221 protein-coding genes, 2 tRNA genes, 4 pseudogenes and 1 riboswitch (1 of these 228 cut by a window edge) are annotated in these 217,821 nt (G+C 60.6%); of the genes and pseudogenes, 104 read left to right on the top strand and 123 right to left on the bottom strand.

Going from position 1 to position 217,821, the window contains the following annotated elements; genetic code table 11:
* The 3 genes from K1W69_RS15740 to K1W69_RS15730 all read left to right on the top strand — a co-directional run.
* Positions 1 to 542 (top strand): TRAP transporter small permease (locus tag K1W69_RS15740; RefSeq protein WP_220229251.1); only part of this gene is annotated, 542 nt, incomplete at its 5' end.
* A 7-nt stretch (positions 543 to 549) separates the two neighbouring features.
* Entirely contained in the window at positions 550 to 1,827 is a 1,278-nt protein-coding gene (locus K1W69_RS15735; RefSeq protein WP_220229250.1) for a TRAP transporter large permease, read from the top strand.
* A 57-nt stretch (positions 1,828 to 1,884) separates the two neighbouring features.
* Positions 1,885 to 2,133: a hypothetical protein gene (locus K1W69_RS15730; RefSeq protein ID WP_220229249.1), complete on the top strand. Its 249-nt coding sequence runs from the start codon at positions 1,885 to 1,887 to the stop codon at positions 2,131 to 2,133.
* A gap of 2 nt (positions 2,134 to 2,135) precedes the next feature.
* Here the strand turns inward: K1W69_RS15730 and K1W69_RS15725 are convergent, their stop codons facing one another.
* The gene (locus tag K1W69_RS15725; protein WP_220229248.1) at positions 2,136 to 2,531 is read right to left on the bottom strand and encodes a lysozyme inhibitor LprI family protein; all 396 of its coding nucleotides are present in this window, start codon (positions 2,529 to 2,531) and stop codon (positions 2,136 to 2,138) included.
* 132 nt (positions 2,532 to 2,663) lie between these two features.
* On the opposite strand from K1W69_RS15725, the gene K1W69_RS15720 reads away from it, so the two are divergent.
* The gene (locus K1W69_RS15720) at positions 2,664 to 4,367 is read left to right on the top strand and encodes an adenylate/guanylate cyclase domain-containing protein (RefSeq protein WP_220229247.1); all 1,704 of its coding nucleotides are present in this window, start codon (positions 2,664 to 2,666) and stop codon (positions 4,365 to 4,367) included.
* 3 nt (positions 4,368 to 4,370) lie between these two features.
* Here K1W69_RS15720 and K1W69_RS15715 read toward each other — a convergent pair whose 3' ends face one another.
* Entirely contained in the window at positions 4,371 to 5,225 is an 855-nt protein-coding gene (locus K1W69_RS15715) for an alpha/beta fold hydrolase (RefSeq protein WP_220229246.1), read from the bottom strand.
* A 76-nt stretch (positions 5,226 to 5,301) separates the two neighbouring features.
* Between K1W69_RS15715 and K1W69_RS15710 the strand changes: the two genes are divergently transcribed.
* Both K1W69_RS15710 and K1W69_RS15705 read left to right on the top strand, forming a co-directional pair.
* Complete coding sequence (locus K1W69_RS15710; protein WP_220229245.1) at positions 5,302 to 6,318, top strand: AraC family transcriptional regulator; 1,017 nt, start codon at positions 5,302 to 5,304, stop codon at positions 6,316 to 6,318.
* A gap of 161 nt (positions 6,319 to 6,479) precedes the next feature.
* Positions 6,480 to 6,728: a hypothetical protein gene (locus K1W69_RS15705; RefSeq protein WP_220229244.1), complete on the top strand. Its 249-nt coding sequence runs from the start codon at positions 6,480 to 6,482 to the stop codon at positions 6,726 to 6,728.
* 20 nt (positions 6,729 to 6,748) lie between these two features.
* Here K1W69_RS15705 and K1W69_RS15700 read toward each other — a convergent pair whose 3' ends face one another.
* Positions 6,749 to 7,939 carry a phosphotransferase gene (locus K1W69_RS15700; RefSeq protein WP_220229243.1) on the bottom strand — a complete coding sequence of 397 codons (1,191 nt, stop codon included), beginning with the start codon at positions 7,937 to 7,939 and terminating at the stop codon, positions 6,749 to 6,751.
* Between the two features lie 13 nt (positions 7,940 to 7,952).
* Positions 7,953 to 8,582 carry a DUF922 domain-containing protein gene (locus K1W69_RS15695; RefSeq protein ID WP_220229242.1) on the bottom strand — a complete coding sequence of 210 codons (630 nt, stop codon included), beginning with the start codon at positions 8,580 to 8,582 and terminating at the stop codon, positions 7,953 to 7,955.
* 332 nt (positions 8,583 to 8,914) lie between these two features.
* On the opposite strand from K1W69_RS15695, the gene K1W69_RS15690 reads away from it, so the two are divergent.
* Positions 8,915 to 9,202 carry a hypothetical protein gene (locus tag K1W69_RS15690; RefSeq protein WP_220229241.1) on the top strand — a complete coding sequence of 96 codons (288 nt, stop codon included), beginning with the start codon at positions 8,915 to 8,917 and terminating at the stop codon, positions 9,200 to 9,202.
* 46 nt (positions 9,203 to 9,248) lie between these two features.
* On the opposite strand, the gene K1W69_RS15685 is transcribed toward K1W69_RS15690, so the two are convergent.
* The gene (locus K1W69_RS15685) at positions 9,249 to 9,392 is read right to left on the bottom strand and encodes a hypothetical protein (protein WP_220229240.1); all 144 of its coding nucleotides are present in this window, start codon (positions 9,390 to 9,392) and stop codon (positions 9,249 to 9,251) included.
* A 499-nt stretch (positions 9,393 to 9,891) separates the two neighbouring features.
* Between K1W69_RS15685 and K1W69_RS15680 the strand changes: the two genes are divergently transcribed.
* A complete protein-coding gene (locus K1W69_RS15680; RefSeq protein WP_220229239.1) occupies positions 9,892 to 10,617 on the top strand; it encodes an ATP-grasp fold amidoligase family protein in 726 nt (241 codons plus the stop codon).
* 20 nt (positions 10,618 to 10,637) lie between these two features.
* Here K1W69_RS15680 and K1W69_RS15675 read toward each other — a convergent pair whose 3' ends face one another.
* From K1W69_RS15675 to K1W69_RS15655, 5 genes are read right to left on the bottom strand one after another with little or no spacing between them, the layout of a single operon-like run.
* Entirely contained in the window at positions 10,638 to 11,633 is a 996-nt protein-coding gene (locus K1W69_RS15675; protein ID WP_220229238.1) for a DUF6925 family protein, read from the bottom strand.
* 39 nt (positions 11,634 to 11,672) lie between these two features.
* Entirely contained in the window at positions 11,673 to 12,434 is a 762-nt protein-coding gene (locus K1W69_RS15670) for an ABC transporter ATP-binding protein (RefSeq protein WP_220229237.1), read from the bottom strand.
* Positions 12,435 to 12,439: 5 nt separating this feature from the next.
* Positions 12,440 to 13,426, bottom strand: a complete 987-nt coding sequence (locus K1W69_RS15665) for a FecCD family ABC transporter permease (protein ID WP_220229386.1) — start codon at positions 13,424 to 13,426, stop codon at positions 12,440 to 12,442.
* Positions 13,426 to 14,262: an ABC transporter substrate-binding protein gene (locus K1W69_RS15660; RefSeq protein WP_220229236.1), complete on the bottom strand. Its 837-nt coding sequence runs from the start codon at positions 14,260 to 14,262 to the stop codon at positions 13,426 to 13,428. The genes K1W69_RS15665 and K1W69_RS15660 overlap by 1 nt, the downstream gene beginning before the upstream one ends.
* A gap of 6 nt (positions 14,263 to 14,268) precedes the next feature.
* Positions 14,269 to 16,212, bottom strand: coding sequence for a TonB-dependent receptor plug domain-containing protein (locus K1W69_RS15655; protein WP_220229235.1), 1,944 nt, complete (start codon positions 16,210 to 16,212; stop codon positions 14,269 to 14,271).
* Positions 16,213 to 16,357: 145 nt separating this feature from the next.
* A riboswitch (cobalamin riboswitch) is annotated at positions 16,358 to 16,569 on the bottom strand.
* Positions 16,570 to 16,868: 299 nt separating this feature from the next.
* Here K1W69_RS15655 and K1W69_RS15650 point away from each other — a divergent pair.
* The gene (locus K1W69_RS15650; RefSeq protein WP_220229234.1) at positions 16,869 to 17,405 is read left to right on the top strand and encodes a hypothetical protein; all 537 of its coding nucleotides are present in this window, start codon (positions 16,869 to 16,871) and stop codon (positions 17,403 to 17,405) included.
* A 322-nt stretch (positions 17,406 to 17,727) separates the two neighbouring features.
* Positions 17,728 to 19,371 carry a diguanylate cyclase gene (locus K1W69_RS15645; RefSeq protein ID WP_220229233.1) on the top strand — a complete coding sequence of 548 codons (1,644 nt, stop codon included), beginning with the start codon at positions 17,728 to 17,730 and terminating at the stop codon, positions 19,369 to 19,371.
* Between the two features lie 8 nt (positions 19,372 to 19,379).
* Here K1W69_RS15645 and K1W69_RS15640 read toward each other — a convergent pair.
* A pseudogene (locus tag K1W69_RS15640) lies at positions 19,380 to 19,829 on the bottom strand (amino acid ABC transporter ATP-binding protein); the annotation flags it as partial.
* Here K1W69_RS15640 and K1W69_RS15635 point away from each other — a divergent pair.
* Positions 19,828 to 20,430, top strand: a complete 603-nt coding sequence (locus tag K1W69_RS15635; protein WP_306308796.1) for a nucleoside hydrolase — start codon at positions 19,828 to 19,830, stop codon at positions 20,428 to 20,430. The pseudogene K1W69_RS15640 and the gene K1W69_RS15635 overlap by 2 nt on opposite strands.
* Before the next feature lie 70 nt (positions 20,431 to 20,500).
* The gene (locus tag K1W69_RS15630; protein ID WP_220229231.1) at positions 20,501 to 21,097 is read left to right on the top strand and encodes a TetR/AcrR family transcriptional regulator; all 597 of its coding nucleotides are present in this window, start codon (positions 20,501 to 20,503) and stop codon (positions 21,095 to 21,097) included.
* A gap of 415 nt (positions 21,098 to 21,512) precedes the next feature.
* Here the strand turns inward: K1W69_RS15630 and K1W69_RS15625 are convergent, their stop codons facing one another.
* The 6 genes from K1W69_RS15625 to K1W69_RS15600 form a co-directional block, all read right to left on the bottom strand.
* Positions 21,513 to 22,643 carry an ATP-binding protein gene (locus K1W69_RS15625; RefSeq protein ID WP_220229230.1) on the bottom strand — a complete coding sequence of 377 codons (1,131 nt, stop codon included), beginning with the start codon at positions 22,641 to 22,643 and terminating at the stop codon, positions 21,513 to 21,515.
* Complete coding sequence (locus tag K1W69_RS15620; protein ID WP_220229229.1) at positions 22,643 to 23,638, bottom strand: ATP-binding protein; 996 nt, start codon at positions 23,636 to 23,638, stop codon at positions 22,643 to 22,645. The genes K1W69_RS15625 and K1W69_RS15620 overlap by 1 nt, the downstream gene beginning before the upstream one ends.
* Positions 23,635 to 24,036 (bottom strand): ATP-binding protein, encoded by a 402-nt coding sequence (locus tag K1W69_RS15615; RefSeq protein ID WP_220229228.1) that lies wholly within the window; start codon positions 24,034 to 24,036, stop codon positions 23,635 to 23,637. The genes K1W69_RS15620 and K1W69_RS15615 overlap by 4 nt, the downstream gene beginning before the upstream one ends.
* Positions 24,033 to 24,410 carry an STAS domain-containing protein gene (locus tag K1W69_RS15610; protein ID WP_370688250.1) on the bottom strand — a complete coding sequence of 126 codons (378 nt, stop codon included), beginning with the start codon at positions 24,408 to 24,410 and terminating at the stop codon, positions 24,033 to 24,035. Before K1W69_RS15610 ends, K1W69_RS15615 begins: the two co-directional genes overlap by 4 nt.
* 3 nt (positions 24,411 to 24,413) lie before the next feature.
* Complete coding sequence (locus tag K1W69_RS15605; protein WP_220229227.1) at positions 24,414 to 25,274, bottom strand: STAS domain-containing protein; 861 nt, start codon at positions 25,272 to 25,274, stop codon at positions 24,414 to 24,416.
* 213 nt (positions 25,275 to 25,487) lie between these two features.
* Positions 25,488 to 25,577 (bottom strand) — tRNA-Ser (locus tag K1W69_RS15600).
* Positions 25,578 to 25,892: 315 nt separating this feature from the next.
* Between K1W69_RS15600 and K1W69_RS15595 the strand changes: the two genes are divergently transcribed.
* From K1W69_RS15595 to K1W69_RS15535, 13 genes are all read left to right on the top strand, one after another.
* Positions 25,893 to 26,540 carry a 50S ribosomal protein L21 gene (locus K1W69_RS15595; RefSeq protein ID WP_220229226.1) on the top strand — a complete coding sequence of 216 codons (648 nt, stop codon included), beginning with the start codon at positions 25,893 to 25,895 and terminating at the stop codon, positions 26,538 to 26,540.
* Positions 26,541 to 26,564: 24 nt separating this feature from the next.
* Entirely contained in the window at positions 26,565 to 26,834 is a 270-nt protein-coding gene (rpmA, locus tag K1W69_RS15590; RefSeq protein WP_220229225.1) for a 50S ribosomal protein L27, read from the top strand.
* Positions 26,835 to 26,948: 114 nt separating this feature from the next.
* Complete coding sequence (locus K1W69_RS15585; RefSeq protein WP_258571054.1) at positions 26,949 to 27,548, top strand: GNAT family N-acetyltransferase; 600 nt, start codon at positions 26,949 to 26,951, stop codon at positions 27,546 to 27,548.
* A 117-nt stretch (positions 27,549 to 27,665) separates the two neighbouring features.
* A complete protein-coding gene (gene obgE / locus K1W69_RS15580; RefSeq protein ID WP_220229223.1) occupies positions 27,666 to 28,670 on the top strand; it encodes a GTPase ObgE in 1,005 nt (334 codons plus the stop codon).
* Positions 28,671 to 28,700: 30 nt separating this feature from the next.
* Complete coding sequence (proB, locus tag K1W69_RS15575) at positions 28,701 to 29,867, top strand: glutamate 5-kinase (RefSeq protein ID WP_220229222.1); 1,167 nt, start codon at positions 28,701 to 28,703, stop codon at positions 29,865 to 29,867.
* A 19-nt stretch (positions 29,868 to 29,886) separates the two neighbouring features.
* Positions 29,887 to 31,170 carry a glutamate-5-semialdehyde dehydrogenase gene (locus K1W69_RS15570; protein ID WP_220229221.1) on the top strand — a complete coding sequence of 428 codons (1,284 nt, stop codon included), beginning with the start codon at positions 29,887 to 29,889 and terminating at the stop codon, positions 31,168 to 31,170.
* Positions 31,171 to 31,204: 34 nt separating this feature from the next.
* Positions 31,205 to 31,810, top strand: a complete 606-nt coding sequence (locus K1W69_RS15565) for a nicotinate-nucleotide adenylyltransferase (protein ID WP_220229220.1) — start codon at positions 31,205 to 31,207, stop codon at positions 31,808 to 31,810.
* A 224-nt stretch (positions 31,811 to 32,034) separates the two neighbouring features.
* Positions 32,035 to 32,466 carry a ribosome silencing factor gene (gene rsfS, locus K1W69_RS15560; RefSeq protein WP_370688265.1) on the top strand — a complete coding sequence of 144 codons (432 nt, stop codon included), beginning with the start codon at positions 32,035 to 32,037 and terminating at the stop codon, positions 32,464 to 32,466.
* Positions 32,467 to 32,517: 51 nt separating this feature from the next.
* Positions 32,518 to 33,000 carry a 23S rRNA (pseudouridine(1915)-N(3))-methyltransferase RlmH gene (gene rlmH, locus K1W69_RS15555; RefSeq protein ID WP_220229218.1) on the top strand — a complete coding sequence of 161 codons (483 nt, stop codon included), beginning with the start codon at positions 32,518 to 32,520 and terminating at the stop codon, positions 32,998 to 33,000.
* 160 nt (positions 33,001 to 33,160) lie between these two features.
* Entirely contained in the window at positions 33,161 to 34,573 is a 1,413-nt protein-coding gene (locus K1W69_RS15550; RefSeq protein WP_220229217.1) for a murein hydrolase activator EnvC family protein, read from the top strand.
* Positions 34,563 to 35,924 (top strand): S41 family peptidase, encoded by a 1,362-nt coding sequence (locus tag K1W69_RS15545; protein WP_220229216.1) that lies wholly within the window; start codon positions 34,563 to 34,565, stop codon positions 35,922 to 35,924. Before K1W69_RS15550 ends, K1W69_RS15545 begins: the two co-directional genes overlap by 11 nt.
* 213 nt (positions 35,925 to 36,137) lie before the next feature.
* Entirely contained in the window at positions 36,138 to 37,235 is a 1,098-nt protein-coding gene (locus K1W69_RS15540) for a divergent polysaccharide deacetylase family protein (protein WP_306308795.1), read from the top strand.
* Between the two features lie 14 nt (positions 37,236 to 37,249).
* Positions 37,250 to 37,774 carry an RNA pyrophosphohydrolase gene (locus K1W69_RS15535; protein WP_370688249.1) on the top strand — a complete coding sequence of 175 codons (525 nt, stop codon included), beginning with the start codon at positions 37,250 to 37,252 and terminating at the stop codon, positions 37,772 to 37,774.
* A gap of 237 nt (positions 37,775 to 38,011) precedes the next feature.
* Here K1W69_RS15535 and K1W69_RS15530 read toward each other — a convergent pair whose 3' ends face one another.
* The 7 genes from K1W69_RS15530 to K1W69_RS15500 all read right to left on the bottom strand — a co-directional run bounded on the left by K1W69_RS15530 (position 38,012) and on the right by K1W69_RS15500 (position 46,320).
* Positions 38,012 to 38,410, bottom strand: coding sequence for a F0F1 ATP synthase subunit epsilon (locus tag K1W69_RS15530; protein WP_220229215.1), 399 nt, complete (start codon positions 38,408 to 38,410; stop codon positions 38,012 to 38,014).
* Between the two features lie 64 nt (positions 38,411 to 38,474).
* Positions 38,475 to 39,929 carry a F0F1 ATP synthase subunit beta gene (atpD, locus tag K1W69_RS15525; protein ID WP_220229214.1) on the bottom strand — a complete coding sequence of 485 codons (1,455 nt, stop codon included), beginning with the start codon at positions 39,927 to 39,929 and terminating at the stop codon, positions 38,475 to 38,477.
* A gap of 25 nt (positions 39,930 to 39,954) precedes the next feature.
* Entirely contained in the window at positions 39,955 to 40,839 is an 885-nt protein-coding gene (locus K1W69_RS15520; protein WP_220229213.1) for a F0F1 ATP synthase subunit gamma, read from the bottom strand.
* 42 nt (positions 40,840 to 40,881) lie between these two features.
* Positions 40,882 to 42,411 carry a F0F1 ATP synthase subunit alpha gene (gene atpA / locus K1W69_RS15515; protein WP_220229212.1) on the bottom strand — a complete coding sequence of 510 codons (1,530 nt, stop codon included), beginning with the start codon at positions 42,409 to 42,411 and terminating at the stop codon, positions 40,882 to 40,884.
* A complete protein-coding gene (locus tag K1W69_RS15510; RefSeq protein WP_220229211.1) occupies positions 42,411 to 42,971 on the bottom strand; it encodes a F0F1 ATP synthase subunit delta in 561 nt (186 codons plus the stop codon). The genes atpA and K1W69_RS15510 overlap by 1 nt, the downstream gene beginning before the upstream one ends.
* Positions 42,972 to 43,703: 732 nt before the next feature.
* Positions 43,704 to 44,084 carry an AGROH133_08824 family phage infection protein gene (locus K1W69_RS15505; protein WP_220229210.1) on the bottom strand — a complete coding sequence of 127 codons (381 nt, stop codon included), beginning with the start codon at positions 44,082 to 44,084 and terminating at the stop codon, positions 43,704 to 43,706.
* Between the two features lie 34 nt (positions 44,085 to 44,118).
* Positions 44,119 to 46,320, bottom strand: a complete 2,202-nt coding sequence (locus K1W69_RS15500; RefSeq protein ID WP_220229209.1) for a primosomal protein N' — start codon at positions 46,318 to 46,320, stop codon at positions 44,119 to 44,121.
* Positions 46,321 to 46,400: 80 nt separating this feature from the next.
* Here K1W69_RS15500 and fsa point away from each other — a divergent pair, with 80 nt between their 5' ends.
* A complete protein-coding gene (gene fsa, locus K1W69_RS15495; protein ID WP_220229208.1) occupies positions 46,401 to 47,054 on the top strand; it encodes a fructose-6-phosphate aldolase in 654 nt (217 codons plus the stop codon).
* A gap of 446 nt (positions 47,055 to 47,500) precedes the next feature.
* On the opposite strand, the gene K1W69_RS15490 is transcribed toward fsa, so the two are convergent.
* Positions 47,501 to 48,637 carry an AAA family ATPase gene (locus tag K1W69_RS15490; protein ID WP_220229207.1) on the bottom strand — a complete coding sequence of 379 codons (1,137 nt, stop codon included), beginning with the start codon at positions 48,635 to 48,637 and terminating at the stop codon, positions 47,501 to 47,503.
* An 18-nt stretch (positions 48,638 to 48,655) separates the two neighbouring features.
* Positions 48,656 to 49,564 carry a GNAT family N-acetyltransferase gene (locus K1W69_RS15485; protein WP_220229206.1) on the bottom strand — a complete coding sequence of 303 codons (909 nt, stop codon included), beginning with the start codon at positions 49,562 to 49,564 and terminating at the stop codon, positions 48,656 to 48,658.
* Between the two features lie 333 nt (positions 49,565 to 49,897).
* Between K1W69_RS15485 and K1W69_RS15480 the strand changes: the two genes are divergently transcribed.
* Positions 49,898 to 50,839 carry a tyrosine recombinase XerC gene (locus K1W69_RS15480; protein ID WP_220229205.1) on the top strand — a complete coding sequence of 314 codons (942 nt, stop codon included), beginning with the start codon at positions 49,898 to 49,900 and terminating at the stop codon, positions 50,837 to 50,839.
* Positions 50,840 to 50,945: 106 nt separating this feature from the next.
* Entirely contained in the window at positions 50,946 to 52,028 is a 1,083-nt protein-coding gene (locus K1W69_RS15475; protein ID WP_220229204.1) for a TraB/GumN family protein, read from the top strand.
* Positions 52,029 to 52,052: 24 nt separating this feature from the next.
* Here K1W69_RS15475 and lpdA read toward each other — a convergent pair whose 3' ends face one another.
* The 11 genes from lpdA to K1W69_RS15420 all read right to left on the bottom strand — a co-directional run bounded on the left by lpdA (position 52,053) and on the right by K1W69_RS15420 (position 64,233).
* Positions 52,053 to 53,459 carry a dihydrolipoyl dehydrogenase gene (gene lpdA / locus K1W69_RS15470; protein ID WP_220229203.1) on the bottom strand — a complete coding sequence of 469 codons (1,407 nt, stop codon included), beginning with the start codon at positions 53,457 to 53,459 and terminating at the stop codon, positions 52,053 to 52,055.
* A gap of 22 nt (positions 53,460 to 53,481) precedes the next feature.
* Entirely contained in the window at positions 53,482 to 53,994 is a 513-nt protein-coding gene (locus K1W69_RS15465) for a hypothetical protein (protein ID WP_220229202.1), read from the bottom strand.
* 36 nt (positions 53,995 to 54,030) lie between these two features.
* Complete coding sequence (odhB, locus tag K1W69_RS15460; protein ID WP_220229201.1) at positions 54,031 to 55,266, bottom strand: 2-oxoglutarate dehydrogenase complex dihydrolipoyllysine-residue succinyltransferase; 1,236 nt, start codon at positions 55,264 to 55,266, stop codon at positions 54,031 to 54,033.
* A gap of 39 nt (positions 55,267 to 55,305) precedes the next feature.
* Positions 55,306 to 58,290, bottom strand: coding sequence for a 2-oxoglutarate dehydrogenase E1 component (locus K1W69_RS15455; RefSeq protein WP_220229200.1), 2,985 nt, complete (start codon positions 58,288 to 58,290; stop codon positions 55,306 to 55,308).
* A 262-nt stretch (positions 58,291 to 58,552) separates the two neighbouring features.
* On the bottom strand, positions 58,553 to 59,464 hold the full coding sequence (sucD, locus tag K1W69_RS15450; RefSeq protein WP_220229199.1) for a succinate--CoA ligase subunit alpha: 912 nt from the start codon (positions 59,462 to 59,464) through the stop codon (positions 58,553 to 58,555).
* A gap of 8 nt (positions 59,465 to 59,472) precedes the next feature.
* Positions 59,473 to 59,841 carry a cupin domain-containing protein gene (locus tag K1W69_RS15445; protein WP_220229198.1) on the bottom strand — a complete coding sequence of 123 codons (369 nt, stop codon included), beginning with the start codon at positions 59,839 to 59,841 and terminating at the stop codon, positions 59,473 to 59,475.
* A 5-nt stretch (positions 59,842 to 59,846) separates the two neighbouring features.
* Positions 59,847 to 61,043, bottom strand: a complete 1,197-nt coding sequence (gene sucC / locus K1W69_RS15440; protein ID WP_220229197.1) for an ADP-forming succinate--CoA ligase subunit beta — start codon at positions 61,041 to 61,043, stop codon at positions 59,847 to 59,849.
* A gap of 30 nt (positions 61,044 to 61,073) precedes the next feature.
* Entirely contained in the window at positions 61,074 to 62,036 is a 963-nt protein-coding gene (mdh, locus tag K1W69_RS15435; RefSeq protein ID WP_220229196.1) for a malate dehydrogenase, read from the bottom strand.
* Positions 62,037 to 62,206: 170 nt separating this feature from the next.
* Positions 62,207 to 63,364, bottom strand: coding sequence for a cell division protein ZapE (gene zapE, locus K1W69_RS15430; RefSeq protein WP_220229195.1), 1,158 nt, complete (start codon positions 63,362 to 63,364; stop codon positions 62,207 to 62,209).
* A 35-nt stretch (positions 63,365 to 63,399) separates the two neighbouring features.
* A complete protein-coding gene (locus tag K1W69_RS15425; protein WP_220229194.1) occupies positions 63,400 to 63,909 on the bottom strand; it encodes a protease inhibitor Inh/omp19 family protein in 510 nt (169 codons plus the stop codon).
* Positions 63,910 to 63,978: 69 nt separating this feature from the next.
* Positions 63,979 to 64,233, bottom strand: coding sequence for a hypothetical protein (locus K1W69_RS15420; protein WP_220229193.1), 255 nt, complete (start codon positions 64,231 to 64,233; stop codon positions 63,979 to 63,981).
* Here K1W69_RS15420 and K1W69_RS15415 point away from each other — a divergent pair.
* Positions 64,228 to 65,208: a YHYH protein gene (locus K1W69_RS15415; RefSeq protein WP_220229192.1), complete on the top strand. Its 981-nt coding sequence runs from the start codon at positions 64,228 to 64,230 to the stop codon at positions 65,206 to 65,208. The two genes, K1W69_RS15420 and K1W69_RS15415, sit on opposite strands and share 6 nt — an antisense overlap.
* A gap of 11 nt (positions 65,209 to 65,219) precedes the next feature.
* Here K1W69_RS15415 and msrA read toward each other — a convergent pair whose 3' ends face one another.
* From msrA to K1W69_RS15385, 6 genes are all read right to left on the bottom strand, one after another.
* Positions 65,220 to 65,873 carry a peptide-methionine (S)-S-oxide reductase MsrA gene (gene msrA / locus K1W69_RS15410; protein WP_258571053.1) on the bottom strand — a complete coding sequence of 218 codons (654 nt, stop codon included), beginning with the start codon at positions 65,871 to 65,873 and terminating at the stop codon, positions 65,220 to 65,222.
* Between the two features lie 148 nt (positions 65,874 to 66,021).
* Complete coding sequence (locus K1W69_RS15405; protein ID WP_220229191.1) at positions 66,022 to 66,801, bottom strand: succinate dehydrogenase iron-sulfur subunit; 780 nt, start codon at positions 66,799 to 66,801, stop codon at positions 66,022 to 66,024.
* 11 nt (positions 66,802 to 66,812) lie between these two features.
* Positions 66,813 to 68,636 (bottom strand): succinate dehydrogenase flavoprotein subunit, encoded by a 1,824-nt coding sequence (gene sdhA / locus K1W69_RS15400; protein WP_220229190.1) that lies wholly within the window; start codon positions 68,634 to 68,636, stop codon positions 66,813 to 66,815.
* Positions 68,637 to 68,642: 6 nt separating this feature from the next.
* Positions 68,643 to 69,023 (bottom strand): succinate dehydrogenase, hydrophobic membrane anchor protein, encoded by a 381-nt coding sequence (gene sdhD, locus K1W69_RS15395; RefSeq protein WP_220229189.1) that lies wholly within the window; start codon positions 69,021 to 69,023, stop codon positions 68,643 to 68,645.
* Between the two features lie 15 nt (positions 69,024 to 69,038).
* Positions 69,039 to 69,431 carry a succinate dehydrogenase, cytochrome b556 subunit gene (gene sdhC, locus K1W69_RS15390; RefSeq protein WP_220229188.1) on the bottom strand — a complete coding sequence of 131 codons (393 nt, stop codon included), beginning with the start codon at positions 69,429 to 69,431 and terminating at the stop codon, positions 69,039 to 69,041.
* A 251-nt stretch (positions 69,432 to 69,682) separates the two neighbouring features.
* Positions 69,683 to 70,141, bottom strand: coding sequence for a GNAT family N-acetyltransferase (locus K1W69_RS15385; protein WP_220229187.1), 459 nt, complete (start codon positions 70,139 to 70,141; stop codon positions 69,683 to 69,685).
* A 182-nt stretch (positions 70,142 to 70,323) separates the two neighbouring features.
* On the opposite strand from K1W69_RS15385, the gene K1W69_RS15380 reads away from it, so the two are divergent.
* Positions 70,324 to 70,737: a hypothetical protein gene (locus K1W69_RS15380; RefSeq protein WP_220229186.1), complete on the top strand. Its 414-nt coding sequence runs from the start codon at positions 70,324 to 70,326 to the stop codon at positions 70,735 to 70,737.
* A 45-nt stretch (positions 70,738 to 70,782) separates the two neighbouring features.
* Here K1W69_RS15380 and leuC read toward each other — a convergent pair whose 3' ends face one another.
* The 9 genes from leuC to ffh form a co-directional block, all read right to left on the bottom strand.
* Positions 70,783 to 72,192, bottom strand: a complete 1,410-nt coding sequence (gene leuC, locus K1W69_RS15375) for a 3-isopropylmalate dehydratase large subunit (protein WP_220229185.1) — start codon at positions 72,190 to 72,192, stop codon at positions 70,783 to 70,785.
* Positions 72,193 to 72,604: 412 nt separating this feature from the next.
* Entirely contained in the window at positions 72,605 to 73,429 is an 825-nt protein-coding gene (locus K1W69_RS15370) for an amino acid ABC transporter permease (protein ID WP_220229184.1), read from the bottom strand.
* 28 nt (positions 73,430 to 73,457) lie between these two features.
* Positions 73,458 to 74,255 (bottom strand): transporter substrate-binding domain-containing protein, encoded by a 798-nt coding sequence (locus K1W69_RS15365; RefSeq protein WP_220229183.1) that lies wholly within the window; start codon positions 74,253 to 74,255, stop codon positions 73,458 to 73,460.
* 187 nt (positions 74,256 to 74,442) lie between these two features.
* On the bottom strand, positions 74,443 to 75,003 hold the full coding sequence (rplS, locus tag K1W69_RS15360) for a 50S ribosomal protein L19 (RefSeq protein ID WP_220229182.1): 561 nt from the start codon (positions 75,001 to 75,003) through the stop codon (positions 74,443 to 74,445).
* 168 nt (positions 75,004 to 75,171) lie between these two features.
* Positions 75,172 to 75,876: a tRNA (guanosine(37)-N1)-methyltransferase TrmD gene (gene trmD, locus K1W69_RS15355; protein ID WP_220229181.1), complete on the bottom strand. Its 705-nt coding sequence runs from the start codon at positions 75,874 to 75,876 to the stop codon at positions 75,172 to 75,174.
* Complete coding sequence (rimM, locus tag K1W69_RS15350; RefSeq protein ID WP_220229180.1) at positions 75,873 to 76,460, bottom strand: ribosome maturation factor RimM; 588 nt, start codon at positions 76,458 to 76,460, stop codon at positions 75,873 to 75,875. The genes trmD and rimM overlap by 4 nt, the downstream gene beginning before the upstream one ends.
* 57 nt (positions 76,461 to 76,517) lie before the next feature.
* Positions 76,518 to 76,913 carry a 30S ribosomal protein S16 gene (gene rpsP / locus K1W69_RS15345; protein ID WP_220229179.1) on the bottom strand — a complete coding sequence of 132 codons (396 nt, stop codon included), beginning with the start codon at positions 76,911 to 76,913 and terminating at the stop codon, positions 76,518 to 76,520.
* Positions 76,914 to 76,991: 78 nt separating this feature from the next.
* Positions 76,992 to 77,294, bottom strand: coding sequence for a chorismate mutase (locus K1W69_RS15340; RefSeq protein WP_220229178.1), 303 nt, complete (start codon positions 77,292 to 77,294; stop codon positions 76,992 to 76,994).
* A gap of 7 nt (positions 77,295 to 77,301) precedes the next feature.
* Positions 77,302 to 78,867 carry a signal recognition particle protein gene (gene ffh, locus K1W69_RS15335; protein ID WP_220229177.1) on the bottom strand — a complete coding sequence of 522 codons (1,566 nt, stop codon included), beginning with the start codon at positions 78,865 to 78,867 and terminating at the stop codon, positions 77,302 to 77,304.
* Positions 78,868 to 79,276: 409 nt separating this feature from the next.
* Here ffh and K1W69_RS15330 point away from each other — a divergent pair, with 409 nt between their 5' ends.
* Positions 79,277 to 80,191, top strand: coding sequence for a DMT family transporter (locus K1W69_RS15330; RefSeq protein WP_220229176.1), 915 nt, complete (start codon positions 79,277 to 79,279; stop codon positions 80,189 to 80,191).
* A 176-nt stretch (positions 80,192 to 80,367) separates the two neighbouring features.
* Positions 80,368 to 81,921 carry an adenylate/guanylate cyclase domain-containing protein gene (locus K1W69_RS15325; RefSeq protein ID WP_220229381.1) on the top strand — a complete coding sequence of 518 codons (1,554 nt, stop codon included), beginning with the start codon at positions 80,368 to 80,370 and terminating at the stop codon, positions 81,919 to 81,921.
* A 10-nt stretch (positions 81,922 to 81,931) separates the two neighbouring features.
* Here the strand turns inward: K1W69_RS15325 and K1W69_RS15320 are convergent, their stop codons facing one another.
* Complete coding sequence (locus K1W69_RS15320) at positions 81,932 to 82,591, bottom strand: DUF924 family protein (RefSeq protein WP_220229175.1); 660 nt, start codon at positions 82,589 to 82,591, stop codon at positions 81,932 to 81,934.
* 134 nt (positions 82,592 to 82,725) lie between these two features.
* On the opposite strand from K1W69_RS15320, the gene K1W69_RS15315 reads away from it, so the two are divergent.
* Positions 82,726 to 83,919 (top strand): Aq_097 family APC-type transporter, encoded by a 1,194-nt coding sequence (locus K1W69_RS15315; RefSeq protein WP_220229380.1) that lies wholly within the window; start codon positions 82,726 to 82,728, stop codon positions 83,917 to 83,919.
* On the opposite strand, the gene K1W69_RS15310 is transcribed toward K1W69_RS15315, so the two are convergent.
* From K1W69_RS15310 to K1W69_RS15300, 3 genes are all read right to left on the bottom strand, one after another.
* The gene (locus tag K1W69_RS15310) at positions 83,885 to 84,784 is read right to left on the bottom strand and encodes a DMT family transporter (RefSeq protein WP_220229174.1); all 900 of its coding nucleotides are present in this window, start codon (positions 84,782 to 84,784) and stop codon (positions 83,885 to 83,887) included. The two genes, K1W69_RS15315 and K1W69_RS15310, sit on opposite strands and share 35 nt — an antisense overlap.
* Positions 84,781 to 85,119, bottom strand: coding sequence for an NIPSNAP family protein (locus K1W69_RS15305; protein WP_220229379.1), 339 nt, complete (start codon positions 85,117 to 85,119; stop codon positions 84,781 to 84,783). Before K1W69_RS15305 ends, K1W69_RS15310 begins: the two co-directional genes overlap by 4 nt.
* A 73-nt stretch (positions 85,120 to 85,192) precedes the next feature.
* The gene (locus K1W69_RS15300) at positions 85,193 to 85,792 is read right to left on the bottom strand and encodes an NADPH-dependent FMN reductase (RefSeq protein WP_220229173.1); all 600 of its coding nucleotides are present in this window, start codon (positions 85,790 to 85,792) and stop codon (positions 85,193 to 85,195) included.
* A gap of 81 nt (positions 85,793 to 85,873) precedes the next feature.
* On the opposite strand from K1W69_RS15300, the gene K1W69_RS15295 reads away from it, so the two are divergent.
* A complete protein-coding gene (locus K1W69_RS15295; protein ID WP_258571052.1) occupies positions 85,874 to 86,269 on the top strand; it encodes a winged helix-turn-helix transcriptional regulator in 396 nt (131 codons plus the stop codon).
* Here K1W69_RS15295 and K1W69_RS15290 read toward each other — a convergent pair.
* From K1W69_RS15290 to K1W69_RS15280, 3 genes are all read right to left on the bottom strand, one after another.
* The gene (locus tag K1W69_RS15290) at positions 86,254 to 87,258 is read right to left on the bottom strand and encodes a TIGR00341 family protein (protein ID WP_220229172.1); all 1,005 of its coding nucleotides are present in this window, start codon (positions 87,256 to 87,258) and stop codon (positions 86,254 to 86,256) included. The genes K1W69_RS15295 and K1W69_RS15290 overlap by 16 nt on opposite strands.
* Before the next feature lie 49 nt (positions 87,259 to 87,307).
* The gene (locus tag K1W69_RS15285; RefSeq protein WP_220229171.1) at positions 87,308 to 87,775 is read right to left on the bottom strand and encodes a DUF1203 domain-containing protein; all 468 of its coding nucleotides are present in this window, start codon (positions 87,773 to 87,775) and stop codon (positions 87,308 to 87,310) included.
* A 92-nt stretch (positions 87,776 to 87,867) separates the two neighbouring features.
* Positions 87,868 to 88,134, bottom strand: coding sequence for a hypothetical protein (locus K1W69_RS15280; protein WP_220229170.1), 267 nt, complete (start codon positions 88,132 to 88,134; stop codon positions 87,868 to 87,870).
* Positions 88,135 to 88,286: 152 nt separating this feature from the next.
* Between K1W69_RS15280 and K1W69_RS15275 the strand changes: the two genes are divergently transcribed.
* Positions 88,287 to 88,679, top strand: a complete 393-nt coding sequence (locus tag K1W69_RS15275) for a VOC family protein (protein ID WP_220229169.1) — start codon at positions 88,287 to 88,289, stop codon at positions 88,677 to 88,679.
* Between the two features lie 52 nt (positions 88,680 to 88,731).
* Here the strand turns inward: K1W69_RS15275 and K1W69_RS15270 are convergent, their stop codons facing one another.
* Together K1W69_RS15270 and K1W69_RS15265 are read right to left on the bottom strand one after the other, a co-directional pair.
* Positions 88,732 to 88,893 (bottom strand): hypothetical protein, encoded by a 162-nt coding sequence (locus K1W69_RS15270; RefSeq protein WP_220229168.1) that lies wholly within the window; start codon positions 88,891 to 88,893, stop codon positions 88,732 to 88,734.
* Positions 88,894 to 89,166: 273 nt separating this feature from the next.
* Positions 89,167 to 89,631 (bottom strand): AMP-binding protein, encoded by a 465-nt coding sequence (locus K1W69_RS15265; protein ID WP_258571126.1) that lies wholly within the window; start codon positions 89,629 to 89,631, stop codon positions 89,167 to 89,169.
* A 236-nt stretch (positions 89,632 to 89,867) separates the two neighbouring features.
* On the opposite strand from K1W69_RS15265, the gene K1W69_RS15260 reads away from it, so the two are divergent.
* Entirely contained in the window at positions 89,868 to 90,794 is a 927-nt protein-coding gene (locus K1W69_RS15260; RefSeq protein ID WP_220229167.1) for a LysR substrate-binding domain-containing protein, read from the top strand.
* Here the strand turns inward: K1W69_RS15260 and K1W69_RS15255 are convergent.
* On the bottom strand, positions 90,775 to 91,434 hold the full coding sequence (locus K1W69_RS15255; RefSeq protein ID WP_220229166.1) for a TetR/AcrR family transcriptional regulator: 660 nt from the start codon (positions 91,432 to 91,434) through the stop codon (positions 90,775 to 90,777). The two genes, K1W69_RS15260 and K1W69_RS15255, sit on opposite strands and share 20 nt — an antisense overlap.
* A gap of 70 nt (positions 91,435 to 91,504) precedes the next feature.
* Here K1W69_RS15255 and K1W69_RS15250 point away from each other — a divergent pair, with 70 nt between their 5' ends.
* The 4 genes from K1W69_RS15250 to K1W69_RS15235 are packed head-to-tail and all read left to right on the top strand — an operon-like array spanning position 91,505 to position 95,446.
* Positions 91,505 to 92,845, top strand: a complete 1,341-nt coding sequence (locus K1W69_RS15250; RefSeq protein ID WP_220229165.1) for a flavin-containing monooxygenase — start codon at positions 91,505 to 91,507, stop codon at positions 92,843 to 92,845.
* The gene (locus K1W69_RS15245) at positions 92,842 to 93,744 is read left to right on the top strand and encodes a bile acid:sodium symporter family protein (protein WP_220229164.1); all 903 of its coding nucleotides are present in this window, start codon (positions 92,842 to 92,844) and stop codon (positions 93,742 to 93,744) included. The genes K1W69_RS15250 and K1W69_RS15245 overlap by 4 nt, the downstream gene beginning before the upstream one ends.
* A complete protein-coding gene (locus K1W69_RS15240) occupies positions 93,741 to 94,679 on the top strand; it encodes an SDR family oxidoreductase (protein WP_220229163.1) in 939 nt (312 codons plus the stop codon). The genes K1W69_RS15245 and K1W69_RS15240 overlap by 4 nt, the downstream gene beginning before the upstream one ends.
* A complete protein-coding gene (locus K1W69_RS15235) occupies positions 94,679 to 95,446 on the top strand; it encodes an SDR family NAD(P)-dependent oxidoreductase (RefSeq protein ID WP_220229162.1) in 768 nt (255 codons plus the stop codon). Before K1W69_RS15240 ends, K1W69_RS15235 begins: the two co-directional genes overlap by 1 nt.
* Positions 95,447 to 95,688: 242 nt before the next feature.
* On the opposite strand, the gene K1W69_RS15230 is transcribed toward K1W69_RS15235, so the two are convergent.
* Positions 95,689 to 98,145: an AfsR/SARP family transcriptional regulator gene (locus K1W69_RS15230; protein WP_220229161.1), complete on the bottom strand. Its 2,457-nt coding sequence runs from the start codon at positions 98,143 to 98,145 to the stop codon at positions 95,689 to 95,691.
* A 222-nt stretch (positions 98,146 to 98,367) separates the two neighbouring features.
* Here K1W69_RS15230 and K1W69_RS15225 point away from each other — a divergent pair, with 222 nt between their 5' ends.
* The gene (locus tag K1W69_RS15225; protein ID WP_220229160.1) at positions 98,368 to 98,907 is read left to right on the top strand and encodes a DUF6647 family protein; all 540 of its coding nucleotides are present in this window, start codon (positions 98,368 to 98,370) and stop codon (positions 98,905 to 98,907) included.
* Positions 98,908 to 98,914: 7 nt separating this feature from the next.
* Here the strand turns inward: K1W69_RS15225 and K1W69_RS15220 are convergent, their stop codons facing one another.
* Positions 98,915 to 100,012: an extracellular solute-binding protein gene (locus K1W69_RS15220; RefSeq protein WP_220229159.1), complete on the bottom strand. Its 1,098-nt coding sequence runs from the start codon at positions 100,010 to 100,012 to the stop codon at positions 98,915 to 98,917.
* A gap of 207 nt (positions 100,013 to 100,219) precedes the next feature.
* Here K1W69_RS15220 and K1W69_RS15215 point away from each other — a divergent pair, with 207 nt between their 5' ends.
* The 7 genes from K1W69_RS15215 to K1W69_RS15185 all read left to right on the top strand — a co-directional run bounded on the left by K1W69_RS15215 (position 100,220) and on the right by K1W69_RS15185 (position 108,931).
* On the top strand, positions 100,220 to 101,773 hold the full coding sequence (locus K1W69_RS15215; protein WP_220229158.1) for an MFS transporter: 1,554 nt from the start codon (positions 100,220 to 100,222) through the stop codon (positions 101,771 to 101,773).
* Positions 101,763 to 103,139 carry an MFS transporter gene (locus tag K1W69_RS15210; protein WP_220229157.1) on the top strand — a complete coding sequence of 459 codons (1,377 nt, stop codon included), beginning with the start codon at positions 101,763 to 101,765 and terminating at the stop codon, positions 103,137 to 103,139. Before K1W69_RS15215 ends, K1W69_RS15210 begins: the two co-directional genes overlap by 11 nt.
* A gap of 33 nt (positions 103,140 to 103,172) precedes the next feature.
* Positions 103,173 to 104,180, top strand: a complete 1,008-nt coding sequence (locus K1W69_RS15205; protein ID WP_220229156.1) for an MBL fold metallo-hydrolase — start codon at positions 103,173 to 103,175, stop codon at positions 104,178 to 104,180.
* A gap of 88 nt (positions 104,181 to 104,268) precedes the next feature.
* Positions 104,269 to 105,153 (top strand): diaminopimelate epimerase, encoded by an 885-nt coding sequence (gene dapF, locus K1W69_RS15200; RefSeq protein ID WP_220229155.1) that lies wholly within the window; start codon positions 104,269 to 104,271, stop codon positions 105,151 to 105,153.
* Complete coding sequence (gene mtaB / locus K1W69_RS15195; protein WP_220229154.1) at positions 105,150 to 106,436, top strand: tRNA (N(6)-L-threonylcarbamoyladenosine(37)-C(2))-methylthiotransferase MtaB; 1,287 nt, start codon at positions 105,150 to 105,152, stop codon at positions 106,434 to 106,436. The genes dapF and mtaB overlap by 4 nt, the downstream gene beginning before the upstream one ends.
* Positions 106,437 to 108,269, top strand: a complete 1,833-nt coding sequence (gene ftsY, locus K1W69_RS15190; RefSeq protein WP_220229153.1) for a signal recognition particle-docking protein FtsY — start codon at positions 106,437 to 106,439, stop codon at positions 108,267 to 108,269.
* Between the two features lie 5 nt (positions 108,270 to 108,274).
* Positions 108,275 to 108,931: a septation protein A gene (locus tag K1W69_RS15185; protein ID WP_220229152.1), complete on the top strand. Its 657-nt coding sequence runs from the start codon at positions 108,275 to 108,277 to the stop codon at positions 108,929 to 108,931.
* 40 nt (positions 108,932 to 108,971) lie between these two features.
* On the opposite strand, the gene K1W69_RS15180 is transcribed toward K1W69_RS15185, so the two are convergent.
* From K1W69_RS15180 to ccmA, 6 genes are all read right to left on the bottom strand, one after another.
* A complete protein-coding gene (locus K1W69_RS15180) occupies positions 108,972 to 109,574 on the bottom strand; it encodes a DsbE family thiol:disulfide interchange protein (protein ID WP_220229151.1) in 603 nt (200 codons plus the stop codon).
* Positions 109,564 to 109,746, bottom strand: coding sequence for a heme exporter protein CcmD (gene ccmD / locus K1W69_RS15175; RefSeq protein ID WP_220229150.1), 183 nt, complete (start codon positions 109,744 to 109,746; stop codon positions 109,564 to 109,566). Before ccmD ends, K1W69_RS15180 begins: the two co-directional genes overlap by 11 nt.
* 10 nt (positions 109,747 to 109,756) lie before the next feature.
* Complete coding sequence (locus tag K1W69_RS15170; RefSeq protein ID WP_220229149.1) at positions 109,757 to 110,509, bottom strand: heme ABC transporter permease; 753 nt, start codon at positions 110,507 to 110,509, stop codon at positions 109,757 to 109,759.
* A 79-nt stretch (positions 110,510 to 110,588) separates the two neighbouring features.
* The gene (locus K1W69_RS15165) at positions 110,589 to 111,230 is read right to left on the bottom strand and encodes a hypothetical protein (protein ID WP_220229148.1); all 642 of its coding nucleotides are present in this window, start codon (positions 111,228 to 111,230) and stop codon (positions 110,589 to 110,591) included.
* A 43-nt stretch (positions 111,231 to 111,273) separates the two neighbouring features.
* Complete coding sequence (gene ccmB, locus K1W69_RS15160; RefSeq protein ID WP_220229147.1) at positions 111,274 to 111,933, bottom strand: heme exporter protein CcmB; 660 nt, start codon at positions 111,931 to 111,933, stop codon at positions 111,274 to 111,276.
* Complete coding sequence (ccmA, locus tag K1W69_RS15155) at positions 111,933 to 112,595, bottom strand: heme ABC exporter ATP-binding protein CcmA (protein ID WP_220229146.1); 663 nt, start codon at positions 112,593 to 112,595, stop codon at positions 111,933 to 111,935. Before ccmA ends, ccmB begins: the two co-directional genes overlap by 1 nt.
* Before the next feature lie 285 nt (positions 112,596 to 112,880).
* Between ccmA and acnA the strand changes: the two genes are divergently transcribed.
* A complete protein-coding gene (gene acnA / locus K1W69_RS15150) occupies positions 112,881 to 115,571 on the top strand; it encodes an aconitate hydratase AcnA (protein WP_220229376.1) in 2,691 nt (896 codons plus the stop codon).
* A gap of 81 nt (positions 115,572 to 115,652) precedes the next feature.
* Here acnA and K1W69_RS15145 read toward each other — a convergent pair whose 3' ends face one another.
* Complete coding sequence (locus K1W69_RS15145) at positions 115,653 to 116,189, bottom strand: peroxiredoxin-like family protein (RefSeq protein WP_220229145.1); 537 nt, start codon at positions 116,187 to 116,189, stop codon at positions 115,653 to 115,655.
* 84 nt (positions 116,190 to 116,273) lie between these two features.
* On the opposite strand from K1W69_RS15145, the gene K1W69_RS15140 reads away from it, so the two are divergent.
* The gene (locus K1W69_RS15140) at positions 116,274 to 117,110 is read left to right on the top strand and encodes a helix-turn-helix transcriptional regulator (RefSeq protein WP_220229144.1); all 837 of its coding nucleotides are present in this window, start codon (positions 116,274 to 116,276) and stop codon (positions 117,108 to 117,110) included.
* Here the strand turns inward: K1W69_RS15140 and K1W69_RS15135 are convergent.
* From K1W69_RS15135 to K1W69_RS15125, 3 genes are all read right to left on the bottom strand, one after another.
* Positions 117,022 to 120,087, bottom strand: coding sequence for an efflux RND transporter permease subunit (locus tag K1W69_RS15135; RefSeq protein ID WP_220229143.1), 3,066 nt, complete (start codon positions 120,085 to 120,087; stop codon positions 117,022 to 117,024). The two genes, K1W69_RS15140 and K1W69_RS15135, sit on opposite strands and share 89 nt — an antisense overlap.
* Positions 120,088 to 120,099: 12 nt before the next feature.
* The gene (locus K1W69_RS15130) at positions 120,100 to 121,215 is read right to left on the bottom strand and encodes an efflux RND transporter periplasmic adaptor subunit (RefSeq protein WP_220229142.1); all 1,116 of its coding nucleotides are present in this window, start codon (positions 121,213 to 121,215) and stop codon (positions 120,100 to 120,102) included.
* A gap of 74 nt (positions 121,216 to 121,289) precedes the next feature.
* Positions 121,290 to 122,507, bottom strand: coding sequence for an aminopeptidase P family protein (locus tag K1W69_RS15125; protein WP_220229141.1), 1,218 nt, complete (start codon positions 122,505 to 122,507; stop codon positions 121,290 to 121,292).
* A gap of 272 nt (positions 122,508 to 122,779) precedes the next feature.
* On the opposite strand from K1W69_RS15125, the gene K1W69_RS15120 reads away from it, so the two are divergent.
* Both K1W69_RS15120 and K1W69_RS15115 read left to right on the top strand, forming a co-directional pair.
* The gene (locus K1W69_RS15120) at positions 122,780 to 123,514 is read left to right on the top strand and encodes a DUF1223 domain-containing protein (RefSeq protein ID WP_220229140.1); all 735 of its coding nucleotides are present in this window, start codon (positions 122,780 to 122,782) and stop codon (positions 123,512 to 123,514) included.
* 121 nt (positions 123,515 to 123,635) lie between these two features.
* Entirely contained in the window at positions 123,636 to 124,013 is a 378-nt protein-coding gene (locus K1W69_RS15115; protein WP_220229375.1) for a DUF2794 domain-containing protein, read from the top strand.
* Between the two features lie 23 nt (positions 124,014 to 124,036).
* On the opposite strand, the gene K1W69_RS15110 is transcribed toward K1W69_RS15115, so the two are convergent.
* The 4 genes from K1W69_RS15110 to K1W69_RS15095 form a co-directional block, all read right to left on the bottom strand.
* Positions 124,037 to 124,597 carry a GNAT family N-acetyltransferase gene (locus K1W69_RS15110; RefSeq protein WP_220229139.1) on the bottom strand — a complete coding sequence of 187 codons (561 nt, stop codon included), beginning with the start codon at positions 124,595 to 124,597 and terminating at the stop codon, positions 124,037 to 124,039.
* A 79-nt stretch (positions 124,598 to 124,676) separates the two neighbouring features.
* Positions 124,677 to 125,420, bottom strand: a complete 744-nt coding sequence (locus K1W69_RS15105; RefSeq protein WP_220229138.1) for a Bax inhibitor-1/YccA family protein — start codon at positions 125,418 to 125,420, stop codon at positions 124,677 to 124,679.
* Between the two features lie 183 nt (positions 125,421 to 125,603).
* The gene (locus tag K1W69_RS15100) at positions 125,604 to 128,102 is read right to left on the bottom strand and encodes an ABC transporter permease (protein ID WP_220229374.1); all 2,499 of its coding nucleotides are present in this window, start codon (positions 128,100 to 128,102) and stop codon (positions 125,604 to 125,606) included.
* Positions 128,103 to 128,167: 65 nt separating this feature from the next.
* Entirely contained in the window at positions 128,168 to 128,875 is a 708-nt protein-coding gene (locus K1W69_RS15095) for an ABC transporter ATP-binding protein (RefSeq protein ID WP_220229137.1), read from the bottom strand.
* 72 nt (positions 128,876 to 128,947) lie between these two features.
* Here K1W69_RS15095 and K1W69_RS15090 point away from each other — a divergent pair, with 72 nt between their 5' ends.
* The 7 genes from K1W69_RS15090 to K1W69_RS15060 all read left to right on the top strand — a co-directional run bounded on the left by K1W69_RS15090 (position 128,948) and on the right by K1W69_RS15060 (position 133,668).
* The gene (locus K1W69_RS15090; protein ID WP_220229136.1) at positions 128,948 to 129,604 is read left to right on the top strand and encodes an arylesterase; all 657 of its coding nucleotides are present in this window, start codon (positions 128,948 to 128,950) and stop codon (positions 129,602 to 129,604) included.
* A 136-nt stretch (positions 129,605 to 129,740) separates the two neighbouring features.
* Positions 129,741 to 130,328 (top strand): RNA 2',3'-cyclic phosphodiesterase, encoded by a 588-nt coding sequence (gene thpR, locus K1W69_RS15085; RefSeq protein WP_220229135.1) that lies wholly within the window; start codon positions 129,741 to 129,743, stop codon positions 130,326 to 130,328.
* A gap of 24 nt (positions 130,329 to 130,352) precedes the next feature.
* On the top strand, positions 130,353 to 130,652 hold the full coding sequence (locus K1W69_RS15080) for a 4a-hydroxytetrahydrobiopterin dehydratase (RefSeq protein WP_220229134.1): 300 nt from the start codon (positions 130,353 to 130,355) through the stop codon (positions 130,650 to 130,652).
* Positions 130,653 to 130,723: 71 nt separating this feature from the next.
* Positions 130,724 to 131,107, top strand: coding sequence for a YkvA family protein (locus tag K1W69_RS15075; protein WP_220229133.1), 384 nt, complete (start codon positions 130,724 to 130,726; stop codon positions 131,105 to 131,107).
* A gap of 223 nt (positions 131,108 to 131,330) precedes the next feature.
* Entirely contained in the window at positions 131,331 to 131,834 is a 504-nt protein-coding gene (locus K1W69_RS15070) for an invasion associated locus B family protein (protein WP_220229132.1), read from the top strand.
* A 132-nt stretch (positions 131,835 to 131,966) separates the two neighbouring features.
* The gene (gene rlmN / locus K1W69_RS15065; protein WP_220229131.1) at positions 131,967 to 133,211 is read left to right on the top strand and encodes a dual-specificity RNA methyltransferase RlmN; all 1,245 of its coding nucleotides are present in this window, start codon (positions 131,967 to 131,969) and stop codon (positions 133,209 to 133,211) included.
* A 1-nt stretch (position 133,212) separates the two neighbouring features.
* Positions 133,213 to 133,668: a hypothetical protein gene (locus tag K1W69_RS15060; RefSeq protein WP_220229130.1), complete on the top strand. Its 456-nt coding sequence runs from the start codon at positions 133,213 to 133,215 to the stop codon at positions 133,666 to 133,668.
* A gap of 1 nt (position 133,669) precedes the next feature.
* Here K1W69_RS15060 and K1W69_RS15055 read toward each other — a convergent pair whose 3' ends face one another.
* On the bottom strand, positions 133,670 to 134,311 hold the full coding sequence (locus K1W69_RS15055) for a LysE family translocator (protein WP_220229129.1): 642 nt from the start codon (positions 134,309 to 134,311) through the stop codon (positions 133,670 to 133,672).
* Between the two features lie 150 nt (positions 134,312 to 134,461).
* On the opposite strand from K1W69_RS15055, the gene K1W69_RS15050 reads away from it, so the two are divergent.
* The 5 genes from K1W69_RS15050 (at position 134,462) to ppa (ending at position 141,064) form a co-directional block, all read left to right on the top strand.
* Positions 134,462 to 135,679 carry an argininosuccinate synthase gene (locus K1W69_RS15050; protein ID WP_220229128.1) on the top strand — a complete coding sequence of 406 codons (1,218 nt, stop codon included), beginning with the start codon at positions 134,462 to 134,464 and terminating at the stop codon, positions 135,677 to 135,679.
* A gap of 109 nt (positions 135,680 to 135,788) precedes the next feature.
* Entirely contained in the window at positions 135,789 to 137,822 is a 2,034-nt protein-coding gene (locus K1W69_RS15045) for a M3 family metallopeptidase (protein ID WP_220229127.1), read from the top strand.
* Between the two features lie 120 nt (positions 137,823 to 137,942).
* Positions 137,943 to 139,763, top strand: coding sequence for a translational GTPase TypA (typA, locus tag K1W69_RS15040; RefSeq protein ID WP_220229126.1), 1,821 nt, complete (start codon positions 137,943 to 137,945; stop codon positions 139,761 to 139,763).
* A gap of 177 nt (positions 139,764 to 139,940) precedes the next feature.
* A complete protein-coding gene (locus tag K1W69_RS15035) occupies positions 139,941 to 140,447 on the top strand; it encodes a GNAT family N-acetyltransferase (protein WP_220229125.1) in 507 nt (168 codons plus the stop codon).
* 89 nt (positions 140,448 to 140,536) lie between these two features.
* The gene (ppa, locus tag K1W69_RS15030; protein ID WP_220229124.1) at positions 140,537 to 141,064 is read left to right on the top strand and encodes an inorganic diphosphatase; all 528 of its coding nucleotides are present in this window, start codon (positions 140,537 to 140,539) and stop codon (positions 141,062 to 141,064) included.
* Between the two features lie 15 nt (positions 141,065 to 141,079).
* Here ppa and K1W69_RS15025 read toward each other — a convergent pair whose 3' ends face one another.
* Entirely contained in the window at positions 141,080 to 141,394 is a 315-nt protein-coding gene (locus K1W69_RS15025; RefSeq protein WP_220229123.1) for a DUF167 family protein, read from the bottom strand.
* A gap of 4 nt (positions 141,395 to 141,398) precedes the next feature.
* The gene (locus K1W69_RS15020; protein WP_220229122.1) at positions 141,399 to 141,692 is read right to left on the bottom strand and encodes a YggT family protein; all 294 of its coding nucleotides are present in this window, start codon (positions 141,690 to 141,692) and stop codon (positions 141,399 to 141,401) included.
* 140 nt (positions 141,693 to 141,832) lie between these two features.
* Here K1W69_RS15020 and K1W69_RS15015 point away from each other — a divergent pair, with 140 nt between their 5' ends.
* Entirely contained in the window at positions 141,833 to 143,074 is a 1,242-nt protein-coding gene (locus K1W69_RS15015) for an MFS transporter (protein WP_220229121.1), read from the top strand.
* A gap of 340 nt (positions 143,075 to 143,414) precedes the next feature.
* Here K1W69_RS15015 and K1W69_RS15010 read toward each other — a convergent pair whose 3' ends face one another.
* From K1W69_RS15010 to hemC, 6 genes and pseudogenes are all read right to left on the bottom strand, one after another.
* The gene (locus K1W69_RS15010) at positions 143,415 to 144,143 is read right to left on the bottom strand and encodes a glutamine amidotransferase (protein ID WP_220229120.1); all 729 of its coding nucleotides are present in this window, start codon (positions 144,141 to 144,143) and stop codon (positions 143,415 to 143,417) included.
* Positions 144,133 to 144,603 (bottom strand): tellurite resistance TerB family protein, encoded by a 471-nt coding sequence (locus K1W69_RS15005; RefSeq protein WP_220229119.1) that lies wholly within the window; start codon positions 144,601 to 144,603, stop codon positions 144,133 to 144,135. Before K1W69_RS15005 ends, K1W69_RS15010 begins: the two co-directional genes overlap by 11 nt.
* Before the next feature lie 694 nt (positions 144,604 to 145,297).
* Positions 145,298 to 146,680 (bottom strand): annotated as a pseudogene (locus K1W69_RS15000) (heme biosynthesis protein HemY); the annotation flags it as partial.
* Between the two features lies 1 nt (position 146,681).
* Positions 146,682 to 148,337 carry a COG4223 family protein gene (locus K1W69_RS14995; RefSeq protein WP_220229117.1) on the bottom strand — a complete coding sequence of 552 codons (1,656 nt, stop codon included), beginning with the start codon at positions 148,335 to 148,337 and terminating at the stop codon, positions 146,682 to 146,684.
* A gap of 120 nt (positions 148,338 to 148,457) precedes the next feature.
* Positions 148,458 to 149,324, bottom strand: coding sequence for a uroporphyrinogen-III synthase (locus tag K1W69_RS14990; protein WP_258571051.1), 867 nt, complete (start codon positions 149,322 to 149,324; stop codon positions 148,458 to 148,460).
* Positions 149,218 to 150,147 (bottom strand): hydroxymethylbilane synthase, encoded by a 930-nt coding sequence (gene hemC, locus K1W69_RS14985; RefSeq protein ID WP_220229115.1) that lies wholly within the window; start codon positions 150,145 to 150,147, stop codon positions 149,218 to 149,220. The genes K1W69_RS14990 and hemC overlap by 107 nt, the downstream gene beginning before the upstream one ends.
* Before the next feature lie 68 nt (positions 150,148 to 150,215).
* Here hemC and tsaD point away from each other — a divergent pair, with 68 nt between their 5' ends.
* The 6 genes from tsaD to K1W69_RS14960 all read left to right on the top strand — a co-directional run bounded on the left by tsaD (position 150,216) and on the right by K1W69_RS14960 (position 154,186).
* Entirely contained in the window at positions 150,216 to 151,310 is a 1,095-nt protein-coding gene (tsaD, locus tag K1W69_RS14980; RefSeq protein WP_220229114.1) for a tRNA (adenosine(37)-N6)-threonylcarbamoyltransferase complex transferase subunit TsaD, read from the top strand.
* The gene (locus K1W69_RS14975; protein WP_220229113.1) at positions 151,307 to 152,302 is read left to right on the top strand and encodes an NAD(P)H-dependent glycerol-3-phosphate dehydrogenase; all 996 of its coding nucleotides are present in this window, start codon (positions 151,307 to 151,309) and stop codon (positions 152,300 to 152,302) included. Before tsaD ends, K1W69_RS14975 begins: the two co-directional genes overlap by 4 nt.
* A 14-nt stretch (positions 152,303 to 152,316) precedes the next feature.
* The gene (locus K1W69_RS14970) at positions 152,317 to 152,610 is read left to right on the top strand and encodes a YciI-like protein (RefSeq protein WP_220229112.1); all 294 of its coding nucleotides are present in this window, start codon (positions 152,317 to 152,319) and stop codon (positions 152,608 to 152,610) included.
* An 8-nt stretch (positions 152,611 to 152,618) separates the two neighbouring features.
* Positions 152,619 to 153,047, top strand: a complete 429-nt coding sequence (locus tag K1W69_RS27075; protein ID WP_258571050.1) for an EVE domain-containing protein — start codon at positions 152,619 to 152,621, stop codon at positions 153,045 to 153,047.
* Complete coding sequence (locus K1W69_RS14965; RefSeq protein WP_370688264.1) at positions 153,044 to 153,709, top strand: class I SAM-dependent methyltransferase; 666 nt, start codon at positions 153,044 to 153,046, stop codon at positions 153,707 to 153,709. The genes K1W69_RS27075 and K1W69_RS14965 overlap by 4 nt, the downstream gene beginning before the upstream one ends.
* A 69-nt stretch (positions 153,710 to 153,778) precedes the next feature.
* Positions 153,779 to 154,186, top strand: a complete 408-nt coding sequence (locus K1W69_RS14960; protein WP_220229110.1) for a DUF1761 domain-containing protein — start codon at positions 153,779 to 153,781, stop codon at positions 154,184 to 154,186.
* A gap of 6 nt (positions 154,187 to 154,192) precedes the next feature.
* On the opposite strand, the gene K1W69_RS14955 is transcribed toward K1W69_RS14960, so the two are convergent.
* On the bottom strand, positions 154,193 to 154,753 hold the full coding sequence (locus K1W69_RS14955; RefSeq protein ID WP_258571049.1) for a L,D-transpeptidase family protein: 561 nt from the start codon (positions 154,751 to 154,753) through the stop codon (positions 154,193 to 154,195).
* Between the two features lie 168 nt (positions 154,754 to 154,921).
* Between K1W69_RS14955 and K1W69_RS14950 the strand changes: the two genes are divergently transcribed.
* Both K1W69_RS14950 and K1W69_RS14945 read left to right on the top strand, forming a co-directional pair.
* Complete coding sequence (locus K1W69_RS14950; protein ID WP_220229109.1) at positions 154,922 to 155,605, top strand: response regulator transcription factor; 684 nt, start codon at positions 154,922 to 154,924, stop codon at positions 155,603 to 155,605.
* 76 nt (positions 155,606 to 155,681) lie between these two features.
* Positions 155,682 to 156,155, top strand: coding sequence for a cyclic nucleotide-binding domain-containing protein (locus tag K1W69_RS14945; RefSeq protein WP_220229108.1), 474 nt, complete (start codon positions 155,682 to 155,684; stop codon positions 156,153 to 156,155).
* Between the two features lie 13 nt (positions 156,156 to 156,168).
* Here the strand turns inward: K1W69_RS14945 and K1W69_RS14940 are convergent, their stop codons facing one another.
* The 6 genes from K1W69_RS14940 to tesB all read right to left on the bottom strand — a co-directional run bounded on the left by K1W69_RS14940 (position 156,169) and on the right by tesB (position 163,656).
* Positions 156,169 to 156,987, bottom strand: a complete 819-nt coding sequence (locus tag K1W69_RS14940) for an exodeoxyribonuclease III (protein ID WP_220229107.1) — start codon at positions 156,985 to 156,987, stop codon at positions 156,169 to 156,171.
* Between the two features lie 155 nt (positions 156,988 to 157,142).
* The gene (locus K1W69_RS14935) at positions 157,143 to 157,814 is read right to left on the bottom strand and encodes an outer membrane lipoprotein carrier protein LolA (protein WP_370688248.1); all 672 of its coding nucleotides are present in this window, start codon (positions 157,812 to 157,814) and stop codon (positions 157,143 to 157,145) included.
* 92 nt (positions 157,815 to 157,906) lie between these two features.
* On the bottom strand, positions 157,907 to 160,543 hold the full coding sequence (locus K1W69_RS14930; protein ID WP_220229105.1) for an FtsK/SpoIIIE family DNA translocase: 2,637 nt from the start codon (positions 160,541 to 160,543) through the stop codon (positions 157,907 to 157,909).
* Positions 160,544 to 160,753: 210 nt separating this feature from the next.
* On the bottom strand, positions 160,754 to 162,115 hold the full coding sequence (locus tag K1W69_RS14925; protein WP_220229104.1) for an ammonium transporter AmtB: 1,362 nt from the start codon (positions 162,113 to 162,115) through the stop codon (positions 160,754 to 160,756).
* 19 nt (positions 162,116 to 162,134) lie between these two features.
* The gene (locus K1W69_RS14920) at positions 162,135 to 162,473 is read right to left on the bottom strand and encodes a P-II family nitrogen regulator (RefSeq protein WP_220229102.1); all 339 of its coding nucleotides are present in this window, start codon (positions 162,471 to 162,473) and stop codon (positions 162,135 to 162,137) included.
* Between the two features lie 310 nt (positions 162,474 to 162,783).
* Positions 162,784 to 163,656 carry an acyl-CoA thioesterase II gene (gene tesB, locus K1W69_RS14915; RefSeq protein ID WP_220229101.1) on the bottom strand — a complete coding sequence of 291 codons (873 nt, stop codon included), beginning with the start codon at positions 163,654 to 163,656 and terminating at the stop codon, positions 162,784 to 162,786.
* A 163-nt stretch (positions 163,657 to 163,819) separates the two neighbouring features.
* Between tesB and K1W69_RS14910 the strand changes: the two genes are divergently transcribed.
* The 5 genes from K1W69_RS14910 (at position 163,820) to K1W69_RS14890 (ending at position 168,818) form a co-directional block, all read left to right on the top strand.
* A complete protein-coding gene (locus K1W69_RS14910; RefSeq protein ID WP_220229372.1) occupies positions 163,820 to 165,046 on the top strand; it encodes a ubiquinone biosynthesis hydroxylase in 1,227 nt (408 codons plus the stop codon).
* Between the two features lie 106 nt (positions 165,047 to 165,152).
* Entirely contained in the window at positions 165,153 to 165,794 is a 642-nt protein-coding gene (locus K1W69_RS14905) for a TetR/AcrR family transcriptional regulator (protein ID WP_220229100.1), read from the top strand.
* Between the two features lies 1 nt (position 165,795).
* Entirely contained in the window at positions 165,796 to 166,752 is a 957-nt protein-coding gene (locus tag K1W69_RS14900) for an HlyD family secretion protein (RefSeq protein WP_220229099.1), read from the top strand.
* On the top strand, positions 166,742 to 167,683 hold the full coding sequence (locus K1W69_RS14895; RefSeq protein WP_220229098.1) for an ABC transporter ATP-binding protein: 942 nt from the start codon (positions 166,742 to 166,744) through the stop codon (positions 167,681 to 167,683). Before K1W69_RS14900 ends, K1W69_RS14895 begins: the two co-directional genes overlap by 11 nt.
* Positions 167,684 to 167,687: 4 nt before the next feature.
* Positions 167,688 to 168,818, top strand: coding sequence for an ABC transporter permease (locus K1W69_RS14890; protein WP_220229097.1), 1,131 nt, complete (start codon positions 167,688 to 167,690; stop codon positions 168,816 to 168,818).
* A 13-nt stretch (positions 168,819 to 168,831) separates the two neighbouring features.
* Here the strand turns inward: K1W69_RS14890 and K1W69_RS14885 are convergent, their stop codons facing one another.
* The 5 genes from K1W69_RS14885 to K1W69_RS14865 form a co-directional block, all read right to left on the bottom strand.
* Positions 168,832 to 169,410 (bottom strand): TetR/AcrR family transcriptional regulator, encoded by a 579-nt coding sequence (locus K1W69_RS14885; protein WP_220229096.1) that lies wholly within the window; start codon positions 169,408 to 169,410, stop codon positions 168,832 to 168,834.
* Entirely contained in the window at positions 169,407 to 169,607 is a 201-nt protein-coding gene (locus K1W69_RS14880) for a Trm112 family protein (RefSeq protein WP_220229095.1), read from the bottom strand. The genes K1W69_RS14885 and K1W69_RS14880 overlap by 4 nt, the downstream gene beginning before the upstream one ends.
* 13 nt (positions 169,608 to 169,620) lie before the next feature.
* Positions 169,621 to 170,295 carry an LON peptidase substrate-binding domain-containing protein gene (locus tag K1W69_RS14875; protein WP_220229094.1) on the bottom strand — a complete coding sequence of 225 codons (675 nt, stop codon included), beginning with the start codon at positions 170,293 to 170,295 and terminating at the stop codon, positions 169,621 to 169,623.
* 112 nt (positions 170,296 to 170,407) lie between these two features.
* The gene (gene trxA, locus K1W69_RS14870; RefSeq protein ID WP_220229093.1) at positions 170,408 to 171,391 is read right to left on the bottom strand and encodes a thioredoxin; all 984 of its coding nucleotides are present in this window, start codon (positions 171,389 to 171,391) and stop codon (positions 170,408 to 170,410) included.
* Between the two features lie 152 nt (positions 171,392 to 171,543).
* Complete coding sequence (locus K1W69_RS14865; protein WP_220229092.1) at positions 171,544 to 172,053, bottom strand: prolyl-tRNA synthetase associated domain-containing protein; 510 nt, start codon at positions 172,051 to 172,053, stop codon at positions 171,544 to 171,546.
* A 193-nt stretch (positions 172,054 to 172,246) separates the two neighbouring features.
* Here K1W69_RS14865 and K1W69_RS14860 point away from each other — a divergent pair.
* A tRNA-Gly gene (locus K1W69_RS14860) sits at positions 172,247 to 172,321 on the top strand.
* Positions 172,322 to 172,804: 483 nt separating this feature from the next.
* Here the strand turns inward: K1W69_RS14860 and K1W69_RS14855 are convergent.
* The 3 genes from K1W69_RS14855 to K1W69_RS14845 form a co-directional block, all read right to left on the bottom strand.
* The gene (locus K1W69_RS14855; protein ID WP_258571047.1) at positions 172,805 to 173,212 is read right to left on the bottom strand and encodes a DUF421 domain-containing protein; all 408 of its coding nucleotides are present in this window, start codon (positions 173,210 to 173,212) and stop codon (positions 172,805 to 172,807) included.
* Between the two features lie 406 nt (positions 173,213 to 173,618).
* The gene (locus K1W69_RS14850; protein WP_220229090.1) at positions 173,619 to 174,719 is read right to left on the bottom strand and encodes an AI-2E family transporter; all 1,101 of its coding nucleotides are present in this window, start codon (positions 174,717 to 174,719) and stop codon (positions 173,619 to 173,621) included.
* Positions 174,720 to 174,978: 259 nt separating this feature from the next.
* Positions 174,979 to 175,200, bottom strand: coding sequence for a hypothetical protein (locus K1W69_RS14845; RefSeq protein ID WP_220229089.1), 222 nt, complete (start codon positions 175,198 to 175,200; stop codon positions 174,979 to 174,981).
* 378 nt (positions 175,201 to 175,578) lie between these two features.
* On the opposite strand from K1W69_RS14845, the gene K1W69_RS14840 reads away from it, so the two are divergent.
* Both K1W69_RS14840 and K1W69_RS14835 read left to right on the top strand, forming a co-directional pair.
* The gene (locus K1W69_RS14840) at positions 175,579 to 176,463 is read left to right on the top strand and encodes a D-alanyl-D-alanine carboxypeptidase family protein (protein ID WP_220229088.1); all 885 of its coding nucleotides are present in this window, start codon (positions 175,579 to 175,581) and stop codon (positions 176,461 to 176,463) included.
* A 53-nt stretch (positions 176,464 to 176,516) separates the two neighbouring features.
* Positions 176,517 to 176,921: a thiamine pyrophosphate-dependent enzyme gene (locus tag K1W69_RS14835; protein WP_220229371.1), complete on the top strand. Its 405-nt coding sequence runs from the start codon at positions 176,517 to 176,519 to the stop codon at positions 176,919 to 176,921.
* A gap of 70 nt (positions 176,922 to 176,991) precedes the next feature.
* Here K1W69_RS14835 and K1W69_RS14830 read toward each other — a convergent pair whose 3' ends face one another.
* Positions 176,992 to 178,017 (bottom strand): NAD(P)H-dependent flavin oxidoreductase, encoded by a 1,026-nt coding sequence (locus tag K1W69_RS14830; protein WP_258571046.1) that lies wholly within the window; start codon positions 178,015 to 178,017, stop codon positions 176,992 to 176,994.
* Between the two features lie 174 nt (positions 178,018 to 178,191).
* Here K1W69_RS14830 and K1W69_RS14825 point away from each other — a divergent pair, with 174 nt between their 5' ends.
* On the top strand, positions 178,192 to 179,163 hold the full coding sequence (locus tag K1W69_RS14825) for an AraC-like ligand-binding domain-containing protein (protein ID WP_220229087.1): 972 nt from the start codon (positions 178,192 to 178,194) through the stop codon (positions 179,161 to 179,163).
* Between the two features lie 41 nt (positions 179,164 to 179,204).
* Here K1W69_RS14825 and K1W69_RS14820 read toward each other — a convergent pair whose 3' ends face one another.
* From K1W69_RS14820 to K1W69_RS14805, 4 genes and pseudogenes are all read right to left on the bottom strand, one after another.
* A complete protein-coding gene (locus tag K1W69_RS14820) occupies positions 179,205 to 179,696 on the bottom strand; it encodes an IS6 family transposase (RefSeq protein ID WP_220229369.1) in 492 nt (163 codons plus the stop codon).
* 29 nt (positions 179,697 to 179,725) lie between these two features.
* A pseudogene (locus K1W69_RS27490) lies at positions 179,726 to 179,944 on the bottom strand (transposase); the annotation flags it as partial.
* Between the two features lie 195 nt (positions 179,945 to 180,139).
* Positions 180,140 to 181,255, bottom strand: a complete 1,116-nt coding sequence (locus K1W69_RS14810) for a serine hydrolase domain-containing protein (RefSeq protein WP_220229085.1) — start codon at positions 181,253 to 181,255, stop codon at positions 180,140 to 180,142.
* A complete protein-coding gene (locus tag K1W69_RS14805) occupies positions 181,252 to 182,178 on the bottom strand; it encodes an alpha/beta hydrolase (RefSeq protein ID WP_220229084.1) in 927 nt (308 codons plus the stop codon). The genes K1W69_RS14810 and K1W69_RS14805 overlap by 4 nt, the downstream gene beginning before the upstream one ends.
* A gap of 148 nt (positions 182,179 to 182,326) precedes the next feature.
* Between K1W69_RS14805 and K1W69_RS14800 the strand changes: the two genes are divergently transcribed.
* The 7 genes from K1W69_RS14800 to K1W69_RS14770 all read left to right on the top strand — a co-directional run bounded on the left by K1W69_RS14800 (position 182,327) and on the right by K1W69_RS14770 (position 190,405).
* On the top strand, positions 182,327 to 183,859 hold the full coding sequence (locus tag K1W69_RS14800) for an FAD-dependent monooxygenase (RefSeq protein WP_220229083.1): 1,533 nt from the start codon (positions 182,327 to 182,329) through the stop codon (positions 183,857 to 183,859).
* A 2-nt stretch (positions 183,860 to 183,861) separates the two neighbouring features.
* Positions 183,862 to 184,851, top strand: a complete 990-nt coding sequence (locus K1W69_RS14795; protein ID WP_220229082.1) for a VOC family protein — start codon at positions 183,862 to 183,864, stop codon at positions 184,849 to 184,851.
* A gap of 18 nt (positions 184,852 to 184,869) precedes the next feature.
* Entirely contained in the window at positions 184,870 to 185,856 is a 987-nt protein-coding gene (locus K1W69_RS14790; protein WP_220229081.1) for a fumarylacetoacetate hydrolase family protein, read from the top strand.
* A 4-nt stretch (positions 185,857 to 185,860) separates the two neighbouring features.
* Positions 185,861 to 187,009 (top strand): ABC transporter ATP-binding protein, encoded by a 1,149-nt coding sequence (locus tag K1W69_RS14785; protein ID WP_220229080.1) that lies wholly within the window; start codon positions 185,861 to 185,863, stop codon positions 187,007 to 187,009.
* A gap of 71 nt (positions 187,010 to 187,080) precedes the next feature.
* Positions 187,081 to 188,094, top strand: a complete 1,014-nt coding sequence (locus K1W69_RS14780; protein ID WP_220229079.1) for an ABC transporter substrate-binding protein — start codon at positions 187,081 to 187,083, stop codon at positions 188,092 to 188,094.
* Positions 188,095 to 188,126: 32 nt separating this feature from the next.
* Positions 188,127 to 189,815 carry an ABC transporter permease gene (locus K1W69_RS14775; protein ID WP_220229078.1) on the top strand — a complete coding sequence of 563 codons (1,689 nt, stop codon included), beginning with the start codon at positions 188,127 to 188,129 and terminating at the stop codon, positions 189,813 to 189,815.
* A gap of 74 nt (positions 189,816 to 189,889) precedes the next feature.
* Entirely contained in the window at positions 189,890 to 190,405 is a 516-nt protein-coding gene (locus K1W69_RS14770) for a MarR family winged helix-turn-helix transcriptional regulator (protein ID WP_220229077.1), read from the top strand.
* Between the two features lie 261 nt (positions 190,406 to 190,666).
* Here K1W69_RS14770 and K1W69_RS14765 read toward each other — a convergent pair.
* From K1W69_RS14765 to K1W69_RS14745, 5 genes and pseudogenes are all read right to left on the bottom strand, one after another.
* Positions 190,667 to 190,840: pseudogene (locus tag K1W69_RS14765) on the bottom strand (IS6 family transposase); the annotation flags it as partial.
* Between the two features lie 156 nt (positions 190,841 to 190,996).
* A complete protein-coding gene (locus K1W69_RS14760; protein WP_220229076.1) occupies positions 190,997 to 191,884 on the bottom strand; it encodes a VOC family protein in 888 nt (295 codons plus the stop codon).
* 18 nt (positions 191,885 to 191,902) lie between these two features.
* The gene (locus tag K1W69_RS14755) at positions 191,903 to 192,766 is read right to left on the bottom strand and encodes an NAD(P)-dependent oxidoreductase (protein ID WP_220229075.1); all 864 of its coding nucleotides are present in this window, start codon (positions 192,764 to 192,766) and stop codon (positions 191,903 to 191,905) included.
* Between the two features lie 26 nt (positions 192,767 to 192,792).
* Positions 192,793 to 193,158, bottom strand: coding sequence for a YciI family protein (locus K1W69_RS14750; RefSeq protein ID WP_220229074.1), 366 nt, complete (start codon positions 193,156 to 193,158; stop codon positions 192,793 to 192,795).
* A 31-nt stretch (positions 193,159 to 193,189) separates the two neighbouring features.
* Positions 193,190 to 194,119 carry a fumarylacetoacetate hydrolase family protein gene (locus K1W69_RS14745; RefSeq protein ID WP_220229073.1) on the bottom strand — a complete coding sequence of 310 codons (930 nt, stop codon included), beginning with the start codon at positions 194,117 to 194,119 and terminating at the stop codon, positions 193,190 to 193,192.
* 154 nt (positions 194,120 to 194,273) lie between these two features.
* Here K1W69_RS14745 and K1W69_RS14740 point away from each other — a divergent pair, with 154 nt between their 5' ends.
* Positions 194,274 to 194,966: a TetR/AcrR family transcriptional regulator gene (locus K1W69_RS14740; RefSeq protein WP_220229072.1), complete on the top strand. Its 693-nt coding sequence runs from the start codon at positions 194,274 to 194,276 to the stop codon at positions 194,964 to 194,966.
* Between the two features lie 117 nt (positions 194,967 to 195,083).
* Positions 195,084 to 195,656 carry a flavin reductase family protein gene (locus K1W69_RS14735; RefSeq protein ID WP_220229368.1) on the top strand — a complete coding sequence of 191 codons (573 nt, stop codon included), beginning with the start codon at positions 195,084 to 195,086 and terminating at the stop codon, positions 195,654 to 195,656.
* 104 nt (positions 195,657 to 195,760) lie between these two features.
* Here the strand turns inward: K1W69_RS14735 and K1W69_RS14730 are convergent, their stop codons facing one another.
* Positions 195,761 to 196,984: an acyl-CoA dehydrogenase family protein gene (locus K1W69_RS14730; protein ID WP_220229071.1), complete on the bottom strand. Its 1,224-nt coding sequence runs from the start codon at positions 196,982 to 196,984 to the stop codon at positions 195,761 to 195,763.
* Between the two features lie 153 nt (positions 196,985 to 197,137).
* Positions 197,138 to 197,791 carry a TetR/AcrR family transcriptional regulator gene (locus K1W69_RS14725; RefSeq protein ID WP_220229070.1) on the bottom strand — a complete coding sequence of 218 codons (654 nt, stop codon included), beginning with the start codon at positions 197,789 to 197,791 and terminating at the stop codon, positions 197,138 to 197,140.
* A 374-nt stretch (positions 197,792 to 198,165) separates the two neighbouring features.
* Between K1W69_RS14725 and K1W69_RS14720 the strand changes: the two genes are divergently transcribed.
* Positions 198,166 to 198,999, top strand: a complete 834-nt coding sequence (locus K1W69_RS14720; RefSeq protein ID WP_220229069.1) for an AtaL-like protein — start codon at positions 198,166 to 198,168, stop codon at positions 198,997 to 198,999.
* Between the two features lie 156 nt (positions 199,000 to 199,155).
* On the opposite strand, the gene K1W69_RS14715 is transcribed toward K1W69_RS14720, so the two are convergent.
* The 5 genes from K1W69_RS14715 to K1W69_RS14695 are packed head-to-tail and all read right to left on the bottom strand — an operon-like array spanning position 199,156 to position 204,023.
* Positions 199,156 to 199,848: a class II aldolase/adducin family protein gene (locus tag K1W69_RS14715; protein ID WP_258571044.1), complete on the bottom strand. Its 693-nt coding sequence runs from the start codon at positions 199,846 to 199,848 to the stop codon at positions 199,156 to 199,158.
* A 2-nt stretch (positions 199,849 to 199,850) separates the two neighbouring features.
* Positions 199,851 to 200,726 (bottom strand): EthD domain-containing protein, encoded by an 876-nt coding sequence (locus K1W69_RS14710; RefSeq protein ID WP_220229068.1) that lies wholly within the window; start codon positions 200,724 to 200,726, stop codon positions 199,851 to 199,853.
* A gap of 57 nt (positions 200,727 to 200,783) precedes the next feature.
* Entirely contained in the window at positions 200,784 to 201,641 is an 858-nt protein-coding gene (locus K1W69_RS14705; RefSeq protein WP_220229067.1) for a VOC family protein, read from the bottom strand.
* A 30-nt stretch (positions 201,642 to 201,671) separates the two neighbouring features.
* Entirely contained in the window at positions 201,672 to 202,523 is an 852-nt protein-coding gene (locus tag K1W69_RS14700) for a VOC family protein (protein WP_220229066.1), read from the bottom strand.
* 27 nt (positions 202,524 to 202,550) lie between these two features.
* Positions 202,551 to 204,023, bottom strand: coding sequence for a 2-hydroxymuconic semialdehyde dehydrogenase (locus tag K1W69_RS14695; RefSeq protein WP_220229065.1), 1,473 nt, complete (start codon positions 204,021 to 204,023; stop codon positions 202,551 to 202,553).
* Positions 204,024 to 204,190: 167 nt separating this feature from the next.
* On the opposite strand from K1W69_RS14695, the gene K1W69_RS14690 reads away from it, so the two are divergent.
* The 11 genes from K1W69_RS14690 to K1W69_RS27485 all read left to right on the top strand — a co-directional run bounded on the left by K1W69_RS14690 (position 204,191) and on the right by K1W69_RS27485 (position 215,444).
* Positions 204,191 to 204,877 (top strand): GntR family transcriptional regulator, encoded by a 687-nt coding sequence (locus tag K1W69_RS14690; RefSeq protein WP_220229064.1) that lies wholly within the window; start codon positions 204,191 to 204,193, stop codon positions 204,875 to 204,877.
* Positions 204,878 to 204,995: 118 nt separating this feature from the next.
* Positions 204,996 to 205,778 carry an FAA hydrolase family protein gene (locus tag K1W69_RS14685; RefSeq protein ID WP_220229063.1) on the top strand — a complete coding sequence of 261 codons (783 nt, stop codon included), beginning with the start codon at positions 204,996 to 204,998 and terminating at the stop codon, positions 205,776 to 205,778.
* A gap of 11 nt (positions 205,779 to 205,789) precedes the next feature.
* Positions 205,790 to 206,545, top strand: coding sequence for an HpcH/HpaI aldolase family protein (locus K1W69_RS14680; RefSeq protein WP_220229062.1), 756 nt, complete (start codon positions 205,790 to 205,792; stop codon positions 206,543 to 206,545).
* Positions 206,546 to 206,790: 245 nt separating this feature from the next.
* Entirely contained in the window at positions 206,791 to 207,843 is a 1,053-nt protein-coding gene (locus K1W69_RS14675; RefSeq protein ID WP_220229061.1) for a TRAP transporter substrate-binding protein, read from the top strand.
* Between the two features lies 1 nt (position 207,844).
* Entirely contained in the window at positions 207,845 to 208,390 is a 546-nt protein-coding gene (locus tag K1W69_RS14670) for a TRAP transporter small permease (protein ID WP_220229060.1), read from the top strand.
* Positions 208,387 to 209,679 carry a TRAP transporter large permease gene (locus tag K1W69_RS14665; RefSeq protein ID WP_220229059.1) on the top strand — a complete coding sequence of 431 codons (1,293 nt, stop codon included), beginning with the start codon at positions 208,387 to 208,389 and terminating at the stop codon, positions 209,677 to 209,679. Before K1W69_RS14670 ends, K1W69_RS14665 begins: the two co-directional genes overlap by 4 nt.
* A gap of 617 nt (positions 209,680 to 210,296) precedes the next feature.
* Positions 210,297 to 211,337 (top strand): ABC transporter permease, encoded by a 1,041-nt coding sequence (locus tag K1W69_RS14660; protein ID WP_258571043.1) that lies wholly within the window; start codon positions 210,297 to 210,299, stop codon positions 211,335 to 211,337.
* A gap of 58 nt (positions 211,338 to 211,395) precedes the next feature.
* The gene (locus tag K1W69_RS14655; RefSeq protein ID WP_220229058.1) at positions 211,396 to 212,487 is read left to right on the top strand and encodes a sugar ABC transporter substrate-binding protein; all 1,092 of its coding nucleotides are present in this window, start codon (positions 211,396 to 211,398) and stop codon (positions 212,485 to 212,487) included.
* Between the two features lie 61 nt (positions 212,488 to 212,548).
* On the top strand, positions 212,549 to 214,060 hold the full coding sequence (locus K1W69_RS14650; RefSeq protein ID WP_220229057.1) for a sugar ABC transporter ATP-binding protein: 1,512 nt from the start codon (positions 212,549 to 212,551) through the stop codon (positions 214,058 to 214,060).
* A 44-nt stretch (positions 214,061 to 214,104) separates the two neighbouring features.
* The gene (locus K1W69_RS14645) at positions 214,105 to 214,884 is read left to right on the top strand and encodes an SDR family NAD(P)-dependent oxidoreductase (RefSeq protein WP_220229056.1); all 780 of its coding nucleotides are present in this window, start codon (positions 214,105 to 214,107) and stop codon (positions 214,882 to 214,884) included.
* A gap of 230 nt (positions 214,885 to 215,114) precedes the next feature.
* Positions 215,115 to 215,444 carry a LysR family transcriptional regulator gene (locus tag K1W69_RS27485; RefSeq protein ID WP_220229365.1) on the top strand — a complete coding sequence of 110 codons (330 nt, stop codon included), beginning with the start codon at positions 215,115 to 215,117 and terminating at the stop codon, positions 215,442 to 215,444.
* On the opposite strand, the gene K1W69_RS14635 is transcribed toward K1W69_RS27485, so the two are convergent.
* The 4 genes from K1W69_RS14635 to K1W69_RS14620 all read right to left on the bottom strand — a co-directional run bounded on the left by K1W69_RS14635 (position 215,335) and on the right by K1W69_RS14620 (position 217,520).
* Positions 215,335 to 215,826: an IS6 family transposase gene (locus K1W69_RS14635; RefSeq protein ID WP_220229055.1), complete on the bottom strand. Its 492-nt coding sequence runs from the start codon at positions 215,824 to 215,826 to the stop codon at positions 215,335 to 215,337. The two genes, K1W69_RS27485 and K1W69_RS14635, sit on opposite strands and share 110 nt — an antisense overlap.
* A 168-nt stretch (positions 215,827 to 215,994) precedes the next feature.
* Positions 215,995 to 216,396 (bottom strand): curlin, encoded by a 402-nt coding sequence (locus K1W69_RS14630; protein ID WP_220229054.1) that lies wholly within the window; start codon positions 216,394 to 216,396, stop codon positions 215,995 to 215,997.
* 210 nt (positions 216,397 to 216,606) lie between these two features.
* Positions 216,607 to 216,996: a curli-like amyloid fiber formation chaperone CsgH gene (gene csgH / locus K1W69_RS14625; protein WP_220229053.1), complete on the bottom strand. Its 390-nt coding sequence runs from the start codon at positions 216,994 to 216,996 to the stop codon at positions 216,607 to 216,609.
* Between the two features lie 89 nt (positions 216,997 to 217,085).
* Positions 217,086 to 217,520, bottom strand: a complete 435-nt coding sequence (locus K1W69_RS14620) for a curlin (protein WP_220229052.1) — start codon at positions 217,518 to 217,520, stop codon at positions 217,086 to 217,088.
* A gap of 172 nt (positions 217,521 to 217,692) precedes the next feature.
* Between K1W69_RS14620 and K1W69_RS14615 the strand changes: the two genes are divergently transcribed.
* Positions 217,693 to 217,821 carry the beginning of a formyltransferase family protein gene (locus K1W69_RS14615; protein ID WP_220229051.1) on the top strand. The gene runs 915 nt beyond the window's last position, so 129 of the gene's 1,044 nt are visible here — the first part of the coding sequence; its start codon is at positions 217,693 to 217,695; its stop codon lies off the right edge, out of view.

The following is a 217,821-nucleotide window of genomic DNA, read 5'->3' as shown; positions in this document are numbered from 1 at the left end:
GCGCTGAAAGCGCGCCCGCCGATCTGGTGATCGAGGAAGAGAAAACCTCCATTTCCGACATCCAGTGGATCGACATTCCGGCGATCCTCGTCTTCTGGGTCCTGGCGGTCGTCGTCTTTCTGCAGTTCTTCACCCGCTACGTGCTCAACGATTCACTCGCCTGGACCGAAGAGGTGGCCCGCTACCTGCTGATCCTGGTCTGCTTCCTGGGGTCGATCAGCGCAGTGCGGCGCGGCGGACACATCGCGCTGGAGTTTTTTATTCGCATGGTTCCGGCCGCCTATGGCAAGGCGATGGCCGTCGTCGCCGAACTCATCACATTTGCTCTCTATGGCGCTTTGACGATCATCGGCTTCACGCTGATCAACAAGACGCGCCAGAAGATGGTGACGCTACCGGTGCCGAAAGCCTGGATCTACGCCATTTGCGTGGCCGCGCTCGCGGCCATGACGGTCTATTCGGCAATCCTGCTGTGGCGCAAGGTCCGCCAGAAGCCGGAAGACCTCATCGCCGATTTCGACAAGCACCTCACAACGGATTAGAGACCCCATGTCGATTCTGCTCATGATCGGCCTGCTTTTCGCACTGATGATCATCGGCGTGCCGGTCGCGGCGGCGCTGGCCCTTGCCTCGCTCGCCTTTGTCGCCACCAACGGAATGCCGCCGATGATCGTGCTCGCCAACATGGTCAACGGCATCAATTCATTTCCGTTGATCGCCGTGCCGTTCTTCATCCTGGCCGGAAACCTTATGAATACCGCCGGCATCACCACCCGGATCTTCAATTTCGCGCGCGCGACGGTTGGCTGGATGCATGGCGGACTGGGACACGTCAATGTCGGCGCCAGCGTCATCTTCGCCGGCATGTCGGGCGCCGCCGTCGCCGACGCAGGCGGCCTTGGCAATATCGAGATCAAGGCGATGCGCGACGCCGGATACGACACGGACTTTGCTGTCGGCATCACCGCCGCCTCTTCCACCATCGGCCCGATTATCCCGCCTTCGCTTCCGCTGGTGATCTACGGCGTGCTCGCCGACACCTCGATCGGACAATTGTTCACCGCCGGTCTGCTGCCTGGGCTGATGATGGCCCTGTCCCTGATGATCATGGTCGCCTGGTATTCCCGCAGAAGGAACTACCCGCGCGACATCGGCTTTCGTTTCGGGCGTTTCGCCCGCAGCTTCGTCGACGCCTTCCTGCCCCTGATGACGCCGGCGATCATCATTGGCGGCATCATGGGCGGTCTTTTCACGCCGACCGAGGCGGCGATCGCCGCCGTGGCCTATTCCATGTTCCTGGGCGTCGCCGTCTATCGCACGCTCGACTGGCGCAAGATCCTGCGCGTTTCGATGGACACCGTTCAGACAACGGCCGCAATCATGTTGATCGTCGCCGCCTCGACAATCTTCGCCTGGATATTGACGGCCAACCAGGTCGCGCTGCACTTTTCGCAGGGCCTGCTTGCGGTGACGGAAAACAAGGTCGCGCTGCTTCTGCTCATCACGCTGATCATATTGATCATCGGCTGCTTCATGGAAACCATAGCCGCGATTACGATCCTGACGCCGGTGCTGTTGCCCGTGGCCGTATCGCTCGGCATCGATCCGGTGCATTTCGGCATCATCATGATCCTCAATCTGATGATCGGTCTTTTGACCCCGCCGGTGGGCATGGTTCTCTATGTGCTGTCGAAGGTCGCGGCCGTGCCGTTCGAGCGGTGCGTCACGGCGACCGCGCCGTTCCTCGTACCGCTGGTGATCGTGCTGTTGCTCCTGACCTTCATTCCGTCGATATCGATGTGGCTGCCGACCATGCTCTACCGATAGATCGGGGGGAACCCCAACCGTCATTCGATCGTTGATGCTTCAAAAGGGAGTTCAACGATGGAAAATCACGGCAAGACGAAGAAACCCGAAAATCTGACCGAGAGCGATTTCGCGCAGGACAAGATGGGCGACAACAGCTTGCAGGGCAACGATCAGGAACAGGTGCGCAATCAGCGCCACGCCGTTCCCGACGTAAAGCTGGAGACGGACGGCGTCATCGAGAGTTTCGAGAAACTCGACAAGGACAAGCGCGCCAGGGAAGACCTTGGCAAGGGCAACCGGAGTTCGGGCGCCTCAGACGACTGACGCTATTTTGCGAAGCGGAGCAGCAGGTCCGCCCGTTCGCGGCCGAGTTCGATACGACAGGACCGGATGGCGACGCCCGTGCCGGACCCGCCGCCGAAAGTCGAACCCACATAATCGCAGTGGGCGTCGCGGAAACTCGACCAGGCGCCTTGCGCCTTTTCCAACGCCGGGACGGCCGTCGCGCGGCCGGTCGTTTCATCGAGTTCCTTCGCGGCGTTCATGGCGAATTGCAGGGACAACCTGACTGTCTCGTCGACCGTAGCCTCCGCCTTCGCGACACATTCGGCGGTCTCCACCTGACTGCCGCTTCCCAGTGAACATTCAAACGACGGATCGGCAATCGCCGATGCGGGAAGCAGTGCCGTCAGAGAGGCTGTTAAAAAACAACGCAATCTCATTTCCATCCTCCTCAACTTCCAAAACGGCGGCAGTTTAATTCAGACGCGTTCACATTCACAGTTGTGAACGTGCTCTGGCGAAGGCGTCGCCATTGTTGCATATAGAGACAGGATTCACGTCGAGGACGCAGCTTGTCTGAACCAGTCACGCCTTCGAATACGTCCGGCTTTGTCCGGGATCGGCTGTCAGCGCTATTCAACAAGCCCGCGAGAGCGAAGCTCAGGCTTTGGACAGGCTTGGTTCTTCTCTTCTTTGCAACCACCCACCTTCTCAGCCATGCCGCCGGCAACATTTCCTATGCATCGCTTGAACGAACAGGCGAGTATCATGATTTTGTCTGGCGTTCGCTCGCCGGCACAATCATTCTTTATGGCGCGCTCGTTATCCACGCCGGCCTCGCGATCGCCAAAACGCTTGGCCGGCGAACTTTTCGCATTCCGGTGAGCGAATTGCTGCAACTGGTGCTTGGCCTGTCGATCCCCGTCTTTGCAGCGGAGCATTTGTATTATACCCGCCTGAGCGCCGAGCTGGTCGACGCGAAACTCAACTATCAAACCTATCTGAGCATCGCGTGGCCGGGGGCGTTCTGGAAACAGACCGCGCTCGTCGTCGTGGTGTGGATCCACGGCATGATCGGCGTTCACCTGTGGCTGCGCCACAAGCGCTGGTATGCGCCGTGGCGCCCTTGGCTGTTTTCGGCGGCAGTCGCCATTCCGTTGCTTTCCGCGACCGGATGGACGACCGCAGGCAAGGAGCTGATCCTGTCCGGCAGGACCGAAATTGCGCTGACCAACGACCAAATCAACCAGCTCGCCGCCCGGGCGCTGCTTACGCAACAGCTCGCTTTCGCAGGCTTCATGCTGTGCTTCCTCTTTCCTGTCGGCGTGATGACCGCACAGCGCCTGAAATCCTCCATGACGGTTTCTTATGTGGGCGACAAGCAGATCCGCACAGCGCCGGGACCGACATTGCTCGAAATCAGCCGGGCGAACAACATTGCCCACACCTCGATTTGCGGAGGCAGGGCGCGCTGCTCGACCTGTCGGGTGCGGGTAGTGGCGGGAATAGAACAATTGCCGCCGCCAGACGCCAGGGAGGCGGCGGTGCTGAAGCAGATCCAGGCGACGGCGGATGTGCGTCTTGCCTGTCAGATCCAGCCGACGCGCGACATATCCGTGATCCGGCTCGTGCAACCCCGCGTTCAGAACATGTCCGGCAGTCGGTCGGACATGTATCGCTGGGGCGTCGAGCAGCCGGTGATCGTCATGTTCACCGACCTGCGCGGCTTCACGCGCTTTTCCGAAAAAAGACTGCCCTACGACGTGCTCTTCGTGCTGAACGCCTATCTCGAATCGGCGGCTGAACGGATCGTGCGCAACAATGGTCTGGTCGACAAGTTCATGGGCGATGGCATCATGGCGCTGTTCGGGGTCGATCGCAGTTTCGAACAGGCGTCCAGAGATGCGCTGCGCGCCGCCGTCGCCTTGCTACAGGGCATGGATACGCTGAACGCGGAACTGAAGCTGCATCTTGACGAACCGCTTAAACTGGTCGTCGCGATCCACGGCGGTCCCGCAATCATCGGCCAGATCGGCCGGGTGGATAATGAAGCGCCGCTGACCGCGCTCGGCGACACCGTCAACACCGCCTCGCGGCTGGAGGGCGTCGTCAAACAGAAGAACGCCCGCATTGTGCTCTCTCGGCAGATCGTCGAGGCCGCGGGCCTTTCGATCGACGACATAGGCGAGCGCGACGAAGCCCCGATCCGCGGCCGCGAAGGGGTGGAGGAAATCTGCCTGATCTATGATATCGAAGCGTTGGCGGGCCTTGTCTGACGATCAGCGCGACACGACGGCGATCTTCCGAAGAATGGCGACGAGTTCCTCCGGTTGCGAATGAAACGGCGAATGGCTGGCGTGAAGTTCATGAACGGTCGTTTTGCCGCCAAGAGCCGCATCGGTCAGCGCGATCATCTTCTCCTGTCCGGCGGGCGTAATCGCGCGATCTTGTCGACACCGCACGTAGTGACGCGCCACTGATCCGAAACGCGCGGCTGTCACCGCCGAGGGATTGACGGCGACCTGCGCCGGCTCGTCGCTGTGCAGCTGCGCCACGGCTTCTGAAAACGCCTCTTCATCGAGATCGGCGTAGAATGCTTCCCGCAACCGTGCGCGATAGTCCGGATCGTCGGACAGCCTGTCGATGCGCAGGGCGCCCACGACTTGCGGATCGGCGACGAACAGCGACGGCACGACGGCGTCCGCCATGGCGGGATCCTGGATCATCGCGATCGCCGGCATGCCCAGCGGCAGCATGAAGGCCGTGAGGAAGACGACCGCTTCGAGCGTATCCGGAATGGCCTCCGCAACCGGCGATATGGTGACGCCGCCCATGGAATGGCCAACGAGCACCACTTTTCCGTTCGACCGCTGGGCTGTCTCCTGGACACACGCGATCACGGCGTTGGTGCGTTCTTCCTGCCCGACGCCAGCGTTCGGCGACGGTTCAGTGGAGAGCGCGGCCATGTCGCGGACCTGCAGCGATGCGGGTTCGGCGGCGTTGGCGCCGGCGCCTGGAAGATCGATCGCGGCGCAGGGAAAACCGTCGGCTTCGAGCAGACCGATCACCTTGTCCCAGCAGGCGCCATTGTGCCAGGCGCCGTGCACGAACACGAATCCGGGTTTATTGTGCATGGATCTTACCTCCTCCGTTGTGCATCTGATATTATGCGCAGCTGAGCCTGTGGTCTTTGTCAGGAGGCGCAAAGTTTTGTCGGGAAACGAAGAACTACACGAACTCTTCTGGACACGACAGTCGAACGACGCGGTTTCGGATCGCGGCAAGTTCGACTATTTCGTGGAATCCATCTGCGGAACCTTCACCGGGATCCGCCCGGAGAGAACGTCGAACCGGACATTCCGCGCCGAATTCACTGCGCTCGCCATGCCGGGCATGGAGCTTGCCCATATCACCGCGCCCGGCCACCGCGCCAGGCGCGATCGGCGTCTGATATCGACGCGACCCGACGACAGCATCTTCATCAATTTCGAGCCGGGCCGGGCCTACGGCGTTCGCTTTCCCGACGACGGGTTTATTGCGCCACGCGCAACGCCGCTCATTCTCGACAATGCCGCCGCCTTTGAACTGGATTTCGACAGGACGGCCGCAATGGATCTGTTTTCGCTCCGCCTCGACCGCGCGGCCCTGCCTTGCGGACTGACGGCGTCGCAGCTGTCTGAAATCAACCGCTTCACCCGCGCGAGCGAAGCCGGACGGGCGCTGTCACAACAATTCTTGCTGCTCAGCCAGGCGATGCGCCAGGGCAACGCACGACTGTGCGCCTCTATGGCGTCCTCGGTGCACGAACTCCTGCGCGTCGTCGTCGACAGGGGCGCAAGCGAATGCGGCCCGCCCGATCTCGAACGCATCAAGGACGTCGCCCGCCAGGGTCTCGGCGATCCGGCCTATGGCGTTTCCGTTCTTGCCCGTCGCATCGGCTGTTCAATACGCACAATCCAGATGCGTTTTCGCGAGGCCGGCCAAACATTCTCTAGCTGGATGCTTGAGACCCGCCTGACGCAGGCGGACGCGATGCTGGCGGATCCTGAACACGCTTTCCGGACGATCGCCTCGATCGCCCATCGAAACGGTTTCGCCGATGTGCCGCGTTTCAATCGGGCGTATCGCCAGCGTTTCGCGATAACGCCTGGCGACAGACGAACAATGACACAGGGTCGGCAAATGAGCGCAGGCCCTCGCCGCAATAAGGCTGCGCGAAAGCCATAAAGGAAGTTAAACTTACTATAGTTAATCAGGTTTATTAATAGCACTTATAGATTACAGGTTGTATTAAGCTGCAAATATTCTTGTAAATTACATCACCCTGAGACTTGATCAACATTGAAGGGACCGATAGCAGTCTTCCCGGTTGCCCTGGAGGGCATGCGTTGCTTCTGACTGCCTATATCGGCCTATCGATTGTGTCTTTCCTGACAGGTTTTCTTGAGAAACCCTGGATCGTCGTGCCTGTGCTCGCGGCGATCGCCACCATTCCGTATTTCTTCATCAAGCCAAAAGGAAAAGTCCTCATCAGCAAGGCGCAGGAGAACCCGCTGGTCGTCTGGCTGATGGTGGTCTTTTCATCACATTGTCTCGTGCTGGCTCTCGCCTATCTTGTCGGCCTCGCCACCGGTTGATCGGCTACAAACGAGGCATATCAGCTGAACAAGGCCAGCAAACGGTGCGCGCGACCGTATGCTGCGCCTGCATGCCGGCGCTTGCCTGCGACATGGTCGACGATCATCATCAGCGGAAGCCGGTTGACGATCAGATCCTGAAGCATAAGCGCCAACCCCTCGAACGAGGGCGGAGGCTCCGCGCTTCCCGCATGTCTGGCGAAGGCTTCCATGTAGACATCTATGTCCTTCTGCGCTCTTGGCATGTCGAAATCATCAGGCAGCGTATAGACGAGATGTTCGGCAAGATCGCGCTGCGGCAGGCTGATAACAGCTCTTTCCCAATCGAACAGGGAAAGCTGAAACCCCGCTTCGGACCTGGCGAATGCGAGGTTTTGCGGGTTGACGTCACCATAGAGCAGCGTCTTGTCTTCCCTGTCAACCAGGGCGTACCAGTCCGGAAGCGTGTCAAGCACATGGCGATGTCTCTGCGCCATGTCAGGCGTCATCACATCGGAGCAGGCCTTAATCAGAAATCCAAGGAAAGCGCGCCACAGTTCCATGCCCTGCATCATCGTTTGCGTGTCGCATACCGGGAACCAGCCCGTCTCGGAAAGCCGGTCGGTTCGTCCCCTGAACCGCGCGTGGATCGCGGCGATACCCTCGAGGGTGAGGTTCGAAAAACCCGGCTTCCACAGCGCTGTCGTATCGTCGTCAGGATCAAGAATGACACTGCCTTTGGGGAGAATCTCTTCAAGTCGCAACGTATAGGAGGCGGCTTCGTCGATATAGACGCCAAGCGATCGCGGCAGATAGGGCGCGAGATCCTGCCTGAAATCTCGGAACAGCGAGGCTTCCTTCAGGTTCGGCGTCGAGTAGTCCGAATGCGCAAGACAGGTTTCGAGCGGGGTCTGCAGCGCCACTCCGGCCTTTTCGAGCAAGCCACTGTAGACTGCGAGGATAGATCTTTCATCCGGCTTCGCCTTCAGCATGACATCGACGCTTTGGCCGACTCCATGGGCGTCCCGCCAGGCTATCCTGTAGGGATAGACGCCGGTGACCAGACCGCTCGCCTGGTTGTATTTGAAAGCGTGCCCGTGCAGGTGACTGTCAAGGCGCTCGATCGCGACAATCTCGAAATCGGTGGTTCCGAAACCATCTTCAAGCGCCTTGACGATGAGCGCATCGGCGTTGGCCGCGGGGCCGTGGCTGCCTGCGCGCTGTTGCGTCATTCGTCAGCCGGCGTCAAAGAACTTCAGGAAAGGGAGGCAGCTCGCGGCGATTGTCGTGCAGCGCCTCAAGACGCGTGCGTATTGCGTCGCGTTCACTCTCATCGAACGCCAGTTGCGCTTCGTTGTGCTCCTTGAAGCCTTGCTTGAAGACCTCCCGAGCGGAGTCCAGCGCCTTGCGGCAGTTCTTCTGCGGCGGAATCTGCATCAGACGTTCTTCGATCAGAACGACATACCGGTTGGAAATATCCACATGCTGCTGCTCATGCCAGCGAACATGCTTGCCGAGTTCCTCGAAAGCGGTCTTCGTTCGAGTGTCCGCCTTGTGCAGTTCCGTCCAGCGCGGGAGCGTTATCCTCATGCCGAGTTGAACCTCCGCCGAGGCGATCTGGCATTGTCCGTCCTTTTGGATCGTGATGATCTTCGGCGTCATACGGGTTTCCGCCGTGCCAATGGCGTGCCCGTTCTGCGGACCGCGGCTCGAAATCTGTTCCGTGATCTGCTCCACGGTCGTTCCGGGCACGTTGTAATAGACGGTCGACATGCCGGACGTCGCGCATCCGGCCAGCGATGCAACGCAAAGCATCGTCGCCGCCATAACCCAGCGATATCGTGTACGGCGGTCATTCATTCGGTTGTAAGCCATCCGCAATCCCGTGGCCATTCACAGCAAGAGAGTCCCGATTGAAAAATCAGCTTGCCGCAGCAGCAACGCAAGAGCACATGTTTTCAACCAAATACCCTCTGAACCACAAACCTGCCTGTGCCTCAGTCGTCATCATTACTGCGCAACTTTGCGCGTTTTACAATACAAATCTGAATCAGAGTGAATATAGGCTTGCAGTGTGACAGGATTGCGCCTGTTTCAACTCGACTGGGCAGATACGGATAACGCAGTATTGATTGCCGCCCCGTTTCCAAAGCAGTTGCTTGATTGTAAGGTCGCCGTGTTGGCGATCTCCCAGGGCGGATCAACTCATGCGTTTGATTGCTTTTTCGATGGTAGCGGCGATAATGATTTTCCAACCTGCTGCAACAGTGGCGCAGGTCTCGAACTCGATGACCTGTCAGCAGGCTATCAAGTATTATGAGCGCAACGGGCGCATCCAAACGAACGCCAACGGAAACGCCACGGTGCCAATCTACGGTTACACGCCAGCGTCGCAGCGCAGCAGGATGGGCTGCTCATCTTCCGGAATTCAGGTCAGAACTTCGGACAAGCGGCGCTGCACCATCGCCTACAAGTGCCTGCCACGCGGTCGCTGAGTTAGCGATCCGACAAGCCCGCCAGCCAATCTCCAATGCACTGGGCCTAGTCGTCTTCCCCGGACGATTTATCCGCCGCACCCTTGCCACCGCTTGGGATCGACTTGCCGTTTTTGGCTTTTTCGCCGGTCTTTTCGCCGTTCCTCAGCTTTTTGTTCGCTTCACTGATATTTTCGTCATGTTCAGGCATCTTTGGCTCCACCAAATTTTTTCCATAACACAACGAAAAAGCTTAAATTTTGTTCCCTAACTTGAAACGAATGCTACTTCGCTTTATGCACTAAAAAGTATAAATACAAAAAAACTTTATACCCATAGAGGGCTTCATCAAACCGTCTTCCGTTTGTCACAACTATGCCGCATAGGACAAAAAACATACGGTAGATGGAAGGCGTCGTACCCGCCTTATTCCAGCGACAAACGTTTCGTAATGCGGCATCGCACGAGGATTCGACAATCGCGCGGCGTCCGGCTCCCAAGGCGGAAATTGCAGCAACATCGACCGCGTGGGCTGTATCAGTGGATAGTAACGAGTTTAGATAATGAATTTACCATCATCCAATCAAAAGACCGTCAATTATCTCTTCAAAAAACTAAACAAGCTCGCCCCGAGATCAAGGACCGGCGACAGGCTGGTTTCCTGCGTCGATTTCAGACGTAAAAACAAGCGCTTTCCAAGGCGCCGCGGCGTGTACAATGACGCCATGTATTCTCTGAAAACGAGCAGGGAACTGCTCGATCCCGTCCGCGTCTTCGTGTCGGACAAGGAATACGTCAAACTCTATATCAAGGCGACGATCGGAGACGAGTACAACGTGCCGACCCTGAAAGTTCTGAAGAGCCCGGAAGAGGTCGACACCTATGATTTTCCATCGGTCTGCTGCATAAAGCCGACGCATTCCAGCGGTTTCGTGGTGTTCCGCAGCAACGACGAACCCCTCGATCTCAACGAGATCAAGCGCTGGTTCAAACTGAATTACTACGATTGGCAGCGTGAGGTAAACTATCGCTATCTCAAGCCAAAGGTTATCGTCGAGCCGCTGATTTTTTCCACCAAAAATCCGGCCGATTACAAAGTCTATTGCAACGATGGCGCGCCGAAGGCGATCGCCGTCATTCAGGATCGTCATACGGATAACAAAAACCAGTTGCTGGATACCAACTGGAACGCGCTGGATTATTCCATTCGCTATCCGCGCTTCCAGGGAGAAATCGAAAAACCTCGCAATTTCGAGGAGATGATGGAAGTCGCGACCACACTAAGCAAGGGATTCGATGGCTTCATACGCGTCGATCTCTACAGCAATGGCGAGGAGATCAAGGTCGGTGAACTGACCAATATCAGCGGCGGCGGGGAGTCGATATTCCTGCCAGCGTCTTCGGAGAAAGAATTTTCCCGCCTGCTGTTTGGATAAGAAAGTAGGGTCGGCGACGATCAGGTCTCGTGACCCGTTTCGTCGATATCCGACGCGCCCTTGTCGAAAGCCCGGGACCACTCTTCGAGAAGCGCGCTATCGCCATGTCGCCGCCTCCACTGTCGCAAGCCGTTGCGTAATCCGGCGCGGCCCTGCCGTGATGTATCGGCATCAAACTGATGTGGCGCCAGGCCAGCCTCCAATGCTCGCCAGCTCCCGTCTCTTGCCGCAATATAATCGCGGTTTCCCCAGGCCCGCAGCAGCGTCTGGAAAGCATCAAAAAGATCAGGATCGACGTCGCGATCCTCACCGAGCGGCCCGATGACGGGATTGCCCGGATAAAGACCGGCGCACGGAACCAACCCGTCCGGAATCGGGACATTGGCCGAATGAGTGCGGCCCGCTTTCAACAATTTGGGCAGAACATGGGTGTGCGGACCTTCCGGAGACCGACCGCCCGTCTCCGGACCGCCGATCTTCTGATAGACCTCGACCCGCCCGAGACCGGTCAGGGCCACCCGGTGCGGATGCGCCGAAAGGATGCGCCCCATAACCGGATTGCCTGGTTCGAAAAGCGATCGGCCGGCATGAGCGCGCAGCGCATCGATGAGGCCCTGATCGGACGTCCTGATGCAAAAATCGACCTGGATCTGGGACAAACCCATATCGAAGAGGATAGCGCCCCGATCCTGTTCACGCAGGGCCCCGGCGTCCGGTCCGAGTTCGGTGAGAGCAGAGCGATTGGCGCGGCTTGCGGCGGTCAATGGCAGGCAAAGCGCAACCGATTGACTCCAGCGGTGCGGCCGCAGGCTGAGCGTTTCGTATGCGACCGGCGTCATTTCCGGTTGAGGCAGGATCCGGATGTCGCCCCTGGCGGTCACACGCTCCAGCGAAGTGGCGCTGCAAGGCTCGCCGTCGTCCTGGTGAAACTCCGCAATGGCGCCAAAGGAACCCATCGACCAGCCGCTGCGATAATCAGCAAGTTGCTCTACGAGTACGTGTTCAAGGTCGGGCATGGTTTCATCCTCGAAGCCTGGTGACCGCTTAAGGTCACATTACGTCTTCGCCGCAAGCTTGAGTGGCTGCAGCAACAAACCGTCTGCTGTTTCGACCCTGTAAGCGTCGATGCCGAAGACCTCGGCGAGATTGTGGGCCGTCAGCACGTCTTCCGGTCGACCATCAGCGACCTTGCGGCCGGCCTGCATCAGGACAAGTCGACTGCAGAAACGCGCCGCCAGCCCGAGATCATGCAGTGCGACCAACACCGAACGTCCGTCGGCGGCCTGGGTGTTGAAGACCTCCATCGTCGCAATCTGATGAGCAGGGTCCAGGCCGGCGATCGGCTCGTCGGCGAGTAGCATGGGCGTTTCCTGCGCCAGCGCCCGGGCCAGCAACACCCGCGCTTTCTCACCGCCGGAAAGCTGTGTCGCTATCCGGTCGCGAAACGCCCACATGTCGGCTTTCTCCAGCGCCCGCCGCACCGCTTCCGCGTCTTGCCGCGTCAAGCGCGATATGGAAGCGCCGTGCGGCGTGCGGCCGAGGGCCACGAGCGCCTCCACTGGAATCGGCCAGGCGATTTCACGATCCTGGGGAAGCCATGCAGCATATCGGGCGCGGCTTGTGGCGGGCATTTCCGCCAGCGAGCAGGAGCCGGAAAACGGCAAAAGTCCAAGGGTGGCCCGCATCAGCGTTGTCTTTCCGGCGCCGTTCGGACCAATGAGACCGACGACCTCGCCCGGCGCAATCGTCAGAGAGACGGATTTGACCACCGGCGTCGAACCAAGGTTTACCGTCACGTCGCGGCAGACAAAAGCCATCGCCTCTACCCCCGACCGCGCGTGCGGTAGATGAGATGCAGAAAGAACGGCGTTCCGACAATTGCCGTCATGACGCCGAGCTTCAGATCCCTGTCCGGTAGAATCAGTCGCACCGCGATATCGGCTGCAAGGACCATACAGGCGCCGCCCAGAGCCGAAGCGAACAAGAGACGGCCGGGCTGTGCGCCAACCGTTCGACGCAGCAAATGCGGAACGACAAGTCCAACGAAGCCGATGGCGCCGGCGACTGCGGTCGCGCCGCCAATCATCGCGGCGACGCCGGCCACCAGGAGCACCCTGAGCCGAACAATACGAACGCCGAGCGCTTCGGCCGCGTCTTCACCCAGCGTCAGCGAATCGAGACCGCGGCCGAGCGGCAGTATCAAACAAGCGCCAAGCGCGAAGAAGGGCAGCGCCAACGCCACATGCAGGAAGGACCGGTCGGCAAGCGAACCCATCATCCAGAAGATGATTTCATTCGCCGCAAACGGATTGGGAGAAAGGTTCAGCACCAGCGAAGTCAACGCGCCCGCCAAAGCCGATATGGCGATGCCGGCGAGGATAAGCGTCAATGCACCGCCGCGACGTCCAGCCAGAAAAAGAAGGAGGGTGACCGCGACGCCTGCGCCGGCAAGAGCCGCAAATGGCAGCGCGAGCGCGAAAGTCGCCGTCAGCCCGGTCTGGATCGCAAGGACGGCGCCGAGCGCCGCAGTCCCTGACACGCCCAAAATGCCGGGCTCCGCCATAGGATTGCGCAGATAACCCTGCATGGCCGCGCCGCCAAGACCAAGTGCCGCGCCGATCACAGCGCCGAGGATTGCGCGCGGGAGGCGAATTTCACGCATGACAAGGGTGAGCGGACCGGCGTCGCCAAAAATCAGCGCCGACAGGCTGAGGCGCGGCGAAACGCCCGCTGGCCCGACCAGCAGCGAAACGACAAAAAGCAAAAGGGAAAGCAGACCAAGGGCAACCAGAAGGCGGACATACGCCATCATTTCGGCTCCTGACCCGCATCGCGTTCAACCGCAAGACCGGCAATGGCCCGCAATACGTGCGGCGTTCCGCAGACCCAGTTACGATCGGTGAGAGGCGCCACGCCCGCCTCTTCCAGCAGGGCGCGGAGCGCCGGGTGGTTCAGTATTTCCTCGGCGCGTGAATTGCCGCCCCGGCGCTGCGAAAGGATGACGAGATCCGGAGCAAGCATGACGAGGCGTTCAAGCGCCAGCATGCCCCCGCGATCCAATCCAGCCTCCTCGGCGACATTGCGCAAGCCGGCCGCCCTGAGGATGTCGCCGGACAGACTTTGCGGACCGAATGTGTAGCCATGCGCGGCATAAATCGCAGCGCGAGGACCTTCATCCGCGTCTTGGGCAAGTCGACCAAGGTTCTCGTCGAACTCCGCGACAAGGGCGGTTGCCTTTTCCGGGTGACCGAGATGCGCGCCCATCTCGGTCATCCGGTCCCGCGCGTCCTCCAGCGAGTCGGCCGGAGCCATGATCGCCACGGGAATTCCCAAACGCTTCAGCATCGAGACTGTCGCCTGCGTCGTATATTGTCCGGCGATCACAAGATCCGGTTGCAACAGGAAGATCTCCTCAGCCAGACCGTGATTGACTGGAAAGGCCTGCGCCTCGACGGCCATGGCGGACGCCTCGGGATCCCGCGCCAGATAGGACACCGAGATCAACTGGCCGGGCGCCGCCAGCATCATTGCAAGCTGGTCGGCGCACAGGTTCATTGACACGACGCGTTGCGGCGCAGCGGCAACCTGCGACGCGGCGGCGAGCACAGCCAGCAGAATGCCTGAGATGCGATCAATGAACCTCATGACTGATCAGAAACGACCCCTCAGACCGAGATAGAAAGTGCGCGGCGGCGCCAGATAGCCCTGCAACTCTTCATATTCCTCATCGAACAGGTTCTGAACCCGCCCCGTCAACAGAATCTGTTCCGTCAACTGGTGCTGCGCGGTCAAATTCACCACAGTGTAATCGTCGAGCCTGGTCAAATCCGAGCCGTAGGACGGTGCAGTATAATCGAAGTCCCAAAGGTCTGAAACATAACGCAGATCCGCTCCCAGTCGCGTCTTGCCGTTTGGAAACAGATAGGAAACCCGCACGCCAAGTTCATTGCCCGGCCGCCGCACTTCGATCTCGCCATCGGGATCCGAGGCGTCGAGCCAGGTATAGTCCACCCCGAGCGTCAGGCCTGTGACAGGCTCCACCTCGATTGACGCCTCAATGCCCTGCCGATGGCTTTCACCGTCCAGATTGACGGGGGTCGACTCGCCTGTTGCGTAATCATAGGTCGACGAGATCTCGTTGGTCAGATCCTGGTTGAAATAGGTCAGTCCCAGCACAGCGCGATCATTCCAGAGCCGCTGCTCGACGCCGATATCATAGCCTATGCTCTCTTCGGGAATGAGATCGGGATTGCCGATCCATGTGCCCGGATTGTAGCCGAACTGCTCGTACATCGTCGGGTTCTGCACGCCTGTGCCCGCCGATGCATGAAAGCGGGTCGTCTGGTTGGGAAGCAGGTAGGAGACGCCAACTGACCATGTTGTGGTATCCTCGAAATCATCGTTCTGGTCGTAGCGGGCGGTCGCCTGCAGATTCAGCGCGTCATCGAAGAACCCGCCGCGATATTCCAGAACATAGCCGTAAAGCTGCCGCGTCTGCTTCTCCAGCATGGCCGGATCGAAGACCAGGCTGGCGTCGTTGTTCTGGAAAGTTTCCTGCTTGCCTTCAACCAGAAAACTCACGATCTGGCTCGCCGAATCCACTTGTGGCGCATCAAGCGCCAACGTGCCGCGATATCTCAAGTTGGTACGCGTCGTCGTGAAGTCTGACGTCTTGGCGCCGGCGTCCGTATTAATGCTTTCCATGTTGGCGTAGGCGAAGAACAGGTCGCTGCGATAGCGTCCGCCAAAATGGTCTGACCTGACATAGGCGGAGCCGAAGAAATTCTCGATATCCTGCTCAAGATCGGCGCTTGTCAGCAGACCCTCTTCCGTCGCGGCGCCGAAATTGAACTGGTCATTTTCGGAGTTCTGATCGACGTAACGCAGGGTTCCTCCAATGGTGATGTTTTCCGTCAGATCGAATTCGCCGCGTGCATTGAGCGTTGTGTTCGCATCTCCGTCAGCATCCCCGCCGGGCGTGTTGGAAACATCGTAGCCGCCCGTTACCCGGCGCGAGGCCGAGAGGGACAGACGCGCCCGGTTGTTCGCGTAGCGCAGCGACGCGGCTCCGCCGCCGCTTTCCTCGTTGCCGATTTCGGCTTCGGCGGTTCCGTGAAAGCCTTGTTCAGTGGCGGATTTCGTAATGATATTGATGACGCCGCCGATTGCGTTCGAACCGAAGACCGATGATTGCGGGCCGCGCAGCACCTCGATCCGCTCGATATCGTCGGCAAGCAGATTGGAGAAATCATAGCCGCCGCTCGCCGGATTGTTGACTTCGATACCGTCGATCAGCACCAGCGTGTGATTGCCTTCCGCCCCACGGATTCGAACCTGGGTGAGACCTCCAACGCCGCCGGTCTGACTGACCTCGACGCCGGGCAAGGCGCGCAATGCGTCGGCGGCGTGGCGAACCTGCTGACGCTCCAGATCTTCGGCGGTGACGACAGTGACAGAGCGGCCATATCGCTCGGCTTCAATCGGCGTGAGGCCGCCGCCGACGATGATTGTGTCGAGCAAAAAAGGCGTGACGTCCTGTGCGGATGCGGCGCAGGAAAACAGCAGAGATCCTGCCACTGTGAGCGTACGATTCATGAAAATATCCCAATTGCACGGGCGATCCTCCTGGATGCGCCGTTGACCAGACATGTCCTGGGATTGGGGCTGGCCCTGATCCGTAGACGGTTGCAGATGCCACCACTACGGATAGTCCGCTGTTCCTCGCGCGCCCCGCGCAAGAACCGGGTGAGCCGCTCTGGCAGGTCTCCTGACTTGCGGGTCATCGCAGAGGCCGGCCTTCCCACGGATTTCGTTTCCGCAGTGGCGTATTCGGCTCTGCTCTCCGCTTACAGTTGCGGGGGCAGTTACGGAATTGACGACCCTTGGGCCGACGCACCGTATTCCCTGTTGGCTGGACGGTGAACCGTCCGAACCAGAGCACGCAAATTTCTGGTGGACGCCGGACTGATTGTCAAGGGCGCGAAGTAGACTGTTGGATGTCCTGGTATTGACGGCGGCAGAACAGCTTCAAGATAGGTCGACGTCTGTCGACCCAAAGACGAAAAAGCTGTCTGCAATGCTGCAGTCTCCCGGACCGTTTTTTGAAAAGAAGCCCCCGGATTGAGAGCGCAGAAAAATCTGTTGGATGTGGCAAAGAATTCTTTCTTGAAGACAAACGCGATTCAGGAATATTGTACCGCGAATCAACCAGAAGGTTGACTTTCGATTTTTACCCATTGAGGAGTAGGCCCATGAAACTGCGTCATATACTTGCATTGTCGACTACACTTGCTCTGACGACAGGAGGCGCGTCTTACGCGATGGAAATCTCCGACATCGTGCCTGCGTCCGGCGACACGCTCGTCGTTTACAAGCAGACCGGAGATTGGACAGTCTATTCCGACGCTGACCGCGGAAGCTGTCTGATCGAGCGGTCCGACGATGACGGCAACGCCATGCAGATGGGCATGACAAAGGATCTGTCGGCGGTTTATGTCGGGGTCTTTACCCAGAAAGACGCAAAAATCGACCCGCAAACGCCAATCGCGATCGCCGTCGACGGCAAGGTCTACGCCGGTGAATCCTATGGCGTGCGCAGCGGACAGCTGAAAGGCAACTATTCCGGCGGTTACGTCCTGTCGAACGATCCGGGATTTGTCGATGCAATCGCGAAAGGCCATGAATTATTGGCTTTCCCGGACAAGCCGTGGTTCTTTATCATCGACCTTACGGGAACGTTCAAGGCGATCGATGCGGCCAAGGAATGCCATAAGTCGCTTGTGAACTGATATAGGGCCGGTCCGAGAGCGGGTGCCCTGACGCCTGTTTCAGCAGGAAATTGTATAGTCGCCCGGCCGGATAGCGCATCCGGCTGCAGAATGTCGAGCGCAGTCCGGCGACAGATGTTGTCTGGCGCGCATTCTTCTGCGGTTTTGAAATTGTGGTCAGGCGCCATTGCACAGTGGCGCCTGACCAGACGGAAATAGACTTTGTTAATGTATGCAATTAATATTTTGTATTTCGTAATTTGTTTGCAACCATGATAATGTACTCACCTGGTTGCCGAGCAACATTCAGTCTATTGCCATAAGGACTGCCGCAGGGATCCGCGTGAACAACTCGTTTCTATTTTTGCTGTTTGCAGACATCCTGGCGATCGCCATGGTTTTTGGAATCCTTCGTTCTCCAAGGAGCCCGGGTCAGCGGGCCTTTGCGCTGTCCGGTTTCGCCGCCATGTGGTGGATCACCTGTGTGGTCCTGCGAATCAACACGCCCGATCTCAACACGAAGATTCTGTTCTGCGAGCTGGCCTGGTTCGGCATCGCCGGAGCGCCGCTTTACTGGGCTTTGGGTTTTCTCAGCTATGCGGGAGGCAAACGCATCGAGACGTACCGGCATCTCGTGCTGATTGGCGCGGTGAGCGCCTTCATCTGCGTTATTGCGCTAACCAATGACTGGCATAACTGGCTATATACGGGCGTCACCAACGTGGAGCGGCCAAGCTTCTCCCATGGCTGGTTCTTCTTCGCGGTGCTCGGGATGGTCTACGCCGCCATTTCCGCCACCGGAATATCGGTCATCTTCATGGCGCGCCGGCGCGCCGGAAGCCACCGCCTGCAATTCGCGACTCTTATCGCCGCAATGTCGCTTCCCTGGATTGCAAACGCCGCGTTCGTCTTCCGGGAATTTCGAATTTTCAATGACGATCCGACGCCTTTCGCCTTCGCTCTGACCGCGGTGGTGATGTTGGTGGTCCAGTCTTTCGGCAGACTGTTCCATGCGCCGCCCATCGCCCGCGACATCATATTCACGGTTCTGCCGGATCCGGTTATCGTTCTCGACAGCAAAAAACGCATCCTCGAGCTCAATCCCGCCGCGCGAAAACTGCCCGGACTGCCCGAACGGCCGATCGGCAACATTCTCGACGAACGCCATCCGCTGTCGGCTATGGCCGACGCCCCCCTGCCCGGTAACGACAATGCCCCCTTGGTCAGTTTCAAGGAAATTGGCAAAACATACGAAGTTTCGTCCCAGGTGGTGAAACCCTGGGGACGGAGCGCGGGAAAGATGCTGGTGCTAAGGGACGTCACGCTGCGAAAGGCGGCGGAAGACAGAATGACGGTTATGTCCCGGGACCTTCAAATGCGCCTGGAGGAAAACATCCGGCTTCAGAACCTCCTGAAGGAAGACGCCATACGCGACCCGCTGACGGAACTGCATAACCGGCGTCACGCCAACGACATTCTGCCCCTGATTATCGAAAACGCCCGGCAGGGCGAGGAAGTCGCCGTCATCCTGATCGACATCGACAATTTCAAGCAGGTCAATGACCGGTTCGGACACGCTGTCGGAGACACAGTGCTCAAGGCGTTTGCGGACATGCTCAATGATGAGGTTCGCGAGGGAGAACATGTCTTTCGCTATGGCGGCGAGGAATTTCTCTTCGTCATTCCGGGCACCAACCGGGAGCGTGTGCAACGCAGATGCGCCGAGTGGCGCGCACGGATCGGCGACGCGCGCATGGACGAACTCGGCGACATGCGACTGACATTCTCGTCGGGCATCGCCTTTTCGCCGCAGACCGGATCGACGCTCGAATCAGTCACAACGGCCGCCGACGTCGCCTTGTATCGCGCCAAGATAAGCGGCCGCAATCGCGATGTTTTCTGGGGCGAATTCCTTGCCGGCGCCAAACCGGGCTCCTGGCGGGAACCCGACGATTCGGCGGATCCGCAGGAAAATTCCATCGCCTAAGCGGTCTGTCACAGAACGCGTAAGAGAAATTCCCTGGTTCTCGGATTTTTGGGCGCGGCGATCATCTCGCGCGGATCGCCCCGTTCGACGACCAACCCGTCATCCATGAAAATGAGCTGGTCGCCCACCTCGCGCGCAAATCCCACTTCGTGTGTGACGACAACCATCGTCATACCGCTGTTGGCGAGATCACGCATGACCTGGAGCACCTCTCCGACCAGTTCCGGATCAAGCGCAGACGTCGGCTCGTCGAAAAGCAGGACTTTCGGTTTCATGGCAAGCGCGCGGGCGGTCGCGGTGCGTTGCTGTTGCCCGCCGGACAGTTCGCGCGGATAGCTCTTCGCCTTGTCGGCGAGACCGACGCGATCGAGGAGTTCCAGCGCTTCTTTTCGTGCTTGTGCGCCTGACACGCCCCGGACCCGCATCGGCGCCTCGATCAGGTTCTCCAGGGCCGTCATGGACGCGCCGGAAGGCGACCTGACCGTCTGCACGCTCGGACCGATGACCAATCTTGCAATGGCGATGACCATGGAGCCGCGGATCATCAAGCGGATCCGCGAAGTGGTGCTCATGGGCGGCGGTTATTTCGAGGGAGGCAATGCTACGCCGGCGGCGGAATACAATATTTATGTCGACCCGTACGCGGCTCACAAGGTCTTTGAATCCGGCGTTCCGCTGACGATGGCGCCGATTGACTGCACCTACACGGCCCTGACGACCCCTGAGTGGCTTCAAAGCTTGCGGGCTACGGGAAAACGCGCCGCGATCGAAGCCGCCAACCTCGCCGACTTCTATCGCAAGTACGGCGATCACAAGTTTCCGACAGAGGGTCGACCGATCCACGACGCTTGCGTGATGGGGTATCTGCTCGCGCCGGAAATCTATGAGCAGAAGCAGTGCAACGTCACCATCGAGACATCATCGCCGGAGACCATCGGCATGACGCTGGTCGACTGGTGGCATGTCACCGGAAAACCGCGAAACTGCAACGTGCTCCGCCGGATCGACCCCGATCCCTTCTTTTCCCTGATGCTGAACTGCATCGCCACGTTGCCTTGACGGACATGGTGGCTCACCCTAAACGCGGGGCCTGCCCCTGCAAAAGGCAGCGGCATAGGGGAACGGTCAAGTGACGAAGAGCCAGGCAGACGAAGCCAACGGGCAACGGCGCCGCGCAACGCTCAGCCGTGACGCATGGATCGTTGCGGCCGCGAGCGTGCTGGAGCGGCGCGGCATTTCTGCGGTCAAGATCGACGTCCTTGCCCGCAAGCTCAAAGTGACCCGCGGAAGTTTCTATTTCCATTTCAAAGGCTTGAAAGACCTCCACGAAAGCCTGCTCGACACCTGGCGCACACGAAACTGCAGACCATTCGAGATGATCGCAGAGCGCACGGATCTGCGGGCGGTCGATCTGTTTAACGTCGTCTGCGCCGTTTGGGTCGATGAAAGACCGTTCAGCCCGTCACTGGACCTTGCGGTCCGCGACTGGTCGCGCACATCGCGCAAGCTCGCAGCCGAGATGTCGGAGGCGGACGACCTCCGTCTCACGCTCCTGAAACGCTCCTTTCTCGAGATGGGTTATTCCGAGGACGAAAGCACCGTGCGCGCGCGCACAACCTATTTCCATCAGATCGGATATTACGCGATTTCCTACGCGGAGCCCTCAGCCGAGAGAAAGCGGCTCCAGCCGATCTTCGCCGACGTGCTTCTCGGCAAACCGCAGTAGACCGTGGAGCACGTGCATTTCCGACCGGTCCGCCGATTAACGCAACAAGCGCAATTCGACCGCTACGACGATCGCCATCCGGTTCTGATAAGTTCAGCTTGGCAGTAGATAACCAAGATCTGCTCTTTGTCGTCTGCCTCGATCCCGACATCTCTGGGAACATCTGCGGCTATTCTTCGTTGAGTAGGAACATTCACAGTTGGAGAAAGCAGATGCACAGTATCTTTTATATCATCGGAGTTGTCGTGGTGATCGGGCTTATCCTCGGCTTTGTATTCTAGACCACCAGTCCCTGGTCCGCAGTTGAGGACGCTTCCAATTGCCAAATTGCGGCTTCGTCCGCACCGGTTCAAGTCGCGCCGGTTTTAATGCGGGCCCAAGCGCTGGAATGATTGAAACGGGTCGCAGGTAAGAATTACCCTTCTCCGTGCGCGTCCAGTTCTATAGCGACGGAAAGTCCGTCCGTACCATCAACCTGAAGGGCTGCGTTCAGTTTACGAACGCTGCCCTGCACAATTTTCCAGCCAAGGGAGCGGGATTTTCGAAGAGTTTTCTCGGCGTCGACGATCCCCGGACCGTTGTCTCTGACTGTCAACCTGACTTTGCTCCCAACTCGCTTCGCATCGACCCACACTTTTCTTTCCGATGACTGGTCAGCAGACACATGCTTGACCGCGTTCGTCAGCAGTTCATTGACGATAAGCCCGATTTCGGTGGCGGCGTCGAACGATATCATGAGGGGCTCGCAATCGACCTCGATCGCGATGCGGCTCTGGTCGAAAGCCAGTCGAAGACGGTCCGCCAGATCTTCGATGTGCTGCTTGAGATCGACCTGTGAAACATCTTCAGCCTGATGCAAAAGATTATGCGCATTGGCGAAGGCCTGTATACGTCCCGTGAAATCGGTGAGCGCCTTTCGCGTTTCTTCGGAAGAAGATTGTCTCGCCTGCATCATGGCCAGGGATTGAATGATCGCCAGATTGTTCTTGGTTCTGTGATGCATCTCCCTCAGGAGGTATTGCTGCGCGGCCAGGGCGTCGCGAAGCGCGCGATTCTGTTCGGTCAATTCCTCCAGCGGCGAACCATGAGCCGCCTTGACCAGCGCGTCCGCCGCGGCCTTCGCAAGCTCCGACGCTGATCCGCTGAGTTTCAGATTCAGCTTCAGGTCGACAATCGTACCTGTCTCACCGGTCTCGATGGAAAAGTCGTCGACCAGCTTCTGTGATCCTGAAAGACCCAAACCCGGCCCGGTATGGGCCTGGTGTCGATTGCGCAGAAAACTCGCCAGATCCGCGATGCCGCCGCCGTGATCCTGAACGCGTGCGACCAGGCACAAAGCCTGCTTGGTTTCGGAGAACGAAAACTCCGCGACCCCTTCCTTGCCATACTGAAAAGCGTTCCGTGCGATCTCGGAAACCGCGGTCGCGAACCGGATCTGGTCTCGATTGTCGGCGCCGCCTACTTTCGCGATCAGCCGCGCAGATCGTCGCGTATGGGAAACGTCCGTATCCTGTTCCAGCGAAATGGAGGTGACCACGGATTTCATCAAGGATGCCTCACCACCAATACTCCGGCGTCATCGGTTCCCCTTCTTTTGAGCTTATAGAAGCCGGCTGCAATTATCTCCGCGCTTCGGTAAAGCAAAGCGCCAGGATCCGGCGCCGCGGAACTCGTCTTCAATCCGTCGGTCGCCAGTATCAGAGTAGATCCCGGACGCCACTCATGCTCGGTCACGCGGACGCGCGCATTCGCGGATCCGACAATTCCCGGCTGGGACGGAATGCCGTTGCGACCGCCATCCGGGTGAATGATGTCGCCCTTGATATTGCCGATCCCTATGCATCGCAACAAGCCGGGTCCATGGGGAATCTCGATTGTCAAAGCCGCAGCTCCGCGCCCGTCGCGAAGCGCTTCACTGACCGAGCGCTCGCGTTCTTCCAGGGAAACCGAACCGGCTTTCTCGAACGCCTGAAATCCGGATCTGGCGTCGCGCGCGGCTTTTGGGCCATGACCGAGCACGTCCATCAACATGACCGTCGTCGCGTCTTCGTCGACATGGCTGGCGTAGATGTCTCCGCCCTCTTCGAAATCGGCCATGGGAACCACAAGGCCCGCCAAGTCGTAATAGGATGGAGGCGCTTCCAAATCGCCGACCTTGGCGAGCACGATCGTGCCGGTCGGCGCACTGAAGATGTCGAATGCATCGGCCATCCGGCGCATCGCGCCGAGGCCGCCGCCGATACCGCGCCTTTTCTCGGTAGACGTGGTGTATCCGTCGGCCATCGCAACTTCGACGTTGGGGATACCCGGTCCGCTATCAACGGCATGCACAACGACACGTCCCGCACCGGTGCTTTTTTCTACACCGACGAGAATTTCACCGTTTCGCGCATGACGCACCAGATTCGTGCCGGCTTCGGTCACAACGATCGCCAGCCGGTCAAGATGTTCGGACGACAGCCCAATGCTCTTTCCCAGATTCAAGGCAAACCGCCGTGCGGCGCCGATCTGGCTTTCCTCTTCAACAGCGACAGATATCATCGAGGGCCACATTCCAGCGATACGCGTGTTCCACTTCCCGGCGTCGATACGATCTCGAATTGGTCGACAAGGCGTTTGGCTCCACCCAATCCAAGTCCGAGACTTTTCCCTGTGCTGAACCCGTCTCTGAGCGCTGCATCGACATCCTCAATCCCGGGACCCCGGTCAGTGCACACGGCCAAAGCCCTTTTCCGCCCTGAGGCTTCGGCCAGATGGAACGTGATCACGCCGCCCTGTCCGTAATTGATCGCGTTCCTTGCGATTTCCGAGACAGCGGTCACGAATTTCGTACGCTTGATCGCCGAAGCTTCGATTTCAACCATCAACTCACCGGCAACCTGTCTGGCATAGGCGATGTCGCCATGCGTTTTAAGTGTGACCGACTTTCTAAGGGTCAAGAGATTTTTTGCCTGTCGCCCGTTATGGCGTTTATTGCACGATCGGCGTTCAGGGCGGTTTCGACGCCCTCCAAAGTCATTCCAAGTTCGACGAGCGTCATGGCCACCGCCGGACGCATTCCGACGACGATAGTGCGCGCGTTCATCACCTGAGCCATCTGCGCCATCGCCGCCAGCATCCGTCCTGCGAACGTGTCTACTATCTCCAGTCCGGAGATGTCGATGACGACGCCATGGGCGCTTTGTCGCGCAACCTCGTCAACAAGCTGGTCTTGCAGGGCGACAATCTCCTGGTCATCGAGATCGTCACGAATGGCGACCACGACACAGCCATTTATGGTCATCATTGGACTGGGTCGAGCGGGTTCGTGCACGTGTTATCCTCTTGCCACGGTAACGCCGACACGATCGAACGCGTAAGCCAGTCCGCTCTCCAGATCGACGCGAGTCGTGATGTTCGGCAGTTCCACACCGAGGTTCACGACAGTTTGGGCGATCTTCGGGCTGATGCCGCAAATGACGCACTCCGCGCCCATCAGCCGCACGGCTGCAGCTGTTTTCAAAAGATGCTGGGCAACCAGCGTATCGACGGTGGAAACACCTGTTATATCGATGATTGCCACCTCGGCTTCCCATTGTACGATAGCGTCAAGGATATTCTCCATAACCGTCTGGGCTCGAAATGAATCAAGCGTGCCAATCAAAGGGACGGTCACAATACGATCCCAGATTTTGACCACAGGCGCAGACACTTCGGTCATCTCGGCCCGCTGCCGCTCGATCGTTGCTTCCCGCTTCTCGACTAGGGACTCAATTGCGTGAAGACTGATCTGATCAATGAGCCGGGTGGAGTTCCACATCTCCCGCATGAACTCAGTCGGTTTATCGGCAAGTTCGGTATGCAGTATCTCGAACAGAGGTTGTTTCAGCGAACCGATAAACCAGCCCATCTCGGTGGTCGAAACACCACGCTGCGTTCTATTCTCTGTAATAGTTTCGAGCACATCTCTGATCGGATCCCATACGGTCTCGGTCAGATCAAGTTCGCTGTCGACGGCGGCGTCCGGCAATGCATCGGCTATCGCGGAAAGAAGATCGCGGCTTTGTTCTTTCGACTCCTCGGCCGAAACGAGGTCTGCGCGCTTGACGCCCTCTTTCGTCTGAGCCTTCAACCAGCCACTCAGAACACGATCGAAGTCTGTCGAAAGGATCGCGGCCATGGTGTTCTTGTTTGGCATGTTTCGATTTCGCCTTTTTACTGTTTTGCCTGCAATATAGCACCGGGATTGGGCGCGCATAGTAGTGAACGCCGATTTATCCGCGCCCAATCGATTTGGCAGACGGTCCGGTCGTCGATTGAGCGGAGCTGGACCACATAAGGAATGGATGACGGGAGAGGGAACAGGGGCATCCAATCAATTATCTGATTCGATTGGACATTTTCACATGTATGGCGGAGAGGGGGGGATTCGAACCCCCGATACGGTTGCCCGTATGCCGCATTTCGAGTGCGGTGCTTTCGACCACTCAGCCACCTCTCCTGAAGGCGCTTGTCGGCGCGTGGTCCGGCGCGGGCGCTGTCATAGGCACAAATCGGGTCGCGCACAAGCCCAAACTGCTCCGGAATCGCGCTTCTCGCCTTGACTTTGCAACCGCAGTCCCGTATCTGCGCGCTATCGATGGCGTGAGGTGACTTGCGCCATAAGTTTTTGGCAGGATTGCGCACACGCGCAAACCGCTGACGAACCGCCGAACGGAAAGGCTCACAGCTGACCGGACGGCAACCCGAAACAGACTGGATAAAAAGACGGCTGGGCGATGCGCCACAAGCCGTACTGAACATGGAAAGGTAAAAAATGTTCGCAGTCATCAAGACAGGCGGTAAGCAGTACACCGTTTCCGCCGACGACCTGCTGAAGGTCGAGAAGCTTACAGGCGAAACCGGCGACACGGTTGAATTCGGCGAAGTTCTTATGGTCGGCGAAGGCGCCGACGCCACGATCGGAACGCCCTTCGTGGACGGAGCCATGGTTACGGCGGAAGTCGTCGAGCAAGGTCGCGCCCGCAAGGTCATCGCCTTCAAGAAGCGCCGTCGCCAGAACTCGAAGCGCACGCGCGGCCATCGCCAGCACGAGACGACGATCCGCATCTCCGAGATTCTGACAGGAGGCGCAAAGCCGTCGAAGAAGGCGGCAGCCAAGAAGGCTGACAGCGCGCCCAAGGCTGAAGCCAAGGCTGCGCCGAAAAAGGAAGAGGCCAAGGCTGAATCCGCCGTTTTCACTACGCCCGAAGGCGAGCCCGACGACCTCAAGAAAATCTCCGGCGTCGGCCCGGCATTGGAAAAGAAGCTGCATGCAGCAGGCGTGACCCAGTTCGCGCAAATCGCCGCATTCAGCAAGGAAGACATCGCGAAGCTCGACGACACGTTGAACTTCAAGGGCCGCATCGAGCGCGACGACTGGCTGGGCCAGGCGAAGGCTCTGGCCGAAGAAGCCAAGAAGTAATCGAGCGGGTAAAGGAGTAGACCAATGGCACACAAGAAAGCTGGCGGTTCGTCGCGCAACGGTCGCGATTCAGAATCCAAACGCCTCGGCGTGAAAAAGTTCGGCGGCGAAGCCGTGATCCCGGGCAACATTATCGTGCGTCAGCGCGGCACCAAATGGCATCCGGGCCAGGGCGTTGGCATCGGCAAGGATCACACGATCTTCGCCACTGTGGAAGGCAATGTGAACTTCCGTCAAAAAGCCAACGGCCGCACATATGTGTCCGTAATGCCGTATGCGGAAGCAGCGGAATAGCCGGTTAAAGTCTTAACAGCCGGCGTCTCATCGACCCGGCTGAGAAATCAGACCAAAAGTTCAAGGGAGATGGGGCGCCATCTCCCTTTTCCTTTGCAACTGGAGGTCTTGATCATGGGACGGCAAGAACGGGAAGATGAAAGCAGCAGTGATCGGGGCGGCTGCCCTGTTCTGGTCACCGAAAGACTGGTGCTGAGAGCGCCGCACAAGGAAGACACCGACGCGATCGCGTGTCTCGCCAACAATGTGCGGGTCGCGACCATGGTGTCTCGCATGCCGCACCCCTATACGCGCAAGGACGCGGCGGAGTTCATCAAGCGAACGAAAACCGGGGCGCTCGGCAAATGTATCTATGCTGTGACGGATGCCGACAATGGCCGCTTCCTTGGCTGCTGCGGCGTCGAACCCCAGCAGGACGCAGTGACGCTGGAACTCGGCTACTGGATCGGCGAGCCTTTCTGGGGGAAAGGTTATGCGACGGAAGCCGCCCACGCCGTCATCGACATGGCCTTCCGCACGCGCGACATCGAGTTCATCGATGTGCGCTGCAGGGTGACCAATCCCGGGTCTCGGCGGGTGATCCACAAATGCGGTTTCCAGTTCCAGGGCACCGGCATGGTGACGTCGCTGGCGCTGGGGGCGTCCGTGCCTGTCGAATGGTACCGGCTGGACCGCAAGACCTGGATTTCGCTCAGAAGCTGGGCCGCTGCGTGAAGCCAATCAATCGGCGTTGCCCGCGACAATTGACGTTTGCGGGCAACGCTTTATCAAGAAGACCTTGCGAAAGGGCCGGCGACGGCCACGCCGCATGGAAAACGGAATGCTGAAACGATGAAATTTCTCGACCAGGCGAAAGTCTATATCCGATCAGGCGACGGCGGCGCCGGCTCGGTGTCTTTCCGCAGGGAAAAATATATTGAGTTCGGCGGTCCGGACGGCGGCGACGGCGGACGCGGCGGCGATGTCTGGGTAGAAGCCGTCCAGGGCCTCAACACATTGATCGACTACCGTTACCAGCAGCATTTCAAGGCGAAGACCGGCATGCACGGGATGGGGCGCAATCGCACCGGCGCCGGCGGCGCGGACGTGACGATGAAGGTTCCGGTCGGCACCCAGGTCTACGAGGAAGACAACGAGACGCTGATCTGCGACCTGACGGAGGAAGGCCAGCGTTTCCTGCTTGCCGCCGGCGGCAATGGCGGTTTCGGCAACGCGCATTTCAAGACCTCCGTCAACCAGGCGCCCAGGCGCGCCAATCCCGGCCTGCCCGGCGTCGAAAAAACCATCTGGCTGCGTCTCAAGCTGATCGCCGACGCCGGATTGATCGGCCTTCCGAATGCCGGCAAGTCCACTTTTCTCGCAACCGTCACCCGCGCCCGGCCGAAGATCGCCAGTTACCCGTTCACGACGCTTCATCCCAATCTGGGGGTTGCGACCGTGGACGGCCACGAATTCGTCATCGCCGATATTCCCGGACTGATCGAGGGCGCGCACCAGGGCGTCGGCATCGGCGACCGGTTTCTGGGCCATGTGGAGCGCACGCGCGTCCTCCTGCACCTCGTCTCGGCGCAGGAGGAAGACGTCGCAGCCGCATGGAAGACGGTCCGCGCGGAGATCGAGGCGTACGGGCATGGCCTTTCCGACAAGCCGGAAATACTGGCGCTTGCACAGTGCGACATCCTCGACGACGACGAGCGGGCGCGAAAGAGCGAGGCGTTGCAGGCCGTTGCAGGCAAGGCGCCGCTGGTGCTATCTGCGGTCACCGGCGAAGGCATGACGGACGCGCTGCGCGCACTGCGAGCCGCCATCGACCAGACGGTCGACGCCGAAGAGTGACGCAACACACCGGACAATGATGGTTTGAGAATGGGCAATAGGGGCAAGCAGCTGCGCGATTACCGCAGGGTGGTCATAAAGATCGGCTCCGCCCTGCTGGTTGACCGCGCCCGCGGCCTGCGCCACGCCTGGCTGGAGGGGCTGTGCGCGGATATCGCCGCCCTGCACGCCACGGGCGTGGAGATCATTGTCGTCTCCTCCGGCGCCATTGCGCTTGGCCGCACCATTTTGCCCTCCGGATCCGCGCTCGCCAGGGCGAAGAGCCTGAGGCTCGAGGAAAGCCAGGCCGCAGCCGCCATCGGTCAGATCGCGCTCGCCAAGGCCTGGTCGGAAACGCTGTCCGCAAACAACATTCTCGCCGGTCAGCTGCTGCTGACATTGGAAGACACCCGCGCGCGGCGCAACTATCTAAACGCCCGCGCCACGATCGGGCAGTTGCTTAAGCTTCGCGCTATTCCCGTCATCAACGAAAACGACACCGTCGCCACCTCCGAGATCCGCTACGGCGACAATGACCGGCTGGCGGCCCGCGTCGCAACCATGGCCGGCGCGGACTTGCTGGTGCTGTTATCCGATGTCGACGGGCTGTACACGGCGCCGCCAGGCGTCGACCCGCAGGCGCAGTTCATCGACTACGTGCCTGAAGTCACGGCCAGCGTTTTCGAGATGGCGGGCGACGCCGGATCGGAATTGTCGCGCGGCGGCATGAAGACGAAGATCGAGGCCGGCCGCATCGCGACCGGCGCCGGCTGCGCCATGATCATAGCGTCCGGCAAGGTGGATCACCCGATCGCCGCCATCGACGACGGCGCGCGCCACACCTTCTTTGCGGCGCGCAACGCCCATGTCACCGCGCGCAAGACCTGGATCGCGGGCCAACTGCAGCCGGCCGGCGTCTTCACCATCGACGAGGGCGCCGCAGCGGCGCTGCTTTCAGGCAAAAGCCTGCTTCCGGCTGGCGTAAGACATATCGACGGCAGTTTCGAACGCGGCGACACGATTGTCATCCGCAATCTCGAAGGCCGGGAAATTGCCCGGGGTCTTTCCGCCTATGGCGCCGAGGAGGCCACCCGGATCGCCGGCCGCAAATCGTCCGAGATCATCGACATTCTCGGCTATGCAGGCCGCACCGCGATGATCCACCGCGACGACATGGTGTTGACAGTCGGTGATTTAGCAACGAATGAAGATGGTTAAAAAGACAGGGAGCGAGAGGATGCTGGAACAATCGGCAAGCCGCGGCGACATCGCCGAACTGATGGCGGCCCTCGGCCGGAACGCCAGGCAAGCCAGCGCAAGGCTTGCAACCGCGCCGACCGCCGCCAAGGACAGCGCGCTCGACGCCATGGCCGACGCCATTCTCGCGGGCCGCAATAATATCCTGGCCGCCAACGTGATCGACATGAAAAACGCCGAGGAGGCCGACATGGCGCCCTCCTTTCGAGACCGGCTGAAGCTGGACGCCGATCGGGTGAAGGCGATGGCGGACGGCATCCGGGCGATAAGAGACTTGAAGGATCCGGTCGGCGACGTGATCGCCGAATGGTCGCGGCCGAACGGCCTGAAGATCGAGCGCGTACGCACGCCGCTCGGCGTCATCGGCGTGATCTACGAAAGCCGACCGAACGTGACGGCCGACGCCGGCGCGTTGTGCCTGAAAGCCGGCAATTCCGTGATCCTGCGCGGCGGTTCGGATTCGATCAATTCGTCCACTGCCATCCACGATTGCCTTGTCGAAGGGCTGAAGAAGGCGGGACTTCCCGAACACGCCATCCAGATCGTGCCGACGACGGATCGCGCGGCGGTTGGCGAAATGCTGAAAGGGCTCGACGGCGCCATCGATGTGATCGTGCCGCGTGGCGGCCGAAGCCTGGTGGAACGTGTGCAGTCTGAAGCGCGAGTGCCCGTCTTCGCGCATCTGGAAGGCCTCTGCCACCTCTATGTGGACAAGTCAGCCGATATCGACATGGCGGTGAAAATCGCAGTGAACTCCAAACTCCGCCGCACCGGCATATGCGGAGCAGCCGAAACCCTGCTCGTCGATCGGGACGCCGCCGACACGCATCTGGCGCCTGTCCTGACGGCCCTGGCGGAGGCCGGCTGCGAGATCCGCGGCTCGGATGAGGTCTGCGCCCGGTTCGACAAGGCGAAACCTGTAACCGAGGCCGACTGGTCTACGGAATACCTCGATGCGATCATTTCCGTGGCGCTTGTCGACGGCGTCGGCGGCGCGATCGACCACATCGCCCGCTGGTCGTCCAACCACACCGAAGCGGTCATCGCCGAGGATCCGGCTGTGGTTGAGCGTTTTTTCAACGAGATCGATTCGGCGATCCTGCTACACAACGCCTCGACGCAATTCGCCGACGGCGGCGAATTCGGCATGGGCGCCGAGATCGGCATCGCAACCGGCAAGATGCACGCCCGCGGACCGGTGGGCGTCGAGCAACTCACCTCGTTCAAATATCGCGTCCGGGGTTCCGGACAAACGCGTCCCTGAGCCGGTGACGGCGAATTCCGACCTGGCGCAGGCCATGCGCACGCCTCATGCCGAAAAAGGCATGGCCGTTGGCCTGTTTGGAGGATCGTTCAACCCGCCGCACGCCGGTCATGCGCTTGTGGCGGAGACGGCGCTGCGCCGGCTTCGCCTCGACCAACTCTGGTGGATGATCACGCCGGGCAATCCGCTGAAGAACACCGCTGACCTGGCCGGCATGGCCGAAAGACTGCAATGGTGCAGGGAAATCGCCGACGATCCGCGCATCCGGTTCACCACCTTCGAGGCGGCCCATAATTTCCGTTATACTGAGGAGACCTTGCGCTATCTGCGCCGGCGCAACACCGGGGTCAATTTCGTATGGATCATGGGCGCCGACAGTCTGGCGGGTTTTCACCGCTGGCAAAACTGGCGCAACATCGCCGAAACCGTGCCGATCGCCGTATTCGACCGGCCAGGCTCGACGCTGGCGTACCTGTCTTCGCGCATGGCCAAAACCTATGACTTCGCGCGGGTCGACGAAGACGACGCAGCGCTTCTCGCGCGCATGAAACCGCCTGCCTGGACCTTCATCCATGGACCGCGATCAGCGCTTTCATCAACCGCGATTCGCAGGGGCGAGGCCGATCCGAGCGGTCTGTGACGGCGAGAAAATTCGTCAAATGCGAGAAAATCGAAACATTTCGCGCAAAATCGTGATGGCCACCGTCTTGAAACCTAAACAAAACCATGGCTATTCTTGTCTCATGATTTGCGATGCGGCTATCATGCAGAGCAGGTTTCGACCCTCCCCTTACAATCGAGTAGCGGAGACCGGCCTTGTGCGGCAGGTATTGAGTCCCATATTGCAAATCTGATGAGGTTGTTCTGGTACAGAAAGGGAAAACGCTGAGAACAGCACAAAGCAAGGGAAGTATCGCTGATATTTCCTCTACCGTCATGGAGAGCGGCGCCGCCGCCCTACATGCGTTGAAACTGGTCCTCGCCAGCCTCGAGGAATCCAAATCGGAAGACGTCGTCTCCATAGATATTACGGGCAAGTCCGCGCTGGGCGACTACATGGTGGTCGCATCGGGACGGTCGAGCCGTCATGTCACGGCGATCTGCGACCATCTGCTTCGCGACATGAAGTCCGCCGGATACGGAAATCTCCGTGTCGAGGGATTGTCTACAGGCGACTGGGTGTTGATCGATACTGGCGACATCATCATCCACGTGTTCCGCCCCGAAATCCGGGAGTTCTACAATATCGAGAAATTGTGGATGGCTCCGGACATCGAGGAAGGCACCGTCCACTAGGCGTTCCAGTGGACGCAAATCGCTGGCTTATCCAGGCGTATGCGAGGCTGAATGCGGGTGACAATTTGCGCCGTGGGCCGGCTGAAATCCGGCCCCGAAAGAGATCTTTCAGCGCGCTATATCGACCGGTTCGCGAAATTCGGCCCGTCGCAAGGTCTGGATTTCAATCGCGTGATCGAACTGCCGGAAAGCCGGGCGTCCAACGCCAACACGCGCATGCGCGATGAATCCGCCGCGATCGAGGCCGCCCTGCCCGGCGACAGCCTGCTTGTCGTCCTCGACGAACGGGGCAAGGCGCCAGGTTCCGAACAATTCGCCGAAATGCTGGGAAACTGGCGCGACGCCGGACGCCGCGATCTTGCGATCGCAATCGGCGGCGCAGACGGGCATGACGAAGCCTTGCGATCGAAAGCCGACGCCGTTTTGTCCTTCGGACGCATGACATGGCCGCATCAGGTCGTGCGGATATTGCTTGCCGAACAACTCTATCGCGCGGCGACGATCCTGGCAGGCCATCCCTATCACCGCTCCTGACGCAGCGTCGATGACTGCCCGCAGGATGCATGTTTTGCGTCTTTTCAACCCTGCCTTATCCATGCCACGCTTGACTGTCACAGGCAAAAGTCAGAGCGTGTTCTGATCTTCATTCACGGCCAGAACATTCGGCCCTTAAGATTATTGCAAAGTTTCGTAGATGCGGTCTTCGGCAGGCAACAGCAACGGATCAGGCAGAAGCGGGTTCGACACCATCCGGACCGTCGCTTTGCTGCTTGTTTTCGCCCTGTTGCCGTCTTTAGCGCTTCCCGTCGCCGCCCAGGACGGCGCTCAGCCGGCGGATGAGCCCGCTGGCGAGATCAAAACCCTCGAAAAACAGCAGGCGGAAGGCCGCGAGCGGCTGCAACAGATCAAGGCCGACATCGAGGTGTCGGAGCAGCGTCGCGCAGAGCTCGAGCAGGAAATCGCGTCGCTCAAGCACGACCAGGCGTCTCTGCGCACGGCGCTGCTGCAAAGCGCGAAAACGCAAAAGAAGCTATCCGACGACATATCGGACGGCGAAAAGAGGCTTGCTGCGCTCGCCGGGCGCCAGGAGGCCATCAGAGCGTCGCTGCGATCGCGCAAGGCGATTCTGGCCGAAGTTCTCGCCGCCCTGCAGCGGATGGGGCGCAACCCCCCGCCGGCTATTCTGATCAGCCCGGACGACGCGCTTGCCTCGGTTCGCAGCGCCATTTTGCTTGGCGCCGTGGTGCCCGAAATTCGCGAGGAAACCGGCAAGCTGGTGGCTGATCTGCAGGAACTGACAGAAATTCACGCTTCCATCGCCAATGAGCGTGAACGGTTGATTGCAACGCTTGGCGAGCAGGCCGAGGAAGAGGAAAAACTGAACCTGCTGCTTGAGGAAAAGAACAGGCTCGCAGCAGCGCGCAATGACAGGCTGGGCGAAGAACGCCGCAAGGCCGAGGAACTGGCGATGCGGGCGAGCAGCCTGAATGATCTGATCGCTTCGCTTGGCAGCGAGATTGAATCCGCCCGCGAGGCCGCCGAGCAGGCGCGGCTTGCCGAAATCCGCCGCATGGAGGAAACCGAACGCCGCCGCGAGCAATTGAAGGCCCGCAAACGCGAGGGAGACCCTGATATCGAGCGCATGGCGCCCGCCTACGCGTTTTCGGAATTGTCGGAAAGCCTTGAGTTGCCGGTCAGGGGCGAAGTCACGGCCAGTTGGGGCGACGACGACGGAACCGGCAACGCGTTGATGGGAACCATGGTTGCAACGCAACCGGACGCACTGGTGACCTCGCCTGCGGACGGCTGGGTCGTCTATGCCGGCAATTTCCGCTCCTATGGACAATTGCTGATTCTCAACGTCGGCGAGGAGTACAATCTCGTTCTCGCCGGCATGGGCCGCATCGACGCCTCCATCGGCCAGTTCGTCGTCGCCGGCGAGCCGGTCGGCCGCATGAGTTCACGAAGACTTGCGGCAATGGGCGCTTTGAGTCTGGCGTCGGATGCCCCGACGCTCTACATTGAGTTCAGAAAAGATGGCAAACCCATCGATCCCGGCCCATGGTGGGTCAAGTCTCCTTCGGGAAGGATAAGCAATGATTCGTAAGGTATCTCTTTTAGCTGCCGGCGCTGTGATGGGCGCTATGTCCGTCGCCGGTCTGCAATATGCGGGAACGACGGCGGTCGCAGCCAATTCCGACACCTACAAGCAGCTCTCCATTTTCGGCGAAGTTTTCGAGCGAGTGCGGGCGAACTACGTCAAGCCGCCGGATGAGGGCGATCTGGTTGAAAACGCCATCAACGGCATGCTCACGTCCCTCGATCCGCATTCGAGCTACCTCAACGCCAAGGACGCGCTGGACATGCGCACCCAAACTCGCGGCGAGTTCGGCGGGCTCGGCATCGAGGTGACGCTCGACCAGGACAGCGAACTGGTCAAGGTCATCACACCGATTGACGATACACCGGCCCAGAAGGCGGGCGTTCTCGCCGGCGACCTGATTTCCGAGATCGACGGTGAGCCGGTGCGCGGCCTGAGCCTGAGCCAGGCGGTCGACAAAATGCGCGGCGCGGTCGGCACGAACATCAAGCTGACGATCCTGCGCGAAGGCGCAGACGCGCCGATCGACATCGACATCGAGCGCGACGTCATCAAGATCAAGGCGGTGAAGTTCCGCGCCGAAGACGATATCGGCTATATTCGCGTCATTTCCTTCACCGAGAAGACCTATGACGACCTGGACAATGCGATCAAGGAACTCAAAGAACAGATTCCGGAAGACAAACTCAAGGGTTACGTCCTCGATCTGAGGCTGAATCCGGGCGGCTTGCTGGATCAGGCGATCAGCGTGTCCGACGCCTTCCTTGACCGCGGAGAGATCGTTTCGACGCGGGGACGCAATCCCGAGGAGACGCGACGCTACAATTCCCGACCGGGCGACCTCACAGGCGGCAAGCCGGTCGTGGTGCTGGTCAATGGCGGATCGGCGAGCGCGTCCGAGATCGTCGCCGGCGCTTTACAGGATCATCACCGCGCGACTATCGTCGGCACCCGCTCGTTTGGCAAAGGCTCGGTTCAGACGATCATCCCGCTCGGCGAGAACGGCGCACTGCGTCTGACCACGGCGCTATATTATACGCCTTCCGGCACCTCCATTCAGGGGTCCGGCATCGAGCCCGAGATCATCGTCGAACAGCCGCTGCCCGACGATCTCAAGGGACGCGTGCGTGAAACCGGTGAATCCGAGTTGCGCGGCCACATCGAAGGCGACAACGAAACCGACGAAGGGTCCGGGTCAATCGCCTACGTGCCGCCGGAAGCCGAGGATGACGAGCAGCTGAAATATGCGCTGAAGCTCATTCGCGGCGAAATCTCCGATCCGGCCTATCCTCCGAAGTCCGATCAGGCAGCCGCCGTGCAGATGGACAAGGAAGAGGCTCCGGCTACGACTGAATAAGGTCTTTTGGCGGCGGGTAGCGTTGATCAACGCACCCGCCGTCTTATCGCAGTTGCCAAAACATCATCGCCCGTAGATTCTGCCGGAACAGCGAATCACCGACAATTACGTGCGGCTCCCGTGAACAGCGATTCCGAAATCAACAGGCCATTGGGTCAGAACCGTCCGGAGCGGCGGCGAACTGTCGCTGTTCCGGGGAGTCCTGGAGCCTGGTTGGCCGGAATTCTGTGTCTGGCGGTCATCGCCGCCTCGACCGCCACCGCCCTCCATCGTCCGCCCCTGCGCGACCAGTCCATGGCGGCGGCGCACATGGCTCCGGCGACGGACGTCGTCAGCATGGTTGTCGAGAGAGCCGAACTGAAGCCGGGCTCAACCATTTTTCAAACCGGCGCATCCGGGGCCGACGTCGAGACGATCCGCAACGGCGACGGAAGCATCGTGACGAAGGTAACCCCGCTTGATCGCCCGCAGGACGGACCGGTGATCCTGACCGGCGCCCGCGCCATCGGCCAGAGCGCGCACATGGCGCACCTGCCGATCCCGGAACTGCTGGAGCCGGGAAAATATGGAGATCTGCCTGTTATCGGCCCGGACGGGAAGAAACCGGTCGAAGCCTATGCGCGACCCTGGTCGGGCGCTCGCGGCACACGGATCGCCATCGTCGTCGGCGGGCTGGGCGTCAGCCAGACAGGAACCCAGTATGCAATACAGACGCTTCCGGAAGGCGTGACCCTCGCGTTTGCCGCGAGCGGCAACAGCCTGCAGCGCTGGCTGCAGGAAGCCAGGCGCGGAAACCACGAGGTTCTGCTGCAGATACCCTTCGAACCCTTCGGCTATCCGTCCACGGACCCGGGTCCGCATACGCTGGTCACAGCCGACGGGACGAGGCAGAACATTGACGATCTGCACTGGGCGCTCGGCCGGATCACCAACTATACCGGCGTCATGAATTTCATGGGTTCCCGCTTCCTGTCCGATCCGGACGCAATCGAACCGGTATTGCAGGAAATAGCCGGACGCGGCATCCTCTTCCTAGACGACGGCACGTCAGCGCAATCGCTGGCAGGCGTCGTGTCGCAATCTCTCGGCGTTCCGTTCGCGCAGGCCGACATGGTGGTGGACCAGAAACTGTCGACAGACGTCATCATGGCGCGACTCGACGAGGTTGAAAGGATCGCCCGCCGGAACGGCGAAGCCATCGCCGTCGCTTCCGCCTTCGAAGTCAGCGTGGACACCGTGGCCGCATGGATCAGGGAAGTGGAGCGGCGGGGCGTGGAAATCGTTCCTGTCTCGGCGCTCGTTGAACACTGAAGAGGACAGTATTCGTGTCAAAGGACAAACACGCAGAAATGCCCTATCGCCCGTGTGTGGGCGCAATGGTGTTGAATAGCGAAGGACGGGTTTGGATCGGACGGCGAGTCAACGACGTCAACAGCGAGGTGACGCCCGACATGCTGCAACTCTGGCAGATGCCCCAGGGTGGAATCGACAAACGGGAAGACCCGCTCGAAGCGGCGAAACGCGAACTCTACGAGGAAACCGGCATCCGCAGCGTCTCGCTGCTGGCGCGAGCGCCAGACTGGATCAATTACGATTTGCCGAAAGACAAGATCGGCTTCGCGCTGAAAGGCAAATATCGCGGACAAACGCAACGCTGGTTCGCCTTTCGCTTCGAAGGCGACGAGAGCGAAATCGCGATCAATCCGCCGCCCGACGGACATGAAGCGGAATTCGACGACTGGCGCTGGGCGCCAATGCGGGACCTCCCGGACCTGGTCGTGCCATTCAAGCGCAAGGTTTACGAAGAAGTCGTCGCGGCCTTCGCCCATCTGGTCGAGCCGACACAATGAAATGCACCGGAAGATTGCGAAGTAGACCAGGCACTGGATAACCGAGGCAATGACGCCGGCGACTGGTCTTCCGATCCACAACAGGCCAGCCGGCAGATAAAACAGAAAGCCGACCAGCAGCGTCGGCCAAAAGCTGCGGGGTTTCGCCTGCTGCTGGTTCATGGTCGGACGCTACGAGACACAAATAAAAAAGCGGGCCATGAGCCCGCCTTGATAGTCAGCATGTCTTGCATCGGCCTAGACGGCGTTCTGCAGCGTTTCAAGATGATTAAGGTGCTCGGCGATGCGCGTTTTGTCCGCATCGGTCTTGGCGTCCGCCAAGTCTTCGCGCGTATCCTGAATGCGCTGTTTCAGCGCTTCATGGTCGATATCTTCCACGCGAACGGCGGATTCGGCAAGCAACGTACAACCATCGGGCAGGATATCTGCGAAACCGCCGAAGACGACGTAGCGCTGGTTTTCTCCGGAATCGGTCGTCACCGAAACGATGCCCGGCTTGATCGTCGTCATCGTCGGCGCATGATGAGCCATGACGGTCATCTCACCGTCTGAGCCCGGTATGATCACCTGCGAAACGGCTTCCGAAAGCAGCAACTGCTCCGGAGATACGAGCTCGAAATTGAAACTGTCAGCCATCGGACGTCATTTCCCGTTCGGTCGTGGCGACCGGGTCCTTTCCGGACCCCGCCGCCGCATCAAATCAGGCTGCTTCCGCAGCGAGCTTCTGTGCCTTCTCGACAGCCATGTCGATGCCGCCGACCATGTAGAAGGCCGCTTCCGGCAGATGGTCGTACTCGCCTTCGACGAGGCCCTTGAAGCTCTTGATCGTGTCTTCGATATCGACGAACTGGCCCGGCGAACCGGTAAACACTTCGGCGACGAAGAATGGCTGCGACAGGAAGCGCTCGATCTTGCGGGCGCGGGCAACCGTCATCTTGTCTTCTTCGGACAGTTCGTCCATGCCCAGGATGGCGATGATGTCCTGAAGCGACTTGTAGCGCTGCAGAATCGACTGCACCTGGCGGGCGACGTCATAGTGTTCCTGGCCAACGATCATCGGGTCGAGCATACGCGACGTGGAGTCGAGCGGATCCACGGCCGGATAGATGCCTTTCTCCGATATCGCGCGGTTGAGAACCGTCGTTGCGTCCAGGTGGGCGAAGGAGGTCGCAGGCGCCGGGTCGGTCAAGTCGTCGGCCGGAACGTAGACGGCCTGCACGGAAGTGATCGATCCCTTGTTGGTGGTGGTGATGCGCTCCTGCATGGCGCCCATGTCGGTCGCCAGCGTCGGCTGATAACCCACGGCCGAAGGAATACGGCCGAGAAGCGCGGACACTTCCGAACCCGCCTGGGTAAAGCGGAAGATGTTGTCGACGAAGAACAGAACGTCCTGACCTTCGTCACGGAAATGTTCAGCGATCGTCAGACCCGAAAGCGCAACGCGGGCGCGGGCGCCGGGCGGCTCGTTCATCTGGCCGAAAACCAGGGCGCATTTTGAACCTTCAACGGACCCGTCGTTTTCCTTCGGATCCTTGTTCACGCCGGATTCAATCATTTCCCAGTAAAGGTCATTGCCCTCGCGGGTGCGTTCGCCAACGCCTGCAAAGACGGAGTAACCGCCGTGCGCCTTGGCGACGTTGTTGATCAGTTCCTGGATGAGAACCGTCTTGCCCACGCCGGCGCCGCCGAACAGGCCGATCTTTCCGCCCCTTGCGTAAGGCGCCAGCAGGTCCACGACCTTGATGCCGGTGACGAGGATCTCTGCTTCCGTCGACTGATCGACATAGGCCGGAGCTTCCTGGTGAATGGCGCGCGTTTCGGAGGTCTTGACCGGGCCTGCTTCGTCGATCGGCTCGCCGATAACGTTCATGATGCGGCCGAGCGTCTCGGGGCCAACCGGAACTGCGATCGGCTGACCCATGTCCACGACCTGCTGACCGCGGACCAGACCTTCGGTGGAGTCCATCGCGATGGTGCGAACGGTGTTCTCGCCGAGATGCTGCGCGACCTCGAGAACCAGGCGAACGCCATGGTTGTCGGTTTCCAGCCCGTTCAGGATCGCCGGAAGATGATCTTCGAACGCGACGTCGACGACGGCGCCGATCACCTGCGTCACGGTGCCGGTTACACCGGCTTTTGTGGTTGCCTTGGCCATAATCGTACTACCTCATTCAAGAGTCTCAGAGCGCTTCGGCGCCCGAAATGATTTCAATCAGTTCCTTGGTGATCTGCGCCTGGCGCTGGCGGTTGTAGCTCAGCGTCAGCTTGTCGATCATCTCACCGGCGTTGCGGGTCGCATTGTCCATGGCGGACATGCGGGCGCCCTGCTCGGACGCATTGTTTTCCAGCAATGCGCGGAAAATCTGCACGGCGATGTTGCGCGGTATCAGATCGCTGAGGATCGATCCGGCGTCCGGTTCGTAGTCGTATACAGCCGAGGCGTCCTGATCCACCGCGTCGCTCTCGCCGACGGGGCTCGCCGGAATGAGCTGCTGGGCGGTCGGTATTTGGCTGATGACCGACTTGAACTCGGAATAAAACAGCGTGCAGACATCGAAAGCGCCTTCGTCGAACAGCCCGATCACCTTGCGGGCGATCTCGTCTGCGTTGACGAAGCCGATATTCTTGACTTCGCGAAGATCGACGCGGTCGATGATGTGCGACCCAAGATCGCGGCGCAGAATGTCGTAGCCCTTCTTGCCGACACAGAGGATCTTGACCTCCTTGCCGTCGGCGATCAGGGAGCGGGCGTGCTCGCGCGCCAATCTCGCGATCTGCGAGTTAAAGCCGCCGCACAGTCCGCGTTCGGCCGTGCAGACCACCAGGAGATGCGTCTGGTCGCTTCCGGTTCCCGTCATCAGCCGCGGCGTATCATCCCCGTCCGACACCGCATTCGCGATATTGGCGAGCACAGCGCCCATGCGCTGGGAATAGGGACGCGCGGCTTCGGCCGCCTCCTGGGCGCGACGCAATTTCGCCGCGGCGACCATCTGCATCGCCTTGGTGATCTTCTGCGTCGCCTTGACCGAGGCTATCCGGTTTCTCAGATCCTTGAGTGAAGGCATCCGTTATCCGTCCGTTCTCGTTGTTCAGCCGTCGGCTTTCGCTCAGGCGAAGGATTTCGCGAAATCGTCGATCGCTGCTTTCAGCTTATCGGTGATTTCGTCGGTCAGCGCCTTTTCGGTGCGGATCGCGTCAAGCACGTCCTTGCCGTCGCCGCGCATGTGGGACAGAAGACCCTGCTCGAAGCTGTTGACCTGGTTGATCGGAAGCTTGTCGAGATAGCCGTTGACGCCGGCGAAGATGACAGCGACCTGCTCTTCCGTCTTGAGCGGCGAGAACTGCGGCTGCTTCAAAAGCTCGGTCAGACGCGCGCCGCGATTGAGCAGACGCTGGGTCGCGGCGTCGAGGTCGGAGCCGAACTGGGCGAACGCCGCCATTTCGCGGTACTGCGCCAGTTCACCCTTGATCGACCCGGCGACCTGTTTCATCGCCTTGATCTGGGCGGACGAACCCACGCGGGACACGGACAGACCGACGTTCACCGCCGGACGGATGCCTTGGTAGAACAGGTCCGTTTCCAGGAAGATCTGACCGTCGGTGATAGAGATCACGTTGGTTGGAATAAAGGCCGACACGTCGTTGCCCTGGGTTTCGATGACCGGCAGGGCAGTCAGCGAACCGGAGCCATTGTCGGCGTTGAGCTTCGCGGCGCGCTCGAGCAGGCGCGAATGGAGATAGAAGACGTCGCCCGGATAGGCTTCACGGCCCGGCGGACGGCGAAGCAGCAGGGACATCTGGCGATAGGCGACAGCCTGCTTGGACAGGTCGTCGTAGCCGATAAGGGCGTGCATGCCGTTGTCGCGGAAATATTCGCCGATCGCGCAGCCGGCGAACGGCGCCAGGAACTGCATCGGAGCCGGATCGGAAGCGGTTGCGGCGACGACGATCGAATATTCAAGCGCGCCGCGCTCCTCGAGAACCTTTACAAACTGGGCGACGGTGGAGCGCTTCTGGCCGACAGCGACGTAGACGCAGTAGAGCTTGTCTTCTTCCGGGCCGTTGTCGTGGATCGGCTTCTGGTTGAGGAAGGTGTCCAGGATGATGGCGGTCTTGCCGGTCTGGCGGTCGCCGATGACGAGCTCGCGCTGGCCGCGACCGATCGGGATCAGCGCGTCGATAGCTTTCAGGCCGGTCGACATCGGCTCATGCACCGAACGGCGCGGAATGATGCCGGGGGCCTTGACGTCAACGCGCGAACGCTGGGTCGCCTTGATCGGGCCCTTGCCGTCGATCGGGTTGCCGAGAGCGTCGACCACGCGGCCGAGCAGTTCCTTGCCGACGGGAACGTCAACGATGGCGCCGGTCCGCTTGACGGTGTCGCCTTCCTTGATGTCGCGGTCGGAACCGAAGATCACGACGCCGACATTGTCGACTTCGAGGTTCAGCGCCATGCCGCGAATTCCACCGGGGAATTCCACCATCTCACCGGCCTGGACATTGTCCAGACCGTAGACGCGGGCGATGCCGTCACCGACGGACAGAACCTGTCCGACTTCGGAAACTTCCGCTTCCTGGCCAAAGTTTTTGATTTGATCTTTTAGAATTGCGGAGATTTCCGCGGCGCGGATGTCCATCAGCCGACCTCTTTCAGTGCAAGCTTAAGGGTGGAGAGTTTTGTACGAATGGATGTGTCAATCTGACGCGACCCGATCTTGACGATCAGACCGCCGAGGATCGACGGGTCGACGGTGACATTGGCTGCCACGTCCTGTCCGGTCACGCTTTTCAGCGCTTCCGCGAGTTCTTTTTCCTGGGCCGCCGTCAGTTTGCGGGCGGAGACGACCTCAGCCGAAACCTCGCCGCGATGCTTTGCGGCGATGGCGCGGTAGGCCCGGATAATGCCTGGAATGGCGAATAGCCGGCGATTGCGCGCAACGACGCGCAGGAAGTTTCCGACCAGTCCCTGGAATTCCGCCTTGTCGGCGATGGCCGAAATGGCCTTGAACTGCTCATCGGCGGAAAAGACCGGGCTTTCGATCAGCCGGCGAAAGTCCTCGCTCTCGGTGATCATGGTCTCGAGACGGGTCAGTTCGTCACCAACGGCTTGTTCGGATTTGCCTTCCAATGCCAGCTCGAAAAGCGATGATGCATAGCGTTGCGCAACACCGGATATGAGCGAAGTTGTGTCTGCCACGGGCACAATTATCTCTGAACTGAATTCGAAGATATGGAATCAGAATCCTGAGATTCTGCAAATCTTTGAATTTGTTTCGATTTTTTCCGGCGCGAATTGAGTTTCCACAATGCCCCGCCGGAAATTCGAGCCTCGTCTAGCATAGCTATGTGGGAGTCGCAACACGCTTTGACACATGCTTTTGGATGAGCGTGGACAAAAGCGTCGCTCAGCGCTGGCAAAACCGCAAACGCCGCAAATGCGGCGGTTCAGGGCCTTTCAGGGAAAATGGCCGCCGCGGATGCGACAGCCATTGTTTCATACTATCCGCTTTTGGCGTTGAGCGGTCAGTAGACCGGATGCGGAGGCGGTGGCGGCGGATTATGCGGAGCCTTGACCACTACGACAGCCGGATGACCGGGAGGCGGAGGAGGAGGAGCCGGCTGATGCGGGGCAACCACGACCACGGCGTGATGCGGCGGAGGCGGTGGGGGAGGCGCGGCATCGGCGCTTGCCAGTGGAACTACGGTAGCTGCGATCAATGTGCAGCCGGCGATTGCTGAAAGAATGATTGAGTTTCTCATGACTGAATTCCTCTTGTTCGAGTTCATCAGGCAGTCGTGTCAGGTCGACAGGCTTGGCAGTGGCTGTCTGAATACCTCATTGATATGCTGATCGGAAATCGGAAATTCAACAGGCCTTCGCTCCGTATTCGGCACGGCAGCCATGCAGAATCGCACAGGCTCAAACGAGCTAGAATACATAGGCCAGCGGCCCTGCCGCCAGTAGCGCCTCGATCACAGTCTGCAACACCTGGATCCGCGACATGGCCCTGTCGACGACAGCCGTGACGACGCGTCCGAGCACCGTGACCGCCCAGCACGCGCCGAGCACCAGATAGACGAAGGGCTGCGCGAACATGATCGAGCCCAGACCGGCGGCGAACAGAAAACCGGCCATGACAGACCGGATCTCGGCGACCGCGTCGTCCCGGCCGGCGACGGTTCCGATCCCCATGGCGCGCAGGGTCAGCCGCGGCAGAACGAACAGCATAAGCCCCAACAGCGCCGTCGCCGCAGCGCTTGCGAAAGCCAGCCACTCGCCTGACGATGTCGGATAGGGAAATTCAAACATGGTGACCTTCCATTTGCGGGAATCGCGTTGCGCTCTATAGAAAACTCTGTGGATCGATATCGATCTGCACCCGGACCGAGCCGCGCGGCTTTGGTCCGGTTTCGATCATCCGGGCGACATAGGATTGAATATCCGATTGCTTGCGCCCGTGGACAAGCAGCCGGTAGCGGTACCGCCCGCGCACCAGCGCAAGCGGCGCTTCGGCCGGACCGAGCACGCGAATGTCGGCGAGGCCGGGCGCGGCGCGGCGCAGGTCCCGCGCATGGTTTTCCGCCTCGCTTCGATGCGCGGCCGAGACGATGAGCGCGGCAAGCCGGCCGAATGGCGGCAGGCCCGCTCTCTCGCGCTCGGCGATCTCGCGCTCGTAGAAGGTTTCGGGATCACCGGAAATGATGGCGGCGATCACGGGGTGCTGCGGCTGATAGGTCTGCAGGAAGGCGCGGCTCGCGCGTCCGCTGCGGCCGGCGCGCCCCGTGACCTGCGAAAGAAGCTGGAAGGTCCGCTCGGCGGCGCGCGGGTCTCCGTTGCCGAGACCCAGATCCGCGTCGACGATCCCGACCAGCGTCATGAGCGGAAAGTTGTGACCCTTGGCGACGAGTTGGGTGCCGATGACGATATCCGCCTCGCCATTGGCGATCGCCTCAAGTTCAAGGCGCAGCCGCTTGACGCCGCCCAGCATGTCGGAGGACAGCACGATGGTGCGGGCGTCCGGAAAATGCCGGTCGACTTCTTCCGCAATCCGCTCGACGCCGGGACCGCAAGCCACCAGATGGTCGAGCGCGCCGCATTCCGGACAGGCCTCGGGCGCCGGTTCGTGATGGCCGCAATGATGACATTGCAGCTGACCGCGAAACCGGTGCTCGACGAGCCAGGCCGAGCAGTTTGGGCATTCGAAACGATGACCGCAAACCCGGCAAAGCGTCAGCGGCGCGTAGCCGCGGCGATTGAGAAAGAGCAGCGACTGTTCTTCCCGTTCGAGCGTCTGCCGGATTTCACCGATGAGCACGGGCGAGAGGAAACCGCCGCGGTCCGGCGGGTGGCGACGCATGTCGATGCAATCGATATCCGGCAGGGCCGCGCCGCCGAAGCGTTCCGGCAGGCGGATGTGATGATATTTGCCCGTATCCGCATTGACCCGGCTCTCGATCGACGGGGTCGCCGAGGCGAGCACCACGGGAAAGCGGCCGAGATGCCCGCGCACCACCGCCATGTCGCGCGCATTGTAGTGAACGCGGTCCTCCTGCTTGTAGGCGGTGTCGTGCTCCTCGTCGACGACGATCAGTCCGAGTTCGCGGAAGGGCAGAAACAGCGCGGAACGAGCGCCGGCCACCGCCCGGATCTCGCCGCTTGCGACCTGTCTCCAGACCTTTTCACGCATGCGGGGGGTCACGTCGGAATGCCACTCGGCCGGGCGACTGCCGAATCGCGACTCGAAACGTTCGAGGAAAGTGGCGGTCAGGGCGATTTCCGGCAGGAGGATGAGGACCTGACGGCCGGCCGCGAGGCGATCGGCCACCGCCTCGAAATAGACCTCCGTCTTGCCGGAGCCGGTGACGCCGTCGATGAGGGTGGGTTTCGGCTGACTTGCTGCGGCGAATTCGACAAGCTCCTCGACGGCGGAACGCTGCGCGGGGCTGAGTTCCGGCTCGGCGTAACCGACATCCGGCTCGGCGACGGCCGGCCGGGGCGGAATGAGAACGGTTTCCAGCACGTCCTGCTTCACAAGGCCCTCGACGACGCTGGCGCTGACGCCGGCGGCGTGGGCGAGCCCGGATTTGGTCCAGGAAAAACCGTCGCCAGCCATTTCGATCACCCGTTCGCGCGCCGCCGTCATTCGCTCCGGTCGGCTCTCAGTCAAACGCAGCCCCTTTTCCGGCAGCTCCGGCTCGAGGGCCGCCGGCGCCCGCAGCGCCATGCGCGCGACCAGACCCGGCGGTGACAGCGTGTAGGCGGCGACCCAGTCGATGAAGCGGCGCATCTCTTCTGATATCGCCGGACAGTCGAACACGTGGGTGATCGGCCTCAGCTTCGCGGAGGCCACGCCGTCCGTCTCGCCATGCCATACAACGCCGGCGACCTGGCGCGGCCCGAGCGGCACCTGCACCACGTCGCCCGGCCGCGCCTGCATGCCTTCCGGCACGGCGTAGCTGTAGGGACGAGGGGTCGGAACCGGCACCATGACCGGCACGGTTTCGGTTGCCGGCAGGCCGATCTGCAATTGCCGCGAATCTTTCATTGTGCTGGTGACCTTGCCCCGCGATTGCGTTAAAGGGAAGCCATCAAAAAAACCAAACCGCTTTGTCAGGCGAGGAAAACATGAAATTTTTTGTCGATACAGCCGATGTCAGCGAGATCCGCGAACTGAACGACACCGGGCTCCTGGACGGCGTGACCACCAATCCGTCGCTGATCATGAAATCGGGCCGAGACATCGTCGAGGTGACCAAGGAAATCTGCGATATCGTGGACGGACCGGTCTCGGCGGAAGTCACGGCGACGGAATACAAGGAAATGCTGACCCAGGCGGCGTTTCTCGCCAAGATCGCCGACAATATCTGCATCAAGCTGCCGCTGACCATGGACGGGCTGAAGGCCTGCAAGGCGCTGACCTCGGACGGTCACAAGACCAACGTCACGCTGTGCTTTTCCGCCAACCAGGCGCTACTCGCCGCCAAGGCCGGCGCGACCTTCATCTCGCCTTTCCTCGGACGGCTCGACGACATGGGCATCGACGGCATGGAGCTGATTTCGGAGATCCGCACGATCTACGACAATTACGACTTCGACACGGAAATCCTCGCCGCCTCGATCCGCACCGTCAATCACGTGAAAGACGCCGCGCTGATCGGCTCCGACGTCGCGACCGTGCCGCCGGCGATCCTGAAGGCGCTGGTCAAGCATCCGCTCACCGACAAGGGCCTCGACGCATTTCTGGCGGACTGGGCCAAGACCGGCCAGAACATCGGCTGATCTGACCCCATTGGAACAGGGATTCGCGACGCAGACATTCGCGAATCCCGACCTCTCATCGAGGCGCTTTCGCGGCAGAAACCATTAAATTATTGTTTTTATTGCGTTATTTCTTACAGAAATTTTGTCCTTCAGAATAGCGCCAAATCTGGCTTTGTTTCGGGAATTCGCCTTTTTCGCCTTTTCAAGCGATCTGGCTTCGTTTCGGGAATCCGGTTTTCGGCTCTTTATGCAAACTGGCTTTGTTTCGGGAATTTGGACTTTCCCGTTCTTCAGGTCATCTGGCTTTGTTTCGGGAATCCCGTTTTTTGCTCCAGATCCGAAAGTCCCGCCGCCTTTTCACGCGATCGCCTGCGCCGTGCATGGTAGCATAAAACGCCGTGAAACGCAGCAAGAATGTTTACTTTATGTTCTGTGCGCGGCGATGAACCGCGAAGACCCGTCGCCTAATCTTCCTCGGCGCGCATTTCGCCGGTAATCGACAGGCCTTCGATTTCCGTGGCGCCGTCACGGCGGACGACGGTTCGCGCACGCGCGCCGCAGCGCTCGGTGATGGCCTCGGCGAGAACGGTCGAATGGGTCACCACCCAGATCTGGCTGTCTGCCGAGGCGCGCCCGATCATGGCGGCGAGCGCCGGCAGCATGTCGGGATGAAGGCTCGCCTCCGGTTCGTTCAGCGCGATGAATCTGGGTCGCCGGTAGGACAGCAGCGCCGCCGCCAGCGCAAGAAAACGGATCTGGCCGTCCGACAGCTCACGCGGCTGGAAGATCCTGTGCGGGAAATCCGGAACGACAAGTCCGAACTCCGCCGTCTCGTCCGGTTCGGGCATGGACAGGGCCGCGCCGCCGAACGCGTCGTAGACGGCGCGGTCGAGATCGATCGTGTCCTGTCTTGTGTGGGCGAGCGTTGCGAACACAGCTGCGAGATTGGCGCCGCCCTCGTCAAGCATCGGCGCGGTCACCGGCCGGCATGGCTGGCGAAGCGGCGACCCGGCGTCGGTCCTGAAGCCGTGATAGAAGCGCCACTGTCCGAGCATGTGACGCAGCGTGCTGATTTCCGGGTAGTGGCCGGCGTCGCCGAGCAGGAACAGCGCCGTTTCCGAGACCAGCGGGGCGTCCGGATAGTCTTCCATGCGGCCGTCCGCATTGCGCGCCGAGATGTGGGCGCCCTCGCGGCGCATCATCACATGCGGCCGGCGCCCCGTGTCGATGCTCAGTTGCTCTGCCTTGACCTGCGCCTCGTGGGTGAAGCCCGCCGCAGCCTCGGTAGGACGAAAACCGCATTCGACCTCGTAGATGTAGACAACGCCGCGTTCCTCATCGACGATTTCGGCCGAAAGCCTGATCCGCGCCTTCTTGTGCTTCGGCGTGTCGCCGCTCCAGTAGGCCGAATAGATGCCGCCCTCTGCGGCGATCTCGTGTGCGAGCTGTCCGTCTGCCGCGGCCTTGATCAGTTGCAGGGCGCGATAAAGATTGGACTTGCCGGCGCCGTTCGCTCCGACAAACAGGTTGACCGGTCCGAGATCCATGCGGATCGCGCGCAACGACCGATAATGTTCGGCGCGCATCGATCTCAGATACATGGAAATCGTGGATGTCCGTCAGGATTCGAGTTTGAATCGACGGTCCGCATCTTCGGGCAGACCGTGTACGCAATGACGTTCCAGCGCCTTGGTGACTTCCGCCGGATCGCCGTCGAGCTCCTCGGGCTGTATGAGGTGACCGATCTTGAAATTGAACGTCTTGCTCTTCTTGTTGAGCACTTCGTGGAACACGGTCATGTCGCGCAGTTCCGTCGACCAGCGCGACAGCCAGTAGAACAGGCCGGAATTGCGGGCCGACATATGAACCGGAAGGATCGGCATGTTGTATTTACGCGCAAGGCCGACGGCGGACGGTTTCCATGGGCGCTCGTTGAGCTTGCCGTTCTCCCAGTAGGCGATGCGGCCCGACGGGAACAGAACGGTGGCCTTGCCTTCCTTGACTGCATGATTGGTCAGGCGGAGCGTTTCGCGCGCCTTCAGCTTGCTCTTGAGTTCGTCGCGCCACTCGACCGGGATGATGATTTCCACGTAACGCGGATTGACGCGTAGCGCGTCGCGATTCGCGTAGATCATCATATCGGGACGGCGTTCTTTCAGAAGGTCGAACACCGCGACGCCGTCGGCGATGCCGGTCGGGTGATTGCTGACGAGAACAAATCCGCCCTTTTCGGGAATCCGCTCGCCATTCTCAACCTTGATCTCGAGATTGAGCATGTCGCTGGCGAACTGCATCGCATCGTAACCGGGAAGATTGGCGATGGAGTCTGCGAACTCGATCGCCTGGCGATAATGCAGGATCATGTAGAGCATCGGCCGCAGAACCGGCCAGAACGGGTTATTGACGATCTTCTCGCCGCGCTCGGCGATCAGTTGGTCGACGATATGGCCCGGCTGCCCGTAGGAATAAAGGGCGATCCGGTCTGCCAGAGAATCGAGGCCCGTCAGTTGAAACCGCTTCTGTGACATGATGGTTCCCCGCTAGTGCGCTATGAGTCTATTACAGCCGAATGTGTACTCATAATGACACGCGCGTTCGCCTCCCCTTACAACCGGATATACTGATGTTACACAGTCATTTACGCATTAACTTAAATCTAACCCCTCGACCGGACAATAGAGTCTTGCGAGGGGCCGGATATCATATAATGCCATGAATCGGGCTTGGCTAGTGTAGTAGAATCGAAGTTCCATCCATCATTTCAACAGTCTGCTGCAGGAACTTCAGATTCGGGCCGCCAGCCGAATCACCTACTTCACGAAGCGTAGATGATTCCTTTTTCAAATTGAATTCCGGCGCCCATGAAACGAGATGAATTTTTGATACATGCAAGGCCAGATCTGCTGACGCAGGCGCAGGCCTGGCTCGAGCACCTGTCTTGCGAGCGCAGACTGGCCGGCAACACGCTGGAGGCCTATGAGCGCGATCTGCGCCAGTTCTTCGCCTTCCTGACCGGTCACCTGGGCGGCGCGCCCAACCTTGCCGACCTGTCGGAACTCAGACCCGCCGATATTCGCGCCTTTCTTGCCGCGCGGCGCGGCGACGGCGCGGGAAACCGCACCGTTGCGCGCGGGCTTGCGGCAATCCGGTCTTTTCTGCGCTTTTTGCAGAAACAGGGGCTGGTCAACGCCGCCGGCGTCAACGCGATGCGCGCGCCGCGCCAGCCCAAATCCCTCCCGCGACCGATGACGGACACACAGGCGCTCGCATTGACCGAATTCGACAGCCAGCTTGCCGAAGAACCCTGGGTCGCGGCGCGCAACGCGGCCGTAATGACGCTGCTCTATGGCTGCGGCCTGCGCATATCCGAAGCGCTTGCGCTGACGCCGTTTGACCTGACCGCGGACCGGACATCGCTGACCGTGACCGGCAAAGGCGGCAAAACCCGGATTGTCCCGCTTCTGGAGGTCGCGCGGGAGGCCGTCGCAGATTATCGCAGGCTCTGCCCCTGGACGCTGGAGCTTGACGCGCCGCTGTTTCGCGGCGTACGCGGCGGCGCGCTGCAACCCGCCATCATCCAGAAGGAAATGCGCCGCATGCGCAGCGCCCTCGGCCTGCCGGACAGCGCCACCCCGCATGCGCTGCGCCATTCCTTCGCGACCCATCTTCTCGCCGGCGGCGGCGATCTGCGCTCGATCCAGGAATTGCTGGGGCATGCGAGCCTGTCGACGACGCAGATCTATACGGGCGTCGATACGGCCCGCCTGCTCGACGCCTACAAGAAGGCGCATCCGCGCGCGTGACACGATCTTTTAAGAACATCATGCGATTGGCCATAAAGGTTCGGTCGCAGCCATTGCCGACCATGCAATCAGATCGCCCGACCTATCCATTGCGCAGGAGCCTTTCATGAAAACGCTATCAGGCCAATACGAAGCAGAGCCGCGCCTGCGGATGCTCCTCAGAACCCTTTCGGCGGCGCATCTGGCGTTTCTTGTCTTCTTTATTGCAATCCTTACGGTCGCTGTCGAAACCGCGCGGGGGCAAGAAATTGTCTGCGGGGGCGAAAACCTGATGCCATTGCTTGAAACCGATCACCCCGAAGCGATTGCGGCGATCGAAGCAGCGGAAGCCGAAACCGTCAACGGCAACGGATTGCTCTGGCGCATCGAAAAAGACGGCGTCGCACCGTCATGGCTCTTTGGAACCATGCATGTCGCCGATCCGCGCATCACGGCGATGACGCCGGCGGCGCGAGAGGCGTTCGAACAGGCGGACGTCATCGCCGTCGAAGTCAAGGAAATCGGCGACAATCCGGAGAAACTGGCCGGCGTCCTGTTCGGCAATCCCGAATTTTCCGCGCTTCCCGAAGGCCAGACCCTGGGCGACATCCTCGACGAGGAGGAAACGGCCGTGCTCAAGGCCGCCCTGCGCCGAAAGGGCGTGCCCTATATTTCGGTTTCCAAGATGCGGCCCTGGCTGGTGATGAGCATGCTTTCCACGCGCGACTGCGATGCGAAACACATGCAGGCCGGCGCCACACTGCTGGACATAAAACTCGCCGGAGACGCCGCCGACAGCGGCAAGAAACTGCTGGGGCTTGAAGCCATCGAGGAACAGTTCAGGGCGATCAACGCAGCGCCGCTGGACTCGCAGGTCGACATGCTGATCGCCACCGCTGCCCTGGACGATCGCATGGAGGACCTCCACGAAACCATGACCGCGCTTTATCTGGAACACCGGATAGCGGCGATCATGCCCATGCTCGCCGAAATGTCGAAAATCTATGGCTTTCCGGACGGAGACGCCGAGACCGCGATTTTCGAGGATGAGCTGATCAACAAGCGCAACCGCACCATGGTCGAACGCGCGGGCGCCATTATCGACGAAGGCAACGCATTTCTCGCCGTCGGCGCCCTTCACCTGCCGGGCGATGACGGGCTTGTCGAATTGTTGCGCAAGGACGGCTACAAGCTGACGGCCGTGGACTGACCGGGATAACCGCCCGACCGCCGATCACATGTGGATCGTCTTGTCCCAGGCGCCGAGCGCCGCCTCCTTGACGGATTCCGACATCGTCGGATGGGCGTGACAGGTGCGGGCGAGATCCTCGGCGCTGCCGCCGAACTCCATCGCCACACAGGCCTCATGGATCATCTCGCCGGCCCCGAAGCCGAGAATGTGAACGCCGAGGATCCTGTCGGTCCTCTTGTCTGTCAGCACCTTGGCGAATCCGTCCTGCTGCAGCATGGCGCGCGCCCGGCCATTCGCCGAGAACGGGAACTTTCCGACCTTGTAGTCCACGCCGGCCGCCTTCAGTTCTTCTTCGGTCTTGCCGACGGAAGCGACTTCCGGCTGGGTGTAGACGACGCCCGGAATGACATCGTAATTCACGTGTCCCGCCTTGCCGGCGATGATTTCTGCGACTGCGACGCCCTCGTCCTCCGCCTTGTGGGCAAGCATCGGCCCGGCGACCACATCGCCGATCGCGTAGACGCCGGAAACATTGGTGCGATAGTGGTCGTCGATTTCGACCCGGCCAACCTTGTCGGTTTCAATGCCGGCTTCGTCGAGACCGAGACCGTCCGCATAGGGTTTGCGTCCAGTCGAAATCAGCACCACATCGGCTTCGAGCGTCACGGCGTCGCCGCCCTTGACCGGCTCGAACGTGACCCTTGCGCCGTCGCCGGCCTTTTCAACGGCCGTGACCTTGGCGCCCAGCTGGAACTTCAGGCCCTGCTTGGCAAGCAGTCTTTGACACTGTTTGGACACCTCCCCGTCCATCGGACCGAGGATCTTGTCGAGGAACTCGACGACGGTGACTTCGGCGCCCAGCCGCGACCACACGGAACCGAGCTCCAGCCCGATGACCCCGCCGCCGACGACGATCATCTTCGCCGGCACTTTTTCAAGCGCCAGAGCGCCGGTCGAGGACACAACGACCGTCTCGTCGATCTTGACGTCGAGGCCGGGAATGCCGGCGACGTCCGAGCCCGTGGCGATCACGATGTTCTTCGTTTCCAGTTCGCTGACATTGCCCTCTGCGTCGGTGACGGACACCTTGCCGGCGCCGACGATCTTTCCGGCGCCGCGGTGAACGTCGATCTTGTTCTTCTTCATCAGAAAATTAAGGCCGTCGGTATTGGATTTCACGGTCGTGGTCTTGTGACCCATCATCTTGCCGAGATCGAGCGTGAGGTCGCCAACGCCGACGCCGAGAGCCTCGTAGCTGTGGCCGGCGTCCGCATAAATCTCGGACGCATGGAGCAGCGCCTTGGAGGGAATGCAGCCGACATTCACGCAGGTGCCGCCGAGCGTGTCGCGTTTTTCGACGAGCGCCGTCTTCAGACCGAGTTGCGCCGCCTTGATCGCGCACACATAACCGCCGGGTCCGGCTCCGATTACGATGACGTCATAAGCCATTGTGGCCAATCCTTTCGCTCAGCTATTCCTGACAGGCATAGAGTGACAGATATTCAAATTCGATTGCAGGCAGGCCCGCCTCGACGAAGAGCGCCGATTGCGTCAGCGCCTGGTCGAGCCCCTGCATGACGACATAGGGGCTTGCTGGCTGGTGATGTCCGGGCAGCGGCGCCGTCCCGCCGTCGGCGCCGGAGGCAAGCATTGGTCCCTGCCAGATTCGGCACTGCGACAGATCGTTCCCCGTCACGTCGCCTTCCGGACAATCGTCGAGAACGACGCCGAGTTCGCCTTCGCCGGCTTCGTCCGGAAAGACATAGCCGTCAAGCATGGGGTCGAGACCATCGACGACGACGCGGAAGCTTCTTGTTTCGTCGCCTCTAAACTCCAGCAGGATCGCCTGGTCCGCCGCCTGGTAGGCGGCGAGCGCAAGCGGACAGTTTCGCCCGGTCTTGCCGCCGTCGGATGACGCCGCTCCGGTTTCTCCCACTCCGAAACAGAGAATGGCGACCGGCGCTATGGCGGCAAGCGGTTTCATCACAGTTCCGTTTCCGTTTTCCGGTCCGCGGCCGGATCAGAGGTCGAGGACGAGACGTTCCGGATCTTCAAGGCTTTCCTTGACCCGCACGAGGAAGGTCACGGCTTCCTTGCCGTCGACAATCCGGTGGTCATAGGACAGCGCCAGATACATCATCGGGCGGATGACCACCTGGCCGCCGATCGCCATCGGCCGCTCCTGGATCTTGTGCATGCCGAGAATGCCCGATTGCGGCGCATTGAGGATCGGCGAGGACATCAGCGAACCGTAGACGCCGCCGTTGGAAATGGTGAAAGTTCCGCCCTGCATGTCCTTCATGTCGAGCTTGCCGTCGCGCGCAGCCATCCCGAGGCGGGCGATTTCCGCTTCGATCTGGGCGATCGACATGGCGTCTGCGTCGCGCACCACCGGCACGACGAGGCCCTTGTCGGTGCCGACGGCGACGCCGACATGGCAGTAATTCTTGTAGATGATCTCTGCGCCGTCAATCTCGGCGTTGACCGCCGGAACTTCCTTCAGCGCATGGCACACGGCCTTGGTGAAGAAGCCCATGAAGCCGAGCTTGACGCCGTGCTTCTTCTCGAAGAGCTCCTTGTACTTCTTGCGCAGGTCCATCACGGCCGTCATGTCCACCTCGTTATAGGTGGTCAACATCGCCGCCGTGTTCTGAGCGTCCTTCAGACGCCGCGCAATGGTCTGGCGCAGGCGGGTCATCTTGACCCGTTCCTCGCGCGCCTCGTCATCCGACGACGAAGCAGGACGGGCGACAGCGGCCGGCGCCGGCTGCGGCGACTGGTCGAAACCCTTTTCGATCGCGTCGATGACGTCGCCCTTGAGGACCTGGCCGCGCTTGCCGGTGCCTTCGACCTGCTCCGGCTCGACGTCCTTTTCTTCCATCATCCGCGCTGCAGACGGCGACGGCGGCATGTCGGATTTTCCGGATGCGGCCGGTTTTTCCTCAGACGCCGGCTTTGCCTCTGCCTTCGGTTCTTCCCTGCTTTCCTTCGCCGGTTCGGACTTGGCGGCGGCCGCCGCGCCTTCGGCGATTTGTCCGAGGATGGCGTCGACCTCGACGGTGTCGCCTTCCTTGGCGACGATCTCGGAGAGCGTGCCGGCGGTCGGCGCCGGAACCTCGATCGTCACCTTGTCTGTTTCAAGCTCGAGGAGCGCCTCATCGACGGCGACGGCGTCGCCGACCTTCTTGTACCAGGTTCCGATCGTTGCTTCTGAAACGGATTCTCCCAGAGTGGGAACGCGGATTTCAGTGGCCATGTTGTTTTTCCGTTATGTCAGTTTCGTTGCTGAGGATCGTCAGTTGCCGAGCGCATCCTCAAGGAACGCTTCGAGCTGCGCCTTGTGCTTCGACATCAGCCCGGTCGCCGGAGAGGCGGCCGCCGGCCGACCCGTATAGCGCACGCGCTGATACTTGGCGTCGATATGCGCGAGCACCCATTCCAGATAGGGATCGATGAAGGACCATGCGCCCATGTTCTTGGGTTCTTCCTGACACCAGACCATTTCGGCCTGGCGGAAGCGTGAGAGTTCGTTGATCAGCGCCTTGGCCGGGAAAGGATAGAGCTGTTCGAGACGCAGCAGGTAGATGTCGTCGACGCCGCGCTGTTCACGCTCCTCGTAAAGGTCGTAATAGACCTTGCCGCTGCACATGACGACGCGCCGGATCTTGTTGTCCTTCTGCAGCTTGATCGGCTGGTCCTTGAGTGTTTCGGCGTCGTCCCACAGCAAGCGGTGGAACGACGTATCGCTGGCCATTTCCGAAAGCTGCGAGACGGCGCGCTTGTGGCGCAGCAGCGATTTCGGCGTCATCAGGATCAACGGCTTGCGGAAGTCGCGCTTCATCTGCCTGCGCAGGACGTGATAGTAGTTAGCCGGCGTAGAACAATAGGCGACCTGCATGTTGTCTTCGGCGCAAAGCTGCAGGAACCGCTCGAGCCGGGCCGACGAATGCTCCGGACCCTGGCCTTCATAGCCGTGCGGCAGCAGGCAGACGAGGCCGGACATGCGCAGCCATTTGCGTTCGCCCGACGAAATGAACTGGTCGAAGACAACCTGCGCCCCATTGGCGAAATCGCCGAACTGGGCTTCCCATAGCGTCAGCGCGTTCGGTTCCGACAGAGAGTAACCGTATTCGAAACCGAGCACAGCCTCTTCGGAGAGCATCGAGTTGATGACTTCGTAGAGCGCCTGACCGGAGCTCAAATTGTTGAGCGGGATGTAGCGGCCCTCGTCCTTCTGGTCGTAAAGCACCGAATGGCGTTGCGAGAAGGTGCCGCGCTCCACGTCCTGACCGGACAGGCGCACGGGATGGCCTTCCAGCACCAGGGAGCCGAAGGCCAGCGCCTCCGCCGTCGCCCAGTCGATGTTCTCGCCGGTCTCGATCATCTGCGCGCGATGATCCATGAACCGCTTGATCGTGCGGTGGACGTTGAAGTCCTCCGGAACCGTGGACAGCTTGCGGCCGATATCCTTGAGCTGCTTGACGGTGATCGCCGTCTTGCCCCGGCGCTTTTCGTCCTGGTTGTCGGCGACCCGCATGCCCGACCAGGCGCCGTCCAGCCAGTCGGCCTTGTTGGGCTTGTAGGAATGGCCCGCCTCGAACTCTTCTTCGAGATAGGCGCGCCAGTCGGCGCGCATGGTCTCTAGCTCTTCCTCGGTCAACAGGCCTTCGGCTATCAGCTTCTTCGAATAGATTTCGACGGTCGTCTGATGCGCCCGGATGCGGTCGTACATGATCGGCTGGGTGAACGCCGGCTCGTCGCCCTCATTGTGGCCGAAGCGGCGATAGCAGAACATGTCGATGACCACCGGCTTTTGGAAGGTCATGCGGAATTCGGTCGCGACCTTCGCCGCATAGGTCACCGCTTCCGGATCGTCGCCGTTGACGTGGAAGATCGGCGCCTCGATCATCTTCGCCACATCCGACGGATAGGGCGAGGAGCGCGAGAAGCGTGGATTGGTCGTGAAACCGATCTGGTTGTTGATGATGACGTGGATCGTGCCGGCGACCCGGTGGCCGCGCAGGCCCGACAGGCCGAGGCACTCGGCGACCACGCCCTGACCGGCGAAGGCGGCGTCGCCGTGCAGCAGCAGCGGCAGCACCTGAACGCGCTCGGAAAGCGGCACGACTTCGCCGCGCCGGGACCCGGCGAGCAGATCCTGCTTGGCGCGCGCCTTGCCCATGACGACGGGATTGACGATTTCGAGGTGCGACGGGTTGGCGGTCAGCGACAGGTGCACCTTGTTGCCGTCGAATTCCCGGTCCGAGGAGGCGCCGAGATGGTATTTCACGTCGCCGGAGCCTTCGACGTCATCGGGCGTGAAGGAACCGCCCTTGAATTCGTTGAAGATCGCCCGGTGCGACTTGCCCATGACCTGGCTGAGCACGTTGAGACGGCCGCGATGCGCCATGCCCAGGACGATTTCCTTCAGGCCCATGCCGCCGCCGCGCTTGATGATCTGTTCGAGCGCGGGAATGAGCGATTCGCCGCCATCGAGGCCGAAGCGCTTGGTGCCCTTGTACTTCACGTCGATGAACTTTTCGAAGCCTTCGGCCTCGACCAGTTTCTGCAGGATCGCCACCTTTCCGCGCTTGGTGAAATCGACGCCCTTGTCGGGGCCCTCGATGCGCTGCTGGATCCAGGACTTCTCTTCCGGATTGGAGATGTGCATGAACTCGACGCCGATCGTCGAGCAGTAGGTCCGCCTCAGGATCTCCAGCATCTCGTTGATGGTGGCGTATTCCAGGCCCAGCACATTGTCGAGGAAGATGCGTCGGTCATAATCCTGCGGCGTGAAGCCGTAGTTTTCCGGTGACAATTCGTTGTAGTCTTCCTTGGCCTCGGCGATGCCGAGCGGATCGAGATTGGCGTGCAGGTGGCCACGCATGCGATAGGCGCGGATCATCATGATGGCGCGCACGGAATCGCGCGTCGCCTGCAGGACGTCGACATCCTCGATCGCCGCCGATCCGTTGGCGGCCTTTTCCTTCAGCCGGCCCTCGATGTGTTTTTCGACCGTGCCCCAGTCGCCGTCGAGCGCGGACACCAGTTCGCCGTTCGCCTGGATGGGCCAGTTCGGTTTCTTCCAGGACGCGCCCCTGGCGGCCTTGCGCACGGCGTCCGCATCATCCTGCAAAGCGCCGAAAAACGAGCGCCACTCGTCCGGAACGGAGGACGGATCATCCTCGTATCGGGCATACAGGTCTTCGATGTATAATGCGTTGCTTCCGTAGAGAAAAGACGTCGCCTGGAAGGCTTCGTTGGCTTGCTGTCTTGACATCAGCCTTTTGCGGAGATTTCCGCCTCCTTGAACTTGCCGACGGCCCTGCCGGCCGCCACTCGAGCGCCCTTCCGGGGCCTCGCCTAAACCAAATTGCGGCGCATCCCGGACGCGCCCTACACTAGTCACGTTTCACACCGCAACGGAACCCTTTTTCCCGACAGGAAGGCGGGGATCCGTCACAACTCCGTTAACGGAGCCTCGCCCGCCGGCGTCAATCGCCGCACAGGCGCTTCGGGCGGCTACCGCCGCCCTTCCTTATCTAGCCCTTCAACACCTCGACGAGCGTGCTGCCGAGTTGCGCCGGAGACGGCGACACCGTGATGCCGGCCGCTTCCATGGCTGCGATCTTGTCTTCCGCGCCGCCCTTGCCGCCGGAAATGACGGCGCCGGCGTGACCCATCGTGCGGCCCGGAGGCGCCGTGCGGCCGGCGATGAAGCCGACGGTCGGCTTCTTGCGGCCCTTTTTGGCCTCGTCGGCCAGGAACTGCGCTGCGTCTTCCTCAGCCGATCCGCCGATCTCGCCGATCATGATGATCGACGTCGTCGCGTCGTCCGCCAAAAACATCTCAAGCACGTCGATGAACTCGGTGCCCTTGACCGGGTCGCCGCCGATGCCGACGGCCGTAGTCTGGCCGAGCCCGGCGTTCGACGTCTGGAAGACTGCTTCGTAGGTAAGCGTTCCCGAGCGCGAAACAACGCCCACGGAGCCTTTCTTGAAAATATTGCCCGGCATGATGCCGATCTTGCATTCTTCAGGCGTCAGAACGCCCGGGCAGTTCGGTCCGATCAGCCGCGAATTCGACTTCTCGAGCCGCGCCTTGACCTTGACCATGTCGAGAACCGGAATGCCCTCGGTGATACAAACGATCAGCGGGATCTCGGCGTCGATCGCCTCGATGATCGCCGCGGCGGCGCCGGCCGGCGGAACGTAGATGACGGAGGCGTCGGCGCCCGTCGCGTCGCGGCCTTCGGCGACCGTGGCGTAGATCGGCAGATCCGCGGTTCCGTCGCCAACCTTGCCTGTCCAGGTTTCACCGCCCTTTTTCGGGTGAACCCCGCCGACCATCTTCGTGCCGTAGTAGGCGAGCGCCTGTTCCGTGTGAAAGGTTCCTGTCTTGCCGGTCAGTCCCTGGACGAGAACCTTGGTATCCTTGTTGACGAGAATGGACATTCTTCTTCCTAAAGTCGGTTGAGTTCTGAAACGGTAAGATCGCTCTCGGCGTTGCCGGTGTTCAGGGTGGTCGCGGGCTCGAACATCAAAACGACGGGTTCGTGCGTCAGCGAACGCGGCCGGTGCTCCACCGTTTTCGGCACCACCATGAAATCGCCTTCGCCGAGTTCCACCGCGCCGTCCCTGAAGTCGATTGCAATGCGTCCGCGCAGGACGAGAAAACCCTCGTCTTCCGCGTCATGCGCGTGCCAGTCGAAGATTTCGCCGAACTTGGCGATCTTGACCTGGGAATCGTTGACGTCTCCGGCGATGTGGGGCTGGAAAACCCCGATTATGCCTTCGGCGGCTTCGAGGAGATTGATCTTGTGCGGAGGCACCTTGCTCAGGCTCCCTTGACCGCCTTGACGATCTTCTTCGCGGCGTCGTCGAGATCGTCGGCGGCGATCACGTTGAGACCGCTCTCGTTGATGATCTTCTTGCCTTTCTCGACATTGGTCCCTTCCAGCCGAACGACCAGCGGAACCTTGAGGCCGACTTCCTTGACCGCTGTGACGACGCCTTCGGCGATCACGTCGCAACGCATGATGCCGCCGAAGATGTTGACGAGAATGCCTTCCACCGCCGGATCGGCCGTGATGATCTTGAAGGCTGCCGTGACCTTTTCCGTCGTGGCGCCGCCGCCGACGTCGAGAAAGTTAGCCGGCTCAGCGCCGTAAAGCTTGATAATGTCCATGGTCGCCATGGCCAGGCCCGCGCCATTGACCATACAGCCGATATTGCCGTCGAGCGCCACATAGGCGAGATCGTGCTTGGAGGCCTCGATCTCCTTCTCATCCTCTTCCGTCACGTCACGGAGCTCGACAATGTCGGGATGGCGGAACAGCGCATTGCCGTCGAAGGACACCTTGGCGTCGAGAACGCGAAGTCTGCCGTTTTCCATGACGATCAGCGGGTTGACCTCGAGCAGGCTCATGTCCTTTTCGGTGAAGGCCTTGTAGAGGATCGGAAACAGCGTCTCGCCGTCCGACCGCGCTTCGCCCTGCAGCTCCAGCGCATCGCAGAGTTTCGCCGAGTCCGCAGCCGTGACGCCGGTTTCGGGGTCGATGGCGAGCGTCAGGATCTTCTCCGGCGTTTCCTCGGCCACCGCCTCGATGTCCATGCCGCCTTCGGTGGACACCACGAAAGCGGGACGGCCGACCGTGCGGTCGACGAGGATCGAAAGATAAAGTTCGCGGTCGATATCGGCGCCGTCCTCGATATAGAGGCGGTTGACCTGCTTGCCGGCGGGACCCGTCTGCTTGGTGACAAGCGTGTTGCCGAGCATTTCCTTCGTATTGCCGACGACCTCTTCGACAGAGCCGGAGAGCCGTACGCCGCCCTTGGCGTCGGCGGACAGTTCCTTGAACTTGCCCTTGCCGCGGCCGCCCGCATGGATCTGGCTCTTGACCACGTAAAGCGGTCCTGGAAGTTTCTTGGCGGCCGCTTCCGCCTCATCGGCTGCAAATACGGGCACGCCTTCGGCGACGGGAGCGCCAAAGTCCTTCAGAAGGGCCTTGGCCTGATATTCATGTATGTTCATGGAAGTTTTCCGTCTCGCGTTACGGCTGGACTATTTCAGATTGGGAGCGATGTTCATGCAGGCTTCGCACAATCCCGCAACCGCGGAGACCGAACTGTCGAAAGCCTTCTGCTCGGACTTGTTGAGGTCGATCTCGATGATCCGCTCGACGCCGTCGGCGCCGATGATCACGGGAACGCCGACATACATGTCCTTGACGCCGTACTGACCGGACAGATAGGCGGCGCAAGGCAGCACGCGCTTCTTGTCCTTCAGGTAGGATTCGGCCATCGCGATCGCCGAGGCGGCCGGCGCGTAGTAGGCCGAGCCGGTTTTCAGCAGTCCGACGATCTCCGCGCCGCCGTCACGGGTGCGCTGGATGATCTCTTCGAGGCGCGCCTTGGTGACCCAGCCCATCTTGACGAGGTCGGTCAGCGGAATGCCTGCGACCGTCGAGTAGCGCGCCAGCGGCACCATGGAGTCGCCGTGGCCGCCCAGCACGAAGGCCGTGACGTCTTCCACCGACACCTTGAACTCTTCGGCGAGGAAATAGCGGAAGCGCGAGCTGTCGAGCACGCCGGCCATGCCGACGACCTTGTTCTTCGGCATGCCGGAAAATTTCTGCAGGGCCCAGACCATCGCGTCGAGCGGATTGGTGATGCAGATGACGAAGGCGTCGGGGGCGTATTTCTTGATGCCCGCTCCGACCTGCTCCATAACCTTCAGATTGATTTCCAGAAGGTCGTCGCGGCTCATGCCCGGCTTGCGCGGCACGCCGGCGGTCACGATGCAGACATCCGCGCCTTCGATACCCGCATAGTCGTTGACGCCGGTCATGGCCGCGTCGAAACCGTCGACCGGCGAGGATTCGGCGATATCCAGTCCCTTGCCCTGGGGAGTTCCCTCGGCGATATCGAAAAGAACGACATCCCCCATCTCCTTAAGACCAGCAAGGTGGGCCAAAGTGCCGCCAATCATGCCGGATCCGATCAAAGCGATTTTATTGCGCGCCATACGATGACACCTCCGATTGTCTCAGTCTGCTGGTCATTTGTCCCCAAAGAACGGCCATGTGATTAGACTCCTCTCCAAAATTTGGCAACTTAAACTTTGGATATAAGCAAATTCAAACGGTTATATCTTTCGGGACTTACGTAAACGTAAGAATTTTGCCTTTTCTTTGGTCATTCAACCCTGGCTGCGCGGGTCGCGGAAACATAGTCGAGGCTCTGCATCTCGAACAGACGCGAGGCCGTGCGGGCGAATTCGAAACCTTCCGTCCCGCTGCCGGAGCGGAACAGGTCCTCGGGATCGGCGGCCGCCGTCATGTAGATCAGCGTTGTGGAATCATAAAGCGCGTCGACAAGATTGATGAACCGCTTCGCCTCGTTGCGCATGCTCTGGTCCAGCACCGGCACGTTCTCGATGAAGATCGTGTGGTATCTGGCGGTGATGGCGAGATAGTCCCGCGCTCCGAGCGGCTGGCGGCAGAGTTCGTCGAAGCTGAAGCGCGCGACGCCGTCCGCGACGAGCGAAACGGTCAGACGCCGCCCCATGACCTCGACCGTATCCTGCCGGATCTGTTCGCCGGCGATGACCTCTTTCCAGGTTTTCGCAAAGGCGATGCGCGTCTCGTCGTTGAGCGGGTGCAGATAGACCGGCAGCCGGCGCAACTTCTCAAGACGATAGTCCGTCCGCGCATCGAGGTTGAAAATGTCGACCTCGTTCTTCAGCAGATCTATGAAAGGCAGGAAGAGTTGCCGGTTGAGCCCGTCGCGATAGAGATCGTCCGGCTCCACATTCGACGTGGCGACAAGGACGCAGCCGCGGGCAAAGAGCTGCTCGAACAAACGCGACAGGATCATGGCGTCGGTGATGTCGGTGACGGAAAATTCGTCAAAGCACAACACCCAGGCTTCCTCGATGAGCTGTTCGGCGACCGGCGGCATCGGATCGGATTCCGGCGTTTCCCCCCGTTTGTGCGCCTTCCTGTGAGCGTTGATGCGGTCATGGACGTCGGCCATGAAGGCGTGGAAATGCACGCGCCGCTTCTTGTGAGCGGGAACCAGCTTGTAGAAGAGGTCCATGAGCATGGTTTTGCCGCGGCCGACAGACCCGTAGATGTAGAGGCCGCGAACCTTGGGCGGCGCGTTCTTCTTGCGCGCGAAGAGCCAGCCCAGGGAACTCGATTTGGAACGCAGGCGCTTTGCGCCGATTTCGGACAGGACGCGATCAAGCCTTTCGGCAAGCGCGATCTGCGCCTCGTCCTCCTGCAGCGCATCCCTTTTCACGAGTGACCGGTAACGCTCGACCACCGTCGTGCGTTCGGCGATATCCTTCATCGGGAGGTCACCAGTTCAAGCGCCGGCCGTTCTGATCAGCGGCTCAGGCTGACTGGCTGTCCGGACGCTGTGGTTCCGTTGTAGCTTTCCTCGCCGGACTTGTAGAGCCTGGCGAACTGGTTGCCGGAATTGTCGGAAAGCAGGACCTGATTGCCCTGGACGTCCCAGGCCGAAACCAGGGCCGCCTCGTTGCTGCAACCGCGCGTAGCAGCGCGGTATCCGCCGGTCCACTTGGTCAACGCCAGGAACAGATCGCAGTTCGATCCGCTCGCCGAAATCGTCCAGCGGCCGACCAGAGCTTCCCGCGTGACCGCCGGAGCGCCTGCGGCGGCCGTCTCGAACTGCTCCTGCGACTGACCGGCGTCGGCCGGCGCTTCCGGGAAACCGCTGGCCTCGCCAGGCGAGGACAATTGTCCGCTCTGCACGGTGCCCACAGGCGCCGGAGAAAGCGGTTCAGGCTTGGGCAATGGCCGGTAATTCGTGCGCTGACAGCCGGCTGCCACTACGACGAGGCCGATGAGCATCAGCACTGCAATATTCCGCATCTTCAAATCCCTGTTCCGTATTACGCAAGACATACGCCCTTCCGGGCGTTTCCTTACCCATAATAGTCGTTAGCTTTCAATATACAATGATGGCGAAATTGTAATAAAAATGGATGAAATCATATCGCGATCCAAATCAGGCGCGGCGGCGAAAATCATCCGATCGGCCTGCTCTTTCAGCTTGATCAAGCCCCGAGACGATGTGGCGCTGATCGTCGCCTGGCTACATTTTGCGACAATTTCGCTCGCAGGCGGCGGTTGACCTTCCAGAACTCCGGCAGTGTAATCCGGCCATATTGTTTTCAAGGCGGATTTTTCATGCATACGACATCCCGATCCTCATTCTTTCAAAAATCGCGACCCCTCGCCGTAGTGCTGGGCGGCGTAGCGCTGTTTTCCTCGGCAGGCGCAAGCGCCGAGGCCCACGAACTTCCGCTGGGCGACGGCAAGATTTCGAACCGGCCGAAAAGCGGATATGTCTTTTCCTGCCAGCAGCGGTTCAATCCCAACGCAGGCGGCGCTCACGCGAGCGGAAGCTGGCTTGGTCGCTCGACCTACGATCCCGATCTCAAGCCGACAGTTTCAGGCTCTGTCTCGTGGCCGGCCGAACTCAGAATTTCCCTCGAGGGGCAAAACCGGGTCGTTCGGTCCAATACTTTGCCGAAAACGCTGACAGGCCGATTTCCTATCCGTCCGCAGGATAAAGCCTTTGCCTATGACCGGAACCCGGCCCGGATAGTGGAGACGGACATCGTCTACTCCATGCCGGCGTCGCCGTCGGTCGCCGGTCGCTCCTACTGCGTTCCGATGGGCATGATCGGGATCACGGTCACCAATACAGCCATCTTCAACGCCCTGGATGGCCGAGGCGAGGACGCGCCGGCGCACGAGATCCAGGACGCATGCTCGGGGCATCCGGAACGCAACGGCCTCTATCATTTCCACAACATGTCGCCCTGTATCCGGGACACCCGCTCAGGTCCCGCCGGTCATTCGAACCTGATCGGCTATGCGCTGGACGGGTTCGGCATATACGGAAAATACGGCGAAGGCGGCAAGCGCATGACCAACGCCGACCTCGATGAATGCCATGGACACACCGGCACAGTCACCTGGGATAGCGAGGAGCGGGAAATCTATCACTACCACATGACGGATGAATATCCGTATACGGTGGGATGTTTCCGGGGAGCGCCAGCGACATTGCCGGCAAGTCTGTCACCCGGTCGCGGCGGGCCGCGCGCCGGGATGCGCAGGCCGCCGCCCGGCGGTTTTGGCAGACCGCCGCGGCAACCGTGACAGGCCCCGGGTCAGTGCGTGTTCGACAGGCCTCGATGGGCGTCATCGCCCCATAGACGATCGAGGCGGGCGTCGCGACGGCAGCCAAAGCGGTAATATTTGTAGCGAACCGGATTTTTCCGGTAGTAGTCCTGGTGATAATCCTCTGCCGGATAGAATTTCTGAGCCGGCGCGATCAACGTGGCGACCGGCGCGTCCAGTTCGGCGGAGATCGTCTTCGCAGAGGCCTCCGCCTGCTTCTGCTGGTCATCGCTTGTCGTGTAGATGGCCGTGGTGTAGCTCTCGCCACGGTCACAGAACTGACCCTCGGCGTCGGTCGGGTCGACGCTGTGCCAATAGGCGTCAAGCAACGCCTCGTAACTGACCTTGTCCGGATCATATTCGACAAGCACAGCCTCGCGGTGGCCTGTGGTTTCGGTGACGACGTCGCGATAGGTCGGATTGTCCAGATGACCGCCGGTGTAGCCGGACGTCGTCGACACGACGCCAGGAACCTTGTCGAAATCCGATTCCACGCACCAGAAACACCCGCCGGCGAAGATCGCCCTGGCGGTGTCGCCCGAGGCGGCCGACTGCGCATGAACGGTCGGCATTGGCGACAGTCCATAAACGGCTGCGGCGGCCATTCCGGCTGCGACCAGTCCTGCAATGGTGAATCTGCGCATGGCGATCTCTCCCGTGAAACAGTATTGCGTTCCTGATCCAGTAGAGGCCCCGCGCCCAATTCTTCAAGTCAAATGGACTCACGACAGCGTGAGATGCGCGTGTCAGGCGGCATGCACAGCGGAAAGTTTTGCCAGCAAAAAGCGGCGCCTAGACGCGCCGCTCGACCAGCATCTTCTTGATTTCGGCGATCGCCTTGGCCGGATTAAGCCCCTTCGGGCATGTCTGGGCGCAGTTCATGATGGTGTGGCAGCGATAGAGCCGGAACGGATCTTCAAGCTGATCCAGACGTTCGCCGGTGGCCTCGTCGCGACTGTCGATCAGCCAGCGATAGGCCTGCAGCAATACGGCGGGACCGAGATAGCGGTCGCCATTCCACCAGTAGCTCGGGCATGAGGTCGAGCAGCAGGCGCACAGAATGCATTCATAGAGACCGTCAAGCTTGACCCGGTCCTCATGCGACTGCAGCCATTCCTTTTCAGGCGCCGGCGAGACCGTCTGCAGCCACGGCTCGATTGACCCGTGCTGGGCGTAGAAATTGTTGAGGTCGGGAACGAGATCCTTGACCACCGGCAGATGCGGCAATGGATAGATCTTCACGGGACCGTCGATTTCATCCATGCCCTTGGTGCAGGCAAGCGTGTTCGCGCCGTCGATGTTCATCGCGCAGGAACCGCAGACGCCTTCACGGCAGGACCGGCGCAGCGTCAGCGTCGGGTCTATCTTGTTCTTGATGTAGAGCAGACCGTCGAGAACCATCGGTCCGCAATCGTCGACATCGATGTAGTAGGTGTCGATGGACGGGTTCTTGCCCTCGTCCGGAGACCAGCGATAGACGCGGAATTCGTGCAGCTTCGACGCGCCTTCCGGCTTCGGCCACGTCTTGCCCTCGGTGATCCGCGAGTTTTTGGGAAGTGTGAATTCAACCATAACGGACCTTCCTAATAGACGCGTTTCTTGGGCGCGATGCGCGCCAGCTCGATGCCGCCTTCGCTCTCGGGCGTCAGCGGATCAACGTGGACGGGCCGGTATGAGAGGTCGACCTTGCCCTTCTCGTCCACACGGGCCAGCGTATGGACACGCCAGTTCTTGTCGTCCCGATCGGGAAAATCTTCCCGCGCATGGGCGCCGCGGCTTTCCTTGCGCGCCTCCGCGCCGTGAACAGTCACAAGGGCGCAGACCGCAAGATTGTCCAGTTCGAGCGTTTCCACCAGATCGGAGTTCCAGATCATGGACCGGTCGGTGACCTTGACATCCGGCAGTGCGGCGTAAATCTCGTCGATGCGCTTGCACCCTTGCTCCAGCGATTCCTGGGTGCGGAAAACGGCTGCGTCTTCCTGCATGGCGCGCTGCATGCGATCGCGCATCTCCGCTGTCGGAACCGAACCGTTGGCGTGACGCGTTTGGTCGAACCGGTCGAGGATCTTGTCCAGGCTCGCCTGGGGCACATGCGGAATTTCCGAATTGCGGTCGATCGTCTGACCGGCGCGGATCGCCGCCGCGCGTCCGAAGACCACCAGGTCGATCAGGGAGTTCGATCCCAGCCGGTTGGCGCCGTGAACGGATGCGCAGCCCGCCTCGCCGACCGCCATCAGACCCGGCTGAATACGATCGGGATCGTCGTCGGTGGGGTTGAGCACCTCTCCGTGATAGGTCGTCGGAATGCCGCCCATGTTGTAATGCACGGTTGGCAGAACCGGTATCGGCTCCTGCGTCACGTCGACGCCTGCAAAAATCCGCGCCGATTCCGAGATGCCGGGCAGTCTTTCGGCCAGAACCGCCGGATCGAGGTGGTCGAGATGCAGGAAGATGTGATCCTTCTCCTTGCCGACGCCGCGTCCCTCGCGAATTTCCATGGTCATGCAGCGCGAGACGACGTCGCGCGAGGCAAGGTCCTTGGCGGAAGGCGCATAGCGCTCCATGAAGCGCTCGCCTTCGGAATTGACGAGGTAGCCGCCCTCGCCGCGCGCGCCCTCGGTGATCAGCATGCCGGCGCCGTAGATGCCGGTCGGATGAAACTGCACGAATTCCATATCCTGCAGCGGCAGGCCTGCGCGGGCGACCATGCCGTTGCCGTCGCCGGTGCAGGTATGCGCGGAGGTGGCCGAGAAATAGGCGCGCCCGTAGCCGCCGGTGGCGAGCACCACCATCTTGGCGCGGAAAACATGCATCGTTCCGTCGTCAAGGTTCCAGGCGACGACGCCGGTGCATACGCCGTCGTCGCTCATCAGCAGGTCTATTGCGAAATACTCGATGAAGAATTGCGCGTGATGGCGCAGAGACTGGCCGTAAAGCGTGTGCAGGATGGCGTGTCCTGTACGGTCGGCTGCGGCGCATGTGCGCTGCACCGGCGGGCCTTCGCCGAAATTCTGCATGTGGCCGCCGAACGGTCGCTGATAGATCTTGCCTTCTTCCGTGCGGGAGAACGGCACGCCGTAGTGCTCAAGCTCGTAGACGGCTTTCGGCGCCTCGCGGGCGAGATATTCCATGGCGTCGTTGTCGCCAAGCCAGTCCGACCCCTTGATGGTGTCGTACATGTGCCACTGCCAGCTGTCCGGCGTCATGTTGCGCAAACTTGCTGCAATGCCGCCCTGGGCGGCGACCGTATGCGACCGGGTTGGAAAGACCTTGGTGATGCAGGCGGTGCGCAATCCCTGCTCGGCCATACCGAGGGTGGCGCGCAGACCGGCGCCGCCGGCGCCGACCACGACGACGTCAAATGTGTGTTCGGTCAGCTCGTAGGCTTTGCTGTTACTGCTGTTCATTACCGGTCAACCTCCGAAACCGAGCTTGAGGACGGCGAACAGCGAAAGCGCTGCGATGAAAACCGTGAAGCATGTGTTCAGGATCAGGAGCACGATCTTCATCCCCTCGCCGTGCACGTAGTCCTCGATAATCACCTGCATGCCGAGCCGCATATGGATGAGCGACACGAGGATCACCAGCCCCATGATGACCGCGACAAACGGATTGCCGAGCGCCGCCGTCACGGCCTCATAGGGTTCTCCCTGGTAGGCCATGATGAAAATGACGAAAAACAAGAGCAGCGGAATGTTGGCGACAGCCGTCAGCCTTTGGCGCCAGAAGTGGTCGGTGCCCTCCTTGGCGGATCCCAGTCCGCGAACCTTCGCAAGCGGTGTGCGCATGTCCATGACGCTGTCTCCCCCTCAACCGAAAATCAGAACGATGGCCCAGACGAGAACCGTCAGGACGCCGGACCCGATGAGAGTCCACTGCGCAACCTTGGTCGCCAGGTGTTTTTCCATGCCATGTCCGGTGTCTGCGACCAGAAACCGGATGCCGTTGAGCGTATGGAACATCAGGGCCCAGGTGAATCCGAAAATCACCAGTCGCCCGATAATCGACCCCAGCACCGCACTGGCGAATTCGAAATAGCCAGGTCCCGCCGCCGCGGCGACAAGCCACCATGCGACGAGGATCGTGCCGAAATACATCGCGGCTCCGGTGATGCGATGCGCGATTGACACGAACATGGTAGGCGTAAGTTTATAGATGCCCAGATGCGGTGAAAGCGGTCGGTTGTGAGTGGCGTTGGCCATGGGGCCTCCGAATGATTTCAACGGACTGTCCGCGCGGCGTTGGCTGCAACCACCCGGCGGGACACTGTTATTAATCGCTTCGTTGCACCGCGTCAAAGCCGCCAAAAGCTGCTAAAACGGTTAAATCGCTGCGAAAAATCCAGCACTCGTGTTCTAGAACGTTTCCAAATCGATTGAAAGGCGTCAGTCGACGCCGATTCGGAAAAATCGCGCCTGAAAACTTTTTTTTCGAAGCGCCGCGATTTGGCCTGTCAGCGGTCGAAACGGATGATGAAGCTGGACCAGTCGGCGGTGGCGGCGATCTTTTCATACAGTTTGCGGCCGAAATCGGGATTGCGCGGCGTATTCAGAACGAGCTTGCTCCAGCCGCGCGCTTCCGCGTCGTCCGACAGCAGGTCGACCATCGCTTTCGCGATGCCCTTGCCGCGGTGATCGTCACGGACATAGAGGTGATCGACCTGGCCTTGCCGCAGACCGGACACTGGTTCGGGAAGATCATAGAAAATCAGAAAACCGACCAGTTCGCCATCCAGCCGCGCCCCGAGGATTTCCGCGACGCGATCCTGCAGCAGGCTTTCGGCGTAGAACTCGTCCGGTCGCCGCGGCGCGCCGCGCTTCAGCGACTGGGCGTAGGCGGCGATCAGGGGGGCCAGCTCATGCGCGTTGGTCAAGCGCAGCGGTGAAATATCGATGTCCGGTTCAGTGCTCATGATCCGTCCTGTTTGTGACAAAGCGCAGGCTGCGTCAAGCCGCTGCATCGATGAGTTTGCGCCGCCGAATATCATGCCGTTAACCCTAACAAAAGCTTTACGCGCGGCGTGGTGGCTTGCAACCGGACGCCGCATTATGTTTTGTAGAACAGGATGCGGCACATCCAGTTGCGGGAAATTCCATGCCGAACCGGCGTCACCGACACAACCCGACGTTCAAAGCGATCGCCTGCGGCTTCGCAGCGTTCGCCGTACTAACCTGCGCTGTCGTCGATCCTGCGCTGGCAAGGGACGGCAAGGGCGGCAAAAATCCTGGCTACCGGGGTTCAGGACAGGCCTATGAAGGCTCCGGCGCGGTTGGCCTGCCGACCCGCATACCCGGCATCGGCACCTATGCCGGCGCACTGGCCGGAGAGCGGTTTCGCGGCAACGGCAACTATTTCTATTATCAGGGCGCCTACGGCTATCTTCCGGCGCCGCCTCCGGGCCAGGCTGACGCCCAACCACCGCAGGGAATGAAGATCATCGAAGTGGGAAAAGATACGCCGAACGAGGATTGCGATAAAGCAAGCGGCGTCTGCATCATCCGCCCGTAAGGGCGGACCCCGCAGCGACTCTTTCGAGCCGCTGCGGGATTTCAATTACTTCCAATCGCGGATATCGACGAAGCGACCTGCGACGGCGGCGGCGGCCGCCATCGCCGGCGAGACGAGATGGGTGCGCCCGCGATAGCCCTGCCGGCCCTCGAAATTGCGGTTCGAGGTCGACGCGCAGCGTTCTTCCGGCTTCAGCCTGTCATCGTTCATGGCGAGACACATGGAACAACCCGGTTCACGCCATTCAAAGCCGGCCTCAAGGAAAACCTTGTCCAGACCTTCGGCTTCGGCCTGGGCCTTGACCAGACCGGAGCCCGGAACGACCATGGCGCTGACGCGCTCATGCACCTTGCGTCCCTCGGCCATCTTCGCGGCGGCGCGAAGATCTTCGATGCGGCCGTTCGTGCACGAACCGATGAAAACTCGATCGATCTCGATATCGGTGATCTTCGTGCCCGGCTCCAGCCCCATATAGGCAAGCGCCCGCTTCTTCGAGGCGCGCTTTGTTTCCTCCGGAATATCAGCCGGATTGGGCACAACGCCGGTTACGGCGATCACGTCTTCCGGTGAAGACCCCCAGGAGACGATGGGCGGCAGGCTTTGGGCGTCGAGAACGATGGTCTTGTCGAAATGCGCGCCTTCGTCCGATTTCAGGGTGCGCCAATGGGCGACGGCCTGTTCCCAATGCTCGCCCTTCGGCGACATGGGACGGTCCTTGAGATATTCGAAAGCCTTTTCATCGGGCGCGATCAGTCCGGCGCGGGCGCCGCCCTCGATCGTCATGTTGCAGACCGTCATGCGGCCTTCCATCGTCAGCTCCGTGATCGCCTGCCCGGCGAATTCGATGACGTGGCCGGTGCCGCCAGCGGTGCCGATCTCGCCGATGATCGCCAGGATGATATCCTTGGCCGTCACGCCTTCGGGCAGCGAATTGTCCACCCGAACCAGCATGTTCCTGGCCTTTTTCTGGATCAGGGTCTGCGTGGCCAGCACATGCTCGACCTCGGACGTGCCGATGCCGTGCGCAAGAGCGCCGAATGCGCCATGGGTGGAGGTGTGGCTGTCGCCGCACACGATTGTGGTTCCGGGCAGCGTAAATCCCTGCTCGGGGCCAACGATGTGGACGATGCCCTGGCGGATGTCCGCCTCGTTGAAATATTGCAGGTCGAACTCGGCGGCGTTTTTGGCCAGCGCCTCGACCTGAATGCGGCTTTCCTCGTTCTTGATGCCGTTCACGCGGTCCGGCGTCGTCGGTACGTTGTGGTCGACGACAGCGAGCGTGCGGGAGGGATGGCGAACGCGCCGTCCGGTGTCACGCAGGCCTTCGAAAGCCTGCGGGCTGGTGACTTCATGCACAAGATGGCGATCGATATAGAGCAGACAGGTTCCGTCATCCTGCTCGTCCACCAGGTGGTCGTCCCAGATCTTGTCGTACAGTGTCCTTGGTTTTGTCATAGGTTTGTTCCGAAAATTGCGAGCGTATCCGAGGTATCCGTCAGGGGCGAAGCCCTTTCGTCAGCCTCTGGTGATTTGAGTATGACGTTCCTTGATCATTTCAGCAGTCTCATACGGGAACTTCAAATCCGATAACCACTCCGGCGACATTATCCTGCCGGCGCTTCTATCAAATCGGAAGTTCAGTCAAGGGGCGTTGCATGGAGCAAGGAACTTCAGATTTGGGGCGCCGATAGGAAGCCGTGCGAATGCTTGAGCCGCGCAAAGAACCGACCAGGCAACCGTTTGTGATCATGCACAGGCAGAAACGCCGTCGACGTACGGTGTCGAACGGGTCCGAAAAAGGTCAGGGCTTGTCTGATCAATCCACGCATGGTGGACGGTTCATATCAAGCTTTCTCCGCCTCGGCAATCAGGCATTGCCCTGAGCGCGGCTGGCTTTACGGAGTCTTCTCTCCAGCCCCCGCAACGCAAGGGACAGTCCGATCGTCAGGATGAGGTAGATGTAGGCGACGACGGAATAGGTTTCGAAGAACCGGAAGGAGCCCGACGCATAGACCTTTCCCATCTGCGTGAGGTCGGCGACGCCGAGGACCGACACCAGCGAGGAATCCTTGACCAGCGCCACGAAATCGTTGCCGAGCGGCGGCAGTATGGTGCGCAGCGCCTGCGGCATGACGATCAGCCGAAATCGCTGCCAGCGGCTCAGGCCGAGCGCCTTCGCCGCCTCCACCTGCCCCTCGTCCACCGCCATGATGCCGGCCCTGAAAACCTCCGATATGAAGGCCGAATAGCCGATCATCAGGGAAATGATCGCTCGCCACAGAAGCGAAACGTCCCGCACCAGCAGCGGCTCGACCAAGCCTGCGCTCTGCAGCGGCAGGGTGAGCCAGTTCCACAAATGGACGAAGCCCGGCGCGCCGACGAAAGCGATATAGAACAGCAGGACCAGGATCGGCACGCCGCGAATGATCTCGACGTAGAAGCGCGCCGTCTGGCGAAGGACAATCGATTGCGACAGTCCCATGACGGCGAGCAGCAGGCCGAGGGCGGAGGCGAGCGCAAAGGCCACCACCGTCACGAAGATGGTGATCCACACGCCTTTGGAAACGACGGCGAAAACCTGGCGATAGAGATCGTCTCCGACGATGACGACCGCGATCACGACGGCGGCGACTACGGCCGCGACGAGCCAGTAGGGAAAATCACCGTCGCCAGAGCTGCGCCTTGCGCTCATGGTCGACCGGGGCGGGCGTCAAATCCGCCTATTTGCCGAGCTCGTAATCCAGGAACCACTTCTTGTTCAGCGCGTCGATCGAACCGTCTTCCTTCATTGCGGCGATCGCCGCATTGATCGGCTCGACCAGATCCGTGCCCTTGGGGAAGATAAAGCCGAAATCTTCCGTGCCGAGCGGCTCGCCAACCAGTTTGAGGGCGCCGTCGGACGCCTTCACGTAGCCTTCGCCCGCCGTGCCGTCGGTCAGCACGAGATCGATATCGCCGGTGCGCAGCGCCTGAACCTGGGCGCCGAAAGTCTCGAACAACTTGATGCGCGGGTTCTGTTCGTCGCCGTCGAGCACGTCATAGACGGCGACATAGAACGGCGTGGTGCCGGCCTGTGCGCCGACGAGGCCGTCTTCGAAGGCGGCGAACGAGGCGGCGTCGCTGAACCGCTCTTCATCGCCGCGCACCAGCATGAACATCTGCGACCGCATATAGGGATCGGAAAAATCCACCTTCTCCTTGCGGTCTTCCTTGATGGTGATGCCGGTCATGCCGATATCGTACTGACCGTCGGAGACCGCCTGAATCATCGCATCCCAGCTCGTGTTCTGGTAGCTGACGTTGATATTGAGCCGCTTCGCGATCTCGTTCATCGCATCATATTCCCAGCCGATCTGATCGCCGGTCTTCGGATCGATGAATTGCAGCGGCGGATAGGCGTTCTCCGTCACCACGACGATATTGCGTCCGCCGAAATCCGGAAGTTCGGAGGCGACGGCGGCGGCCGTGGAGACCGCAAGCGCGGCAAGGGCTGTGAAAGCTGTCTTGAACAGTGTCATGGATGTCTCCCGATGAAACGAATATATCGCAGGCTGCGCCGAACGGGGCCGGCGCCGATGTCTCATCTTTCCATGAAATCGACGGACTGCACAAGTTATTCAGACGGCGCCTGGTATTCGGTCCCCCAAAACAAAACGCGCCCCCGACAGGAGGCGCGTTCGATAATCTGTGAAAGATGGCGGAGGCTTATTCGCCGCTGTTTTCAGCCGGCGCTTCTTCTGCTGCCGCTGCTTCGGCCGCCGCCTTTGCGGCTGCTTCCTTTTCAGCGGCTTCCGCGGCTGCCTTTTCGGCCGCCAGCGCTTCAGCGGCTGCGATCTTTTCGGCCTCGATACGGGCCTTTTCGTCGGCGATCGCCTTGCGCTCGGCTTCGTTCAGCTTGCGCGCGCGAACATTGGTGTTTTCGGTGATGCGCGCAGACTTGCCGCGGCGGTCACGCAGATAATAGAGCTTGGCGCGACGGACCTTGCCGCGGCGCACGACCTCGACGCCTTCGACCAGCGGCGAGTAGACCGGGAAAACGCGCTCGACGCCTTCGCCATAGGAAATCTTGCGAACAGTGAAGTTCTCGTTGATGCCGCCGCCGGAGCGTGCGATGCAGACGCCTTCATAGGCCTGAACGCGGGTGCGCGTTCCTTCCGTCACGCGAACCAGAACGCGCACGGTGTCGCCGGCGGAAAACTCCGGCAGTTTGCGTTTTGCTTCGATACGCGCGGCTTCCTCAGCCTCGATTTCACGGATAATATCCATGGCCCTTGACCTTTCTTTCTTCTGAAACAGCCAGAGCGCTCTCGAATGTCCTCTTGGTCAAAGCCTCAAGGGGCGCCTTTACGGCAGGAGCGTTTACGCCATTCTTTGCTTGATGGTTCTCGGATTGGTCCGAATTGCCGGGGCTATTACACCATGAACCCCGCCATGTCATCCCTTTTGCAGGTTTTTTTTGCGTTCGCGAAGGTCCGGACGGCGACGCATGGTCAACGCCTCCGCCTGCTCCCGGCGCCAGCGGTCGATCTCCGCATGGTTGCCGGACAACAGCACGTCCGGAATCGGCCGTGCCTCGAAGACCTGCGGCTTCGTGTATTGCGGATACTCGAGAAGGTCGTTTTCGAAACTTTCCGACTGCCCGGAATGCGCATTGCCCATGACGCCGGGCAAAAGCCGCACGATCGCGTCGAGCATGACAATCGCCGCCGGCTCGCCGCCGGACAGGACATAGTCGCCGACCGAAACCTCTTCCAGATCGCGGCCGTCGATCACCCGCTGGTCGACGCCCTCGAAACGGCCGCAGACGATGACGACGCCTTCGCCCTTCGCCAGCGCGCGCACGCGCTCCTGGGTCAGCGGCGCGCCGCGCGGGCTCATGAGAAGCCTTGGCCGCGCGTCGCCCTCAGGGCTTGCATGATCGATCGCGCGGGCCAGCACGTCGGCCTTGAGCACCATGCCGGCGCCGCCGCCGGCCGGCGTGTCGTCGACGCTGCGATGCCGGTCGGTCGCAAAATCGCGGATCTGGACGGTTTCAAGCGACCAGTCGCCGCGCTCGAGCGCCCGGCCGGCGAGCGACACGGACAACGGCCCCGGAAACATCTGCGGATAGAGGGTGAGAAGGCTCGCGCGGAAACTCAATCGCCCTGCTCCGCCTGCTTGCGGCGCGGCGGACGCCGCTTGCGGCTGCCAGGACCTGGCTCGCCTTCGTCTTCGAGGCCCGCCGCGAGCGGCGAAACCATTATTATCCGGCCTTCCATATCGATGTCCGTGACCGCGTCCCCGTTGAATGGGATCATCACCGAACGGGCGTCGCCCTTGCGAAGCTCGATAATGTCGCCGCCGCCGAAATCGTGAATGGCGATTACCTGTCCGTAATCCTTCGCCTCGGCGTCGCGGACGGTCATCCCGATGAGATCGGCCTGGAAATACTCGTCATCGTCGAGCGCGTCATCCGGCAGGCGGGACCGATCGATGAAGAGCTCGGTTCCGTTCAGGGCTTCGGCCTGCTCCCGGCTGTTGACTGCGTCGAAGCGCACGACGACGACCGTTTTGGAGGGCCGGATCGCCTTGACTTGATAGGTATTGCCCTTGTCGTCGAACAGCGGTCCGTAGTCGCCAAGCGCAAGCGGGTCTTCGCCGAAGGGCTTGACCCGCACCTCTCCCCTGACGCCGTGCGGCGCGCCGATCACAGCCATGAGCACCGGTTGTTTGCCGCCCGACATCCGCAGTCAGATCCATAGGGAGCGGGAACCGCCTGGCCCGCCGCTCCGTCCCGCCGCCTATTCGGCGGCGGCTTCCTCGGCGGGAGCCTCTTCGGCAGCGGCGGCGGCTGCAGCCGCTTCTTCTGCCTTGGCCTTCTGCTCGTCGATGCGCTCCTGCGCCTTCTTGCCGGGCAGAGCCTTGTTCGGATTGTTGCGGGCGGGACGCTTGGCGAGGCCAGCCTCATCCAGGAAGCGCAGCACGCGGTCGGTCGGCTTCGCGCCCTGATCCAGCCAGTGCTTGACGCGCTCCTCGTTCAGTTCGACGCGCTGGGCGTCCTTCGGGAGCATCGGGTTCCACATGCCAAGTCTTTCGATAAAGCGGCCGTCGCGCGGCGAACGCACGTCGGCGACGACGACATGATAGTAGGGACGCTTTTTGGAGCCGCCACGGGCCAGACGAATTTTCAGTGCCATGAGTTCTATTCCTTCGTTACTCGTTCGTTTTTGTTTACGACCGCCGCGGCGGCCTGTTCCGTTCGCGTCTGCGCGCGGCTATCTGGCCGCCGCCTCCTCGCGAAAAGCTTCGTGGTGCCGGATGACTTCCTTGATGATGAAGTTCAGGAACGCCTCGGCGAAATCGGTGTCGAGATCGGCTTCCGCGGCGAGACGCCTCAACCGTTCGACCTGTGTCTTCTCCCGGTCCGGATCGGCCGGCGGCATGTCGAATTCCGCCTTGAGGCGTCCGACGGCCTGGGTGCAGCGGAACCGTTCCGCAAGAATATGGATCAGCGCCGCGTCGAAATTGTCGATGGAGCGGCGGAGCTCGGCGAGCTGCTGTTGCGGATCGGTGCTCATTGTCCTCTCACTTCTTTTTCTGAACGCCGGGCAATCCGGGAAGCCGCGGGCCGCCAAGCCCCGGCAATCCGCCCGCTCCGGGCATTCCTCCTCCAAGACCGGGAAGCCCTCCGCTCCCCTTGCCGAGACCCGCCGCCTGAGCCTGTTTCTGCAGGGCCTCGAGCTGCTTCGGATCCATCGAGGACAGGTCCGGCATGCCGCCCATTCCGCCCATGCCTCCAAGGCCGCCGCCGAGACCGCCCATCATCTTGCCGAGCATGCCGCCCTTCTTGCCTTTGCCGCCCATGGATTTCATCATGTCGCCCATCTGGCGATGCATCTTGAGCAGCTTGTTGATGTCAGCCGCGCTGGTGCCGGATCCGGCGGCGATCCGCTTTTTACGCGAATGTTTCAGAAGTTCGGGATGCGCGCGTTCGCGGCGCGTCATCGAGGAAATGATCGCGAGCTGGCGCTTGAAGATCGAATCGTCGACACCGGCCGCCGCCATCTGGTCCTTCATCTTGCCGACGCCGGGCATCATGCCCATGATGCCCCCGACGCCGCCGAGCTTCTGCATCTGCTTGAGCTGGTCTTCCAGGTCATTGAGATCGAACTTGCCGGCCTTCATGCGCTCGGCCATGGCCTGCGCTTTTTCCGCATCGATCGTCTCGGCGGCCTTTTCGACCAGCGACACGATATCGCCCATGCCAAGAATGCGGTCGGCGATGCGCTTGGGATGGAATTCCTCGAGCGCGTCCATCTTCTCGCCGACGCCGATGAGCTTGATCGGCTTGCCGGTGACCGCGCGCATGGAAAGCGCCGCGCCGCCGCGTCCGTCGCCGTCCATGCGGGTCAGCACGAGACCGGTAATTCCGACGCGGTCGTCGAAATTGCGGGCGAGGTTGACGGCGTCCTGACCGGTCAGGGCGTCGGCCACCAGCAGGATTTCATGCGGGTTGGCCTTCTGCCGGATGTTGGCCATCTCGACCATCAACGGCTCGTCGATATGGGTGCGGCCGGCCGTATCGAGGATGACGACGTCGTGGCCGCCAAGCTTCGCCGCCTGGACGGCGCGGCCGGCAATGTCGGTGGGCGACTGACCGGGAATGATCGGCAGGGTTTCGACGCCCGTCTGCTCGCCGATCTGACGCAATTGCTCCTGGGCCGCCGGACGGCGCGTGTCGAGCGAGGCCATCAGCACCTTGCGACGGTCGCGCTGGGTCAGCCGCGCGGCGATCTTGCCGGTGGTCGTGGTCTTGCCCGAGCCCTGCAGGCCGACCATCATAACGACGACCGGAGACGGCGCGTTCAGATCGATTGCAACACCTTCGGAGCCCAGCATTTCGACCAGTTCGTCATGGACGATCTTGACGACCATCTGGCCGGGCTTGATGGATTTGAGGACCTCGGAGCCGACGGCTTTCTCACGCACCTTGTCGGTAAAATCGCGCACGACTTCGAGCGCAACGTCGGCTTCGAGCAGCGCCCGGCGCACTTCGCGCAGCGCAGCCGACACATCCTTGTCGGACAGCGCGCCACGGCCGGTCAGTCCGTTCAGAATGGAACCGAGGCGGTCCTGCAGGCTTTCAAACATCCATCAATCCTTCTCTCCCGAGGGTCATTCCCCGAAAGATCGTTCTTCATCCACGTGATCGCAACCCCGGCTTGCCGATTTAGCCGGACCAAAGACCGGCGCAATGCAAAAACCCACCCGGGGGCGCACTGCGCTGCCGGATGTTGGCTTCCGGGATCTCTTTACACCTTTGCGGGTCCCGGTCAGCGGCTCGGAGTTTCAACTCTTCGCGGATAGTGGGCGCGGTAAACAGGATCGCGCAGCAATTGTCAAGTCCGGCGGACGCCGCAGCGCTTGTACAGGAAGCGTTGGCGCAGCCAGTCGACGTCCCCAACTTGTTCGAATGGCAAATCTGTGCATGCTGGGCTTCCTTTCGGCAGGCGACCCCGGAAATGAGGTCCCGCCTCCCGTTTCCTGACAGGACGACTTCATGAGCGACACCGCGACACGCCGAACCGACTCCGTAATGGCGGGCATCGGGTGGATGGTGCTGACGACGCTGTGTTTCGCCTGCGTCACCGGCATCGTGCGCTTTGTCGGCACAAGCGTATCCGCGTCGGAGGCGGCCTTCCTGCGTTATGCGTTCGGCGTCCTCTTCTTTTTACCCATGCTGATACGGATTATGAAGCGGCCGCCAAAACCCGCCATCATGAAACTGCACGCGATCCGCGGCACGATCCACGGCATCGCCGTGATCATGTGGTTCTACGCAATGGCCCGCCTCCCGATCGCCGAAGTCACTGCGCTCGGATATGTCGCGCCGCTGTTCGTAACCATTGGCGCCGCCCTGTTCATGAATGAGAAACTGCATGCGCGGCGCATTAGCGCGCTCGTGGTGGGTCTGCTCGGCACAATGGTGATCCTCAGGCCAGGCTTGAGCGAGTTTTCCAGCGGCCAGATCGCTCAGCTCTGCGCAGCCCCGCTATTTGCAACGTCCTTTCTGCTCGCCAAGCACCTGACCGAAAAAGCCGACGTTTCCGAAATCGTGCTGATGCTCTCGATATTCTGCACACTGATTCTGCTGCCCTTCGCCGTCTTCACCTGGACGACCCCGTCGCTATCGGACACGTTATGGCTGGCCATGACGGCGGCTGTGGCGACCCTGGGGCATTTTACGATGACGCGCGCGTTTCGCGCGGCGCCCATCACCATCACCCAGCCGATCCAGTTTCTTCAGCTGGTATGGGCGGCGCTTATCGGCATCATCCTGTTCGGCGAACCGCTCGATCCCTTCGTGATGCTCGGCGGCGGCATCGTCGTCGCCGCCGCGACCTTCATTTCGCATCGCGAGGCGGTCGCCGCTCGGCGCGTGGTGACGCCGCCTTCGATGGCGACGAAAGACTGACGAAAATAAGGCCTGCGTTAACCGAAACCGGTTTATACTGTCGCGAAATAGCAGGTTGTGTTACTTGACTAATCTGCAACCAGCAGAGGACGTGACACGCGATGGCAGAGCCGCAGCACAGTCCCGACCCGTCAGGCGGCCTATCCGCCGCCGCCGACAGGATCGGCCGCGCTTTGATGGAGCATCCGCTGTGGTTCAGCCTGTTCGTTGTCCTGGCCCTTGTGGCCCTGCCTGTCGCCGTCTGGCTGGATCTGAGAGATCTGTCGAACACCTCGCTGAACCGGCAGGCCGGCCAGCTCAACTCGATGATTTCAGAAATTCGCGGCTACTATTCCTCCAACGTCGTCGGACGGGTGCTGGCAAACCATGGCGACACCACGCCGGCTCAGAATTATCGCGAAATCGACGGCGGCATCCCGATACCGGCCACGCTTTCCATCGAGCTTGGCCAAGTGATCGATGTGGTCGGCAACAGCATTCGCTATCGCTTCGTTTCGGATGAGCCCTTCAAGAGCCGCGCTCCGCACAATCTGGACAGCTTCGAGATGTCGGCGCTACAGCAACTCAGGGCGAAGGGCGATCCCGACGCGAGCGTGACGGAAATATCCGGCTCGGCGCTCAGCCGGCAGATCCGCATGGCGGTTCCCATTGTCATGGGAAAGGCCTGCGTCGCCTGCCACAACAGCCATCCGCTGAGCCCTCGCCAGGACTGGGAGGCAGGCGACATACGCGGCATCCAGTCGATTACGCTGGAGCAGCCGATCGCGGCGAACATCTTCTCGTTCAAGTATTTGCTGCTGTACCTGCTGGCTGCAGGCTCTTTCGGTCTGGCCTTCGCCTTCCTGCAATGGCGTCAGGCCGTCCAGTTCGGTCGGATGAACAACGAACTCGAAGAGGCGAACTCGTTCCTCGCATCGGTCTCCATGAAGATCTCGAAATATCTGTCGCCGCAGGTCTACAAGTCGATTTTCAGCGGCGCCCGCGACGCCGTCATTTCGACGGAGCGCAAGAAGCTCACCATCTTCTTTTCCGACATCAAGGATTTCACGGTTACTTCCGAACGGCTGCAGCCGGAGGAACTGACGAACCTTCTGAACGAGTATTTCACGGAAATGGCGAAGATCGCTCATGAATACGGCGCCACGGTGGACAAATTCATTGGCGACGCCATTCTGGTCTTCTTCGGCGATCCGGAAACGAAGGGCGCCGCCGGCGACGCCCAGGCCTGTATCGAGATGGCGATCGCCATGCAGCGCCGCATGGTCGAGCTGAACCGGGAATGGCGGCGGCAGGGAATTGAAGCGCCCTTCCAGTCGCGCATGGGCATTAACACCGGCTACTGCAATGTCGGCAATTTCGGCAGCGCGGACCGGATGGACTACACGATCATCGGCGCCGAGGCCAATCTGGCGGCGCGGCTGGAATCGATCGCGGAGCCGGGCGGCATCGTGATCAGCTACGAAACCTATGCGCTGGTGCAGAACATCATCAAGGCGCGCGCTCTGGAGCCAATATCTCTAAAAGGCATCAGCCGCGAGGTTGTGCCCTATGTCGTTGAGGGCATTCACGACCTTGTCGACGACGAAGCAGGCGACGTGATCGATCGCAATTCAGAGCATTTCCATCTTCACGTGGATCTCGCCGGCCTTGATCGCGACGACAGCGAGCACATCGAAAACGCCCTGGAGGCCGCTCTTTTCGAAGTCAGGCAACGCCGGCAGACGAAGTAGAAACGCGATATCATATCAGCGTCTTCGGGATCTCGCGCTCGTGCGGGAACTCTCCCGCGGCGATATACGCCTCCTCGTCCGCAGTCGAGACTCGCCCGAGTATGGCGTTGCGATGCGGATGCCGACCGAAACGTTCGATGACGCCTGTGACGATGTCGTTCTGTTCGAGTGAACGCCGGTAGGACGGGACCAGATGTTTCGGCGCCTCTTCGAGGATGGCAAGCGCGTACGGCCTGAGCATCCGCATGCGCTTGAGGTGATCCGGCCCCTCGCAGTGGCCGATGGAAATGAGATAGAACTGCTTTTCCCAAGGGTGCTCCAGCGCCTCATAATGACCGTTTTCGACGGCTTCAAGCACAAGCCGGGCCGCCTTGATATCCTGGGCGTAGGCGCCGGGCGTTCCGCGCCATAGTGAACGCGGAAACTGGTCGAGCGCGATGACGAGAGCGAGCCTGCCGCAGGGCGTCTGCGCCCAGTGGTCGAGCAGGCCTCGCGCCGCCGCCTCGGTCAGTTCCGCAAAATCGGAGCAGATCGCTTCGTCGACCCCGCCGCGCATGCGCCAGATCCAGAAGTCCCTGTGCGTCTCCAGCGACGCCTCGTGCCCGTTGTCGGGAAACCAGAAATCGAGAACGATGTCGGGTGATTGGTTTTTCCAGTCCGTCGTTGTCATAGCGTCGCTCTCCGTGTCCCATTGTATGAAACGCAAAGCGGCTGCGGACGCAATGGGCAGCCGGTGATCTTGACATTGCCGGCCAATCGTTTCCTTTTCGGGGCATCTGGCAACAGGATTTGCTTTCCGTGGCAATGCTCAACGCCATCGTCATTGCAACCGTTCTCGGCACAGGATTCGTCCTCTGGTCGCCGAGACTGCGCCAGTCCATTGTCTGGCGCGCAATGACGACGCCGCTCGCCTCCATCATCGGCAGCGGATTTCTTGTGCTCGGACCCATTCTCGACGCGTCCTATGGCATGTATGCGCCGCTGGTCATGGCCGGCCTATGTATCGGTTCCTATCTCTTCGGAAGCGTCGTCCGCTACAACATCAAGACGATCGCGGACGGGGAAAGAAGCCGGTTCGCCGAGGGGCTCGAGATGCTCGCCTCTTGGTGTCTCGGCTTTGCCTACATCATCTCGGTCGCCTATTATCTCAACCTGTTCGGCGCTTTCAGCGTCAGCCTGACAACCGTCAACGACACCTTCCATGCAAGGCTTCTGACATCGGCGATACTGATACTGATCCTGTATGTCGGCTGGACGCGCGGCTTTCGGGCGCTGGAAGGGATGGAATATGTCTCCGTCTCGGCCAAGCTCGCGATCATCGCCGGTCTGCTGGTCGCTCTCGCAGTCTTCTTCTTCGGAAAGAGCGCCGACGGCGCACTGGTCTACAACGAACCGGCGCTTGGCGGCATGCCTGCCCTGCTGCTTGCGTTCGGCCTGATTATCACGGTGCAGGGATTCGAGACCTCGCGCTATCTCGGCGCCGAATACGATTTCCGCACGCGAATCGTCTCGATGCGATGGGCGCAGATCGTCACCACAGTCATCTACATGATCTACATCCTGCTGCTTGTATTCCTGTTCGAAAGTGACGCCTTTGTGCTGACGGAAACCGCAATCGTCGACATGATGAGCGTCATCGCGCCAATCCTGCCGGTGCTTCTGGTGGCGGCGGCGCTCGCGGCGCAATTCAGCGCGGCCGTTGCAGACACCAGCGGCTCCGGCGGGCTATTCGCGGAATTGACCCAGAACCGCATCACGCCGCAAATGGCCTATGTCCTGCTGACGTTGATCGGTCTTGCCCTGACCTGGACCGCCAATATCTTCGAAATCATCACCTATGCGTCGCGCGCCTTTGCCGCCTACTACGCCATCCAGTCCATGATCGCGCTGGTCTCGGCCCGCCGGGTGGGGGACAAATGGTGGCGAACGGCGCTTTTTGCGGCGCTGACCGTCCTCGGTATAGCTATTGCCGTCTTCGGCCAGTCGGTGGAGAATTGATCAGGGCGACGCCCAGAACCGCTGCAACCAGCCCGATGACGACTGTGAAACTCAACCGTTCTCCGAGAAACGCAACACCCAGAAACACGCCAACGCCGGCGCGCAGATAGGACTGACTGGCGACGCCCAGAGAGCCGAGCGTTCGGACGAGACGGAAATAGATCAACAGCGCAAGGCCGGTGCTGAACACGCCCAATATCACGGCGGACATGATCGCAGCGGTCGACGGATCAAGCGTCCATGGTCGGTCGACAATCATGCAGACCGGCACGAGAACCGCCATAGCCGAAACCATGGTTCCGGCCGCGATCACCGGCGCCGTCATAAGCGTGAACCGGCGACCATAAATGGCCGCGCAGGCATAGAGAAGGGCGCCCGCAACGGCCGCAAGCTGACCTGCAACCTGCTGACCAAGGCCCTGCAAGGCGTCGACGCCGACAATCAGCACAACGCCGGCGAGGCCGAGACAGGCACCGGCAAACCGCAACAAACCGACCCTTTCATGTCGCGTGACAATCAACGTTATGAAAAAGACAAAAATGGGGGATGTGGAATTGAGAACGCTGGCGAGACTGCTCTCAACATATTGCGCTCCCCAGGCGAGGATCGTCCAGGCCCCGATGCTGGTGAAGAAAGACTGGACAAAAAGCATCCGCCAAGTCGCGATGTCGCGCGGCAGGGTCTCTCCCCGAACCGCCAGCACCGTCATAAGCACAAGCGCCGCGACCGCAACTCTTATCGCAATCACCGTGAGCGGCGGGATTTCCGTCACCGCGATCTTGAGGAAAAGATAGGACGACCCCCAGAGTATGGCCAGCAGAGCAAGCAGTGCGAATTCCCGCCCGCGTCCGGCTCGCGCGCTCATTCAGCGTCGAACATGCGGCTGTCGCCATGCGGCGCGGAGGCGAGCTTCAGGAAGGTGCGGTCCTCACGAAGGATGAACTTCTCGCGCTGTGCGAATTCGTAATTCCGTCTGCCGAGCGGATCTTCGGCAAGCCGCCGGCGGTACTCTTCATAGGCCGCCAGGCTTTCGATAGTGTAGACGCCGTAGGCCAGCGTCGCCGACCCCTCATGCGGCGCGAAATATCCTATGAGGTCTGCGCCGCAGCGCGGAATTGCCTCGCCCCAGTTTCGGGAATAGTCGACGAATTGCTGTTTTTTCGTGGGGTCGATGTGATAGCGAATGAAGCAGGTGATCATGGTTCCGGTTTCTCGTTGATACCGGAACCACTCTGGCACGACTGTCACCGTCAATGCTTCGACGGAGATCGAACTATGCGGCCTCTTTGACGAGATCCTCCTCGCGTCCCTTTTTCGTGAGGTTGGCCCACCAAAGGAGACTGTCGAGCATGGCGGTCGCGCCCGGAGTCAGCACCGGTTCGATCTCGCTCATCGGCTTGTTCTCGCCCATGGGATGGACCTTCATGAACTCGCCGCCGCCAATATGCACGGCGCCACGCACCGGAACCATCTGCAGTTCGATGGCGATGGTGCGCAGGTGATCGGCCGCGAACGCCCCGCCCACGCCGCCATAGGCGACAATCGCCGCAGGCTTTTTCATCCATTCCTTGTAGGCCTGATCGAGCGCATTCTTCAGAGACGCCGGGATCGACCGGTTGTACTCCGACGTGACGAAGATGTATCCGTCAAATTCGCCAATCCTGTTCTGCCAGCGCACAGCGTTCGGATCACTGGACGGCATCCATAAATTGGAGGCTGCTTCATTAAAGAAAGGAAGGTCGAAGTCCTTGATATCGACGAGCTCCACTTCCATGTCGCCGCGAGATTTGGCAAAATCTGCGATCCATTGGGCCGGCTTTTCGGCGAAACGGGTGTCGCGGGTCGAACCGATAATGACGGCTATTCGGGGCATACTGGTCTCCTTTGGTCAGGTGGTATATAATATATACCACTATTAAAGTGCGCATGAGCGGATTGGCAAGGAGGCACTTTTTTGAAACCTGATAACCATCTCGAAACTGCCGAATGCCGCGCCATCTCGCAGATGCTTTCCCGTGTCGGCGACAAGTGGACGGTGATGGTCGTGACCTTTCTCGGAACCGAGAGCCTGCGCTTCAGCGAATTGAAGCGGCGGATCGGCAGCATTTCGCAGAAGATGCTGACGACGACCCTGCGCAACCTTGAACGGGACGGATTCGTCAATCGCACCGTCGAGCCGACCAGCCCGCCAAGCGTCAGGTACGAATTGACCGAGCTCGGCCATGATTTGCTCGAACCGGTCTCCCGTCTCGCCGACTGGACACGGGAGAATACCCGGCGCATCGAGGAGGCGCGGTCGCATTATGACCGCCTCACCGGAAAACAACCCGGCGTTCAGAGCAGGTCGTAGAACCGCAGCAAAAGCAGGGCCGTCAGGAGCGCGAGCAGCGCGAACCAGATCGCGGCGTTGACGCGCACGGCCCGCCGGGCGTTTTTCTTCTCGAACCAGGTGCGCGGGCGCACGCCGCGCAAGACGAAAGTCAGCTGGGCGGACAGATTGAGGCACACGATATTGACGGCGAGCAGAGTCAGCGCGCCGAGCGCCAGATCGAGGTGACCGGCGCCCAGCATCAGCCCGACGGTCGCGGCCGGCGGCAAAAGCGCCACCGCAACCATGACCCCGACCAGCGCCGAAGACAGCCCCGTCGACAATGAGAGCGCCGCGGCCGCGCCGGACGCCAGCGCCAGCGCAATGCCGTCGAAACCGGTTTCGGTGCGGGCCATCAACTCGTGGCTCGCAAGATTCACTGGCAGGAGCAGTCCAAGCACCATGCAGATCGCAAGCGTGAAGACGATCCCGGCTGCATTGGTCAGGACGGCCCGCCCCATCAGTTTCTGATCGCCGAGCGCAACGCCCAGCGCAAAGGCGAGATTCGGGCCGAGCAACGGCGCGATCACCATGGCGCCGATGACGACGGCCACATTGTCCTGAAGCAGGCCGATCGCCGCCACGACAGTGGACAGTGCGGCGAAAACGAAGAAGTTCACATCCAGCTTCGCGCCGCGTGAAACGTCGTTATAGAGCTCCTCGCGGCTTTCGCCGGAGGTTCCTTCCAGCGCCTGGCGTCTTTCCTCGTCCGTAATCTCCTCGCGCGGCAGGCTCGCTTCCACGGGAAGGATCGTGATGCGCCAATCGCCGTTCGAAGCGACCGCGCTTTGCAGCTGGTCCAGAACTTCCTGCCGGTTCCGGTCGCCGACGAGCAGGTGCACGGCCTGCTGGCCGTCATTCCCGTCGATGGCGTAGAGACGACAGTCGAGCGCCTGGGCCTCTTCCGCGATCTTGAGAATGCGCTCGCGGCAGCTCTCGTCCGCCGTCACGATGATCAGACGTTTGGTCATCCGGCGACCTTACCGCGTCAGGGCAAAACCCGCCAACTCCGATCGCCGGTCAAGCGCGCTCGATTCGGAACTGATAGCAATTGTTGGTCGCTGAGCGCACATGCACGAAGGCGACCGCCTCATCGGCGAAGATCGATTCTGCTTGCGCGCCGATTTCTGCGGTCGGCGTCACGGCTCCCGTTCCATAGATGATCTGCTCTTCGGCGTTGTAGCCGCGGACGATGTAGTTCGGGCTTTCAAGCATTTCCGGCGCCGATCCGGACGGGGCGGCCGGCTCGCAGGTTTCGGCGCACAGGAACAACGGTCCTGTCTCGGCATAGGGCTGCAGCGTTTCGAACGGCCGGTAGGCGACGACGAGATAGGGCTTTCCTGCTGCGACTTGCTTCAGACAATGTCGGCAGGGTGTGCCCGTCCCTTCCGAGAAACGGCGTTCGGGCGGGTCGCCATAGGCGTCCGGACCACCTGCTTGCAGGGCGCGGACGATTTCTGTGGGAAGCGGTTTGAAAATGACGGACATGAGACCCTCCTGTTGAAGAGGCTATCAAGCCACGGGAGACAATCCGCTACACTCCGCTTCTTGCTGTTGAAATCCGGCTTTCGCCGGAATCCTCAGGCCTTGTAGTCGAGATCGACCGCGTCGACCCATTTCATGATCGACTTGTGCAGCCAGTCGGCTTTCTTGTGCGCTGTTTCGTGGTCGTGCGTCTGGGATTCGACTTCCGACTTCAACTCGCTCCAGCGGGAATGCAATTCCTTTTCCGTGATCTGGTGATCCCTGGCGAACAGGCCATGCAGCTCGAGTTTCTCGCGATGCGCCTTGATCCGGTCGCCAAGCGCCTTGATTCGGCTGTGAATATCGTTGCTGTCTTCACTCATGGATATACTCTCCCACTCGGGCAATCTTCGCTGACATTCCCGGCGACCGCGCTGCGAACGCCTTGACGGACTGGCGGGACGGACAGCATCATCCACCCGGCCGGTTATCCCTGCTCTACAGCGACACTCTCCGCGCGACAAGAAGGAATCCGATGTTTTCGCATGTTACCGTCGGCGTGTCCGATTTCGAAAGGGCTTTCGCCTTTTACGACCCTATCCTGTCATTGCTTGGTTTCGAACTGAAGTTCCGCGAGGACGACCAGCCCTGGGCTGGCTGGAAGGCGCCAGACGCCGACCGACCGCTCTTCGTTATCAACACACCCTTGGACGGCAAAGCAGCGACGGTCGGCAACGGCTCCATGACGGCATTCCTTGCCTCATCGCGGTCACAGGTCGACGCCGCCTACAACGCGGCCATTGCGGCAGGAGCTGTTTCAGAAGGCGAACCGGGGCTCAGACCCGAATATCACGCCCACTACTACGGCGCCTATTTCCGCGACCCGGACGGCAACAAGCTGTGCGTCTGCACGCATGGGTCCGAGTGACTTAATGGACATCGCCGACCGGCGATAAGCAAGGTTTGCAAAGCATCCATCGTCAATCATTCGCTGACGAAGTTTGTATGCGCATTGGATGGTCCGGATTGCGCTCTATGAAGTCGTCAACCTCCCGCAACGTCTCGGGATAGGCTTCCGCGTCCTTGTAGTTGTAAAAACTCGCAAACAGAAAGCCGGCCATGCGGAGCTTTTCAACTTTCATCCATTGCTTGAGGTCCGTTCTCCGCGGTGGTTTGAACGCGCGTCCCATCCAGTGAAGCTCACCCCCGCATTGCGGACACCGCGCGAACTTACATCGCGGGGGAATTTTGACGGATCGGCGACATTCGAAACAGGCGTATGGAACAAGATAGTTCGGGAACCGTGGCTTGACGCCCTCAATCGATTTCGGACGAGAACGGAGACCTTTCTTCCGCAGCAGTTCCGCCCTGCGGGCTTTTTCGTATTTGTCGACCATGCGGATGCGCCATGATTATCAATTCACCTGTCGCGCGCGGCCTTCCCAGTAGGGTTTGCGCAATTCCCGCTTCAGGAGCTTTCCCGTCGCATTGCGTGGCATTTGCGCGACCAAGTCAACCGTTTTCGGGCACTTGAAGTGGGCGACCGGCATGGCGACGAAACCCAGATAATCCGGAAGTTCGCCCGAGTTTTCCTCAACGGCGTCATGGAACTCGGGACCGACGAACAGCAAGTCCGGCTCGAAGGTTTCGATGATCTGCGCGACCTCGCGTGGCGCCAGGCGCCAGTTGATGGGCGCGAAAACGCCGCCGGCCCGGCCGGCGCCGATATACAGCTCGAAAGCCCAATCACTGTTTTTGCCGAGATACGCGATCCTGGCGGCGCCTGACTGTTCCAGCGCCCCGAAGACGGAGCTGACATTTGCGTCGAATTCGGCGAAAGTGGTGTTCCGGCCTTCGAACCTGTTTGCAACCCGGTTCAGCAGAACCGGGTCGGATCGAAGGGCGTGTCACCCAGATCGCGGGCCGACATGGCGCGCAGATCGGGATGGGAGAGCGGGTCGCATCTCCAACTGACGTCCGGCGCCTTGCAAATGCGCCGGACCGGCAATAGCTGTCGGATGAGATTTCGAATAAGTTTTAGCATAGCTCAATACATATCGGACTGAACTGACCAGTTTCCATCGACTTTCTTTGGTCGGTGTTTTAGAAAAACTGAATGAAAAACCTGAATCGGGTCCATCTGTCCGGATTGCGGGCGATCGAGGCGGTCGGCCGGCATGGCAATCTGCGTCTTGCCGCCGACGAACTCGGCGTGACCCCTGGCGCGGTGAGCCAGCAGATCCAGAAGACCGAACAGCAGCTTGGCCGGCCGCTGTTCGACAGGAAGGCGAAAGGTCTCGAACCGACGCCGCGAGGCCGGGAGGTGATGCGTCATCTCACGGCGGGGATGGCCGAACTTTCAACGGCGGTGTCCGTCGCGGAACAGGCGAACAGCGATGCGCTGACCGTTTCGGTCGCCCCCGTATTCGCCGGCAAGTGGCTGGTGTGGCGCCTGACGGATTTCTACAAGGAACACCCTGAAATCCGCGTCCGGGTTGACGCTTCGATCGCGCTCATCAATCCCGAATTGTCGGATGTCGACGTCTGCATTCGCGTCGGCAAGGGCGGCTGGACGGACGTGCAGGCCGAGGCGCTGGTCGAACACCGGGTGTTTCCGGTCTGCAGCCCGGCGATCGGCGCGAAAATCCGGAAGATCGAGGATCTGGCGCATGTTCCGATCATTCGCGACGAGGGCGAAATGTTTCGATGGAACACCTGGCTGGCGCCCCAGGGATATGACCAGTCGATGCTGGGCGACGGCCCCCGCTTCTCCGACGGATCGCTGTGTCTCGACGCCGCCGTCGCCGGCCAGGGCGTGTTTCTTGCCTGGGAAACGCTGGCCTTCGATGCGCTCGAGATGGGACGGCTCGTGGCGCCCCTGCCGGGTTGCCATCCAACAGGCTTTTCCTACTGGTTGGTCACTGGGCTTCACAGGCGCAAATCCGAAAAAGTGCGCGCCTTCGAGACATGGCTGCGCCGCATGCTCGCCGCTTCTCTCCTGTTCGAGGCCGACGGCGCCCGGTTTAAGAAAGAGCAGCCCTGATTCCCGCCTCGCAATAGTCGAGAAGGCAGTCCTCCATCGAAATGTCGCCTGCTTCGGCTCCGGCCAGCGCGTCGATGCGCCAACGGGCGGTCGTCAGCGACAACATCGCCGACACCGAAAAAACCAGAGCCGCCGCGATTTTTCTGTGGTCGCCGCCCGGATATAGCATCGCGATTTCGCGGGCAAAGGCGGTCGCGGCCGGATCGAAGCAGGCCTCGCTGACATGCCGCCATCGAATGTCGGTCGAGACATGGGCGATCAGCCTGGCGTATGCCAGCCATTGCGGACCGCCATGCGCCGCCCGGTCCAGATAAGGGTGAATGAACGCCTCGAGAACGCTTCTGACCGTCGGTCGGCCACGCGCCTTTACATCTTCAAGCGCCTCCATGCGCAATTGGGACAACTCGCCCGCGCGTCGCGCGACGACGGTGAAGAAAAGATCTTCCTTGGCGCCGCCGTGAAAATTGACCTGGGCGAGATGCACCCCGGCGAGCCTGGCCATATCGCGCAGAGACGCCCCGTCGAAACCATGCTCGGCGAACAGCTTCTCGGCCGCGTCGAGTACGCGGGCCCGGGTTTCGAGCGAGCGTTTCGAGGGCGCCCTTTGGCGCCGTGATTCCTGCGTCCTGACCGCATTCATAAAAATACCTTGCACTATTTTTAACGATCGTTCAAATTAATTGGAGTGGGATGGAGGAGTTTCCACACGGATGGCCAAACAAACGAACAAAGATTTTGAGAAGACAGACGCCTGGGCGCTGATCGGGGCCGGGCCAATGGGCCTCGCCATGGCGAAGACCCTGGTCGAACAGAAAATCCTCTTCGAGGGCTTCGAATTGCACGACGATGTCGGCGGTCTGTGGGATATCGAGGGCCCGCGCTCGACCATGTACGACACGGCGCATCTCATATCCTCCAAGCGGATGACCGAATTCACCGATTTTCCGATGGCCGACAAGGTCGCCGAATATCCCTCACACAAGGAGATGCGGAACTACTTCCGTGACTTCGCCAGCCATTTCGATCTGTATCGGCGCTACCATTTCAAAACCGAGGTGCTCTCGACAGAGCCGGTCGGCGAGGGCGGCGAAGGCTGGCGCGTTCGGTGGCGCAATGCGGACGGCGGCGAGGAGGAGAAAATCTTCGCCGGCGTTCTGATCGCCAACGGCACGCTGTCCGAACCCAACATGCCGGAGTTCGAGGGCGACTTCGCCGGCGAACTGATCCACTCCAGCCAGTATCGCTCACCGAAGCAGTTTGACGGCAAACGGGTGCTGGTGATCGGGGCCGGAAATTCCGGCTGCGATATCGCGGTCGACGCCATCCACCACGGCAAAAGCTGCGACCTTTCAATGCGGCGCGGCTACTATTTCGTACCCAAATATGTCTTCGGCAAACCGGCCGACACCGTCGGCGGCACCATCAAGCTGCCGATGTGGCTGAAGCGACGCATCGACGGCGTGATCCTGCGCTGGTTCGTCGGCGACCCGCAGAAATACGGCTTCCCGAAACCGGACTACGCGCTTTACGAATCGCATCCGGTGGTCAATTCCCTCATTCTGTTCCACGCCGGCCATGGCGACATCACAATCCGCCCGGACATTGCGCGTTTCGAGGGCAACACGGTCCATTTCAGGGACGGAACCTCGGCAGACTATGATATGGTGCTGGCCGCCACCGGCTATCGCCTGCACTATCCGTTCATCGACAGCCAATATCTCAACTGGCAGGGCGACGCGCCGCATCTCTTTCTCAATTGCATGCATCCGGATCGCGACGATCTGTTCGTGCTCGGCATGGTCGAGGCGTCCGGCCTTGGCTGGCAGGGACGCCATGAACAGGCCGAGATGGTCGCGCGCTACATCGCGGGTCTGAAATCGGGCAGCGAGGCGGCGCAAAAAATTCATGACGAAAAGGCGCGTGGTTTCGAGCGGCTGACCGGCGGCATGAATTATGTCAAGCTGGCGCGCATGGCCTACTATGTCGACAAGGCGACCTACCGCAAGGCCGTCACCGATCGCATCGCCTCGCTTTCCGGGGGAAAAGCATGAACGACATCGACGCCATTACGCTGAATTTCAGCCCGGGCAGCCTGCAGTTGCTCAACGGCATATTGGCGATCGTGATGTTCTCGATCGCCCTCGATCTGAGACTATCCGATTTCCGGCGCCTTTTGCATGCGCCGAAAGCCCTCGTCGTCGGCCTGTGCTCGCAATTCATCGTGTTGCCGGTGCTGACCTTCCTGATGATTCTTGTGCTGCAGCCGCGCCCTTCGATCGCGCTTGGCCTGATACTTGTCGCCGCCTGTCCGGGCGGCAATATTTCCAATTTCATAACCCACCGCGCCGGCGGCAATGCGGCCTTGTCCGTATCGATGACGGCCTTCGCCACGGTCGGGGCGATTGCCCTGACGCCAGCCAATATCGCGCTCTGGGGCAACCTCTACGAACCGACGCGGAAAATCCTCGAGACGACGTTCATCGATCCCGTATACGTCGCAATCACGGTCGCCTTCATGCTGATTCTGCCGCTTTTCCTGGGCATCGCGCTGAACACCTGGCGCCCGGAGGCATCGGCGAGGATCCGCAAGCCGATGCAATGGCTCTCCATGGCGATCTTCGTGGCCTTCATCGTCCTTGCGCTCGCCGCCAACTGGACTTTCTTCCTGAACTATGCGGGCATGGTCGCCGCCTTCGTCTTCCTGCACAACGCCCTGGCGCTTGGCGGGGGCTACACTCTGGCGCGGCTGACCGGCCTGTCCGAGTATGACCGGCGCGCCGTGACCATCGAAACCGGCATCCAGAACTCCGGACTGGGACTTGTCCTGATCTTCACCTTCTTCGGAGGTCTTGGCGGCATGGCCGTCGTTGCGGCGTTCTGGGGCATCTGGCACGCCATATCGGGCATTGCGCTGGCGCACTGGATGTCGCGGACAGAGGCCGCGCGATGACGCGCATGCTGATAACCGGCGCCTCCGGCAATCTCGGCATGGCGATGCTGAAGCAACTGGCGCCGACCGGCGATCTGGTCGTTGCGACGGATATTCGCAAACCGCCGAAGCTTCCGAAGAACGCGCGTTTCGCGACGATGGACGTGCGCGGGCCGGATCCGGCGGATGTGATCGCCCGGGCGAAGCCGGAGGTCGTGGTGCATCTTGCCTCCATCGTCACGCCGCCGAAGGGCATGTCGCGCGATTTCGCCTATGCGGTGGATGTAACCGGAACCCGAAACGTGCTCGACGCCTGCGTTGCAAACGGCGTACGCCGTATTGTCGTCACGTCTTCCGGCGCGGCCTATGGCTATCACGCAGACAATCCCGTGCCGCTCACCGAACTCGATCCGCTGCGCGGCAACAGGGAATTCGCCTATTCCTGGCACAAGCGTCTGGTCGAGGAGATGTTGGCGGAAGCCCGCATCAACGCGCCGCAGCTCGAACAGGTGATCCTGCGGGTGGGAACCGTGCTGGGCGCCGGCCTTGAAAACCAGATCACCGCGCTGTTTCACCGCAAGCGGCTTCTTGCTGTTGCGGGCTCGGACAGCCCCTTCGTCTTCATCTGGACGAAGGATCTGGCGCGCATTCTGCTGCGCGCCGCGACCGACGGCCCGCAAGGAATCTACAATGTCGCCGGAGACGGCGCCCTGTCGGTAAAGGAGATCGCAGCGATGCTCAGAAAACCGGTGCTTTCGATCCCTGCGTCCGTGCTGAAGGGCGCGCTCGCCATCGCCAAACCTCTCGGACTGTCGCAATACGGCCCGGAGCAAGTGCGATTTCTTCAGTACCGGCCGGTTCTCGACAACACTGCCCTGAAGCGCGATTTCGGCTATACGCCTGAACTCGACAGCGCCGAGGTCTTCGATCTTTGGCGCAAGGCGGCCGGGCTTTGATGCGCACCGCTGTCATCACCGGCGGCGCCGGCGGCCTCGGCCGTGCGCTGGCGACCGGTCTGCAGGCGCGCGGCTGGCACACGGCGCTGATCGATCTTCCCGGACCGGAACTCGAGGCCATCGGCGAATCCGAACAGCAAAAGGCCTGGCCATGCGACATCACCGATAGTGACAGACTCGCGGCCACCTGTGACGCAATCCGTACTGAGCGTCCTTCGATCGACATGGTCGTCTACAATGCAGGCGTCACGCTCATCGGCGGATTCTCTGATAGTTCGCCGGAGGCGCATCGCCGTGTTTTCGAAATCAACTATTTTGCGGCCGTCGAGACAGCCCGGCATTTCCTTGACGACATCCGGATATCGAAAGGCGCGCATCTGGCGATTTCCTCTGTGGCCGGCTTCTCGCCGCTTGCCCGACGCACCGCCTACGCGGCCAGCAAGCACGCGCTGGAAGGGTTTTTCGGCTCCTTGCGGTCCGAGGAAAAAATCCATGGCGTCAGAACCGTGATCGCCGCGCCCTCCTTCATCGCCACCAACGAAGGCAATCCGGCAAAACAGTCGGACGGAATAGCCCGGCCGGGATCGGCGACCGACAGCATTGACACGATGACGGCCGACGACGCCGCAGCTATTATCCTGAAGGGCCTCGACGCGGAACGCGATATGATTCCCGTCGGCCGCGTCGCGCGGCTGTCCTGGATGATCAACCGGCTGTCGCCCCGACTTTTCCAGCGCCTCATGGAGAAGAATATCAAGGACGACTAAGCAGAGTCGGTAGGGCAAAGAACGAGGGGGCGGCGCACCGGCTGCGCCGCCCCCGGTTGTCGCAGGTCATGGGAGGTCCTTTATCCTGCGCAACCGCGCTGTCGAGGAGCCCCATCCACTCTCTCTGACAGCGCCTGCGGTGACTGCGGTCGACATACCTGGGCGGGGCAGGACTGCAGTCCATCACCGAATAGGACGAAGCGCGCCCGTCTTCTGTGCGGTTTCACACACTCGAAGGGAAACTATTCACTTGCGCCGCTTGAAAAGAGAAATGGCGCGAATTCAGTAGCAAGCAAATATTCGTCAGCCCGCATGGTGAACACGCTTGCGCAGCTTTCAATCCCGTCGCCTTCGTATTGCCAATAGTCGCAAAGACCGTCGCGGACGAGATCGCTTCGACCTTGCTCTTGCAACAGCATTGGTCCAACCGGGCCGGACTGGCTAAGCGCGCCATCGTCTTTACGAATTTGGCTCCAGGCACCGGCAAACGCCGGTATTCCTTCACCCGTGATCGTTTTTCCGAAAGTGAGATCCTCGATCTGCGCAGCGTTCAGTCGGTATCGATCGGCAGCCGGCAAATGAACGATCGTTCCGCCGGCAATCCCCACAGCCTTGAACCCGTCAGCGAGCCTGTCCAGAACTCCGTCATCGGAGAAAGGAAAGGCGTAGACCGATTCTGTCAGCGTTGGCCGCAGCCATGTCGTCTGGCGAGGATTGGAAAAAGCGCGCGCCAGGATTTTCCACTCGTTGCGTGGTCGATCCTCGAGAGCCTCGACATAGTTTTCGAGATGCACGCCGCCCTGCTCGATATCGCCGGTTTCACCGTACATGGCGGCAAGCAGACCATCATAATAGGCGTCAGGATGGGCGGCGGATGCGCGCGCCTCGCCGACCAGATCGATCGCCTGCGCAATTCGGCCATCGGCGAAGTCAGCCAGACCGAGAAGAAATGTGGCGCGCGCTGGCCGGGCGGGATTGAGCTGCAGGGCGCGTTGCGCATAGACGCGTCCTTCGGCGGTTTCGCCTGCGTAGATCAACGCCTCCGCCAGCATCTCCACGGCCTGCGCATTGCTGGGTTCAAGCTTGATTGAACGTCTGGCCAGATCCTGCGCCGCCGCATTGTCGCGACGGCGTAAAGCCAGGTCCGAGAGCAGAACGAGCCCTCCAGCGCTGGAAGACACGGCGCCCTCAGCAAGAATTGCCTTCATGCGCAGCCAACCTTCCATCCAGTTGACGCCGATGGCGTCGGCATAATCCTGATTCCCAAAAGCAGCATCGTAATAGACTTTCGCCATGCCGACTTTCGCCCGTATGTAGTCCGGATCGAACGTTACCGCTTTTTTGAAATGGGCGAGAGCCGCCGCGTTGCCTTCGGGCGTTTGGCGATTGGCGGAAACCAGTCCGGCCAGATAGCTTTTATAGGCGTCTGCGTCGCCGGTTCCGACCGGCGGCAGTCCATCATCGGCGTCACGGCCGAGTTCCGATTCGAGAGCCGCGACGACATCGCGTATGATCGCTTCCCGAAAATCCAGAATGGCGTCCGGCGTCCCGGAATAGCGCTCGGCCCAGATCTGGTCGCCGCTTTGCACATCCACCAGCCAGCAATTCACGGTGACGCCGGCGTCATCCCGCCGGACGCGACCACGCAATATGTGGCTCGCCCCAAGATTGCGGGCTTTTAGGCCAGCGTTACCGCCGAGGGACCGCGCGGTTTCACGCGCCATGACGGCAAGGTCAGGCAAGACCGCAAGCTCGGTGGAAATATCATCGGCGATAGCCGCGCCAAAGGCGCCGTCCCCGGCTTCCTCGAAGGGCAGAACGATCAACCGCCTGTCGTCCTTGTCCGCAAAATATGGCGGCGCCGGATCGCGAGGCAGAAACCAAAGGCCGATCGCGACAAGGACAGCGATCAAAACAATCAAGAGTCCGATTGCCGGCTTACGGACAGACAATCCGGTCTTCTGCTCTACAGGGGTAGTTTCTCCGGCTTGCGTCGAGACTTCTTGTCCGGCGCCGCTTCGCAGTCGATCGCGCAAAGCGCGCGTGGCTGAAGAGGGCGCCACATCGAGATCATTCCCGAGCAGGGCTTCCATCGCGTCATAGTGTTTCAAGGCAGATGGCAAACGGCCGCTTGCAGCCAGATGACGCATGACGTGGCGATGGGCGTCCTCATCATAGGGGTCGAGAGCAAGCAAGGCGTTCGCCAGATCATGGGAGGACGGCTCCGTCTCATCACCGCGTTGTTCGAGCAACGCCTTCGCCGTGTCGATTGCGCGGTTTTCGAGCCGCGTCCTTTCAGCGCCGAGCCAGTCGCCAAAAGCAGCGCCTGAAAAATCGTATCCCTCCAGCAGCGGACCGCGATAAAGCGACCACGCCTGCTCGAGGCTGTCACGGTCTCCGGCCGCTGCAAGGGATTCGAATTCACCGACGTCGGTCGCCAATATCCCCGGCTCGACCCAGACGCAGTCATTATCGCCGCGAACCGGCTGAATAGTCGCATCCTGAAACAGTTTTCTCAGCGAGTAGACCGCCTGGTTCAGGGAGTTCGCCGCCTGGCGTTCGCCGCTTGTCGTCCACAACAAGGCGCCGAGCGCTTCACGACGAATCTTCTCTCCCGGATGCATGGCGAGATAGGCAAGCAGCGCACAGGCCTTCTTCGTGCCGGGACCAATCGGCTCCCCGCCGTCGGGCATCCTCATCTCAAAACCGCCAAGCAGCCTGATCCGGATTGTCTCCATGGAAGAATATCAATCCATCGGGAGCCGTTTTTCAAGTCGCAGATGTGCGGCCTGTTCCAGATAAACCGCTGAATCGGCTTGTCTAATCATTTTTGAGAATTTTTTGAAAGCCGTTTTGGTCAGCCTTGAGGCCAAGCGTCCATCCCTGCTTGCGACATCACTCGACAAAGGCAGGACAGGATCATGAAGACCTTCACGGGGACTTATATCGCTTCAATTATCGGATTGACGATGCTGGCGTCCGGCGCCGCATCAGCGGGTCCCGTCATTGACGGAGCACGCGACAGCCAGGAGGAGACCGCAATCCGGGCGCTCCTGACGGAGCTCGTTTCGTGGATAGACGCGGAGGAGACCTACCGGACCACCAACCGACCGATTGCAAAGATCAAGTTTGTCGACGCGGGAGATACCGTCACCGCCGAGGGCCACGAATTCGTCGTCGCCGACAGGACGCGCGGTCTCTATGACGAGAAGAAGGCGACCATCTATCTGTCGCGTCCCTGGTCTGTCGACGATCCTTTCGACCGCAGCGTTTTGCTGCACGAACTTGCGCACCATCTGCAGGTGGACGCGAGACACTGGTATTGCCCCCAGGCCATGGAATGGGACGCCTATCGCCTCCAGGAAACCTGGCTCGGCGAGCACGGTATTGCGTCGGGATTCTACTGGCCGGCGATCCTTCTCGAATCAAGCTGCTCGAAACGGGATCATCACCCGGATTGACGGCTCCTCACAACTGCAGGGCGCGCCGCCAGGCGGCGAATCGTTCCGTGATCGCTTTATTGTTGCGCGCCCACCAGTCCGGATCGGAGATCACGCTGCGATTGAGCCGCGCTGTCGTGGTTGGCAGATAAGGCAGCACCGGCTCGCCGGTGTGAAACCATGGCTCGCCATTCTCGATGATTTCCAGCGCCTCGAAACGCATCGGCCCGTAGGCGATCCAGCGCGCCTGCAGGGCTTGTTGCATGGGTTGCGCGACATGCGCCAGGAATGCCTTCGCCAGTTCCAGTTTCTGCGTGCCGCGAGCGATGACGAACCATTCCTCCTCCACGACCTGTCCGTCAAAAACCGCCTTCATCCAGTTTTCATCGCCCAGCGCGGCCGACGCGACACGCCCGCTATAGGCCGTCGCCATGACGACTTCGCCGCTTCGCATCATCTCCAGCGGCTCTTCGCCGGCTGACCAGAAGACGATATTGCCCTGGAGTTCCGAGAGTTTTCGAAACGCGCGATCGACACCTTCCGCCGTATCGAGAACCTCATAGACGACGCCGGGCGCGACGCCGTCTGCAACCAGCGCCATCTCCAGATTGGCCTGCGGATAGACCGATAGCGCTCGCTTTCCGGGAAACTTCTCCAAATCGAAGAAATCGGCAATGGTTTGTGGCGCCCCATCCGGAAACCGGCGTTCGTCATAGGCGTAAATCCAGGACCACAGGATATTGGCGCCAACGCAGTTGTTGGGCCGCTCGACAATGAGATCATTCATCCTGGCCCTATTGTAGAAGGAATCCGGAAGCGTTTCGAACAAACCTTCCTCGCAGCCTGATCTGGCGTCATGCGCGAAGACATCGATGACGTCCCACACGACATTTCCGCTTTCCACCTGCGCCCGCAGCTGGTCAAGACCGCCGTGGTACTCCTCCCAGACCACCGCCTCGCCTGTCTGATCCTCGAAGGACTCGCCATAGGCCTTTTGCTGGCTCAGTTCGTAACTGCCGCCCCATGACGTGACCACGAAATCGGAGGCAACAGCGTCGCCCCCGGCGCCTGCCAGTGCGAATGCGAGACACAGGATAGTCGCCAGCGGTCGGAATGTCTGGGTCATTACAACACCATTCGTCGTCTGCCGCCCATGGCGCAGACTTTAGCCGCACAAAGCCGCCTTCGCAAATTTCCAGGCTCGCAGCACCAGAATCTCGTCCGCAGGTTGAAATTCGGACTGTGCCAGGGTGGCGGGTTCCACCGGCGGATGATAGATTAACGTGAAGTTGTATCAGGGGGACGCCGCCACCATCAGGCGGCAGACGGGCGAATGGACGAGACACGAGCGGGGAAATGGCGGGCGCTGATCGGAATCAGCATTCTCAGCATCGTCGTCTTTGTCGATTTCACCGTCGTCAACACCATCCTGCCGGGGATCCAGCGGGACCTCAACGCCTCTGTCGATGATCTTCAATGGGTGATGAACGCCTTCATCCTGATGCTGACGACCAGCATGGTGACGGCCGGACGAATGGGCGACATCTATGGACGCCGCAAGGTGCTTTACATTGGAGCCATTGTCTTCACGGCGGCCTCGCTCGTTGCGGGCATGGCGGAGAGCACGAACCTGCTTATCGCCTGTCGCTTCCTGCAGGGAGCGGCCGGCGCCATAACGCTGACCTGCGGCGCGGCCCTTGTCACCCACCACTTTCCGGAATCCGAAAGCAGCAAGGCGCTTGCAATCTTCATGAGCATTACCGGCTTCGGCATGGCCGTGGGACCGGTGCTCGGCGGATTGTTCCTGTCATTCCTCTCGTGGCGCTGGGCCTTTTACGTCAATGTTCCCATGGTGATCATCGGGTTCGCAATTGCGTGGGGCGCAGTTCGTGAAACACCGCGACAGACTGACGAGAAACTGGACTGGCTCGGGCTCGCGCTGTTCACGCCCGGCATGATCGCCATCGTCACCTTCATCGTGAAGGGCAACAACTGGGGCTGGGACGCGCCCGCATCGATCGCCGTCCTTGCGGCCGGGATCGTGTTTCTCGCCGCCTTCATCATCGTCGAAAACCGCGTCGAATCGCCCATACTCGACTTCAAGCTCTTCGGGATCCCGTTGTTTCTCGCCTGCAACATCATGGCGCTGGCGATCGGCGCCTTCATCGGCCTCGGCTTTTTTCTGCCGTCGCTCTATCTGCAGGTCGTGCGCAACGAGCTTCCCTACATTGCGGGATTGATGCTCTTGCCGATCTCGGCGCTCGTCGTGATCATACCGCCGCTCATCGGCGATCTTGCCGAAAAGAACGGTCCCGTCCGGTTCATCATGACCGGCCTGGTTTTCCTGGTCGCGGCGGCGCTCGCGCAGAGCTTCTTCACACCGGACAGCCCGGCGCTTTTCGTGTTGTTCGGCCTCGGCCTGTTCGGTCTCGGCTGGGGCCTGATGCAGGCGACCTCCACATTCGCCGCAACTTCGGCCCTGCCGGCGACGATGTCGGGCCTCGCGATCGGCGTGCTCTACACGGTGTGGAACATCGGCTCCAGCATCGGCCTCGCCGTGGGCGGCCTGATTCTCGAGGAGCGCGACAAGGCAAGCCTCGACGCCGGGCTCGCGCAACTCGACATCACGCTGGATGCCAAGGATCAGGACCTGATCCGCAGCGTCTTGTCCGATCCCAGCCAGGCCAACAAACTGCTCGGCGAACTGGCGCCCGGTCTGGAAAACAAGATCCTTCCCCTCTTCAAGAATGCGTTCATGGCCGGTTACAGCGGAGCCATGTGGTTCCTGTTCGTTTTCTGCCTGGTCTGCGCCATCGCCTTCGCCGCAATTGTGCGCGCCGACCGATCGAAACAGATACCCGCGCAGGAAGAAGCGAATGCCGCATAGCGGCATAGACAAACAGATCTGGCCTGTGCTCATGGCGATGGCCAGTGTGGGCGGCCTGATCGTCCTCGACGAAACTGTCGTCAGCGTCGCCTTGCCAGCAATGCGCAAGGATCTGGCCATGTCGGCGGTGGCGTCGCACTGGATCGTCAGCGTCTATGTTCTGGTCTTCTCGGGATTCACTGCAGCCGGCGGAAAGCTCGGCGACCTATTCGGCCTGAGGCGAATGTTTCTCGCAAGCCTGTGGATCTTCGCAGTCGCCTCGCTCGCTGCAGGCCTTGCCCCATCGGGCTGGATGCTGATCGCCGCGCGTGCAGCGCAGGGGCTCGGCGCAGGCGTGATGTTTCCGGCTTCGATCGCTATCGTCTCGCGCAGCGTCGATGAAAAGCAGCGCGGCTATGCGCTCGGGATCGTCGTGGCGATTGCGACGCTGTTCATGACGGCGGGACCGCTCGTTGGCGGCCTGTTCACCGAATTGCTGTCCTGGCGATGGATCTTCTTCATCAATCTGCCTGTCGCGCTGCTGGCGATCCTGTTTGCGCTGCGCAAACTGCCCGAATACACCGCCCGCCCGAGCGCCGCCAGTTTTGACGGCGCGGGGCTCGCGACCATGGTCGCCGGCCTCCTGCTGATTGTCTTCGCGATCATGCAGGCGGGAAGCTGGGGCGTTGCAGATCCAGCCGTGCTCGCCGCATTCGCCGCCGGGATATTCTTTCTTGTCGCCTTTGTGCGTATTGAAAACGGCCGGGCCGATCCGTTGATCGAGGTGGAGCGTTTCCGAATGCCGAGATTCAGCGCCGCGCTCGCCGTGATCGGCGTCGCCCAGTTCAGCAAGATGGTCATCCTGGTTATCGGCGCGCTTTATCTTCAGGACGACCTGATGATGAGCCCGATCGCCACCGGATGGGTGTTGCTTGCGTCCGTGCTTCTAACGCCGGTCACCGCCGGACCCGCCGGACGCATCTCCGACCGCTTCGGAGAACGCAGACCCATCCTGTTCGGCCTTGGCGTCGCAATGGCCATGGTCGCCGCGATCGCTCTCCTTACGCCCGAACGGAATTACCTTTATCTGCTTCCTGCGCTGCTGGCGTGGGGCGCGACATTGCCGATCTGCTTCCAGCCGGCAATGCGCATTGTCATGAATGCAGTCCCGGCGGAATCCCAGGGCCAGGCCAGCGGCCTGTGCACCGCGGTTCGCATGTTCGGCGCAACGTTCGGCATGGCCTTCGCAAGCCTGACGCTGTCTCTGACCGATACATCCTATCAGGCCGTTTTCGAGATGACGGCCGCGCTGATGGCGGTGGTTCTCGCTCTCGCGGTTTTGACCATAAGCGAGAAAAGCAACCAGACCGAGGCCTCCGCGCATTGAACGCGTCTTCAGAGCGCCTATCTGAAAGCGACAATGATCGGCGCAAGAAAAAGCAATCCTTATTATCAGGGTCCAAAGACGGACCATTTCGACGGAAAGCTGTTTTTCAATCCCGGCGGCGTGGCGCCTGGCTCCTTGCGCGACGTCCTGAAATGGCAATTCACCGAGAAACGCGCGCGCTGGCCGAAACGCTACGAAAGCCCGCACCTCAACGCCAAGCCAGAAAAGCGAGTGGAGAACGGCGACATCGTTGTCACCATGGTCGGTCACGCCACGATGCTGGTGCAGATGGACGGCGTCAATCTGCTCACCGATCCTCTCTGGTCGGAACGCACGAGCCCTCTGTCTTTCGCAGGGCCAAAGAGGCGTATTGAACCAGGCATCGTCTTTGACGATCTTCCGCCGATCGACGCGGTTCTTCTGACGCATAACCATTACGACCATCTCGACCTGGAAACGCTGAAGCGGCTGCGCCAGGACCACGATCCGCTTGTGGTGACGCCGCTCGGCAATGACACGATTGTAAAGAGCGCCGTTCCGGACATGCGCATCGCGGTCGGCGACTGGGGCGACACGATTGAGCTCGAACAGGGCCTGACGCTGCATTTCGAACCTTGCCACCACTGGTCTGCGCGCGGTTCGACCGACCGGCGCATGGCGCTCTGGGCCGCCTTCGTGATCGAGGGCGAGGCCGGCAGGGTCTACCATATCGGCGACACCGGGTTTCATGACGGCGTCAACTATCGCGAGGCGCGGCGCAAACACGGCGATTTCCGCCTGGCGCTGCTTCCGATCGGCGCCTACGAACCGCGCTGGTTCATGAAGCCGCAGCACCAGAATCCGGAAGAAGCCGTAGCCGGACTGAAGCTCTGCGGCGCGGCTTACGCCGTCGGTCATCACTGGGGCACGGTGCAGCTCACCAACGAGGGGATCGAGGATCCGGTTCACGCGCTGCACGCAGCCCTTGAACAATGCGCGATCGAACGCGAGCGCTTTCGACCGCTCACCGCCGGCGAGGCCTGGCGCATCCCGGAAAGCTGAATTTCCCTGTAACGCTTTTTTCAGCGGGCACTGGCAATTTACCGGCAGTTCGGCCATATACGGCTCAAATTCCGCACCGGACAGGACGATGGCGCCTTTTGCGAAGATGAACGGATTGGGAAACGAGATTCTCGTGGTCGACATGCGCGGCCGCGACGACGTTGTTGCGCCCGAAGCCGCGATCGCGCTGGCCGCCGACAGCCGCACCGCCTTCGACCAGATCATGGCGATACACGACCCCAAGCGCGCCGGAACGGACGCCTGGGTCGACATCCTGAATTCCGACGGCTCGAAGGCGCAGGCCTGCGGCAACGGCATGCGTTGCGTCGTGCAGGCGCTGGCCGCCGAAACCGGGCGGCGGGTCTTCACCTTTCAGACCATCGCCGGCATTCTCAACGCCAGCGAGCACGAAGACGGCTCGATTTCCGTGGACATGGGACCGCCCGAATTCCGCTGGGACCGGGTCCCGCTTTCCGAAGAATTCCGCGACACCCGCATGATCGAACTGCAGATCGGACCGATCGACGCGCCGGTTCTGCACTCGCCCTCCGTCATGTCGATGGGCAATCCGCATGCGATCTTCTGGGTCGATAACGACGTTAACAGCTACGATCTGGAACGCTTCGGACCGCTGCTCGAACATCATCCGATATTCCCGGAAAGGGCCAATATCTCCATCGCTCGGGTGCTGTCGGACAAGGAGATCGATCTGCGGACCTGGGAGCGCGGCGCAGGCCTGACAAGGGCTTGCGGATCGGCGGCCTGTTCGGCTGCCGTTTCGGCCGCCCGCACCGGGCGCACCGGTCGAACGGTCACGGTCAATGTCCCCGGCGGGCCGCTCGCCATCGAATGGCGCGAGCGCGACGACCACGTCATCATGACGGGACCGGCCGAATGGGAATTTTCCGGCGCGCTCGACCCGAAGACGGGCGTCTGGGGGCCGGACACGGCGGAAACCGGGGCCGTCTCATGAGCGGCGTCGAAATCATCACCTTCGGCTGCCGGCTGAACACCTACGAATCCGAGGTCATGCGCCGCGAGGCGGAAGGCGCCGGCCTGAACAACGCAATTCTGGTCAACACCTGCGCGGTGACGGCCGAGGCGGTGCGGCAGGCCAGGCAGACGATCCGCCGCGCCAGACGCGACAATCCGCACGCCCGCATCATCGTCACCGGCTGCGCGGCCCAGACGGAGGCGGAAGGCTTTGCCGACATGGACGAGGTCGACGCCGTTCTCGGCAACGAGGAAAAGCTGACATCGGCCAGCTATCGACAGCTGCCGGATTTCGGCGTTTCGGCGGAAGAAAAGATCCGCGTCAACGACATCATGAGCGTCAAGGCGACCGCGCCGCAGATGGTGGACGCAATCGAGGGACGCGCCCGCGCCTTCGTGCAGGTGCAGAACGGCTGCGACCATCGCTGCACCTTCTGCATCATTCCCTTTGGCCGCGGAAATTCCCGCTCCGTGCCGATGGGCGCGGTGGTCGAGCAGGTCAGAAAACTCGCCGCCAACGGCTATCGCGAAGTGGTTGTGACCGGTGTGGACGCAACAAGTTATGGCGCGGATCTGCCCGGCCGGCCGACCCTTGGAAAACTCGCCCGAACGATCCTGGACGAGGTTCCCGAGATCGAACGGTTGCGCCTGTCCTCCATCGATTCCATCGAGGCTGACGATCACCTTATGGAGCTGATCGCGGGAGAGCCGCGTTTCATGCCGCATCTTCATCTGTCGCTTCAGCATGGCGACGACATGATACTGAAGCGGATGAAGCGGCGGCATCTGCGCGCCGACGCCGTGGATTTCTGCAGTACGGTTCGCGCCCTGCGGCCGGATATGGCCTTCGGCGCCGACATCATCGCCGGCTTTCCGACGGAGACGGAAGATATGTTCGACAATGCACTGTCGCTCGTCGACGCCTGCGATCTCGCCTATTTGCACGTCTTTCCCTATTCGCCGCGCGAAGGCACCCCCGCCGCGCGCATGCCCCAGCACGACCGCGGCCTGATCAAGCAACGGGCGGCGCGACTGCGTGAAAAGGGCAATGAGGCGCATCAGCGTCACCTGAACCGCATGATCGGCGCCACACAGAGGGTGCTTGTCGAGCGGCCCGGCCTCGGTCGCGCCGAAAACTTCACGCTGGTGGAGACCGGGGACGGACGGCCGGGAGAGATTGTGTCCGTCACCATCGACGGGCAGAATGGCGACCGGCTCACAGGCGCCCCCATCGACCACCAATCCGGCAGTCAGGCAGCATAAATGGCACTTGGTTTTATCAAGAAGGTCTTCTCCTTCAGCTCGAAGAAGACGGAAGACAAGGACGAAGACGATAAGAAAGCGGTCGCCGAAAACCGGGCCGCGTCTCCGCGAGTAAAGTGGGACGAGGAGCCGCAGAAAGCCGACCTGCCCGAACTGCCGCCCGAAATACCGCCGGCGGTCAGCGCGCCCGTCGAGCAGCCACAGCCCGAACAGGAACCCGAAAAGCCTGTGGAGCCGGAGGCCGAAACAGAAGAAACGCCGGATGCCGAACCTGAAATAGAGCTCGAAATCGATATCGAAGCGCTTGCGGAGACCGAGCCGGAAGAGCCCGTTGCCGAACAGGATGACAAAGAGCAGCCGGTAGCGGAGGAAGAGCCGCAGCCGGTGGAAGAGGCCGCGCCGGTCGCCGCGGAAAAGCCGGTGGAAGAAGACACCTCGTGGGAGGAATGGAAGCCGGCGATCGCGAGACGTCAGCCGCCGATTTTCCCCGGTTTGAAAAAGCCTGAGGAAACGCCGGAAGCGCCCGCCGAGGCGGAGGAAGAGCCTGCGACGGAGACGCCGGCGGCGGAAGAAGAAGCCGCGACAGGCGACAAGCCGGCGGATGCGGCTCCCGCCGAAGCCGATCAGATATCCGAACCGGAAACGCAGGCGGCGAGCCCGGAAACGGAAGCCGACGTAGAAACCGAGTCCGGGACGGAAGCCGAAACCGGCGCCCCGGATGACGAAAAGGTAGGATCCGAGGCCGCTGCTCCGGCAGCAGAAGCCGCGCCGGCGGAAGACGCAACGCCCCCGGAAGAAGCGCCGAAGGAAGCTGTACCGGCCGTCTCCGAACCGGAAGAACCGGAACCCAAACCGGTGGAAACCGCCTTCGAGCCGGTCGCCGAACCGAGCGGCTTTTTCGCGCGTCTCAGACAGGGCCTGTCGCGCACCACCTCGCAACTGACCGAGCAGATCAGCGGCGTCTTCAACAAGCGCAAGCTCGACGAGGACACGCTGCAGGACCTCGAGGACGTGCTGATTCAATCCGATCTCGGGCTGGAGACAGCGCTGCGCATCACGGACACGCTGTCGTCGGGCCGTTATGGCCGCGACATCTCGACGGACGAGGTGCAGCGCATCATGGCGAGCGAGATCGTCAAGGTGCTGGAACCTGTCGCAAAGCCGCTGGAACTGGATCTGGCGCACAAGCCGCATGTCGTGCTCGTCGTCGGGGTCAACGGCACCGGCAAGACGACGACGATCGGCAAACTCGCCGCCAAGCTGCGCGAGGGCGGTCTCGACGTCATGCTCGCCGCGGGAGACACGTTCCGCGCCGCTGCGATCGAACAGCTGAAGATCTGGGGCGAGCGCACCGGATCACCGGTCGTCTCCTCCAAGCTCGGCGCCGATGCGGCGGGCCTCGCCTTCGACGCCTGGAAGCAGGCGAAGGAAGCCGGCAGCGACGTACTGATTATCGACACGGCCGGCCGGCTGCAAAACAAGGCCGAGCTGATGGCGGAGCTGGAAAAGATCGTTCGCGTGCTCGGCAAGAACGATCCGGAAGCCCCGCACACCGTGCTGCAGACGCTTGACGCCACCACAGGCCAGAACGCGCTCAGCCAGGTCGAGATTTTCCAGAATGTCGCGGGCGTCAACGGGCTGGTCATGACCAAACTCGACGGCACGGCGCGCGGCGGCATCCTCGTCGCCATTTCGGCGAAGCACAAGCTGCCGGTCTATTTCATCGGCGTCGGCGAAGGCGTCGAGGATCTGGAGCCCTTCGAGGCGCGCGAATTCGCATCCGCAATCGCCGGCGTTCCGGCCGGCAAATCAGAAACCCGAGACCTGGAGTAAGCCGTATGGACCGGCCGCTGTTTGAACGAGACCCGTCCAGCAAGGAAAGAAAGACCATCAATCCGCTGCTCAAGCTGGCGCTCGAGCTCGGCCCGCTCATGGTTTTCTTCTTCGCCAACGCCCGCGGCGAGAGCCTGATCGAGTCGTATCCGGCGCTGTCGGTCTTCGGCGGACCGATCTTCCTGGCGACCGGCCTGTTCATGATCGCCACCGCGATCGCGCTGACGCTTTCATGGATCCTGACCCGCACCCTGCCGATCATGCCGCTGGTGTCCGGCGTCGTCGTCTTCATCTTCGGCGCGTTGACGCTCTGGCTGCAGAACGACACGTTCATCAAGATGAAGCCGACGATTGTCAACATGCTGTTCGCCGGCGTCCTTCTCGGCGGGCTGCTTTTCGGCAAGTCTCTGCTGGGCTACGTCTTCGACAGCGCCTTCCGGCTGGACGCGGAAGGCTGGCGCAAGCTCACGCTGCGCTGGGGCGTGTTTTTCGTCTTCCTCGCGATTGTCAACGAGATCGTCTGGCGCTCCTTCTCGACGGATTTCTGGGTCGCCTTCAAGGTCTGGGGCATCATGCCGATAACCATCGCCTTCACCATGAGCCAGATGCCGATGATCATGCGCCACACCTTGCCTGAAAAAGACGGCTCGGCGGCGGAGTGACATTCTTGGCGCCGCCGACGCGGCGCGAAGTGCCATGACTTCAGGAACCTGCCAGAGCCTTTTCCACCGCAGGCATCAGGTCGCGCGCGATGCTGGTCGGACTGAACGGGCCGACTTGCTTGAAGACGATTTCGCCGTTGGGCGCGACGAGGAAGCTTTCGGGGATCCCGTAGACGCCCCAGTCGATGGCGGCAGCGCCATTGGGATCGACGCCGACCGCGGCGTATGGATTGCCGAGTTCGCCGAGAAACCGGAGCGCGTTGGCGTTCTTGTCCTTGTAATTGACGCCGACGACGCGAATGCGATCGTCGTTCGCCAGTTCCATCAGCAGCGGATGTTCCTGACGGCAGGGCACGCACCAGCTCGCCCAGACATTGACCAGGGTCAGCTGGCCGTCGACTATTTCGTCGGTCAGCGCCGGAACAGGCGCGCCGTCGCGCGTCAGACCTTCCAGTGGCGGAAGATCAAGAGACGGGGCCTGCTGGCCGATTAGCGCCGAAGGAATTTCCGACACATCGCGGCCGGACGTCAAAACGCCGAAGAAGACGATCGCGAGTATTGCGAAGATCACCACCGGCAGGAAGGCGATGAACGGCATGCGCCGGCCTGCGGGGTTGCTGTCGTTTTCGGTCTCAGCCGCCATGATCGGTCCCGCTTGCAGGGGGCAAGGCCGAGCGGCGACGCACGCCGCGCGCTTCCAGTTCGCTCAGTTCGGTCCGACGGGCGCGCTGGTCGAGGACAACCCACAGGATAAGCGCGGCGATAACGATCGCCGTGATTCCATAGGCCAGCGCGACATAGACGTCATGGCTCATTGGTCGGCCCTCACGCCGCGGCCTGGGCCGCGCGACGGCGCATGGAGGAAACGCGCCGGCGCCAGATTTCGGCCCGCATCGCCGAAAAATGCAGGGTGAAGAACAGCAACGTGAACGCCAGCGCCATCACCAGCAGCGGATAGAGCATCGAAGGGTGGATCGACGGACCGTCCAGCCGGATAACGCTCGCCGGCTGATGCAGCGTGTTCCACCATTCGACCGAGAACTTGATGATCGGGATATTGACGAAGCCAACAAGAATGACGATGGCCGTCAATCGCGCCGCCCGCGACGGATCGGGGATCGCGCGGATCAGCGCGATCAGGCCGAGATACATGAGAAACAGCACGAAAACGGAGGTCAGGCGGGCATCGCCCCAGGCCCACCACGCGCCCCACATGGGCTTGCCCCAGAGCGACCCGGTGACCAACGCCAGAAAGGTGAAGGCTGCGCCGATGGGCGCCGCAGCCTTGGCCGAAACGTCGGCCAGCGGATGCCGCCAGACCAGCGTTCCGATCGCCGAAATCGCCATCACCGTGTAGCACATCATCGAGAGCCACGCGGCCGGCACGTGGATGTACATGATGCGAACGGTGACGCCCTGCTGATAATCTTCCGGCGCGGTAAACGCCATGAACAGACCGACCGCGAAGAGCAGGGCCGTAATCCCTGTCATCCACGGCAAAACCGCCCCGCTGAGGTTCAAAAACCGCGTGGGGTTGGCGAGGTTCGTGAAAGCGTTGCCTGCCGTCGTCGTCGTCATGGCGCCTGTTTACAGCCTGGAACCGTTCCGGACAATATAAGTCCTCGTGATCAATCGGACGACGCGCGCAATGCCGCACTCAGTCCGGACAGGCGCCCGAATAGGGAACAACGGCGCCCGCCTTGTCCAGCGTGAAGATAGAATGCCAACGTGGCATAGGCGGATAGCCGTGAACCGAGCCTAAATTCCAAGGATCCGCGCGGGTTGGTCCGCCTCCGACAACTGTCACATCGACGGTGCCGTCACCGTCTTCCGGTTCCAACTGAACATAACTGACGACATTCTCGCCTTCGCTGGCCTCCGGCCGCTGCTGTAGAATGTACGAGACTTTGGTTGGAGCATCCCGGCGGTAGTTCACGGATGGATCATAGATCTCGTCGCCTGCTGCATGAACAGCCTCGCCGTTCACAAAGATCTGGGTCAGTTTGCCGTTGTCGAAGAAGTGCGCCGAGATATTCCACCTGAAGACATGCAGTTTGCAGAGATCAATGTCGTACAGATACTTTTCGACATTGGCCCTGTCGGGATGCGCATAATGGGCTGCGCCTCCCTCCGTCGATAATTGCCGATAAACATCAGCGCGGTCTGCGCCCAGGGGAAAGCGGCTTTTCAATTCGGCGTGCATATCGTCAAGAGAGACAATTGTAGCGAAATCGAACGGCTTGGCCCAAACGATGGATGGAACAAGAAGCAACAGCGTCAAATAAACAATGGTTTTCATGTGCTGACGTCGATCAGGTTGATTACTCAACCCCAGAGTTGCATCAATCGGACGACGCGCGCAATGCCGCAGCCGCGGCGAGCGGACCGAGAACCGCAAAAAACAGCGTGATCGCAACGAGAATGAGGAACGGTTGAAGGAACGGCGCGGGATCCGCGATCGCGCCATTGACAGCGCTGACGCCGAAGATCAGCACGGGAATGGAAAGCGGAAGCACCAGAACCGCCAGCAGCAGGCCGCCGCGCGGCAGAGCGACCGCGACCGCAGCCCCAACAGCGCCGATGAGCGTGATCGCAGGCGAGCCGACGAGCAGCGTTGCAAAAACCGCCGCCATGGCGACCCCGCTGATATTCATGAACAGCCCGAGAAACGGCGACGCGATGACCAGCGGCAGACCGGTCGCCGTCCAGTGCGCAAGACATTTGACCAGCACGGTGAGCACCAGCGGCGACGACTGCATGAGCATGATGTCGAGCGACCCGTCTTCCCGGTCGATCTGGAACAGCCGGTCGAGGCCGAGCAACGAGGCGAGCAGCGCGCCGATCCACACGAAAGCCGGACCGATGCGCGCGAGCAGATTGAGGTCCGGCCCGACGCCGAAGGGAATGACGGCGATCACCGCAAGAAAGAATAAAATGCCTAGCAGAGCACCGCCGCCCGCGCGCAGGGAAAGTTTGAGATCGCGGACAAACAGCGCGCCCATTACGCAATACCGTCCTGTGCGAAGGGATCGGCCGCAAATTCGACCGCCCGGTCCTTCGGATCGAGCGCCAGGCTGTGCACGGCGTCAAGGCCGAGGGGCTGATGCGTTGCGGCGACCACGATGCCGCCGGCCGCCATATGGTTACCTACCAGTCCTGCGAACATCTCTGACGATGCGGCGTCCAGCGCGGCCGTCGGCTCGTCGAGGATCCAGACCGGCCGATGCACCATCAAAAGGCGGGCCATCGCCATACGCCGTTGTTGACCGGCCGACAGATAGCCGAAAGGCAGATGCTCGAGCCCGCCGAGCCCAAGCGATTCGGTCGCCTCGAAGAGCGGCGCGCCGTCGCCGAAGCGATCATCATGCATGAACTGTCGCCAGAAGGTCAGATTCTCCCGCACGCTCATGTCTTGTTTCATAGCGTTGCGGTGGCCGAGATAATGGCTCGCCTCGACAAGACTGCGATCGTCCATGCCCTCAAGAGCGATACGTCCGTCGGGGACCGGCAGCAGCCCGGCGATCATGCGCAGGAGCGTCGATTTGCCGACGCCGTTCGGACCTGTCACCAGCAGCGCTTCGCCCTCTTCGACGCCGAATGCGACGCCTCGGAAGAATATTCTGTCGGCGCGTGCGACGGTCAGATCCTCGGCGACTAGCCGCATTGGCCGGATTTCCTCCGTATTCGTGTTGCAGCACGGAAAAAAATCCGTTTTTGACAGATGTGCTCTAGAACCATTCTACAAAATTGCCTATAAGTCCGGCAACCACGCCAGCGGTCGGCGTGAACATCATATTTGCGCCGAACATGGAACACGGTCAATCACAAGGGATTGATCTTCCACGGGCGGACAGCGGAAATGGCCGTACCCGCAGGCTTCAGCGTGCATCTGCACGATTATGAGCGTTCGCCCGCCGAATTCGGTGAACCAACGTGGATGAGAGCGCCTGTGACAAAATCACTCGATAGCTTCAACTGCCGCAGCACCCTGAAAGTCGGGAATGCGGAATATACCTATTTCGATCTCAAGCTGGCCGAGAAGAACGGGCTGGACGGCATATCGGCCCTTCCCTTCTCGATGAAGGTGCTTCTGGAAAACCTGCTGCGCAACGAAGACGGTCGCACGGTGACCAAGGAAGACATTCAGAACGTCGCCTTGTGGCTCAACGACAAGGGCGCGGCCGGCAAGGAAATCGCCTACCGCCCGGCGCGCGTGCTGATGCAGGACTTCACCGGCGTTCCGGCCGTGGTTGACCTGGCCGCGATGCGCGACGCCATGAAGACGCTCGGCGGCGATCCGGAAAAGATCAATCCGCTCGTTCCCGTCGACTTGGTGATCGACCACTCGGTGATCGTCGACGAATTCGGCACGCCGCAGGCCTTCGCTCGCAACGTGGAGCACGAATACCAGCGCAACGGCGAACGCTATCGCTTTCTGAAATGGGGCCAGCAGGCTTTTGAAAACTTCCGCGTCGTGCCGCCCGGCACCGGCATCTGCCACCAGGTCAATCTCGAATATCTCGGTCAGACTGTCTGGACGAAGGATGCGGATGGCGAGACTATCGCCTATCCGGACACCTGCGTTGGCACGGATTCGCACACCACAATGATCAACGGCCTTGGCGTTCTCGGATGGGGCGTCGGCGGCATCGAGGCGGAAGCGGCCATGCTCGGCCAGCCGATCTCCATGCTGCTTCCGGAAGTCATCGGCTTCCGCCTGACCGGCAAGCCGAAGGAAGGGATCACCGCCACCGACATCGTGCTGACCGTGGTGCAGATGCTGCGCCAGAAGGGCGTCGTCTCGAAATTCGTCGAATTCTTTGGTCCCGGCCTTGAAAACATGACGCTCGCCGACCGCGCCACCATTTCCAACATGGGTCCGGAATATGGCGCGACCTGCGGCTTCTTCCCTGTCGACAGCGAGACCATCAGCTACCTGACGATGACCGGCCGCGACGAAGACCGAATCGCGCTCGTCGAGGAATACAGCAAGGCGCAGGGCATGTGGCGTGACTCCGGTACTGAAGTGCCGGTATTTACCGACACGCTGGAACTGGATCTGGGAGAAGTGGTGCCGTCCATGGCCGGCCCGAAGCGTCCGGAAGGCCGTATCCCGCTGGAAGGCATCGCCTCCGGTTTCGACAAATCGCTTGCCGATGAGTACAAGAAGACCACCGATCCGGACCGTCGCTATCAGGTAGAAGGCGAAGATTTCGATCTGGGCCATGGCGACGTGGCGATCGCGGCCATCACGTCCTGCACCAACACCTCCAACCCTTCGGTGCTGATCGGCGCAGGACTGCTTGCCCGCAACGCCGTGGCGAAAGGCCTGAAGACGAAGCCGTGGGTAAAGACCTCGCTCGCGCCCGGATCACAGGTCGTCGCCGAATATCTGGAATCGGCCGGCCTGCAGGACGATCTCGACAAGCTGGGCTTCAATCTCGTCGGCTTTGGCTGCACGACCTGCATCGGCAACTCCGGACCGCTTCCCGGACCGGTCTCCAAGACGATCAACGACAAGGGTCTGATCGCCGCCGGCGTGCTGTCGGGCAACCGCAACTTCGAAGGCCGCGTCTCTCCGGACGTTCAGGCGAACTACCTGGCCTCGCCGCCGCTGGTCGTCGCCTATGCGCTGGCAGGCACGGTGAAGAAGGACCTCACCACCGAGCCGATCGGCGAGGACAAGGACGGAAATCCGGTGTTCCTGAAGGACATCTGGCCGACCTCCCACGAGATCCAGGAGTTCATCGTAAAGAACGTCACCCGCGAGCTCTTCGCCGAGAAATACGCCGACGTCTTCAAGGGCGACGAGAACTGGCGCAACGTCCAGGCCCCGGAAGGCCAGACCTACGCCTGGGACAATGATTCGACCTACGTTCAGAACCCGCCCTATTTCGTGGGCATGGGCAAGCAGCCTTCAGGCATCACCGACATCATCGGCGCCCGCGTGCTCGGCCTGTTCGGCGACAAGATCACCACCGACCACATTTCACCGGCCGGTTCGATCAAGGCGCAGTCGCCCGCCGGCGAATATCTGATCGACCACGACGTCGCGGTCGCGGACTTCAACCAGTACGGCACGCGGCGCGGCAACCACGAAGTGATGATGCGGGGCACGTTCGCCAATATCCGCATTCGCAACCACATGCTTGGACCGAACGGCAAGGAAGGCGGCTACACGATCCACTATCCTTCGAAAGAGGAGATGTCGATCTACGACGCCGCCATGCTCTACAAGCAGGAAGGCGTGCCTCTCGTGATCTTCGCCGGCGTCGAATACGGCAACGGCTCATCGCGTGACTGGGCCGCGAAGGGCACCAACCTTCTTGGCGTGCGCGCCGTGATCGCGCAGTCCTTCGAGCGCATCCACCGTTCGAACCTGGTCGGCATGGGCGTCATTCCCTTCGTGCTGGAAGATGGCGTCAGCTGGGAAAGCCTCGGCCTGAAGGGCGACGAGATCGTATCGATCGAGGGTCTGGAAGACGTCAAGCCGCGCGAGAAGAAGATCGCCAAGGTCACCTATGGCGACGGAACGACGAAAGACATCCCGATCATCTGCCGCATCGATACAGTCGACGAAGTCGACTACGTCAACAATGGCGGCATCCTGCAGACGGTGCTGCGCGACCTCGCGGCCTGATCAGCTCTATAGCGATGAAATGACGACGCCGGCCGGGGAAACCCGGCCGGTTTGCTATTTGGCGGTTGTTTCAGACTGTGGTCAGACTTCCCCGGTATACTCGCCGCGGGCCGGATAATTCTTCTCGATGGCGAAATCCAGGGCTTTCAGAAGCTCGCCGAAATTTGGTCGGGCAAAAGGCATCGTCTGGACATAGGCGTAGTAAAGCGTCTGTTCGGGCGTCACCATGAAGACGCCGGGTTCGGAAAACAGCGCTGGCTCCTCGATGCCGATCGAGGTCTTGCCGCGCGACGTCGAGATGGCAAGACCCCATTCCCGCGCCTTCGAAAGCGGCAGGTCATAGGCGAAACGCAGGGCGTCCGCCCCGATCTTCTCGGCCATCTGACGGGTGCGCTCCTCGCCATCGGAACTGATCGCGATCGTCTTGACGCCACGCTCGGCAAAATCGGGCGTACGTTTTTCGAGATCGCCAAGATAGGTGGCGCAGATCGGGCAATGAAGGCCCCGATAGAAACAGAGGAGCGTGCCTCGCCCGGCGTTTTCTGTTGCGAGATCGAAGAGATCGCCCCCCAGTGTCGGCAGGGCAAGATCAGGTGTTTTCTTTCGTGGCGTCAGCATGATGAGTCTCCCTTCGGGATTGACATAACAGATTTTTCTGTCAGGTTTTTCTCAAAATTATGATTAAGAATCCGGAATATCGGTATGCATAAATTCGACAGGCTTTCGGCGCTGGTGGAACATTTGGCCGTAAGCGCCCGGATCGCCGGGCCAGGCGACGGCAATCTTGTGATCTACGGGAACGACGGCCTGCCGGAAGGCGCGGAGTTGATGACCGAAGGCGAACCAAGCCGCATTGAGCCTGCGAAGCGGCTGTTCGCGGCGCAGATCAACTGGGCCGGGCGATCCAATCCGGTCTTCGCGTCACTGGCGCCTGGTTTCGACTTTCCCGCCGGCGAATCCGACGAAACGCGTAGGCTGCTTCAAATGGTCGTCTTTGAAGCAGACGCCCAAAGGTGCGGCTCGGGACAGGTGCTGAACCGCCTGTGCGAAATCCTGATCATCCAGCTTCTGCGCAATGCGATCGAGCGCGGCTGCAGTTCAGCCGGCATGCTCGCAGGATTGTCCGATCCGAAAATCAGCCGCGCCCTCGTGGCCGTCCATGAAGATCCGGGCCGATCCTGGAGCAATAGCGACCTTGCGGAGGAAGCCGGCATGTCGCTTAGCCGGTTCTGCGAACACTTCACGCGCCTGGTCGGCGAAACGCCACAAGCCTACGTCCGGCGCTGGCGGTTGACAATCGCCCACCGGCGGATGGCGCAAGGCCAGCGCGTACACCTGGTCGCGCGCCAGCTCGGATACAAAAGCGGCGAGGCTTTCAGCCGGGCCTTTCAGCGCGAATTCGGCATCAGCCCGCTCAATGTCCGCATGGCCGAGCGGGCGGAACGGGACGTTACGCCGGTTCGGCTGCCGGTTGCTTCCGCCAAAGCCGAACGCCTCCAAAGAGCAGATAATAGCCTCCGGGAACGAAGAACAGCGTAAGCAGCGAGGCGACGGCAAGACCACCGATCATCAGCGTCGCCATCGGTTCGAACAGCGCCCCGCCGGCGATCGCCATGGGCATCAGGCCGAAAATCGTCGTCAGCGACGTGAGCAGGATCGGCGTGACACGCTTCTTCGACGCCTCGACAACAGCTTCGCGCAATTCCAGCGTCCGGCGCTCGATATCGATCTGGTCGATCAGCACGATGGCGTTGTTGATGATGATGCCGGCAAGCGAGATCATGCCCAGTATGGCGAAGAAACTCAGCGGTTCTCCGGTCAACAACAGAGCCAGCGGCGAGCCGATGATGATCAGCGGAACGGTCATGAAGGTCAGCGCCACCCGGCGCGCGGAATTGAACTGGAACATGAGCGCGATCAGCATCACGACAATCGCCGGCGGCATTCCGGCGGCAAGCAGCGCGTTGACCTCGGCGCTGTTTTCCGTCTCGCCGCCGATTTCCACCGTATAGCCTCCGGCCAGATCAAGATTGTCCAGCGTCGGACGCAGCAACTCGACAACTTCGCCGGCTGACAGCGTATCGCTCTTGCCGGAGACCTTGATCATGCGGACCTGGTTCTCGCGCCGCATCTGCGAGAACTCCAGTTGCGGATCAAAGGTGGCCACCTGATCGAGCGAGATGAGGCGTCCGTCGGCCGGAATGGCGAGCGTCGCCAGATCCTCAAGGCTGCTGCGGAAACCCTGTACGGCGCGCAGAACGATGGGGATCGACTGGTCGCCTTCGCGATAGGTGGAATAGGCCGTCCCGGAATAGAACGTATCCATGAGATCCGAGATTTCCTTCGACGAGATGCCGAGTTCCCGCGCCTTGCTCTGGGAGACGTCTATGACCACCTTGAGCGACTTGTTACCCCAGTCGTTTTCGTTCTGGACGATATCGGGAACGTCAGCGAAGGCCTGTTCAACCTCGTCTGCGAGATAGAGCAGTTTTTCAGCGCCCGGCCCTGAGATGTCTATCTCCACGATGCCGGATTCCCCACCGCCCATGGACAGCCGCTTGATCTTGAAACGCGCGGCCGGATGGTTTGCGTAGAGATAATCGGACGCGCGCGCCGCCGCTGTGACCGCGCCCTGGTAGGACTGCGTATTGACCAGAATGAACGCCGACGAGGGATCCGTGTCGGCTGGCGACAGCGCAAGATAAAAACGCGGGCCGCCATCGCCGACGAAGATGGTGGTGTTCAGCACTTCCGGGTTCTCTTCGCTGTCGAGCAACCATTTCTCGACGGCGAGCGCTTCCGCCTGTGTCGCCGAAATCGCCGTGCCCTTGGGCATGTCGAGGTAGATCATATATTCGGCGCGCTCGGAGAGCGGGAACATTTCCTTCTTGATGGAGGAAAACGCGCCGGCGGCGAGAACCACCACAACATAGCATGCGAGCATGATGAAGGGCGCCAGCGGCAGGCTGCGCGACACCATCGCCCCATAGACGCGCACCAAAAGATTGGGTTCAGGCGGCGCGTCCGACGTGCTGCGCCTGGCGAACCACACGCACAGCGGCGGCAGGATATAGAGGGCGGTTATCCACGATCCGGCCAGCATGACTCCCACGACTGCGCCAAGCGAAAAGGCGAATTCGCCCTCGACGCCGTCGAGGATCAGCATCGGGATAAAGGCAGACACCGTCGTGATGGAGGCGACGGCAAGCGGGATGAAAAACTGGCGACCGGACCCGATCGCCGCGGCTTGCGGCTCCTCGCCGGCCCGGATGCGGTTCTGGATGTCTTCCACCACCACCAGCCCGTTGTCGACAAGCAGCCCAAGCGAGATGATCACCGCCGCAATCGAAATCTGCTGAAGGTCTATGCCGAGAATATTCATTCCGACCAGCGCGAACATCACCGTGAAGGGCACAATGCAGGCGATGATGAAGGCCGTCCTGAGACCGAGGAAGACCAGCAGGACGACCACGACGACAACGAACGTCTGCAGCACGTTGAACAACGCGTTGTTTATCGCCTGTGTGACATTGGTTTCCTGGAAGGTGGAGAACCGGTAGGAGATTCCGATCGGCTGGGTCTGTTCGAAATCCGCAACCGCAACCTCCAGCGCCTTGCCGATCTTCTGGATGTCTTCCGTATCGTTCATTTCCACGGAGACGATGATCGCCGGCTCGCTGTTGAAATAAACCGGCTTGTCGACGGGGTCCTCATAGCCGCGCCGGACATCCATCAGATCCTTCAGCCGCACATAGCCCGAAAGACCCTCCACCTTCGTCAGGAGGTCGCCGATCTCCTCGACGGATTTCAGATCGCCATTGGCCTCGAGTATCAGATTAACGCCGTCGGCGTCGATTTGTCCTGCCGGCAGAATAACGTTCTGGGCCTGCAGGTCCGATATTACCTGGTTCAACTGCACCCCGACAGAGGCAAGCTTGCGGGGATTGATCTCCAGCCAGATCCGCTGCTCCTGAACCCCGTAAAGAGAGACCTTGGATATGCCGTCCACGGTATAGAGATACTCGCGAAGGTCGTCTGCGGACTCCCGGATGTCTTCGTAGGAAAAGCCTTCGCCGGTGACAGCGACGGTGGCGATGGCGACGTCGCCATAGTCGGTATTGACGAACGGCCCTTCGGTTCCCGTCGGCAGGTCGTTCTTGACGTCCTCGATCTTGTTGCGAACCTCCTGGAAGATGCGGTCGAGTTCGGTTCGGGGAACCGCGTCGTAAATCGTCACCGTCACCACCGTGCTGCCGGTCAATATCAAGGAATTGATATCCTCGATCTCGCCGATCTCGCGCATCTTGCGCTCAATCGGCTTGACGATGAGGTTTTCCATCCGCTCCGGGGACATGCCGGGAAACGAGGCGGTGATCAACGCGCTGCGTATGGTGATCGCCGGGTTTTCCCGCTTCGGCATGCCGCCGTAGAGCACGACGCCCTGAACGAGCAGCGCCAGCATGATGAGCACGGTCATGCGCGAACTGGAAATTCCGAAACGGGTGAGGAAATCCATCGCCTTTCCCCGCTATTGCGCGTCGCTCAGCAACCGGACCTTCATGCCGTCCCGGAGGAAGGACACGCCGGCGCAGGCGACCAGGTCTCCCGGCTCCAGCCCGTCGATGACGATCAACTGGTTGTCGCGCAATCCTCCAATCCTGATAGACCGGCTTTTTACGGTTTCGGTCTCGGGGTCATAAACGAACGCATTGCCGAAGTCGCCTTCTGCCGTGCTTTTGGGCGCGCTCAGATCGCTGCCCATGGGAATGATCGTCAACGGCATGGTGAATCCGGAACCGCTCGGAACCGTGAATTCCAGCGCAATCTCGACCGCCATGCCGGACTTCAGCAGCGGGTTTGTTTCATCGAGCTTCACCACCACCGGGAATGATGAAACGGTGTCGGCCCGTGATCCGAGTTCGCTGACGTGGGCGGCAAGCACAACGGAAGGATCGTCAGCGAGGCGGACATTAGCCGGCTTGCCGACTGCAAGCTGATGAACGGTGTCGAAGCTGACCGTGAAAGCCGATTCGAATTCATCGTCCGCATAGAGCGTGAGCACCGGCGAACCGGCGGTCACATTGGTGTAGGACTGCATGTCCACCGATCCGATAATGCCGTCGAAGGGCGCCTTGAGGTCAGCCCGGTCGAGATCCTGTTCGGCGTTTTCGAGTTGCTTGCGCGCCTGTTCCTCCTGCGCCTCGTTGGACTTCCAGTTGGTCTGCGCCTCATCTGTTTGCGCCTTTGTCGATACGCCCTGTTCCAGCAGCTTTGCCTTGCGCTCGTAATCTTCCCTGGCGTTTTTCGTTTTCACTTCGGCCTGGTTCAGCGCGGCGCGCGCATTGTCGACCTGTGTCTGCAGCGACCTGGGATCTATACGCGCAAGCACCTCGTCTTTGCTGACGGTCTGGCCGACGTCGAGATTCACCTGCTCGAGTTTTCCTGAAATCTCGAAGGAAAGCGATGTGATCGAGGATGGCTGCAAAACGCTCGGATAACGGCGGACTGTATTTGTCTCGCTTTCCGAGACCTCGCAGGTTTTCAGCCCGCGCGCCTGCGGCTCGATGTCTCCGGTGCGGCTGTCGTCCTCGCCGCATGATGCGAGGATTAGGCCAAATCCGATAACAGCCGCCAGCCTGCGCATTGCCTTCCTCCGGAACGACCCCTGAATGCCAACCATCTTGTCCTAGCAGCGACAACGGGCAATGTCAGTATCTTTCAGACGGGAATAATATTGCTGCCCGGCCCGTAAGGAAATTTGGTTATGTTCTCGGCGCCATCCTCGTATACGACAAGTATGTCGTGCTCGCGATAGCCGCCCGCGCCGGGCATAGCCTGCGGCGCCCACAGCATCGGCTCCATCGAGACCACCATACCGGGCTCCAGAACCGTGTCGATGTCTTCGCGCAGCTCCAGACCCGCCTCGCGCCCGTAATAATGCGAGAGTATACCGAATGAATGGCCGTAGCCGAACGACCGGTATTGAAGCGCGTCATGGTCTGCGAGGAACCGGTTGAGTTCGGCGCAGATACAGGAACAGGTCGCGCCCGGCCTAATGAGCGACAGGCCGAATTCATGCGCCGCGACGTTGATCTCCCAAAGCCGCAGCGAGGCGGGATCCGGCTCGCCGAGAAACAGGGTTCGCTCCAGTGCAGTATAATAGCCGGAAATCATCGGAAAGCAGTTGAGACTCAGGATGTCCCCCGGCTCGAGGGTCCTTGTGGTGACGGGATTGTGGGCGCCGTCAGTATTGAGCCCCGACTGGAACCATACCCAGGTGTCGCGCAGTTCGCTGTCGGGATGCGACCGGGCGATCTCGGCCTCCATGGCGTCGCGACCGGCCATGGCGACGTCGATTTCCCGCACGCCGGGCCTGATCGCGTCGAACACCGCCTGACCACCGAGATCGGCGATCCGCGCGCCTTCCCGGATGAGAGCGATTTCCTCGCCTGATTTCACCATGCGCAACCGCATTGTGTCGTGCGCGATATCGACCAGTTCTGGATCATCGAGAAAACCCGCGAGCTTTTCGCGCATGGCGAGCGTCAGGTGGTCGGCCTCGACGCCGAGGCGGCCAACGCCCGGCAAGGTCGACAGGACCGCGCGCCAGAAATTTTCGCGCCGCCAGTCGGTGTAGATGATATTTCCGTCGGTCGAGCGACGCCAGGGCTGGCTGCCGTCGATATTGGCGGAAATCGTGACGCAATCATCCGCCGTGACGACGCAGCCATAAGGACGCCCGAAGCTGCAATACAGAAAGCCTGAATAATAGGCGATGTTGTGCATCGAGGTCAGAAGAACAGCCGGGATGTCCAGCTCTTCCATGACGGCGCGCAGCGCCGCCTGACGACGGCGATATTCTTCGTGTGAGAAAGGCAGGGTCGCCTTTTCTCCATCCTGTCTCGTGAAAAAATCCGGGCGATCTGCGATATCCATGCGAGGCTCCTTTCCGGACGCGCCGATGCGGCCGGCATGACGATCCGGGCGTACAGGATGCAAATGGGGAAAGCACGGTAACGGCGACGCCATCGCCGAACGTCTCGCTGACTACTTCAACTCCAGCTCACGGTCAATTGCGCGCCGTCCGAAACCGTCTCACCGCAACGTGACTTTATCTTGTAATAGCTGGCGTCTACAAATTAATGGCTGCGAACAGCGGCGATCCTTCTCATAAAGACTGGATCATAAGGCGTGTTGCGATGAAGTTGATGCAGATACTAGTGGCGCTTGCCTGCGCCGCCGTGCTTGCCGCGTTGCCGGCTGCAGCCGGAGACGGGCGGCCGAAAGGCGTTGTCGAGCTGTTTACCAGCCAGGGATGCTCTTCCTGTCCACCTGCCGACGCGGCGCTGGGAAAACTGGTCGAACAGGGCGATGTTGTGGCTTTGAGCTATCATGTCGACTACTGGAACTATCTCGGCTGGAAGGACACGTTGAGCAGCGCCGAAAGCACAGAGCGTCAGTATGACTACGCCAGAACGCTCGGTCGAAAAAGCGTCTACACCCCCCAGGCGGTGCTGAACGGACGCGATCACATGAACGGCGCCGACCTATCCGGCATCAATCGCACGCTCGACACGCTTGATGACAACGGGAAGGGCCTGACAGTGCCGGTGACGGCGGTCAGGGAAGGCGACCGGCTGAATATCCATATCGGAGACGGTCGCGGCAAGGCCGATATCATTATTGTCTATTTCGACGAGCAGAACACCGTGGACGTGGGGCGTGGCGAGAATCGCGGCCGCAAGATCACCTACTGGCACTCGGTGCGCGACGCCCAGACCGTGGGTATGTGGGACGGCAAGGCCATGGAGCTTGTTCTACCGATGACGGTGATGGATCACGAACGCTACGGCGGATGCGCGATTCTCGTTCAGAAGATGAAGTCAGCGACAGTCCCCGGCCCGATCATCGGCGCTTCCATCGTAACGGATTCACCGAGCTGAAACGCCGGCTTTCCGACCCGGATTTCCCGTGACTTGCATTTGACGGCGTTTTTGGCAAACTGGCGCGATGAGTTTGTCCGATGCATTCGATCGCATTGGGCAGGGCAAGAGCGGGGTGACAATGGCGTCCAATCCGGATCAGGCGGAAAACCAGTCTCAGATCGTCAATCTGAAAGACTTCCGGAAATCGAAGGAAACCATTCCCGTTACCTTTCACCGCAGGGAACTAGACGCCATTTTGAGGGTCTATTCACGCATGGTCGCGGAAGGCGAATGGCGCGACTACGCCATCGACCATCTGAAGGACCGCGCCGTCTTTTCCGTTTTTCGCCGCACCAGCGAAGTGCCGCTTTTCAGGATCGAGAAGAACCCGAAACTGGCCCGCAAGCAGGGCGCCTATTCGGTGACGGCGGCAAGCGGCCTGATCCTCAAGCGCGGACACGAGATCGCACAGGTTCTGAAGGTCTTCGACAAGGCGCCGCGACTGGTGCGCGGCTAAGCGATCATACCGGTCGCAAAAGGTTACACTTCCCGGAACAGCGTCCCCGGATAGGCGTTCGCGTCAGGGTCGGTTGACTGACCCTCTCCGAGCGGCAATTGCATGATGGTGGTGTCGAGCCAACGGCCATGCTTGAACCCGGTGGCTTTCATGGCGCCGGTCAGCTGGAAGCCGAGTGCGCGGTGCAATGCGACAGAAGCCGGCGATGCGCCGCCGATGACGGCGATCATCTGACGAAAACCAAGATCGGCAGAGCGCTCGACCAGGGCCGCAAGAAGCGCCTTGCCGACGCCCTTGCCGCGCGATTGCGGCGGCAGATAAATTGAATCCTCGACCGTCCAGCGATAGGCCGGGCGGGTTCGATAGGGTCCGGCGTAGGCGTAGCCGGCCAGTTCCCCAGTGGGCGTTTCGGCAACGAGATAGGGGAATCCGCTTTCGACGAGCCCCGTGTAGCGGGCCTGCATTTCCTGAAAGTCAGGCGGCGTCAATTCGTAGGTGGCGACACCGTTCAATACGGATTCGCGGTAGATTTCGGTTATGCGCTCAAGGTCCCGGGGCGCGACCTGACGGACTGAAATATCCATTTTTGTCGATTGTCTGGATTGGGATCGGGCGCAAAAAAGGCGGTCCGAAGACCGCCTTTCGCTGATAAGTCCAACTGGTTCAGTTCCGGTTTCCGAAAAGCTGAAGCAGGAACAGGAACATGTTCAGGAAGTCCAGATACAGACGCAGCGCGCCCATAATGGCCTTGCGGCCGGCGACTTCCGAACCATCGCCCTCGTAGTACATTTGTTTGATCTGCTGTGTGTCGTAGGCCGTCAGACCCGCGAAGACCAGCACGCCAATTACGGAAATGGCGAACTGAAGAGCGCTCGACTGCAGGAAGAGATTGACCAGCATGGCGATGACGATGCCGATGACGCCCATGAACAGGAACGACCCCATTCCGGACATATCGCGTTTCGTCGTGTATCCGTAGAGAGACAATGCGCCGAAGGATGCGGCCGTAATGAAGAACGTCCGGACGATGCTCTGGCCGGTGTAGATCAGGAAGATCGACGCCAGCGACAGGCCTACCAGCGCTGCATAGACCCAGAAGGTCGTCTGCGCGGCGCTTACGCTCATTTTGTGAATTCTGAAACTCAGGAAAAACACCATGCCGAGCGGCGCAAGAATGACGACCCATTTCAGCGGGCTTGCAAACAACAAATGGCCGAACTGGGTAAGCTGGCCGTCCTGCACGGCCATGGTGAAGGCGCCATACGCCGCAACGCCGGTTATCGCCAGGCCCAACGCCATCAGGTTGTAAACGCGAAGCATATAGGACCGAAGGCCCTCATCGATCGCAGCGCCAGTCTGCGCACCGGCGTGGGCTCCGCGCGCCTGGTAATTCCGAAGATCCGCCATATCTACCTCATAATAGCTGTGTGACATGAAGAAATGCCCTTGCTCCTCCTCGGAAAAGGGCACAGTTCTCAGCAATATGATGAATCCGCCGCCCAACTACAAGGCCCGAGCGGCAAAATCACGATTCTTTCATCGCTATCGCAAACAGCCGGTAAATACCTGCGACGCAAGCATTATCAGCCGTCAAAGATTGCGTAGCACCGGCGCCGCCTTCTGTCCGAGCACCCGCCATGTGCCGATGAGGCCGATCCCGACCGTCAGGACCAGCGCGATCACGATCGTGGCGACAGCCACATCCGGCAAGAATTCCGAACGCAGGGTCATGATGCGGGCGACGATGAACCAGGCGGCTATGCCGCCGGCGACGAGCGCGAAAATCGCCGTTGCGAGCCCGATCAGCATGTATTCGTAGGAAAACGCCCTGATCAGCGTGCGCCGCGTGGCGCCCAGCGTCTTGAGAACGACGGCGTCATGCGCGCGCGCCCTGTTGCCGGCCGCCAGCGCGCCGGCAAGCACCAGCACCGACGTGATGAGCGCGACGCCGGCGGCGGCGCGGATGGCGGCGGCGAGTTGCCCCATCAACCGGTTGATCACATCAAGCGCGTCCTTGACCCGAACAGAAGTAACGGTCGGGAAGGCGTTGGTGACGGCGCGCAAGATACGGCTCTCGTCGGCGGGCGCCGCCTCAGGATCGTTGAGTGTCGCCAGCCAGGCATGCGGCGCGCCGGCGAAGGTGTTGGGCGAAAAGACCATCACGAAATTGATGGACAGCGATTCCCATTCCAGTTCACGCAGGCTTGCAATCCGCGCCGTAATGTTCCGCCCAAGGACGTTGACAGTCACGGCGTCGCCAACGCCGACGCCCAGTTCTCCGGCCTCTTCTGCTGAAAAGGAGACCAGCGGTTCGCCGCTGTAATTCTCCGGCCACCACTCGCCGGCCGTCAGCACCGAGTTTTCCGGCACCGTATCGGAATAGGTGACTCCGCGGTCGCCCCGCAACACCCATTCCCCGCCCGGCGGCACTTCCATCTCGCGCACGTCGACGCCATTGAATGCGACGATGCGTCCGCGCAGCATCGGCACCTTCGAGAGGCTGCCCCCCGGCGCTTCCTGCTCGACGAGCGTCGTGAATGCCTCGACTTCCGAACTCTGAATATCGACAAAGAAGAAATTCGGCGCCTGTTCGGGCAGCGCGCCGCTGATTTCGCGGCGCAGATTGCCGTCAATCAGCGCCAGCGTGACCAGCAGCGCAAGACCGAGGCCGAGCGACAGGACGACGGAAGGCGTTAGCGCGCCGGGACGGTGGATATTGCCGATCGCCAGCCGTAACGGGGTCGAGCGAACGCTCGGCGCCCTTCGCGCCAGCATCTCGATCAGCGTCGAAACCAGACGCAGTAGAATGAAGGCGAAGACGATGCCGCCCATGAAGACCGTGGCTATGAAGCGGTCATAGGACGTGTAGATCGCAAGGCCTGCGATCATCAGTACCAGCAGAAGGGCGGCGATAATATAACGGCGAGCCGGCAATCCGGATGCGTCGAAGCCCTGCTCGCGGAAAAGCGCAGTTGCCGGAACGTTGCGCGCGCGGCCAAGCGGCAAAAGCGCGAAGGCGAGCGCTGTCATGACCCCAAAGAGCGCGGCCAGAAGCAGCGCGCCGGGATAGAGCGTCACATCCGACGATACGGGAAGTATGCCGGAGAGGAACGCCTGCGCGGCGATCGGCATGAGCGCGCCAAGCACCAGTCCGATCACGATGCCGATCGAGGCCACCATCAGCATTTGTATGAGGTAGACTGAAAAAACGAACTCGCCCGAAGCGCCAAGACATTTGAACGTCGCGATCACGCCCCGCTTGGCGTCGAGATAAGCCCGCACGGCGTTTGCGACGCCAACGCCGCCGACGATCAGAGCGGTCAGGCCCACCAGCGTCAGAAACTGGGAAAAGCGGACAATATTCGCCGTCAGGGAGGGCGCTGCGTTACTGCGACTGCGCACAGACCATCCGGCTTCGGGAAAGGCGCTTTCCGTCGCGATGCGCACAGCTTCGATGTCGGCTTCGGTTGCGGCGTCGCCGAGACTGATCTTGTAGCCATATTCCACGAGACTGCCGGTGCGGATCAGGCCCGCCGCGTCGAGGCCGTCTTGCGAGAGCATCAGCCGTGGCGCGAAACCGAAGCCGTCCGAAAAGGCGTCCGGCTCCAGATCGATCACAGCGCGGATGTCGAAGGCGGCGTTGCCAAGCAGCAACTGGTCGCCCCTGGCAAGTCCCAGACGGTCGAGCAGCAACGGCGCGACGGCGACGCCGTAATACCCGTCAACCTGATCGAAGAGGTCAGTGCTGGAAAGCTGCGGCGTGGTTTCGAGAGCGCCATAAAGGGGATAGTTCGCCTCGACCGCCTTGACCTCGACAAGCGTCTGGTCGGAGCCGTCGGGAAGCCTGGCCATGGAGCGCAGGCCTGCTGTCGACGTCATCGCGCCCAGTTGCGCCAGATGGGTCTGCTCATCCTCAGACGCCGGCCGGTTCTGCAGTTCGAATCGGATATCGCCGCCGAGGATGGTGCGGCCCTCTTCGTTGATGGCGGCCGTTATCGACTGCGAAATGGAATTGACGCCGGCGATGGCGGCGGTTCCGAGGGCGATGCAAGCGATGAAAATATAGAATCCGGACAAACCGCCGCGCATCTCCCGCAACGCGAGGCGAAACGCCAGGCGCAGGCTCGTCAGGAAGGATTTGGCCGGAGGCGGCGTCACGCCATCGCCGCCCGGATCGCGTCGGACTGGCCGTGATCGATAATCTCGCCGGACCGCACACGGACCTGACGCGAGCAACGCTCGGCCAGAACCGGATCATGAGTGACCAGAAGCAGGGTCATGTTTCTCTCGCTCTGCTTCGAGAAAAGCAAATCGGCGATCTGGCGTCCGGTTTCCGTGTCGAGATTGCCGGTCGGCTCATCCGCGATCAGCATGGCGGGAGACGGCGCAAGCGCGCGGGCGATCGCCACCCTTTGCTGTTCTCCCCCGGAAAGTTCGCCCGGATAGTGCGTCAGGCGTTCGGCGAGGCCGACGGAGGCGAGCTCCGCGCGCGCAATGTCGAAGGCGTCCGCGCGACCGGCGAGTTCCAGCGGCACGGCGACGTTTTCAAGCGCTGTCATGTTGGGAATGAGGTGAAACGACTGGAATACGATGCCGATATTGCGACCGCGAAAATCGGCGACCTGGTCCTCGCTCATGGCGTGGATCGGCTGGCCAGCGACGACAATCTCGCCGGAATCGATGCGCTCCAGCCCCGCCAGCACCATCAGCAAGGTCGACTTGCCGGAACCCGACGGACCGACAATGCCAACGGACTCGCCGGGCATCACCTGAAGCGCCATACTTTTGAGGACATGCACGGACGACGCCCCGTCGCCCAGAGTAAGATCTGCCTTTTTCAGCTCGATGATGGGTGTCGTCACGTCGCAGGCTCACTATATTGGGCGGAAAGACAGATTTCGGTTCGGACTGCAAAGGGATTTAGGGACCTCGGGATGAAAATTAAAGCTGTCGCACGGATTTTACTTGCCGCGGGCGCGTTGGTTGCAACCTTAAGCATGGCCGCCCGGGCGGAGCCGGTGAACATTGTCGGCTTCGGCGACAGCCTGATGGCGGGTTACCAGCTGGCGCCGGCGGACGCGTTTCCGGTCAAGCTGGAGGACGCGCTTGTCGCCACGGGCAACGAGGTGACGATCGCCAACGCCGGGGTTTCCGGCGACACGTCCAGCGGCGGGCTCTCGCGCCTCGACTGGTCCGTCCCGGACGACGCTGACGCGGTGATACTGGAACTTGGCGCGAATGACGCGCTTCGCGGCATCAGTCCGGAAAAAACACGGGAGAATCTCGACGCCATGATTGCCGCGCTCAAGGGTCGCGGGGTCGAGGTTCTGCTTGTCGGCATGCTCGCGCCGCCCAACATGGGAGACGCCTATGCGGATCTCTTCAACGGCATATACCCGGACTTGGCGGAAAAATACGATCTGATCCTCTACCCGTTCTTTCTCGACGGCGTCGCCGCCGAGAAAGGCCTCGATATTGGCGACGGCATGCACCCCAATGCGGAAGGAGTCGACATCATGGTGACCCGTTTTCTGCCCTATGCGCAGCAACTCCTGGAGCGCCTTGAAGTCGGCTCAGTCAACGAAAAATAGCGCCAAGTCATGCGAATCACTGGCGTTTTCATCGATTTTGGTGACCGGAAAAGCGACTGGAATGTCATTCAGGGGCTTGCTCTCGAGCCCGACACGTGATTCGTTGAAGATACACATACGATTCGGGGAGGCTCTTATGCCGCGATTGTTCATAGCCCTCGAAATTCCGCCATCGGCGGCTCTCAGTCTCTCGCTTCTCCGCGGAGGCATGTACGGGGCTCGATGGATCGATGTAGAAAACTACCACCTCACCCTGCGTTTCATCGGCGACATAGAAGGGCATGTTGCGGACGAACTTGTCCATGCCCTCGACCGGGTCCACCGGCCGGAATTCACCCTGTCGCTGGTGGGAATGGGCGCTTTCGGCAACAAGAAGCCGCATTCGGTCTGGGCTGGCGTATCGCCGTCTCCGGACCTGATGGCCCTCCAGGCGGAACTCGAAAGGATCTGTCAGCGCCTGGGTCTGCGGCCCGATCCGCGCAAGTTCTCCCCGCATGTCACCGTCGCGCGAACGCGCAACGTCCGGGTCGACGACGTCGTGAAATATCTTTCGGAACGCGGAAATTTCCAGACGGATCCGTTTCCGGTGTCCCGCTTCGTGTTGATGTCCTCGCGCAATTCGGTCGGCGGCGGCCCCTATGTGACCGAGGAAGCCTATCCGCTGTTCAGTGATATGGCGGTCTCCGCCGATGCGAATCGCTTCGCAGCGCAAGGGTATCGTTGAGCCGAAAGCAGGAAAGCGCATCGCATGCCGATCACCGCTCTCGACGCCGCCGCAATCGATACCGGCATGAATGATATTGCGGGCTGGACGCTGAGGAGCGATCGCAAGGCCATTGAAAAGACGTTCCGTTTCAAGACGTTCAACGAAGCCTTCGGGTTCATGGCACGCGCGGCGCTTGCGGCGGAGAAACTGAACCACCATCCCGAATGGTTCAACGTCTACAACCGCGTTGACGTCACGCTCACCACCCATGACTGCGACGGTCTGTCCGAATTCGATTTTCGCCTGGCGCGCGCGATGGATCGCTTCGCCGGCCAGGGATAGTCGCCGGCCGCAACGAATTTGAACATTGCGCGTTGACGTCCCATATTGGTTCCGACGCGAGAGACGAGACAATGGATACGGTCAAGATCGGAGAAATACTGGAGCCTGGCGACGAGGACGCCCGTCGCGAACGCGACCGCAAGGTGCGCAAGGGCTTCTGGACGACCCTCAGACGCGCTGCGCGTCAGCTTCCATTTGTGGAAGACGTTGTAGCCGCCTACTATTGCGCGCTCGACAGTAACACGCCAACGCGGGTGCGTGGAGTTCTGCTCGCCGCGCTCGCCTATTTCGTCTTCCCCATGGACACATTGCCCGATTTCCTGGCGTTTGTTGGGTTTACCGACGATATTGCAGTGCTTGGCGCCGCGATCGCAGCGATCCGCACACATATTACTCCGGCGCATTACGCCGCTGCGCGCCGCGCGCTGGAAGACACGGAAACGGCTCGGTCCTGAGCAATATCGGCCGCTCGCGGCCGATGCAATCTCCCGGAACTGGAGAATATGCTGATCGCCCGCCTAACCGCAGGGTTGCAGAATTGTACAAAATCAGCGAAATCCGAAACAGTGTTGACTGTTTGGTAACCCAAATTTGCACAAATTGAGACAAAATGTTGCCAAACCAGCATGGTCAAGGCAGTCCGTGCCCGTGAAAGCAGAACAGTCCGGTAGGTTGATTATGGTTTTGAAGAAGTTCGTGACAGCTCTGATCCTCGTCATTGCGGTGACAGGCGTCGCCTCGGCCCAGTCGCCGACGCGCATAAAACAATTCAATGCCTGGGGCGCCTATTCCTACAATTCGGCGAACGGCAAGGTTTGTTACATCCTGTCGCTTCCCACCCGCAAGGAGCCGACGAACGTGGATCATGGCGACATATTCTTCCTGGTGTCGCAGCGTCCCGGCCAGAACATCTCCTACGAACCGCAGGCCATGATGGGCTACCAGCTCAGGGACGGATCCAAGGTCGATGTCAACGTGGACGGCCGTAGCTTCACGATGTTCTCCAAAGACGATTCGGCCTGGGTCGAGAACGCCGCCGAAGAACCGGCGCTCGTCTCCGCCATGCGCGCCGGCTCGTCCATGACGGTCAAGGCGACGTCGCAGCGCGGCACCAACACGACCTATACGTTTTCGCTTTCCGGCGTTACCGCAGCGCTCAGCGAGATCCAGAACTGCAACTAGGCGTACGGTCTGACCAGCTTTGCAGCCGTTTAATTGACGGCTGCGCCTTGATATGGCGTCGAAACACCGTATTTTGGGGGAAATTGCGCGCCCCGAGGGCAGCGCACAGATTTCCTTTGAAAGATCCGGCTCATGCCCCTGTCCATCGACCTGAGAGATACCGGCCAGCGCGACTCGTTGTCGCCGCAAGCGACGCCTTTGCATGTCAATGACAACCGCCCATCGCTGATCGGCATGTCGCGCGAGGAACTCGGCGCGGCCCTTGCTGACGCCGGGGTGAAGGAACGCCAGGTGCGCATGCGCACCCAGCAACTGTGGCACTGGCTCTATGTGCGCGGCGCCAGCGATTTCGACGACATGCACAATGTCTCGAAGGATCTTCGCGCAGCGTTGAAATCGCGGTTCACCATTGCGCGGCCCGAAATCGTGGACGAACAGATATCCGCCGACGGCACCCGCAAATGGCTGTTGCGCTTTCCGCCGCGCGGCGCCGGGCGGCCCGTCGAGATCGAGACCGTCTATATTCCCGAGGAAGGCAGGGGAACGCTGTGCATATCCTCACAGGTTGGCTGCACGCTCACCTGCTCGTTCTGCCATACGGGCACCCAGAAGCTGGTGCGCAACCTGACGTCGGAAGAAATCCTCTCGCAACTGCTTCTGGCCCGCGACAGGCTCGGTGATTTTCCCGCCCGGGACACGCCCGCCGGCGCCATCGTGCCTGCAGAAGGTCGCAAGGTGTCCAATATCGTCATGATGGGCATGGGCGAGCCGCTCTACAATTTCGAGAACGTGAAGAAAGCGCTGCTGATCGCCTCGGACAATGAAGGCCTGTCGCTGTCGCGCAGGCGCATCACGCTTTCGACCTCCGGCGTCGTGCCGGAAATCTATCGCACCGGCGAGGAAATCGGCGTCATGCTGGCGATATCGCTGCATGCGGTTCGCGACGACCTGCGCAACGAACTCGTGCCGATCAACAAGAAATACCCTCTCGCGGAGCTGATGCAGGCCTGCCGCGACTACAAGGGGCTTTCCAATGCGCGACGCATTACCTTCGAATACGTCATGCTGAAGGGCGTCAACGATTCGATGGCCGACGCAAAGGAGCTTGTGCGTCTGCTCAAGGGCGTTCCGGCGAAGATCAACCTCATTCCGTTCAATCCGTGGCCGGGAAGCGCGTACGAGTGCTCCTCCTGGGAGCAGATCGAAAAATTCGCGGATTTCGTCAACCACGCAGGCTACGCCTCCCCTATTCGCACGCCGCGCGGACGCGATATCCTCGCCGCCTGCGGCCAGCTCAAATCGGAATCGGAACGCTTGCGCAAATCGGAACGGCTCGCGCTCGAAGCGATGATGATCGCCGGACACGGCGAGGCCTGAGTTGGACCGGTTTCTGGTCTTTTTCCTGCGGCTGTGCGCGATCACGCTCGGCTTCATTCTGGCGACCATCGCGTCGGCCGTCGCCATGGGCTTTCTCACGCAGGTCATCACGCCGCAGGAGGCCAGCCACCTCGCCAATTCGCCGTGGAGCATCGGCCTGATCGTCGGGTTCATGGTGGCCGCCGCCTTCGCCGGCTATGTCGCCTTCATTCCGGCGATGGCCGTCATTCTCTTTGCCGAAATCACCCGCAAACGCGACTGGCTGTTTTATACGCTCGCCGGCGGTATTATCGCACTGATCGTGCCCTTCGCCGGCGCCGCCATGACCGGCGCGACCGACAGATCGGTCAATACGCTCGTGATGATCGCCGTTTCAGGCATGATCGGCGGGTTGACCTACTGGCTGTTTGCCGGCAGCCGGGCCGGCAGCTGGCTACCGCCACAAGAGCAGATTTGATTTACCGCCCCTCCGTCAGAAGAATCCTGACGGCAAAGAGCGAGAACACGCCTGCAAAGACGTAGTCTATCATGCGGGTGATGCGGCGGCTGGATTTCATCCATGCCGCAAGCCTGTCCGCCACCAGCACCATGGTGACGACGATCGGCAGCGAAATCACGTTGAACATCAGGCCGAGAAAGATCAGTTTGCCTGTGATGTGCGGATCGCCGGCGGACACGAATTGCGGCAGGAATGTCATGAAGAAGATGATGATCTTCGGATTGAGCAGATTGACGGTGAGCCCGTGCAGCCAGTGCTGGAAGAAGGTCCGTTCCTTCGGATCGCCGGCCTCGGTCCTGAAGGTGGACCCGTAGCGGATCGCCTGCACGGCCAGCCAGAACAGATAGGCCGCGCCGCCGGTCTTTAACAGAAGAAAGGCGGTGGGCGAGGCCACGACCAGCGCCGATATGCCGAGCGCCACAAGAAGCGTGTGAACGCACACGCCAGCCAGCGTTCCGGCGATGCAGGCGATGCCAGCCGCGCGTCCGTCGCTGAGCGCCCGGCCGAGGAACAGCGTCATGTCGGGCCCCGGCGTGATCGCCAGGATCACCGATGCGAGCGCAAAGGCCAGAAGAACGGGAATATCGGGCACAAAAGGCATGTTCGAGACGCTTCGTCGCAATTCAGATAACGATCGCGCGCTGAATAGCAGCCAAATGCCCACTTGTAACGCGAAGTTTTCGGACTAAAGTGCCGCCGAATTTGCAAGGGCGGCCTCGGGCCGCCACACGTTGGAAAAATACGGAAAACCATGAGCGCTCTCAAAAACGTCAAGAAAGTGGTTCTCGCCTATTCGGGAGGCCTCGACACATCCATCATCCTGAAATGGCTCCAGACGGAAATGAATGCGGAGGTCGTCACCTTTACCGCCGATCTCGGCCAGGGCGACGAGCTGGAGCCCGCGCGCAAGAAGGCGGAGATGATGGGCATCCGCGAAATTTATATCGAGGACGTTCGCGAGGAGTTCATCTCCGATTTCGTGTTTCCGATGTTTCGCGCCAACGCCGTATATGAAGGCGTCTATCTGCTCGGCACATCCATCGCCCGGCCGTTGATCTCGAAACGCCTGATCGAGATCGCAGAAGAAACCGGGGCCGACGCGATCGCCCATGGCGCAACCGGCAAGGGCAACGACCAGGTGCGCTTCGAACTCTCGGCCTATGCGCTGAACCCCGACATCAAGATCATCGCGCCGTGGCGCGACTGGAGCTTCAAGTCGCGGACCGACCTGATCGAATTCGCGGAGAAATACCAGATCCCGATCCCGAAGGACAAACGCGGCGAAGCGCCCTTCTCGGTCGACGCCAACATGCTGCACTCCTCATCCGAGGGAAAGGTGCTTGAAGACCCGTGGGATGAGCCTCCGGCCTATGTGTACCAACGCACCATCTCTCCGGAAGAAGCACCGGACACGGCGACCGAGATCGAGATCGAATTCTCCCGAGGCGACCCGATTGCGCTCAACGGCGAGACACTGTCTCCCGCGACGCTGTTCGCCAGGCTCAATGACTATGGCCGCGACAACGGCGTCGGCCGCCTCGACCTGGTCGAGAACCGCTTCGTCGGCATGAAATCGCGCGGCGTCTACGAAACGCCGGGAGGCACAATCCTTCTTACCGCGCACCGGGCGATCGAATCGATCACGCTCGACCGCGGCGCAGCGCATCTGAAGGACGAGCTGATGCCGCGTTACGCCGAGCTGATCTACAACGGATTCTGGTTCTCGCCCGAGCGGAGCATGCTGCAGGCCGCCATCGACCTTTCTCAGGAAAGCGTCGAAGGCAAGGTTCGCCTCAAGCTTTACAAGGGCAATGTCATCGTCACCGGCCGCGAATCGGCGAAAACGCTCTACTCCGACCAGCTGGTGACGTTCGAGGACGACCAGGGCGCCTACGACCAGAAAGACGCCGCCGGCTTTATCAAGCTGAACGCGCTGCGCCTGCGCACGCTCGCCTCCCGCGACCGCTGAATTGGACAAGACGGGCCGGGTTGACGGTGTAGACATTGTAATCCGGCCCTTGCATCTAATGCGGGCATTGCCTACATCGCCGGAGTCCAACCCGAGCGAGGCATTGTCCATGAGAGTCAACGACCACCTCTTCCACTGGAATGGCCCGCACGGTCTCCCTGACTTCTCGAAAATAGGGGACAGCGACTTCGCCGACGGTTTCGACGCGGCGCTGAAATCCCACATGTCGGAAATCGAGGCGATTGCCGACAATCCGGACGCACCGACATTCGACAACACGGTGACGGCGCTCGAACTGGCCGGAAAAGACCTATCGCGCTGTTCCGCGCTGTTCTGGAACCGGGCGGGAACGGGTTCAAACGACGTGATCCAGGAACTGGAGCGCGAAATCGCGCCACGCATGTCCCGCCACTATTCGGCGATCGCAATGAACCGGAAACTGTTTTCCCGGATCGACGATCTCTGGCAAAAGCGCGAGACGCTCGGTCTCGACACCGAACAGACGCGGGTGCTGGAACGGCACTGGAAAGGCTTTGTGCGGTCCGGCGCGAACCTTGATGACGAGAACCAGAAGCGACTGGCTGCGATCGACGAGGAACTGGCGGGCCTGTCGGCCCGATTCGGTCAGAATGTGCTGCGCGACGAAAAAGACTGGTATTTGGCTCTCGACGGCGAAGACGATCTGGCGGGACTGCCGGACTTCCTGCGCGACGCCATGGCGGAAGCCGCGTCCGAAAAGGGGCTCGATTCGGGCTATGCCGTTACCCTGTCGCGTTCGATCATCGAGCCGTTCCTGACCTTTTCCGAACGGCGCGACCTGCGCGAATCAGCCTTTACGGCCTGGATTTCTCGTGGCGAGAACAACGCCGATCGAGACAATTTCACGCTCGTCGGCAAGATTCTCGAGTTGCGCGCAGAAAAGGCAGCGCTTCTCGGCTACGAGAATTTCGCGGCCCTCAAGCTCGACGACACCATGGCCAAGACGCCGGACGCGGTGAACGGACTTTTGATGAAGGTCTGGGACAAGGCCCTGTTACGGGCGAGGAAGGAAGAAGACGCAATCGCCGGCATGATCGCCGAGGAAGGTAAAAACCATCTGGTTGCGCCCTGGGACTGGCGCTTCTACTCGGAAAAGATCAGGGACCGCGACTTCAATTTTTCAGAAGCCGAACTCAAGCCCTATCTTCAGCTGGAAAAGATCATCGCCGCCTGTTTCGATGTCGCGCACCGGCTTTTTGGAATAAATGAGGTGGAGCGCCCCGACATCGACGCCTATCACCCGGATGTGCGGGTCTTCGAAATCCGCGACGCGAAGGATTCATTGATCGGCCTGTTCCTCGCCGACTATTTCGCGCGCTCCAGCAAGCGGTCCGGCGCATGGATGAGCGCCTTCCAGAGCCAGCACAGGCTCGATGGCGGGCAGATTCCAATCATCTACAATGTGATGAATTTCGCGAAGCCGCCGAAAGGCCGGCCCGCGCTGATCTCGCTGGATGACGCGCGCACGCTGTTCCATGAATTCGGCCATGCGCTGCACGGACTGCTGTCCGACGTCAACTATCCGTCCGTTTCCGGCACATCGGTGTCGCGCGACTTCGTCGAACTGCCCTCCCAGCTTTTCGAACACTGGCTGACGACGCCCTTGATACTCGGCGAATACGCCGTCCACGTTGACACCGGCGAGCCGATGCCGCAGCAACTGCTCGACAAGATGCTGGAGGCGCGCGATTTCAACGCCGGCTTCGCTGCGCTGGAATACACCTCTTCGGCCATCGTCGACATGGCGTTTCACACCGGCGATCCATCAGAGGATCCGGCCGCGTTCGAGATCGAAAAGCTGGCCGAGATCGGCCTGCCGGACGCTATCGTCATGCGTCACCGCACGCCGCATTTCCTGCATGTGTTTTCCGGCGGCTATTCGGCGGGCTACTATTCCTACATGTGGTCGGAAGTTCTCGATGCGGATGCGTTCAGCGCCTTCGAGGAAACGGGCGACGTCTTCGATCCGGCAACAGCGGCAAAGCTGCGCGACAATATCCTTTCGAAGGGCGGAAGCATCGATCCACAGGACGCCTATCTCGCGTTTCGCGGCAAGATGCCAGACGCGGATGCGATGCTGCGCAAGAAGGGGCTCGCCGGCTGAGGAAACGCATCCGATTCATGCCGCATCGCACAACGGGCTTCCAACCGGCATGAAAACCCTGTAAGAGCCGCAGCAAATTGGTTGTGGCGCCAGCGGGCGCACGAAATTCGAGACGTATCCATGAACCTCCGTAATATTGCGATCATCGCCCATGTCGACCATGGGAAGACGACGCTTGTCGATGAACTCCTCAAACAGTCGGGAGCGTTCCGCGACAATCAGCGCGTGGCAGAACGCGTCATGGATTCCAACGAACTGGAGAAGGAACGCGGCATCACGATCCTCGCCAAGGCGACTTCGGTCGTATGGAACGATGTCCGCATCAACATTGTCGACACGCCCGGCCACGCCGATTTCGGCGGCGAGGTGGAGCGGATACTCAGCATGGTGGACGGCGCGATCGTGCTCGTCGACGCGGCGGAAGGTCCAATGCCCCAGACCAAATTCGTGGTCGGCAAGGCGCTTAAGGTCGGCCTGAGGCCGATTGTGGCCGTCAACAAGATCGACCGTCCGGACGCCCGCGCCGACGAGGTGGTCAACGAGGTCTTCGACCTTTTCGCGGCCCTTGACGCCACAGATGAGCAGCTTGATTTCCCGATCCTCTATGGTTCCGGCCGCGACGGCTGGCTGGCCCCCGAACCGGACAAGCCGGCGGACGCGAGCCTTGCACCGCTGTTCGATCTCGTTGTCGAGCATGTGCCGGCGCCGAGCGTGGCGGAAGGTCCGTTCCAGATGATCGGCACAATCCTGGAAGCAAATCCTTTTCTCGGACGCATCATTACGGGTCGCATTTTTTCCGGAAGCGTGAAGCCAAATCAGCCGATCAAGGTGATGGACCGCAACGGAAAGACGCTGGAACAGGGACGCGTCTCCAAGATTCTCGCCTTTCGCGGTCTCGAACGGCAACCGGTCGAAGAAGGCCAGGCGGGCGATATCGTCGCTATCGCCGGTCTGACGAAAGGCACCGTCGCCGACACTTTCTGCGCGCCGGAAGTGACCGAGCCGATGGAAGCCCAACCCATCGACCCGCCAACGGTCACCATGTCCTTCATCGTCAACGATTCGCCGCTCGCCGGCACCGAGGGCGACAAGGTGACGAGCCGCGTCATCCGCGACCGGTTGCTGAAGGAAGCCGAGGGCAATGTCGCGCTGAAGATCGAGGAATCCGAAGACAAGGACGCCTTCCAGGTCTCCGGCCGCGGCGAATTGCAGCTTGCGGTCCTGATCGAGACAATGCGCCGCGAAGGCTTCGAACTCGCCGTCTCCCGGCCCCGCGTGGTGCTGAAGAAGGACGAGGCCGGAACGATGCTCGAACCGGTGGAGGAGGTCGTCATCGACGTCGACGAGGAGCATTCCGGGGTCGTCGTGCAGAAGATGTCGGAACGCAAGGCTGAAATGGTCGAATTGCGCCCTTCCGGCGGCGACCGCGTGCGCATGGTGTTTCACGCGCCTACGCGCGGCCTGATCGGTTACCAGTCGGAGCTGATGACCGACACGCGCGGCACCGCGATCATGAACCGTCTGTTCCACGATTATCAGCCTTTCAAGGGCGAGATTGCCGGCCGCGTCAACGGCGTGCTTTTGTCCAATGAAGCCGGCGAAGCGGTCGCCTATGCGCTGTTCAATCTCGAGGATCGTGGGCCAATGGTCATCGACGCCGGCGAGAAGGTTTACGCCGGCATGATCATCGGCATCCACACGCGCGAGAACGATCTCGAGGTCAACGTGCTCAAGGGCAAGAAGCTGACCAACATGCGCGCCGCCGGCAAGGACGAGGCCGTTCGACTGACGCCGCCGATCCGCATGACGCTGGAGCGCGCCCTGTCCTGGATCCAGGACGACGAACTGGTGGAAGTGACGCCGAAGTCGATCCGGCTCAGGAAGCTTTACCTTGATCCGCATGAACGCAAGCGTTTCGAGAAGACCAAGGCCACAGCCTAGAGCTGCGCTCTGCCCGTCCGGTTTCGAATTGTCCCGCATTGCCATAATGCCGCTTGCCTGAACGGTTAAGAATCCGTTAATCTGCAGGCACGGAGCGCGCCGCGATAGTTGTGGGTAGATCGCCTCCGGATTTCATTCTTGCTTCGCGTTCTGTTCCGGACGGGGTAGGATTCCACCATGACGACGCTGGCGATAGATGTACGACGCGCAGAGCCCGATGACGCCTTGGCGATCTCGGAAACCCATCGCGCGGCCTGGAATGAGGCCTATGCCGGCATCATTCCGTACAAGACGCTGAGAAACATGCTGGAACGGCGCAGCCAGGAGTGGTGGCAACGCGCCATACGAGGCTCGACCAGCATCCTCGTGCTGGAAGTGGGCGGCATGATCGCCGGATATGCGACGCTCGGCCTGAACCGCGCCCGCTCGCTGCCCCAGGAAGGCGAAATCTACGAACTGTATCTCAAGCCGGAATTTCAGGGCGTCGGCCTCGGTCGCAGGCTGTTCGGCGAAGCACGGCGTCTGCTGGCTTCGCTTGGCTGCCGGGGCATGGTCGTTTGGACGCTGGAAGAAAACAGCCGGGCGATCGGCTTTTACACCGGGCTTGGCGGCGTGGATATCGCGGAAGGGTCGGAGACCTTTGACCGGCGCCTCCTGAAGAAAGTGGCCTTCGTCTGGTCCTGATCCGATGTAGCGCGTTTTCCAAATGAATTGTTGCGCTGCAGCGCCTGGCGGTCTATTTCGCTCCCGCAACATAAAATACAGGAATAGACATGCGTATCGAAGCCATCATGATCGGCAGCAATCCACCGGATGACGTCAACGTCATCATCGAGGTTCCCGTCGGCGGGCAGCCCATCAAGTATGAAATGGACAAGGAAGCGGGCACGCTTGTCGTCGACCGGTTTCTCTATACGCCCATGGCCTATCCCGGCAATTACGGCTTCGTGCCGCACACGCTGTCGGACGACGGCGATCCGATCGATGTCCTCGTCTGCAACACCCGGCCGCTGGTTCCGGGCTGCGTCATCAATGTGCGCCCGATCGGCGTTCTGATCATGGAAGACAACGCCGGTCAGGACGAGAAGATCCTCGCTGTGCCGAGCGACCATCTGACGAAACGATACGAGAACGTCAAACATTTCTCCGATCTTCCGGAAATCACCCTGCTCCAGATCGCGCACTTCTTCGAGCACTACAAGGATCTGGAGCCCGGCAAGTGGGTCAAGATCGGCGACTGGCAGGACGCCAACGTCGCCAAGAGCCTGATCAGGGAAGCGATCGACCGCGCCAACGCCTGACCGGCTTTTCCGCCTTCAGGCAAGAAGGCGTTTGATCGCCTCCTGCGCTTCGCCCTCGCTGCATTCCAGAACAAGCGTCTTGAGCCGCGACGTCGCGCCTGACTGCAGGCGTATGCGGCTTTTGGCGACGCCGCTTTTCTTTGACAGAAGCGCGATCAGGGCCTTGTTTGCCTTGCCGTCTTCGGGAATAGCGCGAACGCGGGCCTTCAGCCAGACAACGCCGTCTGCGCCATCGTCAGCCCCGTCGAGCGCGTCGCGAGAGGATTTCGGCGTCAGCCGGACGGTAATCTCAAGCCCATCCGGAACGAACCGGAACCAGCCGGACCGCACGCTGTCACCCGGCGACGATGGGATAGATGGAACTCCACAGGAACAGGCGAATGAAATAGATGATGAGCAGCAGGACGATCGGGGAAATATCGACGCCGCCGAGATCTGGCAGGAAGCGCCTGATCGGTCGCAACGCCGGCTCAGTCACCTTGTACAGAAACTCCCCGATCATGGCCACGAAGCGGTTGTTCGTATTCACCACGTTGAATGCGTAAAGCCAGGAGAATATCGCGCTGCCGATCACAAACCAGATGTAGATATTCAGAGCCAGATCTATTGTCTGGAACAGTGCATACATCGCAGTCTCCCTTCTTGGTGCAGACCGACATGTAACCATTGACGCCATGAGCGGCAAGTCCGGTGCGACAACAAAAGGCGCTGTGCAAATCAATCCGAGGCGTTATAAGATTTTCATGTTTCAAACTCTCGCGAGCGCCCATGCCGCAGGATAACGAGGCGCGGGCGGATCGCTTCGCCGCCTTCAGGCACAAATCATACACATATTACTGGCTGGCGCGGCTGCTTTCGGCCGTGTCCATGCAGGTGATCGCCGTGGCCGTCGGCTGGCAGATCTACGATTTGACGCGCAATCCGCTTGATCTGGGATTGATCGGCCTCACCCAGTTCATACCCGCCCTGTTGCTGCTTCTTGTGACGGGGGCGGCGGCCGACCGCTACAGCCGTCGCATAATCATGGCCATATGCGAGATCGCCGGCTTCGTCCTTGGCGCCTTGATGTTCCTGCTGACGCTTGGCGGCCTGACGTCGCCGCTGCCTGTCTTCGCCATTCTCGTCGGACTGGGCGTCACCCGCGCCTTCTTTGCTCCAGCCTCGACGTCGCTTGCGCCCAATCTGGTGCCGAAGGAGGATCTCGCCAACGCGATTGCCTGGAACTCGACGTCCTGGCAGACCGCGACGATCGCCGGACCCGTCGTCGGCGGCCTGCTTTACGGATTGGGCGCGACTGTGCCCTACCTCGTGGCCACGATCCTGTTCGCGCTGGCGACGGCCTTCATTTTCTTCATTCCGAAACCGCCACAGGCGCGTGCGACCCAAATGCAGGACTGGGAAACGCTCTCGGCCGGCTTTCGCTATATCTGGCGGGAACGGGTGGTGCTCGGGGCGATTTCCCTCGACATGTTCGCGGTCCTGCTCGGCGGCGCAGTGGCGCTGATGCCGGTCTTCGCGCGCGACATTCTCGAACTCGGTCCATGGGGTCTGGGACTTTTGCGTTCGGCGCCGGGCGTCGGAGCGATCGCCATGGCGGTGTTCCTCGCGACTTACCCGATCAATCGCCACGCCGGCCTCGCCATGTTTGTCGCAGTCGCCCTGTTCGGGCTGTCGATGGTGGTTTTCGGCCTGTCGACGACCGCCTGGCTTTCGATCGGTTCCCTGGCGTTCATGGGCGCGGCGGACATGATATCGGTCTATGTGCGCCAGACACTGATCCAGCTCTGGACGCCGGACGAGCTGCGCGGCCGCGTCAGCGCCGTCAATATGGTCTTCCTCGGCGCCTCCAACGAACTCGGCGAGTTCCGCGCGGGCGGCATGGCCGCCCTGATCGGCGCTGTTCCCGCCGTGGTGATTGGCGGCGTCGCCTCGATGGGCGTATCCGCGCTCTGGGCCGCCTGGTTCCCGCAACTGCGCAGGATCCAGCACCTCAATCGCGTTGACAGATAAAATAACATAATTAAAACATATGGTTAATGGATTTTTACGACTGCATTCCCGACCCGATGCAACTTTATCGCAATCTGGCTTTGTTTCGGGAAATTGCGCTTTTCAGTTTTTCAGACACAGGAAACGCGGCAAAGGACAAATTTGGCTTTGTTTCGGGAATCGGTATTTTCGGGTCTTCGTGACAATCTGGCTTTGTTTCGGGAATTCGCCTTTCGAGGTATCCGGGGCGCGGAAATCCCCCGCCATCGAATGAGGTTCTATACCACAAAACGCGCTGAAAAGCAGCCGGAAAGTTCCTGCTATGTTCTACAGACCGGGGAAGCTGCAACAGGGCCTCCGGTCAGGCCGGGATTTTCGTCCCGAAAACGATTTCCAGGAAATGCCCCAGCCATTGCCGCAGATGCGTGTCGTAGAGAAGCCGGCCATTGAGATGTTCGCGACCTTGCTGGGCGTTTGGCAGCGCAAAGCGGCTTTCGGCGCGCACCACCCAGCGATGCATCATCGCCTGGGTGAGTTCCGAATGAAACTGGACGCCCCAGGCGTTGCGGCCGTAGCGCAGGGCCTGGTTTGGATAATCACGCGCCGTCGCCAGCAGCTCCGCGCCATGCGGCATGCTGAATCCCTCGCGATGAAACTGATAGACCATCTGCGGCCAGTCCATCAGATCCTTGCCGGCTTCAGTGGCTTCCAGCGGATACCAGCCGATCTCCGTCAGACCGTCCTCGTGGCTTGCAACCTTGCCACCGAGATGGCGCACAAGCATCTGGGCACCGAGACAAATGCCGAGATAGGGTTTGTCCTCTTTCAGCGGTACGGCGTGCCAGTCGATCTCGCGGCGAATAAACTCGTCCTCGTCATTGGCGCTCATCGGCCCGCCAAAGGTCACAGCGCCGGTGTAGCCGTCCAGCGTATCAGGCAGGGCGTCGCCGAGAGCGGGTCGCCTTATTTCCAGCGGAAATCCGGCCTTGTGCAGCAATTGCCCCACACGACCCGGGCTGGAGTGCGCCTGGTGCAGTATGACAAGGATGGGCTGAAGGTCCTGGCGGGTGTCCGGCGCGTCAGCCATCATCTTCCGTATCGGTTTTGTTTTCGGCCTGCTGTCGCATGATCACGCGGTCCCTGTCGGACACGCCCAACAGTTCCGCAACGCGCCCGACGACGCTTTCCTCAAGTTCGTGTTTGACGCCGTCCGCATAGACCAGTTCCCAAAGGAGTTCGATGAACTGAACCCGCTGTTCGGCGTCAAGTGAACGTTTCAGCACGCTTGTGAAGGCGTAGAAATCGATCGATTCGCCCTCGGCCTTTTCACCCACATCGAGAAGTTCCGCCAGTTGCCGTTCATCCAGCGAATAGGACGTCTGCACCAACTGCGCGATCTTGTCGCGTTCGCTCGACTCGATCACGCCATCTGCGTCGATCACGTGAAAAAAGAGCGCCGTCGCAGCCACGCGAGGGTCGTCGCGGGTAAATTCCGGCTTTTCTTCATCGCCAGCCAGACCCTGCAGAAATTTTCCCAATTTATCGAACATCATCCTGCCTTAGATCGGTGTCCAGATCGTGTGCGCGCCCGCCAGCGGACGCATTCCCGACCTGTTGAAGGGAAAGCCGCCCGCCCGGTTCAGACTATTGCAAAATATGAAGTTAAAACAAGCGAAACCGTGACTTCGGCTCCTCGTCTTCCTGCGTCTCGTCAATGCCGGGATCATCCGGGGGCTTGGACAGGAAGGCCGATTCCCGTTCCTTGTCGGTTCGCTTTCCGACGGCGTCCGTGACGATATGCGTGCTGCCGCCGTCGACCGCCTGCATCACTGCAGCTTCGCCGTCGAGCGCCTTCTGCTCGCGCCTGGCTGGTTTCGCCCCGGCTTTTGCTTCGACTTTTTGTTCGCCTGCGGTTTGTTCCGGTTTGACCGGTTCGGGTTCCGGCGCAGGCGCAGTTTCGGTTTTTACCTCGGCGCCCGCCTCGGGCGCGGGTTTTTCCGCCGCCGGCGGCGTTGGCTCCGGCTCCTTCGGCTTTTCCGCCACGGGCTCGGGGCTTACAGGCTCCGGAGCAGTCGAAACCGGCTCAGGCTCCGGCGGCGCTTCCGGAGCCTTTTCCGGTTCGACGCTCGCCGCTTTTTCGGGCTCAACGATAACCGGCTCCGACGCAACCGTCTCTTCCTTGACGGGCGCTTCGACCTCGACATGCTCGATCACAGGTTCGGCTTCGGCGACGACCACGGTTTCCTTCGGCTCGACGACGGCGACGGGCGGCAGGCTTTCGATCGCCCGTTCCGCTTCACCGCGGATCGTCTCGGCGTGTTCGATCGGACCAGCAAGCTGCTCGACCGGCACTTTCCACTCGAAAGCATCCAACCTGCCGGTCACCGGCGAAACCGCCGCCCATTCTTCGGCGACGTAACCGTCGGCCGTCCAGGCCTCGTCTCGCGGCGCGCGCACCGCCTGCGCCAGCCAGTGACGGACGCGACCCTGATCGCCCGTGTCGGCTTCCTCTATATCGGCGAGCAGCAGATAGGTGCTTTCGCGGGCCTTGACCCGGATCGCCGCCTCCGCCATGTCGCGGGCGAGTTTCAGCTCACGGGCGTCGAGCGCGGCCTTCGCCACGGCATAGAGCGATTCGGCGTTGTTGCGCTTGATGCTTTCAAGCTTCTGCGCCCGCTTGAGCCTGTCATGCGTCGAATCGCCCGGACGGGCCAGCACATAGGTGTCGGCGATCTCCGGATGCGGCGATTTCTTCCACAATTTCTCCAGGATCGAGGATCCCTTGCGCAGGCTGTCTTCCCGGTACAGCGCCCGGGCGGCGACGATCGCCGCCGGAACGAGTTCCGGCGCAAGCCGGTTGGCCTCCAGCCCGTCGGTGCGGGCGCCCGAGACATCTCCGCCTTCAAGCCTGTCAAAGGCGCGCGCCGTCAACAGCACCGCCTTCTTGCGGTCGGCCTGCGCCTTGTCGATGACCCGGCCAAGCCGCTGCTTCTCGAGCAACCTGATTGCATCGTCCCAATTGCCTTCGGCCGAACGGTATGCGAGCGTCGCTTCCGCCGCCCAAGGCAGTTGCGGCGCCGACTCGGCGGCTTTTTCCGCATAGTGCCTGGCGGCCTCGTCGGCGCCGGCCTTGCGGGCTTCTATATAGAGTCCGCGCAGGCCCAGCTCTCTTGTTTCCGGATCCTCGGCCATCGCCTCAAACTTGGCGCGCGCATCCTCGCTTCTGCCTTCGATCAGGGCGGCCTGAGCGTCGAGGAGATGAATCAGCGGCTCCTGGTCTGCGCTGAGCAGGCCCTGGGTCCGTTTCGTCATCTTGCGTGCGGTAATTCCGTCGCCCGCGCCGGCGGCAATCAGCCCGGTCGACAGCGCCTGATATCCTCTGTCCCGCTTGCGGGCCCGGAAATAGCGGCTGACTGTCTGGGGCGATACGAGAATGGCGTGGACCAGCCACCAGATGAGCAGTATGGCGCCGATGAGGACCGCGACCGCCGTCGCCGCCGCCATCAGCGACATTTCGATCTGGCGGTCCTGCCAGGTGATGACCAGATCTCCGGGTCGATCAGCAAGCCATGCAAAGCCCAGTCCAAGAAGCAGGACGACGAGTACGTAGAAGAGCAGACGGATCATCTCAGTTCGTGCCTTCCGTGCTTGCGGCGTCCGTATCGGTCGCCGTGGATGGAGCGGCGGCGTCCGCGGCTGCGGCCCCGGTATCGCTGGTTGTAGACGCCGCAGGCGACGAAGACGCAGCCGGCGCGACAGGCATCGCGCCAGACAGCATCGTCGCAACGAGCTGGTTGGCCTCGATGCGCGCCTTAAGCTCCCGCGCGAAGGCGGCGGACGCGTCCTTCGAACCTTGCGGCAACGTGTTCCATTCGTTCTCGGCGCCCTTGAGGTCGCCATTCTTCAGACGATTCTCGATACGCGCGACGATAGCCTCCGGCGTTTCGCCGGCGACTTCGCCGACGGGACGCACGGTGACGACAGAGGAGGCGCTGTCTAGCAGACGGTTCCAGACGTTCTGATCTTTCGGAGCGCCATCGGCCGCGTCGATGATGCGCTTTGCATCGGAAGAAAACTCAGACAGGAGCTGCGCCCGTGTCGGAACGCCGCTGGCTGCAAGCGGCCGCAACTGGTCAACCGACGGACTTGTGCCCTCGACGCTTGCAAAGGCTTCAAGCTCAGCCATGAACGGACCGCCCCGGTCGATCGCCGACTTGAGATTGGCGGCCGTCAGGGCGCGAGCGACCTTGATGTCCTCGCGGGGTCCGGAAAGCGTCTTCTCGACAGCGGCCAGTCGCGTGTCGAGCGCCTTGGACGCCTGGCTCTGTGATGCTTCCAGCGCGCTTATCTTGCTGGCAAGGGCCGACGCCTGGCTTTGCACCTGCTGAAGCGTTGTTTGCAACTGCGCCTGCGCGCTGGCAAGGGCGCTGATCTGTGTCTTCAAGGCGGCGTCGGCGTCGCCAGTCCCCAGACCCTTGATGCGCGAGGACAGATCGGCGATTTGTTTCTGCAGCGCCTGGAGTTGGTCGCTATTGTCGGTCGAGGGGGCGGCGGTGGTTTGCTGCAGCGAAGCGATCCGGTCTTCCATCGACTTGGCAAGCCCGGAGATCTGTGAATTCGCCTGATCCTCGAAATCGGAAATCGCCTTGCGCATATCCTCCAGATCCGATCCTGCGGAAGCGGTCGGAGAACCGCCGCCCGAAAGAACGCCCGACCAGATCAGCGCGCCGCCGAGAACAAGAACCACAAGCCCGCCGACGAGACCGGCGAGGAGCGCGCCTGAACCGCCGGATTTTGCTTTTCCGGCCGGCGCCGCCGCGCTTGACGGAGGCGCGCCGGATGAGGCGGTGGAGGACTTGGCCGATGAAGCGGACGACGCCGAGGCGCCGATTTTTGGGCCCGTCGGGGCAGAGCGCGGCGTTGCGTCCTGCGTCGGTCCCGCCGAACTTGACGCGCCCGCCTTGCTCCCGGACGCCGCCGCAGCCGGTTGGGCGTCGCCTTTCGCGTCACTTGCAGGTTTTGATTCCGGCTTGTCGGCGGCAGCTTTCGTCGCGCTGGCTTCCGGTTTTGCAGCTTCCGACTTCGCAGTTTCCGCTGTCGATGGCGAGGCGGCGGATGATTTCGGACTGGTCGAGGTGGATTGAGCATCTGTGCCGGTCGTCGCCGAAGAGGCGGCTTTCGAGGAGGAGCTGGTCTCCCCGGACTTCACCGATTCCGGTTCGAGGTCGATCGTGACCGGCTTCTTCGTCGATTTCGAATGCCTGGGTTTGCTGCTCTGTGCCATTTGGGATTCTTTCCTGGAAGATGACGCCTGGACACCGCGAAGGGAGAATCCGGCGCGCCGTAAACCTGTATCAGAAGCTAAGACGGCGCAATGACGCGGGAAAGCCGTTTTGGACGGAAATCAGATTTTATCCTGCGCAATGCGATCCAGAAGCTGAAACAGAGACGGTTCGTCCGGCTGCTCCGCGACAGCGGATTGCGCGATGAATGCTTCGGGAATTGCGGCGAGAATGGAAGACCCCATACAAATATAGTTTATGTTATTCAATGCCTTATCAAATTTCGCACCAGCCGCGACATCAAAAAAGCAGGAGGCGGCCACGGTGGAGTAGAACAAAACCGCGTCGACAGGATCGTCTACAAATACGTTTTGTAAATAGTCAGTTGAATGACTTATTATCTCTATTTCGTAGATTTCAATGGTCCGAAACGGAACGGACGCCGCCGCAAGATCTGCCTCGAACGTATTTTTTCGGGTCGAGCCCGCCAGATAGACAAGCGGCTTCGACTGCGTGACAGGCAGGCGCCCGCTGCGGTAGTCCGCAACGATGGTGGACGCCAGGGCGGCGGCGTCGGCGGATCCGCGGCGGACAGCGCTGAACCCGGCCTGCATGGCGACCTTTCCGGTCGCGGTTCCAACGGCGTAGAACGTCGTCTGCAACCTGCCAGGCGCAATGCCAACTTCCCGCCAGTGACGGATCGCGGCGCCGCTGGTCGCTGCAAAGGCGCCCGCTTCTTGTGCATCAAGGCGAAGAAGACCGTCCCGACGTCCAACGGTCCTGGTCAGCGGCAACATGACCGGCTCATGGCCAAGCGAACGCAGCCGGTCAGCGGTCCTGGCGGCGCCCGGTTCCGGACGCGTTATCAGAACCCGCAAAACCTCATCCCCATTCGGCGAAGAAGCCGGATCCGGCCTCTTTGCGTATCCGCTCTCCGGCGTCCCGTCCCAGAGCTTGCGCGTCCTCGGCCGAACCTTCGACAGAAGCATCGTGACGCGACTGCCCGTCGGGTGACAGAACCATGCCGCGGAAGATCAGGGCTTGCCCGTCGACGCGCGCAAGCCCGGCGATCGGGGTCCGGCAGGAACCGTCCAGAGCAGCAAGAAAGGCGCGTTCGCACAGGAGTTCGACCTGCGTCTCGCGGTGATTGATCGCAGCGAGAAGCGCCAGCGTCGCCGCGTCGCCGCTCCGGCTTTCAATGCAGATCGCGCCCTGACCAAGCGCGGGCAGAAAATCGTCGCTCTCCATGACGTCGGTGGCGACATGCTCCATGCCGAGCCGTTTCAGCCCTGCGCAGGCAAGCAGCGTGCCGTCGACCTGACCTTCTTCCAGCTTGCGCAATCGCGTCTGAACATTGCCGCGAAACGGAATGACATTGACGTCCGGCCGCAAATGCCGAACGAGCGCCTGCCGGCGCAATGAGGACGAGCCGATTGTCGAGCCGCGCGGAAGATCGCGGATTGCCCCCGCCGAACGGCCTATGAAGGCGTCGCGCACGTCTTCGCGCGGCAGAAAGGCCGTCAGTTCCAGGCCGTCCGGAAGCACGGTCGGCATGTCCTTGGAGGAATGCACGGCGATATCGATGGACCCGTCGGAAAGCCGCGCCTCGATCTCCTCGGTGAACAATCCCTTTCCGCCGATTTCGGAGAGCGGACGGTCAGTTACCCGGTCTCCCCGGGTCGATATGACCTCGATGGCGAATGCGTCTTCCGGAAGTCCGTGGGCCGCCATCAGGCGATCTCTGGTCTCATGGGCCTGGGCAAGGGCGAGCGGGCTGCCTCTGGTGCCGATGCGCAAAGGTTTTGTTTGCATATATGATTTTCCACAATTACCAGAAGCACTGGTAACGCCGAATTCCGACAACTGCAAATATCGCGACCATGCCGGCCAAGACACTGATTCTGGGAATCGAGACGAGCTGCGACGAAACGGCGGCTGCAGTAGTGCGTCGCGATTCCGAAGGCGGCGCGATACTTTCCAATGTTGTATTCAGCCAACTTGAGGAACACGCGGCCTATGGCGGCGTAGTTCCGGAAATCGCGGCCCGCGCCCATGTCGAGGTTCTCGACGGTCTGATTCGCCAGGCGCTTGACGACGCCGGCCTGGAATTGCGCGACCTCGACGCGATTGCGGCGACCTCCGGACCTGGTCTGATCGGCGGCCTCATTGTCGGATTGATGACCGCCAAGGCAATCGCCGCGACGAGTAGCAAACCCCTCTACGCCATCAATCACCTGGAGGGCCATGCTCTTACGGCGCGGCTGACGAACGGTCTCGACTTTCCGTATCTGCTGCTGCTCGTCTCCGGTGGACACACGCAGATGGTTTTCGTTCGCGGCGTCGGAGACTACCAGCGCTGGGGAACAACCATCGACGATGCGCTGGGCGAAGCGTTCGACAAGACGGCAAAACTTCTGGGGCTTGCCTATCCAGGCGGTCCGGCGGTGGAAAAAGCCGCCAGCGCAGGCGACGGGCGCCGCTTTGACCTGCCTACGCCGTTGCGCGGAGAAAGCCGGCTGGACTTCTCCTTCTCCGGACTGAAGACCGCCGTCAGACAAACCGCGGAGCGTAATGCGCCGCTGGACGAAACAGATATCAACGATATCTGCGCCTCTTTCCAGACAGCGATTGTCGAAACGCTCACCGAAAGGGTTGGGCGGGCGCTCGATCGCTTTCATCGGGAAATCGGGGCAATGGGCGAGACGCCGCAGCTTGTCGTCGCTGGCGGAGTGGCGGCGAACGCCGCCATTCGCGCCGCGCTTGAAACTCTCTGCGGCAAACACGGTTTCGGTTTCGTCGCGCCGCCGCTGCATCTGTGCACCGACAACGCGGTCATGATCGCCTGGGCCGCCGCCGAGCGGATGGCGGCTGGCCTGGAGGCGGACTCGCTCGAGACGGCGCCGCGTCCGCGCTGGCCGCTCGACACGTTGTCAGCAACCGTCATCGGTCACGGCAAGAGGGGCGCCAAGGCATGACAGCAACGCTCGCTATTATCGGGGCCGGAGCCTTCGGAACCGCGCTCGCCTGCGTTGTCGCGCGGCGCGGAGCGGACGTGACGCTGCTCGGTCGCGACGCGCAGAAAATGGCCGCGATCGCTGAAACGCGCCGCCATCCATCGCTGCCGGACGACGCGGAAATTCCGCAAAACGTGGAGCCTACGGCGGATCCGGCGCGCCTTGCCGGCGCCCGGTTGATTCTCCTTGCTGTCCCGTCGCAGTCGCTGCGCGCCGCATTGCGAACATACACGCCACAGGTCGCTTCGAACGCCGATCTTGTCGTCTGCGCCAAGGGGCTGGAGGCAGGCACCGGTCTGTTGCTGAGCGACGTGACGAAAGAAGAGACCACGGGACATGCGATCGCCGTTCTTTCCGGCCCTGCCTTCGCGCGGGACATTGTCCACAGGTTGCCCACAGCACTGACGCTCGCCTGCGATGACGCACAAAGAGCTGAATCCATTGCACAATCCCTGTCAGGCGAGATGTTTCGACTGTATTCTTCCACAGACCTTGCAGGCGTACAGATCGGCGGCGCGCTCAAGAACGTTCTCGCGATCGCCTGCGGGATTGTGGAAGGGCGCGGCCTCGGGGATTCGGCGCGGGCGGCGCTGATCGCCAGGGGGCTGGCGGAACTCGGGCGTTTCGCCGCCGCCCATGGCGGAAAACCGGAAACCGTCGCGGGTCTGTCCGGACTCGGCGATCTCGTGCTGACGGCCACCAGCCATCAGTCGCGCAACATGCGGTTCGGGCTGGCGCTTGGTCGCGGCGAGGATCCAGCCATGCTGCTGGCCCCGGGAAAACCGCTTGCCGAAGGCGCCTATACGGCCGACATTGCCGCGGGCATAGCAGCGCGCAAAACTATCGTCATGCCGATCACAGCGGCGGTGGCGGCCATTCTGCGCTCCGAACTCGATGTCGGCAGGGCGATCGAAGCGCTGATGACGCGACCCCTGACTTCAGAAACAGAATAGCGAAAGAGGACATCATGTTTTATGCCCTGATCTGCAACGACAAACCCGATCATCTCGAACTGAGAATGGATACGCGGCCCGACCATGTGGCCTATCTCGACGGATTGAAGCAGAGCGGCGTGCTGAAAATCGCAGGGCCCTTTCTTGATCCCGACGGCAAGCCGTGCGGGAGTCTTCTGATCATCAAGGCGGACGACGCAGACGCCGCGAAGGCTGTCGCCGACGGCGATCCCTACGCAAAGGCCGGGTTGTTCGAAACCGTCGACATCAGACCCTATAACTGGGTCTTCAACAATCCGGAGGCTTAGATCCGTAAATGGCGTACTGGCTGTTCAAATCCGAACCCTTCAAATGGTCCTGGGACATGCAAAAGGCGAATGGAGACGCCGGGGAAGAGTGGGACGGGATCCGCAATTATCAGGCGCGCAACAACATGCGCGCCATGAAAATCGGCGACAAGGGGTTTTTCTACCATTCCAACGAAGGGCTCGAAGTGGTCGGCGTCGTTGAGGTCTGCGCGGAGATCCATCCCGATTCCACCACGGACGACGAGCGTTGGGAATGCGTGGACATCAAGGCCGTCTGCGACATGCCGAAGCCCGTCACCCTGCAGGACGTCAAGGCCAATCCGAACCTGGCCGAGATGGCGCTTGTGAAATCGACGCGGCTTTCGGTGCAGCCGGTGACGGAAACGGAATATCTGGAGGTCTGCCGCATGGGCGGGCTGGACAATCCTCCGAAATAGCGCCGGAGCGAAACAAGATTGTGAAGGATCGGCGGCAGTTCATCCTCGAGAATACAGGGATCGTCCGGCCGCCGCACGTGCCGGAAATAGCCCTGCATGTCGCAACCGAAGCTTTCGATCTCTGGTACAAGACGGAAGAAGAACTGGAAGCGGCCGGTCTGCCGCCGCCCTACTGGGCCTTCGCCTGGGCCGGCGGCCAGGGACTGGCGCGCTACGTTCTCGACAATCCCGACTGCGTGGCGGGACTTTCGGTGCTCGATTTCGCCAGCGGATCGGGCCTGGTGGCGATCGCAGCGGCAATGGCGGGCGCAAAGACCGTAACCGCGTGCGAGATCGACGCGTGGGCCTGTGAAGCAATGGCCATCAACGCCGCGCTCAACGGTGTGACCTTCGATATCCAACAAGGCGATATCGCCGGAACCGATGGAGGCTGGGACGTGATCCTTGCCGGCGACGTGTTCTATGAAAAGGCGATGGCCGACCGACTTGCGCCCTGGTTCGCGACGCTGGCCGCACGTGGCGCGCGCGTGTTGATCGGCGATCCGAAGCGGGCCTATTGTCCGGTCGACAGGCTCACGCTGCTCGCCACCAGCACAGTCCCGGTCAGTCGCGAACTGGAGGATCAGGAAATCAAGAATACGAATGTCTGGCGATTTTCCTGAATGGTGGCGCCCGGTCGAGCCTCCAGTCTATACTGGACGCCATTCACATAATCGGTCAGGAGCTGCATCATGGTGTTCGCCGGCATGAACTATCTCGCAATTCTCGTCGCAGCCATCGCGGCGTTTCTGATCGGCGGCGCCTATTACGGCGTTCTTGGAAAACCGTGGATGAAGGCGGCGCGGATCGATCCCAAGGACGCCAGAATGTCGCCCATGCTGTTTGTGATCTCCATTCTGAGCGAACTGGTCATGGCGTTCTTTCTCGCCGGCGTGATCGGACATCTCGGCGACGGGCAGGTGACGCTCTGGAACGGCGTCGTGTCGGCCTTCTTCATCTGGCTGGGCTTCGTGCTCATGACGATGATCGTCAATCACCGATACCAGGGCTTCAACTGGGACCTGACGCTGATTGACGGCCTGCACTGGTTGCTGGCGATCATCGCCATGGGCGCGATTATCGGCTGGTTCGGGGTCTAGAGCCCGTCAGGGCATGACGATGACCGCAGTACCGCGATGCACGCGCTCAAGCATCCAAACCATGTCGCGCAGTCCGACGGCGACGCAGCCTTCGGTTGGTCGCTCCGGATCGGCTTTCAGGTGGAAAAAGATGGCGCTGCCCATATTCCTGCGCCGCTCCCGCACATTATAGTCCATCACAAGGCATATATCGTAGAGGCCGTCCTCGCGCATCATCTGCTCGCAGCCGCCCGAAAAGGGAAGCGTGACCGGCCGATTGTAGGACGCATTGCCGCTGTCATCGCACCAACCGAGAGACGCCGTGATTGGCTTCATGACAAGGCGCGTGCGCGGCCTCGGCAGACGGTCGGCGCGATAGAAGCCATAGAGCAAGGACATGCGTGCGATCGGCGTGGCGCCGTCGCCTTCCCGTTTGAGCAGGGCGCGGCCTGATCGACCCATAGAGGCGGAAAATACCCGCCCTCCAACGTTCACCAGCGCCCGGTCGTCGTCTCCCGGAAAGCCGCGCACCGTAATTGCGTCTATCCCGTGGCCTTTGCGGTGATTCCTCATTACACTGTTAATCATGATTCTATTCTGCACCTTCGGATCACAAATATGCCTGCAATCCATGTAACTAAGCGTTTTTTTGCGCTGCGGTACAGAGAAGCTTTTGCTTCTTCAATCCTTTTCAGGATGCAGACAGGTCCTATGTAACGGTCCAGACGCAGGTTGCGATCGCATTGGAGGTAGTGAATGACGGCCAGATCCATTCTTCTCGTTGATGACGACGACGATCTGAGAAACACGCTCGTGGAGCAGCTCTCTCTCTACGAGGAGTTTTCCATCAGCCAGGAGACCACGGCCGCCAAGGCGGTCCAGACGGCGCGCAACGACCATATCGACCTGCTGATCATGGATGTGGGCCTGCCCGACATGGACGGCCGGGAAGCGGTCAAGCTCCTGCGCAAGGGCGGATTCAAGGCTCCGATCATCATGTTGACGGGCCACGACACCGACTCCGACACGATACTCGGTCTGGAGGCCGGGGCGAACGACTATGTGACGAAGCCCTTCCGCTTCGCAGTTTTGCTCGCCCGCATTCGGGCGCAGCTTCGCCAGCATGAGCAGAGCGAGGACGCGACTTTCACTGTCGGTCCGTACACTTTCAAGCCGAGCCAGAAACTGCTGATCGACGACAAGGGCGGCAAGATTCGCCTGACTGAAAAGGAATCCGCGATCATCCGCTATCTCTACCGCGCCGACGAAAAAGTCGTCACCCGCGACGTTTTGCTGGAGGAGGTCTGGGGTTACAATTCCGGCGTGACCACCCACACGCTGGAAACCCACGTGTACCGCCTGAGGCAGAAGATCGAGCGTGATCCCTCCAATGCGGAAATTCTTGTCACCGAAAGCGGCGGCTATAAGATCATTCCGTGAGTCGATATCGCGAGCAATCAGTTTGCCAATCCGGTCCGCGACTCGTATATCCGGAGGCCGGGGGTGAGCGACACGCATGGCACTGAATACCGAAATCGCGTTTCTGTCCAAGATTCCTTTGTTCGAAGGTTTCTCCGAGGAAATGCTTCGGCTGTTGGCTTTCGGATCTGAACGGCGCACGATCGAGCAGAATCGCTATCTGTTTCATGAAGGCACGGCGGCGGACTGCGCCTTCGTGATCGCGTCCGGCCGTTTCGAGCTGACGCGGAAGGATCGCAAGGGCAAGCCTCGCGTGGTCGGCGAAGCAATGGCGGGCGATCTGCTCGGCGAACTCGCCATCATTTCCGCAACGGAACGCAAGCTCACCGCGCTGGCGCTTGAGAACAGCGAAACCTTGCGCATCAGCCGCCCGATGTTTCGGCGCATGATGGAGGAATATCCCCAGATCGCGACGCTTCTGCGCCGTCGCATCAACGCCAACCTGGCGACCATGCTGCACAGCATCAACGCGTTGTCTCCGCAATTCGACAACGACAACAACAAGAGCTGAGACGACTGGCTCTTCAGGCCCCCGCCATATCGAAATGCGCGAACACCGGAACATGATCCGACGGCCGCTCCCAGCCGCGCGCATCGCGCAAGACCCTGATATCGCGCAGCCGCGGCGACAGATCGCCTGACGACCAGATATGGTCCAGCCTGCGTCCTCGGTCGGCGAGCGCCCAGTCCTTCGCCCGGTAGCTCCACCACGTGTAGATCTTTTCTTCCGGCGGAATATGCTGGCGCATGAGGTCCACCCAGCCGCCGGTCTCCTGCAGACGCAAAAGACCCTCGGTCTCGACCGGCGTATGGGAAACCACGCGCAGGAGCTGCTTGTGCGACCAGACATCGGTTTCCAGCGGAGCGATGTTGAGATCGCCGACGAGAATCGAGGAAACACCGTCTCCCCGCTCCATTTCGGAGTGAAGCTGCTCCATCTCCTCCAGGAAAGCCAGTTTGTGCGCGAATTTCGGATTGATCTTCGGATCGGGCTCGTCGCCGCCGGCCGGAACGTAGAAATTGTGAATTCTGATCCTGCGGCCATGCGCATTGACGATGGCCGAAATATGCCGCGTGTCGCCGATATCGCAGAATCCGATCCGGTCAACCAGTTCGAGCGGCAGTTTCGAGATGATGGCGACGCCGTGATAGCCCTTCTGACCGTGTATGGCGATGTGCTCGTAACCGAGCTTCCTGATCTCCGACAGCGGAAAATTGGCGTCGGGACACTTGGTTTCCTGCAGACAGAGAATATCAGGCGCTTCGGCTTCGAGCAGCGTCTTTACAAGCGGCAGGCGCAGGCGGACCGAATTGATGTTCCATGTCGCGAGGGAAAATTGCATGCGGCGGGTCTCTTGTCGTGCATCGGCCGCAGATCGGCCTTTTCAGGCCAAGCACATGCCACAAAGAAACCCGATGGGCCACCCCGGCGGCCGGCGATTCGTCGGCTGTCTAACGGATATTCAACGACCGCCGCCGGAATGCGTCGCTAAGGCGCTCAACGGTCGCCGCGCGAGGCGTAGACTTCGTTGTAAGGCACTTCGAAAACGCTGTCGGCGAATCGCACGCCCGTCTGGACTTCGAAGATCATCACGGTCGTGTCCTTGCCCTGGGAATCCGTGATGGTCCACTGGCGCAGGTCGTAGGTTTCCGTGTCGAACATCATCGTGATTGTCGAATTGCCGAAGATCGAGCGATCGCCGAGGACAACCGTCGTCAGGTCCGTGTCGACATTGACGGACTTGACCATGGCGCCGCCGAGATCGATCCGCTCGCCAAGCAGAAGCTTGAGCGGCGTTTTCGACAGCGGATAGATGTCCCAGGTCTTCAATTCGCGATTGCCGATGACCACCGACTTGCCGTCGGAGATCACGCGGACCGGCGAAGGATCTTCATAGTTGAAGCGCAGCTTGCCGGGACGCTCGATAAAGAATTTTCCGCCGATCTGCTGGCCCTTGGGTCCGAACTGGACGAACTCCCCGGTCATGGTCTTCACGCTGGAGAAATGGTCGGCGATGCTGCGGGCGATGTCGTCGGACGCCGCGGCGACGCTGGCCGCCAGGCTGCCAATGGCCACGACGCCGGCGGCGGCCGCCATCTTCAGGGTCGTTGCAAATCGGCGTTTGGTTTTCACCATGTCATTCATCCGTTTGGTTCGTTGCCGGAACATCCGCAAACCCGTCTGGGCAGGAAGTGCGGCGTGAGTGTGACGCGTGACTGTCCATCTATATAGTCGGGAACGGGCGCCGAAACACCGGCGACCTACATTTTATCTTCTTCCGTGGGCACGAGGATTTCGCGTTTGCCGGCGTGATTGGCGGGACCGATCACGCCCTCGTCCTCCATCCGCTCGATGAGCGACGCCGCGCGATTGTAGCCAATGCCGAGCCGGCGCTGGATATAGGAGGTCGACGCCTTGCCGTCGCGCAGAACGACGGCGACCGCCTGATCGTAGGGATCGTCCGAATCTTCCATATTGCCGACGCCGCCGGAGCCGCCCTCGCCGCCGTCCTCGTCGTCGTCTTCGGTGATCGCGTCGAGATATTCCGGCACGCCCTGGGATTTCAGGAAGCCGACGATGTCCTCCACCTCGTTGTCCGAGACGAAGGGGCCGTGCACGCGCTGGATGCGGCCGCCGCCGGCCATGTAGAGCATGTCGCCCATGCCCAGGAGCTGTTCGGCGCCCATTTCGCCGAGAATGGTGCGCGAATCGATCTTCGAGGTGACCTGGAAGGAGATGCGCGTCGGGAAGTTCGCCTTGATCGTGCCGGTGATGACATCGACCGACGGTCTTTGCGTCGCCATGATCACGTGAATGCCTGCAGCGCGCGCCATCTGCGCCAGACGCTGCACGGCGCCCTCGATATCCTTGCCGGCGACCATCATCAGATCTGCCATCTCGTCGATGATGACGACGATATAGGGCATCGGCGACAGTTCGAATTCCTCCGTCTCGTAGACGGCCTCGCCCGTATCTCGATCGAACCCGGTCTGCACGGTCCGCGTGATGGCCTCGCCCTTCTTCAGCGCCTGTTCGACGCGGTTGTTGAATCCGTCGATATTGCGCACGCCGATCTTGGACATCTTCTTGTAGCGGTCTTCCATCTCCCGCACCGTCCATTTCAGCGCGACGACCGCCTTCTTGGGATCGGTGACGACCGGCGTCAGGAGATGCGGAATGCCGTCATAGACGGAAAGCTCCAGCATTTTCGGATCGATCATGATCAGGCGGCACTTCTCCGGCGGCAGCCGGTAGACGATCGACAGGATCATCGTGTTGATGGCGACCGACTTACCGGAACCGGTGGTGCCGGCCACGAGCAGATGCGGCATCTTCGCGAGATCGGCGATCACGCCCTCGCCGCCGATGGTCTTGCCGAGCGACAGCGCCAGCTTGGCCTTCGAGGTCTCGAAATCGCGGCTCGACAGGAGCTCCTGGAGATACACCGTTTCGCGGCTCTGGTTCGGCAGTTCGATGCCGATCGCATTGCGCCCCGGCACCACGGCGACCCGGGCCGCGATGGCGCTCATGGACCGCGCTATATCGTCGGCGAGGCCGATGACCCGCGACGACTTGATGCCCGGCGCTGGCTCCAGTTCGTACAGCGTGACGACCGGACCGGGCCGGACCTGGATTATTTCTCCGCGCACGCCGAAATCCTCCAGCACGCCTTCGAGCATGCGGGCGTTCTGCTCAAGCGCATCCTGCGACAGGCTCGGATCCTTGGCGATGCTTTTCGGCTCATTGAGCAGGTGCAGCGGCGGAAGCTGGAAGCCGCCGGACTTGATGAGCGAAGCCTGGGCCTCCTTGTTGACGCGTGTTCCCTGCTTCGGACGCTTCATTTGCGAGATCAGGGCCGGCCCTTCGGACGCCTTGCGGGCGGGTGCGGTCTGCGGCGCCCAGTCGGACACCGGATCATAGTCCTCTTCGGGGCGCTCGCGGCGCGCCCTGCCGCCGGGCTGGCCCGGATCGTTCGCTGCCCGCCACTGATCCGAACGGGCCGGCGCAGGCGCATCGTCGATAGATGACTCGTCGTCGAACATGGAGAATTCCGGCTCGATCCGCTCGTCATTATTGAGTCGGATGAAATCATCCTCGTTGAAATCGTAGGGCGCGTCGGGGTTACTGTTCCAGGGTTCGGCCGCGCGACCGCTGATGCGGCGGTATTGCGCCCTCAAAAGCAGGAAGAGATGCGTGGATCCGCCGAGTATATGGGAAGCGGCGCGGAACAATGCCGAACCGCCGTCATCCTCGTCTTCTTCATCGCGCTCATCGACGTCCGCGTCACGACGCGCCGGGCGAGGCCTGTCGACCGCAAGCGGCCGCGAGACCAGCAATGCGCCATAGAGCAGAAGCCAGATCGCCGGGAAGAACAGGGCGACCGCCAGAACGGCGGCGAGAATGCCGGACGGATAGTCGCCAAGAAAGAATGCTGGCAGGTTGAGCACCATGTCGCCAAACACGCCGCCAAGCCCTGTCGGCAGGGGCCAGCCGCCGGGCGACGGCATGCAGGCGAAGAAACCGGCCGCCAGCAGCGACCCGCAGAACCAGGCGATGAGTCGCTGCGGTATGCGGTCGATCGACCAGTTACGGACGAAATACAGGCTCCACATGACAAGCGGCAGCAGCGAGACGATCGCCGTCAACCCGAGAAACTGCATCATCAGATCGGCAAAAACCGCGCCCGGATATCCGAGGATGTTCGTGGGCGCCTTTCCGGTTGCGTAGCTGAGACTCGGATCGGAGACATTCCAGGTGGCGAGCGCCGCAACGGCGAGCGCCAGCAGGCAGGCGACCAAGGCGCCGGCGAGCATGCGCATCGGTCGGCGCAAGAGCTCAGGCACCCGGAAACCGGAAACGAGTTGACCACCAAGAACGATCGGATTGCTGGTTTGCATCACTTGTCTCTAAACTCGATATCAAACGGAGCGCGACCACCCGCAGGCGGCCGTCATCGAGAGCAAGTCTAGCGCCGGTGAGTTAATGCGGCATTAACCATGCCACGTTTCGAACGCGCACACGGCCTGACAAAACGTCAGATGGCTTAACCAAAAGAAATCGGGGCCCCGAAGAGCCCCGATCGTTGTTTTCTGAATGTGATCCGGAAATCAGATCTTGGTGAATTCCGGATAGGCTTCGACGCCGATCTCGCCCTTGTCGAGACCGTCCATCTCCTCTTCCTCGCTGACGCGCAGACCCATGATTCCGTTCAGGATCAGCCAGACGACGCCGGAAGTGACGATCATGAAGACAGCGACGATAACGATCGAAGCGACCTGACCGTAGACGGTTGCGTCTTCATTGGTGAAGACCACGGCGAAAGTGCCCCAGATGCCTGCAAGCAGGTGAACCGGGATCGCGCCGACGACGTCGTCGATCTTCAGCTTGTCGAGCAGCGGCACGGCGAAGACCACGATAACGCCGCCGATGGCGCCGATGATGGTGGCTACGCCAAGGCTCGGCGTCAGCGGTTCGGCGGTGATCGAAACGAGACCCGCGAGGGCGCCGTTGAGCACCATCGTGATATCGACCTTCTTGTAGAGGATCTGGGTCAGGATCAACGCAGCGATAGCGCCGCCGGCAGCCGCCGTGTTGGTGTTCGCGAAGATGCGCGACACGTCCGCTGCGTCGCCAACCGAACCCATGGCGAGCTGGGAGCCGCCATTGAAGCCGAACCAGCCGAGCCAAAGGATGAACGTTCCGAGGGTTGCGAGCGGCATGTTGGAGCCCGGCATCGGATGCACCTGGCCGTCAACATATTTGCCCTTGCGCGCGCCAAGGATCAGGGCGCCGGTCAATGCGGCCCAGCCGCCGACCGAATGCACGACCGTCGAACCGGCGAAATCCAGGAAACCGAAATCGGCGTCAAGGAAACCGCCGCCCCACTTCCAGGACGCCTGGATCGGATAAAGAATACCCGTCAGGATAATGGTGAAGATCAGGAACGGCCAGAGTTTCATGCGTTCGGCAAGCGTGCCGGACACGATGGACGCCGTGGTCGCGCAGAACATCAGCTGGAAGAAGAAGTCCGAACCGGTGCTTGCGTAATCAAGAGCATCGGCTGCGTCGGGCGCTACGCCGACAGGTTCCAGCGTCGCAACGCCAAAGGCGCCGAGTACGCCGGGGATCGTCCAGGCGTCGCCCGGATACATCAGCATATAACCGATCAGGTAGTACATGATCGCCGCAATCGAAAACAGTGCGACGTTCTTGGTGAGCTGCATGGAAACGTTCTTCGAGCGGACGAGACCGGCCTCGAGCATTGCGAAGCCAGCCGCCATCCACATCACCAGGAAGCCGGAAACGACAAACAGCAATGTGTTGAGAATATAGACGGTATGGACCGGAACCTCGGTCGCCGCGACGGCAACCTCGGGAGCAGCGGCGGTATCCTGCGCCAATGCCGGAAGCGCCATTGCGCCGAGCATCAGCAGCGCTGAGCCAGGCTGCAAGAGGGTTTTGATTTTCATGTGTTTTTCTCCTGTCAACTTACAGCGCATCCGCGCCGGTTTCCCCAGTGCGGATACGCATGACCTGCTCCAGATCGCAGACGAAAATCTTTCCGTCGCCGATCTGTCCGGTCTTCGCTGCACTTGAAATCGCTTCGATTGCCGCGTCCGCCAATTCGGCTGACACTGCGACTTCGATTTTCAGTTTGGGTAGAAAGGCCACCGCATATTCGGTGCCACGGTAAATTTCCGTGTGGCCTTTCTGGCGGCCGTATCCCTTGACTTCGGTCACTGTCAGTCCCTGAATTCCCACTTCGGTCAGAGCCTCTCGCACCTCGTCCAGTTTAAACGGCTTGATGATTGCCATTATTATCTTCATCCGGATTCCATCCTTGTTTTTCGGCGGTCACGAATTGTCCGGTTTCCAGCCGCAGACTGGGCGGCAAACGATCCCGGTACTCATTTCGCACTCTCGATCCCGCTTGGCGCAACAGGATTGCGGGTGCAATCTGACGACGACCGCCACGCAGACGATCATCGTCATGCACCAGACGATTCAAGGATTGTGCCAATTCGGAATCGGCATACCTAATAGATTGTAATAATTATGTGATTCCACACGCGCTCAGAGAGTGCGCTGAACTCTTGTGCAGCATATGCACAAAAATTAGGCAGCCATTGAGGAACTCTTAAGACTGACGCGGCTGGCGCTGTCGAATCAGGCCTTCCTGCGCAACCGATGCGATCAGACGACCGTCCCGGCTGTATAGGCCGCCTCGCGTCAGTCCGCGCGCCCCGATTGCGTTGGGACTGTCCTGCGCGTAGAGCAGCCAGTCGTCGAGCATGCAGTCCCGGTGGAACCACATCGCGTGATCGAGGCTCGCAGCCTGGATTCGATTGCTGAAGATAGAAACGCCGTGTGCAAACAGGGATGTGTCCAGCAGCGTCATGTCCGAGAGATAGGCGAGCACGGCCGCCCTGATGCGACGGTCGTCGGGAACCGCGCCGGTGGTGCGCACCCAGATATTCTGCAGCGGATCGAGCTTCTTGTCCGACACGTAATGCGTCAGCGACAGGGGGCACATTTCGATCGGCCGCTCCCTTTCCCAATAGCGGCGGACATTCTCCGGAGCAGCGTGCAGGAACTTCTGCTTCAGTTCATCGAGGCTGACCAGGTCTTCCGGCGTCGGCACTTCAGGCATGTCGATCTGATGATCGAATCCGGGTTCGTCGATCTGGAAGGAAGCCGACAGGGAAAAGATCGCCTCGCCATGCTGTATGGCGACGACCCGGCGGGTCGTGAAGCTCGATCCGTCGCGGATCCTGTCGACATTGTAGACGATCGGCACCGATGGATCGCCAGGCAGCATGAAATAGGCGTGCAGAGAATGGACGAAACGGTCCTCCTGGACGGTGCGCTGTGCTGCAACCAGCGCCTGCGCGATCACCTGGCCGCCGAAGACGCGCTGCCATTCGTCCTTCGGACTGACGCCGCGATAAAGATTGTGCTCTATGCGCTCGATATCGAGAAGGTCGAGAAGCGCGTCCATTGCCTGGGACATGATGTTTCTTTCCGGTGTGTCGTTTGCAGAAGGGATTCGCGCGCGACAGTCTGCCTGTTTCCGTATTCCTGCGCATCCCCTATATGAGGGGACACAAGGGGTCGCATATCGCATGATGACGGCGATCCCGCAATCGGAAGACGGATATTCGGGATACGAGACAATGGCCGACGCGACACTGGACATTCTCATTGGCGGGGGCGGTTATGTCGGCCTCGGCGCGGCTGTCGCCATCAAGGACGCGGCGCCGCATCTGACCATTGCGCTCGTGGACGCAGCGCCCGAAGGCGTGTGGATGAAGGATCAGCGTGCTTCGGCGATCGCCGCCGGCGCGAGCCGCATGCTGGACCGGCTGCAGATCTGGGACGCCATACTTCCGGATGCGCAGCCAATCAACGACATGGTGGTCACCGATTCACGAACCAGCGACCCTGTGAGGCCGGTCTTCCTCACATTCGGCGGCGACGTCGAGCCCGGAGAGCCTTTCGCCCACATGGTTCCGAACAAGTCGCTCGTCGGAGCGCTGCGTCAGCGCGCGCAGGACCTTGGCGTCGAGATACTGCAGGGGGAGACGGTCGAGGATTTCACCCGGACCGGTCCGCACGTGGACATCACGCTCGGCAGTGGCGCGAAACGACGCGCAAGACTGCTTGTGGCGGCGGACGGCGTTCGGTCGGGCCTGCGCGACAAGGCGGGCGTCAAGACCGTGCATTTCGACTACGGCCAGTCCGGCATCGTGACGACAGTCGCCCATGAACGGCCGCACGGGGGCCGGGCGGAAGAGCATTTCCTGCCGGCGGGCCCCTTCGCCATCCTGCCGCTCAAGGATAACCGGTCGTCGCTGGTTTGGACGGAACGCACACGGGAAGCGGAAAATCTTCTCAAGGCGGACGAACTCGTCTTCGAAACCGAACTCGAACAGCGTTTCGGCCACAAACTCGGTACGATCGAAGTCGTCGGGGGTCGGCGCGCCTATCCGCTTGGCCTGACGCTCGCGCGCGAATTCGTGCGGCCGCAATTTGCGCTGTGCGGCGACGCTGCCCACGGCATCCATCCGATTGCGGGACAGGGCCTGAATCTGGGTTTCCGCGATATCGCCGCGCTCGCAGAGACCGTCGTCGAGGCGGATCGTCTGGGTCTGGAGATCGGGTCCCTTGCCGTGCTTGAGCGCTATCAGCAATGGCGACGCTTCGACACGTTCCGCATGGGCGTGACCAGCGACGTCCTGAACCGGCTGTTTTCCAACGACCACGCCCCTGTCAGGGCCGTCCGCGATCTCGGCCTCGGGCTGGTCGACCGCATGCCGGGACTGAAGTCGATGTTTATCCGCCAAGCTTCCGGTCTGCCGGGACGCGACGGACCGCGCCTGCTGCGCGGCCAGCCTATCTGACGCCATTCCCAAGGACTTTCGCCTGACCGCGCCTGTGGGCCGGCGTTGACTCTCGTCGTAGCCGATATTAAGTAAATGACTGGTCATTTACTTAATGGAGCAGTTCTTGCCAGGCGAACCCGAACCAAAATGGCGCCGCCGCGCCGAGGATCGGCCCGACGAAGTGCTTGACGCAGCGCTGTCGCAGTTCGTCAGCCGAGGATTCGCCGCGACAAAGGTCGAGGACATCGCACGCGAGGCCGGCCTTTCGAAGGGTGCGATCTATCGTTATTTCGCGAGCAAGGAAGACATCCTGGAATCGCTGATCCGACGCGCCATCGTGCCGATCGCCGAGCGCGTGTCGGAGCTGGCGAGGACGTCGACGGGCGATCCCGTCGAAGTCATACGGTCGATGATGTCGGTGGTGATCGTCAATATCTCCGATCCGAACACGCTGGCGATCCCCCGCCTGGTGCTGCAGGAATCCGGAACTTTTCCCAAGCTCGCGGAAATCTATCGGCGCGAGGTGCTCGACCGTGGCGTCTCGGCGATGGAAACGCTGATCGAACGCGGCGTCGCCGAAGGGTATTTCAGGCCCGTCCAACCGCGCTTTGCGGTCAGAAACGTGATTGGCCCCTTCATTGCGCACGTTCTGCTCGTCCAGGTTTTCGGAATGGAAAGGCGGCCTGAGGAAACGATGGAAGCGTTTCTTGAGAGCCATCTCGACATTCTCATGAACGGTCTGTCGAATAAACCGGAAGGCGCTTGAGATGGACAAGATCTATGCCGGCATCGTCGCCTTCTTTGCGGGTCTTTGGCCCGGCGGCAACGCTGCGGACAACGCCGCATGGTTCGGCTATGTGGAAGGCGAATACGTGTATGTCGCAGCACAGGCGAGCGGCGTCCTGGAAACGCTCGCCGTGGCGCGCGGCGACGCAGTGACCGCCGACACGCCGCTTTTCGACCTCGACCGCGACAAGCAGGAAAACGCCCTTGCCCAGGCCAGGGCCGAGCTGGTTTCGGCTCAAAAGGACCTCGAAGACGAAACCACGGGCAAACGGCCCGAGGAAATCGCGGTCATCGAAAAGCAACTCAACAGCGCAAAGGCTGATCTCGAACTGGCGAAGGCGTCGTATCTGCGCGCCAGCGAACTGGAGAAACGCAACGTCGTCGCCACCAGCGAACTCGACAGACGGAAGGCGGAGCGCGATGCGGCGGACGCCGCCGTGGCGCAACGCATGGCGGAGCTGGACGTGGCGCGCCTGCCCGCAAGACAGGCTGAACTCGACAGGGCGCGCAGCGCCGTGGACAAGGCGAAGCTCGCCGTCGAACGCGCCGACATCGACCTGGGCGAACGCATGGTGACAGCGCCTGCGACGGGCTATGTCGAACAGACCTACTATCTTCCGGGCGAATTCGTGACCGCCGGCGCGCCGGTCGTCTCCATCCTCCCGCCCGGAGAGGTGCGCTTCCGCTTTTATGTTCCCGAACCGCAGCGGGCGGCGATCCGGATCGGCATGCCGGTGGAAATCTCCTGTGACGGCTGCGGCGAGCCGGTCAAGGCGCACATTTCCTATCTGTCGTCTTCGGCGGAGTTCACTCCACCCGTCATTTACAGTCTCGATGAGCGCGCCAAGCTTATCTTCCTGGCCGAGGCGCTGCCGGACGAGCAGACGGACCTGCTTCCAGGCCAGCCCATCGAGGTCAGGCGGACCGATGAGCAATGAGCCGAACGTCATAGAGGTCAGCGGCCTCAGCAAGCGTTTCGGCGACAAGACGGTCGTCGATGATTTTGCAATATCCGTGCCGAAAGGCGCGATCTATGGCTTTCTCGGACCGAACGGCAGCGGCAAGACCACAACAATCCGCATGCTGTGCGGCCTGCTGACGCCGGACGCCGGATCCGGGAGCTGCCTCGGCTTTGACATCCTTCGACAGTCGGACCTGATCAAGGAGCATGTCGGCTACATGACGCAGAAATTCTCGCTCTATTCCGACCTGACGATCCGCGAGAATCTCGATTTCATGGCGCGCATGTACAAGGTCCCGAACCGCCGCCAGAAGGTCGACGAGGCGCTGAAGGACCTCGGCCTCCACAACCGGTCGAGCCAGCTTGCCGGAGAGCTGTCCGGCGGCTGGAAACAAAGGCTGGCGCTGGCCGCCTGCCTTCTGCACAAGCCGGACCTCCTTCTGCTCGACGAACCGACCGCCGGCGTTGATCCGAAAGCGCGTCGCGACTTCTGGGACGAGATCCGCCGCCTTTCCGACAATGGCGTGACTGTTCTGGTCTCCACCCATTACATGGACGAGGCGATACAGTGTCACAACATCGCCTATATCGCCTATGGACAAAAGCTGATCGACGGGCCGGCCACGGCGATTCCGGATATGGTCGGGCTGCATACCTGGCGCGTCGAGGGTCCGGATCTCGCCGAACTCGAGCAGACCCTCAAAGGCCTGGACGGAGTGGAACAGGTCGCCCGCTTTGGCTCCGCGCTGCACGTCTCCGGCACCGACCGCGAGGCGCTGCGCAGAGCCGTCGAGCCCCTTCTTAAAAACACTGCCTGGCAATGGACCGAGCAACCGGCCGGGCTGGAGGAAGTGTTTATCCATCTTATGGCTGGCTCCACCGACAATTTCGCGGGCGCGGAGGCCTGAGCAGATGGCCCTTTCCGCAAGCCGGTTCATGGCGATCCTCAACAAGGAGTTCATCCAGATGCGGCGCGACCGCATGACATTCGCGATGATGATCGCGATACCGATCATGCAATTGCTGCTCTTCGGCTATGCGATCAATTCCGACCCGCGTCACCTGCCTTCGCTCGTGGAGGTTCACGAAAGCGGACCGTTTACCCGCAGCTTCATCTCGGCGATGCGGATTTCGACCTATTTCGATTTCCGGGGCACGGTCGGCAACGCCCACGAGGCCGACCATGCACTGAAATCCGGCCGCGCCGCCTTCGTCGTCACCATTCCGGAAAATTTCGAACGCGACATCATCCGTGGGCGCATGCCCTCTTTGCTGGTGGATGTCGACGCCTCGGACCCGGCGACCGCCGGCGCGGCCACCAGCGCCCTGACCCGGATCGCCGCCAATGCGGTTCAGGATCTGGCCATCGGGCCGCTGAGCTATCTTCAGCCGGAACCCTCAGCCTTCGAGGTGATCGCCCACAAGCGCTACAATCCGGCCGGAAAGACCAGCTACAACATCGTTCCGGGCCTGCTCGCGATCATCATTTCCATGACCATGGTGATGATCACTGCGATCGCCATCGTGCGCGAAAGCGAGCGCGGCACCATGGAGACGCTGCTCGCCACTCCGGCCCGCGCCCCGGAGGTCATGCTCGGCAAGATCATCCCTTACGTGCTGATCGGCTATGTGCAGACGCTGGTCTTCTTCATTCTGGCGTTTCTCGTCTTTGGCGTGCCTTTTGAAGGCCGGGCGCTGCCGTTTCTCATCGGGCTGAACCTGTTCATCCTCGTCAACCTGGCGCTCGGCTTTCTCTACTCGACCATCGCCAAGAGCCAGATGCAGGCCATGCAGATGTCGTTCTTCTATATGCTGCCGTCGATCCTGCTGTCGGGCTTCATGTTTCCCTTCGCAGCCATGCCCGGCTGGGCGCAGGCGATCGGCACGATCATTCCCACCACCCATTTCAATCGCATTATCCGCAAGGTGATGCTGAAGGGCGCTGGTCTGACCGATATCGCGCCGGACCTGAGGGCGCTCGTGATCATCGTAACCGTCGTCACCATCATCGCGATGCTGCGGTACCGTCGCACGCTGGACTGACGCGGCGACCTGCCTATTGGTAATTCGACTGGAGCAGCTTCTGTTCGGCGCGGCGCATCGCCTCCGCCAGGATCGTCGGATCCTCAAGCGCGTGGGCGAGCGCAATGCCGCCCTGCCATTCGACGATGATTTCGCGCGCGCGGGATAGCGCGATGGAAGGCCGCGCGCCGGTGCGTTGCAACTCCCGCCCGATGAAGCCGATCAGCAATTCGAAAGCGCTCGCCGCGCGCCTTGCCGCGGCGGGCGCCGCCTCACTGAAGTCCCGCGCCGCAAGCGCGATCGGACAACCGCGCTCGACCCGGCTGCGATTGGATTCCGAAAGCCTTCTGATCAACGCCTGAACGCGGCGACGCGGATCGGCTTCCGCCTGGGCCACCTCCCGAAGCATGGTTTCCGTTTCCGCGACGAAAATGTCGGCGACGCCGGCGGCGATGTCCTGCTTGGTCTTGAAATAGTAGTAGACGTTGCCGAGCGGCACGTTGGCGTCTGACGCAATGTCGGCAAGGCTGGTGTTGCCGAACCCCTGGCGCCAGAAGCGGTTCGCCGCGGCCGCCAGCAGCTGGCTGCGCCGCAATTCGCCGCGCTTGCTCACCCTTCGTCCTCAAGTTGACGCGCCTCGGAGGGAAGCATGATTGGAATTCCGTCTCGAACGGGATAGGCGAGTTTCGCCTTTTCGGACACAAGCTCCGCCGCATCGCGATCGTAGCGGAGCGGCCCCTTGGTCAACGGACAGACGAGAATATCGAGAAGCTTGCGATCAATCTCCTGATCATCATCCTCGTCGCTCATCGCCTCTTCCATCCTACTGCAACAGGGTTTCGTCGTCGCCGTCACGCGCGAGCGCGATTTCTGTCATGGCGATCAGCGTTTCCGCCCGCGTCTTCAGATCGGGCGCTTCGAGCAGCGCCTGTTTCTCGGCGGGTCCGTAGGGCGCCATCATCGACATGGTGTTGACCAATGTCGTGTTGCTCGCCTGCTTGACGCTTTCCCAATCGGCCTCGAGCTGGTTTGCCTCGAGATAGGTTTTGAACGTGTGGAGCAGAGCCTTGCGATCCACGTCGTCTGCGCCGGCGTCATCGGCCAGGTCGCCAATAAATGGCGCGATCCGGCCACGCCGATAAACTTTCCTGCTCGCCGTTTCCTCAAGCAGACGAAAGCGGCAAACGCCGATCAACGACATGATGTAGCGGCCGTCTCCGGTTTCCGTGAAAGACGTTATGCGCCCAATCGTGCCGACTGTGCACAGGGGCGGATGCTCTATGCGATCGACATCGCCTTCAATATCGAAACGCGGCTGGATGATCGCAATCAGCCGATCGCTCGCAAGAGCGTCGTCGATCATGGAAAGGTAGCGCGGTTCGAATATGTTGAGCGGCATCTGACCGCAGGGGAGCAACAAGGCTCCTGACAACGGGAACAGCGAAACCGTTTCGGGAAGGTCCTTTTCCGTCCGGTAATGTCTGTTGCCTGCCCGCAAAACATCCTCTGGATTTTCTTCAATACGGTCGCGCCGGGCTTTCCGGGCGACCGCAGGATATTAAAACAATGTGGCTCTTACCGCGCAATTCTCAAGGGGCGCGGGGCGAGCCTCACGAGAACATCAGCGACGACAGTTTGCGCCGGGCGGCGAGCGTCGCCGGATCGGTCGGCCCCCACGCCTCGAAGAAAGTCAGCAACTGCTTGCGCGCGCCGTCATCCTCCCAGGCGCGATCAGCTTTCATGATATGCAACAGAAAATCCGCAGCTTGTTCGCGTTCGCCTTGAATGTTGAGGATCTTGGCCATGTCGAAACGCGCCTGGTGATCGTTCGGGTCGGCGTCGAGACGGGCTTGAAGCGCCGTCGGATCGCCAAGGTTCGCCACTTCCTCTTCCAGTTTGAAACGAGCGACGATCGCCGCAATTTCCGGCGTCTCTTTCTGTTCGTCGGTCAGATCCTCGAGCATGGCCTTCGCGCGATCCTTCTGATCGGCGGCGATCAGGCATTCCATCATGCCGGCGAGCGCCTTGGCGTTTTCCGGCTCCTGCTGCAGAACGGCGCTGAAGACCTGGGCGGCGGCGTTCACGTCGCCTGCTTCCATCGCCGCGCGGCCCTGTTCAAGGATGGCGTCGAGATCCGGCCCTCCGCCGCCTCCGTGCTCCTGTATTTGTTTCTCGATGAACTGGCGTATCTGGCTTTCCGGCACGGCGCCCATGAAAGCGTCCACCGGCTTGCCGCCCGCGAAGGCGACTACGGCCGGTATGGACTGAATGCCCATCTGGCCGGGAATCGCCGGGTGCTCGTCGATGTTCATCTTGACGAGTTTGACGGCGCCGCCGAAACTCTGCACAACCTTCTCGATGATCGGGCCAAGCTGCTTGCACGGACCGCACCACGGCGCCCAGAAATCGACCAGCACCGGCTGGGTTTCCGATTCTCCGATCACGTCGTCGCGAAAAGCGGCCGTGGTCGTATCCTTGATAAGGGCGCCTCCGCCCGCCGGCGCCTGCTGCACGGCGCCGCCCGCGTCGAAATTCACCGTTCCGCTCATTTGGCCGCCCATCGAGCCGCCATAGGGATTGTCACCATTCTGCATCGTGTCCTCCGGTGTCTACCTGTCCGGGTCGCCGGTTGCGCGTCGTGTCAAAGCGAAGGGATACGGGATCCCGGTATTGGTCCGATCGCCTGTCCGGCTCGTTGTTCTCGTGATCTCTTATGCCGCCCGAAGCCCGTGTTTCGCAAGTTTTTTCAGGAAACCGCGACAATAAGCGGACTGTGCCCGGTCGATTCGAGGAAACGCACGAGGTCGTCGCGGGCGATCGTGGTGGTCGCGTCGTTCCTGAGCGGATGCGCGTTGATCATGTCATGCTCCATCAGCGACCGGTCGAGCACCACCTGGACGTGACCGGCGTCGTCGTTGATTGCGCCGAACGCCGTCACCGATCCGGGAACCACGCCAAGATACTCCATGAGCTTGTCCGCGTTGCCGAAGGAGACCCGGCCCTTCGCGCCGATCAGCCTGTGGATTGTCTTCAGATCGATTTCGGCGTCCTGCAGGGCCGTGACGAGGAAGTAGCGGCCCTTTTTGTCCTTCAGGAACAGGTTCTTGGTGTCGCCGCCAGGCAGCTTCATCTTCACATTCTGCGACTCGGCGACTGTGAAGACCGCCTCGTGTTCGTGCGTGCGATGGGAGATGTCGAGACTGTCGAGATATGCGAACAGGTCGTCCGACGTTTTCGGCTTGGCTTCCGCCGACATTTTTAACCTCCGCTCAAGGATCTGACGGCTGTGTAGATAGGCGCAGCGGCGGCCGAGCGCAACCACCCGAAAGAGCGCGGCGATGTTTCATTTTCCTGTTGCATTTGGCGAAGGCTTGCGCCATATAGCGCCGGTCGCAAGAAATTGCGGCGTGACCCGGTCGCAGCGTATTACGCGGTCGCGACGAAGCCAAGCGGGCGTAGCTCAGGGGTAGAGCACAACCTTGCCAAGGTTGGGGTCGTGAGTTCGAATCTCATCGCCCGCTCCAATTTCCTAAATACTACCAATAGATTGCGGGTGCTGCCCCATTCGAAAAACGAGTTGTGGAATCTCGTGAAGTCACCATGTAGTCGCCGTTCATCCATGCGAATCTTCGGTAGCTGCTCCTGAACAACTCTCGTCCTTTGCCTGATCCTCGGAATACGACCGCGATATTCGGCCGGTACGCGATCGAATACCGGATCGACGGCGATTGCCCCATATTCGATCCGCCGCTAACTTCGGTGAGTTTGAACCCATCGATAACGGCATCGGTAGTCCGTGATTTTAAGAGCATGATCTCCCGGTGACCAGAAAGCCAAGTGAAGGCCGCTTTTTCTGACATACCGAGCAAGCTGTCTTCCAGTTTCAGTTTCACGAAGTTTTTTTAAAAGATTTGATCCGACCCCAAACGTTGGCCATCCGATTCTGATAAATCCTGCGGCGCTTCAGGCTGTGCTTTTAAGCCGGGAGAGCTGTTGAAGTACCTTAGTCAACTGTCTGCGGGAGACCGGACCGATCTTATGAGGTCTTTATCCATTTCCTTGCCATGAAGCACAGAAACGTCACCCGTTGTTTCAAGCACCACGGCGCGGACGTCGGAAAGACGCAACACATTGGCTTCGCGCAATTTGGCGAAAAGATCATCTTCAGAAACCCGGGATTTTCGCAATGCTTCTTCAAGCACGACGCCATTACGCATAAGCAGGATGGGTTCGTTCTGTATAACCTTTTCGATCGTGCGCGAAGCTTTCCGCAGTCGGGCGACGATATGTTGGAATGCGAACAACGCAGCCATGGCGATGGCGACCTGAAGGAAGTCGGTCCATTCCGTCACCTGCGACCCGCCGGCTACGAGCGACCCCATCGCAACCGTCATGATAAAATCGAAGTTAGTCATTTTCGACAGGGACCGGAGTCCGTTCACTCGTATCAGCAAGATTACCCAAAGCAGCGACAGCGAGGATAGAATCGCTCCGCGCGAGACAGCGTCCAACGTGGCGTCAGCCGTGAACATTTTTTTCCTCCAGCTTCTGGCGCAGTGGCAAGTCCTGCCCCCCGCCTGGTTTTCGATTTCCTTGCATCAACTGAGACTTCCGCCTTTGTCACTACATGCGGGAGGGTTGCGCGGCGGTATTTCCATCGCCCCTGGCGCATTCCGTTCGGGAACTTCCGGAAAAATCCGTCATACCCAGGCTACCTATTCACCCGTCCTTTCAAACGTCGTCGTTCAGGTTTACCTATCGTCGTCAATGCGAGTGGTCAGATGGGTTAGAGAACAGAAACCCAGGTACTGCCTATCGTCGCTAGCTCTGGGCGGGCTGATTCCGACTGGCGGACATTGGCTGGACATACAGTCGCAGGATGAAGACACGCACCACGGCAGCAAGCGGTGTCGCCAACGCAAGGCCGTATATGCCGAACAACAGACCAAGGATGATCTGGCTGGCGAATAGAAATGCCGGCGGAACCGAAATGGCGCGCTTCTGAATGATAGGGGTCAGAATATAGCTTTCCAGCGTCTGTACCAGAAGGTACACGCAAAGAGCACCGATCACACCCCAAAGGCCGAAGGCCAGGCTTGCAAGGAGGATGGCGATGCCGGCAAGCAACGGCCCCAGTGTGGGAACAAATGCGAGAAGTCCTGCCTGCAAGCCAAGAATGACCGCCGGCTCTACCCCTACGAGCGTTAACCCGAGCCAAACGAAGACACCAATCAGCAGCATCGTAAGCGACTGACCCAACAGCCAGCTCCTAAGCGTCTCGCCGGATTCATTGAACACTTCGCGCAAGGGTTCACGCTTGGCTGGCGGGAAGAGCAGGAGAACGGCATCTCGATAAGCGTCAGGCTTCAGAGCCACAAACAATCCCAGGAAAATGATAATGAGCGCATCGCCAAGAACGCCCAGCACCATCGCGATAGCCGTCCATGCCTGACCGAAGATTCCGCCGACGCCGGGCAGCACAGACCGGATCGTCGGCGCGGCGTCCGGGTTGTCTGGCTGCGTTCTCTCACTGCCGTCGGAACTGTTGTCGCCGAATGGAAGCGTTATCCCGCGCTCGCCGAACCACGCAAGCACCTGGTTAGCCTGATCTTCCAGCGTTGTTGCAAGCTCGCTTCCCTGGGTGGCAATTGCCGTGCCTCCCCAGGCCAAAGCCCCGATAACGATTATGGCGAGCAAGGTGCAGACAATTGCAAGCCTCACCAAGCGCGGCCCTCCGACAACCCCGCCAAGCAAGCGCGTCATGGCGTCCAGGAAAGCTGCGAACAGCAACCCTGCGAAGATCAACAGCAATGCGTCGCTCACCAGCCAGCATATGACAAAGCCGGCAATCGTGAAAGCGGTCGTGACGATCGCATAGCGGACCAGTGAACGCGGATTCTCATCTGTCTGCCGTGAGGTCATACTCTGTCCATCCGATGCGAACAAAAGATCGTTGAGTGAAACCCGAAGCCATCACAAGCGAGGGCGATACTCGCTGTAAATATCGTCTTCATTGGTTCCCTTCACTCAATCTGCATTCTTGGAATAACCACGTGTTGTGCCCGCTCGAAACGGCAAGCTTACATTTATCCAGGCGACAAGAGACCACAATGCATTCGGATACTTCTGTCTCTGTCGGTAATGAGATTTGCGTAAGATGATTTTCCGATGCACTAATCAGTCATTCAGCGAGACTGCGTTGTTTAAACGGTTTGTAGTGCTCCACAGTTCCAACGTGGTGCAAAAACCATCTGCCACCGAGCGACTGCTTCGCCGAGACGCCGGTACATGAAAAGGCAATTGCCGCCCGAATGATACGGGTCAGATTGTACGGCGAAGGTGGGGTCCATTTGGGAAGGGCGGTTTCGCGCGCAATTTCGACCTTGGTGATATCAGCGAACATTGGCGCTTGCGGCCCATTGCCCGAGCGATGATCCTACCGACGTGGTCATCTGCTATGAACCCCTTTCAGCCATAGAGCAGGGCGAGGAGCGGATTCGGTCCTGGGGTAGACATTCTACGGTGGCTCTCATAGTCAGAAGCTATTCGTAAAAATGTTCAGAGCTGATAAATCGCAAGCATCCAATGCATTGGATGCTCGACAGGTTCCCGGGGAGGACCGGCAAAAGAAGGCGAATGAAAGAAACGCAACTTGTCTGTAAGCCAAAAACAAGGCTCCTACACCTGGACGGCGTCAGGCTGTATCAAACCATCGCATTAGTCGTCGACAAAGGAAATAAGTGAATTCATTATGCGACCGATAACAGTGCGTGGAGTACCCATGATCCGCCCGTTCCGGATGATCACCGCAGTTACCTTTCTCGTCGTGGCCATTGTCGTTTCCGGCTGCCAGTCGCAGGGGAGCGGCGAGGTTCCCGCATCGCTCGGTATCCCGCTCGGGGCTCCTTCCGTCACACCGGTCGCCTATGCCCCCCAGCAGCCCGTCGCTCGCGCCAAATCCGCACTGGTGGTCGATGCCACGACCGGCAGGGAACTCTATGCGGTCGATGCCGACGCACCACGCTATCCGGCATCGCTGACCAAGCTGATGACGCTCTATATCCTGTTTGACGAGATCAAGGCGCGCAGGCTGACGCTCAACACGCGGTTGCCCGTCTCGGCCGAGGCGGCGTCGCAGCCGCCGGTTCGCATCGGAGTTGAAGCCGGCACGACGATCACCGTGCAACAGTCGATTCGGGCGCTGGCGGTGAAATCGGCCAATGATGTCTCGGTGGTGGTGGCCGAGGCGATCTCCGGTTCAGAAGAAGCCTTCGCGGTTCGCATGACAGATCAGGCCCGCACTCTCGGCCTTTCCGGGACCCGGTTCGCCAATGCCAGCGGCCTTCCGGGGGCCGCCAACGTCACCACCGCCCGCGACATGGCGAAGCTGGCCCTAATTATGAAGCAAAGGTTTCCACAATACGGAGCCTATTTTAGCGCACAAACGTTCACCTACGACGGACGGACGTTCGAAGCGACCAACAACCTGCTTGGTACGGTCCCCGGTGTCGATGGCATGAAGACCGGATACATCCGGGCTTCCGGCTTCAATCTGGTGGCGACGGCGAGCCGTGGGCGCCGCAAACTTATCGTCGTCGTGATCGGCGGCGCCAGCAAGCAGGCGCGGGACGCCGAAGCGACCGCGCTGATCGAGACCTATTCCTGAGGCCATTCCAAGGAGAGTTAACACGTGCGACGAGTCGACGTTGTTGATTTCCACTGACAACCCGTTTTTATGGTCGTTTCCCGGACGAACTACTCAACGGCGACGGTTCCGTGCTGACCAATCTCGGAACGCTGCCGACTATCGCCAACAACGTGGCGGACAATCTCATCCTGCTCATCATCGACAATGGCAGCTATGGCTCGACCGGCGACCAGCCGACATACGCCGGCAGGAAGACGTCGCTTGCAGCGGTGGCGAAGGCCTGTGGTTGCGAAAACGTGGTTGAATACAGGGCGGAAGAGACCGCAAATGTTCTGCGTGAAGCGATCCTGTCAGAGCAAATGACGATTATCGTTTCAAAATGCGAATCCGGCAATGCGCCGGTCTGTGTCATTGAACTTGACCCGGCGGTCATTCGCCATCGCTTCATGCAGGAAGTGGCCGCACGCAACGACTGACAGCTCGCGGCGTCAACGCCCAGGCGGCGCGCCTCGAAGGCGCCAGACGCAGCCGCCTCAACTACGCCCATCAACCGCCATTCAGCCGTTTCAGTATGGATGCGGCGTCCGCCATCATCTTGGCGATAATCTCTCCCGCCGGCTCGACGGATTTGACGAGGCCCACGCCCTGACCGGACAAAAGCGGCATTTCGTCAAAGTCGCCTGTCGTGGCTGGCATCGGCACGAAGTTGGTGAATTTGCGAAGCGGAACGGCGTCGGGGCCGAGCTGCGTTTCACCGACCAGAGGCTGGTCCGAGGTGTCGTCAGGCGCCTCGTTCTCGCGGCCCTCATATTCCGCGACGACGCGGTTTCGCAGAACCCGCATGGGATTGAAGGCTTTCACTTCCGGCCCGAAAATGCCGGTGCGGACCGTATCGGTTCCGGCGGCGTTCACCAGCCTTGATTTGTACTCTTCGTGCGAGAACGCCTCGTTGCTGGCGACCAGGCGCGTGCCGACCCAGACGCCATCAGCGCCGAGGCTGAGCGCCGCCGCCACGCCGCGACCGTCGGCGACGCCGCCCGAGGCCAACACCATTGTCCGGTCGCCAACCGCGTCGACAATGGCCGGCACCTGGGCGAAAGTGGGCAATTCGCCATAATTGTGGCCACCAGCCTCCGATCCCTGGGCGATCACAACATCGACGCCGCTGTCGGCCGCCACTATCGCCGCTTTGACCGATCCCACCTGCTCCCAGACCTTGCAGCCCGCCGCATGCAGCTGGTCGATGAACGCCCTGTCGGGATTGCCCCAGTGAAACGAGACCACAGGCGCCTTTTCTTCCGCGCAGACATCGATATGGGCCTGTTCAACGAAGATGGTGATAAAATTGATATTGAATGGCTTGTCGCCGACCGCGGCGCGGATGCCAACAATCATCTGCCGCAACAATTCGGGCGGCATCAGACCGACGCCGAGCGCTCCGACGCCTCCGGCATGGCAGACAGCGATGCACAGATCCGGCGTCATGCCGGCGAAAGCCATGCCGGCGCAGGCGAAAGGATGATCGACGCCGTAACTTTGCGAAAATCGGGTTGAAAGGACATTTTCAGGCATGAAAGGCTCCTTTATCGGCTAATATGTCCGCAACTCTTGCGGTTGCGCCGGGTCAATTCTTGAACGAACGTGCATTTCTTTCGACCGAGGGCGCAAAATCTGAAACGCGTCGTTGATGACTGCGCAGGCGCCTTTACTATGATCCGAAGCAAACAGTCCCTTTCTGGAGGCCAAGTGCAGCAGATTTGGCGAACGGAAGAACAGGCGACGAGCGACCAGTTCGGATACTGGCGTGAGGTCGTTTGCGATGCTTTCGTGCACCTCAATCCGCAACGGTGCGATGCGATGGGGACGAACAAGCCTTTCTTCGGGGAAGTCGAAGCGACCCGCTATGGCGCGGTCGGCGTCGCCCACGTCCGGGCGCAAGCCCAACACGTCGTACGCGGAACGCGGGAAATCGGCCGTTCGTCCCGGTCCTGCTATTATCTCAATCTGCAGGTGAGGGGCGTGGGTCTGACGCGCCAGTCAGGCCGGGATTCCGTGCTGGCGCCCGGTGACTTCACCATCGTCGACGCCTCTCGGCCCTACGAACTCGGGTTCGGAGGCGACTTCCACCAATTGTCGCTGGAGATCCCGACCGCGCTCGCCAATGAAACTCTCAAGGATGCAGAAAACTTGTTGCCTGGACTTTTCGTCTCGGGCGCTGGAGGTCTGGGGGCCGTGCTTTCCCGTTACGTCTTCAGTCTGGCTGAGGAGTTAAGAGCCTGTAGCATCGAAGAAGAGAACGCCCTGATGAGGGGTTTCCTGGGCCTTCTCGCCCAGGCGCCCGCTACCCGCCGCGCTATCGTTGTCACTGACCGTCGCATCAGACAACGGGCGTTGTTGTTCGCCATAAAGTCCTCCGTCGGCGCGAGGCTGGGAGATCACGACCTCAAGCCCGGAATCCTTGCCAGGCGGTTCGGCATATCGGTCCGCACTCTCCACAACCTCTTCGCCGAGGATGGAGTGAGTTTCGGCAACTGGCTTTTGGCTGAACGACTGAAAAAATCCCGCGAGGCCCTCGTTTCGCCGGACCATTGCGGCAGGTCCATCGCCGAGATCGCCTATGCCTGGGGTTTCAGCGACCAAAGTCACTTCGGCCGCGCGTTCCGGAAAAAATACGGACTGGCTCCCCGCGAATACCGCCGAAGTCTGCTCTGTCGCTGACCGTAATTTTTGGTCACGATGGGACGCGTCATTGCTGTCTATCAAGCGGCCGGGATTTCGAATTGGTCAGCGATTGAAGGACGAGGATTATAGACAAACCTCGCCTGTCGCTTTCGCATCATGTGGACCATTTCGATGCCGTCGATGGTGATGCGATCGGGGCGGCCATGGCGTGCAAACGCCTTTCGAAGGAAACGCTTTGCAGCCGACAGGTCACGACGTTCGCTGAAGAAGAACTCGACCGTATCGCCTACACTGTCGATGGCGCGGCAAAGATACATCCATTGGCCGCGCACCTTGATGCAAGTCTCGTCGAGATCCCACTTGCCAGTAACGACGCGTTTGCGTTGGTGGAAACAATCCAGCAACTGCGGCGAAAAGTGTACGACCCAGCGGTGCACAGTCGTATGATCAACGCTCAGACCGCGTTCGGCCATCATCTCTTCGAGATCACGCAGGCTGAGATTGTAGGCGAGGCGCCAGCGTACACACAGCAAGATGACCGACTGGTCGAAATGGCGGCCTTTGAACAGGGAAAGCTCCCGAAAACATCGAGAGAGCATTATCGGTCGCCGGTTAGCGAAGAGTTTGCGACAGATCCGTAAGCACTAACTGCAATCCTATTGCGTAGATGTCGGTTGCCTTTGTTGGAAGGGCGCCTCAGTCGATCCGTCCCTCCTGACGCGTTCTTTTTTGGCTTGGGACCGAGAAGGGCTGCGAAATCGTTGAGGGTCCGAGAAGGCTGGTCTGAGATATCCTGAATGCCCGCCACTAGATGTGAGTGTGCAACAGGCTGCCCATTCGGACCTGAGCAATGAGACCGGAGTTACTACACTTCAAGTTTGCTTGGAGGACCCGAATGGACATGTGCAAGAATGCACAGAGTCTTTCCATTCCACCAAATGCAAGACGGTGCGTGGAGCGACTTTTGTCGTTGCGCTCGATCCGTTTTGTAGAGCGCGATTGCAGGTTCGCTCTAGGCCGCAAGCGCTGCGCAAGCGAGCGCCGAGAGTTCGCGCGCCCGGGGATGGTCGCATCCGCCCGGCGGGAAGACGATGGAATTGGTCAGATACGCAAAGCTCAGGCCGCTTTCGGGGTCGGCCCATGCAATCTGTCCGCCCATGCCCTGATGGCCAAACGCGCGCGCTGATACCTGCTGGCCGAAGAATACACGCTCGCCATAGCGCTCTTTTGCGTCTCCCGCCAGAAGGAAGCTCAGCGTCCGCAAGATCGGCCGGCCGAAATTGTCCGGCTTTTGCAGACGAATGACTTCACGGGCGTTCACAAGCACACCGGCGTCCCACAGGCCCGAACGATTGTGCAGGAACTCCTGATAGAGCAGGGCCAGGCCTGCGCTCGTGCCGACGGCGCCGGCGCCCGGCATGCCGATCGCCAGCCCCTCGACGGTTCCGAAACCGCCGGGCATTGGCGGGCGCAGCGCCGGATCCGGCGCATATCCCTGCATGTAGTTGCTCGCCAGCAGCGAATCTGCTTGCGCGTCGACGGGTTCGCCGAGGCTCAGGGTGTGTACGTCTCCCATGCCGAGCGGTTCAAGCACTTCGCGACGCAGGAATTTACGATAGTCGACGCCGGATACCCGCTCGATCACCTCCGCCAATACCCAACTCGCCGTGGCGGGATGGTATTCATAGGCGATTCCGGGTTCGCGGGCCGGCGTCCAGTCTGCGAATTTCTGGAGGCGATAGGCGCGGTCTCCCCAGTCCGGGAAGTCAATGGGCTGCCATGCAAGCCCGGCAGTGTGGGTTTGCAGCATTTCCAGCGTGATGCCTTGCTTTCCGTTCGTTGCAAACTCCGGCACATGGTCGCCGACGTAATCCTCGGGACGGATAAGTCCACGCTGCATGAGAATCCACAGAGCTGAATCGAGGATCGTCTTGGTGGGGGACATGATTTGCATCGGGGTGTCGACCCGCGCGGCGCCGAAGCCCTCGGCGTGTAGGATCTCGCCGCTGTAGGCGACCGCAAGGGAGCAGCCCTCCACGCCGCCCCATTCGAGTCCGACTTCGATGTCGCGTTGAGCGCGATCGCAAAGAGCTTTCAGCGCGGATTGTGAAACGGATTTGCCGCTCATTTTTCCGTCTCCGCAGGGGTGTTGAGGACTTCGCGCGCGAAGGAGAAGAAGGTGTCGAGTATCCGCCGCGACACGTCGAGGTGCGGATAACGCATGGCGTCGTGCCTGGCGCCTTCAAAGACATGCAACTCGTACCGGACCCCGGTTTTGGTGAGCGTCTGGGCGAAGTCCAACGTATTGGGGCAGGCGAAATCGCCGGCACCCGTCGTCAAAAGGCAGGGGGGCAACATGTGTCGCTCGAGGCCAACATTCGGACTGACGCGGGGGTCGGCCAGCAATTTCTCGACCTGCGCGCCAAGATAAGCGTTCTGAAGCCAGCTCTTCGGTTCGGCGGCGCGATCGTAATGGCCATCGAATCCGGCCACGGCCCGGAAAGCATGGTGGCCCGTATATTCGCGCAACGCCCGCACGACTGCAAAGGCCAGCCCTGCGCCGGATGAATTCCCGGTGATGAGCATGCGGCCGGGATCACCCCGGTACTCGCCAATGCCCTGCGCCAACCATTCGGCGGCGGCGATCATGTCGTCAAAGGCGGCTGGGAAGGGATGCTCCGGCGCCAGCCGGTAATCGGGCATCACGGTGACAAAACCGGCATGCGCGAAATCCAAGGTCGTGCGCCGGAACGAGGCGGGATCGCCGCCGATGAACGCATTGCCGTGTACGTGCAGGATAACGGGGAAGGGGCCTTTGCCGTGCGGGATGGCGATGTCGGCAGTGATTTCAGGCGTGATCTGAACGCCCTCGTGCAGGGCATGGACCGACGGCGACTCCGGCGAGTGCTTGAATTCATCCAGGCTTTCGATCATGGCGCGGTAGCGCTGCGCGTTCTCCGCCATCGTTGTGTCGTGGAACAGGTTGGCTTGCAGGGCCGCCATTTTTGGTCCAACCGCCGCGTAAAAGGCCAAATCATTGTCGCTCAACATGTCTTCCTCCCTTGCGCGCGCCATCAGAGCGCAGAAATAGCGCTTTGATGAGGCGCTACCAAAAAATGCTTGACCGGTAAAGCAATTGTTGGAATCTATGACGGGAAGCGGGAGCTTGCGAAGAAGCAAGATTATGGGAGGAGGCGCTATGAACCGTCAGCAGTATGACGCCGACATCGTTGTTGTGGGCGCCGGGCCGTCAGGCTTGGTATGCGCCTACGAAGCAGTGCTGGCCGGCGCCCGGGTCGTAAATCTTGAAAAGAGAAGCGGCCCCACCTGGTCGCGCGCAGGAACGCTTTATCCCAGGGTTCTGGAAATCTTCCGTTCGCGTGGCGTGGCGCAGCGACTGCTCGACCGGGCGTTCGAGATTCAAGGTGACCCGATATCAAGGTTCGGTGTCTGGGGCGGGATGCAGCCGCTGAACTATACGGCGCTCGACACGCCGTACCCCTATGTCGTGATGATGCCGCAGATCGAGACCGAGAAGGTGCTTGGCGAATGCCTTGCCGAGATCGGCGGCGATGTCAGGCTGCAACATGAGGTAACCGGCCTGACGCAGGACGCCGATGGCGTGACGGTGGACTTTATCGATGGCGATGGCGTGTCGGGAAGTCTGCGCGCACGCTATGTGGTGGGCGCGGATGGCCGGCAGAGTTCTGTCCGAAATATCCTGGGCGTGGCGTTTCCAGGTCACGAAGCACAGCGTATTGCCGTGAATGTCGATGCGAATATCGAGCTGCCTTTCGATCATCCTACGAATTCGTTTTTCAACGACATAGGTTGGGGCATGGCGTATCCGCTGCGCAAGGGCCTGACGCGTTTCGTGGTTATCGATAAAAAAACCATGGATGACGGACGACCCACGCCGCCCGACGCAGATGCCGCGCTGGAGATGTTGCGGCGGGTGCACGGAACCGATTACGGCATCACCTCCATCCACCAGATCACGCAGTTCGGCGACGCGACGTATTGCGCCGAGCGCCTGCGAGTGGGCTGGGCCTTTCTGGTCGGCGAATCCGTGCGCGTACACTACCCGGCTTCGGGCATCGGCATGCAATTCTGCATTCAGGACGCGTTCAATCTCGGCTGGAAGCTTGGGAAAGTTGCAACCGGGCAAAGCCCGGCTGCGCTTCTGGACAGTTTCGAGGAAGAACGCCTGCCGGAAATCCATCGCATGCTGGATATGATTCGTCAGCAAACCGCGCTGCAATTCCGCTTCGATGAAGAGGCGAATGCGCTCAAGACCTATTTCCGCGACAAACTGTTGCCGCTTCCCGATGTCAATCGCATGCTGTGCGAGGATTTGAGCGGGTTGAGTGCGCGCTATGCTTCGAGTGGCGTAGAATCCGCAGTCAGCGGACTGCGCATGCCCCCGATCCCGGTGGCGGGCGAGTACGAAACGGCCCTCGATCTCTCCACTCAAGGACAATTCGTGCTGCTCGACCTTACCGGCGCTGACGTTTCGCGCATGACATCGCCACACCCGCAAATTGCCTTGGCCGGGACGATCGGGCCCGCAGATCATCCTGCGCTTGCGGGACTCGGTTGCGTATTCCTGCGGCCTGACGGACATGTCGCATGGACCTCTTCCGAAGGACTGGGTTCGTTTGACGTCGAAATGCTCGACGGGTGGCTGTTGCCCGAAGACGCTTCCCGAACCGCAGTGGCTCGCAGGAGTTAGGTATGGCGATCAATGCGTTGGGATATATCGGCATCCGGTCAGACTGCCTGACAGACTGGACCGAGTTCGCCAGCAAGATTCTTGGCATGCAATCCATTGAGCGCAGTCGCTCGGCGCGGGCTTTTCGGATGGATAATCGCGAACAGCGCTTGCTGGTCACCGATGAACCTGGAGAGACATTGGCCTTTATCGGCTGGGAGGTCGACAGCCCCGAAGACATTGAAATGTACGCTGCCCGGCTCGATGCAGCGGGCGTGGCGGTGGACTGGGGTTCGCCCGGGCTTGCCGACAAGCGATTCGTCAGCAAGCTTGTCGGTTTCGACGATCCCGATGGCAACAGGGTCGAACTTTTCCACGGGCCGATGCTGGCCGACGATCCGTTTGCGCCCGGTCGACCGATCCAGGGGTTCAAGACCGGTCCGTATGGCATGGGTCACGCGGTGATGCACGTTACCGATCCTGACCGCATGCTCGGCTTTTATCGGGACTTGCTTGATTTCCGCGTTTCCGACTACGGGCTCACCCCGTATCCGCTCTATTTCTTCCATGTCAACGGACGTCATCACAGCTTTGCGCTTGTGGGATCGGGGCAGACGGGCTTTCATCACTTCATGGTGGAGTTCGACAACCTCGATGACGTCGGGCAAGGCTATGATCTTGCGCAGATGGATCCCGAGTGCATCGCCTATACGTTGGGACGCCATACCAATGACTACATGACGTCCTACTACGCGCACACGCCGTCCGGATTTTTCATCGAGAGCGGATGGGGCGGACGGATCATCGATCCGGACACGTGGAACCCGCACGAAACCACTTGCGGACCCAGCTTCTGGGGTCATGAGCGGCTCTACCTGCCAGACGATGCGCGCGAGCGCATGCGGGATATGCGCCTGGAGGCCGCGCAAAATGGATTGCGCGCGCCGCCGGTCATCGATTGCCCATGGCTGTACGGGGCTTTGTCGAGCAAATCAAAAGCGGCAAAAAGCTAGCATTCTGAAGGAGACGTTATGAAACTGGGGTCATTGAAGGCAGGCGGACGGGACGGCGCTTTGGTGATCGTGTCACGCGATCTGGACCGCTTTGTCGAAGCGAAAGGCATTGCTGCGACCATGCAGCAGGCGCTCGACAACTGGACGGATATCGCGCCGCGCCTGGAAGCATTGGCTAAGCAACTCGACGGCCGTGAAGTTGCTGGCGAGCCATTCGATGCCACCCTGTTCTCGTCTCCCCTTCCACGCGCCTATCAGTGGGCGGACGGCAGCGCCTATCTCAGCCACATGCGCCTTGTTCGCAAGGCCCGCGGGGCCGAGTTGCCTGCAAACGCCGCGAAGGATCCGTTGCTGTACCAGGGCGGTTCTGACGCCTTTCTGGCGCCCACGGATGGCATCAGCCTGGGCGATCCGGACTGGGGCCTCGATTTCGAGGCCGAAATCGCTGTCGTCACTGACGATGTTCCTGCGGGGGTGACTGCGGACCAAGCAAGGGGGCACATCAAGCTGATTATGCTGTGCAACGACATTTCGCTGCGCAATGTCATGAAACCGGAACTGCAAAAGGGGTTTGGCTTCTTTCAGTCCAAGCCGGCTTCAGCCTTTTCTCCGGTCTGCGTGACGCCCAATGAACTCGGATCCGCATGGGATGGCGGGAAGGTGTCCCTGCCACTCGTCTCCACCTTCAACGGGGAAGAGTTCGGGCGCCCCGACGCCGGAACCGATTTAAGCTTCGACTTCTCCCAGTTGATCGCTCACGCCGCCATGACCCGGTCTCTCGCCGCCGGGACAATCGTCGGTTCGGGAACGGTGTCCAATGAGGACTACCGGTCAGTCGGCTCCTCATGTCTTCAGGAGCGCCGCATGATCGAGTTGCTTGACGAGGGCGAGATCAAGACCGCATTCATGCAGGCTGGAGACGCCATTCGTATCGAAATGTTTGATGCGCGCGGAACGTCGATATTCGGCGCGATAGAACAGCGCGTCGTAGCTTCCCGGAAATGATCACTTGACCGAACTCCAGTCTCCTTTGGATCATCAGCGCACATCGCCGCCATCGTCGGGGGTCTCCGGTATTTCGATCTGCGGCGTCACGAAGAACTTCGGCTCCCTGTCCGTCCTTGAGGATGTTTCTCTGGAAATCGAGCCTGGCAGTTTCGTCGCGCTTTTGGGACCGAGCGGGTGTGGAAAGACGACATTGCTGCGCATTGTCGCCGGGCTCGAACACCCCAGCGACGGCGTGATCCGTATCGGGAACGAAACGGTTGTCGATACCGCCAAACGCATCGATGTGCCCAGCAACAAGCGCAGGCTGGGAATGGTGTTCCAGAGCTACGCACTATGGCCGCATATGACGGTCGAGCAGAATATCGCCTATCCCTTGCGAAAACAGGGTGTTCCGCGCAGCGAATGGCCGGCGCGCGTGGCGTCCGCGATTGCATCAGTCGGCTTGCCGGCATTGCTTGATCGCCGCCCGTCGCAGCTTTCGGGCGGCCAGCAGCAGCGCGTCGCCATCGCACGCGCCATCGCGGCCCGTCCCCGCGTTCTGCTCCTGGATGAGCCGCTATCCAATCTCGACGCAAGCCTCCGCGATCAACTCCGCAGGGAGTTGCGCATGATCCACGACCGCGAAGGCATCACAACCATCCTGGTCACGCATGATCAGGAGGAGGCCGCGATGCTGGCGGATTTGGTGGCAGTTGTGCGAGATGGCGGGATCGTCCAGGTCGGAAGCCCGTCCGATATTCTCGACCGGCCAGCAGATCAACAGGTTGCGAGCTTCGTCGGTTACGGAAACTTCCTGTCTGCGACGGTGCTTGAAAGCGCCAAAGGCCGGATCGAACTGGTGCTTTCCGACGGCCAGAAGCTGGCGCTGGACCATGCCGGCGAACATATGCCGGCAGGAAAAGCGGTCGTGATCGGAAGCCGCAGCCATGAGCTTGGCGTTTCGACGGGCGCCCCGGAATCAGGCGATATTTCCGGCGTCCGCGGCGTCCTGGAGGCGACCACCGCCCTTGGGCGGTGGCGAGAGCGGCGCGTGGCGATCGGCGATGATCGCTTGGTCATTCGCGAACTCGCAGAAGACGACGCAACAATGGAGCCAGGCCAGACGATCTGGGTGACGATGTCGACAACAGCTCCGGTTCTTCGCAGGTAAACGCGGGAGCTTCTGGCTTGGCAGGCCCGCCGGCCAGAGGACACATACGGGTCAATTAAAGGGAGAGACCAATGAATTTTCTCAGTAAAATCACGCTAACATTCGCGGTTGCGCTGGTGCCGCTTGCCACGGCGCATGCGCAGGACAGCCTGGAATCGCTGCATCAGCAGGCTGTGGACGCCGGGCAGACCGAGATCAATGTGTACTTGCCGGCAGTACGCGCGTTCCAGCCGCTGATAGACAAGTTCACAGAGGCCTATCCGGACATTACCGTCACCACCACGGAACTGTCGGGGCCGGCTCTGTTCGCCCGGCTCGAGGCCGAGAAGGCAACAGGCGCGATGAACGCCGACTTTATTATTTCCGGTGATCTGGACTTTCCGGTTCTCGCCGAGGACGGCTGGCTGCAGGCATTCGAACCCCTGGGGGTCGAGTCTCTGGGTGAAGCCTATGTCGGCGCCGACAATGGATGGATCGTGTGGGCGCTCGGGCCGGTGGGCGTTGTGGTCAACACGACCGTCGTCGACAAGGACGGGCCGCATAGCTGGAGCGATCTGAATTCCCCCGAATTTGCGGGCAAGATGGTCATCAACAACCCCGCGACGCCATCGACGTCAACGGTCTCGATGGCTACCCTTTTTGCCGAAGGCCGGATAGACGACGCCTGGGTTGACGGGTTTGCAGCGCAAAACCCTTCCACCGCCGCCAGCACATCCGCAATGATGCAATCTATGGCAACCGGACAATATCCGGTCGCTCCTTTCCTGCCCTATGCGCTCTATCGGGTATTGGCGGCGCAAGGCGCCCCGGTTGATTTCTGGTTTATGGAGGACGGCAATCCGGCCATGCCGCTTTCCGCAGGAATCGTTGCAGGCGCCCCGCACGCCGACGCGGGACGTTTGTTTTCGTCCTGGCTGATTTCCGATCAGGGGGTCGCTCTTCAGAACTCTCTTGGGCAGATCAGCACGGTTGACGGCGCCCCCAAGCAGGAAGGCCTGACAGAGGTTTTGGCTGTTACGGGTCAGGATCTTTCCGACGCACTGTCGGACTGGAAAAGTCGCGCGGCGCGCCTCGGCGCCAACTAGGCCGGGATTCCCAGCAGGGGGAACACATGTCGATGAGCGGCTTCGTAAAATGGCTGGCAATAGCGCTGATCGTCTATTTTCTGGTCTTCCCCCTGCTGATGCTTGGCCTGGCGGCATTGACGGGTTCTCCCTATACGGCGTCGGGACCATACTTGTTGGACGGATTTGGCAAGGTTCTTTCGGACCGCGCTTTTTACAATGCCTTTCTGACCTCCCTTGTGCTGTCGTCATTGACAGCACTTGGCAGCCTGGCTTTGGGGTCCTATTTCGCGGTGATCGCCACGCGCATGGATGTGCCTCTTCGCGGCTGGATCACTCCATCCATGGTGATCATAACTGCCACGCCCGGGCTGTTTTACGCCATGAGCTGGTCGATGCTCGCAAACGCCAACGCCGGCGTGCTGGCGAAAATACTGACATCGATAGGCCTTGGAAGCGTCGGGCAGGTGCTGAACGCGGTGAGCTGGCCCGGTCTTGTCGTCGTCTCGATCTTCAAGGTCACCGGTTTTGCCTATCTGTTTCTGATCGGTCCGATCTCCGCGTCGGACCGCAGCCAGGAAGACGCCGCAGTCGTTTTCGGCAGTTCCCGCTTTGTCGCATTCATGACCGTCACTCTGCCGTCTCTGGCTCCGGCCTATCTGGCGGTCGGTATACTGATGCTGGTGTTCGGCATGCAGACCTTCGATATTCCCGCCGTGCTGGGAGTGCCCGTCGGCATCCAGCCCTTGTCACTGCTGGTGAACGATTATCTGATCATCAACGTGCGTCCTGATTGGGCTGCAGCCTCGTCGACAGCCGTTCTGATGACGCTGTTTGTGGCTGTTCTCGTATGTTTGCAGATTTTTATGCTGCATGGAAAGGACTTCGCCAGCCTGGGGGGGAGGGCGCAAAATGGCCCGACGCGCCCGCCACGCAGTCTGGGCTGGCTCGTCTCGGCGTCGATCGGGCTTTACTGCCTGCTGGCGATTGCGGCGCCGATCGTCCAGTTCGTGATCGGGGCGTTCCAGCCATTTTTCGGTCTTTACGGCGCATGGACGCTCGGCAATTTTGTAACCGTACTGACGGATCGCGTCGGAGTAACGGCGCTGCGCACGACTTTGCTTATCGTGTTCATTGCGGCGCCAGTCACGGTGATATCCGGATTCCTGATGGCCTACGCGATGTCGCGCTATCAGCGCACATTGGTGAGTTCGGTCGCGCGCCTGGGTTCATGGGTTCCGGCGACCACGCCGGGTATCGTTCTGTCCGTCGCCCTTTTGGCCACCTTTATCCAGACGCCCGGTATTCGCAAGCTCTTTGGCAGTCCCGTTCTGATGGCGTTGGCGCTGGTCGTCGGCGGCATTCCAATCGCAGTGCGGGCTGCCGAATCGATGGTTGCACAGGTCTCTCCTGACCTTGAAAGCGCGGCGCGCGTTTCTGGCGCTGGCGCATTTTCCGCGACATTCGGAATCGTGGCGCGACTTTGCGCACCGGCGCTTCTGGGAGCCTGGTTGTTGATTTCATTATGGATGGCGGGAACGCTGGACGTGCCCATGCTTTTGCAGTCAAGCCGCAGCCAGACCATTGCGACCTATTCGTACAGCTTGTTCGCCAATGGCCAGACATCGGAAGCGGCTGCGATCTTCGTATTGTTCATCGGGTCGTTCGCCTTGTGTATATTGTTGCTGACGGCGCTCGCAGGCCTTGCGGCAAGGTTGCGCAACAGGGTGGCGGGAGCTTGATTGTTCTCCCACCTTGCATTGCCGGCGTCGATGCCTGATACCCTCCGATATTAGTCTGCGTAAACGGATTTCAAATGACCAATGCAAAGCGACCCGCGCGACGAAAGCGCGTCCATCGACTGGATACGCAACTTGCGCGAAAACTGTCTCGCAATGACGACGCCATTCTTACCTTCGTTTATCTGACATTTTCGTCCAATACAGTTATGAAATCGGCGGACGAACATTTGCGAAAACACAAGCTTTCTGTTGCGCGCTATACGATCCTGAGAGTCCTGGAAGATGGCGCTTCCCAGCCGCTCAACTATCTGAGCGAAAAGCACTTTTGCGAAGCAGGCAATATCACGAAGCTGGTCAGCCGCATGAGCGAGGACGGGCTGGTTGAAAGACGCACGGACGAAAGCGACCGGCGGGTCACGCTGGTGACCATCACTGAAAAGGGCAAGGCTTTGTGTCAGGCTGTTTCAGGCGAGCACCGGGAGTTTATCAAGAGCATGATGTCGGAGTTTACTTTGCAGGAGCTCAAGACGTTGTCCGGCTTGCTCGAAAGACTGTCTCACAAAGCAAGCCTTTATAAAAGCATGGATTGACTGACGACTTTATCAGGATCGGACTGGAATAGATCCAATTGCTGGCCAAAACCCGGGGAGCAAACTCACAGTTCGACTATCGAGTTTGTCAAAGTATCCAACACCGGCCTGATGTTCAGATGGGATATTTGGCTCGGGTCACATTTATCGATCAAGTGTTGGTGTGGACTTGCATCGGTTTGGTGGAGAGCTAGTGGCTTATGGTCTGCTCTGTCGCAAACCGCAATTTTTGGTCACGATGGGACGCGTCATTGCTGTCTATCAAGCGGCCGGGATTTCGAATTGATCAGCGATTGAAGGACGAGGATTATAGACAAACCTCGCCTATCGCTTTCGCATCATGTGGACCATTTCGATGCCGTCGAGTATGACCCGGGCGCTTGCCATCGACTTGAAGCCGAGCATAGAGCGGACCCGGCGCTTGATGCATCGATGAGCATGATTTACCCGATGTACGGCTTGCACGCCTTCTGACCCTATGGCTGGCACCGGCGTTAGCAGGATCGCTCAGTCACACCATTGGGCTCCAGCCAAAATGTTGGTGGCCACAGTGCGAGGCCGAATAACAGCCTCGCACCGTGGCCTGCCCGGTCAGGGGGCCATGAAATCGTCCGGCGGGGCGATGCCCCACAGATTGGCTGATTCCGGACCCTTGGGCCAAACTTTAGGCTTTTGCGGGTTCTCACGGTGCCAGGGCCGCGGCTCGAAATAACCGAGATCCTCATTGACCTGGTCGAGTTCGGCGAAGAGCTCGATCGTCAGCCCATTCGGCGCGGCATGGTAGGTGAACAGATTGTGGCCGATGCCGTGCCGGCCGGGGCCCCAGATCAACGGATAGCCCTTGCGGCTCAGAAAATCGCAGGACGATTCGATGTGCGCCCAGTCATGCAATTCGAAGGCCGAGTGGTGATGCTTTTCTACGCCGGTGCCGATGAAATTGATGGTGTGATGGTCGGGTCCGCAGCGCAGGAAGGCGAAGAAATCTCCCATCCAGTCTGAATCCTTGAAACCCATCACGTCGCAATAGAATTTCGCCGCTTCCTTGACGTCCTTCACGTGGAAGGCGACATGGCCGAGCTTGTGCGGAATGATCCCCTTTTCCGAGAATGGCACATTGGCCGGCTCGGGTGTCTTGAACACCTCCATCTGCGTCCCCTTGAAGTCCTTGAAGACCAGCATGTCGGAGATGGATGGCTCGGGATCACGCTTGCGCTCGGTCTCGATGCCGAAGCCCTTCACGTGTTTTTCGAAGGCATCGAGATCGTCATCCTTGCCGATCTGGAAGCCGAGTCTCGTGCACGCCGCTTCGCCGCCCTTGCGCAGAACGACGCAATGATGGTCGATCGAACTCGACAGGTAGACCGTATCCTGTTCGCGATCTGTGACCGTCAAGCCGATGATATCCGTATAATATTCGCTCAGCGCGTCGAGATCAGGCGTCTCATAGCTCGCATGCGAGATTTTGCTGATGGCACCCATTGATTTACTCCTTGGTCTTCATTCGGGTTTTTCGAAGTATTCAAGCAGCGCCGCGACATCGCGGTCGCCGATTATCGGGACGGCCTTCTCGTAGAGATCGATCATCTCGTCGATCAGGCGGGTGGAAACGCCCGCATCCACGGCCATCTGCCGTATCTCGCCGACGTAATAGGCAAGCGCCTTGGCCGATCCCAGCATCGGCGTGAACTTGCGTTCCACCATCATCGGCGCGCGAATGGCGAACTGGCCGGATGTTCCGCTGCCCTTCACCACGGCGGGGATCAACTTTTCGGGATCGATGCCGCCATGCGTGCCGATGGCGATCACCTGGGCCGCGCCGGCAATGTTGAGTGCGACCAGCAGATTGTTCAGAAGCTTGATTTTGGTGGCCGAACCGAAGGCGCCCAGGAACATGCAGTTCTGGGTGAAGGTCTCGACAATCGGTCGGATTTTCTCGGCGGAGGATTCATCGCCGGCCAGATAGATCGCCGCTGCCTTGTTCTCGACCATGACCGGCGTGCCACTGACTTCCCCGTCGAGAAACACCGCGCCCTTACTGGCGAATGCATCGGCATGACGCTGCTTGACGGGAACCGGATTGGAGCCAAGGCCGATAAGAATCTGCCCCTCGCGGGCAACGCCCATGAGACCATCAGATCCGTTGACGACTGCCTCCAGTGCATCGCTGTCGGGCAGACAGAGGAAGACGATATCGGCCGCCGAACCCACTTCTGCGGGCGATGCCGCCGCCTTGCCGCCAATCCCGGTAAACGCCTCGATACCGCTACGCTTGTAGCCCACGACTTCGTGGCCGGCCTCGATCAGATGCTTGCTGACCGGCATGCCGATCTTGCCAAGCCCGAGAAAACCGATTGTCGTCATGTCCTCCTCCCTTCGTGCTTTTCCCGTCAGCTGAATTTCGCAGTTCCGTCGGAAAAGTGCATCTCGACCGTGAACGTACCTTCCATCACCGTCCACGGCTCGATGGTGAAATCGCGGATTCCGTTTTTGGCGAAAGGATCGTTCTCCGCCAGCCGGCGCGCTTCGGCTTCGTCGGCGGCGCGCAGAATGGTCATTCCGTTGCGTTTTTCAGGCGCGCCCATCGGCCCGGATGCGAAGACCTTGCCCTGCTTTTCCAGCTCGACCAGATATTCGAGATGATCGGCCAGGAGCGGCATCAGATCCTGATCCTTGCCATGCCAGAAAACGACATAGAGATTGAGTTGCAGCATCTTCGAGACGAGCGCGGCCGCCTTTTCCGGCATCTGACTCATGATCTACCCTCCCTGTTCATGCGGCCTTCAGTCATGCCGCGATCATGGTGTGTCTGAGCACCCCAAGTTCCGAAATGGCGATCTCGACCTCGTCTCCAGGCTGCAGGAATTCGCCCTTGGGCATGCCGACGCCCGCTGGCGTGCCCGTCGCGATCAGGTCGCCTGGATTGAGCGTGACATGACGGCTGAGATAGGCGATCTGCTCGGCGAGAGAATGCACCATCTGCCCGGTATTCGAATGCTGCCTGGTAACGCCGTTGACCTTTAGCGTGATCTCGAGGTTTTCCGGGTCAGGCACGAATTTCGCCGGTGTCAGCCAGGGGCCGCATGGCGCCGCTCCGTCGAAGCACTTCTGGCCGATCCAGTCATAGACGAACGGGCTGCCCTCCCGGCGCATCAGGTCGCGGGCGGACAGGTCGTTGATGATCACATAACCGGCAATCGCCGAAAGCGCGTCCGCCTCAGGGATATTGCGGACCGGACGTCCGATGACCACGCCCAGTTCGGCTTCCCAGTCGAGTTGGCTGGAAAATGACGGTATCGGCACGTTCGCCCCGTCGCCGACAAGCGTGCCCGCTGTCGTCTTGACGAAGAACCACGGCTCAGGAGCCTTTTCCATGCTGGGCGCGCTGCCCGTCATCTTCTTGACGAACTCGGCCATCTCTTTGAGATGATCCCAGTAATTCGCACCCGCGCAGAAAAAATTTGCCGGATATTGGACCGGCGTTTCGAGTGTGACGTCAGAGAGTGCGAGCCGGCCGGCGGGGGGAGCACCCGAACCAGCTTCGCCAAGCACTGCCTCAATCGCAGATTGGGAACTTTCCCAATCCCGCAGAATGTCGAGGACGTCGGGATCGCCACCGAGCAGGTCGGATGCCGCGTATATCGTGTCACCTGACAGCACACCCGCTTTGCGATGATGCTCGTTATTGAAATAGGTCACGAGCCGGTAGCCCGCCATCTGCAAAACCCTCCTCCCCTGACGCCGTTGACCGCAATTGTCGAATGCGGCATTCTGGCGATTACGTAATGTAACGTACATTACATTATCGATTTGTGCTAGATCAGTCAAAAGATTTATCGAAAGAGACGGCAGATTCGTCGGGAATGAAAAGATGACCACGCAAGAATCCAACTCGGCCGGCGACGGCGCAACCAGCCCCAGCAATAACCGTTCCCGCGACCGGCAATCTTCGGCACGCACACCCCGCAATCTCAGTCAGGATGAGCGCCGCGAGCGCATTATCAGCCTCTCCGCACATCTCTTCCTGGACAAGGGCTACGACAACGTATCGATGAACGACATCATCGAGGCGGCGGGCGGATCGAAGGCCACGATCTATCATCTCTTCGGCAACAAGGAGGGCCTGTTCGTCGAGGTTGTCCGGCAGATGGCGCATGTGGCGAGCGTGTCGTTTGAACCAGAGGAGGTCGGGACGGTTGAAGATCAGCTCAATGCAATGGGCTGTTCTTTCCTGGGCATGATCCTGCAGCCGGAAATCCTCGAACTCCACCGACTGATGGTCTCCATGGGAAAGACTTTTCCTGGCACCACCAAGCTGTTCTTCGACGCAGGGCCGAAGAATGCCTATCGCCACGCCGCGCAATGGGTCGAACGCCATCAACGCATGGGCGAACTGGCGCCTGGCGACCCGCAGGAACTCGCCACCCTGTTTCTCGACATGCTGATCGGTGATTTTCAGCTGGCCATGCTGACCAGCGACCGCGCCATTCCGGGTGCCGACGAAATCGCACGCCGCGTGGCCGCCGCCGCACGCCTGTTTCTGCGCGGCTGTGCAGCACGCTAACCAGCGCCTTCCCCCGGAATTGGATCGACCAGGCCGAGCAGCCGGCGATCCACCAGGATTGAAAATCCTGACCGGTTTTGAAATAGACAGGGATAGTTCTTGCTGGTATTATCGATAATGTTAGGATTAGCGATGAATACCACGCAAATCGATGAAAATTCTGTAGGTTCGCAGTTCCGCATGACCATGCGGAAATTTCCTGCGACGGTCACCGTTGTCACTGCCAGTGACGACACGCGTGATCATGGCATGACGGTTACGGCGGTAACGTCCGTTTCCATGGACCCGCCATCGCTGATGGTTTGCCTGAACAACCGCTCGCGGCTGCATTCCATGTTGCTCGACCAACCGCGTTTTGCCGTCAATGTGCTGACGGCGTCCCATCCGGAGGTCTCCGATGCCTTCAGTGGCAAGGTGGCGCCCGAAGAGCGGTTCACAACCGGCAATTGGGAACGGGACCCGGCCGGCATGATGATCCTTAAGTCGGCGCACGCCAATGTGGTCTGCACCCGCATGGCGGCGGTGCCTTATGGCACGCATACGATTTTCGTCGGCCAGGTCGATCGCGCCCGGGTCGATGAAGGCACCCGCCCGCTGCTTTATTCCGATGCCTGCTATCACGTCTCGGAACCAGCCGCCGATCGCAAGCCGTCACCAGTCGGCAAGACAGAATTCGATCTCTATTTCTGATCGCTGTTTGCCCCACCTTCTCATCTGTCCATCGTAACAAAGCGCCAAAACGAAACCGGGCGGCATTGCTGCCGCCCGGATATGATGTCGGCTGGTGAACCGCCCTAGAAGATGCCGACGGGATCCAGACCCAATTGCTGGGTGCCGTACATCTCGACCAACATGTCGTAATCAATGCTGGAATGAAGGGCCGCGGCATTGGCGTCGCGCCAGAAGCGCTGCACCTTCAGGCTGTCGTCGGCCGCCTGCGCGCCAGACTTGTTGAAGATTTCATTCGCCGCTTCCGCCGAGGTCCGGGACGCAAAGCCGTGATTGCGGCGAATTCTGACCCGCTGTTCGATTGTGAGCGCGCCACCAGCCTCGATGACCGCCTCGCCCTCCTCCAGACTGGTTGTCATCAACGTGCGGGCGGCATCGATGCGCGCCGCGTTCTGACCGACTAGGCGCTGTATCAGCGCGGATTCGGCAACTTTCACGAACACGCCCGGTCGCGCCATGCGCGTGGCACCGGTGGCGACCTCGGTGAAGGCGTCAAGTGCGCCCTGCGCCATGCCGACGATGGGCGAAACCAGCGCAGTCGGCCCGAAAGTCGGATAGGTGTAGCGCGCCTGTTCGTTGTTGGGAACTTCGAGCCCCGGCACTTTGCCCGACATGATGGCGCCGAGCGGCACGACGCGATGGGCCGGCACGAAAACGGGATCGGTGATCGCTACCGTTTTTGAACCAGTGCCCTGAAGTCCGGCGACGTTCCAGCTGTTGTGATCGACAACGACATCCTTGACTGGCGCCAGGAACCAGGCAAGCGTCGGCGGACCTTCCTTGTTCGGGATGAGGCCAGCGAGGATCAGCCAAGTTGCGCTGTCAACACCGCTCGCCCACGGCCAGCTTCCCTCGATCGTGTATCCCCCGTCGACCACCGTCACCTTCGGCGACGGTAGATAGGACACTGCGAGCAGATTGTCGGGATTGTCCCAGACTTCCTGCTGGGCCTCGAGCGGGAAAAACGAAGTCATCCAGCCGAAGCATACGGCGAGCGTGCCGCACCATCCCGTGCTGCCGCAATGACGGCCCAGTTCGAAGCCGACACGCGCCAGCGCGGACGGACCGTATTCGTAGCCGCCGAAGCGCGCCGGCTGCATCACCTTGAAAAGGCCGGTCTCACGCAATTCTTCCATCGTCTCGACCGGCACCCTCCTGGCATGCTCGGCATCTTGCGCGCGGGCAGCAATGCCCGGGCCGAGTTCCTTCACGCGATTCAGAATGTCTTCAAATGCAGGCCGTTCATCGGTCGTGGGCGCAACCTTTAATTCTGTAGCGTTGGCGTTCATGGTCTCCTCCAATACCGTAACGTACGTTACAGTTTTGAATGTGGCAGCATATCGCAGCCCTGTCAAATCCTAGTTACCGGGCAACAGCGATTCCCGTGGCACGACGCGCGGGAGAGCGCAGAACAACGATGTCGATGATGTTGAAAGCAGCAGCTACTTCGCAGAGACCGCGCAGCCCTGGAGGAAGAGCTTCACGGCCAGCCGGACCGTGTCGTCGATCCGCTTGACGCGCGTCTCTTCGTCGACGGCGGAAGTCAGCCATTTCAGCATCTGATCGCCGATCAGCATGTCATGGAAAAGAATGGCGAGATGGAAGGGATCCTCGTCGTCCCGGATGGATCCCGTTTCCTGGCAATGGGCAATCCAGGACGCGATGATACCGCAGGCCTGGCGCGGTCCGGTATCATAGAACAGTCGACCGGCCTCGGGAAACTGACGGCCGATCGACGTCATCAGGCGGTGAAACCTCAGAATTTCAGGCGAAAGAACCCGTTTCAAGAAGCTGTGACCGATCCGAGTGAGCTGGTCTTCGAGCGTTCCCGTGCGCGAAATCTCGATACGGATAGTGACATCGCGGCACATCTTGTCCACAACCGCCTCGAGCAGTTTCTCCTTGTTGCCGAACTTCGAATAGATCGTCCCCTTGGAACCGCCGGTCGCCTCGATGATTTCATTGATGGTCAGATTGTCGTAGCCCTTCTCCAGGAAGAGATCACCCGCGATCCGGATAATCCGGTCACGTTTGCTTTCGCGCGCAGCCGGCCGGTCCAACTCGATGTCATCGATATTGGCTTCGGTCTCACGCAATACGGCATCATCCGGTGACAACATGCACTCCCTGGCCAGCCCGCCCCGGCCGTCTCCACGCGCACGGGAATTGCCTATTTGCGATAATTCGGTTCGATAATCAAAGATTCTTTTGACAGCGTGCCTCCAAGAAATTACTGTACCATACGTTACGGTACAGTCTGCGCATGCTCGCTTCTGTCCGTAAAGGGAGGACAATTCACATCTCGAATACTGCCCCGGCCGCAACCGCGTCCGGGCATGGAAAACCTTTGCCTCGGCATTGAACTGTCCCGAGATCGTGTTTCGGCCCCCTGAAAAAGGAAGACGCCAGGTACCCGCAATCCGACACGGAGGGCGCGGCCCGGTTGGCTGGTTTTGGACAGGAGGACCAAATGATAGAAGTCAGCAGACAAATTCCCATCAATGAACCGGGACAACCGGTACTCACGCGCTCCGATGTCTGGCAGGGGCTCGTGATGAAGGCAGACAACGCCCTGCCCTTCGTACCCGCGATGACCCATTGCGAGGTCAAGAGCCGCGAGGGCAAGAATGTTCTGGTGCGCGAAATCGAGTTTCGCGGCGAACGCTGCCATGAGCGCGTCACACTCACTCCCGAGCAGCAGGTTGAGTTCGTTCGCCTCGATGGTTCGGTGCTCGGCACCATCTTGAACAATATCGAGGAAGACGAGGACGGCCTTGGCCTGCGCTTCTCCTTCAAGCTGACCCTCGCCGGCGAGAAAGACGGCAGCCCGGCAGAAAAGGCGTATGGCGAGACCGTCGAGAAGGATTACCTGAAGGCCGTCGATGCGACACTTGCCGCCATCCGCCGGCTGAAGGGTGACCGCGACGCGCTGCTCAAGCGGTATTACGAAACCGTCGATTCGATGGACATGCCGGCCTTCAAGGCGATGCACACTGACAATTGCAAGGTCTTCTTCGCCAATTTCCCGGCGGCCGAGGGTCCCGAGCAGATTGCCGGCGCCATCGGCCAGTTCTGGTCGACCATAGGCGGACTGAGCCACACCATCGTCAACCGCTGGGACCACCAGAACGAGACCGTCCTCGAACTTGCGGTCGACTATACGCGCCTTGACGGCAGCCATGTCGTGCTGCCCTGCGTCTCGATCGTCAAGCCGGCTGGCGACAAGGTCGCCGAATTGCGGGTCTTTATCGACGTCGCACCGATCTACGCGCCGGCGGCAGCTGAGGCGGAACCAGCCGAATAGGCCCGAAACAGCCGCGCCGGCGATGATTAGCCGGTGCGGCCTAAAACGGTTTGGAGGCCTTCGTTTCCAGGGAGGGAACCATGTTCCAGTCGATTGCGAGAAGATCCGCAGCCATCCGGCCTTGCCCGAACTGATAGAATCCGGCTGAACCCGTGATCAGATTTCCGTGTCACCGAAAGTCAGATAGTCCCACATCCGCTCGAGAATGCGGCCCGACCAGGTGGCCCGCGCCTGGGCCTCTTCCCGAGTGATCATCGGCCCGCCTTCGCCTCCGCCTGAGGCCAGCACATCAAGCTCGATGCGCGCAGCATCCTCGGCGTACCAGGACAGAACCACAGCCTCTTCGAGACTTTCACCGGCAGTGACGAGACCGTTGCCGCGCATGACGATGGCAGGACGGTCTGACATTTGCTCTGCAAGCGCGGCCGCTTTCTCATCGTCGCGGATCAAAAGCGGGCTGTCCCACATCGGGATCGAAGGGAAGAAATAGCTGCCGAAACCATGACGGGGCCGCGGCGTTTTGCCGAGTGTGGAAAGGCTCATGATTTTCGGCGGCATCGAGCGAACGATGCCACCGACTTCCGGGCGTCGGAGATAGATTTCGCGATGAACGCGCACTTCGCCCAGCACCCCGTCGGGAAGCGGGCCGTCGAGTGGCACCACCGTGCCGTGCGCATCCGTCGGCATGTGTCCCATCGGCACTGGCGTACAGACGAGAAATCTTTCGGCATCGATCCGCGCCGAGCAATGGCCATAGGCGTGGGCCAGCCCGTGACGGCCAACGGCCCGCGCGGCGAGCCGCACGAGCCGTTCAAGATCGTTCATCGATAGCTGTGTCGATCCGTTCAAGTTCAATTCGATCCTGTCGTTTGCAAGGCCATGACGGAATCGTTGAACTGGGAGATTGCCGTCACCTCCTCGATGGAACGCGCGATGATGGGCGTGCGCAATCCCTCGAAGGTCAACCCGCCGTCACGTTTCAGATTATGGGTCGCGTTGACCTTGAAGGCGTAACAGGCTGACATGAATTTGGCGCGCTTTTCCGCGCCACCCGCCCAGGCCGCGCTCTTCGTGAAGCGCGCCAGATCCAGCCCGTTTTCGAAGGCGATCTCGATGGAGGCATCGAACCGCCTGTTTGGCGGCGCCAGCGCGGAGACCGCGCTCGCATCGGCCATCTGCGAATTCGGATCGAACGGTTCGAGCAGATGCATCCTCAGCTTCTTCACCTCCGTGCAACCGGCGAGCGCCGGCGCAAGATCGCCGGACATGTAGCTGCGGAAATCCTCAAGGCTCACACCGTCGTTCTTGCAGATGAAAAGCATGAACTTCAGCAGCCGCGGCGCACGGAACGATGCCGGCGTCTCGTCCTTGTAGGTCTTCGAATTGTCGCCGACCGAGGGATAGGCAACCGTTTCCTCGAAGATGTTGGCCTCGTCCGTCATCAGAGGCTCCATCGCACCGAGGAACTGGTTGAGGTGCTCCTCGCTTTCGAAGCACGGCTCGGGCACGCCCTCGAAACGGTCTTCCTCGACAAGATGGAAACCCACCCCTTCCGTGTGTGGCCAGACCTGCCCGTCCTCGTAGGAGATCTCGTGCAGCCAGAGATGGTCGATACCCGGCAGCCGGGCGGCGATCTGCGCGGCATGTGCGTTGACCCAGTAGGTGTAGAAGACATCGAGCGGTATACCCGGCCGCTTCTTCAACGAAAAGATCATGCTCAGAAACATTGCTACTCCTCCCTCAATTGACCGGCGGCCCGTAGCGGCGGCGCCGATCTCCCCATGTCAGTTCTTGAATTCCTTGATGTCCGGCTTGGAACCCCAGCCGCAAAACCCCGTTGGGTCTGCCGGGAACTGGCGCTCGCGGTAGAGAAGCTCGTCGGCGATACTCTCCACGCCGGAGGAATACTCGAACACCATGCCGTCCGGCCCCTCGAAATAGAGGAACTTCGCCATCGATGTGACGTGGCGACCCGGTCCGAAGACCATCTTCACGCCTTTCTCCGACAGAAAATTGTAGGAGCGCTGCACGTCGTCGGCGGTGGCAACCTGGTGATTGATGTGCTGGATGCCGGCCCGGTTGGTCGGGAACAGCGCGATCGAGTGATGCACTTCGTCGATCCGGAGCAGAGGCGCATCGCCGATCCGGTCGCTGACGCGCGCATTGCAGACTTCCGTCCAGAACGCCTCGTCTCGCGCCGCGTCGGTCGTGCACAAACCGACATGTGAGAAGCCGGTAATGCCAGCGTCGCGCGTGCCGTGGTAACGCCGGCCGGAATGTTCCGGGCGTACGACGAGTTCGATGCGATTGCCCGTCGGGTCGTTGAACGCGATGAAGGATTTCACCTTGCGCAGCGAGGCTTCTTCCGGTGTCCCGACATGAACCTCGTGCTTCATGCCTTCAAGCGATGCCGCGGCCTGGTCCAGTTCGGCATCGGAGGCGACGACGAAAGCGACTGCCTGGTCGGCGGGATCGCCTTCGAAATAACACAAGGTGTGTGCCCGCTCGTCGGATTTGAAATAGACCCCGCCCTTGGTGCGATCGTCGACCTCAAGGCCCAGATAATCGTTGGCGAAGAACTCCGCGCCTTCCATATCGCGCGTACCCATTCTGACGTAACAGACATCCTGAAGCTTGATCATCTCCGTCTCCTCAAACAGGGTTTGGTATCGTTAGCCGCAATATTCGGGAATGTTGGCGACGCTTCCCCACGCACAATAGGATTGCGGCGCGTGCGGGAACTGTCTCGGCAGATAGTCCTCGGCTAAGGGGCGTTCCTCGCCCTCGGCCGTGTAACAGAACAATACGCTGTCCGGGCTCCTGAAGCTCAGGAAAGCCTCGCCGGAGGCCGGCCGGCGACCCGGCCCGTGAGCCACGCCGACCTGCGCCGATTGCAGGTAATAGCTGTTCTGCATGAGCTGATGCAGCGCCTCCACTTTGTACTGGATCTCCAGCAGGCCATCATGATCGGACGGCAGGATGGTGATGCGGTGATGCTGATCGTCGAGCGCGATATAGGCCCCCTCGCCGATATAGTCGGCAACCTTTCCGCCCAGTATCCCGGTCCACAATTTTATGTCGCTTTCAGGATCGGTCGAGGCAAAGGTCACGCCGAAGAATTCCACAATGCCCGCGTCACGCGTTCCGAAATAGCGCCAGCCCGTATCGCGGGGGCGCACAACGAGCTCAATGCGAACCACGCCGCGAATGGAAAAATGGGCGAAGGTCTTGCAGCGCCGCGCGGCGGCTTCCTCGTCGCTGCCGCGCGAGACGCTGTAGCCTGCCCCCTCCAGACGCGAAACCGCCTCATCCAGTGTGCGGGTATCGCGAACCTCCAGCGCCAGCGTCTGTTCGTTCCGATCCGCAGGATAGACCACGAGCGAGTGGTCGCGATTATCGGAACGGTACAGCGACAGTCCGTCCGGCGACTCGATCGGCTGCAGGCCGACGATCCGGGTAACAAAGTCGTTCATGGCGGCCGGATCGGTCACGCCAAGGCGAACATATCTGAGTTTTTCGATCATCCCTGACATTCTCCAGAATGCTCGTAGCTATATTCTTACGCAGACATTGCGAAGCTCGGTGTAAAATTCCAGTCCGTGGATACCACCTTCGCGCCCAATTCCCGAATGCTTCATGCCGCCAAACGCCGTGCGTAAATCGCGCAGGAACCAGCTGTTGACCCAGGTGATCCCGGCTTCCAGTTGGGCTGCCACGCGGTGAGCGCGGCTCAGATCCTGTGTCCACAGCATCGAGGCCAGCCCGTATTCCGTGGCATTGGTACGCGCGATGGCTTCATCCTCGCTGTCGAAGGGTGCGATATGCACACACGGTCCGAAGATTTCCTCGCGCACGATGTCAGAATCGTCGTCGAGGCCGGTCCAGATCGTCGGCGCGATCCAGTGTCCGTCGGCGAGGTCGCCTTCCATTTCGATTACGCCGCCACCACTGACGACCTTGGCGCCTTGCGCCGCCGCCTTGTCGTAATACCCCAATATCTTCGTGCGATGTTCATCGGATATGACCGGACCAAACGTCGTGCCCTTGTCGAACGGATCACCGGGCTTTTGCTTCGCGGCCCGCGCAGCCAGCCCCTCTACGAACTGATCGAAGATCGGACGCTCGACATAAAGACGTTCCGTCTGCAGGCAAACCTGGCCGGCATTGGCGAAAACAGCACGGACCGACTGGTCGAGTGCCTTTTCGATATCGCAATCGGCAAAGACGATGCCGGCATTCTTGCCGCCCAGTTCGAACGAGACCGGCCGCACGCCTTTTGCCGCCGCGGCCATGATCGCTTCGCCGGTACGGGTCTCGCCCGTAAAGGTGATGCCGTCGACGCCCGGATGTTCGGTCAGGAACTGGCCGGCTGAATCGGGGCCTAAACCGTTGACCACGTTATAGACGCCGTCCGGTATACCCGCATCGCGCATGACTTCCGCAAGCAATGTCGCCGTCGCCGGGGTTTCCTCAGACGGTTTGACCACCACGGTATTACCGCAGGCCAGCGCCGGTCCGACCTTCCACGTCATCAGCAACAGGGGCAGGTTCCATGGGCAGATGACGGCGATAACGCCACGCGGCGAGCGCAGGGAATAGTTCAGCGCATCGCCACCATCGGGCGTCCGCATCGGAAAAAACTCACCTGCATGATGCTTCGGCAATTCGGCGAATGCGCGGAAATTGGCGGCGCCGCGCGGAATGTCGAGATGCGATGCAAGCGAAACCGGCTTGCCGGTATCGAGGATTTCGGCTTTCAGGAATTCGTCAAACCGCGCTTCGACGCCATCGGCGATGCGATGCAGCGCCTTGGCGCGTTCGTCCTGGGTCAGTTTTCCCCATGGCCCCTTGAGGGCTGCACGCGCAGCATTCACCGCCCTGTCGACATCGTCGCGAGTAGCTTCCTCGACAAGGGCTACCGTCTTGCCAGTGGCGGGATTGATATCCTCGAAGAAACGTCGATCGCCCTCCACGTGGGCGCCACCGACAACGTTTCGAATCCGGCTGGGACTACCGCCGTGCATGAATGATCCTCCCGGAAACCTGTTGGCGGGAAATTAGGGACACAAAAATCGTCAGTCAACAATATTATCGATGTTTTTAAAATTAGCGTTGGTAATTGGAGAGTCGTTGATAGTGGATTTTCTCGGTGCTATGGAAGTTTTGATAAATTCTGAATAGGCGGAGGCGAATGGCTGACGATCCTCATTTCACCCTATCCGACCGTGCCTTCCATTTGATACGGCGGGACATCGTGTCCGGGAGACTCGAACCCGGATCGCGCTTGCGCATCACCAAGATGAGCAAGAGCTACGATATCGGAGCCAGCCCATTGCGCGAGGCACTGTCGAAATTGTCATCGGAATTCCTGGTGATCTTCGAGGCGCAGCGGGGATTCAGCGTCGCACCGATCGATGCCCAGGAATTGCGTGATATCTCGCGGGTAAGATGCGATCTCGAAAGCGATGCCCTGGCGCGTGCAATCCGGTTCGGTGACGACGCCTGGGAGGCCGGAATCGTCGCCGCCTTCTACAATCTCAGCAAGGCTGAAGCCCGGCGGAGCCAGAATGCAGAGGCCAGCATCGACGAATGGGAAGACCGCAACCGTGAATTCCATGAAGCACTGGTGGCGGCCTGCGATTCCGAATGGCTGAAACGACTGCGCAATCTTCTGTATTTCCAGCACGAGCGCTACCGGCGCATCTCGCTCACCAATCCGGATCCAAAGCGGAATTTGCAGGCGGAACATCAGGCAATCATGGACGCGACGCTCGCACGCAACACCGAATTGGCCGTCAGATTGTCCAAGGAACATGTCGACCTGACCACGCGGGCCGTCCTTGCCGTCATCGAGATGCCGGTCGCCGAGGCAACATGACGAAGGTCGGCATCGCACCTGACGAAAAACGGTAAGAAATATCGATAATTTGTTGACCATCGATTTTTTGGCCGACTATATAGGCCATCTCTAACGAACAACATGCCGGGAGGTGGTATTGCTCAGCGAAAGCCAACGCGCCAAGGCCGTCGAATCCCTACTCGAAAGCCACCGCACCAAGGTTCAGGGCGTCCGCCCCTCGGAAATGTTTCCCGACATCGAGATTGCCGACAGCTACGCCATCTCGTCGGCGGTGGCGGAGGCGAAGGTCACACAGGGCCAGAAGATTATCGGTCACAAGATCGGGCTGACCTCGAAAGCCATGCAGGCGAGTTCGAAGATCAACGAGCCTGATTATGGCTACCTTTTCGATGACCTTGTCTTGTCCGATGGCGCGAAGGTGCCCTTTGAAAGCTTCTGCGTTCCTCGCGTCGAGCCGGAACTGACCTTCATCCTCAAGGAACCGCTCAAGGGACCGGGCGTCGGGTTAATCGACGTGATGCGTGCAACCGAATGGGTCGTACCCTCCATCGAGATCATCGATGCCCGCGTTACCGAGCCGCGCAAGATCTTCGACACGGTGGCCGATAATGGCGCAGCCGCCGGGATTGTCCTGGGCGGACGTCCGGTCCGTCCAGAGGACGTCGATCTGAGATGGGTCGGAGCGATCTTCTACCGAAATTCCGAGATCGAGGAGACAGGCCTCGCCGCCGGTGTATTGGGTCACCCCGCAATGGCGATCGCCTGGCTTGCCAACAAGCTGGGACCGTTCGGAACACAACTTGAACCGGGCCATTTGATGCTGTCTGGAAGCTTCACGCGGCCGGTCTGGGCGAACAAGGGTGACACGCTGCACGCCGATTTCGGACCGCTCGGAGGCGTCGCCGTACAGTTCGTTTAAGGGAGGTTGCTTTGAACAACGAATTCAAGGCGGCGCTGTGGGAAGGCAGAACGCAGCTTGGCATCTGGAGCTCCCTTTGCAGCCCGCTTGTCGCCGAAATGCTGGCGCAATCGGGCTTCGACTGGGTTCTGTTCGACGCAGAGCATTCACCGGTCGAAATTGCCGGCCTTCTTCCGCTGCTGCAGGCAGCCGGAAACGGATCGGCCACCGCAGTGGTGCGTCCTTCATGGAACGATCCTGTCCTGATCAAGCGCACCCTCGACATCGGCGCCCAGACACTGCTCCTGCCATTCGTGCAGGATGCGGCGGAGGCGCGCGCCGCCGTCGCCTCGGCGCGCTATCCGACCAAAGGAAAACGCGGGGTCGCCGGCGCGACAAGGGCCAGCCGCTACGGCCGGGACGGCAACTACCACGTCAACGCGAGCGACGAGATTTGCACATTGGTTCAAGTGGAGACTCTGGAAGCGCTTTCGCGACTGGACGAGATATCGGAGGTCGACGGCATCGACGGTGTTTTCATTGGACCATCGGACCTATCCGCTTCAATGGGGCATCTCGGCCAGCCCGGCGCCAACGAGGTTCAGCAACAGATCCGTCTTGCCGCCAACACGATCCGCGCCGCAGGCAAGGCGCCCGGCATTCTGGCGACATCCGCTGACGACGCCAAAAGATATCTCGACTGGGGCTATTTGTTCGTCGCCTGCAATGTCGATTTGCGATTGCTCGTGCAATCCATCGATGCGCTCTACACGGAAATGACGTCCTGACGAGACTTGCGGGCCCCGACGAGACTTGCGGGCAATGCCCTGAACCAGCCTGAGGCACCAGCCGAGCACGCATTCTCCTGTTCCGCGCCGTTTCAAACGTCTCGCATTCGATGAAGCCCGGCGCCGCCACACCAACACAATAAATCGATGGTATTGTAATTATCGATAATAATTGACAATTTGGATAATGACGGCTTTTATCGATTAGAGCAGCCAATGGGCGCGCATCCAGACGGGAGGATCTCATGACTAAATTGTCCAGGCGGAATTTCATTAGCGGCGTAGCAGCAGGCGGAGCGTTCATCGTCTTGTCGCCGAGCAAGGGCTTTGCGCAGTCACACGTCCTGCGCTTCAGCACGTTCCTGCCTTCAATGCATCCCATGGTTACGGGGCTTTTCCAGCCCCTCGCAGCGGAAATCGCCGAAGCGACCGGTGGCGAAGTGACGATGGAATTCGCCGCCGCCTCGCTGGCCCCTCCGCCGCGCCAGTTCGACATGGTCCATGATGGCCTTGCCAGCACAAGTTTCACCACGCATTCCTATACGCCGGGACGGTTTCCACTGACCGGGATCGCCGAACTGCCGTTCCTCGGCAACAAAGCCACCGCGATGTCCCAGGCCTATTGGGAAGTTCATCAGGACTACCTGGCCAAGGCGAATGAGCATTCAGGCTTCAAGCTCATGGCATTGTCGACCCATGGCCCGGGAGCGCTATGGACAAACAAGGGCCCGATCACCTCGCTCGATGACCTTTCGGGGCTACGGGTCATCGTTCCCGGCGGTCTTGGCGCCGACATCGCGGCAGCCATCGGCGTCGATTCCGTTGAGGCGCCGGCGCCGCAATGGTACGAATTGCTGTCGCGCGGCACCGCCGATGGCGCAATGTTCTCGGTCGACGCTCCGATGAAGTTCAAGCTTGAGGAGTTCCTGCCGCACTACACCCGCGTGCCCAATGGCCTGTTCAACAATTCCTTCGCCATCTTCATGGGACAGCGCGACTGGGATGCGATGGGTGAAGGCAATCAGGCAAAAGTCGAACCGCTTCTCGGTGAAGCGCTGTCCATCCGCATGGGTGAAATCTGGGACAAGGGCGATTCGATTGCGATGAGCCGCTTCGAGGAACAGGGAATCACCATGACCGACGCCGAAGGCGATTTTCTGGAAAGCATCAAGTCGGCCGTCGCGCCGGTCGAGGACAATTGGGTCGCCGTCGCCAAGGAAAAAGGCGTGGACGGCGCTGCCGCCCTTGCGGCCTTCCGCGAGCGCGCCGCCGAGCTGGAAGCCAAGATGGCGGGATAGCGTGCAGCAGGATGAATTCGAAACCGCCTCGCAAGCCGGAGGACTGGGAACGCTTCGCCCGCCGAAGCGCAGCCGTCCTGTCCGGATTGCGGAGGCCTGCCTGCTCACCTTGTCCGGGGTAACACTCGCCGCGATGATGCTGCTGGTCGGTGTCGACATCGTCGGGCGGCATATTGCTTCCATGCCCGTCACCGGCGCAATTGAACTTACCGAATTCGCAATGGGCATCGCGATCTTCGCAGCCTTGCCCAGCGTCGCACTCAGAAACGCCCATATCCGTGCCGATCTCCTTTCCGGAAATCTCGGCAGGCGGGGCCGTCGCGTCTTGGAGATTGCCTCCGAAATCGTCGGCACTTTGCTGTTTGCCGCTCTGGCCTGGCGATTGTGGATCGAGGGGATCACGGTCGCCGGCTATGGCACAACCGCCGGCGTATTGCGGCTGCCGCTCGCCCCGCTCACATTCTACGCCTCCGCACTCTGCGCGCTGAGCGCACTTACCCATCTGTTGCGGATGTTCGATCGCCCATCACGGGAACACCCTTCATGATCGCAGCGCTTCTCGGGCTGGCATGCCTCATCCTGCTGGTTCTCATCGGCTTTCCGCTCGCCTTCGTGATGGCCTTTGTAGGTCTGTCCGGGTTGACACTGCTCATCGGATTCGAACCGGCAGTGGGCCAGCTTGCGCGCGCCACTGTGGACACGATGACCGACTACACCTTCTCCATCCTGCCCCTGTTTCTCCTGATGGCGCATTTCGTCGCCAGATCGGGATTGGCGGCGGAGCTTTACGCAGCCTCCTATGCCATTGTCGGCCACTGGCGCGGCGGTCTGGCAATGTCGACGATCATCGCCTGTGGCGGGTTTTCCACCATTTCGGGATCGAGTCTCGCCACAGTCGCCACCATGGCGCCCATCGCCATGCCCGAGATGCAGGCGCGCGGCTATCGTCGCGAACTCGCCACCGGCGCCATTGCCTCGGGTGGCACGCTGGGCATCCTCATACCGCCGTCGATCATCCTCGTGGTCTACGGCAATCTGACCGAGACCGACATCGGCGAGCTTTTTATCGCCGGCATCGTACCAGGGTTGATCGGACTGGCGTTTTACGTTGGCGCCGTAGTGGCGGTAACCTGGTTCGACCCGGCAGCGGGACCGGCGGGAGAGAAGATGGCCTGGCGCGAGCGCTTGCGCGCACTGGGGCGTGTCTGGGGCCTTGTGCTCATGTTCGTGACCATTATTGGCGGCATCTATCTGGGTCTGTTCACACCAACTGAAGCTGCCGGCGCCGGCGCGATCATCGCCCTGATTTTCGCGCTGGTGCGGCGAAGTCTTACCTGGCCCATCGTCGTGGATACTTTCGTGAAGACGGCGGTCACCACCGCCGCACTCCTGATGCTCGTCGCCAGCAGCCAGATTTTTGCGACCTTCATCAACATCTCCGGCCTGCCGCGCGATTTGCTCGACCTGATCGCCCGCACCAGCATGGCTCCCTGGATGGTCATTGCCATCATCTGCGCGGCGTTCCTGGTGCTCGGATGCGCGCTCGAAGCCTTCTCGCTCGTCCTGCTTTTTGTTCCGATCGTTTATCCCATCGTCGCCAGCCTGGGTTTCGACCTCATCTGGTTCGGAATATTGCTGGTCGTCGTGGTCGAGGTGGGACTGATTTCCCCTCCGGTTGGCCTGAACGTCTTTGTTCTGAAATCCGTCGTTCCCGGAATACCGCTCGCCACGATCTATCGCGGGATCCTGCCATTTATCTTCGCCGACGTGACCAGACTCTTATTGCTTTGCCTCGCACCCTGGCTGGTGCTGTTCCTTCCTAACGCGATGCATTGACCGGGTTCGGCAGAAAACCGGTGATGTCTTGCGATTGTGCGGATTCCTGACCGGCAGCAACCATGCGGCCTGGATCAAGGCCATGATGGACGATCCACGCCGCAGGCAGAGCACGGGGCATTCCGGCGATATTCGCCGACGACGTCAAACGTCATCTCAACCAAGGCTATTCATTCATCGCCCGCCATGTCGATTTGCGGCTGCCACGCACGCCATACGGAAATGACGATCTGATCGGATGGGCGGATGCCTTTTCGCAGGCTCGGCGATCCCTGCCGGCTACGAGAACTACAAATAATCGACAAAATACATATTAGCGTTTTTCTTATTGAAAAACGATAGGGCCTAGATTAACAAGACATTGTGAACGGGATCGGTCGAGTTGCGTACCGCACCGGAGGAAACGAAGGCCATGAGACGGCTGGCTTGCAGAACAGCGGCCATCACGGGGGCAACTCGCCGGATTGGCAAGGCCTACAGCATTTCCAGCGTCGGACGACGCTGCTTTCTTCACTGGCCAAACACTCGCGGGCGACGGCGGTTCGCGCGAGCCGGGTCCTGATCAAGGAAAGAAAACCTTCGCAAAAGCGCGGGAGAACCCGTCAGGGATAGTGAAAATGAAGAACGCCCAGTTGGCCACATCGGAACAAGCCGACATCAAGGACGGTTGGCGGCGATCTTTCCTGCTGCCTTCTCGTTTGAAAAGGTTTGACGAGGCCGGTCTGCTGTTTGCCCTGATCGTAATGGTCCTGGCAATCGGCATTCTGCATCCCGAGTTTTTCGATCTCGGTTCAATCAAGACGTTACTGAGGCAAAGCGCCTTTGTCGGCATCATGGCGTTCGGCATGGTCTATCTGGTTTCGATGACGGAGATCGACTTGTCGGTCGGCGGCATCTATGCGGTCAGCGCCACCTCTGCTGCGCTGCTGATCAAGGCCGGCATAGATCCCTGGATTGCGGTTGGGCTATCCTTCGCCATTGGCGCCGCTCTCGGTGCGCTTAATGGCCTTGTCGCGGTGTTGCTCGACGTCCCGCTCATCATCGTCTCTCTCGGCTCGCTATCGGTTTTCTTCGGCCTCAATCTCATCATTTCCGATGCCAGCCCGGTCTTCGGAATGCCGAGAGACCATGCTTTCTTCGTAATATTCGGCGGGGAGTTTCTGGGGTTGCCCTCACCCGCCTGGGTGCTGCTGGCGACGGGTATCGTCATGCACTTCCTGTTTTTCCGAACGCGTTTCGGCGCTACGGTTCGTGCCGTTGGCTCCAACCGCAACGCCGCCGAGTTCATTGGAATCAGGGTTGGTCTGACCCGTATCCTCGCCACTTCTTTGACGGGTCTGCTCTGCGCGATATCGGCATCGATGGCGCTTGCCTATTTCCGCGCCGTCGATCCGGCCATGGGCGAGCAGAAGGAATTGCTGGTCATCGCCGCCGTGATTATCGGCGGCACGTCGTTGGCGGGCGGATCGGGCACCGTCCTTGGCGCATTTCTCGGCGTTCTGATCATCACCGTGATCGACAGCGGCATCGTGTTCTTCGGTATCGACACCAATTATGCGCGCTTTGTTACGGGCTGCGTGATCCTTGGCGCGATCGCGCTCGACCGGATTCTCAAGCGTTCGCGCGCGGCGTCTTCGCACATGCAATCGCATCTTTGAAAAGTCGGCCATCAAAACGGCCGGGAAACTGCAAACAACGACAACAGGGAGAAGGACAATGAACGTCAAGAAACTGAGCAGCTGGCTACCGGCCACATTTGCCGCTGCGGCGCTGATGGGAAGCACATTCGCCAACGCACAGGAGCCAATAAAGATTTCCTACGTCCTGGCGGTTACAACCCTGGAATGGACAAGCGAGATCAAGGCAGGCGCTGAAGCCGCTGTCGCGGATCTGGATTTTCCTGTCGATGTGAAATTCGCAGGCCCCTCGAATTTCGATCCTGGCAAACAGGCATCGATCTTCATGAACGAAACGCAGACCTCGCCCGACGCCATGATCATCACCAATGTGGCGGCCCCCCTGTTCATCGAACCAGTGCGCGAAGCCCAGGAAAGGGGCATTGCGGTGACATGGACCAACGCCTCGCCCGCGCCTGACTTCTACGAGGGCTTCTTCGTCAGCGCCGATCCGACGCAGATGGGTCTTGAAGCAGCCGACGTGCTCGCCAAGGCACTTGAGGAGAAGACAGGCAAGCCGGCAGCCGATATCGAGGGCACCATGGTGCTCGGCGTCTGCGTTCCGGGCCTCAGCGTTCTCGAAAACCGCGTTAACGGCCTACGTTCGGGCCTTGAAAAGCTGATGCCGAAGGTTGAAGTCCTGCCGACGATCCCGACCAAGCCTGACCGCGAGGGCAGCTTCGCAATCTGGAACCAGGCAATGCGCAAGAATGCTGGCGCACTGGCCTATGTTGATGCATGCGAGGCCGGTAATCTGAACATTATCCGCATCGTTGCCGACGACAAGCTCGATGCGCTCAGCCTTGCATTCGACGTTCCCGGCGAAGTCCGTGAGGCAGTTGCCGACGGTACCTTCCTCGCCGCTTCGTCGTCGAACTTCTTCATGCAGGGTTACATGGCTGTCTATGCAACGGCGACCGCGCTGCATGCGGACAAGCCTCTGCCTTCAGGTTGGCTGAAAATTCCGGCTACCATGGTGGTTCAGTCCAATGCCGGCGACTACAACGAAGCCTGGAAGGACATGCAGCCCGGCCTGCGCGCCTATTACGATAGCGACATCGAAAAGGCGAAAGCCGCGTTCGAAGATGGCGACTTGTCGCCGGTGGCCGAATACGACAATCCGCCGAACTGATCTTGTCACGCGCTTCGGGCAAGCCGGCACGGTCCGGCTTGCCCGTCCCGGCGGGAGTATCATGAACGACATTGTCTACAGCGCGCGCAACATAACCAAGCGCTTTGGTCCGCAGCTGGCGCTGCAGGGCATCGATCTCGACCTGCATGAAGGTGAGATACTTGGGATCGTCGGCGCCAATGGCGCGGGCAAATCCACCTTGATGAAGATATTGTCCGGCGCGCTTCAGGCCGATGACGGCGAGTTGCGGCTCGGAGACAACGTCCATCATATGGGGTCGATGCTCGAGGCTTGGCAGGCCGGGGTCGCTTTTGTCTCCCAGGAACTCAACCTTTTTCCGCCACTCAGCGTTGCAGAGAACCTCTGGTTGGTTCCAGGCCGCACCGGACTGACGCCGACGCGAGAATTCCTCACCGCCGCACGGGTCCAGACCGAGCGTCTCGGCCTGAAAGTGCCGCTCTCCACTCCCCTCGCCTCGTTGTCGCTGGCAGACCATCAATTGGTCGAGATCGCCCGCGCGCTCCTGCAACAGCCTCGGGTCCTGATACTGGACGAACCGACATCGGCGCTGCATGCAAGCGAGGTCGGCAGGCTGCACGAGATTCTGCGAGGACTCCGCGAATCCGGTGTTGCGATGATCTATATCTCGCATTTCCTCGAGGAGGTCCTTGAGATTGCCGACAATGTTGTCGTCATCCGCGACGGGATGAACGTGCCGCTGGAAAGCCGCGGCAAGCGGCCAACCATCCCGGAAATCGTCACCGCGATGCTTGGCCGGGCGTCGGATGCTGTGCACGAACCACCGGCTCGAAAAACAAGTACGGCCGCAAACGGCGTCAGGAAATTGGGGATAGAAAATCTACGCGCGCCGGGTCTCTCCATCGACAGCCTGGTCGCTACGCAGGGTGAAGTCGTTGGCCTTGCCGGCCTCGCCGGCTCGGGTGTCGAAACCGTATTTGAAATCCTGTTCGGCGTCGCCACGCCCGCAAGCGGGGTAATTCGTCTGCCCTCCGGTGCGCGGCAGGCCCACAACCGCCCGCAGGCCGTGGCATCGGGCGTTGCCTATTTCCCGTCCGATCGCAAGCATCTCGGTCTGACGCTGGACCAGAGCATTCACGAGAACGTATCAGCCGTCAGGAGCCTGAGCCTCGGCCGCGACGGACCAGTGCCCAAAGTTGCCCGCCAGCGGCAGATCGCGGAAGAACGCTGTGCGCAGATCGGCGTGAAAATGCAAAGCGTCGACCAGCCCGTAAGCAGCCTGTCGGGCGGCAATCAGCAAAAGGTGGTTTTTGCCCGCTGGCTGGAGGCCAATCCCAGCCTGCTGCTGCTCGACGATCCGATGCGCGGCGTCGACATCAACGCCAAGCAAGAAATGTACCGGATTATCCGCGATCTTGCGGAAGGTGACCGTGTCATCCTCTTTTATTCGACCGATCCGGGCGACTATGTAGCGACCACCGACCGCGTGCTCGTCTTTAATGACGGAAGGATAATCGATGAACTGAGCGGTGAGCGCCTGAACGAACACGAACTGGTCGCCTCGATGAATGGCGAGACGGCACAAACAGCGTAAGCAGCGGCACGCCAAGCGGCTGCTGAAACGATCGGGAGAAAAACATGATCAATCTTGAGGGCAAGGTCGCTGTCGTCACCGGCGGCGGAATGGGCATCGGCGCAGGCATCGCCAAGGTTCTCTCCGGCTATGGCGCGACCATCGCCATCGCCGACATCAACACCGAGACATCGAAGCCGTCGCTCGAAGCCATCGAGGCGGCCGGCGGCAAGGCTGCGATCTTCCAGCATGACGTGACCGACTGGGATTCCGCCTTCGCCCTCGTCGAGGCTGTAGAGGCCAAACTTGGCCCGATCGACATCCTCGTCAACAATGCGGGCGTGTCCAAGCGCATGCCCTTGGTCGAAATGACGGAGCAGGGATGGGATCGCGTACTCGATATCAATCTGAAGGGCCAATTCATCACCACCCGCGCGGTAATTCCCGGCATGCTCGCGCGCAATCGCGGCCGGGTCATCAACATGGCTTCGGTGGTTTCCAAGCAGGGCGTCGGAAATTTCTCGGCCTACTGCACATCGAAATTCGGTGTGATTGGCTTCACCCAGTCCATCGCGCAGGAATATGCCAAAACCAACATCACGGTGAATGCCGTATGCCCGGGCATCCTCATGACTCCGCTCCATGACGGCATCGTCGAGCAAATGGCGACCGCCGACAATGTCGACTTCGAAACGGCAAAGAAGAATTTCGTCGGTCTGGTGCCGCAGGGACATCCGCAGACGCCCGAGGATGTCGGGCATTTCATCGCCTTCCTCGCCTCCGATCTTGCCCAGAACGTGACAGGGCAATCCTACCATATCGATGGCGGCATGCAGATGGATTGAGGCCCGTGGCGATCAGGTAGCGGCCCGCTCCGGCGATACGCCCGGGAACCAAAAACCACCGTTTCCGGTCAACGGAGCGCGCCGTTCCTTCGCTTTTTCCTGTATCCTTGGCCGGAGGCCCCGCAACCAGGCAGTCGAGGAGGACGGCGATGCCGAACAGATATACCGTCGCTCGAAACATCAGATTTCGCCACATCCGTTGCTTCATCGAAGTCGCGACCGAGTAAAACATTTCACGCGCAGCCGAAAATCTCGGCACGGGTCAACCGGCACTGTCCAGGACGCTGAAGGAATTGGCGGAGCTCCTGTCGACGCGCCTGTTCGACTGCACCAAGGGCGGGCTGGAACTGACCGACGCCGGCAAGATCTTCCTTAAATACGCGTCGGGCGGCATGGCTCTGTCGCAAACCGTAATTTTTTGGTCACGATGGGACGCGTCATTGCCGTCTATCAAGCGGCCAGGATTTCGAATTGGTCAGCTATTGAAGGACGAGGATTATAGACAAACCTCGCCTTTCGCTTTCGCATCATGTGGACCATTTCGATGCCGTCGATGGTGATGCGATCCGGGCGGCCATGGCGTGCAAACGCCTTTCGAAGGAAACGCTTTGCAGCCGACAGGTCACGACGTTCGCTGAAGAAGAACTCGACCGTATCGCCTATACTGTCGATGGCGCGGTAAAGATACATCCATTGGCCGCGCACCTTGATGCAAGTCTCGTCGAGATCCCACTTGCCAGCAACGACGCGTTTGCGTTGGTGGAAACAATCCAGCAACTGCGGCGCAAAGTGTACGACCCAGCAGTGCACAGTCGAATGATCAACGCTCAGACCGCGTTCGGCCATCATCTCTTCGAGATCAGGCAGGCTGAGATTGTAGGCGAGGCGCCAGCGTACACACAGCAAGATGACCGACTGGTCGAAATGGCGGCCTTTGAACATGGAAAGCTCCCGAAAACATCGAGAGAGCATTATCGGTCGCCGGTTAGCGAAGAGTTTGCGACAGATCCGACGTGGTTTTGTGGCTTCCCGGACTGGACTAAAAGAACCGACCGCGGCTCGGTGTGACGCGGACGGAGCGGCGGGAGCCTCCGCTCCCGCCTGATACGCTCACCATCCGATCTGGACGGTCGCGCAGGCTCCATCATCGCCATTCTGCTGGAGATGGGCTTCTGTATTCTGGCCGAACTGGAACAGGCCGCAAGCATTGCCGTTGCCGTTCTGCTCGATTGTGCCGACATGGCCGTCGCCATTCTGATGGATGACGCCGAGATTGCCGGAACCATTCTGCATGAGACCGGCGGCGTTGCCAAAGCCGTTCTGGGTGATGGAGCCGTCCTTGATTCCCTTTGCGAGACCATAGAAGCGCAGGCCGGTCTGAAGCGCCTGGGCTTTCTCCGGGTCGGTGGGATTCAGGTTGACCGAAACAGATCCGCCGGCGAAAGCCGGGGCTGCGGCAAGGCTGGCTGCAAGGGTGACGCCTGCGATGAGGCTGCGGATAGCGGTGTTCATGGTTCTCTCCTTGGTTAAGACTGCTTTCGCCGGCCTCACTGCCGATCGATGGGGAGAGTATGCCGGGGCGCGCTTGAACGGGTTTGGAACGAGGCATTCATTTCTCGTTCAGCACGCAAAAGCCGACGAACTTCAATCAGTAATGACGCGCGCATGCAAAACGGGCTCCGGTCGCCCGGAGCCCGTTTTTCAGAATGCAGGCTATGAAGTTCATATCTGGCCGGCGCGCTCATGACAGGTGAAGCGTCCGGCGTTCGTGTCGACGCCCAACGCGGCGTCGTAAAGGGCGCTTCCGCCACCCAGCGTCACCCGACCGAGCATGGCCGGCTGGCCTGGCGCGGCGCTGAACGAACCGCCCTGCCGGATATTTGAGCCACCGCCGCCGCCCGCGGATTCCACACGGAATGTGTAGGATCCCGAAAGCGGCGCATCCGCATGCACCACGCCCTGAAGCGTGACCATGCCGCCAGAGGTCTCGGTGACAATCTCGCAGCGCGTTTCATTCGAATGCGCCTGGCCCGAATTCGCCGTAAGCGCGGCGCCGGACAGCGCCGCAGCAAAGGCGGCGGACATGAGCGTTATGGACGTTTTCTTCTTCATGGTGAAAATCTCCTTGTGATCAGAACGACGAATGGCCGAGGGCGACGTTCATCCCCCTCGGCCGGTCGCCTTTTTGCATTGCGCGCGCCTCAGGGGCAGGTCTGCACGAAGGCTGCGACATTGCCACCGCCAGACTGCGAAACGCCGGCGTTGCAGCCATTGCCCACCTGAACGCCGGCGGCGACATTGCCATTGCCGTCCTGCGACATGACAGCGTTGTGGTTGGCGCCGAACTGGCCTACGCCGGCCGCGTTGTCGTGACCGTTCTGCCAGGTGTCAGCAGCGTTGTTCACACCCTGCTGGCCCGTGGCCGAAACGTTGTTGGAGCCATTCTGCTGGGTCACGGAACTGTTCCATGCGCCATTCTGAAAGACGCCGATGGCGTTGTTGAAGCCGCTTTGGGCGCCGCCTGCGGCGTTGCCCCAACCGTACTGTTCGATGGAAAGGCTGTTGGCGAAGGCCGGCAGGGCCGTCACGATGGCGATGGCGGCGGCGGCTGTCGTCTTGATGAAGGTGCTGGTCATTTTGGTACTCTCCTGATTGAGCGGGCATCCCCCGCTGGTTGTCAACGATGACGGTTCTAGCAATCGCTTCCGGAACCCACGCTGAACCTCCCGTTCAGGCGCCGTTCACCCGGACACGACCAGCGGGAGCGTCTCTGAACCGCCAGGAAAACGCGCCGGCGGGAGGCTTTCGATGCCCGTGGCCATCCGAAAAGTCCGCAGGGTCTTTCCAGAAAACCGGCGAGGCAGTAACAAGGGCTCCATGAAGTTCCTGATCGTTGGCGACGGCCGATACATGTCAGCTCGTGCGACAACGGGCCTG

Origin of the sequence: Flavimaribacter sediminis, assembly GCF_019492055.1 — a bacterium.
GTDB classification, from domain to species: domain Bacteria; phylum Pseudomonadota; class Alphaproteobacteria; order Rhizobiales; family Rhizobiaceae; genus Flavimaribacter; species Flavimaribacter sediminis.
This window is presented reverse-complemented; position numbering and strand designations above follow the sequence as displayed.

Coding starts and splice junctions, on each gene's coding strand:
- K1W69_RS15735 (WP_220229250.1), top strand. CDS start 550: ATGTCGATTCTGCTCATGATCGGCCTGCTTTTCGCACTGATGATCATC.
- K1W69_RS15730 (WP_220229249.1), top strand. CDS start 1,885: ATGGAAAATCACGGCAAGACGAAGAAACCCGAAAATCTGACCGAGAGC.
- K1W69_RS15725 (WP_220229248.1), bottom strand. CDS start 2,531: ATGAGATTGCGTTGTTTTTTAACAGCCTCTCTGACGGCACTGCTTCCC.
- K1W69_RS15715 (WP_220229246.1), bottom strand. CDS start 5,225: ATGCACAATAAACCCGGATTCGTGTTCGTGCACGGCGCCTGGCACAAT.
- K1W69_RS15700 (WP_220229243.1), bottom strand. CDS start 7,939: ATGACGCAACAGCGCGCAGGCAGCCACGGCCCCGCGGCCAACGCCGAT.
- K1W69_RS15695 (WP_220229242.1), bottom strand. CDS start 8,582: ATGGCTTACAACCGAATGAATGACCGCCGTACACGATATCGCTGGGTT.
- K1W69_RS15690 (WP_220229241.1), top strand. CDS start 8,915: ATGCGTTTGATTGCTTTTTCGATGGTAGCGGCGATAATGATTTTCCAA.
- K1W69_RS15685 (WP_220229240.1), bottom strand. CDS start 9,392: ATGCCTGAACATGACGAAAATATCAGTGAAGCGAACAAAAAGCTGAGG.
- K1W69_RS15675 (WP_220229238.1), bottom strand. CDS start 11,633: ATGCCCGACCTTGAACACGTACTCGTAGAGCAACTTGCTGATTATCGC.
- K1W69_RS15670 (WP_220229237.1), bottom strand. CDS start 12,434: ATGGCTTTTGTCTGCCGCGACGTGACGGTAAACCTTGGTTCGACGCCG.
- K1W69_RS15665 (WP_220229386.1), bottom strand. CDS start 13,426: ATGGCGTATGTCCGCCTTCTGGTTGCCCTTGGTCTGCTTTCCCTTTTG.
- K1W69_RS15660 (WP_220229236.1), bottom strand. CDS start 14,262: ATGAGGTTCATTGATCGCATCTCAGGCATTCTGCTGGCTGTGCTCGCC.
- K1W69_RS15655 (WP_220229235.1), bottom strand. CDS start 16,212: ATGAATCGTACGCTCACAGTGGCAGGATCTCTGCTGTTTTCCTGCGCC.
- K1W69_RS15650 (WP_220229234.1), top strand. CDS start 16,869: ATGAAACTGCGTCATATACTTGCATTGTCGACTACACTTGCTCTGACG.
- K1W69_RS15635 (WP_306308796.1), top strand. CDS start 19,828: ATGGACGCGCCGGAAGGCGACCTGACCGTCTGCACGCTCGGACCGATG.
- K1W69_RS15625 (WP_220229230.1), bottom strand. CDS start 22,643: ATGAAATCCGTGGTCACCTCCATTTCGCTGGAACAGGATACGGACGTT.
- K1W69_RS15620 (WP_220229229.1), bottom strand. CDS start 23,638: ATGATATCTGTCGCTGTTGAAGAGGAAAGCCAGATCGGCGCCGCACGG.
- K1W69_RS15605 (WP_220229227.1), bottom strand. CDS start 25,274: ATGCCAAACAAGAACACCATGGCCGCGATCCTTTCGACAGACTTCGAT.
- K1W69_RS15595 (WP_220229226.1), top strand. CDS start 25,893: ATGTTCGCAGTCATCAAGACAGGCGGTAAGCAGTACACCGTTTCCGCC.
- rpmA (WP_220229225.1), top strand. CDS start 26,565: ATGGCACACAAGAAAGCTGGCGGTTCGTCGCGCAACGGTCGCGATTCA.
- K1W69_RS15585 (WP_258571054.1), top strand. CDS start 26,949: ATGGGACGGCAAGAACGGGAAGATGAAAGCAGCAGTGATCGGGGCGGC.
- obgE (WP_220229223.1), top strand. CDS start 27,666: ATGAAATTTCTCGACCAGGCGAAAGTCTATATCCGATCAGGCGACGGC.
- proB (WP_220229222.1), top strand. CDS start 28,701: ATGGGCAATAGGGGCAAGCAGCTGCGCGATTACCGCAGGGTGGTCATA.
- K1W69_RS15570 (WP_220229221.1), top strand. CDS start 29,887: ATGCTGGAACAATCGGCAAGCCGCGGCGACATCGCCGAACTGATGGCG.
- K1W69_RS15565 (WP_220229220.1), top strand. CDS start 31,205: ATGCGCACGCCTCATGCCGAAAAAGGCATGGCCGTTGGCCTGTTTGGA.
- rlmH (WP_220229218.1), top strand. CDS start 32,518: ATGCGGGTGACAATTTGCGCCGTGGGCCGGCTGAAATCCGGCCCCGAA.
- K1W69_RS15550 (WP_220229217.1), top strand. CDS start 33,161: ATGCGGTCTTCGGCAGGCAACAGCAACGGATCAGGCAGAAGCGGGTTC.
- K1W69_RS15545 (WP_220229216.1), top strand. CDS start 34,563: ATGATTCGTAAGGTATCTCTTTTAGCTGCCGGCGCTGTGATGGGCGCT.
- K1W69_RS15530 (WP_220229215.1), bottom strand. CDS start 38,410: ATGGCTGACAGTTTCAATTTCGAGCTCGTATCTCCGGAGCAGTTGCTG.
- atpD (WP_220229214.1), bottom strand. CDS start 39,929: ATGGCCAAGGCAACCACAAAAGCCGGTGTAACCGGCACCGTGACGCAG.
- K1W69_RS15520 (WP_220229213.1), bottom strand. CDS start 40,839: ATGCCTTCACTCAAGGATCTGAGAAACCGGATAGCCTCGGTCAAGGCG.
- atpA (WP_220229212.1), bottom strand. CDS start 42,411: ATGGACATCCGCGCCGCGGAAATCTCCGCAATTCTAAAAGATCAAATC.
- K1W69_RS15505 (WP_220229210.1), bottom strand. CDS start 44,084: ATGTTTGAATTTCCCTATCCGACATCGTCAGGCGAGTGGCTGGCTTTC.
- K1W69_RS15500 (WP_220229209.1), bottom strand. CDS start 46,320: ATGAAAGATTCGCGGCAATTGCAGATCGGCCTGCCGGCAACCGAAACC.
- fsa (WP_220229208.1), top strand. CDS start 46,401: ATGAAATTTTTTGTCGATACAGCCGATGTCAGCGAGATCCGCGAACTG.
- K1W69_RS15490 (WP_220229207.1), bottom strand. CDS start 48,637: ATGTATCTGAGATCGATGCGCGCCGAACATTATCGGTCGTTGCGCGCG.
- K1W69_RS15485 (WP_220229206.1), bottom strand. CDS start 49,564: ATGTCACAGAAGCGGTTTCAACTGACGGGCCTCGATTCTCTGGCAGAC.
- K1W69_RS15480 (WP_220229205.1), top strand. CDS start 49,898: ATGAAACGAGATGAATTTTTGATACATGCAAGGCCAGATCTGCTGACG.
- K1W69_RS15475 (WP_220229204.1), top strand. CDS start 50,946: ATGAAAACGCTATCAGGCCAATACGAAGCAGAGCCGCGCCTGCGGATG.
- lpdA (WP_220229203.1), bottom strand. CDS start 53,459: ATGGCTTATGACGTCATCGTAATCGGAGCCGGACCCGGCGGTTATGTG.
- K1W69_RS15465 (WP_220229202.1), bottom strand. CDS start 53,994: ATGAAACCGCTTGCCGCCATAGCGCCGGTCGCCATTCTCTGTTTCGGA.
- odhB (WP_220229201.1), bottom strand. CDS start 55,266: ATGGCCACTGAAATCCGCGTTCCCACTCTGGGAGAATCCGTTTCAGAA.
- K1W69_RS15455 (WP_220229200.1), bottom strand. CDS start 58,290: ATGTCAAGACAGCAAGCCAACGAAGCCTTCCAGGCGACGTCTTTTCTC.
- sucD (WP_220229199.1), bottom strand. CDS start 59,464: ATGTCCATTCTCGTCAACAAGGATACCAAGGTTCTCGTCCAGGGACTG.
- sucC (WP_220229197.1), bottom strand. CDS start 61,043: ATGAACATACATGAATATCAGGCCAAGGCCCTTCTGAAGGACTTTGGC.
- mdh (WP_220229196.1), bottom strand. CDS start 62,036: ATGGCGCGCAATAAAATCGCTTTGATCGGATCCGGCATGATTGGCGGC.
- zapE (WP_220229195.1), bottom strand. CDS start 63,364: ATGAAGGATATCGCCGAACGCACGACGGTGGTCGAGCGTTACCGGTCA.
- K1W69_RS15425 (WP_220229194.1), bottom strand. CDS start 63,909: ATGCGGAATATTGCAGTGCTGATGCTCATCGGCCTCGTCGTAGTGGCA.
- K1W69_RS15415 (WP_220229192.1), top strand. CDS start 64,228: ATGCATACGACATCCCGATCCTCATTCTTTCAAAAATCGCGACCCCTC.
- K1W69_RS15420 (WP_220229193.1), bottom strand. CDS start 64,233: ATGCATGAAAAATCCGCCTTGAAAACAATATGGCCGGATTACACTGCC.
- msrA (WP_258571053.1), bottom strand. CDS start 65,873: ATGCGCAGATTCACCATTGCAGGACTGGTCGCAGCCGGAATGGCCGCC.
- K1W69_RS15405 (WP_220229191.1), bottom strand. CDS start 66,801: ATGGTTGAATTCACACTTCCCAAAAACTCGCGGATCACCGAGGGCAAG.
- sdhA (WP_220229190.1), bottom strand. CDS start 68,636: ATGAACAGCAGTAACAGCAAAGCCTACGAGCTGACCGAACACACATTT.
- sdhD (WP_220229189.1), bottom strand. CDS start 69,023: ATGGACATGCGCACACCGCTTGCGAAGGTTCGCGGACTGGGATCCGCC.
- sdhC (WP_220229188.1), bottom strand. CDS start 69,431: ATGGCCAACGCCACTCACAACCGACCGCTTTCACCGCATCTGGGCATC.
- K1W69_RS15385 (WP_220229187.1), bottom strand. CDS start 70,141: ATGAGCACTGAACCGGACATCGATATTTCACCGCTGCGCTTGACCAAC.
- K1W69_RS15380 (WP_220229186.1), top strand. CDS start 70,324: ATGCCGAACCGGCGTCACCGACACAACCCGACGTTCAAAGCGATCGCC.
- leuC (WP_220229185.1), bottom strand. CDS start 72,192: ATGACAAAACCAAGGACACTGTACGACAAGATCTGGGACGACCACCTG.
- K1W69_RS15370 (WP_220229184.1), bottom strand. CDS start 73,429: ATGAGCGCAAGGCGCAGCTCTGGCGACGGTGATTTTCCCTACTGGCTC.
- K1W69_RS15365 (WP_220229183.1), bottom strand. CDS start 74,255: ATGACACTGTTCAAGACAGCTTTCACAGCCCTTGCCGCGCTTGCGGTC.
- rplS (WP_220229182.1), bottom strand. CDS start 75,003: ATGGATATTATCCGTGAAATCGAGGCTGAGGAAGCCGCGCGTATCGAA.
- rimM (WP_220229180.1), bottom strand. CDS start 76,460: ATGTCGGGCGGCAAACAACCGGTGCTCATGGCTGTGATCGGCGCGCCG.
- rpsP (WP_220229179.1), bottom strand. CDS start 76,913: ATGGCACTGAAAATTCGTCTGGCCCGTGGCGGCTCCAAAAAGCGTCCC.
- K1W69_RS15340 (WP_220229178.1), bottom strand. CDS start 77,294: ATGAGCACCGATCCGCAACAGCAGCTCGCCGAGCTCCGCCGCTCCATC.
- ffh (WP_220229177.1), bottom strand. CDS start 78,867: ATGTTTGAAAGCCTGCAGGACCGCCTCGGTTCCATTCTGAACGGACTG.
- K1W69_RS15330 (WP_220229176.1), top strand. CDS start 79,277: ATGAGCGACACCGCGACACGCCGAACCGACTCCGTAATGGCGGGCATC.
- K1W69_RS15325 (WP_220229381.1), top strand. CDS start 80,368: ATGGAGCATCCGCTGTGGTTCAGCCTGTTCGTTGTCCTGGCCCTTGTG.
- K1W69_RS15320 (WP_220229175.1), bottom strand. CDS start 82,591: ATGACAACGACGGACTGGAAAAACCAATCACCCGACATCGTTCTCGAT.
- K1W69_RS15315 (WP_220229380.1), top strand. CDS start 82,726: ATGCTCAACGCCATCGTCATTGCAACCGTTCTCGGCACAGGATTCGTC.
- K1W69_RS15310 (WP_220229174.1), bottom strand. CDS start 84,784: ATGAGCGCGCGAGCCGGACGCGGGCGGGAATTCGCACTGCTTGCTCTG.
- K1W69_RS15305 (WP_220229379.1), bottom strand. CDS start 85,119: ATGATCACCTGCTTCATTCGCTATCACATCGACCCCACGAAAAAACAG.
- K1W69_RS15300 (WP_220229173.1), bottom strand. CDS start 85,792: ATGCCCCGAATAGCCGTCATTATCGGTTCGACCCGCGACACCCGTTTC.
- K1W69_RS15290 (WP_220229172.1), bottom strand. CDS start 87,258: ATGACCAAACGTCTGATCATCGTGACGGCGGACGAGAGCTGCCGCGAG.
- K1W69_RS15285 (WP_220229171.1), bottom strand. CDS start 87,775: ATGTCCGTCATTTTCAAACCGCTTCCCACAGAAATCGTCCGCGCCCTG.
- K1W69_RS15280 (WP_220229170.1), bottom strand. CDS start 88,134: ATGAGTGAAGACAGCAACGATATTCACAGCCGAATCAAGGCGCTTGGC.
- K1W69_RS15275 (WP_220229169.1), top strand. CDS start 88,287: ATGTTTTCGCATGTTACCGTCGGCGTGTCCGATTTCGAAAGGGCTTTC.
- K1W69_RS15270 (WP_220229168.1), bottom strand. CDS start 88,893: ATGAAAGTTGAAAAGCTCCGCATGGCCGGCTTTCTGTTTGCGAGTTTT.
- K1W69_RS15260 (WP_220229167.1), top strand. CDS start 89,868: ATGAAAAACCTGAATCGGGTCCATCTGTCCGGATTGCGGGCGATCGAG.
- K1W69_RS15255 (WP_220229166.1), bottom strand. CDS start 91,434: ATGAATGCGGTCAGGACGCAGGAATCACGGCGCCAAAGGGCGCCCTCG.
- K1W69_RS15250 (WP_220229165.1), top strand. CDS start 91,505: ATGGCCAAACAAACGAACAAAGATTTTGAGAAGACAGACGCCTGGGCG.
- K1W69_RS15245 (WP_220229164.1), top strand. CDS start 92,842: ATGAACGACATCGACGCCATTACGCTGAATTTCAGCCCGGGCAGCCTG.
- K1W69_RS15240 (WP_220229163.1), top strand. CDS start 93,741: ATGACGCGCATGCTGATAACCGGCGCCTCCGGCAATCTCGGCATGGCG.
- K1W69_RS15235 (WP_220229162.1), top strand. CDS start 94,679: ATGCGCACCGCTGTCATCACCGGCGGCGCCGGCGGCCTCGGCCGTGCG.
- K1W69_RS15230 (WP_220229161.1), bottom strand. CDS start 98,145: ATGAGGATGCCCGACGGCGGGGAGCCGATTGGTCCCGGCACGAAGAAG.
- K1W69_RS15225 (WP_220229160.1), top strand. CDS start 98,368: ATGAAGACCTTCACGGGGACTTATATCGCTTCAATTATCGGATTGACG.
- K1W69_RS15220 (WP_220229159.1), bottom strand. CDS start 100,012: ATGACCCAGACATTCCGACCGCTGGCGACTATCCTGTGTCTCGCATTC.
- K1W69_RS15215 (WP_220229158.1), top strand. CDS start 100,220: ATGGACGAGACACGAGCGGGGAAATGGCGGGCGCTGATCGGAATCAGC.
- K1W69_RS15210 (WP_220229157.1), top strand. CDS start 101,763: ATGCCGCATAGCGGCATAGACAAACAGATCTGGCCTGTGCTCATGGCG.
- K1W69_RS15205 (WP_220229156.1), top strand. CDS start 103,173: ATGATCGGCGCAAGAAAAAGCAATCCTTATTATCAGGGTCCAAAGACG.
- dapF (WP_220229155.1), top strand. CDS start 104,269: ATGGCGCCTTTTGCGAAGATGAACGGATTGGGAAACGAGATTCTCGTG.
- mtaB (WP_220229154.1), top strand. CDS start 105,150: ATGAGCGGCGTCGAAATCATCACCTTCGGCTGCCGGCTGAACACCTAC.
- ftsY (WP_220229153.1), top strand. CDS start 106,437: ATGGCACTTGGTTTTATCAAGAAGGTCTTCTCCTTCAGCTCGAAGAAG.
- K1W69_RS15185 (WP_220229152.1), top strand. CDS start 108,275: ATGGACCGGCCGCTGTTTGAACGAGACCCGTCCAGCAAGGAAAGAAAG.
- K1W69_RS15180 (WP_220229151.1), bottom strand. CDS start 109,574: ATGGCGGCTGAGACCGAAAACGACAGCAACCCCGCAGGCCGGCGCATG.
- ccmD (WP_220229150.1), bottom strand. CDS start 109,746: ATGAGCCATGACGTCTATGTCGCGCTGGCCTATGGAATCACGGCGATC.
- K1W69_RS15170 (WP_220229149.1), bottom strand. CDS start 110,509: ATGACGACGACGACGGCAGGCAACGCTTTCACGAACCTCGCCAACCCC.
- K1W69_RS15165 (WP_220229148.1), bottom strand. CDS start 111,230: ATGAAAACCATTGTTTATTTGACGCTGTTGCTTCTTGTTCCATCCATC.
- ccmB (WP_220229147.1), bottom strand. CDS start 111,933: ATGGGCGCGCTGTTTGTCCGCGATCTCAAACTTTCCCTGCGCGCGGGC.
- ccmA (WP_220229146.1), bottom strand. CDS start 112,595: ATGCGGCTAGTCGCCGAGGATCTGACCGTCGCACGCGCCGACAGAATA.
- K1W69_RS15145 (WP_220229145.1), bottom strand. CDS start 116,189: ATGCTGACGCCACGAAAGAAAACACCTGATCTTGCCCTGCCGACACTG.
- K1W69_RS15140 (WP_220229144.1), top strand. CDS start 116,274: ATGCATAAATTCGACAGGCTTTCGGCGCTGGTGGAACATTTGGCCGTA.
- K1W69_RS15135 (WP_220229143.1), bottom strand. CDS start 120,087: ATGGATTTCCTCACCCGTTTCGGAATTTCCAGTTCGCGCATGACCGTG.
- K1W69_RS15130 (WP_220229142.1), bottom strand. CDS start 121,215: ATGCGCAGGCTGGCGGCTGTTATCGGATTTGGCCTAATCCTCGCATCA.
- K1W69_RS15125 (WP_220229141.1), bottom strand. CDS start 122,507: ATGGATATCGCAGATCGCCCGGATTTTTTCACGAGACAGGATGGAGAA.
- K1W69_RS15120 (WP_220229140.1), top strand. CDS start 122,780: ATGCAGATACTAGTGGCGCTTGCCTGCGCCGCCGTGCTTGCCGCGTTG.
- K1W69_RS15115 (WP_220229375.1), top strand. CDS start 123,636: ATGGCGTCCAATCCGGATCAGGCGGAAAACCAGTCTCAGATCGTCAAT.
- K1W69_RS15110 (WP_220229139.1), bottom strand. CDS start 124,597: ATGGATATTTCAGTCCGTCAGGTCGCGCCCCGGGACCTTGAGCGCATA.
- K1W69_RS15105 (WP_220229138.1), bottom strand. CDS start 125,420: ATGGCGGATCTTCGGAATTACCAGGCGCGCGGAGCCCACGCCGGTGCG.
- K1W69_RS15100 (WP_220229374.1), bottom strand. CDS start 128,102: ATGCGCGGCGGTTTGTCCGGATTCTATATTTTCATCGCTTGCATCGCC.
- K1W69_RS15090 (WP_220229136.1), top strand. CDS start 128,948: ATGAAAATTAAAGCTGTCGCACGGATTTTACTTGCCGCGGGCGCGTTG.
- thpR (WP_220229135.1), top strand. CDS start 129,741: ATGCCGCGATTGTTCATAGCCCTCGAAATTCCGCCATCGGCGGCTCTC.
- K1W69_RS15080 (WP_220229134.1), top strand. CDS start 130,353: ATGCCGATCACCGCTCTCGACGCCGCCGCAATCGATACCGGCATGAAT.
- K1W69_RS15075 (WP_220229133.1), top strand. CDS start 130,724: ATGGATACGGTCAAGATCGGAGAAATACTGGAGCCTGGCGACGAGGAC.
- K1W69_RS15070 (WP_220229132.1), top strand. CDS start 131,331: ATGGTTTTGAAGAAGTTCGTGACAGCTCTGATCCTCGTCATTGCGGTG.
- rlmN (WP_220229131.1), top strand. CDS start 131,967: ATGCCCCTGTCCATCGACCTGAGAGATACCGGCCAGCGCGACTCGTTG.
- K1W69_RS15055 (WP_220229129.1), bottom strand. CDS start 134,311: ATGCCTTTTGTGCCCGATATTCCCGTTCTTCTGGCCTTTGCGCTCGCA.
- K1W69_RS15050 (WP_220229128.1), top strand. CDS start 134,462: ATGAGCGCTCTCAAAAACGTCAAGAAAGTGGTTCTCGCCTATTCGGGA.
- K1W69_RS15045 (WP_220229127.1), top strand. CDS start 135,789: ATGAGAGTCAACGACCACCTCTTCCACTGGAATGGCCCGCACGGTCTC.
- typA (WP_220229126.1), top strand. CDS start 137,943: ATGAACCTCCGTAATATTGCGATCATCGCCCATGTCGACCATGGGAAG.
- K1W69_RS15035 (WP_220229125.1), top strand. CDS start 139,941: ATGACGACGCTGGCGATAGATGTACGACGCGCAGAGCCCGATGACGCC.
- ppa (WP_220229124.1), top strand. CDS start 140,537: ATGCGTATCGAAGCCATCATGATCGGCAGCAATCCACCGGATGACGTC.
- K1W69_RS15020 (WP_220229122.1), bottom strand. CDS start 141,692: ATGTATGCACTGTTCCAGACAATAGATCTGGCTCTGAATATCTACATC.
- K1W69_RS15015 (WP_220229121.1), top strand. CDS start 141,833: ATGCCGCAGGATAACGAGGCGCGGGCGGATCGCTTCGCCGCCTTCAGG.
- K1W69_RS15010 (WP_220229120.1), bottom strand. CDS start 144,143: ATGATGGCTGACGCGCCGGACACCCGCCAGGACCTTCAGCCCATCCTT.
- K1W69_RS15005 (WP_220229119.1), bottom strand. CDS start 144,603: ATGTTCGATAAATTGGGAAAATTTCTGCAGGGTCTGGCTGGCGATGAA.
- K1W69_RS14995 (WP_220229117.1), bottom strand. CDS start 148,337: ATGGCACAGAGCAGCAAACCCAGGCATTCGAAATCGACGAAGAAGCCG.
- K1W69_RS14990 (WP_258571051.1), bottom strand. CDS start 149,324: ATGCTTCTGTCGAAGGTTCGGCCGAGGACGCGCAAGCTCTGGGACGGG.
- hemC (WP_220229115.1), bottom strand. CDS start 150,147: ATGCAAACAAAACCTTTGCGCATCGGCACCAGAGGCAGCCCGCTCGCC.
- tsaD (WP_220229114.1), top strand. CDS start 150,216: ATGCCGGCCAAGACACTGATTCTGGGAATCGAGACGAGCTGCGACGAA.
- K1W69_RS14975 (WP_220229113.1), top strand. CDS start 151,307: ATGACAGCAACGCTCGCTATTATCGGGGCCGGAGCCTTCGGAACCGCG.
- K1W69_RS14970 (WP_220229112.1), top strand. CDS start 152,317: ATGTTTTATGCCCTGATCTGCAACGACAAACCCGATCATCTCGAACTG.
- K1W69_RS27075 (WP_258571050.1), top strand. CDS start 152,619: ATGGCGTACTGGCTGTTCAAATCCGAACCCTTCAAATGGTCCTGGGAC.
- K1W69_RS14960 (WP_220229110.1), top strand. CDS start 153,779: ATGGTGTTCGCCGGCATGAACTATCTCGCAATTCTCGTCGCAGCCATC.
- K1W69_RS14955 (WP_258571049.1), bottom strand. CDS start 154,753: ATGATTAACAGTGTAATGAGGAATCACCGCAAAGGCCACGGGATAGAC.
- K1W69_RS14950 (WP_220229109.1), top strand. CDS start 154,922: ATGACGGCCAGATCCATTCTTCTCGTTGATGACGACGACGATCTGAGA.
- K1W69_RS14945 (WP_220229108.1), top strand. CDS start 155,682: ATGGCACTGAATACCGAAATCGCGTTTCTGTCCAAGATTCCTTTGTTC.
- K1W69_RS14940 (WP_220229107.1), bottom strand. CDS start 156,987: ATGCAATTTTCCCTCGCGACATGGAACATCAATTCGGTCCGCCTGCGC.
- K1W69_RS14935 (WP_370688248.1), bottom strand. CDS start 157,814: ATGTTCCGGCAACGAACCAAACGGATGAATGACATGGTGAAAACCAAA.
- K1W69_RS14930 (WP_220229105.1), bottom strand. CDS start 160,543: ATGCAAACCAGCAATCCGATCGTTCTTGGTGGTCAACTCGTTTCCGGT.
- K1W69_RS14925 (WP_220229104.1), bottom strand. CDS start 162,115: ATGAAAATCAAAACCCTCTTGCAGCCTGGCTCAGCGCTGCTGATGCTC.
- K1W69_RS14920 (WP_220229102.1), bottom strand. CDS start 162,473: ATGAAGATAATAATGGCAATCATCAAGCCGTTTAAACTGGACGAGGTG.
- tesB (WP_220229101.1), bottom strand. CDS start 163,656: ATGTCCCAGGCAATGGACGCGCTTCTCGACCTTCTCGATATCGAGCGC.
- K1W69_RS14910 (WP_220229372.1), top strand. CDS start 163,820: ATGGCCGACGCGACACTGGACATTCTCATTGGCGGGGGCGGTTATGTC.
- K1W69_RS14900 (WP_220229099.1), top strand. CDS start 165,796: ATGGACAAGATCTATGCCGGCATCGTCGCCTTCTTTGCGGGTCTTTGG.
- K1W69_RS14895 (WP_220229098.1), top strand. CDS start 166,742: ATGAGCAATGAGCCGAACGTCATAGAGGTCAGCGGCCTCAGCAAGCGT.
- K1W69_RS14890 (WP_220229097.1), top strand. CDS start 167,688: ATGGCCCTTTCCGCAAGCCGGTTCATGGCGATCCTCAACAAGGAGTTC.
- K1W69_RS14880 (WP_220229095.1), bottom strand. CDS start 169,607: ATGAGCGACGAGGATGATGATCAGGAGATTGATCGCAAGCTTCTCGAT.
- trxA (WP_220229093.1), bottom strand. CDS start 171,391: ATGCAGAATGGTGACAATCCCTATGGCGGCTCGATGGGCGGCCAAATG.
- K1W69_RS14865 (WP_220229092.1), bottom strand. CDS start 172,053: ATGTCGGCGGAAGCCAAGCCGAAAACGTCGGACGACCTGTTCGCATAT.
- K1W69_RS14855 (WP_258571047.1), bottom strand. CDS start 173,212: ATGACTAACTTCGATTTTATCATGACGGTTGCGATGGGGTCGCTCGTA.
- K1W69_RS14850 (WP_220229090.1), bottom strand. CDS start 174,719: ATGACCTCACGGCAGACAGATGAGAATCCGCGTTCACTGGTCCGCTAT.
- K1W69_RS14845 (WP_220229089.1), bottom strand. CDS start 175,200: ATGTTCGCTGATATCACCAAGGTCGAAATTGCGCGCGAAACCGCCCTT.
- K1W69_RS14840 (WP_220229088.1), top strand. CDS start 175,579: ATGATCCGCCCGTTCCGGATGATCACCGCAGTTACCTTTCTCGTCGTG.
- K1W69_RS14830 (WP_258571046.1), bottom strand. CDS start 178,017: ATGCCTGAAAATGTCCTTTCAACCCGATTTTCGCAAAGTTACGGCGTC.
- K1W69_RS14810 (WP_220229085.1), bottom strand. CDS start 181,255: ATGAGCGGCAAATCCGTTTCACAATCCGCGCTGAAAGCTCTTTGCGAT.
- K1W69_RS14805 (WP_220229084.1), bottom strand. CDS start 182,178: ATGTTGAGCGACAATGATTTGGCCTTTTACGCGGCGGTTGGACCAAAA.
- K1W69_RS14800 (WP_220229083.1), top strand. CDS start 182,327: ATGAACCGTCAGCAGTATGACGCCGACATCGTTGTTGTGGGCGCCGGG.
- K1W69_RS14795 (WP_220229082.1), top strand. CDS start 183,862: ATGGCGATCAATGCGTTGGGATATATCGGCATCCGGTCAGACTGCCTG.
- K1W69_RS14790 (WP_220229081.1), top strand. CDS start 184,870: ATGAAACTGGGGTCATTGAAGGCAGGCGGACGGGACGGCGCTTTGGTG.
- K1W69_RS14780 (WP_220229079.1), top strand. CDS start 187,081: ATGAATTTTCTCAGTAAAATCACGCTAACATTCGCGGTTGCGCTGGTG.
- K1W69_RS14775 (WP_220229078.1), top strand. CDS start 188,127: ATGAGCGGCTTCGTAAAATGGCTGGCAATAGCGCTGATCGTCTATTTT.
- K1W69_RS14770 (WP_220229077.1), top strand. CDS start 189,890: ATGACCAATGCAAAGCGACCCGCGCGACGAAAGCGCGTCCATCGACTG.
- K1W69_RS14760 (WP_220229076.1), bottom strand. CDS start 191,884: ATGGGTGCCATCAGCAAAATCTCGCATGCGAGCTATGAGACGCCTGAT.
- K1W69_RS14755 (WP_220229075.1), bottom strand. CDS start 192,766: ATGACGACAATCGGTTTTCTCGGGCTTGGCAAGATCGGCATGCCGGTC.
- K1W69_RS14750 (WP_220229074.1), bottom strand. CDS start 193,158: ATGAGTCAGATGCCGGAAAAGGCGGCCGCGCTCGTCTCGAAGATGCTG.
- K1W69_RS14745 (WP_220229073.1), bottom strand. CDS start 194,119: ATGGCGGGCTACCGGCTCGTGACCTATTTCAATAACGAGCATCATCGC.
- K1W69_RS14740 (WP_220229072.1), top strand. CDS start 194,274: ATGACCACGCAAGAATCCAACTCGGCCGGCGACGGCGCAACCAGCCCC.
- K1W69_RS14735 (WP_220229368.1), top strand. CDS start 195,084: ATGTTAGGATTAGCGATGAATACCACGCAAATCGATGAAAATTCTGTA.
- K1W69_RS14730 (WP_220229071.1), bottom strand. CDS start 196,984: ATGAACGCCAACGCTACAGAATTAAAGGTTGCGCCCACGACCGATGAA.
- K1W69_RS14720 (WP_220229069.1), top strand. CDS start 198,166: ATGATAGAAGTCAGCAGACAAATTCCCATCAATGAACCGGGACAACCG.
- K1W69_RS14710 (WP_220229068.1), bottom strand. CDS start 200,726: ATGTTTCTGAGCATGATCTTTTCGTTGAAGAAGCGGCCGGGTATACCG.
- K1W69_RS14705 (WP_220229067.1), bottom strand. CDS start 201,641: ATGATCAAGCTTCAGGATGTCTGTTACGTCAGAATGGGTACGCGCGAT.
- K1W69_RS14700 (WP_220229066.1), bottom strand. CDS start 202,523: ATGATCGAAAAACTCAGATATGTTCGCCTTGGCGTGACCGATCCGGCC.
- K1W69_RS14695 (WP_220229065.1), bottom strand. CDS start 204,023: ATGCACGGCGGTAGTCCCAGCCGGATTCGAAACGTTGTCGGTGGCGCC.
- K1W69_RS14690 (WP_220229064.1), top strand. CDS start 204,191: ATGGCTGACGATCCTCATTTCACCCTATCCGACCGTGCCTTCCATTTG.
- K1W69_RS14675 (WP_220229061.1), top strand. CDS start 206,791: ATGACTAAATTGTCCAGGCGGAATTTCATTAGCGGCGTAGCAGCAGGC.
- K1W69_RS14665 (WP_220229059.1), top strand. CDS start 208,387: ATGATCGCAGCGCTTCTCGGGCTGGCATGCCTCATCCTGCTGGTTCTC.
- K1W69_RS14660 (WP_258571043.1), top strand. CDS start 210,297: ATGAAGAACGCCCAGTTGGCCACATCGGAACAAGCCGACATCAAGGAC.
- K1W69_RS14655 (WP_220229058.1), top strand. CDS start 211,396: ATGAACGTCAAGAAACTGAGCAGCTGGCTACCGGCCACATTTGCCGCT.
- K1W69_RS14650 (WP_220229057.1), top strand. CDS start 212,549: ATGAACGACATTGTCTACAGCGCGCGCAACATAACCAAGCGCTTTGGT.
- K1W69_RS14645 (WP_220229056.1), top strand. CDS start 214,105: ATGATCAATCTTGAGGGCAAGGTCGCTGTCGTCACCGGCGGCGGAATG.
- K1W69_RS14635 (WP_220229055.1), bottom strand. CDS start 215,826: ATGTTCAAAGGCCGCCATTTCGACCAGTCGGTCATCTTGCTGTGTGTA.
- K1W69_RS14630 (WP_220229054.1), bottom strand. CDS start 216,396: ATGAACACCGCTATCCGCAGCCTCATCGCAGGCGTCACCCTTGCAGCC.
- csgH (WP_220229053.1), bottom strand. CDS start 216,996: ATGAAGAAGAAAACGTCCATAACGCTCATGTCCGCCGCCTTTGCTGCG.
- K1W69_RS14620 (WP_220229052.1), bottom strand. CDS start 217,520: ATGACCAGCACCTTCATCAAGACGACAGCCGCCGCCGCCATCGCCATC.